Raw genomic sequence first — 226168 nt, forward strand, 5'->3', positions numbered from 1 at the left:
CCAGGGTGTTGGTGCTGCCGTCGTAGCTGGCGCTGGTGATGGTGGGGGCAGCCACGTTGCTGACGGTGACGGCGTTGCCGGTGAGGTCGGCACCTGCTCCTGCCTGCCAGTTGGCGGCGGCTGCCAGGTTGAACGGGGTGGGGCCCGTGGCCGAAGAGGTCCCGTTGTTGTTGAGCAGGCCGTTGACGCTGAGCTGGTCGGCGGCGTTGAGCGTGACCGAGAAGTCGGTGGTACTGCTGGCGGTGACGTTGCCCGTGGTCAGCGTGTAGGTGGCGCCGCCCTGGCCGGTGAGGGTGAGGTTGCCGACGACGACATTGCCGCCGCTGGCCAGGTTGACGCCGGTGGCGGTGAGCACGCCCGTGGCGGCATCGTAGGTGGCCGAGAGGATGCTGGGCGCCGCGTTGCTGACGGTGATGCCGTTGCCCGTGAGGTCGGCGATATCGCCGCCCGTGACCACGCTGTTCCAGTCATCGGCGGCGGCAATGTTGTAGGTGGTGGCGCTGCTGGCCGAGGAGGTGCCGTTCTTGTTGAGCAGCGAGGCCACGGCCGATGCGTCGGCACCGGCCAGCGTGAGCGTGAAGCTGGTGGCCGAGGTGACTTCGACATTGCCCGTGGTGGACAGGGTGCGCGTGGCGCCGCCCTCGCCGGTGATGGTCAGGGCGCTGACGGTGATGTCGTTGGTGGCGCCGATGGTCTGGACCAGGCCCGTGCCGGTGACAGTGAGGATGCCGCTGGTGCCGTCGTAGGTGGCGCTGGTGATGGTGGGGGCGGTGACGTTGCTGACCGTGACCGCGTTGCCGGTGGTGTCTGCCGCTGCACCGACGGTGGAGTTCCAGCCCGTGGCACCGGCCAGGTTGAAGGGGGTGGCGTCCACCGCCGCCGTGCCGTTGTTGTTCAGGATGCCGTCGATGGCCAGCTTGTCTGCGGCGCCGAGCGTGACCGTGAAGGCCGTGGCATTGCTGGCGGTGGGATTGGCGGTGGCCGCGGTCAGCGTGTAGCTGCCTGCCTGGCCCGTGAGGCTGAGCTTGGTGGCGTCGATGGCATCACCCGTCACCATGCCGGTGGCCGTCACGGACAGGGTGCCCGTGGAGGCATCGTAGGTGGCAGAGGTGAGGGTGGGCGAGACCACGTTGGACACTGTGATGCCGTTGCCGGTGGTGTCCGCAACCACCACGGCGGCATCGGCACCATTGGCCCAGTCCTCGGCGGCGCCCAGGTTGTAGATGGTGCCGCCCGACGATTGCGTGCCGTTGGCCGTGAGCAGGGTGCGCAGGCCGCTCTGGTCGGTGGCCGACAGGGTCAGGGTGAAGCTGGTGCCCGAGCTGATCTCGACATCGGCGGTATCGGTCAGTGTGTAGGTGGCGCCGCCCTGGCCGGTGAAGGTGAACTTGTTGGCGACGATGTCGCTGGCGGAGTCGCGCAGCACAAAACCGGTGCCCGTGACCACCAGGGCGCCGGTGGCCGCGTTGTAGGTGGCGCTGGTGATGGTGGGCGCCGGCACCGTGGCGGTGAGGCCATTGCCCGCGAGGTCGGCTACCACCACGGCGGCATCGGCGCCGGCGGCCCAGTCCTCGGCGGCCTCCACGTTGTAGGTGGTGCCGCTGGTGGAGATGGTGCCGGTCTTGTTGATGAACAGGTTGGCGGCGGCCCGGTCGGTGGCGCTCAGGGTCAGCGTGAAGGAGTTGCCGGAGGTGATCTCGACATCGGAGGTGTCCGTCAGGGTGTAGGTGTTGTTGCCCTCGCCGCGCAGGGTGAACTTGTTGGCCACGATGTCGTTGGTGGCGCCCGCCCGGCTGGTGAAGCCGGTGCCCGTGACCACCAGCGCGCCGGTGGTGGCGTTGTAGGTGGTGCTGGTGATGGTGGGCGTGGGTACGTTGGAGACCGTGAGGCTGTTGCCCGTGGTGTCGGCCACCGTGACGGCAGCATCCGCGCCGGCCGCCCAGTCCTCGGCTGCGGCCAGGTTGTAGGTGGAGATGTCTGTGGACAGGTTACCGTCCTTGTTCAGGAGCAGGTTGGCCCCCGCCTTGTCGGTCGCGCTGAGCACAAGCGTGAACGAGGTGCCGCTGGTGATGTCTACATTGCCCGTATCGGTCAGTGTGTAGGTGCTGCCGCCCTCGCCCCGCAGTGTGAACTTGTTGGCCAGGATGTCATTGGTGACTCCGTTCAGCGATTTCAGGCCTGTGCCGGTGACCACCAGCACACCCGTGCTGGCGTTGTAGGTGGCGCTGGTGATGGTGGGCTCGGCCACGTTGCTGGCCGTGACTGCATTGGTCGCATCGGCGGTGTTGCCTGCGGTGACATTGGCATTCCAGTCGTCTGCAGCCGCCAGGTTGAAGGTTGCGCCGCCAGTGGACGTGGTGCCGTTCTTGTTGACGATCTGATCCACCGCCGCCTTGTCGGTCGCGCTCAAGGTCAGCGAGAAGCTGGTGGCGCTGCTGATCTCCGCGTTGGAGGTATTGGTCAGCGTGTAGGTGGCACCGTTTTCACCGGTGAGGGTGAACTTGTTGGCCACGATGTCGTTGCTGGCCCCACCGGTCGCTTCAAAGTTGATGCCCGTGACCGCCAATATGCCGGTGGCGGCATCGTAGGTGGAACTGGTGATGGAGGGCAGGATGATGGGCGTCTCGAAATCGATGTCGTCGAGCGAAACGTAGATGTACGGGGAGCCTGGAGTCGTGGCCGTGAAGGTGAAGCTGGTGATGTTGTAGAAAGCGGAGTTGTTAGAAAAGTCTTGGGATGGGTACAGGACGTCGCTCATATAGGTGATTGCGCTGCCGCCCTGGGGCGTGAGCGTGTACTCCACCGAGGCACCTCCTGACGATGTGCTTTCCGCCACCATGAAGCTCAGCCCATTGAGGCGGAAGGGACTGTCGTCGGCGGCGCTCACCGTGACCGAGGTCACGTTGGCTGCAAAGTAGTCCAGCGCCAGGAAGTTGGTTCCCGAACCTGGCGACAACAGAGGGTCGTCCGAGACGTAGTGCTCGTATGCCGAGTCAACACCAGGCCCGTTCATTGTGTATTTGACGCCGTTGTGGGTGAAGGTCTTGCCCGCGCCCACCTTCGTGCCGTCAGCGTCGCTGAAGGTCTGGTCCGGGGGCAGCACCAGCACCCCCTGGTATTGCTCCAGGCCCCCCAGCGACGCTGTGCCCACGGTGCCGTGCTTCCGGTCCAACCGCCAATTGCCGCCCAGATGGACAGCGCCGACCAGGCCGGTTGCCGCAGCCACATGGGCGCCCGTGGCCAGCGCCAGGGCCTGCACGAAGTCGCAGCCCACGCTGCCCGCGCCAGCACGGCAACCATAGACCAGAATATCGCCATCTTCGGCCAATGCCGAGCCGATGTCGGCCAACGCTTGCGCATGCTCGGCTACAAGAACTGTGGTCAACGGCAGGTTGCCCAGCAGCAGGCTGCCCGGTGTGCCGTGGCTCAGGATGTGCAGGGCCGCGATGCCGCTGCGCCCCTGCAGGTGCGCGGCCATTTGCGCCAGGCCGTCGCTCCAGCCATCGAGCACCACCACCTCGGCACCTTCGGGTGCGGCGGCGGCCAGGGTCTGCCAGTCGTGCAGGTCATCGAACACGAAGACCAGCTCAACGGGGTCGCGCGCGCCCAGGGGCATGGGGTGGTTGGTATGGCGGTGGCCGGTCATGGCGTTTCCTCGGGGATGTGGCGGACCTGCTGCCTGCGGGAGGGGGCGGTCGCCAGGTGTTCTGGATGGACGGGGGGCGCGCACGGCACAGGCCTTGCCGGGCCGGTGGCGGGGTCGCCGCGTGGTGCCCGGCCTTGCGGAGCACGGGCGGTCACAGCGGGTATCGAGGCGTGGGTATGAGAGGCACCTGGCCCGCCTTTAGGCCGGGCCTCTCCGCTGCGGGTTGCTCACTGTGAAACCGGTTTTTACCAGAAAGTAAGTCATTTACAAACGAATACTCTGCGCTGGATGCCCGTGCTGGTAGATACCCCAATGCGACAGATCCGTCGCGCCTGGCGCCGGGCTCAGCGCGGCTGCAGCACCTGGTCCGGGTTGCTGCGGTACAGCGCAAAGAATTCGTTGAGCGAGGCCGCGACCCGCACGGGTGGGCTGTCGGCGCTGAGGGGGCCGGCGAGGACTTCCGAGCGTCCATCCGCCGCCGTGCGCAGGCGAAACACCTGGCTGTGGGTCAGGAAGTCGGCAAACTGCACGCCCCATTCGGAGGGCGGGCCCTGGTTGGCGCGGCTGACTTCGTCGAGCGACCACATGCGCCAGAACTCGCCGTCCATGGTGGCCATGCCGCCCAGGGTGGTGTACAGGGTGAGCACTTCGGGGGTGGCGGGCTGGCCCAGTTGGGCAAACAGCGCCTGGACCTGCGCGGGATCGCCGGGCGGCAGCATATCGACCCCATCGATGCGCCAGCGGGGCATGAGTGCGGTGAGGTCGGTGGCAAGGTCCATGCCGATGATTGTGCGCGAGGCGCGTGACGCTCGCAAGAATTCGCTGTCGATGGGAGCCAGGCGCTGTCTGCGCCAACGAAAAAGGCTTCCCGAGGGAAGCCTTTGTTCAGCAGGGCTGCAGGCGCTTGCCCGCCGCACCTTACACGCGCTTGCGGTATTCGCCGGTGCGGGTGTCGATTTCGATCTTGTCGCCTTGCGAGACGAACAGGGGCACGGGCACTTCGAAGCCGGTGGCGATCTTGGCGGGCTTCAGAACCTTGCCGGAGGTGTCGCCCTTGACGGCGGGTTCCGTCCAAGTGATTTCGCGCTCGACGCTGGTGGGCAGTTCGACCGAGATGGCCTTGCCGTCGTAGAACACCACTTCGAGGGCCATGCCGTCTTCCAGGTAGTTCAGTGCGTCACCCATGTTCTCGGCTTCGACTTCGTACTGGTTGTAGTCGGTGTCCATGCAGACGTACATGGGGTCGGCGAAGTAGGAGTACGTGCAGTCCTTCTTGTCCAGGATCACGTTGTCGATCTTGTCGTCGGCCTTGAACACGTTTTCGGTGCCGAAGTTGCCGATCAGGCTCTTGAGCTTCATGCGCACGGTGGCTGCACCGCGGCCGCCACGGGCGTATTCGGTCTTGAGGACGACCATGGGGTCCTTGCCGTGCATGATGACGTTGCCGGCGCGGATTTCTTGAGCGATTTTCATAGCAGTTTGGTTGCTTGGGTTGGGGGCCGCTCAACGCGCTGGCCGCACGCCCTGGGGGCTGTGCATCTGGCCGGCGCATGTTCCGCGGCGGGATTGCGCGGGGTACGGGCACCATGGTGCCGCGCCTCGATTTGCGCAAAGCCTCGGATTTTACCTTTTTTCCGCGATAAATCCTACCAACTGGCCCACCAGGTCGGTTTGTTGCATGAGGCGCGCGCGTGCCGCCTGCACGCAGGCGGTCCACTCGGACAGGGTTCCATCATCCGGAATGGTCAGCGCGCCGTGGCCGGGAATGCCGTTCCACGCCGCGTGAAAGCCGCGCAGCGAGGCCGGAGCCTGCAGCCAGTCGAGAAACGCCGCCAGCTTGGCGTGGTGGGCGCCATCGTCCTGCGGGTAGATGTGCCAGACCAGGGCGCGGCCGGCCCACAGGGCCCGCACCAGCGAGTCCTCGCCACGCACGGCGTTGAAGTCGCTGGCCCAGAGCAGGTCGTCGAAACCCGGCTGGTCGGTGGGGGCCAGAAACTGCAGTTGCAGCGGGCCATGCTCTGCCGGCAAGGTGGCCAATGCGGAGCGCACGGCCTGCGTGGCGCGCCCGGGCGTGACCAGCAGGCGGGTGGGCACGGCGCCGGGCTGCAAGGCCTGGGCCAGCAGGGCGGGCAGGGCAGCGGGCTCGTAGCAGAACAGTGACATCCAGCGTTCGGGATTGGTGGCTGCCGCAGGCTGGCCCGCGCGCCAGGCGGCGGCAAAGCCGGGTGGGCGCTGGTCCAGCAGCCCCGGCTCGCGCAGCAGGCCGCCCGTGGCGGGGGTGAAGCCGGGGTAGAAGAACCAGCGCGTCCAGCCCCGGGCCGGGCCCGACATGATGAGCGAGGGCAGGCGGTGGTTGCGCTCCACATAGGGCTCGGCCGAGAGGTATTCGAGGTTGATCCACACGGGTTGCCGCGCTGGCGCATGCTGCACGGCCCAGGCCAGGAAGGGCTCGGGGATTTCGCAGCCAAAGGCTTCGACCACCACATCGGGCGCGGCCTCGTGCGCGGCTGGCACCTCGCCGCCCCAGGGGCGCAACTCTACGCCGGGGCATCCCACTGGCGCCATCCACGCCAGGGCCGAGGCATCGTCCACCCACAGGCGCACGCGCTGGCCGCGCGCGGCCAACTGGCTGGCCAAGCGCCAGCACACGCCGATGTCGCCATAGTTGTCGATGACCTGGCAGAACACATCCCACTGCAGCGGGGGCAGGGCAGGCACCGTCATGCGGCAGGCCCTTGGGCAGGCGCGCGCAGGTGGTCCACCAGCAGGCGCGCCACGCTCGACAGCGACTCTTCCGAGCGCACGCACAGCACCAGCTGGCGGTGTGCCCAGGGCTCGTTCAGCGTGACCACGCGGATGGGCTGGCTGCCCTTGTACAGCGCAGCGCTGCCGCGTGGCATGACGCCCACGCCCAGGCCGGCGGCGATCAGCAGGCACAGCGCGTCGTAGCTGGTGACCTGCATGCGCAGGCGCAGCGGCAGCCCGGTTTCGGCAGCGGCCTTGGTGAGCTGGTTGTTGATGGCGCTGCCCGGGTGGGCGCCCACGAAGTCGTAGGGCAGGGCATCCACCAGGCGCACCGATTTGCGCCGCGCCAGGGCGTGGTCGCGCGGCACCACCAGGGCCAGCTCGTCGGTGCGGTAGGGCAGTTGCATCACGCGGTCGCCATAGTGGCCCTGGTTGAGGATGCCGATGTCGGCCGCGTTCTCGGCCACCGACTGGGCGATGGCGGTGCTGATCTGCTCCTGCAGCCGCACGTCCACCTGCGGGTGCAAGGCCATGAAGCTCTGCAGCTGCGCCGGCAAGAACTGGCTGATGGCCGAGATGTTGGCCACCACGCGCACGTGGCCGCGCAGGCCGGCGCCATAGTCGCGCATCTGCGTGGCGATGCCATCGAGGTCGTTGAGCACGCCGCGCGCCAGGTTCAGCAGCGCATAGGCCGCAGCCGTGGGCTCGGTGCCCTTGTTGCTGCGGGTGAACAGCGCCACGTGCAGGGCGTCTTCCAGATCGGCCAGGCGCCGGCTCACGGCCGACGCGGCCAGGTGCTCGCGCGCGGCGGCGGCGGCGATGGTGTTTTCTTCCATCACGGCAACGAACAGGCGCAGGGAGACGGGGTCGAGCTTCATGCGCCCGATATTACCTGCCATGCCGAAACGCGATGGTGGGTTGTTGCATCAGCGTTTTGCGACAGCGCCAACTGTAAGCATCATGCGTGTCAACACAGCAGACCTCATCCCGCAGGCTGCGACATTGGAGACAAGAACACGATGGGTGCCACACCAACCCCCACCGCCGCCGCCCTGCAGGGCGTGCGCGTGGTCGAGATGGGCCAGCTGATCGCCGGCCCCTTCTGCGGCAAGACGCTGGGCGACTTTGGCGCCGAGGTCATCAAGATCGAAGCGCCAGAATCCGGCGACCCGCTGCGCAACTGGCGCCTGATCAAGGAGGGCACCTCCGTCTGGTGGCAGGTGCAGTCGCGCAACAAGCGCTCGGTAGCGCTGGACCTGCGGCAAAAGGAGGGCCAGGACATCGCCCGCCAGCTGATCGCCGAGGCCGACGTGCTGATCGAGAACTTTCGCCCCGGCACGCTGGAGGGCTGGGGCATGTCGCCCGAGGAACTGCACCGCATCAACCCCGGGCTGGTGATGCTGCGCATCTCGGGCTACGGGCAGACCGGGCCCTACCGCGACCTGCCGGGCTTTGGCGCCATCGGCGAGGCCATGGGCGGGCTGCGCCACCTGACGGGTGAGCCGGGCAGGGTGCCGGTGCGCGTAGGCGTCTCCATCGGCGACACGCTGGCCGCGCTGCACGGCGCCATCGGCGTGCTGACGGCGCTGTACCACCGCAAGGTCAACGGCGGCCAGGGCCAGGTGATCGACGTGGCGCTGCACGAGGCCGTGTTCAACGTGATGGAAAGCCTGATCCCCGAGTACAGCGCCTTTGGCGCGGTGCGCGAGGCGGCGGGCAGTGCGCTGCCGGGTATCGCGCCGTCCAACGCCTACCCGTGTACCGACGGCTGGGTGCTGGTGGCGGGCAATGGCGACAGCATCTTCAAGCGGCTCATGCAGGCCATCGGCCGTCCCGACCTGGGCGCCGCGCCCGACCTGGCCGACAACGCCGGCCGCGTGGCGCGCGTGGACGAGATCGACGCCGCCATCGGCGCCTGGAGCGCACCGCTCACCGTGCAGCAGGTGCTCGATGCCCTGGGCACGGCCCGCGTGCCGGCCGGCAAGGTCTACACCGCGCGCGACATTGCCGAAGACCCGCACTACAAGGCGCGCGACATGCTGCTCACGCAGGAGACGCGCGACGGCTACAGCGTGCAGGTGCCGGGCATTGTGCCCAAGCTCTCGGCCACGCCGGGCAGCATACGCAGCAGCGCGCCGCACCTGGGCGACGACACCGATGCGGTGCTGGCCGAGGCGGGCCTGACCGCCGAGCAGATTGCGCTGCTGCGCAGCAAGGGGGTGATCCAATGACTACCGCAACGCAAGTAGGTGGCGTATGGGCTGGTGCGGGCAAGCGCATCCACATGCAGGAGGTGGGTCTGCGCGACGGCCTGCAGATGGAGGCCGCCTTTGTGCCCACCGAGGACAAGATCGCGCTGGCCAATGCGCTGTCGGATGCGGGCCTCTCCAAGATCGAGGTGACCTCGTTCACATCGCCCACGGCCATCCCTGCGCTCAAGGATGCCGAGGTGGTGATGCGCGAAATCACGCGCCGCCCCGGCACCGTCTACACCGCCCTGGTGCCCAATGTGCGCGGGGCCGAGCGCGCCATCGAGTCGCGGGCCGACGAGCTCAACCTGGTCATGTCGGCCAGCGCCACGCACAACATCGCCAACCTGCGCATGACGCAGGAGCATTCGTTCGCCGCGCTGGCCCAGGTGGTGGCCACGGCGCAGGCCGCGCGCGTGGCGGTCAACGTGTCGCTGTCGTGCGTGTTCGGCTGCCCGATGGAGGGCGAGGTTGCGCCTGAGGCGGTGTTCGGCTGGGTGCAACGCTTTGTCGACCTGGGCGTGGGCGGCGTCACGCTGTGCGACACCACGGGCATGGCCTACCCCACGCAGGTGGCGGCCATCACCGCGGCGGCGCGGGCGCGCTGGCCGGGCGTGGAGTTCACTTTGCACTTTCACAACACGCGCGGCATGGGCCTGGCCAATGTGCTGGCGGGCATCAGCGCCGGGGCCGACCGCTTCGACGCATCGCTGGGCGGCCTGGGCGGTTGCCCCTATGCGCCCGGTGCCAGCGGCAATGTGTGCAGCGAGGAGATCGTGCATGCGCTCGACTGCATGGGCTACGCCACCGGGGTGGACCTGCCCCGCCTGCTGGCCGCCGCGCAGCGCCTGCCCGCGCTGATCGGCCACGACATCCCCAGCCAGATCGCCAAGGCCGGGCCGCGCCTGGCGCTGCACCCGGTGCCGGGGGATTTCGAGGCGATCAAGGAGCGGGCGCTGGCGCGGGAGAAAGAGCTGCTGGGGGGAGGGCGCGCCGCATAGCCCACCCGCTTTTCAGCGCTGTTCTGGTTCATTCATTCCAATAAGACGACAGGAGACAAACCCATGATCGATTCGAGAACCCCATTGCACAGGCCGCGCAGGCTGCTGCTTGCCGCGCTGCTGTGCGGGGCGGCATTCACTGCCACTGCGCAGGACACGGGCAAGTTCCCCGGCAAGCCCATCACCGTGGTCGTGCCCCAGGCCGCGGGCGGTGCCAACGATGCGATTGCGCGCGTGCTGGCGCAAAAGCTCGGCGAGCAGTTGGGCCAGTCGGTGGTGGTGGAGAACCGGCCTGGCGCGGGCGGCAACGTGGGCACGGCCTACACCGCCAAAACCCGGGCCGACGGCTACACCCTGCTGGTGACGGCGGACAGCGCCCAGGTCATCAACCCCTGGCTGTACAAGAGCACCGGCTTCGACCCGGTGAAGGACTTCGAGCCTGTGGCGCCGCTGGCCACGGCGGGTTATGTGCTGGTGGCGCACCCGTCCTTTCCGGCCAAGAACATGGCGGAGCTGATCGCCGTGGCCAAGGCCAACCCGGGCAAGTACGCAATCGCCTCGGCCGGCAACGGCACGCTCAACCACCTGATCGGCGAGATGCTGCAAAAGGCCGCCGGCATCGAGCTGCAGCACATCCCCTACAAGGGCTCGGCGGCAGCCGCCACCGACGTGGTGGGCGGGCAGGTGCCGCTGTCGGTGCAGAGCCTGCCGTCGTCGATCGCCTTCATCCAGGCCGGCAAGCTCAAGGTGCTGGGAGTCGTCAACGAAAAGCGCGTGGCCGCGCTGCCCGATGCGCCCACCATGGGCGAAACCCTCAAGGGCTTTGGCCAGACGCCCTGGTACGGCATGTTCGCCCCCGCCGGCACGCCGCCCGCCGTGGTCGCCCTGCTGCAGGCCGAAGTGGCCAAGGCGCTGGACAGCAAGGCCGTGGTCGACAAGCTGGCGGCCGTGGGCTGCGAGCCTTTCAAGGGCACATCCGCGCAACTGGGCACGCTGGTCAAGGACGACCTGGCGCGCTGGCACAAGGTGGTGCAGGACACAGGCGCGAAAGTAGATTGACATCCCCCTGAGTCGCTTCGCGCCTTCCCCCTTCTCTCGAATGGCTACGCCATTCGGGAAGGGGGACACCGCCAGCGCGGCGGGGCGGCCCTTGCGCGGCGGTCGCTGGCTTGGGCCCTGTGTTTTCGACCGCTGCGAACCCATTTTTCAACCCATCAACAACTGAGACAACGGAGACACATCCTTCATGACAACGACCCGCAAACAATTCACCCTTCTGGCCGTGGCCGCACTGGCCGCCAGCCTGGGAGGCAGCGCCTTTGCCCAGGGCAGCAGCGCCTACCCCGCCAAGCCCGTCACCCTGGTCGTGCCCACGGCCGCAGGCGGCACCACCGACCTGTCGGCGCGCATGCTGGCGCAGGCGCTGGGCCCGGTGCTGGGCCAGTCGGTGGTGGCCGACAACAAGGGCGGCGGCAACGGCGCCATCGCGGCCAGCGCCGTCAAGCGCGCCGAGCCCGATGGCTACACCCTGCTCATGCAGTACTCGGGCTACCACGTCATCTCGCCCCACCTCACCAAGCAAAAGCAATGGGAGCAGAGCGACTTCCAGCCCGTGGCCAACGTGATCTCGGCCCCGCAGATCATCGTGGTGCGCAACGACCTGCCGGTGAAGACCCTGGCCGAGCTGATTGCCTACGCCAAGGCCAACCCCGGCAAGCTCAACTACGCCTCGTCGGGCAATGGATCCTTGCAGCATGTGACCGGCGCCATGCTGGAGCAGCAGGGCGGCGTGAAGATGGTGCACGTGCCCTACAAGGGCACCGGCCCCGCGCTGCAGGACCTGCTGGGCGGCCAGGTGGACCTGACCTTCGGCACCGCGCCGCCCTTCATGCCCCACATCGCCGCCGGCAAGCTGCGCGTGCTGGCCGTGACCGGCAAGGAGCGCCTGCCCAGCCTGCCCGATGCGCCCACCACCGCCGAAGCCGGCTACCCCAAGGTGGATGCCACCTCCTGGTTCGCCGTGTTCGCCCCGGCCGCCGTGCCCAAGCCCGTGATCGACAAGCTCGCGGCCGACATCCGCACCGTGGTGCAGAGCCCCGCCTTCAAGCAGAAGGCCCAGGAGCAGGGCGCCACCGCCGACTACCAGACGCCGCAGCAGCTGGGTGAGAAGGCCAAGGTGGAGCTGGCGAACTGGGCGACGGTGGTGAAGACGTCCAAGATCGAGGCCGAGTAAAGGCCGGGGGGTCAACCGGCCTGCGCGCTCAGCCGTTGAGCATGCAGGCCGCAAGCGCCAGAAGGGCCCGCCTCGTGCGGGCCTTTGTCATGGGCGTGGTCTGTCCGCGTAAAACTTTCAAACCTGTTTCGCATCCAAACGACCATGCCGCAACCCCCAGCACCACCCGCCGGCCATGCCCTCGCGTTTCTATCGCGCCTGTGTGCGCGCGGCGCCGGGTTCATCGCCCTGGCTGCCATTGCCATCGCCGGCACCCTGACCCCCGTGAAGGAAGCCCTTGCCCAGGGCCTGGGCTGCGGCGGCCTGCTGGTGGGCGTGGGCGATTCGCGCGCCAGCCTGGTGATGAAGTGCGGCCAGCCGTTTGCCACCGACACGGTGTGTATCCGCATCCCGCGCGTGGTGTGGTCCGTGCCCTTGCACCCCCGTGAGGCGCCGCGCCAGTATGTGACGGAGACATGCGAATATGTCGACGAGTGGACCTACCACCGTGGCCCGGGCAACTTCATGTCGGTGGTGCGGCTGCAGAACGGGTTGGTGGCGCAGATACGCGATGGCGACAGGGTGCCGTGAGTCGCTCCCCGTACATCACGTTCCCTGTATCTGCGACAGGTCGCCAAAGCGCGCCACGCAATGCCACACCTTCTTGAGCGCCTGCGGATCGTGGTCCCCTGACGCTACGGCGTCGCCGATGGTAGCCGGCGTCAGCACACCGTTTCGGGCGATCTGCACTCCCAGCGCGACGATGTCTGGACTCCGGTAGTCCGCGTGGCGGCGCAGGGTCTTAACCTCCAGCCGAAAGCCCGCATGCCATTCCACCTGGCAGGGCAGTCGGTGCGCCAACTCCTCTAGATGAGTTCCGCGAAAGCACGGGTCCAGCACCAGGGCCTCCACATCACGCGCCAGCAGCACGGGGCCGTGGACATGGGCTTCGATGTAGTGGTCGAGCGGATCGGGTTGGCTGTCTGCTTCGGCCAGTGCAAGGAGTTGCGCGGCCTGGGCTGCCGTGCCGAAGTGCTGCGGTTCGAACACGCTGTCGGGGTAGCAGAACGTGGCGCGTTGCAGCACCTTGGGTTGGAGGCGCAAGTACGACGAGCCGAACCGGGGCGCCGCGCCCGTGGGCCGTGCCCGAAAATTCAGGGCGCCGTACTTGGGCCGCTCTGAAGGGGGCCCACCATCGTAGGCACCGCCGAAGATGCGGCTCTCCCACTGCCACCGGTCGCCGCCTTCGTGCGCGGTCAGTCCGCCGTTGCTGGTGCGGGTTTCGAACTGGGATTTGTAGCAGCCGTCGTCCAGCAGGGCCTGCAGCAATGGCCGGCCCTGGTGCCAGCGGTCGGGGTGGAACTGCAGGGTGATGCGTGCGGCGACATCGAGCGGCTGACCTTCGCCGCTGCTGCTGCGTGCGCCGACCTGCCGCAGGGCGTGGTCTTGCGGGGAGCCGGGGGACAGACCGCCATGCGGTGGCGTGTGGTGCACCATGCATACATCCTACCCAGGCCCGCTTTGGGGGGCTTGCACGGATCGGCTGCGAGTCGCTCAGGGGCGCAGCCGTACAAAGCGCACAGGCTTGCCGCTCTGGGGCAGCAGCGCCCATCTGGCGAGGAAGGTGATGGCCGGCATGTGCGCGCCCTCGTTGGACGGCTCCATTGGCGACTTGGTGTTTTCATCGGGGTTGGTATGCACGAAGCGGACCTCGATCTCATGCGGCCACTCGATCATCTGGCCGAAGTACAGGCCGTAGGAGCCGTCCTTGCCCAACCCGCGGGTGATGCCAACCACCATGTAGCGTTCAAAGTCTACATCCGGACGGCCGTCGCGTGGGACACCTTCATCGCTTGGGTCCATGCGGTGGGCTGCCTGCCATATGGCCTCCCACTCGGTTTCGTTGCGTGCCACGTACTCCGCCCAGGGCCACAGCCTTGTCACGGGGTAGGCTGGCAGCAGGTTCTGCCAGGGGATGCGCATGCCCTGCGCCGGGGACGCGCTGCGGGGTTCCACTGTACTGCAGCCTGCCACAAGACCGATGACCGAGAGCGCGGCAACGCGCCGGTTGAACTGGATGGTGGGCGTGTCGGCCATGGGTTGCAGTCCTTGCTGGTGCCTGTAGGTGGCGTCTACCCGGTTGGCGCCTGCCATACCGCCAACGCTGCCTGCAGGTCATCCAGGCAGGCGTGCTGTGCCACCGCTTCCTTGCGCGTTGCCGCCACGTGCGCAAGCAGCGCATGCACGGCGCGGCGCTGCAGGGGCGAGCACCAAACCAGGAACCGGTTGTCCTGGCCATCCCAGGCCAGGTGCGAGAGCAGTTGCCCGGCATACCAGCTGTGGTCGGGCCAGACGTCGGGCAGCAGCGCGAAGCGGGCCAGGGCGGGGAAGAAGTAGCCTATGCCGTCCGCACTCGAAAACGTGATCGGGTCCCAGCCCGCGTTGCCCAGATCACTGCGGCGCAAGGTGTCGCGCGTGCGGGCACGCAGCGTGTCGTCGTGCTCGCGGCACTCGTCGCAGTGGCTGCGGTCGGTGAAGTGCTCGGGCTTGTCCACGCCGGCAAAGGCGGCTTCCACCTGCGCCAGCATGGCTTCATCGGTTTCGGCCTGCGGCCAGGCGTGGGCGCAGCGCAGCAGGTGCGCCACCCAGGCCGTGGCCTCGGCGTCGGTGCACTGTGCAAACCACTTGAACTCGCCCGCGGCCAGGGTTTTGGAGCCATTGGCGAGCGCGCGCACCACGGCCTCGAAGTCCCCTCGGCCGGGGTGAAGGCGATGGTGCTGGCGCCGCAGTGCGGGCAGGGGGTGGTGTTGCCTGGGGTCACCTGCGTACCGCTGGCGGGACCCGTCAGGGCGCGTAGGTCACGCTGGCCAGCCCCTGCAGGTCGGCCGTGGGCGATTCCGACGTGGTCAGGCTGTACAGCACGCGCTTGGTGGCGTCGGGTGCTGCCCACTCATAGGCAATGGTGTGGGCCGTGCCGTTCAGGGGGCTGGCGGATTTCGAATCCTGCACCTGGCGCGCGACCATGGGCGCGGGGGCCTCGTTCGCCAGCTTCTTGAACCAGGCCACGCTCTGTGGCACGCCCACCCGCCGCGCATACACGGCGCACAGGTTCTGGCCATCGGGGATGGCGACCACGAAGCTGCCATGCGGGTCCGGCACCGGCCAGACCTTGCCGGGCTGGCCCTGCAGGAAGTACGCGGCCTTGTCGGCCGGCATGGTGGGCAGCGGCGCCAGCTTGGTGCGCAATGCGCCCAGGCTGGACGCGTACTTGGCGCAGGTGGTGGCGAAGATGTTGGCAAACGCTTCGGCCTGCTGGACGGGCGTGCTCGCGCCTGCGGAGGGCCCGCTGCCTGCGGCGTTGGGGGTGGGGGTGGTTGGCGCAGCGGGCTTGGCTGGGCTCTGCGCGTAGGCCTGGGCAGACAGCGCGAGCACAGCGGCAGTTGCCGCAAGCAGGGCGCGGGCTGGGAAGACGGCGTGCTTTTTCATCATGGGTGGCTGGATCCGGGATCTTGCGTGCAGGGGAGGGGACAGCAGGAGCGCGGCGGCGGGTTGCCGCAGGGCCGGCTCAGAACCCGCCATTGTGCCAAAGCACGCAGGCCGGCCCTGCCGGCGGGGGCAGGTGGTACCCCCGCTACCGCACGATGGGACGAGGAGGCTGGTGGCCGCATCCCCAACAAAAAATCCACCGGCATTGCTGCCGGTGGATTGGATGTGCTTTTTTGTAGCTGCGCCCGGTGCCGTGCCATTGCTGTCACGTTACTGCGGCCAACGGGCCGGCAGTTGCCTGCCAGCACGTGGTCGCCTGCGCTTCTTCTCCCAGGTTTCCCGCTCTTTCTTTTGCTTGCGATTCTAGGAGTGCCGGGCGCTGCTGAAGAGCCCCCAAATGGGTGATGTGCGGGGTGATGTGCGCCTGCGCCCTGAATGCGCCATGGCATCCACTGCCCGCGCATGGCGACCGTGGTGTGCAGGGTGGACAATGCAATGCGCCAAGGCTCAGGCGTTCTGGCGCGAGCGGTTTCTGCTGAACTGAAAATGCGCGCGTCTGCAGGCGTGTGCGCCAGGCCGATCTCCCTTGTTGACACACTTTGGATTCCTACCGCCATGCTGAGCTACATCACCCTGGGCGCCAACGACCTGCACGCGTCCGAGCGCTTTTACGCCGCCCTGCTGGAGCCGCTGGGCTACCGCAAGCAGGTCGACAGCGAGGGCCTGGCGTTCACGCTGCCCGACCATGCCACCCATGCCGGCGGCCCCTGCGTAGTCTACGTCAAGCCGCCGTTCGATGGCAGGCCCGCGACGGTGGGCAACGGGTCGATGGCGGCGTTTCGCACCGGCTCGCACGACAGCGTGCGGCGGGTGCACGCGGCTGCTATTGCCGCGGGTGGCACCGATGAAGGCGCACCCGGCTTTCGCGCCGCGTACAGCAAGAACTTCTTTGTCGCGTATCTCCGGGACCCGGTGGGCAACAAGATTGCGCTTTTTTGCAATGAAGATTCCGCTGCATAGGTAGGTGCCGAAATGTCCTGCGCCCTGTGTGCGATGGGGCATGGCGGCGCGGAATTCAGCCGCCGGGCCTGCAGTCGTAGTGCAGCGCCACGATGTCCGACCCTGGCAGCCGGCGCTGGCCCCTCAGCGCCCACTGATGCGCCAACCCCGGCTCAAAGGTGGGCACGCACCCATCCAGCCCGCCCAGCAGCACGGGGGCCAGCAGCAGGTGCAAATCATCGACCAGGCCGTGCGCCAGCAGGTCGCAGTAGAGCAGGTGGCTGCCGAAGACCAGCAGGTCGGAGCCGGGCACGGCCTTGAGCTGGCGGATGTGCGCATGGGCCTGGGCGCGGGGGACCACCGTGGTGCTGTCGGCCCAGGGCGCGCCGGGGCGCAGGGCCAGGTGGTCGCTGACGAGCAGCTTGCGGGCGGCCGCCACGCGCTCGGCGATCTCGCGCTGCACCGGGTCGCTGCCGGGGCTGCGGTCCACGTGGGGCCAGTAGCCCTCGAACATGGGGTAGGTGGTGGCGCCGAAGAGCAGGGTGCCGGCGCGGCGCATGCAGTCGAGGTTGTGGACGTCGAAGGCGCCCGCCATGGGCAGGCCGGCGAGTGTGCCGCCGGGGCCGGCGCAGTAGCCGTCCAGTGAGCTGAGGATGCTGACGATGAGTTGGGCCATGCAAGGTATCTCCAGTGGGCTGAGCCACGCCGCCGGCACATCCGGGGCGTGTCATCTCTTTGGAGACGGTCCGAGTGGCCAACTCATCGGTCCGGCTGCGCTTTTTTACAAAAGCACATCCGGCATGCCGAAGCGGCGGCAGACCGCCGGGTCGATGAAGCTGTCGATGGACCCGATCAGGCCACTGCGCAGGCGCAGCAGCACCACCCCACCGGGGCGAAAATGCTCGTCGCCGGCCTGCTGCAGGTAGCAGGCAAAGCCGGCCTGGCCGTTGCCGTGCAGGGGCTGCAGGCGCCAGGGCGTCTGGAACACGCGCTCGGCAAAGAACATCAGCGCGAAGCGGCGGCCGTCGAACCAGGCCGGCAGCGGCGGCATGGTGAAGCGCGCGTCTTCGGCCAGCAGGCTTGCCATGGCGGCGATGTCGCGCTGCTCCCAGGCGCGCACGAAGCGCGCGAGCAACTCGTCGCGCGCCTGCTGCCCACCGAGCGGCGGGTGCTGTTGCGCGTGCGCCGCGGGCATGCGCTCCTTCACCGTTTTCTGTGCGCGCTGCAGCGCGCTGTTGACCGATGCGACCGAGGTGCCGAGCATCGCTGCCGTTTCGGCCGCCGAGTACTCCAGCACCTCGCGCAGCAGCAGCACGGCGCGCTGGGTGCCGGGCAGGTGCTGCAGCGCGGCGACAAAGGCCAGCGCCACGTGCTCGCGGCGTTGCAGCGTGCTGGCCGGGTCTTCGGGGCTGGTTGCACTGGCCCATTCCTCGTCGGGCAAGGGTTCGAGCCACACCGGGCCCGCCACCGGCTCGCCCAGCTCGGCCGTGGCCTGCAGCGGCGCGCCATGCTCGGGCGAGGTGATGCGCCGCGGGCGCTGCGAAACCATGCGCAGGCACACATGCGTGGCGATGCGGTAGAGCCAGGTGCCCAGGGCGCTGCGCGCCTCAAAGCCGGCCAGGCCACGCCAGGCGGCAAGCAGCGTCTCCTGCAGCGCGTCGTCGGCATCGAAGGGAGAGCCCAGCATGCGGTAGCAATGGGCGTGCAACTGGCGGCGGTGCGGGGCCATCAGGCGGTCGAAGGCGGCAGTGTCTCCGGCCTGCGCGCGCGACAGGCACTCGACTTCGGCGTTAGGGTCTGGCGGCGTGGGCTGCGGCATGGCGCATTCTGGCGCACGGACGGCGCACGGATGGCGCCTTGTAGCGCGGTTCTCAGCCTCTCAGCCTCTCAGCCTCTCAGGCCGCGTCGGCTTCCAGCGATACGCTCCAGGCGTCCACGATTTCTGCCAGCTTGGGGCTGCGCTTGGCGCCGATCTGGATGCCTTGCGTGATCGCTGCCACGATGTGCTTGGCGCCCAGGTCCAGGCTGGGGGGCGCGTCCGTGGAGCTGAGCACATCCTTGGCGCGCAGCAGCAGCACACCGGCCTCGGCAATCAGATCACTTTTGTCCACTGCGAAGAAGGTGTCGCTGATGGGCTTGTGCTTGGACAGGCGCGTCTTGACCGCGTCAGAAAAGAAATCGGGCAGTGCCTTGTGGATGCTGAGAAAGAACTTCTCGTTCGCCTGCAGGGTGCTCAGGGTGTGCCGGTACCTGCTGGGCAGGTGCGGCGCGTAGGTCTGGATGGCCGTCGCCAGCTCGCGCTGTGCGCCCACCCGGGCGGCGACCCCCGTCGGTGCTTCGAAAACCTCCCGCAGCTGGGCCAGCTTGGCCTCGGAGGCCTGCAGCGCGGCGCTCAACTGCTTCACATGCTGCTCGTAGCGCTGCCGCGTGAAGGCCGACGCTTCGTTGAGCTCGTACAGCTTCCAGGCGAGCGCGCTGCAGGCCGCGATGGTCGCGAAGATCAAGAGAACCACGATGAGGGCTGTTGACATGCGGGCCTGGATGGAAGAGGGGAGGGGGATGAACCCGCAGAGCATACAGCTTGTGCCGGTTCGGTGGGGTGCAGCGCTGCGGTGCCCGGCTGGCGGCACCGCGCGGCGGTTGCCAGCGGCGAAGCCACCGGCCCCGCCGGGGGCCAGGCGGGCAGGCAAGGAAGGGTGGACGCCCCTTCATCCAGATTTGCCTTCCACCTTGCGCCTTGGCCTCTCACACTCCCCGCAGCTCGGTCTTGCGCTCGATGATCCGCGACACCAGGCCGTATTCCACGGCCTCCTGGGCCGACAGCCAGCGGTCGCGCTCGATGTCGGTCAGCACCAGCTCCAGCGGCTTGCCGGTTTCGCGCGCAATGGTACGGGCGATGCGCTCGCGCGCCTTGACGATCTCGATGGCCTGGATGGCGATGTCGCTCGCCGGGCCCCCGGCGCCGCCGCTCGGCTGGTGGATCAGAAAGCGCGTATTGGGCAGGCAGAAGCGCCGCTCGCGCGGGGCCGCCAGGTACAGGTGGGTGGCGGCGCTGCCGACCCAGCCGGTGCCGATCATGTTCACCGGCGCGGCGATGAAGCGCACCACGTCGTGGATGGCGTCGCCCGATTCGAGGTGGCCGCCGGGCGAGCTGACGAGGATGTCGATGGGCTCGGGCCCTTCAGCGTCGAGCGCGATGAGGCGGCGCGTGACGTCAGCCGCGGTCACGTCGGTCACGGTGCCGAAGATCAGCAGGGTGCGCGCCTTGAAGGCCTTTTCCTCCAGGTAGGAGGTGCGCGGCTCGGTGGCGCTGGAGGGTGGGGGCGGGGTGTCGTCTGCGGCGTGGTGCATGAAATGGGTCCTTCGGTGGAGATGGGTGAACTGAACTGCCTTGACGAACGAGGCCCGGGTTTCGTGACGCGGGTCCTGCAGGATCTACCCCACCATGGCAAGATGGCCGGCATGCACGATGACCGCCTCTCATCCTCCCTGCTTCCGCCCCTGACCGACCATGCCGCCCGCCGCAGCCTGGTGCGCGCCGCAGCGCGCCTGCTGGGCGCGGCCGAGGCCGAGGACGCGGTGCAGGACGCTCTGGTGCGCGCGCTGGAGTCCGGTGCCGATACGTCCGAACTGAACGCGGCGCAGGCCTGGCTGCACACGGTGGTGCGCAACCTGGCCATCGACCGGCTGCGGCGGCGCCAGTGGATGCAGCAGTGGCTGGCCGAAGTGGCCAACCGCGATGATGGCGGCATGCAGCGGGTGTCTTCGCCCTCTGCCGAGTCCGAGGTGGCGCTGGCGCAGCAGGCCAGGCACGCCCTGCGCGTGCTGGCGGCACGGCTGGCGCCTGCCGACGGCGCTGCGGTGCTGCTGTACGAGGTGTTCGAGGCCAGCCACGCCGAACTGGCCCAGGCCGGCGGCAAGACCGAGGCCGGCAGCCGCCAGCAACTGCGGCGCGCGCTGCTGCGGCTGCGGCTGCGGGAGGCGCAAGCCGATGGCGATGTCACTGCAGAGCCCCTGGTGCATCCCGACCTGCGCGAGAACGAAGAAGCCACGTTTCGCGTGTACCTGCAGTCGCTGCAGCTGCGCGACCCGCAGGCGCTGTGGGCCATGCTGGGGCAGCCGCCGGTGCGTGCGGTGGTGCGGACCCTGTCGGCATCGGGCGTGGCCGTCCTGGCTGGGGCGCATCCGGCCACCGCAGCTGCCACCACCACCTGCGGCGTCGTGCAGGTGGGCGGGCAGCTCGGCCTGGTGCTCACGCTCGATGGCGTCAGGCTGTGCGTGTTGCCGCTGGGGGTGCGCTCGGTGGGCGAGCGGGATCTGGAATCCGTGGCGGTGTAGCCGCCCCGGCAGAGACGTCGATCACCTGTCCTCTCGAGGACGTTGGGCAGGCGGCCGCCGTTGCCGCAACTACGGCAACTGGAGAGTGGCCAGCAACTTGGCGAGTTCTTCCCGTTTCTGGCTGGACGGCGCGGTCTCCAGTGCGGTAGCCGCTTCCTGGCGGGCTTCATCGATGCGACCCAGTGCATGCAGCGCTGTCGCCTTGGCAAGGCGCAGCAGCCATTCGGACTTCATCCCCTCGACCAGGGAGGGTTCGATCACTTGCAGCGCCTCTTGCGGCTGCTGCTGGCCCAGCAGGTGATCGGCCAGGAAATACCGCGCGATGACCACACCGATGCTGCCCTCTGCAGCACCCTGGTCCTGCGTAACCCGCAAAGACTGCTCCAGCTGGCTGCGGGCTTGCGGGAAGCGGCCCAGTTCCGACAGCACGGACGCAAGCTCACCGTGGTAGTCCGGCAAACGGTAGTGGCTGGGGTCTGCCAGGGCGAGGCTCAGCTCGTAGAGTGGGACGGCCTCTGCTCCCTTGCCGGACTGCCATAGATCGAAAGCCTCGCTTGCGAGACATGATGCACGGGCTTGATCGATCATCGCGGCGCTCCAGGGTCTGCACGGGGGAAGGTGCCGCCATGCTACCAGTGCGCGCCTGTAAGGCGGGTCTTGCCCGCCCCGGTCAGGCTGGATGTGCCTGCGCTGGCTGCGGGGGGGCCGCGCCGGCGTGTTCGCCCCGCTCCACCAGCACCGCCCATTCGTCCACCGCGCCCACCAGCACGGGGTTGAGGTCCATCGAGGCGATGGCCCCGTTAGCACATACCATCACTGTGCCTACGGTCACCGCCACTTCTGCCAGTGCGGCCATGTCCAGTCCAGTGGCGGGTCGCTGCGCACATCCTGTGCTGAACGGGGTCAACTTGTGTCGATGTTTGGTCGGTAAAACACTAAAGCGCTTCGCTGGGTGCCGCTTTCTGTAAGCTGCGCGCCATGACGAACTCTTCATCAGGCCTGCGCGCGGTCGATCTGCATCCCATTGCCGTGCCCTTCAATGACGACGCGATGAGGGTGGTGGGCCTGCGCTGGGGCGTTACAGGCGCTACGGTGATCGATGTGGTTTCCGAGATGTCGGGTCGTCGGGCGTGCTTGGAGTTCACAGACGATGCCGGGCACAGGGTTCTGGATGAGCTGAATCTGGCTGGCATGTGGCTCGGCGCTGACCCCTCGGTGCTGCAGACAACATGGCTATTCGAGGTGCGGGCCGGGGGGGGGGCTGGACCTGGAAGCCACGCGCGCTGATTTCTATAACCAGCCCGAACTCGCTTTGCGCGAGTTTCTGATTGCGGGCTACCAGGAGTGTGTTTCGGTCTTGGCGAGCAGTGGGCCTGTGGTGCGGGAGATGCTCGAAGAGGGCACGTGATGGAGCGACCACGTCCTCGGATGTCTCCCATCACGGCTGCGGCCGCTTGATCACAAAGCCTCGCTCCGTATCCCCGTCGAACCCCAGCTTTTCGTAGAGGCGGTGCGCCTGCGGGCGCTGTGCGCCCGACAGCAGCACGACCTTGCAGCACCCAAGGCTCCAGGCCTCGCCCACGGCAAACGCCAGACATGCCTCGGCCAGCCCCAGGCGCCGCGCGGCCGATGCGGTGACCACGTGCTCGATGAAGCCGATGGGTCGGCCTGCGCTGGCGAGGTTGGCCACGAGGGCCAGCATGCACATCGCGCCTACCTGGCCTTCGTGCTCGCACACCACAATGAAGGAATGGGGGCTGTCGTGGACGTTGTTCCACAGCTCCAGGGCCCGGCCGGGGGGCAGTGGCGGGTCGTGCGGCCGCAGCTCGCGGTACAGGGCGAGCACGGCGTCCATGTCGGATGCGATAGCGCGGCGGGCGATCATCGTGTGGGCTCCAGGCAGGCCGGGGTCGGTCGGCTGGTCCACTGTAGCGGCTGGGGCGTGCCATCATCCGGCCCTACCTGAAAGCAGCCATGGTGCGTTCTCATTTCCAGCTTCCCTTTCGCGGCGTGCAACTGCACGGAACCACCACCCAGAGCCCATCCCACAGCGCGCCACGCACCCTGGCCCTGCATGGCGGTGGCGCCTCGTCGCGCCTGGGGTACCAGCCCTTGCTGGACTTTCTGGCTGCGCGCGGCCACGCCAGCGTTGCGTTCGACTTTGCGGGACAGGGCGAGAGCACGGGCAGCATGGCTCATTCGGGCCTGCGCGACCGGGCGCAGCAGGCCCTGGCGGTGGTGGACTTCCTCCAGATGCCCCGGCCCGTGTCGCTGATTGCTTCGAGCATGGGCGGGCATATCGCATGCTCCTTGATCGAGGCCCTGGCCCCGCCCGCACTGGTGCTGTACTGCCCGGCCGCCTACGAAGCTGCGGCATTGGAGGTGCCCTTCGGGCCCGCTTTCCAGCAGGTGATCCGCGCGACGAGCGACTTTGCGGCCTCGCCCGCATTCGATGCGCTCGAACGCTTCGAGGGGCGCTTGCTGCTGGTGTTGGGCGCCGAGGATGCAGTGATCCCTCGGCAGGTGGAGGACCAGTACACCCGGCGCGCCCGCAAGGCCCGGAGCGTGGAGGTGCTGCGGCTCGATGGCGCGGGCCACCATCTGCATGCCTGGCTCAAGGACCGGCCGGTGGAGTTTGCCCGCGTGGCGCAGCGGGTGCTGGCCACCCTGATCGGGCGTGGCTGAGGGGACTGTCGCGCGCGAACGTCGGGGGCGGACTCAGTCGTCTGCGCTGTAAATGTCCAGGTCGAGTTCTATGCCCCGCTCCCCCAACGCACGCAGCGATTGAGGAGACAGGCACAGCCCTTCGTTTGAACTGTTCAAGAAAATTCCGCAGAACAGATCGAGTTGGTATCTGCTTTTGAGATGGGCCCAGATATGCAGGTCCGAGGTAAGCGGATCAAGGAGTTCAGCGATTTGGGCATTCAAGTCTTGCGGCTTGCTCTCGGTGGCATGCAGCCGCCAGCTACCGGTTCTGGCAATGCGAATCCTACCGTTGCTACCCATGATTTGCTCGCCCATGCGGTAGGCCTGTGTCGGTAGGGAACGCAGTAACGCTGTTATCTCATCAGGATCAAGGTCGTCCCCGATGAATCGGAGCGTGGCAACAGAGCGATGAACGGGACCCATGTTGAGTGTGTAGACCGGAATGATTTGAAGGTGCCTGCCGTTCATGGCAGGTTTGGGTGGGGCTGTGGGCGCTATGGTACGGGCTGGCTGTTCAAGAGCCCTCAACACCCACCCGCCAGCGCACCGCGCCCGCCATCGCCAGCGCCGCCACCACCACGCACACCGCCGCCGCCGGCCAGCCATGGCGGTCCACCGCATTGCCCACCAGCAGTGGCCCCAGCGCCTGGCCCAGGTTGCTGCCCTGCATGAGCAGGCCCACGGCCAGCGCGGCGTGGGCGGGCGTCGCGCTGACCTGGGGTACCGACGACAGCAGGCTGGCCGGCACCAGCCCGCCCATGGCCGAGAACACCAGGCACAGCGCAAAGGCGGCCCACGGGGGAAGCACCGGCACAAAGATGCCCAGGGCGCACAGCCCCATCGCGGCCGCGGCGGCCGTGCCCAGCACCGTGCGGCCCAGCCGGGGCAGCAGCGCGCCGGCGGCCAGGTTGCCCGCGATGTTGGCCGCGCTGGCCAGTGCGGCGAGCAGGCCCACCGTGCTGGCGTCCACCTGCATGCGCTGCTGCAGCAGCACGGGCAGAAAGCTGAACAGGGCAAAGAACATGAGGCTGTAGAGCAGGAAGCTGGTGGCCAGCGCCAGTGCGGGGCCGCGCCACACCTGGGCCAGGCGTGCGGATGGCGCGGTGCCGTGGGCCTCGTGGTGGGCGGGTGTATCGCGCGGCACGGCCCACAGCACCAGCGCCGCGATGAGGCCCGAGGCCAGCGCCGCCGCCATCCATAGGCTGCGCCAGCCGCCGAACCACGGCCCGGTGAGCATGGCCAGTGCGATGCCGGTGGGCATGAAGCAGCTCCACAGCGCCATGGCGCGGCTGCGGTCGGCGGCCTGCACCTGGCGCGCGAGCACGGTGGGCCCGGCCACGGTGATGAGCACAAAGCCCAGCCCCTCCACCACGCGCGAGGCGAGCAGCACTGCATAGCTGGCGGACGGCACGGCGAGCAGCGTGCCCAGCCCCGTGGCCACCAGGCCCAGCACGAGCATGCGGCGTGCACCTGCACGCGCCACCACCGACCCCGCGAGCACGCCGCCGACGGCACCCAGCAGGGCAAAGGTGCCGCCCAGCGCGCCCAGCATGGCCAGGCTGAGCCCCAGGCCGGACTGCAGTTGCGGTGCCGCAATGGCCACCTTGCCCAGGTGGAAGGACGAGGCCACCCCGGCGGCCACCACCACCGCCACGGCGCGCCAGTCGGTGGGCGGTGGGGTGGATGCTGAGGGGGTTGGCGGTGCACTCCCGGGCATCACGCCACCCCCTGCGCAAACCCGAGCGCCCGGGCGATGCGCGCCACGTGCATGCCCTGGTAGCGGGCGGCGTCGAGCTCGTTGGCGCTGGGCTGGCGGTCGCCGCCGTGGCCATCGTCGGCCAGGGTGCTGGCGCCGTAGGGCGAGCCGCCGGTGATCTCGTCCATGCGCAACTGGCCCTTGAAGGTATAGGGCAGCCCCACGATCACCATGCCCAGGTGCAGCAGCACCGTGTGCGTGGAGAGGATGGTGGACTCCTGCCCGCCATGCTGGCTGCCGGTGGAGGTGAAGACACTGCCGACTTTTCCCACCAGCGCATCGCGCGCCCACAGGCCGCCCGCCTGGTCGAGGAAGTTCTTCATCTGCGCCGCCATGCTGCCAAAGCGCGTGGGGGTGCCGATGACGATGGCGTCGTAGCTGGCCAGCTCGGCCACGGTGGCCACGGGCACATCCGGCGCAGTCTGGTAGCCGGCCTTGGCCGCCACATGCTCGGGCACCAGTTCGGGCACGCGCTTGACCACGGCCTCGGTGCCGCTGCCCAGGCTGCGCACGCCCTCGGCCACGGCGGTGGCCATGGATGCGATGTGGCCGTAGGACGAATAGTAGAGAACGAGAACCTGGGTCATGGGGGTGCCAACGTCTTTCTTCTGGGGTCGGGATGGAGCCAAGTATCGGCACATGGGTTGATCTACGGAAGCCATAAAATTCAGGCCATCTTGATCGATGAAACAGATCAATAACAAGGCCCTCCATGCTCGACGCCCTCACCCTCGACCAGATCCGCATGTTCGTCACCGTGGCCGAGGCCGGCAGCTTTCGCGCCGGGGCTGCGCGGCTGCTGCGGGCGCAATCGGCCGTGAGCCACGCCATCGCCAACCTGGAGAGCCAGTTGGGCGTGGCCGTGTTCGACCGCAGTGGCCACCGCCCCACGCTCACGGCGGCGGGCGCCGCCCTGCTGGAGGACGCGCGCGCCGTGCTGCTCAAGGTGGACTTTCTGCGCGCGCGTGCCCGCGGCCTGGGGGAGGGGGTGGAGACCGAGCTGGCGCTGATGGTGGACACGCTCTACCCGCTGCCCCTGGCGGCTGCAGCGCTGGGCGAGCTGCGCGCGGCCTTGCCCTCGGTGCGGCTGCGCCTGGCCACCGCAGCGCTGGGCGGCACGCTGCAGGCGCTGCGCGACGGGCACTGCGACCTGGCCATCATGGCGGGCGAGGATTTTCGCGACCCGCGCATCGAGACCGAGGCCCTGCAGTCCGTGCCCATCGTGGCGGTGGCCGCTGCCAGCCATCCCCTGGCGCGGCTTCGTGGCAAGGCCCTCACGGGCGCGGACCTTGCCGACCACCTGCAGATCGTGCTGCAGGACCCGAGCGATCTGTCCCAGGGGCGCGACTTCGGCGTGCTCTCGCCCCAGACCCTGCGCGTGGGCACCCAGGACGCCAAGCGTGCCCTGATCCTCGCCGGCGTGGGCTGGGGCCGCCTGCCGCAATGGGCGGTGGAGCGCGAGCTGGCCGAAAGGCAGTTGCTGCCCCTGCCCGCCGCCGCCCTGGGCCCGCAGGGCGTGGCGCAGATGCCGACCTACCTGGCCTGGCGCACGGACCAGGCTTTGGGTGTGGCGGCGATGGCGTTGCGGGAGGTGCTGCACCGGCTGGCGGGGGCTGCCGCACGGGGGCCCGGCACGGGCCCGGCTGCCAAGGCCCGGCCCAGGCCCCGATGAGTGCACACCGCGCAAGGCGCTTTGCATTGCCATGACAATAGCCCCCATGTCCGAAGACGAAGAAGCACTGCGAGTCCATTCCGAAGAACTGCTGGCCCAGGTGGCCGCGCTGCCGCCGCTGCCGGGCGTGTACCGCTATTTCGACGCCCAGGGCGCGCTGCTCTACGTGGGCAAGGCGCGGCACTTGAAGCGCCGGGTGTCGAGTTATTTCACCAAGAACCATGGCGGCACGCGCATCGGCCACATGGTGGGCAAGATCGCGCGCATGGAGACCACGGTGGTGCGCTCCGAGGCCGAGGCGCTGCTGCTTGAAAACAACCTGATCAAGACGCAGAACCCGAAGTTCAACATCCTGTTCCGCGACGACAAGAGCTACCCTTACCTCAAGATCACCGGCGCACCAGTGGGGCAGGGTTCGCCCTCGCAGGTGTTTCCGCGCATGGCGTACTACCGGGGCTCGGTGGACAAGAAGCACAGCTACTTCGGGCCGTACCCGAGCGCCTGGGCGGTGAAGGAGTCGATCCAACTGCTGCAAAAAGTGTTTCGCCTGCGCACCTGTGAGGACACGGTGTTCGCCAACCGCACGCGCCCCTGCCTGTTGTTCCAGATCAAGCGCTGCTCGGGCCCGTGCGTGGACCTGGTCTCGCCCGAGGCGTACGCCGCCGACGTGCAGCACGCCGAGGCGCTGCTGCGCGGCGAGACGCAGGAGGTGCTCAAGGCCATGGAGGTGCGCATGATGGCGCACTCGGACAAGCTGGAATTCGAGCAGGCGGCCGACGTGCGCAACCAGATGCAGGCGCTGTCGCGCGTGCTGCACCAGCAGTCCATCGAGACCACGGACGACAAGGACGTGGACATTCTGGCCGTGCGCGTGCAGGGCGGCCGCGCCTGCGTGAACCTCGCCATGGTGCGCGGCGGGCGGCACCTGGGCGACCGGCCGTACTTTCCGGTGCATGTGGAGGACGCCGCGGCCATCCATGAAGAGGAAGAAGACGCCGTGGTGCCCACTATGCCAGCGGCAGCCGCAGCCGCAGCCGCAGGCGAGGGCGCCCCGGCCACGCCCACCGCGTCGGCGCGCAAGCGCCGCGTCGAGGCGCTGGTGCTCGAAGCCTTCATCGCCCAGCACTACATCGGCGTGCCCGTGCCGCCGGTGCTGGTGTGCAGCGAGCCGGTGGACAAGGCGCTGATGGAGGCCCTGTCGGAGCAGACCGGTGTGCGCGTGAATGCCATCCACCAGCCGCGCGAGCAGCGCCGCGCCTGGCTGGACATGGCGCAGAAGAACGCCGACCTGCAACTGGCCCGCCTGCTGGCCGAAGAGGGCTCGCAGCAGGCGCGCACCCGGGCCCTGGCCGAGGCGCTGGACCTGCCGCCCGAGGACCTGGACCAGCTGACCATCGAGTGCTTCGACATCTCGCACACGGCGGGTGAATCGACCCAGGCCTCGTGCGTGGTGTTCCACCACCACAAGATGCAGAGCAGCGAGTACCGCCGCTACAAGATCGAGGGCATCACCGGCGGCGACGACTATGCCGCCATGCGCCAGGTGCTCACGCGCCGCTACAGCAAGGTGGTGGAGGCCGCGCGCGAGGCCGGCGGCATCGACTTTGCCGCCGCGCCGCCGCCGGATACCGGCAACGCCGAGGGGGCGGTCAAGCCCAAGGGCGTGGCGCGCTTGCCCGACCTGGTGCTGATCGACGGCGGCAAGGGCCAGGTGGGCGTGGCGCGCGAGGTCTTCACCGCCCTGGGGCTGGACCTGACGCGCATCGTCGGCGTGGAAAAGGGCGAGGGCCGCAAGGTGGGCCTCGAAGAACTGGTGTTTGCCGATGGCCGCGAGAAGGTCTACCTGGGCAAGGACTCGGCCGCGCTGATGCTGGTGGCGCAGATCCGCGACGAGGCGCACCGCTTCGCCATCACCGGCATGCGCGCCGCGCGCGCCAAGGTGCGCGTGGGCGGCGGCCAGCTCGAAGAGATCCCCGGCGTGGGCCCCAAGAAGCGCGCGCGCCTGCTGCAGCGCTTTGGCGGCGTGCGCGGCGTGGCCAGCGCGAGCGTGGAAGACCTGGCGACGGTGGACGGCATCTCGCACGACCTGGCGGAAGAGATATACCGCGCGCTGCGCTGAGTTGGACGGAGTTGTCGGCAGCTTCGGCGCGGGGCACCATTCCGGGGCCGGGGGGTATCACCAGTGATGCACAATCGGCGCATGTTCTGGACCATCCCCACCTTGATGACGTGGACGCGCATCGTCGCGATACCTTTGATCGTGGGGGTGTTCTATGCGCCGCTCGACCCGGGCATGCGCAACCTCATCGCCACCGTGATGTTCGTGGTGTTCGCTGCCACCGACTGGCTCGACGGCTACCTGGCGCGCAAGCTCAACCAGACCTCGTCCTTCGGCGCCTTCCTCGACCCGGTGGCCGACAAGTTCCTGGTGTGCGCGTCGCTGCTGGTGCTGGTGCATCTGCAGCGCGCCGACGTGTTCGTGGCGCTGATCATCATCGGGCGCGAGATCGCCATCTCGGCCCTGCGCGAGTGGATGGCCCAGATCGGGGCCAGCAAGAGCGTGGCCGTGCACATGATCGGCAAGGTCAAGACGACGGTGCAGATGGTGGCCATCCCCTTCCTGCTGTACGACGGGCGCCTCCTGGGCGTCATCGATACGGGCGTGTGGGGCACCTGGCTGATCTGGGCTTCGGCGGTGCTCACCGTGTGGTCCATGGTGTACTACCTGCAGAAAGCATTGCCCGAAATCCGCGCCCGTGTGAAGTGAGTTTTTCGTCTATCCGAAATCGCAAATCGGCATGGCTGCGCGTGTGGTGCATGCCCCTTTTCGGGGCACGCATCGGGCCCTGTTCACAGGGGCTGCGGCTGTCAATCGGGAATCGCGCGCATACGGCGCGTTTGAGACAAAAGCGCGCCGCAAGCCCGGCCAGGGCGTGAAATACGACTAGAATTCAACCCAACGCTGTTGCAATACGGCGTGTTGTATTGACACCTTGAAAGTCGATGGCTTTAATCTGATGCAGCAGCCCCTGCTGTGTACGCCAGTCATTCCCCCGTCTGCAGACATCCAGCCTCCCTCGGTTGAGCCTTCTGACGTGTGAAGACCAGATACCCCAAGACACACTTCATTCATCAACGCTTTTCCCGAGAGGCTTCTTGTGAACAAAACCGAACTGATCGAGCACATCGCTAACAACGCCGACATCTCCAAGGCCGCTGCAGCGCGTGCCCTGGAATCCACGATCGAGGCCGTCAAGAAGACCCTGAAAAAGGGCGGCACCGTTTCGCTCGTCGGTTTTGGCACCTTTGCCGTGGGCAAGCGCGCTGCGCGCACGGGCCGTAATCCCCGTACGGGCGATACGATCAAGATCAAAGCTGCTAAAGTGCCGAAGTTTCGTCCAGGCAAGGCTCTGAAAGACGCCTTGAACTGAAGACACGTTTGTTGTTGAGGCGGGGTCCTTAGCTCAGTTGGTAGAGCGGCTCCTTTACACGGAGTAGGTCGGCGGTTCGAGACCGTCAGGACCCACCACCACCGAACACGAAGGCGAACGCAAGTTCGCCTTTTTGTTTTTTGTCACTGAAAGTTCGATCATGTTTGAATCCATCCGCAAGCACTCCAAGATCATGATGCTCTTGTTGTTCTTGCTGGTCATTCCCTCGTTTGTGCTGGTAGGCATCGACAGCAACTACTTCTCTGAAAAGAGCACCGTGGTTGCCCGTGTGGATGGCAACAAGATCACGCAAACCGAATGGGACAACGCGCACCGCGCCGAGAGCGACCGCATCCGCGCGCAGCAGCCCACCATGGACCCGAAGATGCTCGATTCGGCGGGCGCCCGCTATGCCACGCTCGAGCGCATGGTGCGCGAGCGCGTGCTGGCCGCTGCCGCGCAGAAGATGCACATGATCACCAGCGATGCCCGCCTGGCACGCAGCCTGGCCGAGATCCCGCAGATCGCCGCGCTCAAGCGCCCCGACGGCACCATGGACACCGAAGGCTACCGTGCCCTGGTCGCCAGCCAGGGCCTCACGCCCGCAGGCTTCGAGGCACGCGTGCGCAACGACCTGTCGGTCAACCAGATCCTGGGTGGCGTGGTCGGCTCGGCCTTCGTGACCGATGCACAGGTCGGCCAGTCGCTCGACGCGCTCTACCAGCGCCGCGAGATCCAGGTCGCGCGCTTCAACGCCGCCGACTTCGCCGCCAAGGTCACACCCACCGATGCGGATCTGGAGGCCTATTACAAGGCCCACCCCAACCAGTTCAAGCAGCTCGAATCGGCCAACGTCGAGTACCTGGTGCTGAGCCTGGACACCGTGCGCGACAGCATCACGTTGAACGAAGACGACCTGCGCACCTACTACAAGGAAAACGCAGCGACCCTGGGTTCCAAGGAAGAGCGCCGTGCCAGCCACATCCTGATCAAGGCCGGCAAGGACACGCCCGCTGCCGAGCGCGAAAAGGCCAAGGCACGCGCCACCGAATTGCTGGAGCAGGTGCGCAAGGCGCCGGCCACCTTTGCCGATGTGGCCAAGAAGAATTCGCAGGACGGTTCGGCCGCGCAAGGCGGTGACCTGAACTTCTTCGGCCGCAACGACATGGTCAAGCCTTTCGAAGATGCGGCTTTCGGCCTCAAGAAGGGCGATATCAGCGATGTGGTGGAAACCGATTTCGGCTACCACATCATCCAGGTCACCGACATCAAGCCCTCGCGCGTGCCGCCGTTCGAAGAAATGCGCCCCGGCATCGAAAAAGACCTCAAGGCCCAGCAGGCCCAGCGCAAGTACGCCGAAGTGGCCGAGGCGTTCGCCAACGGCGTGTACGAGCAGGCCGACAGCCTGGCCCCCGTGGCCGAGAAGCTCAAGCTCAAGGTGCAGACCGCCAATGGCGTGACCCGCACCCCCGTGCCCGGCGCCACCGGCCCGTTCGCCAACGCCAAGTTCCTCGAAGCCCTGTTCTCCTCCGATTCGGTGCAGAACAAGCGCAACACCGAAGCCGTGGAAGTAGGCCCCAGCCAGATGGCATCGGGCCGCATCACCTCGTACACCCCGGCCGAGACCCTGCCGCTGGACAAGGTGCGCGACAAGGTGCGCACGCTGTACGTGGCCGAGAAGGCGGCCGAGCTGGCGCGCAAGGAAGGCGAGGCCAAGCTGGCCGAGTACACCGCCAAGCCCGACACCGCCAGCGGCCTCACGGCCCCCGCCGTGATCGCCCGCGACACGCCCATGAACTTCTCGCGCCCGCTGATCGACGCCGCCCTGCGCGCCAACGCCGACAAGCTGCCCGCCTGGACCAGCGTGGACCTGGGCGCCGGCCAGGGCTTTGCCGTGGTCAAGGTCAACCGCATCGTGCCGCGCGACAAGCCCGAGGCGCAGCGCGCCCAGCAAGAGCGCCTGCAGCTCATGCAGTGGTGGAGCACGGCCGAGGGCGTGGCGTATTACGAAATGCTCAAGGAGCGCTTCAATGTCGAGATGAAGGTGCCCCGTCCCTCGGAGTTCACCATCACCCAGACGGAAAATTGAAGAATTTGGCGCCGGGGGTGAAAACCCAGGTTATAATTTGATTCTCAAACGGTGGCTGTAGCTCAGTTGGTAGAGTCCAGGATTGTGATTCCTGTTGTCGTGGGTTCGAGCCCCATCAGCCACCCCAGAATGCATAGCGCCAGACTTCGGTCTGGCGCTATTTTTTTTGTAGCGCACTGGATGCGCATATAGCCCGAATTTCCCACCGTGGGAAATCAAAGCGATTTTCGGCGCGTCACCCGACTGCGTGCGGTCGTCGGCCTTGGCGGCCCTGCCAGGCCCTCACCCTGCCACCCCGGAGCACAGCCGATTTCTCGGCTTCAGTGGACCAGGCTTGAGCCTCGCAGGTTCGTGGGCAAGGCATGCCTGGACCACACGATTTCTGACAGCCATGCTCTGCTTGTGGGATAATTTTAAAGTGATATCACGTTAAAGTTATTGTGGCGAGAGTATCCAGAAAATCGTCGCCGGCATCCGCGACTGTTGCACAGGCTGCCCCCACAAAGTGGGAGGTCGTCTTCCATGATGAGTTCCTGCCGGAATTCCGTGCGTTCGACCCGGAAGTGCGTCTCGAACTGGCTGCGGCTGCCAGGGCCATCGAGCTGGCAGGGCCGAAGACGGGACGGCCTCATGTCGACACGCTCAACGGATCGAAGCACGACAACATGAAGGAGCTGCGGTTCAAGGCCCACCATGGCGCTGAGATCTGGCGGGCGGCCTTCGCATTCGACCCCCAGCGAAGGGCCTATGTACTGGTGGCCGGCGACAAGCAGGGGCAGGACGAGGCCGCGTTCTACAGGGCGCTGATCAAGGTGGCGGACAAGCGGTTCGACGCGCACCTGAAGAAGCTCGCCAAGGCCAAGAAGGGATCACCATGAGCACCACACTGCAAAGCATCATCGAAGAGTTTTCCCCCGAGGATCAAAAGCGCATTCAAAGCAAGGCGAGCCTCCTGGCCGAGGAAATGATTTGCCATGCGGACTCCCTGGCGGAGGTCCGCACTGCACTGACCAAGACACAGGACGAAGTGGCGCGTGTGCTCAACGTCAAGCAGAACGCCGTGGCTCAGCTGGAAAAACGGTCGGACCTGCTGCTCTCGACGCTGCGCAAGTATGTGGAAGCCATGGGCGGAGAACTGGCCGTGACCGTCAGAACGGGCGCGGGCACCGTGATCATGCTCGACAGCCTGAGCTCCCTCGCCAAGCCATCGGCGCCGCAGCGTGCGCGCGCGTCCGGTGGAGCGCGCAAGCCGGTAGCCGGTTCTGCCAGCAAGGCCAAGCACGAAGGAACTTCAATCACCTGACGAGCGGGGACTTGTGTGGCGAAGGGGGTCATCCGCTTCAACGCCCGATAAGCCAGTCGCGCCGGGTATCACCCCCTTGGCCCCGCTTTGGCTTGAGGTTGCGGGTGGCCAGCCATCCGCCCGTCTTGCCATGGCGCTTCTGGCGGTGCGATTGCAGGGCGGGCAGCAGGAGGGGGCCCCGCAGGCGCCAGCCGCTGCCGTCAGCCCAGCCTGGGCGGCGCCGCCCGCGTTCTTTCTGCATCGAGCCGGTCCAGGCGCAGTTGCAGCTCCCCATGGTCTGCGGGTGTGAGGTCCAGGAAGCGGCAGCCGAAATGCAGCTGCTCGCCCGCCAGGAAGGAGCGGAAGGCACGGCGCGAGCGCACTTCGAGGTCGACCACCAGGGGGGTGGCGCCGTGGCCCAGCTCCACGCGCACGCGCCGCAGTTGCTGGCTGGGCATGAGCAGGCGGCCTTCGTGCGCCGAGGCGCGCAGGCCGAGGCCGCCGATGGACACGTCGTCCACACCCATGGAGAAAGTCTCGCCGTACAGCATGAACTCGGCGCGAAACGGCTGCCCGAGCGGTGTCTCCAGGCGCGGAAAGCGGCGCCGCTGCAGGTGGATGATGTGGTCCGGCAGCGCGGCCACCAGCTGCAGCGGGGCGCCGGGCAGGGTGTCTGCCCAGTGGCCGCTGGTCCGGAGCTGCAGCGCGATGCCCAGGGGCATGGCAACCAGCAGCACGGAGCCCGGCTGCGGCTGCGGCGCCCGCGCGCCCTTGACCTCGATCTCGACCACGAACTGGCCGGCCTGTGGCCGCACCTCGGTGATGCGGCCCGGCAGGCTGGGCTCCCCGGCACTGGGGTGGAGGCACACCAGGTCGCCGTCATCGGCCAGCGCCTGCAGCGCCATGGCGATGTAGTGCGGGTCGGTGACGCGAAAGGGCCGGGTGTCCACATCGGCGCCGATCGGCTCGATCACCGGCAGGGCCGATGCGGCGGATGGCTGGGCGGGCGGATTTTTCTTGAGGAATGGGAGCATGTTTGCCATGTGCATTCACGTGGGGCCATGAAGCGGGCCAGCCTGTCGCAGGCGGGCCGCAGCCGGGCGCGTTGACCTGCGCGGCGGCACAAGCCGGCATCCGGGCGATGATAGCCGCATCCACCGTCGCCCCTGGCCGCCCGAGCCGTGGCCCCCCTGTGGCGAGCGGGGTTCTTGTGCCCCTGAAATCCCCGGCATTCCACCTTTTCGGGTCATGGCGGCGCTGCGGGCCGGGTGCTAGAGTGTTTCTGCATCAGGGGGGAGCCCCTCATGGGGAGTGATGGGCGTGAACGCAAGGACGATGATCGTCTGCACGGTGGTGGCGCTGGGCCTGGTTGCGGTGGCCGGGGGCAGTGCGCTCTACCACCACGCCGTGGTCCTGCCCGGCGAGCAGGCGCAGCAGAACGCGCTGCAGGCCCAGCAGCGCGCCGAGGCCCACGCCCGGGAGGTGCAGCGCACCGCCACCTACGCGCGCTGCCTCGACGCCGTGGGCGCGGGCGCCCGGGCCCGCAAGGCGGACCACTGCCACCAGCTCGGGCAGGGCACGCGCTGCGAGCTGACCCAGGACGCAGAGACTGCCCTGGGCCGCCAGCGCGAGCGCGGCGAGGTGCAGTGCTTCAACGAGGCGAAGATTGGGTTGTAGGGCGGCTGCCCGCACCGGGCCCTGCGTATTTCGGTCACTGCGGGACAGTCGTGGCGAATGGAGCTGGACGGCGGGAACGGAGGGAACCGGGCGCAGAGATCGGCTCTTGTGGGCATTCCCAGGTCGCTGACGATGGGTATCTGTTCAGCGTCGCTGAGTCGCCTTCTTGGGTGATACAGGGGACGGGCGCGAGCAGCTAGAGTTGCGGCCAGGAGGAGACATTCGATGAGCGACACATGCCGTGGGATATCGCGCCTTTTTCATGCGCTGTGCACTGTGTCGCTTGCGTCTTTTGCTGCAATGACTTTCGCAGAGACTGCAGAAGGAGCTGTTGATCGCGCCGCGGCTCCCAATTCCTTGGTGTACCGGAACGTTGCGGGCAGCGATCTCCGAATATTCGAGTTTTCTCCTTCAGGCGCCCCGGGTAACGCACGACCCGCCATCCTCTTTGTGCAAGGGGGTGCGTGGTCGCGCGGCAGACCGGAACAGCTCTTCAGATCTGCGCGACACTTCGCTGCCGAAGGGTTTGTGTCCGTGGTTCTTGAGTACAGGCTTGTGGACAAAACAAGCTCGCCAGTCGAATCGTTCTCCGACCTTTGCCATGCAATAGCGTTCCTGAGAAAGAATTCCAAAAAGCTCGGTCTCGCGCCATCCCGGATTGCGCTCTGGGGAATTTCCTCAAGTGGGCAGCTCGTGGCGTCTGCGGCGACGGTTGGCTGCGGTACTGCAGAGGGTAGTTTCGGCAATGGCGGTCCTGATGCATTGCTGCTTGTCTCACCCGTGGTTGACGCCGCCGCGGACGGACTCTTTCGTGATCTGATGAAAGGGCATGGAGCACCTGCGTCTCTGTCACCCACTCACACTTTGTCAAGAAGCATTGCTCCCACGCTCATCACGCAGGGCGACGCAGACAAGACCACCCCGATTGAGCGGAGTAGATTGTTCTGCGAGCGAGCGCGAGGTTTTGCAAGCCGGTGCGACCTTGTGGCTTTGGAAGGGCAGGGTCACGTGCTTGACAGGCCAACTCGCGATGGCGTGCTCGGTCGCCAAGCCAGCTTTCTTCGAGAGATATGGCAATGACATGGCGTCGGCAGCGCCGCTGCCCTCGAAACGGTTCAATTGCATGGGGCCCGTGGCTGCTGCTGATGCGCTGTCTGCCATCGGCGCGAAGCGGAGATAGATTCGACGCGGCCTTCCTGGTTAGAGGATGAGGCGAATGATCACACCAGGTACCCAATACGCGCTGTTTGAATCCGTTGAAGCCATTCCGGTGGAGCCGAGCCCCCGTGATCCGATGGCAGCGCGTCGCTTCAGCGATTTTGTGGTTTATGTGGATGAAAGTGGTGACCATTCTCTTGCAAGCATCGACAAAGAATACCCCGTATTTGTTTTGGCACTGTGCATTTTTTACAAACGCCACTACGCAGAGAAAATAATTCCAGCAGTCGAAAAATTCAAGTTCAATTACTTTGGACATGACAGCGTGGTGCTCCACGAGAACGAGATTCGCAAGCAGAAAGGCGACTTTGCGTTTCTGAGTCACCGCCCGACACGGGATCAGTTCATGGCGGGACTGTCCTCGATCATGGATGCCAGCAACTTTGTTCTCATCACTTGCGTGGTGGACAAGGCCCGTTTGAACCGGAGTACGGGCTCTGCTTCCAACCCGTACCACATTGCACTTGGCATCTGTCTGGAGGCGCTACGTGGGTTCCTGGCCGAAAAATGCCAGGATCAACTCAAGACCCATGTTGTAGTGGAGTGCCGGGGAAAGAAAGAGGACGCTGAATTGGAGCTTGAATTTCGTCGCATCTGCGATGGCGACAACCCCGGTAACCGCGTACTGCCATTTGACGTCGTGTTCGCGGACAAGAAAACCAACCTGGCAGGGCTGCAGTTGGCTGATTTGGTGGCACGGCCAGTGGGGTTGAACTACATCCGGCCAGATCAGCCCAACAAGGCGTTTGATATGTTGAGGAACAAATTCTTTTGCGTTGGGGGGCGTTCGCAGGTAGGAGCAGGCTATGAGAACGTCGGTCTCATGGTCTATCCACCCCAGAAAGCGAAAAGCCCCGATGAACCCACCGAGGCTGTAGCGCCGACCGGGAACCCCCAATCCACTTAGTTTGCGAGTTTAGCCAAACTGTGCAGAAATGCAATCACGACCGGCAGCGCCCACGCCCGCACATCCACCACCGCGATACCAGGAACCTCACCCCGCACCCACCTTGCGCAGCAAGCCCGGCGAGACCTTCCAGCCCTGGCCTTCGTCGGTGCGCACGCTGGCGGTCTTCTTGTTCAGGCGCAGCACGATGCCCTGTTTGACGCTGCCATCGGTGGCGGTGAACTGCACCCGGTCGCCTTCGGCGAACTGGGCCAGCGCCACGGTGCTCTTGGCCTGGGCCAGCAGGTTCAGGCGTTCGATCACCATGCGGTTGAGGTAGAGCAGGTCTTCTTCGCCCATGTGGCGCAGGGCTTGGGTGAACAGTTCGCGGTCCACAATGGTGTGCTGGGGGCTCGTCGTCATCGGTGCATGTCTGTGCCGCCCGACGGGGCGGTTCGGGCCGATTTTAGGGCAGCGGGGCGGCCATCCATGGATGGCTACGCACCCTGCAGGCGCTGGCTCCACTGCTCCGTCCACGGCCACACCATCGACAGCACCATCGACAGCACCATCATCACCCAGGCCACCGCCGCAAAGCGCCCGGGCCAGGCGGCCGGCGAGCGCCCTTGCCGCAGGGCCGCGTGCAGCGCGCAGGCGGACAGCGCGAACGCCATGGGAATGGCCCAGGCCGACACCCAGGCCAGCACGGGCTGGCGGTCGTCGAAAAGGATGGCCGGGTGCGCCAGGGCAAACAGCATGAGGCAGGCGATCTGCACGGCGGGCTGGCGCAGGTAGGCGGCGGTTTTGCGGCTCATCGGTGGGGCATCTCCTCGCCCCAATGTAGCAGCGGCGAAGGCACCCATGCCCGTTGCGGCGGCGTTTGTCGCGGACGGACACGCCGCTTACATCTGGCCCGGAATCTGGCCCGGAAGCTGGAGCACTGCGGCTGATGGTGCGGCTTTGCCTTCCCTTTGCCTCCTGCACCAGCCGCTGACTGCGATACCCGCAGCGGCGCTGGGGGTGAAGTTCCATGGGATCCTTTATATACCAATGGTAAGTTACCATGGGTATATAGCAATCCAATGGAGTTCTTCCCATGCACGCACTCATCGTCGTTGCGCACCCTGACCGCAATTCCCTGACCCATGCCGTGGCCGCCCAGGTGGCGCAGGGCGCAGCCCAGGCCGGCCAGCCGGGCCCGCAGCACACCACGGAGATCGCCGACCTGGCGGCCGAGGGGTTCGATCCGCGCTTCACCGCGGCCGACCTGGCGCTGCACCTCCAGCAGGCCCCGGCGCCTGCCGACGTGGCGGCCGAGCATGCGCGACTGGACCGGGCCGATGCGCTGGTGCTGGTGTACCCCGTGTACTGGTGGTCTTTTCCGGCCCTGCTCAAGGGCTGGATCGACCGCGTCTTCACCCAGGGCTATGCCTACGAAGAAGGGGCGGGCGGCAAGCTGGCGAAGAAGCTCGGCCACCTGCAGGTGCACCTGCTGGGCATTGGCGGGGCCGATGCGGGCACCTATGGGCGGCGCGGCTATGCCGGCGCGATGAAGACGCAGATCGAGCATGGCATCTTCGACTACTGCGGCGCGCGCGTGGCCAGCTCCGGGCTGCTGCTACAGTCGTCCACGCAGGAGGCGGTGGCTTCTCACCTCAGGGCCGCGCAAGCGCTCGGCCGCAGCCTGTTTGTCCCGTCACCCTAAGAGCGGCTAACAAAACTCAGCGAAGCGGTTCTGGCTAGGCGCTGCGTCGCAGGCAGTACGAGCAGTACGACAAGACGCTGCAACGACGCCAGAAGAGTTTTGTTAGCCGCTCTAAGTCCCCCGCAGTCCATGCCCCGCACCCCGCCTGCCGCCCCACCGCCCGAGCCCGCACCCCGCCGCCGCATGGCACGGCACGAGCGCGCGCGCCAGTTGCTCGATGTGGGGTGGACGCTGCTGCGCGCCGAGGGCGCCGACGCCCTCACGCTCGGGCGCCTGGCCGAAGAGGCGGGCGTGACCAAGCCCGTGGTGTACGACCACTTCGGCACACGCGAGGGCTTGCTGGCCGCGCTGTACCAGGATTTCGACGTGCGCCAGACGGCGGTGGTGGACGCCGCCATCGCCGCTGCGCGGCCCACGCTCAAGGACAAGGCCGGCGCCATTGCTGCGGCCTATGTGCAGTGCGTGCTGACCCAGGGGCGCGAGATACCCCAGGTGCTGGCGGCGCTGCAGGGCTCGCCCGAGATGGCGGCCGTCAAGCGCCAGTACCAGGAGGCCTTCATCGCCAAGTGCCTGGCCATCCTGGCCCCGTTCGCGGGGGACCAGGGCGTTGCCCGCGCCGGCATGTGGGCCGTGCTGGGCGCGGCCGATGCGCTGTCGGATGCGGCCGTGGGCGGTGACATCAGCGCCGAGGCGGCGCAGGTGGAGCTGTTCGAGACCATCGTGGCGATGGTCAAGCGCAGCCGGTGACCGGTCGCACGGCGCGGCAGCGGGTCTGGGGGATTCTCACGATTGCCTCACGGTTCAAGTGGCGTAATCTGCGATGGCTGCAGCCATCGAGCTGCTGACAGAGGCAACGGGACAACAGGGGCAGCAGGGTCCGCGCGCTGGATGGGATCGTCCCTTCAGGAGACCATCGGCAGGCATGCGGGGATGCGCCCCCGGGTGATTCGGCAAGGGCACATATGGGCAATGAACGGGTGCTGCTGGTGGAGGACAGCCGCGATCTGGCGGCGTTGGTGTACGAGGCGCTGGAGGACGCCGGCTTCGAGCCCGACCATGCGGCCGACGGCGAGGAGGCCCTCAGGCTGGCGCGCAGCGCGTCGCCGCCCTACGACGCGGTGGTGCTGGACGTGGGCCTGCCGCGCATCAACGGCCTGGACGTGTGCCTGCGGCTGCGTGGTGAAGGCTTTCGCGCGCCCATCCTCATGATGACCGCGCAGGGCTGCGCCGAGGACGTGGTGCGCGGGCTCGAAGGCGGCTCGGACGACTACATCGTCAAGCCCTTCGAGATGCGGGTGCTGATCGCCCGCGTGCGGGCCGGCATACGCCGCTACCTGTGCATGCCCGACCATGCGGGCGTGGTGCGCTCCGCGGCGCTCACGCTCGACCTCAACCGCAACCAGGTCACGCTGGCACGCAGCGGCGGCCAGTTCACCATCACCCCGCTGCAGACCCGGCTGCTGGAGATGCTGCTGCGCCACGCCCCCCGCGTGGTCACGCGCCATGAACTGGAGAAGGCGGTGTGGAGCGACGACGAGCGCCCCTCGGCCGACGCGCTGCGGGCGCATATCTACCAGCTGCGCCAGCTCATGGACAAGGCCGGTGCCGGCGGCATGATCCAGACCCAGGGCAAGCGCGGCTACTGCATCGAGGCACCGGCATGCGACTGAAGGCGCGCACGCTTTTCACCCGCATGTGGCACACGCTGGTCGGGCTGATGCTGGCCAGCTTCGTGGTCAACGCCGTGCTCGTCACCGCCACGCTGCAGCTGGGCAGCGAGGCCCAGACCGAGCGCCGCCTGGCACGCATCGGCGAATACTGGGCCTCCCAGGTGCCGGCGACCGAGCCGGTGCAGATCGACCCCGTGACCTTCTTCTACCCGCGCTACGAGCTGCTGCCGCCAGAGATCCGCGCCATGCTGGGCAGCGGCGAGCGCGGCATCTTCGAGCTCGGGCCGCGCGCGCGCGACTACTTCGTGCTGGCCCACCAGGAGGCCGCGGGCGAGCCCTTCTACGTGGTGGAGAACCACTCCGAGGTCAAGCCGCAGGAGACGCTGGAGTGGCAGGTGTTCTCGTGGTACGCCATGGGCATCATCCCGTTCACCGGCCTGCTGCTGTGGCTGTGCGCGCGCGGGGCGCGGCGCATTGCGGCACCCCTTGCGCAGATCGGCATGCAGGTCGATGCCCGGCCGCCGCAGAGCCTGGAGCCCCTGCCGCTGCCCGAGGGCGCGCCGCGCGAGCTGGCGGTGCTGGTGGGCCAGCTCAACAGCGCCTTCCAGCGCACGGCCGACGTGCTGGAGCGCGAGCGCAATTTCGCGCGCTTTGCCAGCCACGAGCTGCGCACGCCCGCGGCCGTGATGCAGGCCGTGCTCGAGCGCCTGGCCGACGGGGCGAGCGAGCGCCAGCACACCGCCCTGCAGCGCGGCGAGCGTGCATTGCGCGACATGAATGCCCTGATCGAGACCTTCCTGAAACTCTCGCTGGAGGCCGGGGGCGCGGGTGCCACGGCCGCCGCGACCGTGGTGGTGGACCAGGCCTGGGTCGCGGAGCTGTTCACGCATTTCTACGGGCCCGAGAAGGCCGGGCGGATCGCCGTGAAAGAGCTGGCCCCGCTGTGCCTGGCGGCGCCCGAGACGGTGCTGCACGTGCTCATCGGCAACCTGCTCAAGAACGCCGTGGTGCATGGCGGCGAGCCGCCCATCGCCGTCACGCTGAGCGCGACCGCCATCACCGTGGAAAACACGCTAGGAGCGTGCGCGGCAGAAGGAGCATCGGCTGCAACGCCCGACAAACCTGTCTCGCCGGGTATCACCTCCGGCGCCCAGGGGGCCACCCTGGGCTTGTCGGTACTACCCAGCGATCCTCGGTTTTCGGACGTTTCGCTTCGATGCCTTCTGCCGCGCACGCTCCTAGCCCCCGAGCCGCAGCAGGGCTTCGGCCTGGGCTGCCTGATCTCGCAGCGCATCTGCGATCGCTTCGGCTGGACTTTCGTGCTGCAGATCGGGCCGCAGTCTGCGCTGGCCCGCGTCAGCGTGCCGGCGCCCGCGCCCCTGCGCTGAGCGCGCACCGGCTCCGGGCCCGCGCAAGGCCTGCGCAGCCCGCGGGCGGGGCTCACGCTTGCTTCACGCACAGGCTGCTGAAATCCACCCCTGTTTCAACACGAGGTGGATGCAATGCGCGTACGCAAGATCATTGGCGCGGCCCTGGGCGGGCTGCTGGTACTGACCTTCCTGGCATGGTTCCATGCCATCAGCCAGAAGGAGCCGCCCGCGACCTCGCGCTACCTGGAGATGAACGAGCGCATCGACGGCGCCCGGCTCGGCAGCGTTGCGGTGGCGCCTGCCGACGAGGCCCTGACCTTTGCGCGCTACCGCACGCCGCAGGGACTGCGCCTGGTGCGCGTGGAGAAGTACGAGAACGGCCGGGTGCTGGGCACGGACATCAGTGCACTGCAGAAGGCGGGCAGCGTGCCGGACCCCATCACCCTGTGGGCGCAGTCCAGCTACGAGGCCATCGCCAGCCAGGCGGGGCCCGCCGTGGCGCTGGACGCCGCGCAACTGGTGCTGCCCTTTGACGGCACCGAAACCCAGATCGCCATGGGCGGCACCTACCGCGAGCATGCCAAGGAGACCACGCTGGAGAAGCCCTTCGTCTTCCCCAAGCTGCGGCCGGCCCAGCCCTGGAATGCGCCCGTGCCGGTGGCGGGGGCGCTGCTGGACTACGAGATCGAGCTGGGCTTCGTCGCGCTGCGCCCGGTGGCGCAGGGGGCCGGCAAGGAGAGCTATGGGCTGGTGCTGGCATCCGACTACACCGACCGCGCGGTGATGCTGCGCGAGATCGACCTGTCGGACACGCACTCGGGCGAGGGCTTCTCGCGCGCCAAGTCGCTGGCACCCATGCCCGTGGGGGCGCTGTTCGTGGTGCCGCGCGACCTGCGCAGCTTCTACAAGAAGCTGGACATGCGCCTGTACGTCAATGGCCGGCTGCGGCAGATCGCGCTGCCCAAGGACCTCAGCTGGGACATCGACCAGATGGTGCAGGAGTCGTTCTCGCGCCGCAACCGGCTGTACCGCTACGGCGAGGGCCAGGTCCGGCTGCCCATTGGCGAGCAGGGCATTCCGGCGCGCACGCTGGTGCTGTCGGGCACCACCGACGGCGTGGCCTTTCGCCCGCCCTCGGGCCGCCAGCTGTTCATCGGCGTGGTGGAGTGGCTGGCCAGCCTGCGCTGGGCCAACCCGCGCCTGGTGGTCGAGCGCTCGCTGACCGAGGCGCGCAACGACAAGACCCACCTGCAGCCCGGCGACACCGTGCTGATGCGGGCCGACTACCTGGGCTTTTTGGCCAACCCCATCGTGCCCTGAGCCCCGGGCGCACCCCCGGGGCGCGCCGCCCCGGTTCATCCCAGAACAACGCAGGAGACAAGACCATGAACTTTCGCCACTGGATCAACCGCGCCGCCATCGCCGTCGCCACCCTGGCCGGGCTGCTGATGTCCGCCACCGCCCATGCCGAGGCGGTGCGCATCGCGATGATAGAAACCTTCTCGGGGGCCTTTGCGCCCCTGGGCCAGAACCAGCTGAGCACCCTGCGCATGGCCATCGGCATGGCCAATGCGCAGCGCTGGGCGGGCCAGCACAGCTTCGAGGTGACGCCCTTCGACGGCAAGGGCAGCCCGCAGGAGTCGCTGGTGCAGCTCAAGCTGGCCATCGACCAGGGCTTTCGCATCATCGCGCAGGGCAATGGCTCGGGCGTGGCCGCGGCGCTGATCGACGCGGTCAACAAGCACAACGAGCGCAACCCGGGCAAGGAGGTGATCTTCCTGAACTACCAGGCCATCGACCCGGACCTGACCAACAGCCGCTGCAGCTTCTGGCACTTTCGCTTCGATGCCAATTCGGACATGAAGATGGAGGCGCTGACCTCGTACATGGCCAAGGACGCTGGCATCCGCAAGGTCTACCTGATCAACCAGAACTACTCGCATGGCCACCAGGTCACCAGGGCCGCCAAGGAGCTGCTCAAGCGCAAGCGGCCCGACGTGCAGATCGCCGGCGACGACCTGCACCCCATCGCCACGGTGAAGGATTTCTCGCCCTACGTGGCCAAGATCCGCGCCTCCGGTGCGGACACCATCATCACCGGCAACTGGGGCACCGACCTGGCGCTTTTGATCAAGGCAGCGCTGGAGTCGGACCTCAAGGCGCAGTTCTACACCTACTACGCGGCCTCCTCGGGCGTGCCCACGGCCATGGGTGCAGCGGCTGCGGGCAGCACCCGGCAGATCTCGTACTGGACGCCGAACAACGAGACCTTTGCCGGCAAGGACCTGGCCGAGGCCTTTCGGCGCGAGCATGGCGACGACCTGGTCGCCATCGGCATCCACACCATGGTGCAGATGCTGGCCCGGGCGATCGCCGGCGCCGGCAGCGTGGAGCCGCTGCGCATCGCCTATGCGCTGGAGGGCATGAAGTTCCAGGCGGTCAATGGCGAGGTGGAGATGCGCGCGGGCGACCACCAGTTGCTGCAGCCGCTGTACATCTCCACCTGGTCGAAGGTGGACGGCAAGAAGGTGCAGGTGGAACAGGAGAAGACCGGCCACGGCTGGCGCCTGGATGCCCGGCTCGACGCCTACGTCGCCTCGCAGCCGCACTCCTGCCAGATGCGCCGGCCGCCCCGTGCCGGCTGATGCGGCCCCCCACATCCACCCACGCGCCAGAGGTCCCATGGAGTTCGCACTCGTCACCCTGCTCAACGGCCTGAGCTACGGCCTGATCCTGTTCATGCTGTCCGCCGGCTTCACGCTCATCTTCAGCATGATGGGCGTGCTCAACTTCGCCCACGCCAGCTTCTACATGCTGGGCGCCTACTTCGCCTACGAGATCAGCCGGCGCGCCGGTTTCTGGGTCGCGCTGGGCCTGGCGCCGCTGCTGGCCGGCGCACTCGGGGCGCTGGTCGAGCGCTTCGGCCTGCGCTCGGTGCACCGCTACGGCCACGTGGCCGAGCTGCTGCTGACCTTCGGCCTGTCCTTCGTGGTGGTCGAGGCCGTGCAACTGGTCTGGGGGCGCGCGGCCGTGCCCTACGCCATACCCGGGGCGCTGCAGGGCGCGCTGTTCAAGGTCTACAACACCAGCTTTCCGGCCTACCGGGCCTTCATGATGCTGGTGGCCGTGCTGATGATGCTGGCGCTGGTGCTGGGGCTGCGCAGGACGCGCTTCGGCCTGGTCATCCAGGCGGCGCTGTCGCAGCCGCAGATGCTGCAGGCGCTGGGCCACAACGTGCCGCGCGTGTTCATGGCGGCCTTTGCCGGCGGCTGCGCGCTGGCCGGCCTGGCCGGCGCCATCGCCGGCAATGCCTTCATCACCGAGCCCCACATGGCCGCCACCGTGGGCAGCATCATCTTCGTGATCGTCGTCGTGGGTGGCCTGGGCTCGCTGGCGGGGGCGCTGCTGGCATCGCTGCTCATCGGGGTGGTGCAGACCTTTGCCGTGTCCATCGACCATTCGCCGGCCACGCTGCTGGCCGCAGTGGGCTACACGCTGCAGGATTCCACGCCGGCCCATGCGGTGCTGCGCACCACGGTGTCCGACGTGGCCCCGGTGCTGCCCTACCTGCTGCTGGTGCTGGTGCTTGTCGTGCGGCCCCGCGGCCTGCTCGGCACGCGGGAGCTGTGACATGAGCGCCCCGACCACTGCACCCGTTGCCCCTAGGAGCGTGCGCGGCAGAAGGCATCGAAGCGAAACGCTCGAAAACCGAGGATCGTTGGGTAGTACCGACAAGCCCAGGGTGGACCCCTGGGCGCCAGAGGTGATACCCGGCGAGACCGGTTTATCGGGCGTTGCAGCCGATGCTCCTTCTGCCGCGCACGCTCCTAGCCTTGCCCCGCCCCGCGGCTCCATCGCGGGCGACCGGCCGCCACGGCGCCTGCCGCTGCCCTGGCTGCTGTTTGCCGCCGCCCTGGTCTGCGCGCCGCTGCTGCTGCGCGGCCCGGTGGCCCTGTCGCTGCTGACCCAGATGGCCACCGTGGCGCTGTTCGGCCTGTCGTACAACATGCTGCTGGGGCAGGGCGGCATGCTCTCCTTCGGGCATGCGGTGTATGCGGGCCTGGGCGCGTATGTCGCCGCGCATGCGATGAACCTGGGCGCGGCGGGCGCCATCCCGCTGCCGCTGGTGGCCGTGCCGCTGGTCGGCGGCCTGGCGGGCATGGCGTTCGGCCTGCTGTTCGGCTACCTGTCGACCAAGAAGTCCGGCACCACCTTCTCGATGATCACGCTGGGCATCGTGGAGCTGGTGTTCGCCTGCGCGCTGATGTTTCCGGGCTTCTTCGGGGGCGAGGGCGGCATCTCCACCAACCGGGTGTACGGCGCGGCGCCGTTCGGGCTCGATTTCGCCGCACAGATACAGGTGTATGGCCTGGCGGCGGCCTGGCTGTTCGTGTGCGCGGCCGCGATGTACGGCTTCACCCAGTCGCCGCTGGGCAAGATCATCAACGCGGTGCGCGACAACCCCGAGCGCGTGGCCTTCATCGGCTATGACCCGCGCTGGGCGCGCTACCTCACGCTGGTGGTCTCCAGCCTGTTCGCAGGCGTTTCGGGGGCACTGTCGGCCATCAACTTCGAGATCGTCACGGCCGAGAACGTGGGCGCCGCGCGCTCGGGGGCGATCCTGCTGTTCACCTTCATCGGCGGGGTGGGGTACTTCTTCGGCCCGGTGCTGGGCGCGGTGATCGGCGTGGCCGCCACGGTGCTGTTGTCCGAGGTCACGCAGGCCTGGCAGCTCTACCTGGGGGTGTTCTTCATCCTCACGGTGATGTTCGTGCCGGGGGGCGCGGCCGAGCTGCTGGCCGGCGTGGGCCGGCACCTGGCGGCCGGGAGCTGGCGGCGCACGGGGCCTGCCTTCGCGCTGTTGCTGCTGGCGCTGGCCTGGCTGGTCACGGCCTTCGTGCTGCTGGTGGAGACGGTGTACCAGCTCTCGCTGGGCAGCCTGGGCGCGGCGCCGAAAGGCCTGGCGGCGCTGCAGGGGCCGGCTGGCTGGGTCGCCATCGGCGCCGCGCTGGCCGTGGGCCTGGCCGCGGTGGCGCGGGCCCACGCGGCGCTGCGCGACGCCGTGGCGCGCGAGGCGGCCAGTGGCGCACGGGCGCCGGGGGAGGCGGCATGAGCATGGCCAACCACTGCGTGCTGGAACTCAAGAACCTGCGCAAGGCTTTCGGCAAGACCGAGATCATCCGCGGCGCATCGCTGGCGGTGAACGAAGGGGAGCGCTTTGCCATCATCGGCCCCAACGGCGCGGGCAAGTCGACCCTGTTCAACCTGGTGAGCGGCCGGCTGGCCCCGTCGTCGGGAGAGATCCTGCTGCATGGCCAGCCCATAGAGCAGCTGCAACCCTTCGAGATCCACCGCCGGGGGCTGGCCCGCAGCTTCCAGGTATCGAACCTGTTCCACCGCATGACGGTGTACGAGAACCTGCGCTGCGCGGTGCTGTGGTCCAGCGGCCAGGGCTATGCGTTCTGGCGCAGCATCCACCGGCTGCGCGAGGTCCACGAGCGCGTCGAGGCGATGCTGGAGCTCACGCGCATGGCGCCGCAGCGCCACACCCTGGCGGGCGAGCTGACCTATGCCGGGCAGCGTGCGCTGGAGATCGGGCTCACCGTGGCCGGGGGCGCCCAGGTGATCCTGCTGGACGAGCCCACCGCGGGCATGAGCCGCTGGGAGTCCGAAGCCGCGGTGGAGCTGATCCGCGAGGTCACGCGCGGCCGCACCCTGCTGATGGTGGAGCACGACATGGCCGTGGTCTACGGTCTGGCCGACCGCATCGCCGTGCTGGTGTATGGCGAGGTGATCGCCTGTGGCAGCCCGGCCGCGATCCGCGACAACCCCCGCGTGCAGGAGGCCTACCTGGGCACGCCCACCGCCGCTGCCGCAGGCGCCACGGCAACCACCACCGCGACGGAGGCCTGAATGCCGATGCTTGAGATCGAAGCGCTGCACGCCTACTACGGCAAGAGCCATGTGCTGCACGGCGTGGACCTGCACGTGGCGCCCGGCGAGATCGTCGGCCTGCTCGGGCGCAACGGGGTGGGGCGCTCCACCCTGGTCAAGGCCGTCATGGGGCAGGTGCGGGCCACGGGGGCCGTGCGCTTCAAGGGGGTCGAGCTGCGCGGCCTGCAGCCGCACCAGATCGCGCACCTGGGCATCGGCTATGTGCCCGAGACGCGCGATGTCTTTGCCAGCCTCACCGTGCAGGAGAACCTGCTGCTGGGCTGCAAGCGCGGCCGGCCATCGGAGCGCTGGTCGCTGGAGGACATGTACGCCATGTTCCCCCGCCTGCGCGAGCGCCGTGCCACGCCGGCCGGCGTGCTCTCTGGCGGCGAGCAGCAGATGCTGGCCCTGTGCCGCACGCTGATGGGCGACCCCGCGCTGATCATGATCGACGAGCCCACCGAGGGGCTGGCGCCCCAGGTGGTCGAGCAGGTGGCCGGCTACCTGCGGCGCCTGCAGGAGCGCGGCCTGGCCGTGCTGCTGGTGGAGCAGAAGCTGGCCATTGCGTTGCGCATCGCCACGCGCGTCTGCGTGATGGGGCACGGCGCCATCGTCTACGAGGGCACGCCCGAAGACCTGCTGGCCAACGCCCCGGTGCGCCGGGAATGGCTGGAGGTATAGGACTGCAGCGCGCACCCATGAACGAACAACACGACAACGGAGACACTACATGACACATCGATGGGAAGACGGCAGTGCAGCGGATTCGGTGGACCAGGCCCTGGCCCCTGCGGGCCTGGCGCATGCCGGCGCGGCTGCGTTCTCGGCGGTGCTGGCGGACGGGGCCTGCGCCCGGCTGACCCATGCGCAGGTGCAGGAGCTGTCGGACGCGTTTGCCTCCTGGCTGCTGGGCAACCCGCTGCTGCGCGCGGGGGACGTGGTGGCGATCCAGCTGCCCAACCTGCTGCACTACCCGGTGGCCGTGCTCGGCGCCTGGAAGGCGGCGATGGTGGTGAGCAACGTCAACCCGCTGTACACCGCGCGCGAGCTGCAGGCCCAACTGGAGAACTGCCGGGCGAAGGTGCTGGTGGCCGGCGCGCCGGCCCTGGCCGGTGCCACTGCCGTGGCCCAGGCGCTGGGCGTGCAGCTGCTGGTGGCGGGCACGCACGACTTCGTGGCCGCGCCCGCGGGGGAGTTAGCGGCGGCGCCACCCGGCTCCTTTGTGGCCGCGCTGGAGCAGGGGCGCGCGGCCGGCCTGCGCACCGCGCAGCGCAGCCGCGTGGCGCTGTACCAGTACACGGGGGGTACCACCGGGCGCAGCAAGGGGGCCGCGCTCACCCATGCCAACCTGCTGGCCGTGCTGCGCATGACCGGGGATTTCATGGAGTCGCACGGCATCGGCCTGCGGCCGTCGGACACGGTGCTCACGGTGCTGCCGATGTACCACATCTTCGCCTTCGTGATGAACTTCCTGAGCTTCTACCGCGCGGGTGCGCACGCCGTGCTGGTGGCCAGCCCGCGGCCGCTGGCGAACCTGCGGCCGGCGTTCGAGGGCTTTCACCTCACCTGGATGTCGGGCGTCGACACGCTGTATGCCGGGCTGCTGGCCGAGCCCTGGTTTCGCGGGCACGCCCACACGCTGCGCTACGCCATGTCGGGCGGCATGGCCCTGCGGCCGGCCACGGGCGAGGCCTGGCGCGCCAGCGTCTGCCCGATGCTGGAGGGCTATGGCCTCACCGAGACCAGCTGCATCGTGGCGATGAACCCGCCGGCCGAGCCCTACCGCGCGGGATCGGTGGGGCTGGCGCTGCCGGGCAGCGAGGTCATGGCCGTGGACGCCGACGGCCGCGCGCTGCCGGCCGGCCAACCCGGCGAGCTGCTGGTGAAGGGCCCGCACGTGATGCAGGGCTACCTGGACGCACCCGCCGAGACCCAGGGTGCGCTGGAGCCCGGCGGCTGGCTGCGCACCGGCGACATCGCGGTGATCGGGGAGGACGGCTACATCCGCATCGTCGACCGCAAGAAGGACATGGTGCTGGTCTCCGGCTTCAACGTCTACCCCAACGAGGTGGAGGACGCTGTGGCCGAGCACCCGGCGGTGGCCGAGGTCGCGGTGATCGGTGTGCCGGACGAGGTTACGGGCGAAGCCGTGCAGGCCTTCATCGTCGCACGCGAGCCGGCGCCCAGCGCCGAGGAGCTCATCGCCCACTGCCGTGCCCGGCTCACGGCCTACAAGGTGCCCAAGCGCATCCGCTTCGTGCCGCCGCTGCCCAAGTCGCCCGTGGGCAAGGTGCTGCGCGCGCAGCTGCGGCTGGCGCCATGGCAGACCGATCCGCAGGCAGATCCGCAGGCCGGTCCACCAGCCCTGCTGCCGAAGCAACCCGCGGTGCAACCTGAATGACGCAAGAGGAATTTTCCATGCACGACCACACCACCTTCCAGCCCCGCCTGCTGCGCGGCAAGGCCGCGCTGATCACCGGGGGCGGCAGCGGCATCAACCGGCAGATCGCCGCGACCTATGCCGCCGCCGGCGCGGCCGTGGCCATCGTGGGCCGGGATGGCGACAAGGCCGCCCGGGCTGCGCGCGAGATCGAGGCCGAGGGCGGCCGCGCCATCGGGCTGGCGGCCGACGTGCGCGACTACGGCGCCTTGCGTGGGGTGGCCGAACAGGCCCACGCTTGGGCCGGGCCACTCGACATCGTGGTGGCGGGCGCGGCAGGCAACTTTGTGGCCACGGCCACGGGCATGAGCGCCAACGGCTTTCGCGCCGTGGTGGACACCGACCTGGTGGGCACCTTCAACACGGTGCGGGCGGCCCACGATTTTCTGCGCAAGCCCAGCGCGCTGGTGCTGGCCATCTCTGCCGTGCAATCGACCCTGCCGACCTATGCGCAGGCCCATGTGTGTGCCGCCAAGGCGGGCATCGACATGCTGGTGCGCTCCCTGGCGGTCGAGTGGGGAGAGCAGGGCATCCGCTGCGTGGGCATCGCCCCCGGGCCCGTGGCCGACACGGTGGGCATGGAGAAGCTCGCACCCCATGGCCAGGCCAGCTGGGACCGGCTGCTGGAGGGCATCCCCGCAGGCCGGGGCGCCAGCCGGCAGGAGATCGCGGACCTGGCGCTGTTCCTGGCCAGCCCTTCGGCCCAGTACATCAATGGGGCGATCATCCCGATCGACGGCGGGTTCAGCTGCCTGGGCTCGCTGGCCTTCGGCCAGATGCTGCGCGACTCGGTGCGGGAGGCGCAGCAGGCGCTGTAGGCCCTGCAAGGTGTGCCGGGCAGGGCCTTGCCGCTCACTTGCAGTCGCTTGCAAAGAGGGCCTGCAGAAAAGCCCGCCTGCCGTTACCATGCGGGCGCCGCAGGCGGTCTTTGCCAGAGCGCGGCAGCACCCCCACCGACGACAGGAACCCTGCCATGCAACAACGCCAACTGGGTGCCCACGGGCCCCTGACCTCTGCCATCGGCCTGGGCTGCATGGGCATGAGCGAGTTCTACGGTGCGAGCGACGACGACAGCTCGCTGCGCACCCTGGCGCGGGCGCTGGAGATTGGCGTCACGCACTTCGATACCGCCGACACCTATGGCCTGGGCCACAACGAATCGCTGCTGGGCCGCTTCATCGCCAGTGCGGGGCCTGCTGCGCGCGAGCGCATGCAGATTGCGACCAAGTTCGGCATCGTGCGCCAGGCCGGGCAGTACGAGCGGCGCATCGACAACTCGCCGGCCTACATCCGCGCGGCGTGCGAGGCATCGCTCAAGCGCCTGGGCGTGGAGCGCATCGATCTGTACTACTGCCACCGGCGCAACCCCGATGTGCCGATCGAGGAGGTGGTGGGGGCCATGGGCGAGTTGGTCGCCGCCGGCAAGGTGGGCGCCATCGGTCTGTCGGAGGTGTCGGCAGACAGCCTGCGCCGCGCCCATGCCGTGCACCCCATTGCAGCCCTGCAGAGCGAGTATTCGCTGTGGAGCCGCGGGCCCGAGGACGGCATGCTGGCGCTGTGCGCCGAGCTGGGGACCGCATTCGTGGCCTACAGCCCGCTGGGCCGCGCCTTCCTCACCGGCACGGTGGATGTGAAGGCCTTGGCGGACAATGATTTTCGCAAGAACAACCCGCGCTTTGTGGGCGATGCCGAGGCCGCCAACCGGCAACTGGTGCAGTCGCTCGATGCGTTTGCCGCCGCGCGCGGGCTGGCCAGCTCGCAGGTGGCGCTGGCGTGGCTGCTGGTCAGCCACCCGCATGTGCTGCCGATTCCGGGCACGCGGCGCATCGCCTGGCTGGAGAGCAATGCCCAAGCGGCCGAGGTGCGGCTGGGCCCCGCCGAGGTGGCCGAGCTGGACCGCTTGTTCGACCCCGCCAGGGTGGCCGGGGCGCGCTACCCGGATGCCGGCTTTGTCGGCATCGAAGGCTGATGCCGTGCGCAGCCATGCCGTCCTGCTGGCGCTGGCCATGGTGACCGGCGGCGCGCAGGCTGCCGATGGCGGCGCGCCGGCCGAGCCGCTGCGGCCCTGGCCACCCCGTGCGGCCCTTTCTGGGCCGGGTGGTGCTGCGCTACGCCCTGGTGCCCCAGGAGCCGCCCGTGGACGCGCAGGCGCAGGCGCAGGCTCAGGCCGGGGAGGCCGAGCATGGCACCCGCATCGTCGAGACGCTGGGGTTCGCCTGGCAGGACCGGCGCTGGGTGTTCCGCGAAGTGTCGGTAGCGCTGTTCACCGGCCAGGACGACCGGCCGGATCTGCCGCTGGTGGACAGGACGCCCGCCGAGGGCAGGGCAGAGCATGCGGCGGCGCTGCGGGCCTGCCTGGGCGGCTTATAGCAACTTGCGCCAAAAGAAGGATCAGTCGGCCGCCTGAAGAACAGCACCTTGGTGGCCGAGCGTCACGGGCAGGCCGGAGGCGGACATGATCGCGGTGGGGGCCCTGGTTTCGGTGGCGGTGAGCGCCGTTGTGGCCACCTGCGGCGGGGCGGCAGGGCCGTCGCCGCTGACGGGGTCAACGGGATCGGGGGCGCTGCGGCTGTTCCAGGTGATCGCGGCATAGCCGGCGGCGTACTTGGGCATGTCGACGTCGATCGCGCCCTGGTAGGTCATGAGCGGGGCGCCGCTCAACTGGCGCACGTAGAGCCACTGGCCCTGGTCGGTGCTGCCGCGGTTGGCATCGAGCTGGCCGCCCATGAAGCGCAGGCTGCCGCTGCCATCGTGCACGACGAGCTGCTCGGCACCTTCCTTGACCAGGCGCGAGAACAAGGCCTCGACGTGCTGGCCGGTTCTGGCGGCCTGGTATTCGGCATCGCTCAATGGGGCCAGGCGGACCGGCTCCTTGCCGTAGCGCAGCACGAAGGCCGATTGGGTGGCCAGGGGTGCATACCCCGAGAGCAGGAGCGAGCGCGTGCCTGCCGGGATGAAGATCTTGAACTCCTTGTGCTCTTGCAGCTGGGCGCCCGTGAACTCGGGCAGCGACAGGGAGCCGCCGCCCGGGAAGGCGCAGCCGCCCGTGCCGAAACCGATCGCGCAGCCCGCCACGCCGGTCGGGGCGTACTGCTCCTTGAAGCCGATTTTGGTGTCAAAGGGGTAGGCAACGCTGCCGGCTGCGGGCGGGCGCGCGATTTTGTGGGGGAGCTGGTGAACCGATAGAAAGTTGGCAGCCTGTGCAAACGTGCTGAACACCGCCAGAAATACCAGAAACAGGGACCTCATTGAAAACACTCCAGAAATGACGCTCGGCAAACGCTGGCCGCCCCTGTTCCCGTTGCAAAAGGCAACGTCGGGGCGTTGAAGCGGCGCAGCGTACCTGAGCCGGCGTCGGTTGGGGGGCAGAGCCAGGGGGAATTTCCCCTCGGTTCGCAGGGTCACCCGCCGCATTGCCCATGGTCCATGGAAGCACCCCGCGTGCTTGTCCGCAGGCCGCTGTAGCAACTTTTTGTGACAGGTGCAGCGCCGCGCTGCGAAAAATGGGGGATGGACGCGCAGCCCAGGGCGGGGCATGCTGCACCTTTCGTTGCAAAGCCCTGTGCGCGGGGCCTGCGTCCGTTTGCGCGACGGAGTTCTTTTTTTACTTTCTTTCCTTTGGTCCGCTGTATCTGTTCATTTTTTGAAAGGCGTATCCCCATGACTTTCCTGGCAGTGTTGACAACCAAGCGCCGCTTGCGGTCCAGGCCGCTGGCCTCGCTTCGCGGTCTGGCGGTGAAAGCCGGTATCGCGTGCACCCTTGTTGCGGCAGCGGCCGGGGCCCACGCGGCCACGGTCGTGAAGTTCGCCACCGGCGCATCGAATTCGGCCGCCATCCTGAGCGATGGCACGCTCTGGACCTGGGGCAACAACATGGCCGGGCAACTGGGCAATGGCACTTCCGTCAGTGCAGAAAAGCCGGTGCGCGTGGGCACCGGCTTCACCCAGGTGCAGGTGGGCAGCCGCTACATGGTGGCTCTCAGGGCCGATGGCAGCCTGTGGATGTGGGGCCATGCGGTGCTCAAGGACCGGGAGTTCTACGAGACCGCGCCGGTGCAGATCGGCAGCGGCTTTGACAAGCTGCTCACGTCCGACACCGCCGCCAAGGCCGATGGCAGTGTCTGGTTCTGGGGCGAATCCAAGCTCGTCTACAGCGCGCCCGCAGGGGGCAGCGGCGCGCTGGACCCATTGCCAGCCGGTTACCAGCAGATGGCCACAGGCCCCTACAACGCGCTGTTCGTGCTCGACGGCGGTGCCCTGCGCTACGTGTCCAACAACAATGTCCTCAACACCTGGCGCACCGCCTACGGCAGCACCGGCCCGGCAGGCAGCGGGTTTGCGCAGGTTGCGCTCAGTGCCACCAGCGCAGCGGGCGTGAAGACGGATGGAACGCTCTGGCAGTGGAAGGGCGAGGAGCAGCCGGCCTCGCTCGGCACCGGTTACAGCCAGGTGGCCAAGGGGAGTGCCCACACGCTGGCGCTGAAGACCGATGGCTCCGTGTGGGGCTGGGGCTCCAATGCCAACGGCCAGTTGGGTGTTGATTCGACGGCCGATGTGGACAGCCCCCAGCTCGTCGGCAATGGCTACACCCAGATCGCGGCCGCGAGCCAGCACACCCTGGCCCTGAAGTCCGATGGCACCCTCATGGCCTGGGGCAGCAACAGCGCCGGGCAACTGGGCTCGGGGCTGGCCGGGACGCTGTCGCAAAGGCCTGCGGCCGTGGTGTTCGATGCCAGCTACTCCCCGCAGCCAGGCAGCGTGACCGCCAGCGGGCCCACCTCGCGCATGACGCTCACGGCCAAGGTGCAGATCGCCAGCGACCACCTGGCCAACGGCGTCAAGGGCAATGCCTTTGTCGTGGCCATCACCGCCAGCGGTGCGATCTATGCCTACAACGGGTCCACCTTCGTGGCCGCCAATGCGCTCAGCATTCCCGCGGCATGGACCAGCAGCCTGCAGAACACTACAACGGCCCTGGCCACCGACCAGGATCTCACGGCCCTGGCCGGCAGCGCGTTCTTCGTCGGCTATGGGCTGGGCGTGACGCCTTCGGAAGCCCTGGGGGAGATGCTCACGAGCAAGCGCTACCAGCTGGGGTATGTGATCCCGTAGACGGTGGAGTGATGCGGTGATGCAGGCAGGGCCCGCGCAAGCGGGCTTTGCCTTTTTTGGGGGCGGGCTTCGTTCCATGTGATGATCACGCCTGCACTAGAACGGACACACTTCCATGGCATCCCCTTTAGACAACAGCATCAGCATGGCCCTGTTTTGCGACTTTGAAAACGTCGCCCTGGGCGTGCGCGATGCGCAGTATGAAAAATTCGACATCAAGCCCGTGCTGGAGCGCCTGCTGCTCAAGGGCTCCATCGTGGTCAAGAAGGCCTATTGCGACTGGGAGCGCTACAAGGGCTTCAAGGCCGCGATGCACGAGGCGAACTTCGAGCTGATCGAGATTCCGCACGTGCGCCAGTCGGGCAAGAACTCGGCCGACATCCGCCTGGTGGTGGATGCGCTGGACCTGTGCTACACCAAGTCGCACGTGGACACCTTCGTCATCATCAGCGGCGATTCGGACTTTTCGCCCCTGGTCTCCAAGCTGCGCGAGAACAACAAGCAGGTGATCGGCGTGGGCGTGAAGCAGTCCACCTCGGACCTGCTGATCGCCAACTGCGACGAGTTCATCTTCTATGACGACCTGGTGCGCGAAAAGCAGCGCACGCTGGCCCGCCGCCAGGGCGCGGGCAGTGGCAGCACGGCAGCCGCACCGGCCGCTCCACGCCGCAGCCCCGAGGAAGAGCGCCAGCGCAAGGAAAAGCAGGACGCACGCCGCACCCAGGGCGTGGAGCTGGCGGTGGAGACCTTCGAGGACCTGACCTCCGAGCGTGGCGACAGCGGCAAGATCTGGGCCTCGGTGCTCAAGGAGGCGATCAAGCGCCGCCGGCCCGATTTCAGCGAGAGCTATTTCGGCTTCCGCACCTTCGGCAACCTGCTCGAAGAGGCGCAGGCACGGGGGCTGCTGGAGTTTGGGCGCGACGAGCGCTCGGGCGCCTATGTGTTCCGCGGCCTGGGCACGGCGGCCGGTGGCCCGGTGCCGGCCGATGCGGCGCCCGCCGAGCGGCAGGGCAGCAACGGCAACAGCAATCACAACAACACCAGCCAGCGCCATGATTTCCATGCCGTGGCGGCGTTGCCGGATGCCCCCGAGGGCGGTGGTGGCCGGAGCGGCCGCGGCCGTGGGCGCGGCAGGGGTGAGGGTTCGGCACGCGGCGGGGCGCAGCAGCCGGTGGAGGGCCAGCAGGACCTGCTCTCGGCGGATGCCCATGCAGCGCCAGGCGCTGGCGACGCGCACGACGATGCGCCGCCGCAGGCCGAGCCCGTGGTGAGCCGCTACTTCAGCGCGCAGACCGCTTCGGCGCCAGCCCCCGCATGGGAGCCGGTGCCTGCGGACATGGGGGCGAACAATGGCAAAGACGGGATGTTCGGCGAGATGCCGGTGGCCGGCATTGTTCGTGCCGATGCGCATGCGCAGGTGGAGCCGGTGGACGTTGCAGAGGCGGCGCAAGGCGAAGAAGCGGCAGCGGCCGCCCCTGCACCGCGCAGCCGCCGTGCTGCGGCATCACCGGCAGCGCCGCGCAAGGCGGCGGGCGGGCGCAAGGCTGCGGCCAAAGCCGACGCCCCAGCGGCAGATGCCGCAGAGGCGGGGGGCGGCAAGGCGCCTGCGGCAGCACCGGCCAAGGCGGCCAGCACCCCTGCGCGCAAGCCGCGCAGTGCGGCGGCCAAGACAGGCAAGTCGGGCCGCACGCCTGCCGAGTGAGCTGCCGGCACCCGGCCAGCGCCACGGCCGGGTCACAGCAGCCCCTGCCCCGACGGGGTGGGGATTTCGGTGGCGCACTGGACTAGATTGGCCCATTGGCAAGGGCCCTTGCGATCCCCGAGATGGTGTCGGCCGACCTGCCGCGACATACAACGTACACCAGGAGAGGATTGCATGCATTCGACGACAACAACAACAAGAACCCCGGGGTTCAGGCGTCTTGCGGCCTTGGCCGCCTTTGCGGGCCTGGCGGCCTGTGGTGGGGGCGGCGGCGACGACCGTGCCAGCTACACGCTGGGGGGCAGCGTGGGCGGCCTTGCCACTGGCCAGTCCGTGGTTCTGGCCCACAGCGGCGGCGAAGAGGTGGCCGTGGCTGCCAATGGCGCCTTCGTGTTCGCCAGGCCGCTGGCGGATGGCAGCGCGTACGCCGTGGTGGTGAAGACGGCACCTGCCGGCGCGGGCTGCGTGGTGCGCAATGGTGCCGGCACCGTGGCTGCGGCGGCGGTGGACACGGTGGCAGTGCGGTGCGCGCCGCTGGCCACCCTGTCGGATGGTGCGTGGGAGCAGGACCGGTGCCGGCCCTCGGCCGATGGCAGTGTGCGCACCCTGTGGAGCTTCAACACACCGGCCAACGGCCCGCTGGCGGCGGGCGTGGGCACGGTGAACTACCGCAACGCGCAATGCGATGGCGTGGGCATCGCGCTTGCGGGCCCGTTGAGCGGCACGTTCTGGTTCGAGCCGCAACGCACCGAGACCGGCGCCGGCCTGGCGGCCTTCTGGGGCCAGCGCCAGACCTTTGCGGGTGGCTTGTTGAACCCGGCGGTCTTTACCCCGGTGGTGCTGGTGCGCAAGGGCAATCACCTGTGTCTGCTGGATGACACGGCGGTGCCGTCGGTCTTTCCGAATGTGGCCAGCTTGGAGACTGCTGTGGGGGCTGCGATGGTTGCGGGGCAGTGTTTTACGCCTCGTTGATGACGGGCGGCGGCTGAGGGGCGTTCGACGGGGTGATTGCGATGGTGGTGACGTGCCTGCTTCAAGGGCGGGAGCCGGGATGTGCGCCCGGCGGCGCACCTACCTTCTTTTGCGTCGCCAAAAGAAGGTAGGCCAAGAAAAGGCGACCCCGCTGCCCGTGTCCCCCATCGCCCTGTCGGGCGCTGGGGGCAGCCTGCGATGCTCGGTCCTGGGGTGACGCCGAAGAACTCCCTGCGCTGCCTCTGCGAGGCAGCTCCGGTCAAACAGCTTCGGCGAGCCAGATGACGAGGCGCGTGTCCTTCGGCACGCGCTCACCCCAGGCCCTGCGCTTCTCGGCACGGTCAGAAGGGGGTGGGAGCGGGCTCCATGCGGGCCATTGCTTCGCTCGGCCTCGTTGCGCCTGGCGTCGGCAACGTGCAGCGCGTAACCGACTAGACATCATGGTCGCCGCCCTTCGGTTAGGCGGCCGGTCTCCGACATCGTAGGTTGCGTCCAGGGACGTAGCGCTACATGCTGTGACTTGCGTCGTCAGCAACAAGGAGACCGACCAAGCAAGAGAGTAGCCCAGTCGCTGAGCGCGGGTCAGACTCCGGCGAACAGCAGCCACAAGGCAATGGCCATGAAGGGAAGCCCGAACAGGCCGAGCCACCAGGCTGCGGCGCGGCGTTGGGGTGCAAAGATGTTGTCGATGGCGGGCATGCGTGCGGTGCGGGAAGTGCAGAAAAAATCCATCGGCCGGGGCGCGGGGGGCTGATTGCGCAAGTGATCGTCGCTTCGGGCAACTGCATGGCCGGGCGTGTGTCTGTTTCGTGCTGCAAGCGGCAATGCCGCTGTTGCCCTGCTGGCGGACTGGCTGCACTGGGGAGAGGCGAGGGCGGCTGTCCATGCGCCAGGCAAATGAGAAGCGGGTGGACAGCGCGCTGTGGTGCGCGCCGTCCACCCGCCAGGCCTGCAGGGACGGGAATCAGTCGAAGCTCATGACGTTGCGAATGGAACGGCCGTTGAGGTCGCTGTAGGTGATGCCCAGTTCGGCAAGGGTGGGTACTGCCAAGTTCTGGGGTGGTACAAGAATGCCGGCGCTGAACGAGGTGGCGCTGGCGGCGGGGTAGGTCGTACGGTCCATGCGCACGTTGGGGTAAGCCGCCGAGGCGCTGACCCGGCCCTGCTCGAAGATGTAGCCGCTCTCCAGGCGCAGCGGGGTGCTGGCCTTGGCCGGCTTCACCACCGTCACCTGGATCGCGGCTGCGGTCTTGTTGCGCAAGGCGGTGGCGATGTCCACAGGGGTGAGGGACATCGTCGCATTGGGGTAGTTGGCCGTGGTGCCGCCAGCCAGTGCCCCGGCGCTTTCAGGCAGGGCGCCAAGGCGGCCCTGGTAGGTGGCGATGGGTGTCATGCCGGCCTGGCCATTCACGGTCTTCCAGCCGTCGTCGGCGTACACCTTGAGCGTGTAGGTTCCCCCCGCCGTGAAGCCCAGTGCTCCAAAGGCCCGGTCCAGCGCCGCCGCATCGGTGTTCTGCACCCGCAGCGCGTTGATCTCTGCGCCGTTCTGCGTGCAGTCAGCAACGGCGGCATCGGCCAGGCCGGCAGACCCGGCGGCCCAGCAGGCGCGAAAGGCATCTTCGGCCAGGGGGTCGAGCGAGTTGCCGGGCTTGCCTGCGAATTCGGGCGCCGTGGCCAGAATGCGGGGCGACACCAGCTTGTAGGCGCCAGGAATGCCGGGCCCGGAGACCGTGGCGTAGGTCGCCTTGGCGCTGGGGTCGGTCACGATGAAGCGGACCTCGTTGCGAAAGCGTACCGCGGGAGATTGGGGCGTGCCGTCGGCCAGCTTGAAGCGGTTGTGCACCGTGCTGATGGCCGAGAGGTTGAACCCCACGATGCGCTGGTTGCCCAGCAGTCGAAAGTCTTGCGAGTTCTGGGCCATTGCGCAGGCCCCCGCCACCGTGGAGGTGCCGGCCGAGCTGCCCTGCACCAGGGTGTCGGTGAGGCCGCGCTGGACCATGCCATCGGCGAAGCTGAGGTTGTAGCGCACGTCGATCTCGCGGCGCGTGCTGCCGTCCGCATTGGTGGTGTTGCGCTCGGCCAGCACCTCGATGTCGGTGCGCCTGGCGCCCACGCGGCGGGCCAGGTTGGCGCGCACCTCGGCGTCGGCATCGAAGCGTGCCACTTCGCTGGCGCGCGTCACTCCGTTGTGGAAGTAGCAGGTGTCATGGTTGGCGTAGGCCTGCGCGCCGGTGGTGGGCAGGCTGGTGGCGAACAGCGCATCCTGGGCCGCCAGGAAGGTGGTTGCCTTGGCCAGTGCGTCGCTGGAGATGCAGCTGCTGGGGTGCACGCTGCAGGCAAAGTCGGCCAGGGCGCCCACCGCCAGCAACTGGTTGCCTGTGGCGGGGCCCAGCACATAGATGGTGCTGCCTTCCACGCCGACGTAGTTGCCCGTGGAATAGGGGCCGCGGAACGAGAAACCAGTGCCCGTCACGCTGGTCAAGGAGCCTGGGAACGCGGCGGGCAGGGCTGTCTGGGCCCAGTCGAACAGCTCGTTGGCCGTGGGGGTGCGGGGCGCGGCCTGCAGGGGCAGCGGGCCCAGGGCGAGCACGGATAGAGCTGCCGAAAGAGCCAGCAGGTGGGACTTGGAATGGTTTGGGGTTGACACGGTTTCTCCTTTGAATGGGCGCCGGTGACGCAGCGCTCATCGAAAAATGTATGCAACCGTTACCCAATGGAGAATGATGCAAATGCATCATTTTTTCTGCGCAGGAGCGAACGCACAATGGCGCCATGCCTCGCAAGCCACGCAGATGCACAGAGCCCGCGCGCAGCCGCTGCACGGCCCCGTCACGCATCCACCAGCTGCAGTTCCTCGATGAGTGCGGCGATGCTGTTGATCTCCAGCTTGCCGTAGATGGCCTGCATGTGGTTGCGCACCGTGGCGGGCGCGCGCCCCAGTGCTGCGGCGACCTGCTTGTGGGTGTCGCCCTTGGCCATGAGCCGGGCCACCGCCAGCTCTCTGGGGGTGAGCTCGTCGGCGCGGTGGCGCGGGCGGGCGTGCAGGAACAGCAGTCCGCCCTCGGCGTGGCAGCTCACAACCCGGTGGCGGCCGCAGAATCGGGGCTGGCCGCTGGCAAAGTGCCGTACCACCACGTCGGGCAGCGTTGGCGGCACCCAGTTCGCCCATTCGGCCCGCAGCGCTTCGCGGAATGCCGGGTCTGCGTGGTGCAGCCTGCCGCGCGTGTCGGCAATCGCCGACCCCGTGATTGGCGCGGGCTGGTGGAGCAACTGACCCAGGTGCGCGATACGGTTGTGCTCCAGCGCCTGCTGCAGGTGGGGCGCCACGGCGGCCAGCAGCAGCCGCTCCTGCTCGGTGCCATGGGCATCGGGGCTGGCCCGGAACAGGCTGACCCAGTGCGTGAAACCGCTCTCGCGGTTCTGGTTCGAGCTGATGAAGAAGTTCTGCTGCTCAAAGCGCTGGCCGTAGGCCACGAGCGCACGCTGGGAGCGCGCCGAAAAGCATGACGCGGTGTGGAACGACAGGGTGGCGGTGGCGTGCTTGGCCACCTCGGCCGCCGCAGTGTCCAGGTGTTTGATGGTCTCGTACGCTGCCAGCATTTCCGCAGGCTGGTTGTGCAGGTGGATGGTGTGGATGTCGATGCCGGTCGCCGCCTGGGTGGCCGTGCCCCACATGGACGAATCAAAGGCCAGGCTGCAGCGCAACAGCCGCAGGGCTTCGTCCTGGAAGTGCTGCAGGGGGCACTCCAGCGACAGGCGGTACAGCGCCAAAAGCAACTGGCTGAAATCGTCGTGGGCTTTGCCGAGCATGTGTGGATGCCTTCCTCTGCTGGCTTGCACCGATGCACCAGCCGGGTGCATGTAACCAGCTGCTTCATTGTCGGCCGTGGGGCGAGGGCTTTCCATCACACGAATGGGTGGGGGTGCGCGTCAAAGCAGCACATATCACCAATGCTGCAAAAAAGATAAATACAGAACGGATGCTGCAGGTGGATCTTGATGCATACCCATTCAGGGCCGCCCAGGCTCATGGCACCGCATGCGCTTTTTGGGCGAGATGGCTCTAGTACCGATGGTATTGCTGCTGCATGGGTTCTACCTGATCACTGTGTCAGTGACGCAGTCGCCTAAATTGATGCAAATGATTTTCAATGCCGGCGCTTACCTATCACGGGTTGCAGGCGCTGTTGGGTCATCAGATGGGTTCGGTATAAGGACTTTTCGCTTGCGAGGGCCCCTGTTCCTCGATGGCGCAGGCAGTATCGCCGCGCTCCTGCCCTGGGTGCTGAATTTTCCCAAAGTGACTTATTGATAAAAATGCTAAAAACGGTTATATTTGGCGCATTGTCCTGGCCAGTTGCTCTGGCGGCGGACGTCCATTCCTCAATCGCCTGAAATCTATGAACCGTCTCTCAATTGGAACCCGTCTGAGCCTGGCATTCGGCCTGGTGCTCCTGGTCACTGCACTGATCACCATGGTCGGCATATGGCGCCTTGCCGAACTCAAGGATGCCAGCGAGCGCATCGCCACTGTGGAGCTGGAGCGCAACGCCCTGGCCCACGACTGGAAGGCTGCCATCGACTTGAACTGGGTGCGCGCTTCGGCGTCGCTCAAGTCTGGCGATGCTGGCTATGTCAAGGCGCTGGGCACGGACATGGCCGCCACCTCCGGGAAGGCCAGCGAGGCGCAAAAGCGGCTGGAAGAACTGCTCGCCGAAGACGCCAAGGGCAAGCAGTTGCTGGCCGAGGTGGCCAAGACCCGTACCGCCTATCTCGGCGCGCGAGCGAAGCTGCTGGAGCGCAAGAAGGCGGGAGACGATGTATTCGCCTTGGTGGACAGCGACCTGCGGCCGTTGGCCGACCAGTACCAGCAGTCCCTGGCTGCGGTCGCAAAATACACCGAGGATCAGCTCAAGGAGTTCGAGCAGCAGATCATCGCCAGCACTGCCTCGAGCCAGTGGGCCCTGGGTATCGCGGCGGCTGTCTCCGTGGCTTTGGGTGCGGTGTTCGCCACCTGGGCCACCCGCTCCATCACCGCCCCGGTGATGCAGGCGGTGCAGGCTGCGCAGCAAATCAGCCAGGGCAATCTGGCCATCGGCATCTCTGCCCAGGGCCGGGACGAGATGGCCCAGCTGCTGCAGGCCCTGTCGGCCATGCAGCAAAGCCTGGCGGGCGTGGTGCGCCATGTGCGTGAGGGGTCCGAGAACGTCTCCACCGCGTCCTCCGAGATCTCGCAAGGCAACAACGATCTGTCGGCACGCACCGAGCAGCAGGCCAGCGCCCTGCAGCAGACGGCCGCTTCGATGGAAGAGCTCAACGCCACCGTCAAGCAGAACGCCGACAATGCGCGCCAGGCGAACCAGCTGGCAATGAGCGCCTCGAACGTGGCTGTGCGTGGGGGCGAGGTGGTGGGCCAGGTGGTGAGCACCATGAAGGGCATCAACGACAGCAGCCACAAGATTGCCGACATCATCAGCGTGATCGACGGAATTGCCTTCCAGACCAACATTCTGGCCTTGAATGCTGCCGTGGAAGCTGCGCGTGCCGGCGAGCAGGGCCGTGGCTTCGCCGTCGTCGCATCGGAAGTGCGCAGCCTGGCGAGCCGCTCGGCCGACGCGGCCAAGCAGATCAAGACGCTGATCAGCGATAGCGTGGAACGCGTGAGCCAGGGGTCTGCGTTGGTGGAGCAGGCCGGTGCCACGATGACCGAGGTGGTGGGTGCCGTGCGCCGCGTGACCGATCTGATGGGCGAGATCAGCGCTGCCAGCACCGAGCAGAGCCAGGGGGTGTCGCAAGTGGGTGATGCCGTCACGCAGATGGACCAGGTCACGCAGCAGAATGCGGCACTGGTCGAAGAGATGGCCGCAGCCGCCAGCAGCCTCAACCACCAGGCGCGTGACCTGGTGGAGACGGTGGCATTCTTCCGTCTGTAACATCCGGCCGGTGCAAGGCGCCGGGCCGTTGGCTGCGGTTTTCCCGCGGATTCTCAGCGGCGCAGCGCCACCGAGGGAAAGTCCACCGGCACCGCGAACGCCACGTTCACGTAGTTGGTGAACAGGTTGAGCGCCACGTGCGCCACGATCTCGACCACCTGGCCGTCGCTGAAGCCGGCGCTGCGCAGGGCCTGCACGTCGGCCTCGGTCACCTGGCCGCGTGCCTCAACGAGCTTCAGGGCAAAGGCCAGGGCGGTGGCAGTGCGCGGGTCGTCGGACTGGCCGGTCTGTGCGGCGCCCATTTCGGCGGCGCTGGCGCCGGCCTTGCGGCCCAGGGCCGTGTGGGCGGCCAGGCAGTAGTGGCAGTCGTTGCGGTTGGCGACGGCCACGGCGATCTTCTCGCCCAGTTGCGCGTCGATGCTGCCGCCGCTGCCCAGCGCACCGAAGAAGCCCCACAGGGCGTTGAGCGCAGCGGGCGACTGGGCCACCGTGCGGAACATGTTGGGCGTGGCGCCAAAGGCGCCGTGGATGGCGTCGAGCGTACCGGCGACGCTGGCGGGGGCGGATGCGCGGTCGATCAGGGGAATGCGGTTCATGGTGGTGGTTCCTGGGTCAGGGTTGGGGCGTCTTGCAGACACCGTGGAATGAAGTTTCCACCGAAGCGCAGTAACATATGGTGCGTTGAGTCCATGAAACATGCCATTTCGTCCTGATCTGGCCCTGCCGCCATGAATGCCCCACTGCCGCAGTCCCCACCACCCATCGACCGGCTGTCCGCGCTGCTGGAGCGCTTTCGCCTGCGGGCACACTTGTTCCATGCGGGGCCGCTGTGCGGCGTGACGCACTTCGCGGCGCAGCCGGGGCGGGGGTTTCTGCATGTGCTGCGCAGCGGCGAGATGGAGGTCACGCACCGTGCGCGCGGCGTCAAGCGCCGGCTGCAGGTGAGCGAGCCCACGCTGCTGTTCTACCCGCGCCCGCTGGCGCATGACTTTCACAACGCGCCGGCGGACGGGGCCGATTTCGTCTGCGCTACGCTGGACTTCGACGGCGGCGACAAGCACCCGCTGGTGCGCGCGTTGCCCCCGCTGCTGGTGCTGCCGCTGCGCGAAGTGGATGGCCTTGAACACACGCTGGCACTGCTGTTTGCCGAGACCGAGCGCCTGCGCTGCGGCCAGCGCCTGCTGGCCGACCGCTTGTTCGAGGTGCTGGTGATCCAGCTTTTGCGCTGGCTGCTGGACCACACGGGCGAGACCGAGCTGCCCCCCGGCCTGCTCACCGGCCTGGCCGAGCCGCGCCTGGCGCGCACCCTGGTGGCCCTGCACGAGCGGCCCGAGGCCGACTGGACGCTGGACACCATGGCCGCGCAGGCCGGCATGTCGCGCAGCGCCTTTGCCGCGGCCTTTCGCACCCACGTCGGCCAGCCGCCCGCCGACTACCTGGCCCAGTGGCGCATGGCCATTGCGCAGACCCTGCTGCGCGGCGGCACCTCGGTCAAGGCCGCGGCCGAGCAACTGGGCTATGCCAGCGCGTCATCGTTCTCGCGCGCGTTCACGCAGGTGGTGGGGCAGGCGCCGCGCGGCTGGGTGCAGGACAGGCGTGCCTGAACCGCGCATGGCCCGTCACTGGCGGCCTGCCCTCGGACTGGCGTGGGCAGGTCTGGGTCGTCGGCCAGGTTGCGCAGCGCGCGGCCGGCCAAGCGGCAGGCGCAGAAGAGGGCTCGGTGGGTTCAGGAGGGGGCAGGGCATGCCGGGAGGCGTTGGATGCCCCGGGGCGCCGCAGCGGCTCGGGCGGGTATGCTGGCGGCTTCGCGACAGCCGCATGACCACACCCCATTTGACGACGCCACCCCGGAGCCCACTGCCCCCATGAGCCTGATCCAACCCCTGCCCGACGGCCCGCTCGACATCGTGGGCGATATCCACGGCGAGTACCAGGCGCTGGTGCAGTTGCTCGGCCACCTGGGCTATGACGCCGAGGGCCGGCATGCCGATGGGCGCACCCTGGTCTTCGTGGGCGACTTCTGCGACCGGGGGCCGGACAGCCCGGCGGTGCTCGCGCTGGCGCAGCGCCTGGTGCAGGCGGGCAGGGCGGTGGCGGTGCTGGGCAACCACGAGATCAACCTGCTGCGCGAGGATGCCAAGGACGGATCGGGCTGGTTCTTCGATGCGCGCATGGTGCGCGACCATGACAAGTACGCCCCCACCGCACGGCCCACGCCGGCGCAGCGGCGCTCCATCGTGGAGTTTCTGTCGGTGCTGCCGATTGCGCTGGAGCGCGATGACCTGCGCGTGGTGCACGCCGCCTGGCAGGACGCGCAGATCGAGGCTGCGCGCCTGCTGCCCCTGGGCTCGGTGCGCAGCGAGTACGACCACTGGGAGCATGCCGCCAGCCGCCAGGCGCGCGAGACCGCCCTGGAGCAGCGCATGGCGCAGGAGATGGAGCATTGGCTGCATGGCCTGGAGAACAACCTGCACCAGCCGCCGTTTTTGCACGCGCATGCCGAGAACGAGGCCAACAAGCAGATGCTCAACCCCCTCAAGGTGCTGACCTCGGGCGTGGAGAACACGGGGCGCTCGCCCTTTTTCGCGGGCGGGCGCTGGCGCTTTACCGAGCGCCAGGCCTGGTGGGACACCTACGCCGACGACGTGCCCGTGGTGGTGGGCCACTACTGGCGCCGCCTGCGCCCCATCGACCGCAGCGTGGTGGGCAAGGGCGATGCGGACCTGTTCGCCACCACCCACCCGCTGGCCTGGCACGGCCAGCGCGGCAATGTGTTCTGCGTGGATTTTTCGGTGGGTGGGCGCTGGACGGAGCGCAAGGCCGGCAAGGTGGTGGGGCACGACTTCAAGCTGGCGGCGCTGCGTTGGCCGGAGCGGGTGTTGCAGTTTGATGATGGGGCGGGGCAGGAGACGCAGGGGTTTGGGGTGGTGAGGTCGGGCTGACCGCAGCGCTTTTTTCTTCTTCTTCTTCTTCAGTCCTGTGAGCGCAGTCGCCAGATGCAGGCCGCGAGAAATCCGGCCGCTGCGGCCAGTGCGGCGATGCCCGGGCCGTATTGGCCCAGGGCCAGGTAGGCGAGGCCGAGGATCACGGCCATGCCTGCGCCGCCGCCCATGATTTCATCGGGGTGGGCGAAGTGCCAGGCGCCTATGCCTGCGAACATGAAGGCGAGCAGCAGGAGCAGTAGCCATTCGAGGGGGTGAGGGGGCTTGGGCGGGGGCTGGTTCTCTGCGGTTTTGTTCTTGCTCTTGCGTCTTGCATCGCGCAGGGCGAGAAAGATGGCGGCGAGTAGGCCGATGATGATGAGGATGGTGAATGTGCTGACGAGTACGGTGGCGAGCATGGGGGGCTACGGTAGCACGGTGCTTGCTGGTCGTTTCTGTTGTGGTTGCTTCTGTTCTTTTGCTGAGGGCGGAGGCCGGGATGTGCGCCCGGCGGCGCACCCACCTTCTTTTGCGTCGCCAAAAGAAGGTGGGCCAAGAAAAGGCGACCCCCAGTCTGCGTCCCCCGTTCGCCCTGTCGGGCGAACGGGGGCAACCTGCGATGCTCGGGCCTGGGGTGGCGTCGCGGAACTCGCTGCGTTCTGCGAACTCCGCTCAAACATCCGCGACGAGCTAGACCACGAAGTGCGTGTGTCCTTCGGCACACGCACCCACCCCAGGCCCTGCGCTTCTCGGCGCAGCCAGCAGGGGTGGGGAGCGGGGACAAAGACGGCTGCTGCTGCGCAGCCGCGCCGGGTGTCGGTTACGCGCTGCGCGCTGCCGACATTTGGGGCGCGGGCGCCCTGGCGAGCCGAGCGCAGCGAAGGACCACAGGCCGAGCGAAGCAATGGCCCGTATGGAGCCCGCTCCCACCCCCTTCTGACCGTGCCGAGAAGCGCAGGGCCTGGGGTGAGCGCGTGCCGAAGGACACGCGCATCGTTGTCTGGCTTGCCGAAGCTGTTTGACCGGAGCTGCCTCGCAGAGGCAGCGCAGGGAGTTCTTCGGCGTCACCCCAGGACCGAGCATCGCAGGCTGCCCCCAGCGCCCGACAGGGCGATGGGGGACACGGGCAGCGGGGTCGCCTTTTCTTGGCCTACCTTCTTTTGGCGACGCAAAAGAAGGTAGGTGCGCCGCCGGGCGCACATCCCGGCCTCCGCCCACAGCAAAGACACGTCATAACCACCACCCCTGCACTCTGAACGCCCAAGCACACCACCCTTCAGCGTCCGCTGGAGGTGACTGCAACCGGCCTGTCGGCAAGCACTCCCACGCTGGCGTTGCTGAGGATGTACCGGCTATTGAATGTCGTAAACCCGCTTGTAGCGATAGCTGTTGAGCATTTCACCCAGGCTCTCGGCGGTGGTCGCCCCCAGTCCATAGCCGATGAAAAAGGCGGTGCCTGAAAGGTGGCTCATGTCCTGGTTCACAAACAGAAGGGAGGATGTGTTTTGCAGGCGGTCGGCCCAGGCCAGCGGATTGGCCGGATTCAGGCGGTCGAAAACGGGCGCCGAGTAGGTGAACATGGTTCCGTCCGGCGTGATCGCCACGAGGTAGGGATGCCCCTTGGCGCCACTGGCGAGGTGCTCGGGTTTGATCTGTACGTGCGCGGACAGCGTCAGGCGGGTCAGGGTCCCGGTGGCCACCATGGTGCCCAGCCCCGGTGTACCCGCGCCTTCGAACACCACGGGGAGCGGCGACGGTTGATCCTGTCCCACCGGCCCCACACCCAGTTGCCCATAGTTGTTGCGACCCCAGGCCAGGAGCGTGCCGTCGGTGGTGAGTGCCAGGGAGTGCTCGGCGGATGCCGCCACCTGTGCGTACCCGCTTCCAAGGAACTGCGGGCTTGCGCTCTCCGTGCGGGTGGCATTGCCCAACTCGCCCCAGTAGTTGCTGGAGCCCCAGGCCCAGGCCGTCCCATCGGCCTTCAGCGCCAGCGTGTGGCCGGAACCTTTGGCGACCTGGCGGTAACCGCCGCCCACCAGCACGGGGGCGTCGAGCCCGCTCCATTGCCAGAGGGTTCCATCCTCCTTCACGCCTGCGGCCGAGTAGGAGCCCAAGGCCACCTGCACAAAACCACGGTCCACCGGGCCGGCGCTGCCGTAGCCGCTCATCCAGCTGCCCATGCCGATCATGGCCGAGGGGTCCCAGGGCACAAAAAGAAACTGTATGGCACCGTCTCCCAGCACGAACAACACGTTGTAGCGGTTATTGAGCATCTGCAGGTAACCGGGTGGCAGCCGGTCCAGCATGTCGTCGCCACCGACACTCGCTTTGATGAGTCTTTTCATATGGCCCCAGTACCAGACAGCGCCATCCGCCTTGCTGGCGGTGTCCGAGGTCATCAGCTGCGCAAAGCCACTGCCCACCTGCACCGGCCGGGCTTCGTTCAGGATCTTGTTTCTCAACTGCACCGCCCCCCACATCCACAAGCTGCCATCGGTCTTGAGGCCCACCATGTAACTACCGCCCACGGCAACCTTCGCGAAGCCGCTGCCGATCTGCACGGGTCTGTCCGCACTGACCGTGGAGCCATTGCCCAATTGCCCATACTGGTTGTCTCCCCAGGTCCATAGCGTGCCGTCGCTGAGTACCGCTGCGGAGTTGACAACGCCCGTGGCCATGTGCACCACCGTGGCCGCCTGCACGCTGCCCATGCCCGTCACCAGGGCGAGCATCAGCCAGAATTTGAATGCCAGGGGTGCCAGGTGACGGGACACGGCGGAGCGCAAGCGGTGGCTCGCAAAATTCGAATAGAAACTCATCAGAAGACCCATCTTTGGAAGTATTGGTGAAACCTGCCGAAGCCCACATTGGCCTCTTCAGAAAGTCGGTGCGCAACGAACGAGCGAACGATGGACGCGCCACGGTGCAGCCTCCCCTCCCTGAAATCTGGCGAATGTTTTTTTACGATCAGCAGGGGTGCCTCTCAAGTGCCATGGTAGTTGCGGTGCCTTGCGAAAAGCGGTGATTCGCATCACCCCACCTTGTCAGCCAAACAAAGCGTTACGAAATCAGTTCAGGGAAGCCACTTGTTTCAGCCGCATCCGTGCCTTGGCAGTCCAGACCCAGGCCACTGAGATCGATGTCTTGCGATGATGGCGCGTTGCCATCTCGCGTCAGCGTTCGTGTGGTTGGTTCTGTTTTTTGTTTGAGGGCGGAGGCCGGGGTGTGCGCCCGGCGGCGCAGTAACTTTCTCTTGGCCGCCAAGAGAAAGTCACCAAAGAGAAGGCGGCCCCCAGTCTGCGTCCCCCATTCGCCCTGTCGGGCGAACGGGGGCAACCTGCGATGCTCGGATCTGGGGTGGGCGTCGCTGAACTCGCTGCGTTCTTCGAACTCCGCTCAGACAGCAGCGACGAGCCAGACGACGAAGTGCGTGTGTCCTTCGGCACACGCACCCACCCCAGCTCCTGCGCTTCTCGGCGCAGCCAGCAGGGGTGGGGAGCGGGGACAAAGACGGCTGCTGCTGCGCAGCTGCGCCGGGTATCGGTTACGCGCTGCGCGCTGCCGACGAGCTGGGCATGATCGCCCTGGCGAGCCGAGCGAAGCAATGGCCCGTATGGAGCCCGCTCCCACCCCCTTCTGACCGTGCCGAGAAGCGCAGGGCCTGGGGTGAGCGCGTGCCGAAGGACACGCGCCTCGTCATCTGGCTCGCCGAAGCTGTTTGACCGGAGCTGCCTCGCAGAGGCAGCGCAGGGAGTTCTTCGGCGCCACCCCAGGCCCGAGCATCGCAGGCTGCCCCCTCGCCCACCGGGCGAGGGGGACACGGGCAGCGGGGTCGCCTTCTCTTTGGTGACTTTCTCTTGGCGACTCAAGAGAAAGTTACTGCGCCGCCGGGCGCACATCCCGGCCTCCGCCCACAGCAAAGACACGTCATAACCACCACCCCTGCACTCTGAACGCCCAAGCACACCACCCTTCAGCGTCCTCTGGAGGTGACTGCAACCGGCCTGTCGGCAAGCACTCCCACGTTGGCGTTGCCTTGGGATGTACCGGCTATTGAATGTCGTAAACCCGCTTGTAGCGAAAGCTGTTGAGCATTTCACCCAGGCTCTCGGCGGTGGTTGCACCCAGTCCATAGCCGATGAAAAAGGCGGTGCCAGACAGGTGGCTCATGTCCTGGTTCACAAACAGAAGGGAGGATGTGTTTTGCAGGCGGTCGGCCCAGGCCAGCGGATTGGCCGGATTCAGGCGGTCGAAAGCGGGCGCCGAGTAGGTGAACATGGTTCCGTCGGGCGTGATCGCCACAAGGAAAGGATTGCCTTTGGCCCCACTGGCGAGGTGCTCGGGTTTGACCTGTACGTGTGCGGACAGCGTCAGGCGGGTCAGGGTCCCTGTGGCCACCATGGTGCCCAGCCCCGGTGTACCCGCGCCTTCGAACACCACGGGGAGCGGCGACGGTTGCGATGGCCCCACCGGCCCCACACCCAGTTGCCCTTCGGTGTTGCGACCCCAGGCCAGGAGCGTGCCGTCGGTGGTGAGTGCCAGGGAGTGCTCGGCGGATGCCGCGACCCGTGCATACCCGGCGCCAAGCGGTCGCGGGATTTCCGTGTCGGTGAAGGTGGCATCGCCCAGTTGGCCATTTGGGTTGGCGCCCCAGGCCCAGGCCGTGCCATCGGCCTTCAGTGCCAGCGTGTGGCTGCTGCCTTTGGCGACCTGGCGATAGCCGCCGCCCACCAGCACGGGGACTTCGGACCCTTTCCATTGCCAGAGCGTTCCGTCATCCTTCACGCCTGCGGCTGAGAAAACGCCCAACGCCAACTGCACAAAGCCACGGTCTACCGGGCCGGCGTTGCCGTAGGCGTAAATCCAGATACCGAGCCAGTCCGTGGGCATGAAGGACCTTGAAATAGACTGTATGGCGCCGCCTGCCAGCAGGAACAACCCGTTGTTCCCGGCACTGATCATCTGCAGGTAGCCGGGTGGCAGCCGGTCCAGCATGTCGTCGCCACCGGCATTTCCATTGAAGAGTCTTCTCGCACCGCCCCAGTACCAGATGGAGCCGTCTGTTTTGCTGGCGGTGTCCTTGTTCATCAGCTGCGCAAAGCCGCTGCCGACCTGCACCGGCCGGGTTTCGGTCAAAGTCTGGTTTCTCAGCAGCACTGAGCCCCACATCCACAATGTGCCGTCGGTCTTGAGGGCCACCATGTACTGGCTGCCCACAGCAACCTGGGCAAAGCCGCTGCCGATCTGCACGGGTCTGTCTGCACTGACCGTGGAGCCATTGCCCAACTGCCCCATCTGGTTGTCTCCCCAGGTCCACAACGTTCCGTCGCTGAGCACGGCTGCGGAGTTGCGATAGCTCGTATCCATGTGCACCACCGTGGCGGCGTGCACGCTGCCCATGCCCGCCACCAGGGCGAGCATCAGCCAGAATTTGAAGGCCAGGGATGCCAGGTTGCGGGACACGGCGGAGCGCAAGCGGTGGCTCGCAAAATTCGAAAAGAAACCCATCAGAAGACCCATCTTTGGAAGTATTGGTGAAACCTGCCGAAGCCCGCATTGGCCTCTTCAGAAAGTGCGTGCGCAACGAACGAACGAGCGAACGATGGACGCGCCACGGTGCAGCCTCCCCTCCCTGAAATCTGGCGAATGTTTTTTTACGATCAGCAGGGGTGCCTCTCAAGTGCCATGGTAGTTGCGGTGCCTTGCGAAAAGCGGTGATTCGCATCACCACACCTTGTCAGCCAAACAAAGCGTTACGAAATCAGTTCAGGGAAGCCATTTGTTTCAGCCGCATCCGTGCCTTGGCAGTCCAGACCCAGGCCACTGAGATCGATGTCTTGCGATGATGGCGCGTTGCCATCTCGCGTCAGCGTTCGTGTGGTTGGTTCTGTTTTTTGTTTGAGGGCGGAGGCCGGGCGCACACCCCGGCCTCCGCCCTCAGCAAAGACACGTCATAACCACCACCCCTGCACTCTGAACGCCCAAGCACACCACCCTTCAGCGCCCGCTGGAGGTGACTGCAACCGGCCTGTCGGCAAGCACTTCGCGCAAACACTCCACCGTATTCGCATTCACCCACTGGTAAGCCACCCCATACCCGCACACGAACTGCGCCGCCCCATGCCGGCGCTGCTCAGCGCCGGGCTCGGGCTGCTGCTGCTGCTGCAAGGCCTGCTGCGCCATGCGCGCGCGCTGCTGCCCGTGCCGCGCGTCCTCGTGCATCGCCCACAACAGCGTGCCCACGATGGCCAGCGCGCCGAGCACGAGAACAACCGCGCTGGCAGGCGTGATGGCGGCCCGCCCGGCGCCTTGCATTTGCGGCCTGTCCATCACACCGCCTCGGTATGCGTTTCGGCCCAGGTGCGGGCCAGCAGCTCGACGGCCTCGCGCGCGAGCGCATGGCCCTGCTGGGCGCAAGTGACCAGGGCGTGCATGGCGCGGGTGTCGTTGTCGCGGTAGTCCATGGCGGACAGCAGGCGCGCATAGTCGCCGCCGCGCGCCAGGGCCAGGGTGTCGTGGTGGGCGGCGTCTTCGGCGGCGTACTGCGCATCGGACGCTGCAGCGCGCGCCGCGTGGTGGTGGGCAGCATCGCGCACCGGGTCGTTGGCGCTGCGGCAGAACAGGGCCCTGTCCCTGGCCATGCCGGTGGGTGCCAGGGTGGCGAAAGGGGGGTGGTACGTGGCGGCGGTCGCAGTGGCAGGGGACGGTGCGGTTTGCATGGTGCGGTGCTCCTGGCAGAGGGGCCCACCCATCGGGTCAGCGACAGCTGGCATGGCGAAGGTGGGGTGGCAGGGGAAGAGGAAGGTGACGGGGGCGGCAGCCCCTGGCGCGTGCGGACGGTGGATGGGTGGTATCGGTTGGCGCCGCGGTGCGCAGGGGCTGCCATGGGCCCTATTGTTTAGCTTTACCTAAACCATGTCAAGATAAAATTAAACTGGTGTTTAGAGATTTCTTGACTGCTCGCCGGCGGGCTGCACCTGCTGCTGGCGGTGGGGGGGCGGTGGCGGCTATAGTGGGCGCCTGCAAAAATCTGGCACCTGGCCCCCTGTGGCCGCCGGGGTGTCGGGCTGAACAATGGAAGAAGGGGGGCGCATGCCCGCAGGCTTTTTCGCAGATGCATTTGCTGCCGTGGAGGACGATGGGCTGCTCATCGTCACGCTCGGGGCGCCGTCCACCGAGGACGAGGATTTCTACCTGATGCTGCAGCACCAGGACGAGTACGACGAGCAGGACATCGAACTGGGCATGGACCAGCCCTACATCGAGTACTGCGGCCAGGGCTGGTCCTGGTACGGCTATATCCTGTCGTTCGACCTGCACCGCGACCATGTGAGGGTGCAGATGGACGCGCAGGCCGCCCGCGAGATGGACAACGATGGCCTGATCGAAGTGCGCTTTGACCTGGCCGATGCCCAGTTCCACGCGCTGCGCCTCGCCCTGCAGCGGACCTTTGCCGGGCGCTCCTGCTTCCACGACAGGGCCTGAGCGTTGCCTGGCCTGTTGCCCCCTTGGAGATTGCCATGACCACCCTGGTGCAGCTCTCTGAACTCATCGACGCCTTCCAGTGGACCAGTGCCACGGGGCCGTTCGAGCATGCCGCCTTTGTCGACCGCAAGTCCGGAAGGATCTGGTGGGTCGGCGGCGATAGCGAAGACGAAGACGACCCGGTGCCCGACGATCTGGAGGATGGGTCGCTGTACCTTGCCGTGCCGGACCCGCTCGAACTGGGCCTGGGGCGGCGCCTGGCCCTGCGCTTCGCCGAGGAGCAGGCGCCGCAACTGGCCGAACGGGTGTACCGCTGTTTCGAGCGGGCGGGCGCCTATGGCCGGTTCAAGGGCCTGCTGGAGGACCACGGCCTGCTGCAGGGCTGGTACGACTATGAGGCCGCAGCCACCGGGCAGGCCCTGCGCGAATGGGCGGCTGAGAATGGCTTCACGCTCGTGGAGCCGCGCCCGCTGTGACGACCGGCCGGGCGGCGGTGGGCGGTCAGCGCTTGCCGGTGCTGCGGTAGCGCAAGGTATCGAGCGCCATGGTGAAGCCGGGCTCCACGGCCTTGGCGGATTCGTCGGCCACTTGGGTCATGATGATGGCGGTGGTCCCCTCCAGCGGGGCCTTGAAGAAGCGCGCCTCGTGCGGCAGCTTCTGGCCCAGCAGGCTGATCACGAAGCGCTGCGAAACCCCCTTGTTCTCCTGCCCTGCCACGTTGCGCGTGATGGGCGCGGTGGTGGAGGGGCCGTAGCGCAACTGCTGCGCAATGGCGCCGACTGCTTTTTCGGCGTCGGTGCGGCCTTTGGCGATGGTGGCCGCAAAGGCCTCGATGCCCTGGTCCTTCAGAAAGGGGCTGAGCATGATGGTCACGACGGCCTCGTCGGGCCCTTCGAGGTCGATGCTGCGCAGGCGGGTTGCGTCCTGGGCGACCGAGTCCTCGGTCACCTTCCAGCCGACCGGGTGCTCGAAGCTCACGCCGTCCTTGCTGTAGGTGGTGGTGTTGGGCGCGGCCAGGGCGGGCTGGGCCAGGCCGGCCAGCAGCAGCGCCATCATCATCATCATGAGGCCGAGGGCTGTGGTGGCGATGCTGCGGCGCGTGGCTGCGCGCAGGGTGGGGAGCGGGGTGGCGGTGAGGTGCATGGGTCAGGGAGAAGGGGGAGAGGTCGGGAAGGGGGCGGGCTTGTTGCTACTTACTGAGCTACCTGCCTACCGCTTGGCGCGGTAGCGCAGCGTGTTCATCACCAGGCCCAGGGCTGCGTCCACCTGCTTGCCATCTTCGGCCATGGACTGGGTCATGAGGTTGGCGCTGCTGGCATCGCCGAAGTCCATGGAGAAAAAGCGCGCTTCGAGCTGCATGGTTTCGCCCTCGGAGGTGTAGCCGAAGCGCTGCAGCACGCCCTTGACCTCCTTGCTGCCCACGCGCCGGGAGATGGCGCTGGAGCTGAACCCCGTGGGGGTGATCTTGTCCGGGCCCTCCTGAGCCGCAGCGCCCTTGTCCATCTGCGCGCGGTGTTCGGCGGCGCGCGTGGCCAGGGTCTCGATGTTCTGGCCCGACAGGAAGGGGATGAACATGAGGCTGATGATGGCGTCGCCCGGGCCTTCGAGGTCGATGCTGCGCATGCCGGCGCCGTCTTTCTCGATCTCGTCGCCCATCACCTTCCAGGTGCTGGGGTACTGGAAGCTGATGCCGCTCTTGCTGTAGGACTTGGGGGGCGCGGCCTGGGCGGGCAGGGCCAGCCAGGCCAGGGTGGCGGCGGCCAGGAGCAGGGCCAGGGTGCGGAGCAGGGTGTTGGTGGGCGGGGGGAGGGTGGGGGAGTGCATGGGGTGGGGGTTGCCGGGGGCGGGGGGCTTGGGTGGGGCTGGTGGATTCTCGCAGTCGTGTGGGGGGGTAGTTTGGGGGCGATGGTTGCTTCTGCTCTATTGCCGTGGGCGGAGGCCGGGATGTGCGCCCGGCGGCGCACCTACTTGTCTTTTGCGTCGCCAAAAGAAAGTAGGCAAAGAAAAGGCGACCCCCAGTCTGCGTCCCCCGTTCGCCCTGTCGGGCGAACGGGGGCAACCTGCGATGCTCGGATCTGGGGTGGTGCCGCAGAACTCGCTACGTTCTTCGAACTCCGCTCAAACAGCTGCGGCAAGTCAGATCACGAAGCGTGTGTGTCCTTCGGCACACACGCCCACCCCAGCCCCTGCGCTTCTCGGCGCAGCCAGAAGGGGTGGGAGCGGGGTCAAAGACGGCTGCTGCTTCGCAGCTGCGCCTGGGGTCGGTTCGCGCTGCGCGCTGCCGACGATCTGGGCGATCGCTCTGGCGAGCCGAGCGCAGCGAAGGACCACCAGGCCGAGCGAAGCAATGGCCCGTATGGAGCCCGCTCCCACCCCCTTCTGACCGTGCCGAGAAGCGCAGGGCCTGGGGTGAGCGCGTGCCGAAGGACACGCGCCTCGTCATCTGGCTCGCCGAAGCTGTTTGACCGCAGCTGCCTCGCAGAGGCAGCGCAGGGAGTTCTTCGGCGTCACCCCAGGACCGAGCATCGCAGGCTGCCCCCTCGTACGAAGTGCGAGGGGGACACGGGCAGCGGGGTCGCCTTTTCTTGGCCTACCTTCTTTTGGCGACGCAAAAGAAGGTAGGTGCGCCGCCGGGCGCACATCCCGGCCTCCGCCCTTGATTCAGGCATGGAGCTGCCACGGAGAACCAATCCCCACAGCAAGCCGGACTCAAACCCGGCCTCCGCCCTCAGCAAAAGCAAGCATCAACCACCAGGACAGAAACGTAGAACGCGCAATCAATACAACCGACCGGGCCAAACACCCAGCCCACACCCTCACCCCAGCGGCTTCCACTGCGGCGCCTCCGGTTCCGGATACAACAGCACCTCGCGCGCCGGCCGCTGCATGGCCTCCCACTGCCGGCGGCGCTTGATGTCGCGGGGGCGGATCTTTTCGGGCTGGGTTCTGTGCGTGCGGGACATGGTGGCTACCTCCTCTTGGGGTCTGAGAGGCTGAGAATCTTTCGTCCATGCCCGCTTGGCACGCCAAAACACCCCGGCCCGTCGTTGCAAATGCTCGCCATAGCCCGAGCTATGGCTGTGCTTTGCGCCTAGATCCGGGGCGTTGTGGCGCGCCCCTCGGTCACGGCCAAAAAATTCCCAGCCTCTGGTGTCTCCATTGGCGCGCAGACCGCACACGGTGGCTGTCGGACTGCATCGACGCAGGCCATCGGCCAACATCGAAGCGGCGTGCAGGGCGATGCCGACGTACATGCAAAAAAAACAGCCCGCAGTGAGCGGGCTGTGAACTTGCTGTTCAGCAAGGGAGGGGTGGGTGTCGATGCGGTATCGACAGAAGCAATACTAAAGATCCCGCCGCGCCGTTTTTGTAGGACGGCGCCCCGTTGAAGCGTCTGCCAAAGAGAAGCGCATTTGCACCATGGGCGCCTGCTCCCCTGTGCAGGCCCGCGCGCTGCCTGTAGGCGTTGTCTGACCCGCCGGGTTTGCAAAAGACTGCATGCAAATGTTGCAGTGCGTTCTAAGCTGACGCCTTCTTCACGGAGGACCACATGCCTATCTTGGGAATCGTCTTTGGAATCCAGGCCATCGCCATCGTCGCCGCCCTGTCGCTGAGCCTGGCCATCTACTCCTGACCTGGATTGCGTCGGGCGGCCGGCCAGCCAGCCCCGTTCAGGCGGCACCACGCCGCATCATCAGCCCCAGCGCCGTGAGCCCCAGCGCCAGCAGCGCCAGGCCGAACCCCAGCGCCGTGGCATGCAGCCCGAAGATGCCGGCGGCCAGCCCGGCCACGATGGCCGGCAGGCTGAAGGCCAGGTAGCTGAGCACGAAAAAGCCCGACATCAGCCCGCCGCGCTCTGCCGGCGTGGCGGTGCCCACCAGGCTGCGCAGCGAGCCGTTGAAGCCCGAGCCAAACCCCACCCCTGCCACCACCGTGCCCGCGAAGAAGGCCACGCTCGAATGCAGGGCCACGCCCGCCAGCGTGATGGCCAGCCCCAGCACCAGCGCCACCGTGCCCAGCAGCAGCACCTTCCGCGGCGGCCGGGCGCGCACGAACACGATGGCCACGGCGCTGGTGAGCACCAGTGCGCAGATGAGCGCGCCGCCCACCACCGGCGCATGGCTGCCGGTGATGACCCGCGCCAGCGTGGGCCCCAGCGAAAGGTAAAAGCCGCCCAGCGCCCACAGCGCCGTGTTCAGCGGCAGGATGCGCACCAGCGTGGCGCGCGAGCTGGCCGGTATGGCGATGCGCGGGCGCAGCGAGCGCCAGGCGCCTGGGCGGCGCACCACCGTTTCGGGCAAAAAGACGGCGGCCAGCGTCTGCAGCACGAACAGCGCCAGCAGCAGCTCGAACACCAGCGCCGTGTGCGTGGGCGCAAACTGCACCAGCGCGCTGGTGCCCAGAGCCCCGATGGACATGCCCAGCATGGGCGCCACGGTGTTCACCAGGGCGCCGCGCTCGGGGTGCAGGTCGATCAGCGCGGCGCTGAGCACGCTGGTGGCGATGCCCGTGGCCAGGCCCTGCACGATGCGCGCGGCAAACAGCCAGGCCACCGAATCGGCCTGCCAGAAGAGCACGGTGGAGGCGATCTCCAGCACCAGCGCCAGCAACACCACCTCGCGCCGGCCCCTGTGGTCCGAGAAGGTGCCGAACAGCAGCGCCGTGCTGAGCAGCGCAAAGGCGTAGCTGGCGAACACCAGGGTCAGCGTGAGCGCCGAAAAGCCCCAGCTGTCGCGGTATAGCGCGTACAGCGGCGAGGGCGCGCTCGATGCCGCCAGAAACCCCACCAGGATGGAGGCCAGCAGCCACAGGGCCTGGGCATGGCCCATCCTGCGGACGGGGGCCGAGGGTGGGGCCATGGCGGTGTGCGGCGTGGCGGCGGTGGCGGCTGGGTGCGGGGCCATGGAAACTCCAGTGCAATACAAAAGCAAAGAATTTGCTTTTGTGCATTAAACCACTAAAGCAATCTTTTTGCTTTAGCATCGGGCCATGAACCCCAGACCAGCCCCCCGCCCCGGGGGACGCAGCGCCCGCGTGCAGGCCGCCGTCCACCGCGCCACCCGCGAGCTGGCCGAGCAGATCGGCCGCGCGCAGCTCACCGTGCCGCTGATCGCGGCGCAGGCGGGCGTCACGCCCTCCACCATCTACCGCCGCTGGGGCGACCTGGCCGAGCTGCTGGCCGACGTGGCGCTGGACCGCTTTCGTGCCGATGCCGAGCCTGCGGACACCGGCAGCGTGGAAGGCGACCTGCAGGCCTGGGCCGAGCAGTTCTTTGAAGAGATGGGCTCCGAGGTCGGGCAGACCATGCTGCGCGATGTGCTGGCCGGCCGCGTCCAGGGCAGCATGGCCGTGCCCAGCCAGTGCGCGGCCTACACCGCCAGCCAGATCGAGATCATCATCACCCGTGGCCTGCAGCGCGGCGAGGCTGTGCCCACGGTGGACGCCATCATGGACGGCGTGGTCGCCCCCATCATCTACCGCACCCTGTTCGGGCCCGCCCGCGCCAGCCATGCGCTGGTGCGCGGGCTGGTGCGCGGGTGCATGCAAGGGGCAGGCCGGCCGAGCGATGCGGCCCTGGCGCTCGCGGGTGCTGCAGGTGCTGCAGGGCCGGCCTCTTTCATCGAGTAGGGCGGGGCGCCGCAGCGGGCACGGCCCTGGGGTAGCCTGTGCCGGCAGGCGATGGCTTGCGCCATACTGCGCTGCAGTTGCACTGTGGTGCCGACCCGGCCCTGGCGGTCGTTGTTCTTCCCGGCTGCGGGAAGGGATGCATGGAAACCCGAAACTGTGATGTCACCCTTTCGCCTGCCTGTCGTGCCACCCCCCAGCTCCCGTGCCATGGCAGGCCCCGGGCGGCGATGCGATGGGGTGCTCATGCGCTTTGCCCTGGCTGCCTGCCTGTTGCTGGCATGCATGCGTGCTGGCCATGCGCAGCCTGCCCCGGCGGTGCCCGCATCGGCTGCACAGACCGCCACGACGGTTGCCACGGCCGCCCGGCCGATTGCGGTGCCGGACATCCTGGCCCGCGCGGAGGAAGACCTGCAGCGCGTGGACCGGGCCCAGCGCCTGCTCTCGGCTGCGGACCCGGTCGATGCGCTGCGCCGCGCGCTCGATGGCATTGCCGGCCCGGTGGACGCCAAGCTGCGCACCACGGCGGGTGCGGGCCTGCGCGAGCTGCCGGTGATGCGGCTGGAAAGCCTGGAGCGGCACTGGCAGTTCGACGTGCGGCGCTACGAGCGCTGGGAAGCCCAGGCCCGGCGCACGCTGGCCCCTTATGGCGACAGCGCCCTGCAGTTGGCGCAGCGCCGCGCGGCCTGGTCGGCCACCCGTGCCGAGGGCCTGCTCGATGGCCTGCCACCGGCGCTGGCCGAGCGCGTGGATGGCATGCTCACCCGCATCGACAGCACCGAGACCGCGCTGGGCACGGCGCTGGCGCGGCAGTTCGAGCTGATGCAGCGCGCCAGCGAGCTCAAGGCCCGCATCCAGGCCGGCAGCGCCGAGGTGGCGGCTGCCATCGACGATATCGACCGCAGGCTGCTGCGCGTTGACGTGGCCCCGCTGTGGCGCGGCCTGGGCCTGGCCGGCGGTGACAACACGCAGGCGACGCTGGCCGCCATGGACCGGGGGCTGGACATCGAGCAGCAGTTCGCCATCGACTACAGCACCAACGACACCGGCAACCAGCGCGCGCTGCGCGTGGTGCAGGTGCTGCTGCTGCCGCTCATCGTCTGGCTGGTGCTGCGCAGCCGGCGCTCAGCGCGCAACCGCAGGGACGAAGCCGCCGCACCGCAGGAGGGCGCGCAGGCGCTGCGCCGCCCGGTGTCGGCCTGGCTGCTGCTGTCCATGCTCGCGGTGCTGGTGTTCGAGCCCGACGCGCCCCTGCTGGTGCAGGAGGTCGTGATGCTGGTGGCCCTGCTGCCGGCGCTGCGCCTGCTGCCCGCCGGCACCCTGGGCGCGCTGGGCGCCTGGCCCTATGTGGCCGTGGCGCTGTATGCGCTGGACCGCCTGGGGCTTGCGGTGCTGGCCGATGCGGGCCGCTACCGCCTGTTTCTGCTGGCCCTGGGCCTGCTGGCACTGTGGCTCACCGTCTGGCTGCTGCGCCGCATGGGGCGGGCTGGTGGGGCGGTGCCGGTGGTGGCTTCTGCGGCCGGCCTGGCACCGCCCTCGCCAGCGCTGCAACGTGCGCGGCGCCTGCAGCGCACCCTGCGTGCTTTTGCCTGGGCGGTGCTGGCATTGCTGGCCCTGGCCACTGCCGCCAATGTGGGCGGCAATGTGTCGCTGGCCGAAACGCTGACCAGCGGCGTCATCGACAGTGGCTGCATGGCCCTGCTGCTGTATGCCGGCGTGTCGGCCGGCACCGGCCTGCTGCGCGCCCTGCTGGGCCAGCCCGAGCTGGCCAGCCGCCGGCTGGTGCGCGAGTATGCGCCGCTGCTCAGGACGGCGGGCACGCGCCTGATGGTGCTGGGGGCGTGTGCCGGCTGGCTGCTCTACAGCATGGACCGCTTTCGCGTGCTGCGGCCGCTGCACGGCGCGGGCGCGGCCGTGCTGGGGGTGGGCATCGAGGTGGGGGAGGTGTCCATCCAGGTCGGCGACGTGCTGGTGTTTGCGTTCTCGGCGTGGCTCGCGTTCTGGGTGGCCGGCGGCGTGCGGCGCCTGCTGCGCGAGGAGCTGCCGGGCCACGCCGGGCTGCCGCGCGGCGTGGGCAACAGCATCGCCTCGCTGAGCTACTACGGCGTGCTGGTGGTCGGCCTGTTGGTGGCGCTGTCGGCCGCCGGCTTCAAGGTCAGCCAGCTGGCGCTGGTGTTCGGCGCGCTGGGCGTGGGCATCGGCTTCGGGCTGCAGAACGTGGTCAACAACTTCGTCTCGGGCCTGGTGCTGATGGTCGAGCGGCCGATCCAGCCCGGCGACGTGGTGGACGCTGCAGGCAGCTCGGGCACCGTGCGCGAGATCGGCCTGCGCGCCACCATCATCCGCACCTTCGATGGCGCCGACGTGGTGGTGCCCAATGGCCTGCTGCTCAGCGGCAACCTGACCAACTGGACCCTGTTCGACCGCAGCCGGCGCGTGGAGGTGCCCGTGGGCGTGGCCTACGGCTCCGACCCGGCCCAGGTGCTGGCCGTGCTGGCCGCCGCAGCGCGCGGCACCCCGGGCGTGCTGGACACCCCGGCCCCGGCGGTGCTGATGGTGGGCTATGGCGACAGCGCGCTGAACTTTGCCGTGCGCGTGTGGACGCACGATGTCTCCCACTGGGTCACCCTGCGCGGCGACCTGCTCGCGCGCCTGATTGCTGCGCTGCAGGCCGCGGGCATCGCCATCCCCTACAACCAGCTCGACGTGCACCTGCGCACCGTGGCGCAGGGCGGCTCGGGCATGGGCAGCACAGGCGGCGCCGGGCCTGTACCGCCCGGCGCGCAGCCCTGACCTCTGCGACCTGTCTGGCCTGCCGGCGCCGCAGGCGCTGCGCGCTGGCTGCGCCCAGTGTCCTGTCCCGCAAACAAATGGCAATAAAACTGCGTCTACTAGCCGGGCAGCACGCCTGCCTGCCCGATCCCGATCCCGCTGCCGGCCGCCGGGGCCGCCGGGGCCGCCGGGGCCACCAGGTGTACGGTGCGCGTGGGGAAGGCAAAACCGATGCCCTGCGCCGCCAGCTCGCGCATCAGCGCCAGGTTGATGCGCTGCTGCTCGTCCATGTAGATGCCGTAGGCCGGGTCGCGCACGATGTAGACCACCTCGTAGTCCAGCGAGCTGTCGCCGAACTTCTTGAAGTGCGCGCGGTCGAAGCGCAGCTTGTCGCTGGCCTCGATGATGCCCTTGACCAGCGCGGGAATGGCCTCGGCCTGCTCGGCCGTGGTGTCGTAGGTCACGCCGAAGCCGAAGACGATGCGGCGCTCCTGCAGCCGCTTGAAGTTGCTCACGGTCTGCTTGAGCATCTCGGTGTTGGACATCACGATCTGCTCGCCGCTCAGGCTGCGGATGCGCGTGGTCTTGACGCCCACCATCTCCACCGTGCCGGCCACGCTGCCCAGGGTGATGAAGTCGCCCACCTCGAAAGGCTTGTCGGTGGCGATGGCGATGGAGGCGAACAGGTCGCCCAGGATGTTCTGCGCTGCCAGTGCAATCGCAATGCCGCCCACGCCCAGGCTGGCGACGAAGGCCGTGATGTTGACCCCCATGTTCGAGAGCATCGCCAGCAGCGCCACGGCCCACAGCATCGTGCGCAGGCCCCATGAGACCAGCGTGGTGGCAGCGCTCTGGGGCCCCTGGCCCACGCTGGCGTTGCGCTCGGCATGGCGGCGCAGGCCGATGGTCACGGCCCGGTTGGCCCACAGCGCCAGCTGCAGGGCCAGCGCCACAAACCACAGCTGGCCCACGCGCGCAGCCCAGCGGTCCGCCAGGTCGAGCATGCCCACGCCGATCAGCAGCGCGGCCAGGGCCATCAGCCACTGGCTGGTGCCGCTGAGCACCTCGATGAAAAAGTCGTCGGCGCGGTTGGCCGTGCGGCCCGCGATGCTGGCGAGGCGGTGCAGGGCAATGCGCACCGTGGTGGCCATCGCCAGATAGACCAGCAGGGCCACCATCGACGCGATGGCAATGCTGCTGACGGACAGGCCCGCGATGGTGGTGTGCTGGAGCCAGAGGAGGGGAGAGAAATCACTGTTCATTCCCGAGACCGTAGCAGCTAAACATTCCAGGCCGCCCGATGCCGCACCCGGAGGGTGGGTTTTTGGGTGCCAAGGCGGCAGCAGGCTTTCCCTTCGGGCTGGCCCCGGCATGCGGCGTCTGCCGTGTCGCACGGCTTGCCGCTGCGCCGCGGCCCGCAGCCTGCGGATTTGCCTTCAGCCGTTCAACGCCGTTGCTTCGCCTTGCTGTGCAGCAGCACGGCCTGCGGCCCCTGCTTGCTTGGCGATGCGATCGATCCGCATCAGGGGTAGCGCTGCGGGCTGGCCACGGGGCCCGTGGGCTTGAGCTTGCGCGTGGCGCGCCAGTCCCAGGGCGGCAGCGGGCCGTTTTGCGCCCACAGCCCGCGCCCGGCGGCCTGGGCGCGCAGCTGGATGTCGGCCAGCGCCTCGTAGCCCGGGCCCACCTTGGGGTCGTACCAGGCCATGCCGGCGCGCAACTGCTCGGTGGCCGTGTCCTTGCCCTGGCACTCCACATCGGCCACGGTGCGGCCAAACACGTCCACCGAGGTGTTGCTCAGCTTGACCTTCTGCGGCACCAGGCACAGGTTGACCAGGCTTTTGTGCGCCAGCTCGCCATAGGGCTGGCGCATTTCGGGCGCATCGATGGCGCGGATGGCGACGAAGGTCTCCTCATTGCGCGTGACATCGCCGCAGCGGGCGCGAAAAGAGTCGCCATCGTGGATGGCAACGACCAGGCAGAGCAGGGTGGCGGTGGTCAAGGGCATGGTGTGGCCGGGCGGTTCGGGTGGGGGTTGCAGCAGTGCAGGCGGGCGCGTGCACCCGAGCCTGCCCGCGCCTGCAACCGGCCTCTCGTGCCGCGGCATGCGGGCGGTGTGGGTCGATGCGTGCTGCCATCCCTCTCACCCCGTCGGTGTGTTGGTGTTTTGGTGGAATCCTTGTGGCGCTATTTTGCTACGGCGGGGCGGGCCTGCAGCGGCTTGGCGTGGGGTTTTGGGTGGGCTCACCCAAATGCCGTTTACAGTGGCGATCCAACGCAACCCCAGGGCGTGCCGGTGCAGGGACGTGCCAGGGGCGTGTGCGGTGAACCGGCCGGCATGGCCGGCGTGGTGCCATGAAAGCCGGGCATGATGGCCGCGCCAGGATTTTCCGGTTTCTTGTTCCTCTTCTTCTTCTTCTTCACTTCTGACCGACCACAGGAAGGTAACGCCATGTCCGATGCAGAGCACAACCCCTACGAAGAAGCTACCGCGGCCTATGACCGGGGGCACCTGAACAAGGCTTTCAAGGGCTTTCTGGCGGGGGCGCAGGCGGGGGATGTGGACTGCATGGCCATGGTGGCGGTGATGTACGGCGCGGGCGAGGGAGTGCGCATCGACCTGGCGCAGTCCATCGAATGGGACAAGAAGGCCATCGCCGCAGGCAGCGAGCTGGCGTTTTTGAACATCGGCATCAGCTACCGCTGCATGGGCGACATGGCGAGCGCCAAGCGCTGGTTCCTGCGCGCGCTCGATGCCGGCGACGCAGAGGCCGCGCTGCAGCTGGCCAAGCTCTACATGGTCAGCGACCTGGAGACCGAGACGGTGCGCAAGTACCTGCAGATCGCCATCGACAGCGCGAACGCCCTCGACGAGACCAAGCTGGAGGCGCGGCAACTGCTGGCGCTGGGCACGCAGCCTGCCAAACGATGACCGACGCCGGGCCCCCGCGCGCCATGGTGGCGCCGCTGCCGCCGGCGTGTGCAGCGCCTGACGCCGTAGCGGCTTTCATCCGCGCGCTGGCCCACCGCGAGCGGTGCGCGGCCGGTGCAGCGGTGCTGCAGCACGGCGCTGCCACCACCGAGGTCTGCTACCCCACGCCACTGGCATGGCCCTGGCCCGTGCAGTTCGACTATGTGAGCGAGTTCTTCTGCACCGCGCCGGGCGCGCAAAGCCTGCGCGAGGTGGCCAGCGCACCGGCCAGTGCCTGCGCGCATGTGGTCAACCTCTTTGCGGGGCAGCCACCATCCGAGGAACAGCACTTCATCGAACAGGGCTACCTGCTGGCCTGGACCAGCACGCTGCTGGCGCGCCCGCTGACCACCGCCTGGAGCCGCCCCGCCACGCCGGGCGCGCAGGTGCACGGGGTGGCCGATGCGCAGGGCATGGCGCGGTTTGCGAAGTTGCCCGGAATCTCGAACCCCGGTGCCGCGCGCGACCCGTTCATCCACAACGTGTTTGCCACGCGGGGCGATGAGGTCGTCGCCAAAGGGCAACTGGTACTGCTGCCCGGGTGCGCGGTGGCCTATGTCTCCGACATGTTCACCCACCCTGCGCACCGCCGCAGGGGGCTGTGCCACCTTGTCATGCAGGCGCTGGAAGCCAAGGCCCGTGCGCTGGGCGCCACGCATGCCTGCCTGGCGCCGGGGCAGGAGGTGGCGGCGTTTGGCCTGTATGGCAAGTACGGCTACACGCAGGCGGGCGTGCGGGCGGTGCTGGTGCGGGCATAGGGCCGCAGCCAGGGGCTGCGGCCCGCTGCGACGGGGGGCTCAGTCGTCCAGCCGTTCGCTCAGCACCTGGGCCGTGTGCGGGTCCAGGCGCAGCTCCACTGACTGGCCGGCGACGTTGGTGGCCTCGGCCTCCCAGTGGCCATCGTCGTAGTCCAGGTCGTGCACCCGTGTGTAGCCGGCCTGCTGCAGCGCCCGGCGGATCTGCTCGGCCCCGAGCACGGCTTGCTGGTTGGCAAAGCCGCCGCTGCGGCCGACCTGGCTGAGCACCTCCAGCGTCTGGGGGTGCAGCACGAGTTCGACCTTTTCGCCGTGGACCAGGCTCTGGCGCGCCTCGGCCTGCCAGAAGCCGTCGTCGAGCTCCAGGTCATGCACATGGGCCCAGCCGGCGGCGCGCAGGGCCTGGGCCACCTGGGCCACGCCGGGCAGGGTGGTGCCGATGTCGCCCTTGCGCAAGGCGATGAAGCTGGCATCGGCATCCTTGACCAGCACGGTGGCGCGCTGGCCGTCGTTGGCGATGGCCTCGGCGGTCCAGTAGCCGTATTGTTTTTGCAGGCCGTGCGTGGCCACATGGTGGTTCTGGGCGATCACGTTGAGCGCGTCCTGCGCGCCCATGGCCAGGGCCATGGAGGGCAGGGTGGCCACGGCGGCCGCAGCGGCAAGGGACAGGCTCAGGAGGGTCTTTTTCACGGTGCTTTCCTTTGGTTGACAAGAATGGGCGGCAGTGTGGTGCGCTGCGCCTAAACACGGCGTGAAGCCCTTGTTCATGGGGCGTTTAGGATCGTCCGCAATAATCCCCGCGATGCAACGATGGATGAGCCCCTTACCGCGTGCCGCCGGTGCGGCGCTGGTGCTGGCCTGTGCGCAGGTGCTGGCGCAGCAGCCGGGCCTGGCGGCCGAGCAGGAGGCGGCGCGGCGCGGCGTGCTCAACGGGCAGCTCAAGCCGCTGAACAGCGTGATCGCCGAGATCAGCCGGCAGTACAACGGCCGCGTCATCGAGGTGGAGACCGAGCGCGGGCGCAAGGGCGAGCTGCGCTACGAGATCAAGCTCCTCGACGCGCAGGGCCGCAAGCACGAGGTGCTGGTCGATGCCGCCACCGGCGCCGTGGTGGCGCAGGAGAGCGACTGGCCCACGCAACCCGTGTCCCCCGCGCAGATGGCGCGCTACCTCAAGCGCCTGGAGCAGCGCTATGGCGCGCGCGTGTCGGAGGTGGATTTCGAGCGCGATGCCCAGGGGCAGGCGGTGTACGAGGTCAAGCTCTCCGAGAAGCCTGCGGGCCAGATGAAGCTGCTGATGGATGTGTCCACCGGCGAGGTGATCCACGCGCCCCAGGGCGCCGCCCCCAAGACCGCCATCAAGCCCCTCTGGGCCATGCTCGAATCGCTGCACCCGCGCTTTGCCGGCCTGGTGCTGGAGGTGGAGCTGGAGACCGACCACCGGCGCCAGCCCCACTACAGCGTGGAGCTGCTGCAGCCCAACGGCCACAAGCTGGAGCTGGAGGTGGATGCCGTCACTTTGCAGGTATTGCGCCAGAAGGTAGACGATTAGATGCGTGTGTTGGTGGTGGAAGATGACGAGGCGCTGGCCGGCCAACTGCGGCTGGCGCTGGAGGCGGCGGGCTTTGCCGTGGATGTGGAGCACGATGGCGAGGCCGCGTCCTTTGCCGGCACGGCCGAGGCCTACAGCGCCGCGGTGCTGGACCTGGGCCTGCCGCTCAAGGACGGCCTGAGCACCCTGCGCGACTGGCGCGAGGCCGGGTGCGGCTGGCCGGTGCTGGTGCTCACGGCGCGCAACCGCTGGAGCGACAAGCTGGCGGGCTTCAACGCCGGGGCCGATGACTACCTGACCAAGCCCTTTTTGATGGACGAGGTGGTGCTGCGCCTGCGCGCCATGCTGCGCCGCACGGCCGGGTCGGCCAGCGCGGTGCTGCGCGCCGGGCCGCTGGAGTACGACGTGGTGCAGGGCCGCTTCGTGCTGCAGGGCCAGGGCCTGCAGCTCACGGCGCAGGAGCACCGCATCCTGGCGTACTTCATGCACCACCCGGGCCGGCTGCTCACGCGCAGCGAGATTGGCGAGCACGTGTATGCGCGCGACCTGGACCCTGACTCCAACACCCTGGACGTGCTGATCGGCCGCATCCGCCGCAAGCTCGGCGGTGCGCCACGGCTCGTGACCGAGCGCGGCCAGGGCTTTCGGCTGGAGGCCGGGCCCGCAGACGCACCGCGAGGGCCGGCCTGATGGCGCTGGCCCAGCGGCTCGCGCTGCAGCTGGCGCAGTGGCCCATGGCCACGCGCATCGTGCTGCTGGCCCTGGTACCCATGCTGGTGCTGGTGGGCGCGGGCGGCTGGTGGCTGCGCGCGCAGATGCACCAGAGCCTGCTGGCCAGCTTCGAGCAGGTGCTGCGCGACAAGGCCCAGCGCGTGGGCGCGCGGCTGCAGGTGGGGCCGCAGGGCGGCCTGCGCGATGCGGGCGGCGGGGCGGACGAGTTCAGCGCCATCTATGCCGGGTGGTACTGGCGCGCCCATGCCGGAGCCAGCGTGCTGCGCTCGCGCTCGCTGTGGGACATGGACAGCCTGCCCACCGAGCCCGTGCCTGCAAGCGGCTCGCCCGTGCTGCACCGGGCAACGGGGCCGATGCAGGAGCCCCTGCTGGCCTTGGCCACCCCCATCACGCTGGGGCCGCCCGCGACCGAGGCGGCCCTGGTGGTCTACGGCCCGGCGGCGCAGCTGCAGGACAGCATGCGCCAGATCGACCGCACCCTGGTGCTGGCCGCCATGGTGCTGATGGCCCTGGCCGGGGCGCTGGCGTGGATGCAGGTGCGCGTGGGCCTGGCCCCCCTGCGCCGGCTGGAGGCGCTGCTGGCGGCCCTGCGCTCGCCGCAGGGCCCGGGGCCCGACGTGGCACAGCACCTCTCCGCCCCCACGGGGCGCGACCTGCAGCCCCTGCAGAACGAGCTGGCCGGCCTGCTGGCCCACAACGCGCAGGTGGTGGCCCGCGCCCGCGCGCACGCGGCCGACCTGAACCACGCCCTTAAGAAGCCCCTGGCCCTGCTCAGCGCCCAGGCCAGCACGCAGCCGCAGGTGCCTGCCGGCGAGGTGCAGCGCCAGGTGGCGGCCATGGCCCAGCTGGTGGACCGCTACCAGGCCCGCACCATGAGCGATGCGCTGCTGGCCCACCCCGCCGCTGCCGGGCCGGCGGTGGATGTGCGCGAATGCGTGGGCCAGGTGCTGCACATGATGCAGCGCCTGCACGCCGCACAGGAACTGGCCTGGGAGCTGGACGACCAGGCCCCGGGGGCGTTGCTGTGGCGCGGCGAGCGCGCCGACCTGGAGGAAGTGCTGGGCAACCTGCTGGACAACGCGGGCAAGTGGGCCGCCTCGCGCGTGCGGCTGTCGCTGCGCGTGCGCGGGGAGGGCGACGGCCCCGCTGCTGCGTGGGTGCTGGAGGTCGAGGACGATGGCCCCGGTATGGCGCCCGCGCAGCTGCAGGCCGCCGGGCAGCGCGGCCTGCGCTTTGACGAGTCGGTGCAGGGCAGCGGGCTGGGCCTGGCCATTGCGGGCCAGATCGCCCAGGCCTACGGGGGGCAACTGCAGTTGTACCAGAGCGGCGACCTGCGCGGGCTGGGGGTGCGGCTCAGCCTGCGCGGGCTGGGGTGAGTGGCCTGAACGTGCCCAGGCAACTCAGTGCCAGGGGCCCGGCGTGTTCAGTGGATGCGCGAGGCTGGCTCGGCGAACATGGGCTGCACCACCTCCACGAACTCGCGGATGAGCGCCTGGTCGGGCTGGCCGTCCAGCCAGCTGGCGGCCACCTCCAGGCTGTGGTCGAAATCCTGCAGGGGGCGCAGCGCCACCCCGGCGGGCAGCATCGCCCGCACGCTTTCGGGCAATACGGCAACCCCCATGCCAGCCTTGACCAGGGCGAGGGCTCCATGGACGGTTTGCACCCGGTACGCCACCTGGGGGTGGTAGCCCCGCTGGCGGAGCATCTGCAGCACGCCGGACGTGGCCTGTGCTTGGGGCGCGGTGGGCAAGAGGATCAGGGGCTCGGCGGTGAAGCGGTCCAGCGAGAGCGGCGTTGCCGCATCGGGAAACACGCTGTCCGGGACTGCCGCCTCGTAGCGCAGCCGGCCGCAGGCAACGCAGGCCATGCCGTCCTGCGCCTGCGGTGGCAGGCCGATGGCCACGTGGATGCGGCGCTCCTGCAGCTCTTCGCGCACGGCCGGGGCGTCCATCTCCTCGAAATGAAAATCGGCCTCCGGCAGGCGCTGGTGCAGGGCTTCCACGATGCGCGGCAGGAAGGCATAGCACAGGGAGTGCATGAGGCCCACCTTGAGGGTGCCCCGCCGCCCGCTGCCGATGGCCGCTGCCGCGTCGAACCCGTCCTGAGCCAGCTGGACGGCGTCCTTGGCCCGGGCATAGAGCGCGCGACCGGCGTCGGTGAGCCGCATGCCATGGCTGCTCCGCTCGAAAAGCGCCACGCCCACCCGGTCTTCGAGCTTGCGTATCTGGACCGAGAGCGGCGGCTGCGCCATGTGCAGGCGCTTGGCGGCGGCGGCCAGCGATTGTTCGTCCGCAACCGCCAGAAAGTAGGAGAACCCGCGCAGGTCGGTACCCGTTAGCTTTGCCATAAGGACTCTTTCGAAAACGGTATTGGAAGCATTCTCTGCCCGATGCAATTATCGGGCCCATGACCCAAGCAACACTGAGCGAGCACAGCATCGCCGCACTCACCGCCAGGCAACTGTCGGACGGCTATCGCCACCGGCTTCTCTCGCCGGTGGAGGTGGTTGGTGCCACCTTCGAGCGCATCGGGGCCTTGCAGCCCCGGCTGAACTGCTACCTTGCCCTGTGCGAGGAGACCGCCCTTGCCGCTGCACGGGCCTCCGAGGCGCGCTGGCTGCACGGCGAGCCCCTGAGCCCGCTCGATGGCGTGCCGTTTTCGGTCAAGGACATCGTGAACACCAAGGGCGTTCGCACCACCCACGGCTCCGTCGTCTACGCCGACAACCTGCCTGACAGCGATGCCCTGGCGGTGGCCCGCATGCGCCGGGGTGGGGCGGTGCTGGTGGGCAAGACCACGACGTCGGAGTTCGGAGCCAAGTGCTTTACCGATGCACCGCTGTTCGGCCGTACGCCCAATGCCTGGAGCAGGGCGCACACCAGCGGCGGCTCCAGCGGGGGGGCGGCCGTTGCCGTGGCCGCCGGCCTTGCGCCGCTGGCCATTGCCACGGATGGCGGGGGTTCCACGCGCATTCCCGCCGCGTGCAATGGCGTCTTCGGCTTCAAGCAGAGCCTGGGGGTGGTGCCGCACAGCCAGGTGCAGGACGCTTTCTCCAACTACACCTACGTGACCCCCATGACGCGCACCGCCGAGGACACGGCGCTGATGCTGGGCGTGCTGGCCGGCGAGGACCCCTGCGATCCCTGGTCCATGGGTTTGCCTGCAGATGCGTTTGCCGGCATCACGGGCGCGCACGGTGCGCTGCGGGGCTGCCGCGTGGGCTTTGCCCGTGTGCCCAAGGGGCGCCCGGTGGCTGCGGCGGTGGCGGCCGCCTTCGATGCGGCCTTGGCCCTGCTGCAGGACCAGGGCGCGCAGCTGCACGAAGTGGTGGATATGGACCTGGACGTGGAGCCCATCTGGCGCGTCATCAACCACACCAGCTGGCGCGCCCGCTTCACTGACCTGGCGCGCGAGCATGGGGCGGTGCTCACCCCGTCCCTGCTGCAGCAACTGGCGCTGGCGCGCGATGTCACGGCCAACGAGTACCAGGCGGCCATGTTCGCGCGCACGGCGCTGTACCGGCGCGTGGCCGACCTGTTCACGCAGTACGACTTCATCGTGACGCCGACCCTGAACCAGACGGCCTTGCCCGTCGACCAGGACCTGTTCGGTGAGCTGGAGATCGATGGCGTGCGCTACCCGCAGGTGCGGCCCAACTGGTTTCCCTGGACCATGCCCTTCAACCTCACGGGCCACCCGGCCGTCTCCGTGCCCTGTGGCTGGTCGCCTGCGGGGCTGCCCATCGGCTTGCAGATGGTGGGCGGTTTCAAACAGGACGCCCGGCTCCTGGCCGCTGCCTGGTGCTTCGAATCGGCCTGCGCGGCCGGCCGCTCGCCCCTGCTGGCGGGCCTGGACTGAGTCGGTTCGACCACGGAACCTTTTTTGCAACCCCAACGCTTTTTCGCCACCATGAAACACCTGACCAAGACATCGGCCGCGCTGTGCGCCTTCGCCGCCCTCGCACTGGCACCGTCCCAGGCCAGCGCCCAGAACAAGGACCCGGTTCGCCTGGTCGTCGGATTCGCGCCGGGGGGCGCGCTGGACGCGCTGGCGCGCGGGCTGTCGGAGCAGCTGGCACCGATGCTCGGCGAGACAGTGCTGGTGGACAACAGGCCGGGCGCCTCCAGCATGCTGTCGATCGATTTCGTCAAGCGGGCCAAGCCCGACGGGCGCACCGTCCTCATCGCGTCGGGCCCGCCGTTCATCATCTTTCCGATGAGCTACACGTCGCTGAAGTACGACTACAAGAGGGACTTCAGGCCCGTGGCCCACCTCACGAACAACCCGGCCATCATCTCGACCAGCCCGATGTCGCCGTTCCGTAGCTTCCAGGAGTACGTGGCCGTTGCGAAGAAGGACCCGGGCCAGCGCACTTTCGGCCTGACATCGCTGGGCGGGGCGCTGCATTTCTCCATTGTCGGGCTGGGCAAGGAGATCGGCGTGCCGCTGACGGCCGTCAACTACAAGGGCGGGGCTCCCTTGCTCACTGACATTGCCGGCGGCCATCTGCCGGTGGGCACCGACGCGCTGGGCAGCCAACTGGAGCTGCACCGCGCAGGCAAGGTCCGGATCATCGCCGTGGGGGGGAGCGAGCGCGTCAAGTGGCTGCCCGACGTGCCCACCGTGCATGAGCTGGGCTACAAGGCCTTTGACCGGGCCACCACTTCCTTTGGCGCCTACGTGCCCGCAGGCACGCCCGATGAGGTGGTGAAGAAGCTGGAGAAGGCCCTGATCCAGGCCACCCGGAGCGCGCCGGTCACTGCACTGCTCGAGCGCGCCGGCATCCAGGCGACGGGCTTGCCTGCGGCCTACCTGGCGGAGCAGATGCAGAAGGACCATGACTTCTGGAAACCCGTCGTGGAGGCATCGGGCTTCAAGGTGGAACAGTAAGTGGGCGCAGGCCCGGGCTGGCCGGTGGAGCCGCGCCCAGGTCAGGTGCTGCTGTGCGCGTGCCTGGCGGCCACGGCGTGCTTTTTCAGTGCGACGGCGGTGAATGTCCTGGCCCCTTCCATCGCCCGGGATCTGCGCGCCAGCAGCGCCCAGGCCCAGTGGGTGGTGCTGGCCTATTGGCTCAGCCTGTCGGTGCTGACCCTGTGCTTTGGCCGGGTGGCAGACATGCATGGCAAGAGGCGCCTGTTCTGCGCCGGCCTGGCCGTCTTTGGCCTGGCGGCTTTCGCCGCAGCCATGGCGTCCGGTGCCACGGTGCTGTTGGTGCTGCGCGGCATACAGGGTGCGGCGGCAGCGGCCATCTTTGCCAACACGGCAGTGCTGGTCGCAGACGCCTACCGGGGGCCGGCACTGGGCTTTGCCCTGGGGCGTCTGGCCATGGTCGCGGCCCTGGCTCAGGCGCTGGGGCCGGCGTTGGGCGGATGGCTCGACCAGGTGCTGGGCTGGCGCAGCGTCTTCGCTTGCTCGGGCATGCTGGCCCTGGCGGTGCTGGTGCACGCCCTGCGCGTCGTCGCGCAGGACCTGCGGCCACGCCAGCCGCCCCGGTTCGACTGGGTGGGCGCCCTGTTGTCGGCCACTGGCCTGGGCATGCTCTGCTGGGGCCTGGCCCATGCGGGAACCCCCGCCGCTGGCAGCGGGGAGGGCCTTGGGCAGGCCGGTGCGGCGCTGTGGCCGGCCGGGCTGATGCTGGTGGCCAGTGTGGGCAGCTTTGCACTGCTGTGGCGGTGGCTCTGCAAGGCCCAGGCTCCCTTGATCGCGCCGGACTTGCTGAGAGACCCGCGCCGGCTGCGGCTGTGCGCCTGCGTGTTCCTCATGGCCATTGCCCAGCAGGGGCCCATCGTCATTCTGGCGCTGTACTACCAGCTCGCCCTGCAGTGGCCGGCCAGCGATGTCGGCTGGCGGCTGGCGGCACTGGCCCTGGGCATGGTGCTGGGCGCACCGGTGGCCGGCTGGGCCACCCGGCACGTGGCGGCGCACACGCTGTGCACCGGGGCCCTGGCCAGCCTGGCGGTGTTCACCCTGTCGCTGGGGGGGGTGGTCCTCTTCGATGGCGGGGCCTGGCTGCCCCTGTGCATGGCGGGGCTGGGCGCGAGCCTGGCCTTGTTCGTGACGCCCTGCAACCAGGTCCTGATGGATGGCTGCCCGGCCGCGCACCGCGGCATCGTCAACGCGCTGCGCGCCAGCCTGCAAAGCGCCGGTGGGCTCACGGGCATTGCACTGGTGGCGCTGCTCACCCACGCCTGGGTGGCCCCGGACCTGCTGGCACAGCTCTACGCGGTGCCCGGCCAGCCCGTGGGCCCTGCGGCGCGTGCGGCCATGGCCCAGGGCGTGGCCATCGCGCTGGCGTGCGTCGCGGCCATGGTGGCCTGCGCGGCCTGGCTGTCCGGCCGCAGAGGCGGGCTGGCGCCGCAGCGGCCTGCCGGGCATTCGGCTTGAGCCGGCACACCCGGTGGATCGCGCCCGGCATGCTGCCGGGCCGTCAGCTGACGTTGGCCATCAGCGCATCGTAGCGGCGCTGCATCTCCTCGGGCGTGACTTTCTCGATCGAGTGGCCGATGTCTAGGGCGTGCCATCATTCATTTCACCCCCGCGCTGGCCCCGGCATGCGGATGGATGCGCGAAGCGCGGCGCAGCCAATAGCGGGCTATTGGCAAGCCGTGCGACAAAGCAGACGCCGCATGCCGGGGCCAGCCCGAAGGGAAAGCCTGCAGCGCAGCGCATTGCGGCGTTGCCCTTCGCTTGCGTAGCCGTGCTACGCGGCACTCAGGGCGCCTTGCACTGCACCGCGCTGCAGGCTTTCGCGGGGGTGAAATGAATGATGGCACGCCCTGGCGGTGACCGAAGGGGTCGCGCACCACGCCCGAGCGCTCGCCGTAGAAGGCGTCCTGCGCGGGACGCTCCAAGGTGGCGCCCAGGGCCACGGCCCGGGCGATCACCGCGTCCGCAGCGTCCACGTGCAGGTGCAGCGACACGCAGGTGGAGGCGCCCGGCCTGGGATCGAGGATGTCCATCTCGGGGTCTTCGTCGCTCAGCATCAGCGTGGTGCCACCGAAGTCCAGTTCCGCATGGCCCAGCAAGGGCGTCCCTGGCTCAATCCAATGCCGATCTGCGCGCCATCGTGGCGATCGAGTTTGAGAACGCTGCCAACCCGCTCATGGCCGCAATGCCCGAAGAACTTTCGGTGGCGCTTGATGGCGACCCCTGCTCTGCGCGCAACAACCCAGGGCGTTTCTTTCTGAGGTCGAAAACAACCGGTGCGGTAGGCTTGCTGCCCTCAATCGGCTCGCCCAGGTGATGGTGTTGATGATGCTCCGCCTCAGCGCAGTGAACGCTGCATGAAGTCTGTGAACGCGCGTACTTTCGCCGGAACGTAGGACCGGCTGGGATACACCAGCCAAGCATTGGAAGGCGCTTCATTGGCAGCCACTGCGTGGTTGGGAAAGAGGTCCACCAGACGCCCGGCCGCGATGTCTTCGTCAATCAACCAGTCAGGCAACAATGACGGCCCCATGCTGCCCAAAACGCACTCGCGCAAGGCGATGCCGCTGGTCATCAATGCCTTGGGCCTCACGGTGACGGCCACTGCCAAGGTGCCCGCGCGCTCACGCAACTCGGTGAACCGCCAGCGGTCTCGGAATCCCGGCAGGGCAAAACTCAGGCAGGGGGACTCACCCATGTCCTCGGGCACCACAGGCGGCTTGGCTTGTGTCTTCAGCCAGCCAGGACTGGCCACTACCCGATATCGGATGCGAAGCAGCGGCAAGGCCACCATGGACGAGTCGCTGAGCGTTCCGAGCCTCACGGCGACGTCGATTCGCTCGGCCAACAGGTCCAGCACTGCGTCCGAGAAAACCAGATCCAGCTTCAGCAGGGGATAGGCCCGGCTGAAGTCGGGTAGCAAGGGAACGATGCGGCGCAAGCCAAATGTGTTGGAGACGCTCAACCGCAGTACGCCTCGTGCTTCACCGGCGGCGTCCACTGCCGCCAGCCGCGCAGCTTGAAACTCGTCCAGCAACGGGTACAGCCGGTCCACAAAGGCTGCACCGGCCTCGGTCAGACCCAGCCTGCGGGTGCTGCGCTGGAACAGTCGAACTCCCAACTCGGCCTCCAGGCCAGCCACAGCTCTGGAGATGGATGAAGGGTCTACGTTCAGTTCGCGTGCCGCCGCTGAAAAGCTGCCGGTGCGCACCACGCGTGTTAGCCATTCGAGCTCGTACAGGTTCATCTTGATTCGTGTGAATTACGCATAAATCATGTGCAGAACGAATGTTTCAAATCATTTATAGCATGAATATTCTACGGCCTGCGACCAGATTCGAAAGCTCTGCTGCAGGAGCAAGAGCCGGAATGGTCCCGACTGGCGCTCGCGAGCGCTTTGCCACGCGTGTGCTCAGTGCTCGCCGTTGCTCTCTCTCACTTCTTCAAAGGATCTGCATGGAAAACACCACTGTCTCTACCCTGCTGCGCATCGATTCCAGCGCCCGGAGAAACGGTTCCTTGAGTCGTCAAATCGCTGACGCTGTGGAACAGGCCTGGCTCACCGCCCATCCAAAGGGGCAGGTGCATAGGCGGGATCTGGCCCAGGCACCACTGCCGCACATCAGCGAAATCACCATTGAGGGCTACTACACCACTGTGGATCAGATGACGCCCGGTCTGCGGGAGGCTACCGAGCTCTCCGATGCCCTGATCGCCGAGCTGAAGTCGGCCCACACAGTGCTTATCTCGGCGCCGATCTACAACTTTTCATTGCCTTCCTCCCTCAAGGCCTGGGTTGATCAGGTTGTTCGCATCGGCCACTCCTTTGCCTACGATGGCCAAAGCTTTACCGGCCTGGTCACGCAGCCACGCGCGGTGCTCGCATTGGCGTACGGTGCGGCGGGGTACATGGGGCCGATGAAGGACATGGACCACCTGCGTCCGTACCTGACCCAGCTTTTAGGCTTCCTGGGCCTGTCTCGGATAGACGTTGTGGCGGTAGAGGCCACTACGGCCGACGCTCAAACAGTGTCGGCGGCCATGGAAACCGCTCAGTCATCCATTCCGGGCTTGTTCAAAGAGGTGGCAGCATGACCGACCATGTCGCGTTCTTGGGGCTTGGCGCCATGGGGCAGCGCATGGCGCTGCGCCTATTGGAAGCCGGGCATTCGGTGGTGGTCTGGAACCGCGACCCAGCAAAGATCACTGCATTGCAGGCTGCGGGCGCGCGTGTGGCCAGGACGCCTGGGGAGGCGGCCAAGTCCGCAACTGTGGTGCTGGCCATGGTGCGTGACGACGATGCTTCGCGCAGCGTATGGTGCGCATCTTGCGATGGCGCTTTGGCCAATATGGATGAGGGGGCGGTAGCCGTTGAGTGCTCTACCCTGAGCACCGCCTGGGTGCGAGAACTCGCCGATGCGGCGGCCAAGCGCCGTGTGCACTTTCTCGATGCCCCCGTCGTTGGGTCCCGGCCGCAGGCTGAAGCAGCGCAGCTCGTCCACTTGGTGGGCGGGGACTCACTGGTATTGCAGCGGGTTGAGCCATTCCTCAAGGCCTGGAGCGCTTCGGTTCATCATCTCGGGCCCAACGGTAGTGGGGTGCTCGCCAAGCTCATGGTGAATCAACTCTTTGCTGTACAAATCGCGGCGATGGCGGAAATCATCGCTCTGGCGCGTGACGCGGATGTCGACGTGTCCCGTCTGGTCGAGGTGATGGCTGCCACACCCGTGTGCAGCCTGGCATTGAAGACGGCCTCATTGGCAATGCTCGGTGGCAACCACGCTCCTCAGTTTCCGCTGGAACTCGTGGCCAAGGATCTCAGCTATGCAGCCTCATCCGGGGACAACGCAACCCATCCTGTCGGCTACGCTGTCCAGCGTGTGGTAGCGAACGCCTTGGCGGCAGGGCTCGGAGGCCACAACATCACTGCGCTGTGCCGGCTGTACGATTGATCCGGCCTCAAGAAGTCTCAACCTGCCGCGCACTTCAGCTTGGGACCACCGCAGCTGGGCAGGTGGAACACCTCGATCTGGCTGACGCGTTCGGCCAGCCAGGCCTGGACAGGCCCAGGCTGTGTGAAAACGCCGATAAACGAGCCGAACAGATGCTCATCGTCAGCGACCTGGAAATGCTCACGAGCGCCGATCTCTGTGTCCCATTCCCGCCGTTCCCGCCGTCCCGCTGTCCAAGTCAACTCGCCCCCACTGTGCAGCAGCGACCGAAATGCGCACCAGCCCACGCGCACATGGTTGCGCTGTATCGGTGCGGCGCGCAGCCAGTCTGCGGGCGTCACGCCGGTGAGGCCGCGGAACTCGCGCGTGAAATGCGCCTGGTCGGCAAAGCCCGCGTCGGCCGCGATGCCGGCGAGCTGCCGCGCACCTGGGCGCCGGCCGCGCCGGGTTCGGGCTGGGCCCCCACCGACCAGCCGTGGGTGCCGGCCTGCTTGGCGCAGTAGCCGGCCCGGGCCCCGCCCACGACGGCAGGGCTGGGGGATTCGACATCGCTGTGCGGCGCACCGCCCAGCAGGTGCATGTGGCCGGTGGGCAGCACATGCTCGCGCCCGGGGAGGGCGGGCGAGCATCGGGGCGGCCCTGGGTGGGTGCATCCGCCCCGTTCAGTTCCGTGGCAAGGGGCTGGCGGTCAGACCTTGAGCTTGCGGGACTGCAGCGCGGCGGCGTAGTCGGCGACGATGCGGGCAATGGCGCCCTTGTCGTTGGCCTCCAGCGCAGTGCGCTCCTGGAACAGCTTGCTGCGGTCGGCAACCAGGCGCTCCATCTTGGCGGTGTCGGGGTTGGGGCGGTTGCTCTCGTGCTGGATGTCCGCCGCCAGGGCTGCAAGCCAGGCTTCCAGGCAGGCGCTGGCGGCCTGGTGGTGGGTGGTGGGGGTGGTCTGTGCTGTTGGCTCTGGCGGGGCGGCAGTCATCGTGATGGCTCCTGGATGGTCTTGTGGGGCGGTGGGGCAGGGTGTCCCCTCTACCACTTGACTGTAACGCGGGATGGCGCGAAAGCCGGCGGCGCAGATGCCCTGTCGTGCAAAACATGACCTCGGACGTAATCGACGCGCAACACGGCCTTTTCTACAGTGGCACCTGACTGCCCGGGCATGGTGCCCGCGGCGCACGGTTCAACCAACCACCACCCCTTGAAGGAGATCCACCATGTCCGCCTACGCCATCGGCCTGCTCGAAGACCTGCAGTTCGGCCCCGACATCGTTACCTACCTGCAGCGCATCGATGCCACGCTGGAGCCCTATGGCGGCGAGTTCCTGGTGCATGGCACGCGCCCGGAGCTGCGCGAGGGGGCGTTCGGCGGGGATTGCGTGGTGATCCGCTTCCCCTCGATGGAGCAGGCGCGCGCCTGGTATGGCTCGGATGCCTACGCGCCGCTGATCCCGCTGCGCACGCAGCACTCCCGGTCCACGGTGTTCTTGCTGGAGGGGGTGAAGGAGGTGCCGTACCGGGCGGTGGGGTTGCTCCAGAAGTTGGGGGTGTAGGGCTGTTCAGAGTCCGGTGCCAAAAAATTTCAATTTATGGCTATTCCAATAGCCATAATCCAGCCATTGGCCGAGCAATTTGTCTATCATGATAGGTCATATGGCCTATCCCCAAGCCTACCCCCAATTCACCACCGTCGAAATCCACCATGCCGGCCAATGGCATGCCGCTGGCGATCTGCGGGTGGTGGACCATGGGCATGGTGACTTCACCTACCGTGATGACTATGTGTTCGGCCCGCTGCAACTGCCGGTGTCGCTGAAGTTGCCGGTCGGCATAGCGCCTGCGCCGCTGGTGGAGGGACCGCTGGGGCCGCGGCGTGACCTGAGGCTGCCTGCGTTCCTCTGCGACATGGTGCCCCAGGGCCGGGGCCGGCGATTTTTGCTGGACACGCTCGGCCTGGTCGATGCGGATGGGCTGGAGGCAGCGCTGCTGCTGCGGGGCGCGTTCAGCCCCATCGGTGCATTGCGCATTGCCTCGGCGGTCACGTTTTACGAGGAAGAGGCCCGCAAGGCCGGCCCGGCGCAGGCGTCCATGGCCCAGGGCTTCGAGCTGGCCGACATGTCCGCCCGAAGCGAGGCGTTTGTGGAGCATCTGGCACTGCACTCCATGCTGGCATCAGGCACCACGGGCGTGCAGGGTGTGGCGCCCAAGTTTTTGCTGGCCACGGATGCGCATGGGCGTTGGTTTGCGGACATGGCCTTGCCCGATTCGCAGGCCCGCGAGCATTGGCTTGCCAAGCTGCCGCGCGGGCGCACGCCGGATGACCTGGTGGTGCATCGCAACGAGGCGGCGTACCTGCGCCTGGCGCATGCCTGCGGGATACGCACGAACGAGCCGCCACAGATGGTCGGCCACATGCTGCTGGTGCGCCGCTTCGACCGCGTGGTGCGGCAAGGGCTGCTGCACCGCCTGCACCAGGAGAGCGCGGCCAGCCTGTGCGGCCTGCGCGGTTTTGGGCTGCCGGTGCGCCAGCAGGATCTTGTGGTGGCCATCCGCAGCGTGGTGCACGACCCGGAGCGCGAAACGCTGGAGTTTTTGCGCCGTGACGTGCTCAACCTGGCCATGCGCAATACCGACAACCACGCGCGCAACACGGCGGTGCAGCGCACGGCCGATGGGCGGGTGCAGTTGACACCGGTGTTCGATTTTTCGCCCATGTTCATGGACCCGGAGCTGGTGGCGCGAAGCTGCCACTGGCAATCTGCTGCCGGCCAGCGCCTGCCCGATTGGCAGGCGGTGGTCGACGATTTGCCCGTGGACGATGCGGAGCGAGAGCGCATTGCCGCAGCGTTGGTGGCGTTTGCGCCGGTGGTGGAGCGGCTGCCGCAATTGGCGATGGATGCAGGGGTGGATGGCGAGGTGATCGAGCAGTGCCGCAAGAGCATCGACCGGCAGGCGCAGCAGCTGTGGGCACTGGCGCGCCGGGGAGAGGCACACCGCCATGGCTGATGCGCGCCTGAAACGACCTGTCGACCCCGAGACGGCTGCGGCGCGGCGCGAGGAGCTGTACCGCACGGTGGCCAGCGGCGAGATCAGCCTGGGCGATGCCGTCGCCCGGATGCGCAAGATCAGCCGGCTCACGCAGGAGGAGTTTGCCGCCCATCGCGGCATCAGCGTGCAGGCACTGCGCCAGATCGAACGGGACCAGGGCAACCCGACGGTGGAGACCCTGAACAAGGTGGCTGAGGTGTTCAGCCTGCAGGTGGGGTTTGTGCCGCTGCGCAGGCGGTAGAAGGGTGCAGTACGCGGCAATCGGAACCTACCAGACCATCGCCCCCTGCCGCACCACCCGCGCCTCCATGATTGGCAGGTTCACCAGCGCTGCCGCCAGGGCCAGCGCCGCATCGGCCCACCACATCCACGTGTCGGCCAGCGGCGGGGGCGTTGAAGTAGTGGTTGGCGTGTACGGCGAAGGCGGAGCGGGCGTGGTCGGCGGGGTTGAGGGCGGTGTGGCGTGCGGTGAGATATGCCAACGTTCTTTTGCTTGCACGACCTTCTTCGGTATATAAAAGTCCAAGACTGCTGCAAAGCGGCGGCGACCTGGTTGTTGAGATTGGCTCCCGTGGTTGCTGCGTGCCTGTGTTTGAGGGCGGAGGCCGGGATGTGCGCCCGGCGGCGCAGTAACTTTCTCTTGGCCGCCAAGAGAAAGTCACCAAAGAGAAGGCGGCCCCCAGTCTGCGTCCCCCGTTCGCCCTGTCGGGCGAACGGGGGCAACCTGCGATGCTCGGGCCTGGGGTGGCGTCGCGGAACTCGCTGCGTTCTTCGAACTCCGCTCAAACATCCGCGACGAGCTAGACCACGAAGTGCGTGTGTCCTTCGGCACACGCACCCACCCCAGACCCTGCGCTTCTCGGCGCAGCCAGCAGGGGTGGGGAGCGGGGACAAACACGGCTGCTGCTGCGCAGCTGCGCCTGGGGTCGGTTCGCGCGGCGCGCTGCCGACGGGTTGAGCGCAACCGCTCTGCTCATGCCGAGCGAAGCAATGGCCCGCGTGGAGCCCGTTCCCACCCCCTTCTGACCGTGCCGAGAAGCGCAGGGCCTGGGGTGAGCGCGTGCCGAAGGACACGCGCATCGTTGTCTGGCTCGCCGAAGCTGTTTGACCGGAGCTGCCTCGCAGAGGCAGCGCAGGGAGTTCTTCGGCGTCACCCCAGGACCGAGCATCGCAGGCTGCCCCACTCGCCGCCAGGCGAGTGGGGACACGGGCAGCGGGGTCGCCTTTTCTTGGCCTACCTTCTTTTGGCGACGCAAAAGAAGGTAGGTGCGCCGCCGGGCGCACATCCCGGCCTCCGCCCGCAACCAAGGCACACCGCGAGAAGCTGGGCGCCCATCTGTGCTCCTTTCGCTCACGCCGCAGCCGGCTGTTACCGCACTACCAGCGCCTGCGTGATCGGCCGGTTCAACGGCGCTGCCGCGAGTGCCAGTAGTGCCGCATGCGATCAGGCGACGAACTGCGACGCCTGTGTCAATGCAGTGGGCTTCGCAGGGGCATAGGCTGCAGCCCGGGCCCCGAATCGAAAGGTGAAATCAAGCCGGAGCGAGCACCAGGTGCCCGATCCCCGCCTTGGCCGGCCGCACCTTGATTTCAATGTCGTAGCCCAGGCGGGTGAGGCAGTCCATCAGCTTGCGCTCCGACAGATTGGAGAACTCACCGCGCACCATGTCGGAGACCTTGGGCTGCGTGATGCCCATCCGCTTTGCCGCTTCTTGCTGAGTCAGGCCCTGGCTGCGCATGGCCTTTCTGATTTCGATGACCAGACCGGTTTTGATTCTGAGCTTTTCGGCGTCTGCCAAGCCAAGGTAGGCAAATACGTTGCCGGAACCTTGGTGTACTTCGACGCCATCCACAAGCCTGGTTTTCATTTGCGCAACTCCTTTACACACGCTTCGGCGATCTTGAGCCGGGCGTGAACGATGTCCATGTCCTCTTTGGGCGTAGCGATGCCGCGCTTGCTCTTCTTTTGAAAGCAGTGAAGGACAAACACTGCCTCCGCGAATTTGACGGTGTAGACGGCACGGTAGGTGCCTACGGCATCGTCTTCCACCACTTCGAGCACACCGGCTCCGCCGAAGCCCTTGAGCACTTTGGCCGCATCATGTTTGTCGCCTGCCTGGGCCAGCGACAAGGCAAATCCGAAATGCCGTCGCACGTCGTCAGGCAATGCCATCAGGTCTTTGTAGCTGCTGCCGATCCACTCCAGTGGCTTGTCAGAAGTTGGTATGCCTGTAAATATACCTGAAAAGGTATATTCTGTTCATGCGGGCTGTTTCCTCTCCCCAGCGCAAGTGGGGAGGGGGGGCTCAAGATGTCGAAGTGGTCTGCCCATTGGCACTGCTCCCCCATCCCGCAACCACTGTGCGCGCCAGCGCCTCGATACCGGGCGGTGACAGGTCCGCCGCGTCCACCACCTGCCGCTGCTCCCACGCATGGAAGTACGAGCGGTGCGAGCGCGCGTACGAGGGGTCGTAGTGCCGGGTGGCCAGGGCCTCGAACAGCTGGGGCAGCTGGCGCGCGAGGGCCATGGCCTGCCAGGCGGCGATGGTCTCGTTGCCGTGCAGGGGTTTCAACGGGGCCAGCTGGTCGGCCAGCCACTGGGGGCGGTCGCCCAGGTAGGCGTAGTCGCGCAGCAGGTATTCCACGCGCGCGGCGGTGCTGGCGCGCAGCTCGATGCAGGGGCTGGCGCGCATGCGCTCGACCAGGGTGAGGGGCACGGTGAGGCGGCCGATGCGGCGGCCTTCGCCTTCGATGTACAGGGGGCGGGCCGGGTCCAGGTGTTCGAGCACGCCGGCGATGGCGGTTTCGAAGGCGGTTTGCGAAGGCTGGGCCACGTCGGGCAGGGCGCCGAGCAGCGAGCCCTTGTGCCGGGCCAGGGCCTCCAGGTCCAGCACCTGCTGGCCCTGGGCGGCCAGGGCGTGCAGCAGCCGGGTCTTGGCGGTGCCGGTGGCGCCGCACAGCACCACCAGGGGCAGGGCGGGGGCGCGCTGTTCGATGGTGTCGATGACGTGGCGGCGCCAGGCCTTGTAGCCGCCGGCCAGTTGCTGGGCGTCCCAGCCCACCATGCGCAGCCAGGTGGTCATGGAGCCGCTGCGCAGTCCGCCGCGCCAGCAGTAGACCAGGGGCTTCCAGCCCGGGGGGCGGTCGGCCAGCGGGCCTTGCAGGTGGCGCGCCAGGTTGGCGGCCACCATGGCGCCGCCCACGCGCCGCGCCTCGAAGGCGCCGACCTGCTTGTACAGGGTGCCGACGATGCGCCGCTCTTCGTTGTCGAGCACGGGCAGGTTGATGGCGCCGGGGATGTGGTCGATGGCGTACTCGGCCGGGCTGCGCGCGTCGATCAGGGTGTCGAAGGCGTGCCGGTCGTGCACGCGCGTGGGCTCTTTCATGGCGCCACCGTGAGGCCGGCGGGGCCGCCGGTTGCGTCGCCCTGCTGCATGTGCCCCACCACGGCGGCATCGGCAAAGCCCTGCTCGCGGAAGGTGCGCAGCACGGCATCGACCGCCTGCGGCGCGCAGCTGACCAGCAGGCCGCCGCTGGTCTGCGGGTCGGTAAGCAACGCCTGGGCCGTGGCAGGCAGGCCATCGGCCAGCGTGACCTCGGCGCCATAGCCGTCCCAGTTGCGGCGCGATGCGCCGGTGACGATGCCCTGCGCAGCCCAGTCGGCCACGCCGCCCAGCAGCGGCAGGCGGTGCCAGTCGAGCACGGCGCGCAGGCCGGCGCCGCGTGCCATCTCCAGCGTGTGGCCGGCGATGCCGAAGCCGGTGACGTCGGTGAGGGCGTGCACGCCGTCGAGCTCGGCCAGCGCGATGCCGGGGGTGTTCAGGCGCGTGGTGGTCTCCACCAGGCGGGCGTAGCCGGCGTCGTCGAGCAGGCCTTTCTTCAGCGCGGCAGAGAGCACGCCCACGCCCAGCGGCTTGCCCAGCACCAGCACGTCGCCAGCGCGCGCATCGCGGTTGCGGCGCACGCGCGAGGGGTGCACCAGGCCCATCACGACCAGGCCGTAGATGGGCTCGACCGAGTCGATGGTGTGCCCGCCGGCAATCGGTATGCCCGCCGCGCGGCACACGGCCTGGCCGCCCGCGAGCACGCGGCCGATGACCTCCACCGGCAGCTGGTTGACCGGCATGGCCACGATGGCCAGCGCCATGATGGGGCGCCCGCCCATGGCGTACACATCGCTGATGGCATTGGTGGCGGCGATGCGCCCGAAGTCGAACGGGTCGTCGACGATGGGCATGAAGAAGTCGGTGGTGGCGATGAGGGCCTGCTCGTCGTTGAGCTGGTAGACGGCGGCGTCGTCGGCGGTTTCGATGCCTACCAGCAGTTCTTTGGGGAGCAGGGCGGCGAGGCCTGTGCCGCTGCTGTTTTTCAGGATTTCGGAGAGGACGCCGGGGGCGATCTTGCAGCCGCAGCCGCCGCCGTGGGAGAACTGGGTGAGGCGGAGGGGGGTGGGGTTTGGTGTGGTCATAAGGGTGGGCGTGCTTGCTGCGGCGGCTGTCTGGATTGTTGGTATTGTGCTTTGTGGTGGTGCTGCTGCTTGGTGGCTGTGGTTGCTTCTGTTCTTTTGCCGAGGGTGGAGGCCGGGATGTGCGCCCGGCAGCGCACCCACCTTCTTTTGCGTCGCCAAAAGAAGGTGGGCCAAGAAAAGGCGACCCCCAGTCTGCGTCCCCCGTTCGCCCTGTCGGGCGAACGGGGGCAACCTGCGATGCTCGGGCCTGGGGTGGCGTCGCGGAACTCGCTGCGTTCTGCGAACTCCGCTCAAACATCCGCGACGAGCTAGACCACGAAGTGCGTGTGTCCTTCGGCACACGCACCCACCCCAGCCCCTGCGCTTCTCGGCGCAGCCAGCAGGGGTGGGGAGCGGGTACCACACGGCTGCTGCTTCGCAGCTGCGCCGGGTGTCGGTTCGCGCTGTGCGCTGCCGACGGCTGGGGCGCGATCACCCTGGCGAGCCGAGCGCAGCGAAGGACCACAGGCCGAGCGAAGCAATGGCCCGTGTGGAGCCCGTTCCCACCCCCTTCTGACCGTGCCGAGAAGCGCAGGGCCTGGGGTGAGCGCGTGCCGAAGGACACGCGCATCGTTGTCTGGCTTGCCGCAGCTGTTTGAGCGGAGTTCGAAGAACGCAGCGAGTTCTGCGGCACACCCCAGGCCCGAGCATCGCAGGCTGCCCCCTCGCCCCCGGGCGAGGGGGACACGGGCAGCGGGGTCGCCTTTTCTTGGCCTACCTTCTTTTGGCGACGCAAAAGAAGGTAGGTGCGCCGCCGGGCGCACATCCCGGCTCCCGCCCCAGGCAAAAGAACAGAAGCAACCACAGCCACCAGGCCGCAGCATTACCACGCTCCGCCCGCCGGGCAGAGACCCGGCGCCCGCCCTCGGAAAAAAGCATGCGGTAGCCACACCCCCAAACCACAAACCACAAACAGCAACTGCTCCGAGAGCGGTCAATCAATCATTCGACCACAACGCCGACTTCGCTATCCCCGCCACATACTGAATCACCTCCACCTCATCCTCCGGAATGCTGATCCGCGGATGCGCCTCGTTCACCGAATCGAGGTGCACCATCCCATCGCGCACATAAGCCAGCTGCTTGACCATGACCTTGCCGCTGCGCTCGCGCACCAGCACCTCGTCGCCCGGCATGAAGCCATGGCTGGGCTCGATGACGACGAACTCGCCGTGGCGGATGCGCGGCTTCATGCTCTCGCCCTTGCAGCGCAGGGCATACGCGTTGGGGTCGCGCGTGGGCCAGTTGATGCGGCCGTCGCCGTGGCCCACGGGGTACTGCAGCTCGCAGAAGTAGCCGTCGTCGCCCAGCTGCGCCGTGCCCACCACGGGCACGCCCTCGGGGGCGAGGATGCGGGCGGCCTCGCTGCCGGCGCGCAGCAGCGAGGGGAACATGCTGCCCAGGGGCAGGTTGGCGCGCTTTTCGAGGTTGAGGGCGGCGCGCTCGCCAAAGGCCTCTTCCTCGTCCAGGTACTGCGTCATGCGGCCCTTGCTCACGCCGAACTGGTCCATGAAGCGCTGGCGGTCGGTGCCGAAGTGCTTTTCGAAGTAGGCGGTGAATTCCGCGCGGCGGGTGCTGTCGTTGCTCATGGTTGCGCAGTTTAGCCGGAGCTAAATTTTTGGCAAGATGTTTTAGCTTGTGCTTGACTATTGGTTTAGTTAAAACTAAACTTGCTGCCATGAGATTCACGGATTGGCTGGATGCCGAACCTGGCCGCAACAAGGCGGTCGCCGAGCACTTTGGGCTGACGCCCAGCGCCATCACGCACTGGCGCAGGGCGGTGCCCCGAAGCCGCATGCGCGAGCTGCATGCCCTGACGCAAGGGGCGGTGGACTTTGCGGGCATGTTGCCGCGATCCCGGGGGCCAGCCGCGTCGGTGGACTTCGGGTGCGGGGACGGTTGATCCCCTGGTTTCTCCTGCCGTGGCGCTGATGCAGCAGGCGCCACGGCCTTCGACCCGGCGCTGCCTGCCTTGTTTGCCTTGTGCGGCGCCGGGTGTTTTTTCTTTTCTTTTGTGATGGGCCCACCCGTGCGCTCCTGCGGGAGCGTGGGCGCCCGCACGCCTTGTGAGGAGTTTGACGAGCCATGCGATCACCACCATCCCCCATCCATGCGGGCCCCAATGCCTTCGAGTCGGTGCGCCCGCGCGGTGCCGATGCTGCGCGCAGTGCTTCTGCGCACCACCGGCCCGAGGTGCCTGGCGGCCCGGTGCTGCTGTTCAACCGCAGGGGCCTGCGCACGGTGGGCCTGGCCCCGCGGGTGCGGGGCTCCATCTGCATCGAGGGCCGGGCCCAGTCGCGGGCCAGCCTGGACAAGAGCCGCCGCATTGTGCGCGACTGGAGGCAGTGATGGTGCTGCAGCGCCTGACGCCCGAAGTACTGCGTGCTGCCGCGCAATCGGCTGCGGCGCAGCACATTCCGCTGGCCGAGGCCAACCACTACGAGCATGGCTCGGACTTGTGGGTGCAGTTCAACGAGGCCTATGCCGCAGGCCCGGGGCAGGAGGGGGCGTGAGCAGCAGCAGCAATGACGGCAGCAGCAACGCCCAGCGCAGCGCAGGCCTGCCTGCACCGCTGACCGTGCCCGCCTGCGACCTGAGCGACTTTGCGTACATGGAGCTCGATGTGCGGCGCCTGCGCGACTCGAAGTTCGCGGCGGCGGCCGAGGGCGAGGCGTTTCGCGCGGGCATCTTGCTGTGGTGCGCGGCCTGGCACCAGGTGCCGGCGGCCTCGCTGCCCGATGACGACGTGGAGCTGGCCAACCTGGCCGGCTATGGCCGCGTGCTCAAGGAATGGAAGAAGGTGCGCGCCGCCGCGCTGCACGGCTTTGTGAAGTGCGCCGATGGGCGCCTGTACCACCCGGTGGTGGCCGAGAAGGCCATTGCGGCCTTTGCCGCCAAGGAGAAGTACGCCTACGAGAAGTACTGCGACCGCCTGCGCAAGGAAAACGCCAGGCGCGCCAAGGAGGGCAAGCCGCTGCTTTGCGTGCCCCCGCAGGCGCTGTGGAAGACCGGTGCCTACCCGCACGGCATGGCGCCGCAGGGCGACGGCTTTCCGCCGGAAGTCCTGCACCCGTCCGCCGGCAATCCACCGGAAACCGGCCTTAAAGGGAACCGAAAGGAACGGAGCCGAGAGCGAGACGGAGAAAGAGAAAGAGAAGGAGATGGAGATGGAACGGATCTTTTTGGAGGGGGCAGCAGCACCGTTGCTGGCGCAACGGGCGGCGCCGCACCGGCCCCGGGGCAGGGCAGCGCGGTGGGCACGGCGCCCGCCAGCGGGCTGACGCGCGATGCGCTGTGGTCCGCGGGCAAATCGCTGCTGCAGCAGGCCGGCATGCCGCGTGCGCAGTGCGGCAGCTTCATCGGCCGGCTGTGCAAGGACCATGGCAGCGACATCGTGGCCGAGGCCGTCAGTGCCGCCTGCGTGGCGCGCCCGGCCGACCCGGCCCAGTACCTCAAGGCCGTGTGCATGCGCGCTGCAGGGCAGCGCGGCGGCGGCACTGCAGGCATGCACATGGCGGGCGTGCTGCATGCGCCGGCCAACCGGCAGGAGGCGCTGGAGCAGCGCAACCGCAGCGTGGCCGATGCCTGGGCGGCCGAGGTGCCTGGGCCGTCCGATGCAGTCGATCACCCACCCACCCATGGAAAGGAGCCCCCGCATGCAGCCCTCTGAACGCAGCGCGTTTGCGCAGCTGATCACCGACGTGCTCGCCTACTACCGGCAGGACGCCAGCCGCTTTGTGCTGGACCTGTGGTGGGGCGCGTGCCAGCCGTTCGAGCTGGCGCAGATCCACCAGGCCATGCAGCGCCATGCCACCGACCCCGAGCACGGCCGCTTTGCGCCGCGCGTGGCCGATGTGGTGCGCATCCTCGCCGGCACGGCGGCCGACCGTGCGGCCCTGGCCTGGGGCAAGACGCTGGAGGCCATGGGCAGCGTGGGCGCCTACACCGACGTGGTGTTCGACGACCCGGCCATCCACGCGGCCGTGCTGGACCTGGGCGGCTGGCCCAAGGTGTGCCGCACCGACCTCAAGGAGCTGGGCTACCTGCAGCACCGCTTTTGCGAAAGCCACCGCGCCTACACCGGGCGCGGAACCTTCGACTACCCGCGCTGCCTGGGCGGCGACCGCAGCCCCGACAGCGAGTACGCCAAGGTCGGCCTGCCCCCGCCGCGCATCGCATTCATTGGCAATGCGGAGCGCGCGCGCCTGGTGTACGAGGGCGGCAGCGCGGCGGGCAAGACGGCGGTGCGTTTTCACTCGCTGCAGGCCCTCGCGGCTGCGCCGCGTGCCGCGACTGCTGAGGACTCGGCTGCGCCGCGTGCCGAAAAGAAGGCCGTACCCAGCGCTCAGACCGTCATGCCGCTGGTTGCAGCGCGAGCGCCTTCGCCCGCGCCGCGCAGTGCGCAGCCCCTTGCCGTGCGCGCACCGCAGGCCAGCCCCGCCATGGACCGCGCTGCATTGCGCGCACTGGCATCGGCGGGCCCCCTGGCGGCTGCAGCACCCCTCCAACGGCCCGGCGCATTGCGTGCCGCGACCGGGGTGCGCCGGCCGGCCTGCCACCCGGGCCCCGCAGCCCAAGCCCTGAACACCACCACCGCAGAAAGGACGTACCACCCATGAAAGCCATGCTCATCAAATCTGCCGAAGGCCTGCGCGGCACCACGCCGGACGACCAGGACGCCTGGGCCCGTTTCACGCGCAAGCTGGAGGTGATGAAACCCGGCACCTGCCTGCGCATGGAGTGGAGCCGCCCGCGCAACGGCCCGCAGCACCGGCGCCTGTTTGCGCTGCTGCAGGTGGTGGCCGAGAACAGCGAGATCTACGACACGCGCGAGAAGGCGCTGGTGGCCGCCAAACTGGCGGCTGGCTACTGCGACGATGCCATCGACCCGCGCACTGGCAGGGCGGTGCCCATTGTTCAGTCGATCCGCTATGAGGCCATGGACCAGCAGACCTTCGAGCGCTTCTACGCGGCGGCATTCGATGCGGTGCTGCAGCTCATCCTGCCGGCCATGGACCGCACCACCCTGCAGCGGCTCATCGCCATGGTCGAGGAGGGCTGGGCATGAGCGCCGCGCTTCTGGCTGCCCCGCGCCCGGGGACGGAACCCGCTGTCTGCGCGCTGCTGCAAAGCGATCTGCAAAGCGATGGGGCAGGGCCGCCATGCCCCGCATGCCAGGCCGCGCAGACCCGCGCGCACAGCCCTTTGTTTCGCGCCCACTGCCACGGCTGCAAGGTCCGCGCGCTGGCGCAGGGCCCGCAGTTCTGGCGCTCGGTGAAGGGGGGTGTGCACACCGACGCCTACCAGGGCGAGCTGGCCGCCGTGTTCGGCGCGGCCGGCGCCGCCGCGGGCCATGCCGTGGTGCTGGCGGAGTACCGGCGCCTTATGGCACTGCAGGACAACGCCGCGCGCTGCGGCGTGTTGCCATGCGAGCCGCGCAGCGTTGCTGCCGATGGCCGCGACATCGACACCCACACCAACAACCACCCTCCAGGACGAGCATGCTGATGAGCGACCACCACACCAACCACCACCGCACCGTGGAAGAGGCCTACACCCGCGCGGGCACCTCGTCCTCCAACCTCAAGGTGGACCCCGACCGCCGTGGCGATGCCGACGTGCTGATCGCCGCCGGCTGGTCGCCCGGCATGCTGGGCGGTGCGCTGATGCGCCTGCGCGGCGAGTGGGACAGCGTGGCAGCGCCACGCTTCACCCAGGACAGCGTGGCGCACCAGCGCCGCAGCCACCCCGATGCCGATGTCGTGCAACTGCTCTCGCGCCTGCGCTCGCTGGCGCAGGTGCTCGAAGCCGTGGAGCGCTGGGCCGCTGCCAAGGGCCTGGCCGATGCGCGCACGCTGGCGCGCACCAGCGTGTGCTACTGGCTCGACCCGACCTGCCGCGCCTGCCTGGGCCGCGGCAGCGCGCTAGTGCCCGGCACCCCCATGCTGGGGCGCCTGTGCAAGGCCTGCGGCGGCAGCCGCAAGGCAAGCGAGCCTATGGGCCAGGACGGCCGCCGCCTGCTCAACATGCTGGACGATTGTGTGAGCCGTAGAAACCAGTCGATGAAAAAACGCTTGCACAACGCCATGCACCGCGGTTAGAATTGCACCAGACGATTGCAGAGGGTGCTTACCCTCTCGCCCGTCGCCCCTCTGTTGATTGCCCGCAGCCACAGCCTGGCTCCTCGCCTGTAGCGACTGCGGTAGATGGTTGGGGTGGTGTGTCGTCTTGAATTTTTGTCAATCCCGCATGGTTTGCCTTGCGGGATTTTTTGCTTTTGCGGCCCTGCTTTGTTGGCAGCGGCCCTGGTTTCGTTCTCCCTCCTTTTTCTACTGTCCCACGTGCATGGCGCACCCGCGCTGCGCGCGCGTTGCGGCGTGCGCCAACATCCATTCGCCGAGGTCTCCATGAACCCTGCCACCAAAGCACTGCATGAAACCCTGATCCGCCTGGCCAAGGGCGCGATCACCGCCTGGGAGCAGTGGCTGCACAAGCAGCAGCCGCCGCAGCAATCCTGACCCACCGTTCACTCTGCCCCGCGGCAGGCCGCTCTCCTGGATCTTCCGGGGGACACGCCTGCCCCATGCCACGCAGACCTTGCGCCGCACTTGTTTGATGCGGCTTTTTTGTTTGTTTGTTTGTCACTTCATTTTCTCCACTGAAAGGCCCATTCCATGGCTGTATCTCTGCCCGACGGCGCAACCATCGCCATTGCAACCACCTACGGCTCGGTCAAGACCGTGACCGCCATCACCAACGCCAACCCCGGCGTCATCACCTCGGCCGCGCACGGTCTGCTCAACGGCGCTTTCTACGAGCTCAAGTCGGGCTGGCAGAAGATCAGTGACCGCGTGTTCAAGGCCGCCAACGTGGCTACCAACGCGCTGGACGTGACCGGCATCGACACGACGGACACCAACCGCTTCGCGGCCGGCACCGGCGTGGGCAGCCTGCGCGAGATCACGGCCTGGACGCAGATCCCGCAGATCCTGGAGTTCACCACCAGCGGCGGTGACCAGCAGTTCGCCAACTTCTCCTTTCTGGAAGAAGACTACGAACGCCAGCTGCCCACGGTGACCAGCGCCCAGTCGATCCAGATCGGCATCGGCGACGACCCATCGCTGCCCGGCTACCAGGCCCTCAAGGCCGCCGGCGAAGCCCGCGCCATCCGCGCGCTGAAGGTCACCCTGCCCAACGGCGCCGTGCTGCTCTACAACGGCTTCGTGTCCTTCAACGAAACGCCCACGCTGACCAAGGGCAGCGTGATGCAGGTGCGCGCCACCATCTCGCTGCAAGGCCGCCCCACGCGCTACTGAGCGTGCCAGGCGCCGTGAGGCGCCTGTTTCTCCCTTCGTCTGCACCGCTACAGCTTGCTCTGGCCGTGCAGGCACCCCCTGCACCGACCCGGCCCTGTTCGCTCCTTCGAGGGGGCGGCAGGGCTGGGCACGGGCTTTTCGTTTTTGTTGACTGTTTCTCCCTCGAAAGAAAATCACCATGGCCAAACTCGTTATCGGCAAGTCCACCCCCAAGTCCTTCGCACTCAAGGTGGAAGTGCCCACGCCGCACGGGCTCGACGAAGTGAACTTCGACGCCCGCCACCTGCCCTCCACCGTGTGGGCCAAGATGCGCGAGCAGCACGCCGAAGCCATCGGCAAGACCGTGCAGACCCTGTTCGACGCCGCGCGCCAGGAGGCCGAGAAGGCCCATGCCGCCGAGCAGAAGGACAAGCCCGCCGCCGCCAAGAAGCCCGCCGGCAAGAAGACGGCGGCCGCTACTACTGCGGCCACCGATGCGGTGGACGTGTCGGACGCGGACGCCAAGGAAGCGGCCATCACCGCGCTGATCAAGCCCGTCAAGGAAAGCGACATCGCCAGCCTGCGCGCCCGGCACAGCGCCGAGCTGATCGTGCAGATCGTCACCGGCTGGGACCTGGACGAACCCCTGGGCGTGGACGCCCTGGTCGACATGTGCGACAGCTACCCCGGCGCCGCCGAGGCCGTGTTCAAGGCCTACAACGAAACCCGCGAAGGCCTGCGCCTGGGAAACTGAAGGCCATCGGGCGCGCGCCCTACCAAAAGCCGCCCGATGAATCCGAGCTGGCCGTGTGGGGCATGCGGCCCAGCGACTTCCCCGAGCAGGACGTGGAAGTCTGGCCCGAGCACGTGGATGCCTGCCTGCTGTTTTGCAGCGTGAGCACCCAGTGGCGCGTGGGCATGGGCGGGGCGACGGGGCTGGACTACCCGGCCGTGTTTGCGACGCTGGACCGTTTGCATCGGGGCAAGACCGATGACGAGCGCGATGCGATCTTTGTGGATGTGCAGGTGATCGAGCGGGCGGCGTTGGAAGAGATGAATAGCAGGGACTGAGGCAGTCCCACGGGCCGCCAGGTCACGTCTTGTTATGTTAGTGCAAGCCACCTTCGGGTGGCTTCTTTGTTTTTGGCTTGCGCTTGGCGGGCCATATCCATGAGAGGTTGAGTATGGCCATTGATCAAACCGCCGATGCAGTTCAAGCCAACGCGCAGTACCTGGCACAGGGCCAGGCCATGGTGTCTGTGGCCCAGCAAATCAAGCAGGCCGTGGCGGGGCAGCTGGCTGTGTTCGGGAGCATGCAGCAAGCGGTCTCAGATTTGTCGAGTGCTATGCAGAGCTTGCCAGGGCAATTGGGCGACTTCTCTTCTGCGCTGCAGTCAGGGAGTGCGTCAGGTGTCGACTTCTTGGAGCGGACCAACCAGGTCGTCGGCTCTCTTGCTGATCTTGGCGATGCCGTGGATCTCGTAATGTCGGCGAAACCCATCGCTGAATTTTCAACGAAGCTTGGCGCTGCAATTGGGGGTGTGGGTACTGCCGTCGCAGGGACCTTTGCGGTTGCTGTCGCTGCGGTGGTTGCGGGGGTGGCAGGGCTGGCTGTCGCCTATAACGAAGGAAGTAAAGAGTCCGACGCTTTTTTGAAGGCGCTGGTTTTGAGCGGAAACGAAGTGGGTGCCACGGTAGGCCAGATGCACGCGATGGCCGCGAGTATCAAAGAGGTGGTTGGAACCCACGGAAAGGCTGCGGAGTCTCTCGCCATCTTTGCCTCGCAGGGGGCTACAGGTGCGGCGACCCTTGAGCAATACACACAGGCTGCGATTGGCTTTGAGCGAGCTGCGGGACAAGCTGTGTCTGAAACGGCAAAGCAGTTTGCGAGCCTACAAGGAGATCCCTTGAGTGCGGTGCTAAAGCTCAACAATGGAATGAACTTCCTCACTGAGTCGACTTACGCGCAAATCAAGTCGTTGGAGGAGCAGGGGTTGGTAGCTGAGGCTGCGGATGTGGCACAAGCTGCATTTGCAAATGCGCTCACCCAGCGCAGCAAGGTGATAGAGCAAAACCTTGGTGTGGTTGAGCGTGGCTGGCGAGATATCAAGGACGCAGTTTCGGAAGCTCTGGATGCCGTGAAAAGCGTGGGTCGCAGTGTTGGCGTTGAAGGCCAGTATGCAGCGCAGCAGCAGGTCGTGGACAAGCTGCAGGCAGATTTGGCTTCGCGCCAAGCAATGGGGCTCAATACGACTTATCTTGAGTCGCATCTCAATGCGGCAACTGATCGCCTTGCGGATCTCAACAATCAGGTCGCCCTCAATCAGATCAACGCGCAGTTGGAGGCAGAGCGAGCCACGCGGGTAAAGGCGCGTGCTGAGGTTGAAAAGGATAGCCTTCAATATCTTTCTGATGCGGAAAAAATTCAGCGTCGGATTAAGGCGGAAAACGAAAAAATCAAAAGCGCATACACCGGTCTCAATGACGAGGATGCTCAGAAGAGGATGAATCTCGAGATGGCTGAGCGTGAGAGGGCCATTCTGGCAAGCGCTGCGCGACCAAAAATCGCTCGGCCATCGTCGGGAAAGGAGCTGTCCGAATACGACAAGCTGATGAAGCATTTGGAGGACATGCCCGTGAAGGCTGCCGCTGCAAAGGCAGCGCAGACCAGCTATACCAAGTCCGAGGCGGAGTTCTTGGCATTGAAGGCTAGCGCTACTTGGAAAACATTCTCGGAGAGAGAGCAGAAAGATATCGAGACCAAGTATGAAGCGGTGATTGCTGCGGAAAGACAGACCAAGGCCAATCAAGATGCCCTGCAGTCTCGCGAGAAATACCTCGCTTCGCTGTCCTCTGGCATAGAGAAGACCAAGGCAGAGGTAGTTGCCCAGGAGGAAGCCAACACGCGCATGGGCATGAGCAAAGAGGCCATTGCAGCACTGGAAATCTCCAAGCTCGAGATGATGGCTGTCGATCTGGAGCTGCAGGCGATCAAGGCGATGGACAAGAACCTGGATGAAGCCGCGTATGCGCTGCTGATCCAGCAGGCTCAGGGGTATCGGGCCTTGGCCCAGGCAAAGAAGGATGGAGCTGCCAAGGAACAGACGCAGGCTGCAGACGCGCAAGCCAAAGACTCTCAGGGGAAGGCGGTTGCGAAGGCGGAGGAAGCTGCCAAGAAGGCCCAGGAGCAGTGGAAGGCCACGGCGGAAATCATCAACAAAAGTCTGACCGATGTGTTCATGAAGGGATTGGAGTCCGGCAAGGATTTCGGGAAGAACCTTGGCAATGCTCTGAAAGAACAGTTCAAGAACCTGGTGCTCAAGCCGACCATCAGCGCTATGGTGAGCCCAATTTCGGGAGCTCTCAGCACGTTGGTGTCCGGCATCATGGGGGGGGGCAACAGCCCGCTTGCAGCCCTGGGCGGTGGCTCAGGTAGTGGCAGCCTGCTGGGCAACCTGATGACGGTCGGCCAGATTGGCTACCAGACCTACACCGGCCAAGGGGTGATGGGGTCGGTTGGCAATGCAATTTCGGGTTGGCTGGGAGGCAGCGCGGTAACCCCTGCAGGTATGGCTGGCCCAATTGCAAGCAAGGCCGCGCTAGACGGAACCGCATCGTTTGGCGTGAACTCTCAGCTCGGCAACACGCTGGGAGGTGCGGGGGCGTCAGGCATGGGCTTCATGGGGTATGCCGCCATCATGGCGGTGCTAGCAAACGCCATGGGATTTTTCCGTAGCAAGAGCATTGTCGGCTCTGGTCTGAAAGGGACACTCGGCGGCGCCACGCTTACGCCTTGGGAGGAAGAGCGTACAGGGGGAACCCTGTTCTATGGCGCAGACTTTGAGACATCTGATCCACTTGCGCGATATCGAGAACTCAAGCGCCGTGACCAGGAGGCCATCGCACGTTTCAAGGCCGAGGGTGCTGTCAATGGCACCTCTGCCATCTACAACGGCCAAGCTTACGATAGCACGCTCGCCGCATCCAGCATTCTGAATTTCGGAACCTACGACGAAGACATGGAGCGGATGATCGGGCTGGTGCAGGCCCAGTCGGACGGCATACAGAAAGGCTACAGCGAGTTTCGCAAGAACCTTGTTGGCATGGCCAACGATCTTGGGCTGGCTGGCGACAAGATCGCCGACTTCACCTTCGACCTGAGTCAGCAGGACCTGAATTTCCAAGGGCTTGACGACGCAAAGATCCAGGAGAAGATCACTGCCGCCTTTGGCAAAGCCGGTGCAAGCATGGCGAAGGAGGTGCTGGGGCAATGGATCACCGAAACGGTGGACGTCGTCAAGAGCACGCAACTGAGCCAATTGACTGAGTCGTCTGACGCGCTGTATGACGTAAAGGTCGAGCAGGTCACGCGCAAGCGCTATGAGCCTAGCGAGTACGCCAAAGCCGGCGAGACCGCTTTCGATACGCTCACGCGCTTGGCGACGAGCTTCAACACCCTCAACGAAGCAAGCGACGCCCTGGGCTTTGGCATCCACCAAGGCAGCCTGGCCCTCGCCGACTTTGCTGATGACTTCATCGAAGCGTTTGGTGGGCTGGAGCGCTTTACGGCCTCTACGGGCGCTTTCTTGCAGAACTACTACAGTGACGAGGAGCGCCGCCAGTACTTGGCTAGCAGCGGCTCGCGCCGGCTGGAAAAGCTGGGAATCAATGTCTCGGCAGAACAGCTGTTGGGCGCCACCGGGAGCGACATCAGGAACGCCGTCAATTCGGTCGTGTCCAACCCGGATCTGTATGGCGATGTCATGGACATCGCCAACTACCTCGCGCCCCTGTACCAAGGGGCGGCGCAAGCAGCACCTGCGGTTGAGAACCTGACCAACGCTGTTGACGAACTGACCCAGAAGTTCACCGGCGCCAAGGAGGCCTTGCTCAACGATGCCAAGTCACTGTCGGTGGAGCTGCTGAAGGCCCAGGGCAAGGAAGGGCAAGCCAAGGCGCTGGAGCGTGAGAACTACCTGGCCGGATTCTCCGACCTGGACGAAGTACGCAGGCAGGAGATTGCGACCCAGTACGACGCCAACACGGCCACCCGCCGCGCCATCGACGTGCAGAACGAGCGCAATGGACTGCAGGACGAGCTCAATGCACTGACCGACGATGCGACCCAGGCGCTGACCCGCCAGCGTGATGCGCTGGATGGGAGCAACCGCGCGCTGTTCGACAACGTGCAGGCGGTCAAGCTGCAGAAATTGCTGGCCGAGGAGCTGCCCGGCGTCGTCGACAAGTACCTGAGCCCTGCACAGCGCCGGCAATCGCAATACGACAGGGTCACGGCCGACTTGAATGCCGCAGGGCTCAAGGTCAGTACCGACCAACTGATGGGCCTGAGCAAGGCGCAGATTGGTGCAGCGGCTGTGGAGATCTACAACCTGGCTGGAGTTTCCGATGAAGCCCGCCTGGCCATCGTGCGTGCGGCTGGTGCCCTGGCGGACTTGAAGGATGCTGACGTTGACAGCGCTTTCGCTGCGCTGGAGCGCGCGGTGGATGCACAGCGCACGGTTCTGAGCGAAGCCATCACCGAGCTCACCACGGTGTTCGAGACTGCACGGGATGCGGCGAAGTCGCTGTTTGGCGAGGTGGAGAGTGCGGTGCAGTACCAGGGCGATGAGGGTCGCGCCTTCATCAGCAATGCCTTGCGCGTTGCAACGAGCACGGGGTACCTGCCGGACAGCGAGAAATTCACCGAGGCGGTCAGCAATGCCACAGGGGCGCTGGGCCAGCAGATGTTCGCCACGCAGGCCGAGTCTGACTACCAGCGATTGGTTCTTGCCAATGAACTCAAAGGGTTGCAGGACATCAGCGGCGACCAGTTGGAGAAGGCCAAGACACAGCTCGAAACGCTGGAGGAACAGCTGAAGGTTCAGCGCCAGCAGGTCGAAGCCTTGGGCGGTATCGACGCCAGCGTACTCAGTGTGGAGCAGGCCATTGATCGCCTGGCAACCGCGATGAACGGTGCACAGGCCACGCCACGTACGCCGACGACGACGCTGAAAGGGGCCGGTGGCGCCAGCTATGACCTCACCACGGGCACTGGGCAGACCTCTTCTGGGGTTGCGTTCAGCGGTAGCGCCATCAAGGAGGCTGCGCTCAAGGCCATCAGCGAAGGCGCTTCGCCTCAGCAGATCTACAACATCATCCGCGACAGCGGCTTTACCGTGGCGCAGGCCGAGCAGATGGCGGGCTCTGCGCCTGGCAGCCTGCAGAAGCTGGAGGCGGAGATGGGCTGGGCCGCTGCCTACGGTGGTGGCACTGGCAACTACTCCAGGCAGTCCGCCCACAGCGCATCAGCCCTGGTTGAACCCACGGCGTACGACCCCACGGCAGGAGGCAATGCCAACCAGCAGATCGTCTCTGCCCTGCAGGACGTGCGCGCCGAGCTGATCGAGGTGCGCAAGCAAAACGACCAACTGCAGTACGCCGCAACGCGCACTGCTGATGCCGTCAACGGGCGGCCCGAGGCCCCCATGCTCGTGGAGAACGTTTAAACATGAACATCATCGACAACATCACCATCACGGACACCATGGTCGGTGCCGGCACCACCATTGCCGAGCCCTCGGCGGGCGAGACGGCATGGGCCTCTGGGGTGGCCTATGCGGTGGGCGATATCCGCATCCGCGCAACGACGCACCGCAAGTACAAGTGCGCGGCAGTGCACACCAGTGCCACGACGCCTGTGCCTGAAAGCGATGGCACACGCTGGGTGGACATCGGCCCCACTGACCGCATGGCGCCGTTCGACATCTACACCAGCACGCAGGCGCTGGCCACTGGCAGCTTGACCTATGTGCTCAAGCCCGGTTACTTCAATAGCCTGGCGTTGTATGGCCTGACGGGCGGGCAGTACAGCGTGACGGTGCGCGATGCACCGGGCGGCGCGGTGATCTACGCGCGCTCGGGCTTCCTGGTGGACGACCCACTGGGCTGGTACGAGTACCTCTTCACCACCGCGCGGCCGGTGGGCAAGCTGGTGTTCACCGGCATCCCGATCCGCCCCGCGGCCGAGCTCACGCTGACCATCACGGCGGCTGCGGGCCAGCCGGTGGGTATCGGGATGATCGTGGTGGGCGACTACATCCCGCTCATCAGCGACGAGGCCCAGTGGGGCGGCACCCAATACGGCGCATCGGCCGAGCCGGTGACATACAGCTACATCAAGACCAATGACGACGGCACCACCAGCATCGTCAAGCGCCACAGTGCCACCAACCTGCGCGCCAGCGTGGTCATGCCGCGCGAGCACGCGGACGCGGCGCTCAAGACCCTGCAGCGCGTGCTCGACCGCCCGGTGGCTTTCTTCGCCACGCCCGCCAAAGGCTACGAGGGTCTGAACGTCTTCGGCATTGCTTCCTCCTCGCCCGTGGGCTACGACAGCTTCGGGCACGCCTCCATCAACATCAACGTGAAAGGGCTCATCTGATGCCAACCAATCCTCCGAACATCACCGCGCTGCCCAGTCCACCGGATCCGAATGACCGCAGCAGCTTCAATGCCCGGGCTTATCCGTGGAGCGTGGCGCAGCAGACGCTGGCTACCGAGGTGGCGGCTGTTGCGGCCAATGTGAAAGGGAATGCGGATGAGGCTATAGCCGCTTCGGGTGTTGCTGTCGCAAAAGCTGCGCAGGCACTGGCCAGTGAAGCTGCTGCGGCGGCCAGTGCCGCAAGCGCGCTCAATGCGCCCGGCGCCTTTGCCACAAGCACCACCGGTGTGGCCATCGGTGCAGGCACGAAGAACCTCACGTTGAGTCAACTCGGCAAGCTGTTCTTCCCCGGTCAGCGCATCATCATGGCCCTTGCCACGGACCCGGTGAGTACTCAGCAGGTAGGCACAGTGGCGTCCAATGACCCAGCAACGGGGGCGTTATCTATCGTTGTAGGGAGTGGCGATTTCAGGGGGAGCGGCACGTTCACCGATTGGGTGATCAGCATGGCGGGGCAGGGTACCAATCTGCCCAAGCCAGTCGCCGGTGATGCAGGGAAGCTGCTGGGAGTCTCGGGCGCTGGCACCTACGAGTTCGTGGACGGCCGTGGTGCCGGGGGGGCTGGAGCGCCGGCGGGAAATCTGGTCCTCTCCAGCGCAAGCGCGGCGGTGCAAACGCTCACTGGCGGCTTGCCGGGGCAGTGGGTGCAATTGCCCAGCGCGACCACCATGCCCACAGGCACCAACCTGTTTGCGCTCATCAACAAGGCGGGAGTGGATGTGGAGATCCGCAACGCTGCGGGCACGGCGTTGGGGTTTGCGCGACCCAATGCTACGGTGATGGTGAATCTTGCCGATAATTCCACGGCAGCCGGCGTGTGGGGGCTGGGGGGTGCTGCACCCTGGGGGGTGCTCAGCATGAACATGCCGACCGGTGCATCTGGCATTGCGGGCGAACTGCACAGGGTCCTTTCTGTAGACATCGGCCGAGAGTTGATGCTGGTTGTTGCGAGTGACGGCATCTATGCCGCCGTTTGGGATGGCAATACTTGTACGCTTGGAGCTTCTACATTGATTGCCGCTTCTACTGTTGCAACCAGTGGAGGAGGAACAGCTCAAGTACGCGCAGTCAAAATTGCTGCAGACAAGTTCCTGGTGATCTTCAATTCTGGCGGTGTTCGCGCGTTGGTGCTCACCATCTCCGGAACCGCGATCACGGTAGGTTCGATTGCGACCAACAGCAGTGTCGGATTCGAGCGGTTTGATGATTTCGTTGAGTTGGCTGGTGTTGGCGCGCTCCTACTGGCGCCGGCTTCGGGCTCGAACTACCCCTATGCGACAGTTTTCACGGTATCGGGAACCACAGTCACTATCGGGACGCCTACGCTGGTAGCGGGTGCCATTGCAGTCACGCAAGCGCATCCCAGAGTCGCTTTTGACCTGGGCGGCGGCCGCGCGTTGGTGAACTTCAACACCAGCTTCCATGTATTGACGGTGTCTGGTGCCACCCCATCCCTGGGTACGGGGGTCACGCTCGGCAATGATGCGTCAAGTATGGCTGTGCGCAAACTGCCGAGCGGGCGTTTCGCCGCCATCGCTGGAAACAGCGGTACGCAGCAGGGCGCCATCATCACCACGACCGGAGCGACGGTCAACATGAGCGCTGTGAATCTCTTTGCAGCGTCGGCAGTGGATGCGTTCCACGTTGTTGGGAACCAGGTCATTGCCGCAGGCTCGATGCCATCGGTCAGTGCTGCTGCTATGTACAACGTGCTGACCGACAGCGCGGGCACGGCGGTGGCTGGGGTGGCCCTGGCTCGGCATGCATCAGGAAACAATCAATCCAGACGCTTGGTGTTCAGTGGTTGTGATGCTATATCCATTACAACAACCCGTACGAGCGGCAATTACGACACGATGGGTGATGCCTATTTCACCCGCATTGGAGTCAGCGGCAACAACCCAGTATTGCTGTCCGTTGCAGCGATTTACAACGCGGAGAACTCCAGCACAGGCGGTGGCATCGCACCTCCTCGCGATGCGTCCATTTTCTCACCTTATCAAGGGATGTCGGGCAGGGACTTGTTGCCCGTGGGGACCGTCGCAGGCGCTGCCGCGTCATTGGATTTCAGCTCTCACCGTTACATGGCCTGGCAAACCGAGGGCAATTACGTGCAGATGATTCCTCGACCGATGCTTCCTAACACGACGTACTACCCGCCCAACCGCTCGACCTCACAAAACCGCGGGGAATCGCTTTCGCAAATGTGGGCCGCGCAGTCATCGACTGGAGGTGTCGTCTCGCCCTGGGTCGTGCTTCATCGCATCAAGGTTGCATGACCAATGCGCCACGACTGCGGGCAGCGATCCTTGATCGCCCATGGACTTGTGCTCTTTGCGATGCACCAACCACCAAGCCGCACCAGCGGCCTTTTTTTCGCCCTCCTCCCGCCCACCAGGCGGCGAGGGCCGGGGCGGCGACTGCAAGGAGCAGCACCCATGAGAAACGAAACCATCGACGCCCTAGGCGCTACGGGCAGCAAGACCATTGCGGCCGGCGCGGGGCTCACCAGCTTTGGCTGGATCACCTCCAACGAGTTCCTGGGCCTGGTGGGCGCCATCGTGGCCGTGGCGGGCCTGGCGATCACCTGGTACTACAAGCGCGAGGCGAACCGGCGCCATGCGCGCGAGCATGAGCTGCGCATGGCGCGGCTGCGCCGGGGCATGGAAACGCCGGACACCGACCTGGCCGAGCAGGGGGTGGACGAATGAGTGCCCCTGCTGCTGCTGCCGACCGCGGCCTGCGCTACTTTCCCCACCTGGTCGGCTCCCTCGCGCTGGCCAGCGCCGCAGTGCTCACCTTCCTCGGCCAGTGGGAGCCCGATGCGCGCGACCCCGGCCTCGTCTATGCCGACAAGCTGGCCGGCGGCCTGCCCACGGTGTGCAAGGGCATCACGCGGCATGTGACCCGCACGCCGGTGGTCGTGGGCCAGCGCTGGACGCCGGCGCGCTGCGCGCAGGAGGAGGGCGCCGCCATCGAGGTGCTGCAGCTGCGCCTGGCCCAGTGCTTCACGCGGCTGCCGCCGCAAAGCGTGTTCGACATGGCCACCAGCCATGCCTGGAACAACGGCGTGGGCAGCACCTGCGCCAGCCAGGCCATGGTGGCGTGGAACGCGGGCGACTGGGCGCTGGGCTGCCGGCGGCTGGGTGTGTCCGACAGCGGCAAGCCGGTGTGGAGCTATGTGCGCACCGGCCGCATGCTGCCCGATGGCAAGCCCGAGATGCGCTTTGTGCAAGGCCTGGCCAACCGGCGTGCGGCCGAGACGGCGGCGTGCCTGCAGGGGCTGGAGGCACGGCCATGACTGCGGTGGTGGACATCGTGATGGGCATGGTGCTGCTGACCATGCCGCCCACGCCGCAGCCGGTGACCTACACGGCCACATCGGGCGCCACCGTGCTGGGCTACAGCAGCGTGGCTGGCTGGGTGCCTGCGGAGCAGTGCTTCAACCGCTGCCACACAGCGGCCGGCCAGCCCGTGCCGCTGCTGCGCGGCGAGCTGTCGCTGGCGGACATGGCCGACCTGAACATCGTGGTTCGGCGCGATGGTGTCCCGGTCCTCTCGTTCTGGCGCTTCTTCGGCAATGTGCCCGTGGCCTATCTGGAAGGGGCGCGCTGATGGCACCGCTGCTCATCACCCACACCGCTGCCGCCGTGCTCGGCGCGGCCCTGGCCGCCACCGCCGCCTGGCAGGTGCAGGGCTGGCGCCTGGGCGGGCAGATCACCAGCCTGCAGGCCAGCCATGCCAGCGAGCGCGCACGCGCCAGCCAGGCCGCATGGGCGGCCGAGCGCGCCACTGCCATCCGATACCAAGGAGCCCTCAATGTTGCACGCACCCGTGAAGCCGCTTTGCAGCGCGATGCTGCCCGCGCTCGCGCTCTGTCTGACGGCCTGCGCGAGCAAGCCGCCCATGCCGCCCGCCGCATTGCCGATGGTGCTGCCCCCGCCGCCGTCGCTGAGTACGCCACTGCCGTCGGTGAGCTATTCGCAGACTGCAGCCGAGCGCATCAAGAGCTGGCGCGACAGGCTGATGGCCACGCCGCTGATGCAAGAGCCCTCCGCGACGCCTGGCCCTTGAGTACCGGCGGGTCGTGACCGCCCATCCCTTCTCGTTGCCCCTGCCGACTGCGAGCCCATCGCCATGCCACACATCCCATCCGCACCCTTGCCCTGCGCCCAGGCCCTGACCATGCCCACGCGCACCATCACCAGCATCCGTGCCGGCGGACTCAAGTCGCGCGTGGAAAAGCTGTTGCACAGCCGGGTCGGCCAACCGCTCACGCTGGGCGAGATCGGCGCCGCGCTGGACCTGCCCAAGACATCGCACCCCGAGATCAGCAGCTGCCTGGCCAAGCTGCGCGAGGCCGGGGCCGTGCAGTCCGCACCCGGCCCCGCATCGAGCGCGCGCGGGCGGCGCCTGGTGCAGCGCTACAGCATCCTGCAGCGGCGCGTGGGGGGCGATGTGCGTGTGTCGGAGATGGATGCGCGCCGGGCACTGGCCATGCCCGCCTGACAGACCACCAGGAGATTTGCCCATGGACGTTGATCACCACAGCGAAGAAGACCTGCACCTCATCGAACTGCAGGCCCCGGGCAGCGCGCCCCTGCACGCCGGTGTGTCCGCGTCGGGCCTGGTCTACCTGCGCGGCGATCTGCACCCGCTGGGCAGCGCCACGGCCCTCATCAAGGCAGCGCGCGAGCAGGTGCCCTATGCGGCGTTGGGCGCGGTGAACGTGCTCTTCCCGGCCGACTGGCTGCGCGGCGAATGCCTGCACGACGCCGACCGCCTGCGCGTGATCGCCGCGATGGAACGCCTGGTGCGCGGGGCGGCTGCGGCATGAGCGGCCGCCCCACCGCGCCGCGCCTGCTGGCCGTGCCTTCGGTTGCTGCTACAGCCACTGCCGCCGCCCCCGTGCCAGGCCAGGATGCGGCGCAAGATGGCGGCAGCGCCAGCGGGCCCGAGGACGGCGTGACGCCCGCCATGGTGGTGCGCGAGCTGGCCAGCATCGCCTTCTTCGACATCCGCAGGATCTTCAACGGCGACGGCAGCCTGAAGCGCGTGCAGGAGCTCGACTGCGCCACCGCTGCCGCCATCGCCTCCATCGAGGTGGTGGAGATCGGCCCCGGCGGCCAGCTGGAGCTGGCCAAGAAGTTCAAGTCGCCCGAAAAGCTCAAGGCCCTGGACCTGCTGGGCACGCACCTGGGCATGTTCGCCAAGAAGGCCGACGACGCCCCCGACCCGCTGCGCAAGGCCCTGGCCCAGATGCCCGCCGACCGCGCCGAGGGCATGCTGGCGGCGCTGGAGCTGGTGAAATCGATCAAGGAGAAGTCGCACAGTGCTACCTGACATGAAGGGCCTGCCGCACCTTCCCGAGGCGCTGGCCGAGGCCTCCATCGAAGAGATCGAGGCCATCGAAGCCCTGCTGCGCGACAAGCTCGCCGGCTGGCGCATGCGCCGCTTCTTTCAGGACGATGGCCCCCTGCGCCGCGCGCTGTATGCGCGGCACCTGGCCTTCTTCAAGGCCGGCGCCACGCACCGCGAGCGCTGCTTCATGGCCGGCAACCGCGTGGGCAAGACCATCGGCGGCGCGTACGAAACCGCCCTGCACCTCACGGGCCGCTACCCTGCCTGGTGGGAGGGGCGCCGCTTCGACGGCCCCATCCAGGCCTGGGCCGCCGGCAAGTCGCTGGAGACCACGCGCGACATCGTGCAGCTCGAACTCTACGGCCCGCCGGGCCAGCCCGGCACCGGCATGGTCCCCGCCGACGACATCGCCAAGGCCCGCCCCCGCGCTGGCGCCAACGGCGCACTCGACTACCTGTGCGTGCGCCACCAGAGCGGCGGCGAATCGGTCATCGGCTTCAAGTCCTACGACCAGGGCCGCAAGGCCTTCGAGGGCACCGCGCGGCACTGGGTGTGGCTGGACGAGGAGCCGCCGGTGGCGGTGTACAACGAGTGTTTGACGCGGACCGCGACGACGCAGGGGCTGATTGCGATCACGTTTACGCCGCTGGAGGGGGCGACGGAGGTGGTGTTGGATTTTTTGACGAAGGGGGTGGTGGTGGGGGCTGATGGCGCAGCCCAGGGGGACTGACTTCCTTGCGTATTGATTGTCCTGTGATCAATATGCAAGGATGATGGATCGTCAGCTACGAACCCGTGAGTAGCCATGACAGCGCCTGCGTGTTCACCAGGTTGGAATGCGCCGGGCCCATCAGAGCCCAGGGGGGTGAGCGGCGAGATGGTAGCGGGCTGCATCGCCATGGTGTCATGGCGCCTTCGGCCGGGGTTGCAGCAACAGGGCCGCCAGGCCTTGCGCCGTGGCATTGCCCTTGGCTGCAGAAGCGCGGATGCGTTCGTGAATGTCGTAGGTTGAGTCCGCTACCGTGTTGGCCGGAGCTTTCTTTGCCGGCACTTTGACTGCGGCGGTGGTGGGCAAGTTCTTTTCTTTGGGCCCGGGCTTGGCAGTGTCGCGCTGGCGTGCAGCGCGTGACTGAGCGGTGGCGGCTTTGCGTGCTGGCTTGGGCGCCGCAACTGCGCGTGAAGCAGGCCTCTGCTGCAATGGCCGCTTACCTTGCCGGCGCACCTTGAGCACCTCGCGCTCCAGCGCCGCATGGTCCTGCAGCGGCGCCACCAGGTCGGCCAGTCCATGTGCCTGGTTGATGAGCCACATGCACATCACATACGAGGCCATCGCCACGGACGGGTCGCCCCGCTCGATGCGGGCCATGGTGGGCTGCGACACGCCCAGCTTGCTGGCCCACTGGCCCTGCGTTTCTCCCCGCCGCTTGCGCGCGATGGTGATGTTCAGGCCAAGCTGCTCGATCTCGCGCAGCACTGCTGAAGGGTGTTCCGAGTGAGGTGCGTTTTGTCGCGGCATTCATAGATATTAATGAAATTGCAGTTTCGTGCAAATCTATGAATAAGTCTGCTCGCAAGGAGCGCCACAGGCGTTGCGAACCCAAGGCCACTTGCACCTACCTACTTCGCATTTTGGAAGCATCCCATGAGCAAAGCCATCATCCAGGCCGGCTGGAACGACGTGCCCCACCTTGACGAGAAGACCAAGCAGGAGCTGGCCGAGAGCTTTCCCCTGCACGAGCGCGAGGCGCGCATGAACGGGGTGCCGGTGCTGGGCTCGGGCAAGGTGTTCCCGGTGGCCGAGGAGTCCATCGTCGTGCCGCCGTTCGCGCTGCCCGCGCACTGGCCGCGCATCGTGGGCCTGGACTTTGGCTGGGACCACCCGGCCGCAGCCGCCTGGCTGGCGTGGGACCGCGACACCGATACCGTCTACGTGTACGACACCTTCCGCGTGCGCGAGACCAGCGTGGCCATGCAGGCCCCGCTGATCGCCGCGCGCGGCCGCTGGATGCCCGTGGCCTGGCCGCACGACGGCCTGCAGCACGACAAGGGCAGCGGCGAGCAGCTCGCGGGCCAGTACCGCGCCCTGGGCGTGAACCTGCTGCCTGAGCGCGCCACGTTCGAAGACGGCAGCAATGGCCTGGAGGCGGGCATCAGCGATTTGCTCACGCGCATGCAGACAGGGCGCTTCAAGGTGTTCAGCACGTGCGGCGACTGGCTGGAGGAATGGCGGCTTTACCACCGCAAGGATGGGCTGGTGGTGAAGCTGCGTGATGACCTGCAGAGCGCGACGCGGTATGGGGTGATGATGCTGCGCTTTGCGGTGGTGGAGCCGCGGGGGTCGACGTTGGCCGGGAGCGCTGGTGGGTATGGGGGGAGGAGAGGGGGGTATTGATGGTTGAGCGTACGCCGCCTGCTCGGACTGGACCCGTGCTGCTGTGGTGGGTGGGGGTCTTTTGCGCAGGCTGCAGCTGATGGAATTTCAGCGGACTGATGCTCTGGCGATGGCGTGTCTGTTTCAAGGGCGGAGGCCGGGGTGTGCGCCCGGCGGCGCACCTACCTTCTTTTGCTTCGTCAAAAGAAGGTAGGCCAAGAAAAGACGACCCCGCTGCCCGTGTCCCCACTCGCCCGGTGGGCGAGTGGGGCAGCCTGCGATGCTCGGTCCTGGGGTGCACCGCGGAACTCGCTGCGTTCTCCCTGCAGGAGAACTCCGCTCGGACAACCGCGGTGAGTCAGTTCACGATGCGCGTGTCCTTCGGCACGCGCTCACCCCAGGCCCTGCGCTTCTCGGCACGGTCAGAAGGGGGTGGGAGCGGGCTCCACACGGGCCATCGCTTCGCTCGGCCCCAACTGCCTCGCTACGCTCGGCCTGGGCAGAGCGATTGCCCCGCGCGTCGGCAGCGCGCAGCGCGTAACCGACCCCAGGCGCAGCTGCGCAGCAGCAGCCGTGCGGTACCCGCTCCCCACCCCTGCTGGCTGCGCCGAGAAGCGCAGGGCCTGGGGTGGGTGCGTGTGCCGCAGGACACACGCACTTCGTGATCTGGCTTGCCGCAGCTGTTTGAACGGAGTTTGGCCAACGGCCAAACGCAGTGAGTTCTGCGGCACCACCCCAGGCCCGAGCATCGCAGGTTGCCCCCGTTCGCCCGACAGGGCGAACGGGGGTCGCAGACTGGGGGCCGCCTTCTCTTTGGTGACTTTCTCTTGGCGGCCAAGAGAAAGTTACTGCGCCGCCGGGCGCATACCCCGGCCTCCGCCCTCAACCCAACAACAGAAGCATCCACAAGCACATCCCTGCGAGCGGCCTCATCAGCCCACCCCGGGTGTTCGTTGTTCATCAATGTTCACGCCACATGAACATCACGAAAAAATGAACATCACCCCTTGTGCCACTGCTGAGCGGCATCACACCCCCCGCAACCCCCTGCCACGCGGCTGCACCACGGGTCGGGCGCTCCGCTGACCCGGTACCGCCCCCCGCGCTGCCGACGGCACCCCCGCCTCCAGCCGAGACACCTGCACCGAATCCGTCACCGCCCCCGCAGTGCGCGTCAACCCCTGCGCCGCCGCCGCCACCTGCTCCACCAGCGCCGCGTTTTCCTGGGTGATGGTGTCAAGCTGTCCCACGGCGGTGTTGACCTCGGAGATGCCGGCCAGCTGCTCCTGGCTGGCGTGGCTGATCTCGCCGACCACAGCTCACGCGCTGCACGCCTTCGACCACCTCGACCATGGTGGCCTGGGCCGCCTGGGTGCGCTGCTGGCCTTGCTCCACGCGGTGGGCCGATTGGTCGATCAGCTGCTTGATCTCCCGGGCGGCTTTGGCGCTGCGGCCTGCCAATCCGGAGGCACACGCGGCGCTGGGGCAGGGCCAGGTGGTCTTGTCACTGCTTCATCTTCCAAACACTGCACGCCGCAAGCCAGTACAGCGGGATGGCCATGAAAGACTGAAACCAATAACTCATGTTGACGTCGCCTTGGTCGGCGCACCACCGCGCTCCAATGCAGGCGCCATGCAAGACCACCTGGACGAATGTCAGCAGGACGCCGGTGACGATGGCAACCCACAATGCACTGCCCCAGATGGACTGGGCCCCGGCTTCGGCGCGGCCGTGGCCGTATAGCGCCGCCAGCAGGCAGCCCGCCACAGGAACTGACCATGCCACCGTTGAAGAGAGATCCATGTTGTTTGACCTTGGCGTTCGTTCTGTGGAGTTCGCCCTTGCCAGGGCGGCGCAGGGGCACATTGTGCAATGCGTGCGCAGGCATGGCGCCATGCCGCCAAGGAGGCAACCCTCTTGCCTTGGTGATCTCTCCGTTTCTATTCAGTTATCTATTCATCAATCCGTTCAATTGGACTAAGATGCCTGCATGCCAACCCCCACCCACCGCCACGCCAAACAGATTCGTGACCTGCTGCGCAGCGGACTGAAGACCGCGAGGGCGTTGGCGGATGCCCTGGGAACAAGCCAGCCCACAGTGTCCCGGGCGCTGCAGGCGCTGGGGCCGGATGTGCTGCGTCTGGGTGCTTCGCGATCTATTCAGTATGCGCTGCGCGATGCCTCGCGGGCGGACCTGGTGGCGCCGATCTACGGGGTGACTGCCGAAGGCCGGTTGCAGGGGCTGGGCACCCTGGTGCCGGTGTATCCCGAAGGCTTCGTGATGGCGCAGGCTGATGGTGCCGTGCAAGGGCACACGGATGGCCTTCCGTGGTGGCTTTTCGACATGCGGCCGCAGGGCTACCTGGGGCGGGCCTACAACCAGCGGCATGGGCCCGCGCTGGGGCTGCCAGAGCGGCTGGCCGACTGGAACGACTCGCACGTGATGCGCGCGCTGCTGCGTGAGGGGGGGGATCTGCCCGGCAACCTGCTGGTGGGCGATGCCGCGCAGCAGGAGTTCGTGAACAGCAGCCTGCCGCCGCCCATCGCGCTGGCCGGCAAGGCGCAGGCCTATGCCGCCTTGGCGCTGGCCGCAGCCCGGGGTGAGCTTGCGGGTTCATCGGCGGCGGGGGAGCAGCCCAAGTTCACCGCCTTTGCCCAGTGCGATGGTGATGGTGATGGTGATGGTGATGGTGATGGTGATGATGCAAGCGCCGAGGGGGTGTCCGCGCATGTGATCGTCAAGTTCAGTTCTGCCGTTCCCAGCCCGGTGAGTGAACGCTGGCGCGACCTGTTGCTGGCCGAGCACCTGGCACTGCAGGTGCTGGGCGCCCATGGCATTGCGGCGGCGCGCACGCGCGTCATCGACCATGGCGTGCAGCGCTTTCTGGAGGTAGAGCGCTTTGACCGGGTCGGCGTTCTGGGCCGGCGTGCGCTGCACTCGTTGACCGCCCTGGATGCGCAGTTCGTGGGCCGCAGCGGGCGCTGGCCGGAGATGGTGGAGGCGTTGGCACAGGAGCGGGTGGTCGAGCCCGCAGCCGTGCAAGCCGCCAGCCTGTTGTGGGCGTTCGGGACCCTGATCGGCAACACCGACATGCACAGCGGCAACCTCTCGTTCATGGCCGAGCACGGCCGGCCTTACCAGCTGGCGCCGGCCTATGACATGACCCCCATGGCCTTTGCGCCCACGGCCGGGGGCGACCTGCCGGTGCGCCGGCTCGAGCTGAGCATCGGCTCCCAGGTGCCGGCGCACGTCTGGAGGCAGGCGCTGCCACTGGCGCGGGCTTTCGTGGGGCGGCTCACGGGTCTTGCCCCTGGTCTTGTGGTGCCGGGTGGGGCAGATGGGGGCTTCAGTGGGGGTTTTTCGGCGTGTATCGATGCCTTGGGTGAGCATCTGGCGTTGGCTGAGGAGCGCATTGGTCGCCTTGCATAGACACCATGGTCGCGTCTTGCGTGTGCATGAAGAGGTTCCTCGGTGAAGTCATGGCAGGGAAGGGCACGCCATAGCTGTCATGGCCTGGCGGTTTGTCCGGCTGTGTTTCCATGGTTACCGCATGCCGTTGCCGAGGGCGGAGGCCGGGGTGTGCGCCCGGCGGCGCAGTAACTTTCTCTTGAGTCGCCAAGAGAAAGTCACCAAAGAGAAGGCGACCCCGCTGCCCGTGTCCCCACTCGCCTGGCGGCGAGTGGGGCAGCCTGCGATGCTCGGACCTGGGGTGACGCCGAAGAACTCCCTGCGCTGCCTCTGCGAGGCAGCTGCGGTCAAACAGCTTCGGCGAGCCAGATGACGAGGCGCGTGTCCTTCGGCACGCGCTCACCCCAGGCCCTGCGCTTCTCGGCACGGTCAGAAGGGGGTGGGAGCGGGCTCCATACGGGCCATTGCTTCGCTCGGCCTGTGGTCCTTCGCTGCGCTCGGCTCGCCAGGGCGCCCGCGCCCCAAATGTCGGCAGCGCGCAGCGCGTAACCGACACCCGGCGCGGCTGCGCAGCAGCAGCCGTCTTTGTCCCCGCTCCCCACCCCTTCTGGCTGCGCCGAGAAGCGCAGGGCCTGGGGTGGGTGCGTGTGCCGAAGGACACACGCACTTCGTGGTCTAGCTCGTCGCGGATGTTTGAGCGGAGTTCGCAGAACGCAGCGAGTTCCGCGACGCCACCCCAGGCCCGAGCATCGCAGGTTGCCCCCGTTCGCCCGACAAGGCGAACGGGGGACGCAGACTGGGGGTCGCCTTTTCTTGGCCCACCTTCTTTTGGCGACGCAAAAGAAGGTGGGTGCGCCGCCGGGCGCACATCCCGGCCTCCGCCCCCGGCAAAAGAACAGAAGCAACCATACACACCAAGCTGCCGCCACCGGCACCGGCACCGCCACCGGCGCCGCCGCATGCCACAGCCGCGCCGGGTTGCCCCGGTCACGGCCGAAACCGCCATGTCGCCGCGCCACCCAGAGCGCTGGCGGTGCGTTCAAAGTCGGGCACACCCGGTGTCGCCCTAATCCAGCACAATGCTCGAAGCTTCCGGATACAGATTCGGCAGCAGAATGCTCAGCGCGGACATGGGAAAGGCAATGCTCAACTCCCCCCTGTGCCCTTCGCTCTTGAGCAGCCCGTCGCTGAGGAAGCGCGACACCACCTTGCGGCCAGTGCGCTCGCCCAGACCGGTCATGCGGATGAAATCGCCGCGCGCCATGGCCCCGCTGACGGCAACGGTCTGCAGCGGCAAGACCGCCTCTTCGCGGTACTCCGTGATCCCCTTGGTGACGCCCTCGACCATGACGTAGGCCCGCAGGCGGTCCTTGAGCTGGGGCAGGTCGAGCATGGAGCCCATGAAGTTCACCTGGTCCTCGCACAGCCCGACGAAATAGCGGCACCACTCCCAGAGCATTTTCTGGCTGAGGTTGCCCCGTCCGTCCAGGTCGCCTTGCCGGGGGCTGTCCGCGCCGTCGAGCAGCTCGTAGTAGCGCTCGCGCTGGCGCGCGAGCCCGCGGTTGACCGACCACAGGCCACCGCTGATGGGGAGCAGGGCGCAGTGCGTCTGCAGGCGCACTGCGCGGCCGTTGCCGTCCTCGAAGGGGTGCGTCCAGGCCATGCGGTGGTGGGCTGCGGCAATGGTGTGGATGACGGCGTCTACGCCGCGCAGGGGGCCGTACACCTGGTCCATGCGGGCAAGAAAGCGGGGCACGGACTGCCAGGCCGGCGGCTGGTGGCGGCCCACGGCGACGTCATGCACTCGCAATGCGCCGGGTTCTACCTGCCGGCCGTCTTCGGTAAGGCGGTCTTGCGCAGGCAGCCGGCTGTACAGGCTCTTGTGCGCCTGGCACAGGAAGGCGCTGCCCAGCGCGGCGGCTTCGGTGGTCACGCTCTGTTCCAGATCGCGCTCTGCTTCGATGTGTGCAAGCGCCACGCGCTGGCGCCTGGCCACGTCGGGTTTTTCCGAGAAGTCATGCCGCAGTGCCCGTTCGATATTCGCGGGGTGGGTCGCTTGCCCCTCGATGCCGTTCGAGTAGTAGGAGTTCATCGAGCGCACGATTTCGCGCAAGGCGGCTCTTGCTTCGGGGCTGGCGGCAGCCTTCAGCGCGGCGGACTTTTCAAAGATTCGCCGCGTGGCCTCGCTCAGCTCCGCCAGGCCCTGGGTGGGAACAAGGGGTTCGAACTGGTGCGGCTGGTCGTAAGCTGCAACCGGAGTAGGTTTAACGGACATGGTTTCTGGTTAGATTTTGCCGCAATGCTAGCAAAAATACCTTTTTAAATCAAATGGATATATGGGTAATTGTGGTTGAAAGCTACGCAAGAATTGCCGGTTATTTTTCCGGTTAAGTTGCCGCTTCGATCTCGAATCGGCGTTGGGAAGTAGCACGCGCATGCAAAGTGAATCGAGAGGTCGCAGGCCCTTCCATTGCCCCTCTTGTTCGTTTATCATCAATGTTCACGTAACATGAACATCGTGAAAAAATGAACACCGGCACAGTGATCGAGCAAGCATTGGAAGCTGCAGAGCCAGTCCTGCAAGGCGAGGTTGTGGATTTGCTGGGCCCAAAGGATCGCAACAACGCGATCGTCAAGCTCGCTCGGACTGGGCAAGATCTGGGCCGTTTTACGGTTCAGGTGAGTCGTATTGCACGCACCAGCGACTTGATCTGGTATCGGACCGAAAAAGAGCTCGGTGATAACAGCAACCCGTTGCTTTTGATCGCCCCCTACCTGTCAGCGAAGCTGGCCGAAGAATGCCAGCGCACCGGCATCAACTTCCTGGACACCGTGGGCAACGCCCACATCGATGTCCCGGGCAATTACCTGTTTATCACCGGCAAGCCCCGCCCCAAAGAGCCCCGCGCCCCCACCGACCAATCCGCCCTGCGCAAGGCCAGCACCTTGCGGGTCATCTTTGCGCTGCTGACGACCGAAGGCCTGGCGCAGCAGCCGGTGCGGGCCATCGCCGAGGCGGCCGGTGCCGCGTTGGGCTCGGCGTCGAATGCCATCGAGGAATTGGCAGCGCTGGGCTTCATCGCGGGGGCGGCGCGCAAGCGGCGCTTGGCGAACAGGCAGGCGCTGCAAATGGAGTGGGCGCGGCAGTACCCGATTTCGCTGCGGGGCAAGCTCAAGCCGCAGCGGTATGCCTGCGGGGATGCCGATTGGCGGGGGAGCAGTCTTCTGACTGATGAGCCCGAGGTGGCCCTGAGTGGCGAAGTGGCCGCTGCAGCGATCACGCAATACATCAACCCGGCAAGCGCATGCGTCTACAGCTGGATGGACCGGGGCCAGTTGCTGCGCAAGCACCGCCTGCGCCCGGATCCTGACGGGCCCATCGAAGTGTTGGATGCCTTCTGGCCCCGCGCGGATCTGGTGCATGCGAAGGCGGTGGAGCCGGCCGTGGCGCCCTTGCTGCTGGTCTACGCGGATCTGATGGCCAGCAATGAAGGCCGCAGCGTGGAGGTGGCGGGCATGCTGATGGAGCGGCTCAAGAATGGTACTTAAAGTCCGCGCCGATCGCCCCATCGAGCCGGGCCTGCATGCGATTCTTGCGCATGCCAAAGCGGCCACGCAGGCGCTCGGCATCGATGTGTTCGTGGGCGGTGCGATGGCGCGGGACATCATGCTCACGCACGTACACGGGCAGGCCGTGCGCAGGGCCACGCGCGATGTGGACATCGGCCTGTACATCGACAGCTGGGAGCGTTTCACTGCATTGAAGGATCGCCTTGCCGCGACGGGGGCGTTCTTCGCGGTGCAAGGCAAGTCGCACCGCATGCACTACTTGCGTCCCGGTGGAATCCCGTTGGATCTCATTCCTTTCGGGGGCGTGGCAGGAGAGGACCAGACCATCACCTGGCCGCCTGGCCATGACGTGGTGCTCAATGTGGCCGGGTTCAGGGAGGGGCTGGACAGCGCGGATCTGGTGGACCTGGGCGAGGGACTGGCGGTGCACGTCTGCACGTTGCCTTCGTTGTCGGTGCTCAAGCTGCTTGCCTGGCATGACCGTGGTCGCGACAACAACAAGGATGCCACCGACTTCCTTGCGTTGGCGCAGGCCTATGCCACTGCCGGCAACATGGACCGGCTCTACGACGAAGAGGCGGGGTTGCTGGAGATGGCTGGCCACGACCCCGACCTGGCCGGCGCGGCGTTGCTCGGCAAGGACGCTGCAATGCTGTGCAGCCCGGGCACCGAACAGCAAGTGCGTGTCATTCTCGCGGACCCTGAACCAATGCTGGACGCGCTTTTGCGAGTGCGCAACCAACTGGCCATGGGTGGTGATGCGCAGCGGCTGCGCGCATTCATTGCGGGCTACCGCAACGGGTTTCTGGGCCAGCGGGCCGCTTGAGCGCGGTGGTGACCGCTGAAGTTTTGCATCACACCGCCCTCAACGCCCTGCCACGCGGCTGCACCTCGGGTCTGGCGCTACGCTGACCCGGCACCGCAGGACGCGCTGACGGCAGCACCCCCGCCTCCCGCCTGAGCACCTGCACCTGCAGCGAGCGGCGAGGAGGGACGCGCCATATTTGCAATGGCCTGGCGGTTCGTCCGGGGCCTTGCTTGGCTGGACTGTGCAGGCGGGGGGTCTAGTCCATTGTTCCTCGGCTTTGTTTTCATGGTTACCGCATGCCTTTGCTGAGGGCGGAGGCCGGGGTGTGCGCCCGGCGGCGCACCTACCTTCTTTTGCTTCGCCAAAAGAACGTAGGCCAAGAAAAGGCGACCCCGCTGCCCGTGTCCCCCATCGCCCTGTCGGGCGCTGGGGGCAGCCTGCGATGCTCGGTCCTGGGGTGACGCCGAAGAACTCCCTGCGCTGCCTCTGCGAGGCAGCTCCGGTCAAACAGCTTCGGCGAGCCAGATGACGAGGCGCGTGTCCTTCGGCACGCGCTCACCCCAGGCCCTGCGCTTCTCGGCACGGTCAGAAGGGGGTGGGAACGGGCTCCACACGGGCCATTGCTTCGCTCGGCCCAAACTGCCTCGCTGCGCTTGGCTCGCCAGGGCGATCGCGCCCAACAGGTCGGCAGCGCGCAGCGCGAACCGACCCCAGGCGCAGCTGCGAAGCAGCAGCCGTGTGGTACCCGCTCCCCACCCCTGCTGGCTGCGCCGAGAAGCGCAGGAGCTGGGGTGGGTGCGTGTGCCGAAGGACACACGCACTTCGTCCTCTAGCTTGCCGATGCTGTCTGAGCGGAGTTCACCCGCAGGGGGAACGCAGCGAGTTCATCGGCACCACCCCAGATCCGAGCATCGCAGGTTGCCCCCATCGCCCGACAGGGCGATGGGGGACGCAGACTGGGGGCCGCCTTCTCTTTGGTGACTTTCTCTTGGCGGCCAAGAGAAAGTTACTGCGCCGCCGGGCGCACATCCCGGCCTCCGCCCTCAATCCAGGCAACTGGCATCCACCACCTCACGCCGTCGTCAGCCCCTTGCCACGCGGTTGCGCCGCCACCGTCACGGCGCGGCGCTGACCCGGCGCCAGCACCGCAGCCCGCGCTGCCGACGGTAGGCCCGCCTCCAGCCGAAACACCTGCACCGAATCCGTCACCGCCCCCGCCGTGCGCGTCAACCCCTGCGCCGCCGCAGCCACCTGCTCCACCAGCGCCGCGTTTTCCTGGGTGATGGTGTCGAGCTGGCCCACGGCGGTGTTCACCTCGGAGATGCCGGTCAGCTGCTCCTGGCTGGCGTGGCTGATCTCGCCGACCACGGCGCTCACGCGCTGCACGCCCTCGACCACCTCGACCATGGTGGCCTGGGCCGCCTGGGTGCGTTGCTGGCCTTGCTCCACGCGGTGGGCCGACTGGTCGATGAGCTGCTTGATCTCCCTGGCTGCGGCGGCGCTGCGGCCGGCCAGGCTGCGCACCTCGCTGGCCACCACGGCAAAGCCCCGGCCCTGTTCGCCGGCGCGGGCGGCTTCCACGGCGGCGTTGAGCGCCAGGATGTTGGTCTGGAAGGCGATGGAGTCGATGACCTGCGTGATCTCGCCGATGCGCTCGGAGTCGCCCTGGATGTCGCGCATGGTCTGGCCCACGCTGTCCACCGCCTCGCGGCTGCGCGCGGCGGCCGCGTCGGCCTGGCCTGCCAGGGCCGTGGCCTGGCGGGCGGCGTCGGCGCTTTGGCGCACGGTGCCGGTGATCTGCTCCATGGACGCCGCCGTCTGCTCCAGGCTGGCGGCCTGCGACTCGGTGCGCGCCGACAGGTCCAGGTTGCCCTGGGCGATCTCCTGCGCGCCCAGGCGCATGGATTCGCTTTCGTCGCGGGCATCACGCACGATGGCGCAGAGGTTGAACGACAGCTGGCCCAGCGCTTGCTCCAGGTCGCCCAGTTCGTCGTTGCGGCCCCGGCGCATGGTGGTCGTCAGGTCGCCGGCCGCGACCCGGTTGGCCGCCAGGGTCAGCGCCGCGATGGGCCCCACCAGCAGCCGTGCCAGGTACCACCAGGCCGTGCCGAACAGCGCCAGCAGCACGGCCCAGCCGGCGGCGCCGGGCAGCAGCATGCCAGTGGCCAGCGAGGCCGCCAGCAAGGCCAGCAGCGCCAGCGCCAGCCGGGCCGACAGGCCCAGTGTGGCCAGCCCGTGCGCCACGCGCCCGGCCAGCGTGTGCCGCACCACGCGGCCCGAGCGCAGCCCGTGCACGCGCCGCCCGGCCTGCTTTTCTTCGCGCATGGTGGCGTACAGCTGCTCGGCCGCAGCGATCTGTGCGCGCGTGGCCTCGGTGCGCACCGACATGTAGCCCACGGGCCGGCCGTCCTGCATCAGCGGCGTGGCGTTGGCCATCACCCAGTAGTGGTCGCCGTTCTTGCGCCGGTTCTTCACCGGGGCCGACCAGGGCCGGCCCGAGGCGATGGTGGCCCACATGTCGCGAAACGCCTCCTCGGGCATGTCGGGGTGGCGGATCATGTTGTGCGGCTGGCCCACGAGCTCATCGCGCGTGTAGCCGCTCACGGCCACGAAGGCGGCGTTGCAGTGCGTGATGCGCCCCTGCGTGTCGGTGGCGGAAACAAGGGTCTGGCCCTTGGGGACAGCATATTCCTGTCCGGTGGTTGGCAGGTTCAGGCGCATGGGGGAAGGCTCCGCAGGACAATGCAGTCGATTGTCCGGACACCACGGCCCAGCCGCCTTGACGAAGGTCAACCTTTGCTTGACGGGCGTCAATCCGGCGGCGCGCGCGGCACCGCTGCGGCCGATTTGCAGCCGACGATTTACAAGTCCGACAGGCTCCTACGCAGGGCCGCCGCCCTGGCCAAGCAGCTCCAGCGTGCGGGGGTCTCTCTCGCCGCCAAAGAACTTCACCAGCACCGCTTCGAACACCGCATCCGCCCCTGGCACCGCGTCGAACAAGGTCATGCAGGAGCGCAGCTTCATGTCGTCGGGTGTGCCCAGCACGCTGCGCGCGGAGCAGGTGTCGTCCAGTGCCAGCAGGAGCTTGCAGCACTCGCGCAGCCGGCTGCCCAGAACCGGGTGCTCCAGATAGGACTTCGCCTCGGCAGGGGACTGGATGGCATAGCGTGCCGCCATGTCGCTGTGGCCCAGGCCCTTGTACTGGGGGAAGACAAACCACATCCAGTGCGAGCGCTTCTTGCCGGCCTTGAGCTCGGCCAGCACCCGCTCATGCACGGGCTCCTGGGCGGCCAGGAATCGGTCGAGGACAGGTGGCAGTGGCATGTCTTCATCCTGTGGGGCGCACCGGGGCGACGAAGAGACCCCGTGGCGCAATGCCGGTCATTGCGCAGCGAACTGCTGCCATGGTACCAACGAAGGCCTTGCCCACACAATGGCCGCCGTGGCATGGCCGCAACCCGCCCGCAGCGGCGCGTGGCCCCCAATGTGGTAGCCACCTGGGCGCACAGCGCCTGGGCAGCCCGTACTGCCTACCCCAGACCGCGCGGCAAGGCGCGCAGCACATCGCGGGCCTCGCGCGCCCAGTCCTTGTCCCAGTGCGAAAGAACCTGCTCGTATTGCGCGTAGAACGGTTCCAGCGCGCTGTCGCCCTGGAGCCAGGCCAGTGCCAGGGGCAGCCGGCTGGGCAGCAGCTCGGCGGGCCCCTGGTCCGGGCGGGTGGCTGCGTGCAGTACCTCTGCGGCCGTGGTGCAGGCCTGCAGCGTGGGCAGGATCTCGTTGTCGAGGTATTCGAACAGCCCCGGGATCAGCCGGTCCACGTACTCGGCATTGCGCAGCGAGCCGCCCATGCTCATCCACTCCATCCCGCGCTGGTGGTCGACCATGAAGGCGGCGATGCCGCGGTACTCGCGCCCGCGCACCTGCATCCGCCGGGCGCCGCCGCAGGCCTCGAGCACGGCCGTGGGCACCTCCGGCACGATGGCCGCGATCACCTCGAACGAAAGGCGCTCTTCGAAGGTCGAAAAACTGATGGTGATGGACTGCTTGCCGACCGGCACCACGCGCTCGGCCACCAGCGGGATGTCCGAGCGCGCGGGCTCGCCGCGATGGAAGCTGAACCCCAGTGCCTCGAAGCGCGGCCGCCAGGCCGCCTCGCACTGCGCCATCACGGCTTCGCGGTCTGCCGGGCCGAAGCGCGGCGGCGCAACGCCCTGGTCGCCCCGATCAAAGCGCGAGAGCCCGTCGAACGTCAGCACATAGCCGAACGGCAGGTACAGCCGCGCCGCCTGGTCATCGTAGACACTGAACCCGAGCCCGGTGGCGCTTTGCACCACCACGTCCTGGTAGTTCTCGGGCCCGTCGAACTCCAGGCCGTAGCTGCGCTCCCGGTGCCCGGGGTCGATGGGGAACTCGATCCACTCCTTGGGCGTGCCCTGTGACACCATGCGCGCCTCGATCTCGTCGCGCAACTGCTGCCACTTCGCATAAGGGGGCGACGCCCGGTCGGCAAGGTGCTGGTGCAGGGCCTCTGCCGCCGCGAGGCTGGTGGGTTGGGGGTGTTCCCAGATATGGACCACATAGCTCATCGGGGGGCTCCATGCAAAGGCGGTTGTCGATGGCTCGGGATTATCTCAGCCAAGTCCGACAGGCTCCAGCCTGCCAATCCCGGCACTGGCCATTGGCCAGGGCCCGGCCTTACAAACCGCAGCATTTGCGCGCTTGCTGCGGTCTGGGCCGTGTGCCACCATGGCCGTCTTCATCCATCCCACAGCGCAAGGGACGTGCATGCCATCGCCCAACCTGCAGATCTTTTTCGATGGCCTGAACGAGGCCACGCCCGGCATGCCGTGCTACGACCCGGCGCAGCCCTGGTTCGCGCAGGTCACGGTGGCCAACGCCAACAGCAAGCCCCACTCGCCCTTCGGCCCCGGGGAGTTCGACCCGAACCAGCCCACGGCCAAGGCGGGGCCGTTTCAGGTGTCGTTCGAGGTGTTCGCGGGCACCACGGCCGCCACGGGCACGCTGCACCTGCTGGCGCCTTACAGCGTCGACGGGCTGGAGGCCTACCCGGATACCCAGGGGTACAGGCAGAGCTTTTCCATGCAGCTGCCCAAGGGCATGGCCAAGGACGATTTCGGCGCCAAGCATGGGTTCCGGTTCAAGGTCGACGTGTACCTGGCCGTGCCCGAGTCCAACGAGGACGACAACATCTTCACCTGGGAGAAGGCCCAGACGCCCAAGATGGCGCCCATTGCCCTGCCGGACAAGCTGACGCCGCCGAACCCCTTCACCAACCTCCAGTTCAACGACTTCAAGGCCGTGCCCGGTTCGCGCAACGAGCTGGATGTGCTGGTGAAGAACGTGGGCAGCGAGACCTCCCACCAGGTGGAGCTGCGCCTGACCATCATGGGGCCGCCCACGCCGTCCAGTCCGCTGGGCAGCGTGCTGGACTTCGCGTTGGCCAACTCCACCAACATCCCCAGCGGCGCTACCACCTGGGTGCGCTTCAAGGCGCAGCCCGACTTTGTGGTGGCGCGCGCGGACCTGCCGGCACGTTCCTTCAAGACCCTGCAGTCCGCACCCGGCGCGCGGCGCTTTCGCCAGGTGCAGCCAGGCAGCAGCAGCGCCAGGGGGTTGAGAGGCCAGACCATCCCGCGCTTTCTGGTGGTGGACAAGGACTTCGACTTCGTGCCGCTCAAGCCCTTCTTCATCGAGATGCGCAACGAAAAGGTTGCGTTTGGCGAAAGCCCCGTGGGTGGCCGCAAGCGGCCCAAGGGGGGCGGGCCGATTGCGATTCCGCAGAAGTAAGCAGGTAGGCAGGCAGGCAGGCCCTGCCGCAGCTCACCCAGCGGCCCCGTCAGGCGGCTGCAGATCCAGGTACTCCACTCCGAGCTGGCCGGCCTGGCATGCATCCAGAGCATAGGCGTCGATCTCGGCCAGGATCTCCAGCGTGGCGGCGCGTGCGCTCAGCAGGCACCAGTCGCCGGGCAGGGCCGGCACCGGCACCACCGGGTCCGCTTGCGTTGCCATGGCGGCGCACGATGCTTCCAGCGCCGCCAGCAGCGCGGCGCGTGGGGGCCGGTGCACCGCAAAACCCTCGTTGGCCATGGCGGCCACCCGTATGCCCAGGGCGTCGCACAGGCGCTGCTTGGCGGGTATCTCCTGCATGGCCAGGTGGCGCGCCTGGTCGATCAGTGCGTGGGTGGCCTCGTCCACCAGCCGGCCCGCACGCACGAAGGCGGGGCCGCGCGCATCCCAGGCCTCGGGCGGGCAGGCCTTGGACTCGGTGCCCAGCGGCTCGAAGGGGTTGATCGATGCCGGGTAGATGCGGCAGACCAGCGGCCGCTCGGCATAGATGGCGCAGCGCTGGTCGTCCATCAGGTTCGGGCAGCGGCCCGGGAAGGACGCGGCCAGGATCACGCCCACCCGCACCGCCATCGCCGCGCTCGCTGCGGCAAAGCTGCGCTCGCGCCGGTAGGCGGCCAAGGCATCGCCGGCGGGCGGCTCGGCAGGCCAGACGACCGCATCGCACAGCAGGTGCACATCGCCGCCGCGGCGCAGCCAGGCCATGGCCTCGTGCACCGACAAAGGCACCCGGTGGCCCTGGCAGCACCGGCCGCATTGCGTGCATGCGAAGTTCAGCTGCACGGGCGGCTTCTCGGTTGTGGAGGATTACCCGGTGACCATGCCGCCCGCATCCAGGGCGGGTGGGCGCAGCAGGTCCTCGTTGATGCCCATGACCTGGCTGGCATGCTCCACCGCGCGCCACAGCGCAGAGGGCATCTGCAGAATCTCCTCGGGCGAGGCCGAGCGCGCAATCCAGGCGCTGATCTGGGTGTGCTGGTCGCGCGTGAGCAGGTCCAGGCTCAGCATCTCGTCGATGGTCTTCATGGGGGGCTTGGTGGTCAAACGGTGGGGTCTTTCAGGGGGCGGTGTGCCGGGGGCGCAAGCTGCAAGTCTGCCTGAAGGGCAAAGCCGGTGCTGGCAAGGGGCTGCGGCGGCACGGCCTGTGAGGCCTGCGGCGAGACCTCCCACCGGCCGGTCGGCGGCTCGTGGCCCACCCTGCCAGCCCGGCGAAGGGCCTGCATGCGCTCATGGATGGTGGTGTCGGCACTGCTACCGGGCGATGCCACGGACCTGCGCGGCGCGGCGCGCTGCGTATGGTCGCGCACGGCGCGCACTTGGAGAATGTCGTCAAGCCGCGATGGGCGAGCTGCCAGCACCTGCTGCATGGATGCGTCCAGAGAGGGGAAGTCGGCTTTCATGGGTGTCTGGATATGGGAATGCGGGCACCGAATGCTGCGGTCCACAGCTGCGGGGATGCAGGGCATGCCTGTGCATGCACTCATGGGCCTGGCTGCCTGCAGGTTAACGGAACGGCTTTTTCGGGAACACCCTTGCACGTCCATTGGACCTTCCCTGGCGCCTCGATGGACGGGGCGAGAACGAGGGCTGTGGGCGGGTCGTCAGTCACGATGACAATGGAGCCATCGCTTTGGATGAGCCCCGCCTTTGCTCGGCCAGACGGAGCGTAGACCATCCCTTGCCCTGCACCCCCCACGCTTCCTTGCTGGAGAATGCGCTTGGCGATTTCCTCGCGCTGGGCAGAGGTTCCAATCAGCGCCGTTGCCACTTTGGCGCGATCGTGCAGGCACGAGGCGGTGGGTGACACCAACGCCAGCGGAAAGGCCACCACTGCGAAGGCGGCCACCAGCTTGACCATTTCCCAAGCCGAGCGGCCCAGCACCAGCCACAGCATCCGGGCGGATTTGACAGGCGCAACGCGCAGATGATTGGACCAGACGACGATGCCTATGACGGCGGTCAACCACGCGGCTTGCCAGGTGACGAGGTCTTGTGCGCATTGCGCGCCGAAGGTCAGAAGCATCGCACTGGCAACGACGGCCAGCGACAAAAGCCAATGCGCTCCTCGCAAGGGCTTCAGGCGCGTCAGGAGATTGGATGTAGAAGACAAGGCTGCGGTGTTCTCTTGCGTTTGCCGGGACTGCCGGCCTTCACCCCATGAGCAGACCAATCAAGGCCAGCACGAGCGCGATGCAGAACAGGAAACCGGCCAGCGTCTGGCCCGTGGGGGTGACAACGCTGCGGCCATCGCGGGCATACCACAGGGCGCCGGCTGCACCGTGAATACTGTGGTCGTTGCTGGTCAGCCCCTCGCATTTCCAGTAGCCCAACGTGGCGACGCAGATGACGCAGCGCCCGATCATGATGAGCAGCAAGTTGAGCACCCATTCGACCACTATATCCAAGGCATCCTCCACAGGTGTGTTGCCGGTTGCAGCATACCGCGCTGCGCGGCGGATGGCTGCCATGGTAGCTGGTGCCGCATGGTCAGCCCCCGGCGCGCCCGTCCGATCCCAGCGCCAGCGGCTTGCGGTACACGCAGTCGCGCCGCTCCACCACAAAGCCGCAGTCTTCGTACACGCGGTTGGCGCCGCTGCTGTTCTGGCTGTCCACGCGCAGGCCCGACTCGGCCATGCCCGCAGCGGCCTGGGCGCGCAGGCTGTGCGCGATGAGGGCACGCGCCAGACCGCTGCGGCGCCAGGGTGCGCCCACGCTGATGAACTCGGTCCAGCCACGCTGGCGGCCGTTGTTGCGGTTCCATGCGGCGTCGATGTAGGTGCGCACCTGCCCGGCGACCTGGTGGGTCTGCACATCCCAGGCCACCTGCCACAGGTGGGGCTGGAAGACCGGGCTGGCCAGCCACTTGATGTAGTCGGCTTCCTCCGGTGGGCAATCCCCCCAGTGGCCCTGGAAGGCGCGCCAATGCGCGTCCCAGATGGCGCGGTAGTGGTCGGGTTGCACGGGCCGCAGCTCCAGGCCCTGGGGCAGGGGAAAGTCGGCCACGTTGTCGAGCGTGGGGCGCACCATGTTGTGGAAATGGCGCTCGGGCGTGTAGCCGGCTTTTTCGAGCAGGGCCGCACGCGCGGTCTCGCCGTGGGTGATGTAGGCGTGGTGGGCGTGGCGCGGTGCGCCCGGGTGCTCGGTGGCCGCCTGGGTGCGCTGTCGTTGCTCCAGCCAGGCGTGCAGCGCCGTTCCAATGCCCTGGCGGCGCCACTGCGGCGCGACCACGGCGAACTGCGAATACAGCTGCAGCCCGTCGGCCTGCGCCCACGGCCAGGAGCGCACGTAGCCCGCGATCTCGGCACCGGCCTGGGCAATCCACACATCGCGCTCGGGCACGCAACTGGTGAACGCGGCGTAGTCGCGCGCCACCTCCTGCACCGTGCGAAAGAAGCCGGTCTCGTCGGTTGCGAAACTGGCGTTGGCGCATGCCACCATGGCCTCGTAGTCCGAGGGCCCGGCAAAGGGCCGGAAGGTCACGTGCGGGGGCGGGCTGGTGGGCATCGGGATGCTGTCCTTGTCGTTGTCCTGGGGCGTTGGGGATGGTAGCGCGGGCTTTGGCCATGCTGCCGCAGGACGGGACGGAGTCACCCATTCGGGGGGCGGGCGCGGCCTGGATCGGCGTGGTGGGCGGGATACATTAGGTCGGCCTCTACCGGGGCGCGCCGCTCGTTCGTATGTCCCATCAAGAAAGATCCATGCACCACCATCGCCTTTTCCATTTCGCCGTTGCGGCCCTCATCAGCAGTGTCGCGCCGGCGGCCTTTGCGCAGGAAGGCCGGCAGGAGCTGGTGCAGAAGATCCTGGTGGCGCAGGGGCTCCAGGACCAGTTCGCGCAGCAGTTGGCGGACCAGCGGAAGTCTTTGGAGGGGTATGGCACCAAGATGCTGGAGGACGTGCTGGCCCAGGAGGGCCGCAAGGCGACTGCTAGGGAGAAGGCGGCTTTCGACCGCTTCGTGTCCCGCGGCGCGCAGATGTTCTCTGCCAAGGAACTGTCGGCGAAGTGGGCGGCCAGCTACGGCGCCGATCTGTCGGTCAGCGATCTGCGCGAGATCCTGCAGCACTACCAAAGCCCGATCGGCAAGAAGGAGGTCATCGCCAACAAGGCGGCCATGGCGGCCTTCTCGGTGTGGATGAGCAGCGAGGCCCACGCCAGGACGGATGCGCTGATCGCCGGGCTGATGAAGGACCTGCAGCCGCCAGCAAAGCGCTAGTGCGCCCGCCGGGGCGTCGGCTCGCCGCCCCCGGGGCCAGCCCCTCCGTCGAATCCGTCCTACGCGGGCGCCGTTGGGGTCTGCCCTATCATGGGGCATGAAACAGAATGTCACGGACACATGCGCCTCGACGCAGCGGTGGGCGCTGCCCGCGGCCTGTGCTGCGGCTGCGTGTTCCGCGGCTGTGTGCCCCGCGCCATGCCCATTTTTTTGCGAAGGCGGCGGGCGATGAGGGTGGTGCGCAACAACAGAAGACGTGCCTTGCGCGCGCTGGGGGTGACGCTGCTGGAGCTGCTGATCACCGGTCACGCTGATCGGGCTGCTTTCGGCGGTTGCCGTGCCCAGCTACAAGGCGTACATCGAACGCGCCAAGGTCGCCGCTGCCAAAAAAGACATCCTGGAAATCAGCGCCATGCTGGACCGGTACGTCAACTTCAAGCACGTGTTCCCGGCAAGCCTGGCCGATCTGCCCTTTACCCGGCTGGACCCCTGGGGCAACCCCTATCGCTACCTGTCGATGGACGGCGCCACGGTCGGCCAAAAGCGCAAGGACAAGTCGCTGCACCCGCTCAACAGCGACTATGACCTGTACAGCATGGGGCCCGACGGCAAGAGCCAGACGCCGTTGACCGCCAAGGCCAGCCGCGATGACATCATCCGCGCCAACAACGGGAGCTTCATCGGCGTCGCCGAGGATTACTGAATGCGCCTGAGTCCGGCCCATGCCATTCTGCACAGCCGTGTCGGGCGCCAACTGCTGGCCACCTTCTTCGTGCTGGTGGCGGTGCCGGTGGGGGCGATGTCGCTGCTGGCCTACCAGCTCACGGAGTACGTTGTGCAGCAGTCTGCAGCGCAGCTCAGTGGTGAGCTGGCCAAGGCAGTGGGCATCAACCTCGTCGACCGGCTGCGCGCCGCAGCAAAGCCTGCTGAATGGTGCACGCGTCTGCCCTCCGGCCAGGGCCCCGGGCCCATCGTGCTCGACTGGATCAGCCGGCTCAAGAGCGTCTTTGCCAGTGTGGACCGGCTTTTCCCTTCGGAGCTTGCGCCGATGCCGCCGGTGCCGCTGAGCAGCATTGCGCGTGGTTAGCGCCCCACTGCGCCGGGGGTGGCGCCCACCGTGGAACTGATGGTGCCGCTTTGCGGACGCGGTGGTGCGCGGCCGGTTCACTGCAGACTACCTGTGGGAGAACGCGCAGTCGGGCACGCATCGCATCTGCTTTTCGGGTCCGCAGTTGTCTGCACCCTTCTGCCAGGGGGTAGAGGCGCAGGCCGCCAACGAGGTGCGCACGCAGCGCGAAATCTTCTTCACGCCCTATTTCGATGCGCCGGCCTGGACCATTACCACCACCTTGCAGCCAGACGTGCGGCGCTACCTGCCCATTGGCGTGGCGGCCTTGGTGGGCAACGTGGCCGCCATCGCATTTTTGCTCGCACTGGTGAGCAGCTCGGTGGTGCTGCGCAGGCTGACCCGCCCGCTGGATGCGCTCACCTCGGGCACGCGCGCGGTGCTGGAGCGGCGACTTCACGCGCAGGGTGCAGATTGCCGGCCGGCGCAGCGAGTTCACCGACCTGGCCGACTCCTTCAACGCGATGACCGAAGAGGTGGGGCGCGACCTTGCAGCTGGTGCACGTGCTCGCGCAGATGGACCAGGCCATCATCGGGCAACGCCCGTTTGCCGAGGTGGTGCGCCTGATGCTCGCGCACCTGAATGCCCAGGCGGGTGGCGCGCCGGTGGGCGTGGTGCAGTGGCCAGCCGGCAGCGCCCGGCCGCATGGTGCTGTCCCTGGCGGCCGGATGGAACGCTGGCGCAGCGCGAGACCAGGTGCGCCGCGCGACCTCCCGCCGCGCGAGCCTCGCCGCATGCAGAGGGGAGGGGGCCGACCCGGCGGGGGGCGAAGGGCCCTGGCACGACCTGCCCGTTGCGCACACCAGCAACCAGCGGGTGTGGCTGCGCCTGGCGCGCCTGCCGGCACCCGAGGGGCGCGCCGGGCGCGAGCTGGCCGCACTGGGCCAGCGGCTGGCCGTGGCCCTGCACGCCGAGCAGCACGAGCATCAACTGCGTGAACGCGCCACGCGCGACAGCCTGACGGGCCTGCTCAACCGCTTCGGGCTGGTCGAGGCCGTTGACCAACTGGTGCAGGCGCAGGCCGCAACGCCCTTTGCTGTGGTGTACATGGACCTCGACGGTTTCAAGGAAATCAACGATGCCTATGGGCACGAGGTGGGGGACTGCGTGCTGCGCGAGGTAGCGGCCCGCCTGCGCAACTGCATAGGCCCTCGCGCACTGGCCATGGCCCGCCCAGGGGGCGACGAGTTCGTGTTCGTGCTGCCCGCAGACGCACAGGCTGCGTTGCGCGCCCACATCGAATCGGTCATGCAGGCCGTGCGGGTGCCGTACAGCGTTCCCCCGCGCCTGCTGCCCCTGGCGGCCAGCCTGGGCATGGCGCAGTACCCCTCGCATGGCACCTCGCGGGACGAACTGCTCAAGCACGCCGACCTGGCCATGTACACCGCCAAGGGCGCGGGCCGCAATGTGCTGGTGGAGTTCGAACCCGCGCTGGCCGCAGAGCAGGCCGGGCGGCTGGCGCTGCGCCATGACCTGCGCCACGCGCTGGCCGGGCAGCAGATGTTTGTGGTGTTCCAGCCGCGCGTGCGCTCGAATGACCGCCAGATCGCCTCGGTCGAGGCACTGCTGCGCTGGCGCCATCCCGACAAGGGGCTTGTCTCGCCCGACACCTTCATTGCGCTGGCCGAAGAGTCCGGCTTCATCATCGAGCTGGGTCTTTGGGTGCTGCGCCAGGCGCTGCAGCAGTTTGCGGCGTGGCGTGCCGACCCGCAGGCGCCCGTGCGGCATCTGTCGGTCAACCTCTCGCCGGTGCAACTGGCCGACCCGGCCTTTCCCGAAGCGCTGCACGCGCTGATGCAGGAGTTCGACATCCGCCCCGGGGAGCTTGAGCTGGAGATCACCGAAGGCGCGCTGATCCAGGACGTGGATGCCGCCGTCACGCGCCTGGCGGCGCTGCGCGCCCACGGCGTGGCGATTGCGCTGGACGACTTCGGCGTGGGCTATTCGGCCATGCGCTACCTCAACCGCCTGCCGTTCGATACGCTCAAGATCGACAAGAGCTTTGTGTTCGCCTTTGGCATCGAGCGCCCCGCGCTGGCCATCGCCACGGCCATCGTGGCCCTGGCCAAGGCGCTGGACAAGCGCGTGGTGGCCGAGGGGGTGGAGACGCCCATGCAGGCCGACCTGCTGCAGGGCCTGGGCGTGAACGAGCTGCAGGGCTACCTCTATGGCAAGCCGCAGACGGCTGCCGAGCTGGGGCGCTTGTGGGGCGGCGGCGATGGAGTGATGGTGTGACTTTTAAGTTATTATTTATACCCACTGGTCGCGGTGGGCGCCATGGCCCAGCCACCGATGGTGAATTTCATTGACCCGCTCGCCAGGAACAACCCATGTGGACCCAGAAAAGAGCAGGCGGTAAAGGCTCCCGAGAGGCAGCAGAGTCGGTGCGTTGGCTTCGCCTGATGGCGTTGCTAAGCGTGGCGGTTCCCCTGGCGATCTACGCCATCTTCGGGGTCGTCGGCTTCCTGCGTGCGACGGAAGAAACCGACGCCCGGGTGTCGCGCTCGCTGCGCGTGGCGCACGAGCATGCCTCCAAGGTCATGGCCACGTCCGAGGCGGTCGCGGAAAAAGCCTTCTCCCTGGTCAATGGCAAGAACCCGCAGGACTTGCGCAGCATCGAGGCCTTCCTGCACGAAGAGCTGCGCAAGCGCAGCGTGGACCAGCCCCAGATCCAGTCCATCCTGATCCTGGATGCGCAGGGCCGGCCGCTGGCCAGCAGCCGCCTGTTCCCGTTCCCGCGGGTCGATCTGTCCGATGGCGAGTATTTTCAGCACCACCTGCAGGGCCGCACGGGGCCGCATCTGTCCAGGCCCATCGTGACCCGCACGTCCAACGAGCGGGTGTTGAACGTCAGTGTCCCCTTCGAGGACCACGCGGGCAAGTTTGGCGGCGTCATCAACGTGGCGCTGCTCACGTCCTACTTCCACGATTTCTATGGCGACCTGGTGGCGGACGAGCCCAACCTGGCGGTCACGCTGTTCCGCGGCGATGGCGAGGTGTACACCCGGTGGGCCCAGGGCGCCACCCCCTCCGACAAGCTGCAGCCCGATGTGCCGGTGATCCAGCGCGTGCAGGCGGGCGAGGACTCGGCGCGCCTGCGGGGCATCTCGTCGATCGACCAGCAGGAACGCATCATTGCCTACCGCAAGGTCGGCGACTACCCCCTGTACGTGGCCACCGCAATGCGCCTGAACGTGCCGCTGCGCGAGTTGTTCCAGCAGCTCGCGCTGCTGTTCGCCATGGGGGCGCTGCCGGTGGCGGCCCTGGTCGTCACGGCCAGAACGGCGCTGCGAAGCGCGCGCGCCGCCCACAACACGCTGCAGGAACTGGAGCGTGAAACCGAAAGCCGCCAGCGCGCCGAAGAGGCGCTGCGCCAGGCGCAAAAGCTCGAGGCGCTGGGCCGGCTGACCGGTGGCGTGGCGCACGACTTCAACAACGCGCTGATGGTGATCAGCAACAACCTGCACCTGCTCAAGCGCACGGTGCCGCAGGCGGGCCTGCGGCAGATCGACTCCATCGCGCGGGCCGTCAAGTCGGCCACCAACCTCACCCGCCAGTTGCTGGCCTTCTCGCGGCGCCAGCCCCTGGTGGCCGAGTACGTGCAGCTGCAGCACAAGCTGCCGGCCATCCAGGATCTGCTGGTGCCGGTCATGGGCAGCCGCGTGCAGCTGGATGTGCAGGTGGACCCCTCGACCGCGCCCGTGTTTCTGGACATGAGCGAGCTGGAGCTGGCGCTGCTCAACCTGGGCATCAACGCGCGCGACGCGATGCCCATGGGCGGTGCCCTGTCCATCCACGTGCGCAATGCCGGGCGCCAGCGGGGCGGGGCGCAGGACCAGGAAACCGAGATGGTCGTCATCGAAGTGTCCGACACCGGCAGCGGCATTGCGCCGGACGATCTGGACAAGGTGTTCGAGCCCTTCTTCACCACCAAGCCGGTGGGCCAGGGCACGGGCCTGGGCCTGAGCCAGGTGTATGGCTTTTGCCAGGGGGTGGGCGGCTACGCGCACATCGCCAGCGAGCTGGGCAAGGGCACGCGCATCAGCCTGTACCTGCCCAGCACGGCCCCCCGCGCAACCGGGGACGAGCCCGCCGCAGACACCACCACCTTCAAGCCCCTGGGCATGAGCCTGCTGGTGGTGGAAGACAACGACGAGGTGGCCGAGTCGCTGGTGCCCTTGCTGCAGTCGCTGGGCTGCACCGTCACCCGCGTCGACCGGGCCGACAAGGCCATTGACCTGCTCGACGAAGGCCAGCGGCCCGACCTGGTGCTGACCGACGTGATGATGCCCGGGGCGCTCAACGGCGAGGGCCTGGCCAGGCACATCCGCGAGACATGGCCTGCGCAGCGGGTGCTGCTGATGACCGGCTATGCCGAGCAACTGGCGCGCATCTCGCAGCTGGGCTTTGACGTGCTGCCCAAGCCCTGCACACCGCAGATGCTGCATGCCGCCATCGGCAAGGCGGGTGCGTAGCCGTGCACACTCTCAAGGAGGAGGGTGTTTTCCAGGGGGCTGCCGCGTGGCGCTGCGTCGATAATAGGATGGCCGCGCCTTTCCCCTTGCTGAGTTTCCTTGCCGCATTCCATCGACCTTTCTGACGCCAAGCTGAGGCGTTTTGCGATTCACCTGGTGTGTGGCAACCTGGCCATCATCGGGCTGCTGGCCGTGGCGGGGTGGGTCGGGCTCAAGACCAGCCTGCATGCCGACGAGGCCCGGGCCGCCGAGGTTGCGCAAAACATGGCCGCAGGCCTGGCTGCCGAAATCGCCGGTGAACTCAGGCTGGTCGACAACGCGCTGTCGAGCGCCACCTCCGCTTACCGGGCCGGGTTGGCCGATGAGGCCGGGGCCCTGGCCATCGAGAAGGTGCTGCGCCACCAGGAAGAGCTGCTGCCCGAGGTGGACGCCATTCGCATTGCCGGACCCGACGGCCTGGTGCGCGTGGGGCTGGCCCAGGGCGCCGCGCCGGTGAGCATTGCCGACCGTGGCTATTTCGAGGCCGCGCGCCTCACCGATGGCCTGGCCGTTTCCGAGCCCCTTCAGGGCCGGATCACCAGGCAGTGGGGGATCGTGCTGGCAAGGCGCATCGAAAACCGGGATGGAAGCTTTGGCGGCGTGGCGTACGCCGCCCTCTCCAGCGCGCATTTCGCGCGCAGCTTCAGCCGGTTGAAGCTGGGCAAGTCGGGCGCCATTTCGCTGCGCTCGAAGGACCTGCGGCTGGTTGCGCGCTACGTGCCCGACGAGCCCATCGGCGACAGGAACCTCGGCACCGCCAGCGTGTCCAGCGAGCTCAGGGATGCCCTGGCGCGCAACCCGGCACAAGGCTGGTACCGCACCCCCACGGCGCTCGACGGCATCGAGCGGGTGACCGCCTACCACCGGGTTCCCGGGTTCGAGCTGACGGTTCTGGCGGGCTTGGCCCCGAGCGACTTCCTGGCGCCCTGGCGGCGCGATGTGCAGATCATCGCCGCGCTGCTGCTGCTGGCCGGCGTGTCGATGGTGGGGGCCTCTGTCGGCCTGTATGTCCAGCGCCAGCGCCACGTGCTGGCCGAACGGCGCATCGCCGGCCTGCTCCAGCAACAGCAGCTGATGCTGGACAACGAGCTCATTGGCATGGTGCGCACCAAGAGCCGCACCACGGTCTGGTCGAACAAGGCGTTCAAGGCGATCTTCGGGTACGGCCCCGATGAACTGGATGGGGGGCCTTCGCGCCAGCTGTATCTGGACGACGAGTCCTACGAACGGGTCGGGGCGCAAGGCTATGAGCACCTTCGCGACAACCGCCGCTACCGCACCCAGCTCAAGATGCGGCGCAAGGACGGCAGCCCGGTCTGGATCGATCTGAGCGGAACCCCGGTCTCGGGCGACGAATCGCTGTGGATGTTTGTCGACATCTCCGCCATGAAGGGGCGGGAGGACCAGTTGGCTCAGCTGGCCCTGCACGACGCACTGACCGGACTGGCCAATCGCACGCAGTTTGCCGAGCGCCTGCGCGCGGCGCTTGACCAACTGGGCGGTGCATCGAGCCTGGTGGCCGTGTGCTACATCGACCTTGATGGCTTCAAGGCCGTGAACGACGCGCTGGGGCACGGCGCGGGCGACCAGGTGCTGGTGGAGACCGCCAGGCGCCTGCTGGCCTGTGTGCGCAGCCAGGACACCGTGACGCGCCTGGGGGGCGATGAATTTGCCATTGCGCTCGCCAACGTGCAGGACCGGGGCCAGGTGGAGGCCGTGCTGAACCGGGTGCTGGAGCGGCTCAGGCAGCCCATTGCGCTGGGCGGGGGCGAAGCCCGCATCCGCGCCAGCATCGGCGTGGCGTATGCGCCCGACCATGGCACCGAGCCGCAGTTGCTCATGCGCCTGGCCGACGAAGCCCTGTACGAGGCCAAGCGCGCCGGCAAGGACTGCTACAGGGTGGCGTCCCCGGCGCCATAGCCTCTGGTTGCATAAACACTGGTGAGATTCAGAACCGACGGCCGGACATGGCACAGGCCACCCGGTCCATGGCCTCTTGGCTGACACAGGCGGGGCCGCGCGTGGCCGTGGCCGGCGCAAGCTTTGTGTTTGCTGGAGACCTTGCTGCTTTCCCATGCTTGGGTGTATATAATACGAACAATTATCATTTGCGATGTGTGATTCTGTCGCCACGACAGGAAGGAGAGGTATGCCGACGGATGCGAGCTATCAAGGCGACATGCATGCTCTCTATGCGGATCACCATGGCTGGTTGTACAGCTGGCTGCGCCGAAAACTGGGATGCGCTCACAACGCCGCAGATGTCGCGCAGGATACTTTTCTTCGCATCCTGGCTTCGCGCGATGCCTTGCTGGGTGTCAGCGAGCCTCGCGCCTATCTCACCACCACGGCCAACCGCCTGCTGATCGACCGGGCAAGACGCCAGTTGCTGGAACAGGCCTATCTGGCCGAGCTGGCTCTTGCCGCCGAGGCCTTGAACGGCTTTCCCTCGCCTGAAGAAATCCTGGAGGCGCTTCAGGCCCTGGAGCAAATCAGTGCTGCCTTGCAGGGCTTGTCGCACAAGGCCCACCAGGCGTTTGTCATGCACTATCTGGACGGACAGACCCACGCTGAAGTGGCCAGCCAATTGGGCGTGTCGACGCGCATGGTCCAGAAATACCTGGTGCAGGCACTGGCCCAGGTCCACCGGATTGTCCGGGATTGACCGGCACCATGGGACCGAGCGCGGAGCGGCCGCAGTCTTTGGAGGACCAGATTTCGCTGCAAGCGGCGCACTGGGTGGTTCTGCTCAGCTCTGACAGCGAGGAGGAGCGTGTCGCAGCGCGCGCAGGGTTCGATGCCTGGAAGCGAGAGGACGTACAGCATGCGCGGGCGGCACAGCGCATCGAGGGCTTCATGGCGCGTGTGCATTCTCTGCGGGAGAGCGAGGAAGGCAGCGCCCGGGCTGCCCGTGCCGCGCTGAACGTCACGCTGCGACCTCGCGCGAAGCCCCATCGTGCCCAGACCGCTGCGCGCGTTCTCGCGCTGGCGCTTGTGCTCGGGCTGCCTTCATGGCTGGCGCTGCAAGGCTACACCCCTTCGCGCTGGATGTCCGACCTGAGTGCCCCGACAGGCCAATGGGCCTCCAGCACCTTGCAGGACGGAACGCGGCTCACGCTCAAGAGCGCCAGCGCAGTCGATCTTGAATTCAGTGCCAGTCGGCGCACAGTCAGGCTGGTGGACGGAGAGGTGCTGGTGGACGTTGCGCGTGACCCCGACCGTCCTTTCTGGGTCGAAACCGCGCACGGGGGGGTGCGGGCCCTCGGAACCCGCTTCGTGGTGCGCACGGAAGATGGCGCTACGCTGGTCACCATGCTGGAGTCCCGCGCCCGGGTGCAGACGGCCATGGCTCCGGCGGATGTGGGGTCCGCAGAGCCAGCCAACGCCGTCATCAGCGCGGGCCAACGCGCGCGTATCACTGCCGACCGCGTGGAGATACTCCCCGGTGTGGATCCCGCCAGTGTGGACGACGCCTGGAGGCAACACCAACTGGTGGCCCTGGACCGCCCACTGCCGGAGGTTCTGGACGAGCTCAATCGCCACCGGCCCGGCACGATCCGCTATGACCGCCAAGTCCTGGGCGGCATCAAGGTGTCCGCCGTCCTCCCTCTGGACGACACAGACCGCGCCCTGCAACTGCTGGTGACCAGCCTGCCAGCCCTGCGTGTGCGGTCGCTGACCCCCTACCTGGTGATCGTGGACGCACCCTCCGCTCGCTGAAAATCCGCGGTCGGAACGAAAAAGATCGCCGTTCCAGTTCCACATTCCCTTTCTCGTTCGTCATAGCTGGTGAAGGTGACGAAAGCCGGCCGCCATGCATCCCTTGTGGGAGTCCTGCGTTAGCCAGTTCCAGTTTTCGTTTTGTACCCGCAAGGGTTTGAAACAGCTATTGGAGCGACCGCAATGGAACTGAACCACACAAGCGCGAAGGCGGCACGAAAGCTCGTCGCCCCGCTGCACCCTTTGGCAATCGCGATGCGCATCGGATGCGCGTCCCTCTCGATCACCATGGGCGTGGCCCATGCGCAGGCCCCGGAGCTGCGCGCCGCGCCCGGGAGCTTCGACATTCCGGCGGGGCCGCTGGCGCAGGCACTGAGCCGCTTTGCCCAGCTCACCGCAGTGGCCATCGTGGTGGACACCGAAAAAGTAAAGGGGCTGCATTCCCCGGGCTTGAAAGGGCAGTACCGCGTCGAAGACGGTTTCAACGCACTGCTGCGCGGCACCGGGCTGGTGATCGGCAAGACCGCTGCGGGCTACCTCGTCATGCCCGGTGCCGCGCAGGATGTGCCGCCGAATCGAGCACCCGCTGCTTCCAGTGTGCGCGTGCTGCAGGAGGCAACCGCCATATTGCCACACGTGACGGTGGTCGACAGGTCTGAAATGCTGGCCGACCAGCCTGCCGTGCGCAACCGCATGGACGCCGTGTCGCCCGCAGTGATTGTCGACCGTTCGCAGATCGAGGTGCTCGGGGACAAGCGGCTCAGTGACATCGCAGGGCGGCTGCCCGGTGCATTTGCAGGTGGCCCACCGGGCGAGAAGAAAAGCATCAACCTGCGCGGGGTGTCGAGCGAGTTCGCGCGGTTTTCTTTTGATGGATTCAACCTGCCCTCGTCCACCGGGTCGCGCAACATCGATCTGCAGCGCATCAGCAGCTTCATCGTGGAAGATGTCACCTACCTGCGCAGCCCGTCCGCCGAATTTGAAGGCGACGGGCTGGCGGGTCGCCTGGCGTTTCGCACACGCTCTGTGCCTGATACCCCGCAGCTGGAAGCAGATCTGAGTGCCGGTGGACTGGACACGCTGGATGGCGCGAACCGTTCCGTCAAGTTGGCGTACGCGGGCAAGGTGGGTGAGCGCCTTGGAGTGATCGCCGCGTTGGGCCAGGACCGCTTTGATTCGATCAAGATCAAGGACCGCTCCGAGCGCACCTACTCGGGTGGCGGCGGGCCCGCCCAGAACCTGGGCACGCTGGTGGACGAACGTGAGCCCAAGCGCAATCACAACCTCAACCTGTTCCTTGACCTGGTGCACTACCACCCAGGCGGTGAGATCCACCTCAAACCCATTGTGCTGGACACGCTGGTGGAAAGTACCGGGCGACAGCGTGACACCTACAACCGCGTGCCCGGCACATTCCGCCAGCGCACGCTGGCCAATGGCGATGAGGACAACCGCACCACGGGCCTGACGCTGGATGGCAAACACCGCTTTGAAGGCGGGATGGAGATCGATGGGGCCCTGTCCCGCAGCAGCGCCCGCCGCAATTCGGTGAGCAACGACCTCACGCTGGGGTCTGCGCTGGCATTCGCCGGCGCCACCGCGAGCGAGTCAAGTGCCAGGGATGCGCTGCGCCAGATGGCCTTCAACGTGGCCATTCCAGTGGCTGGCGCGGTGCCCCAGCGTATCAAGCTGGGCGTGATGCGGCGCGAATCCAGCCAGGTCAGTGACGCAGAACTGTTCACCCTCAATGCCGCCGGAGCTGCTTCGCAAACCGCCACCGATCTGGCGCGCTCACGCAATGCAGACTACGCAGTGCAAGAGGATTACACCGCCTTCTACGTGCAGGACGAGATCAGACTGGGGCGCCTGACCCTGCTGCCTGGCTTGCGCAACGAGCGCGTGGCATTCACCACTTCAGGAGCCAACGCGCTTCAGGCTAGCCGACAGGCGAGCGACTGGCTGCCGTCGCTGCCGGTGTCTTACCGCGTTTCCGAAAGCCTGCAGCTGCGGGCCAGCGTGGCCAAACATATCAACCGCCCCAAGCTGGATGAACTGGCCCCGGGCGTCAGCGTGCGGGGCAACCGCACGTTCACCGGCAACCCCGACCTGCAGCCAGCGGTGTCGCGCAGCATCGACGTCGGGTTCGACTACAGCCACGCCAACACCTTCTTTGGGGTGAACCTCTTTCACCGCAGCATCCAGAACCTGAACGAGACCCTGGAGCCCACGCCCAACAACTTCGTGTACCGCAACGCAGGGGATGGTTTCATCCGGGGGATCGAGTTCGACCAGCGGTTCGCCCTGGATGCGCTGGGGCCGACCTGGCTCAAAGGCCTGTCGATCACGGCGAACCAGGCATTTCTGCACTCCCGGGTGAACGATCCCACCACCGGGGCCCGGCCTTTCTCGGAGCAACCGCGCTTCATTGCCAATCTGATCCTTGACTACAAGCACGCTCCCACAGGCTTGAGCACCAGCCTGGGCATCAATCGCATCGGCAAGCGCGGCATCGTCAGCAATGAAGGGGCGGGTTCGATCCGGGACAAAACCATCCAGGCGGAGACCTTCATCGACGCACGCGTGCAGTGGCAGATGTCGCCCCAGCTCGCGCTGTACGCGAGCGTGGAGAACCTGACCAACCAGAAGCGCGACGAGTTCGAGTACCTCAACGGCCAGCTCGACCGTACCGCCGTCATCGGCACTGGCCGCTCCTACTTCATTGGTCTCAAGTGGCGCATGTGACAGCCGCCACTGCCTTTCCCTCAAAAACCTTGAAAGCCCAGCACATGTCTGCACCCATCAGCCGCTTTGCCCGCCCCCAGATCAAGGCCGTGCTGCGCGAAGGCGCCCGCACCTACCTTGCCAGCGAATGGGGCCTTTACGAACTGGACCAGCACGCCCTCAAGGGCATTGCCGCCTGGCAAGGCCAACCGGTGCAATGCATCGCTTGCGCTGGCGATGGATTCCTCTTGATGACCGAAGACGACAGCGGCCAGACGCTGTACACCTGCGATGGCGCCTGGCGAGCCACCGGGCAGATCACCGGTGTGCCCGGGGAGAAAATCAAGGCGCTTTGCGCCACGGAAAAGGGTGTCCTGGCAGGCACAAAGAGCGGGTTGTTCCGTCTCGCCGGTGGGCAGTGGGCGCGCCTGTTCGGCGACGCGCATGGCCAAGGCGAGGTGCTGTGGGTGCGCAGCGTCGACGGCCAGCACATCACCGCCTCCGTCAAGAAGATGGGGCCAGGGGCACGGCCAGCGCTGATCGAATCTGCCGACGGTGGGCAGACCTGGGCCGTGTCGGCATCGCCTGACTACCAGGACATCGTGCTGGCGGCCAGCGCTCAGTGGATCGTCACCCGCTGGAAGGGTGCAAGACGCCGCAGCGAGCGCGGAGAAACCAAGAAGCACCCCCTGAGCGCGGCAGCGGTGTGGGAGGAGGGCTGGGCCGTGCTCGATGGCGACAAGCTGGAGACCCACCATGCCCAGGGGCACGCAGGCAGCTCGTTCTACCACCCCCTGTTGGCGGAGGCCGAGCAATTGCACCTGTTGGCGGACCGTGTGCTGGTGGCAGGTGTGCAGGGGGCGTTCCTGGTCGATCCGGCACGCGGATCGGTCTCAGACCTGTTTGGCGGCATGGAGCTGCCTTCCGAACTGGGCAAGATCAAACGCATCTTCGTTCTCGACGAAGGCGCGCTGCTGGCCACGGCAACATTCGGGTCGCTGCGCAGCACCGATGGCGGCGCACATTGGCAGCCGGTGGATGCCGAGTGGACCGTGCTCGACGCCGAGCACCTGCTCAAGGGCCCCGACGGGCAATGGTGGCTGGCCTGCCAGCGCGCCCTGTTCGTCAGCCCCGACAACGGCCAGAGCTGGCGCTACGTCAAGCTCAAGATCAAGGGGGCGCACTACAGCGAGCTGCGCGGCGGCATCGCCATCGTCAACCAGCGCCTGTTCGTGGGCACCAAGGCAGGTCTGCTTTGCAGCGCCTTGTCACGCCCCGACGCAGTCGAGTACTTACCTGCGTTTGAAGGGCAGTCCATCGAGGCGCTGCACGGTGACGATGCCGGTGGCCAGCTGATCGTCGGCACGGCAGCCGGGGCGCTGTGGCGCTATGGCGTGGACGATGCATCTGCACGCCGGGTGGCTGAGGCTGTGGTGCATGAATCCGTGATCGTGGGCTCGCCATCGCACTTCGTGCTGGTCTCGGGCAGCCGGGTGCTGGATGTGCGGGATGCGTGCGTGCTCGAGATCACGCCCAGTGGGGGCAGCGGCGAGTTCGGCATGGCCCGCAGCGGTGCAGACACCTTCGTGCTGTGGAACAGAACCCATGCCTGGCAGGGGCGTGTGGGCGGCGAACTGGTGCCCTTGGCGCACTGGCCCATGGGCGTTCGCCACGCCAGCGTGGGCGATGGCGGAAAGCGCATCCACACCACCGACCGCCGTGCACTGCGCCACCTGAGTCTTGCCGCAGCCTGACCCCTGTCAGCCCTTGCCACTGCCCCATAACGGACCACACCATGATTGTCGAAAACTCTCTCGTCTGCCTGCGCCGCCCTGAAGTCAAAGCCACAGTGCGCCAGGGCGACAACGTCTGGATAGGCGCCTCAGACGGCCTGTACCGGCTTCACCAGGGTACCCTGGTGCCGATGACCGCGTGGAGCGGCCAAAAAATTGCCGCCATGGCCAGCGCAGAAGACGGCCTGCTCATTGCGGCTGTGTCCACCGACGGCCTGGGGCTCTACCTCACGGGCCACCAGGGAGAAATCATCCGCACGCTGCCGCCGCTGCCCGGCGACGAGCCCAAGTCCCTCCTGGCGGGCAAGTGCCTGCTGGCGGGCGGAAAGAAAGGCATCTACCGGCTCGACGCCGTGGGTTGGACCCATGTGTACGGCGAGGGCCACACCGAGGTGATCGGGCTCGAAGCATCGGGAGACCGCCTGCTGGCATTTGCCAAGAAGCAGGGGTCCAAGGCGCAGCCAGCCCTGATCGTGTCCGATGACGGCGGTGCCAACTGGTGCATCGATCTGGAGACCAGCTACCACGACGGCATCCTCGCCTGCCGCGACGACCGGTACGTCACCCGCTGGCGCGGGCCCTGGTCCCCTGGCCAGCCGGTGCGCTTTGAAAAGGATGCCGCCAACGCCGCCGTGTTCGAACCCGGCCGCGCAGGCTGGGTGGCGGGCAACAAGCTGTGCGTGCGGTTCGACACCGGCGCGCGCCTGGACCTCAAGGACCCGCGTTTCGCCGAAGCTGAACAACTGCAGTTGCTGGAGGCCCACGCGGTCGTGGCCGGGGGCAATGGCGCGTTCCTGGTCGACCTGTACACGGCCCGGGTGACCGACCTGTTCGAAGGCCGCGCAACACAGGCCACTGCTGCGAAGGTGAAGAAGCTCTGGCTGCTGGAAGAGGGCCGCCTGCTGGCCACCGCCAGCTACGGCACCTTCTTTTCGGATGACGCGGGGGCCACCTGGGCGGCAGCGCAGTCCGACTGGGCGGTGCTCGACGCCGAAGGGCTGGCCCTGTCACCGGACGGCGCCTGGTACCTCGCCGCGCAGCGCGGGCTGTTTGTGTCGTGGAGCAACGGTGCATCCTGGAAGCAGGTCAAGTTCTCCACCCGCCCGCACTTTGCGGAGCTCACCGCCCTGGCGTTTGCGGGCGACCGCATGGTGATGGGCAGCAAGGCGGGCCTGTTCGTGTCCGAGCCGGGGGTGCCCAAGCAGCTCCATCCGGTGCCTGCACTGGGCCAGTGCACCATCGCCGGGCTGCTGGTCGAGCAGGCAGGCACGGTGTTGGTGGGCACCGCGGACGGGCGCCTGGCACGCTGGAGCCCGCACAGCGGCCAGTTGGATGTGCTGGCCCTGTTCACCGGCGCATGCAGGCCCCTTGCCCAGCGCGGGCACACGGTGGAGGTCCTGTGTGCAGGTGCCTTGTACAGCGTGGCGCCTGGGCAGGTCACGCCGATTGCGCCACCCGACGGCGCCAGGCGCGTCGATGCCGTCGCAGCCCCCCAGGGCGAGCTGATCGCATGGAACGGGACCCATGGCTGGCGACTTGCGCAGGCCTGCGGCGCCTGGACCGCCATCGCGCAATGGCCCGCCCAGGTCAAGAGCGTTGCTGCGGGCCTTCGCGTGGCGGTGACCGACCGCTCCCAAGTCAACATGGTGGACTGAGTGACCACGCATGCAAGCCTTCGCAGCGAGGCAGCCCACCCTGCAGCATGGCCGTCGCGCCGGTTGCTGCTGGAAATGCTGAAGCTGCTCATGCGGTTGCACTGGCCCTTGCTGGGCTTGCTGACCTCGCTGGGATTCACCGCGGCCCTGTCCCCTGCATTCGCCTGGCTGAGCAAGCAGGTGGTGCAGCGCGTGGAGGCGGGCGAGACCGAGCCCTGGAACCTGCTGCCCGAGTTCCTTCCGCTGTTCCTGCTCATCAGCGCGGGGCTGTTCGTTGCGGAGTTCGGCGAGAAAATGCTCAGCAAGGTGATGGAGTTCAGGCTCATCATCGCCCTGCAACGCAGCTACCTGGAGCGGCGCCAGCTTGCCAACGTTCCCCAGGACGTGGCGCAGGTGCTGTACGGCAGCGATGTAGCCAAGAAAGGCTTTCAGGTCATCTACCAGGACTCCTGGAAGATCGTCACCGTCACCACGTCCGTGCTGCTGTGGCAACTGTCGATAGGGCCGGAATGGATACCGCTGCTGCTGGCCAGCATCGCGCCCACTGCCCTGTTCGTGTGGTTCTTCGGCGCCCGCATCCAGCGCGGCAGTCGGGAGATTCTGGACCTCCAGTCCAAGATCACCGAAGCCACGGGCAACGAGCAGCGCGCCCATCTGCACGCCCACCAGGAGCGGCTGTTCCACGTCAACCTGCGCTTTCACGCCATCAAGTGGCTGGCGGAGGATGCCAGCGACGTGGTCATGTGGGTGGCTTTCGCCATTGCCGTCGCAGTGGCCTACTGGCTCCACATCGGCAACTCGGTGCGCGGGATTTCGCTGGCCGAGTTGTCAGCGCTCGTGGTCAACCTGCGCCTGCTGGTCAAGCCGCTGGGTGACATCGGGCGCGTCTACACGCGCTGGCGCGAGGCCTATCCCGCGCTGCTGCGCTCACTGACGCCCGAGCACAAGGCCGACCCTGCATGAAGCCGCAAGCCATCCTGTGCACCTGCCATGGCCTGCCCGAGCCCGCGTTCGAGCGCGCATGCACCGCAGGTGCCCACAACGTCAAAACCTGTTTCCAGCATCTCGGCTGCCTGCCCCAGTGCGGGGACTGCGCGCCGAAGGTGCGGAAAGTGCTGGGCGATCACATCGCCCGGCAATCCAACGGGGCCGCTGGTGCGGCCCCACTTCCAACCAAGCCATCTTGAATGAGGATACGAAGATGACCCAAAAAGAAACCAAACGCATCGTGCCGTCCTTCTGGGACCTGTCGCTGGAGGCGCAGCAGGCCACCGCGCGATTCCTGGTAGGCGCCAAGCTCGGCGAAATCGTCGAGGCCAACGCGCACCAGGTGACCGAGATCGAAGTCGGCTACTTCCGCCATGGCAAGGCACACCAACTTGTGTGGGACGCCACCACGAAGAAGCTGCTGGGCGGCACCGAAAAGGTAGTGATCGAGGAGGTGCTCAAGCACTTGCCCGAAAGCGCAAGGACGACGATAGCGCAAGGTGGGGAGGCGATTCACCACCTGAAAATCAAGCACGACGACCGTGACGACCACGAGTATGTCCACGTGCATTTTGTCGACGGGCAAGGCAACCTGACGGGAGCCAAGCTGGAACTCGATGGCTCGCCCAAGCGCTCCATGCACTGATGCTGACAGGAGCCCGCACCCCCCCTTGTTCGGGAGGTCCGGGCTCCCTCGTGCAGCATGAGAAGGACTCTTCGTGAACCCTGTCGCAACTAGCATTTTGCTGCTGATGTGCAGCAACGTCTTCATGACCTTCGCCTGGTATGCACACCTGAAGGAACTGAACGACAAACCCTGGATGATCGCCGCCCTCGTGAGCTGGGGTATTGCCCTGTTCGAATACTTGCTGCAAGTGCCCGCCAACCGGATCGGCCACACGGTGATGAACGTTGGCCAGTTGAAGGTGCTGCAGGAAGTGATCACGCTGACGGTGTTCGTGCCGTTCGCGGTTTTCTACCTGAAGGAGCCGCTCAAGCTGGACTACCTCTGGGCGGGACTGTGCCTTCTGGCTGCGGTGTTCTTCATTTTCCGCGAGAAGATTTTCGCGTAGCCTTGGGCTTCAATGATCGCACTGGGTCGCCGCAGCGAGGTGCAATCCAGACCGATGCAAAACCTGCTCTGCCAGGCTTTCGTGGTGCCCCTGACCGCCGATCAGAGTGCCCGGTTCGTGCCGCTCCCTCTGTCCTGGAAAAGCCGGACTGCTTGCCTGGCAGCTGCACGCATTCGACCTGCGCCAAGAGGATGTTGGCAGGCGGTGTGCCCGTGCCCAGCGCCACCGTGCACCGCTGGCCCGTGCCCAGCGTCTGGTAGGTGGGGTCGGGCGTGGGGGCTGGCGCGGGTGCCGAGTCGTCACCGCCACCCCCACCGCAGCCGCCCAGCAGGGCGGCCGTGCTCAGGCCCAGGCCCAGGGGCGCGATGCGCCGCACAGCACGGGCAGACCTCAGTGGCAGGCGGCGCGGGTAAGGACTGCTACAGGGTGGCGTCCCCGGCGCCATAGTCTCTGGGGGTACTTGAAAGCGCAGCCTTTGAGGCATCCCACCGATGGAACGGTCAGGCGGCATGGGATGGAACGCCCTCAAGCCTTGATCACGGTGGCGTCAATCTCTACGAGCTGTCCCACGTAGCCCAGTGCGGCAACACCGAGCAGGGTGGCTGGTGGAACCTGGCCACCAAACCAGCCTGCGACCGCTGACCATGCCGCAGAGAGGCTTGCCTGGTCTCCGATCACGTACACGACCAGTCGTCGAATGTCCGTGGCTTGAAATCCGTGCACGGCGAGCAGCCGCTCCAGGTTGCGCAGGCACTGCATGGCCTGTGCGCCCGGGTCTTCGGGGCCTACCAGGTGGCCCAGAGCGTCGAGGGGCACCTGGCCAGCAACGAACAGTTGGTCGCCCAGGCGATCCGCGTAGCGGTATTGCGGCGTTGCTGCGAGGCCTGCATTGTGTTCGGCTTCATTCATCGGACTTGATCCAGTGGCTGAGATTGTGGGGGATCGGCTGCAGCCTTCTGGCTTGCGCGAGCGGTGCTGCCACGCCGCACGCCATGCTGCGAGCAGCGGCGGGGCAGGGCACTGGTTGCCTGGGCGCCGGGTCAGCGGGGCAGGTAGCAGGTGCCCGCGGCAATGGCCGCCGTGACGGCATTGGCCGTGCTGGCCGCAGTGGGGTAGGCCGAGGGGGTGGCCGTGTCCTCCAGCAGGCACAGGTGGTTGCCGCTGCGCACCAGCACCACCGGCATGGTGGGGAAGGTCATGCCGTCGCGCACGCCCCAGTAGGCCGAAATGTCGGTGGTGAACTCTTGGCGCGACTGGGTCACCGTGAACCCGCCGACCAGCGGGCCCGTCATGGTGGTGCCCACGCCGGTGGACTGCGCATTGCGGTAGCTCACCCCGCCCGCGCCCACATTCACAAACACGGGCCTGCTCTGCGAGATGCGCCAGCCGTTCTTCAGGCCGATGCCACCTGGCCCTGCGGTGCACTGGTCTTGCTCCCAGAAGCCGGTCACGGAGCCGAGAACTGCGCAGCTCACCCGCACCGTGTCCACCGCGGCGGCAGCGACCACGCCAGTGCCATTGCGCACCACGCAGCCCGTCGAATCGGGTTTGGACTTGACCGTGACGGCATAGCCCGCGCCAGCGGCCAGCGGCGTGGGAAAGGTGAAACCGCCGTCCGCGCTGAGGGGCAGGTCTTCGCCGCCCGTGGTCAGCACCACGGTCACCCCGGCCGGAATGCCGCCGATGGTGCCGCCCAGTGTGTTGCGCTCGCCTGGCAGCTGCACGCATTCGACCTGCACCAAGGGGATGTTGGCGGCCAGTGTGCCCGTGCCCAGCGCCACCGTGCACCGCTGGCCCGTGGGCTGGGTCTTGACGGTGACGGCATAGCTGCTGCCCAGCGGCCAGCTGGCTGCCGTGCGCACGATGCCGTTGGCGCCCACGGTGAAGTCATCCGCCCCGTTGTTCTGCAGCACCACGCTCTGGCCCGCCGCCAGCCCGGTGACCGACACGCCCAGCGTCTGGTAGGTCGGGTCGGGCGTGGGGGCTGGCGCGGGCGTCGGGGCCGGTGCGGGTGCGGGTGTGGGTGTGGGTGCTGGTGCAGGCGTGGGTGCCGGTGCGGGGGCTGGCGCAGGTGCCGGGTCGTCACCGCCACCCCCACCGCAGCCGCCCAGCAGCGCGGCCGTGAGGCCCAGGCTCAGGCCCAGGGGCGCGATGCGCCGCACAGCACGGGCAGACCACAGCGGCAGGGGACGCGGGGCGGCGCGTGGCGCCAGGGATGGAACGGGCATGCAAGGCTCCTCTCGATGGGGTGGGGGCTCACGGTGCATGGCCGATGCGTGGCCGATGCATGGCATGCCCTGGCTCCACCTGGTTGGTGTGGAGGGCCAGTGTGCATGCGAACGGTTCTCACAGCGCGTGACGCCGGTCACCACCGTTGCCAGGGCCCGGGGCTGTACCGCATGCCGTTGCAAGGCCCGTGTATCCACCGTGCATCCACCGTGCGGGTACCGGCACCCGGCGCGTGGTGTGGGCCCGCAAAGACCCCTACCTGTGCCTGCTGCCGCGCAAGACGTCCAACCAGCCCGCACCCATCAAGGACTACCCGACCATCGCCAGCGTGGAGCAGGACATGGACGAGTCCATCCGGGCGGAAGGGCCGCCGGCGCATCCTCCCGGCTGGTGCCTGCCCGAGGACGCTTTGGCTGCACGCCTGCTACCCAGAGAGACCTGCTTGCGCCTCGGCCAGATCGGTCCATCACCTTGCCATGTGGATCGGCCATTTGCAGTCGTTCGGTCAAAGCCCCGTCCCGCAAGGCAAACACGGCCAATGTCGAACACTTCGCATCCCAATGGGCATCGGTGGTTTGAACATCGCGAGCGGGACTTTGGGGCGTGATGGAGGATAATTTGGCCCTTGTCACTGTGGCTTATTGCTCACCAGGAAAACAACGTGCTGTTAACTGATATCGCCGTCGAGCACACGCTGGCGTCCAAAAATGGAGGACCTCGTGAGACGGTTGTTTTGCATCCCTTCACGAATACCCAACGGGATTCTCTTGGCAAATTCGAGATCGTACGCAGCGTCCGCAAGCCTGGGGACAAAGAAGTGAAGTGCTCAACATTCGTGTCGTTTCAGCAATTGGCGGAGTTGTACGCAAAAGGGGTACTCGACGAATTCGGTTTTTCCGTTCGCATGTGTGCTGCTGGTGGCAAGCACCCCAATACGAATCCCGTAAAAAAAATACTCCCCACCAGTATCAAACCTGGCTCACCGTTCGACCTGGCGGTTCAAGGCATCGATGTGTCAAAACCAGCTACCCGCGAATTGAGAACAGCGCTGCTTCGCACTGACATCAAGCTGTAAGGGCACACCTGTGAGTCCATCTGTTGCCGATTTCGAAATCATCGCCACTTTCAAGCGGGCGCAGGCGGATGCCGCTCACAAGTCCGGATTGATCAAGGCTGCTGCGAAAAAGGGGCCGAAGGCCATCCAGGCAGCCGTTGACGCCGCTGCAAAGGCGGCAAAACGCCGGGACGCATACGCAAAGAAGCTGGATGCCTTGGGCGTGAGTCTCAAGGACTGAGAGGCTGAGAATTTTTCGTCCATGCCCGCCTTGCACGCCACAACATCTCATAGCACCCTATCGTGGCGACGTCCGTCAACAAGGGACGGGGCCGTCGCAGCTTCGATAGGAGCACAGTCAGGCCGCTACGGGTCACGCGGTCCTGTCCCGACGCTTGCATCGCTCTGCAGAAGGCCTAAACTGCAAGGACGCCATACGCCCAGCCGGCAGTCGACCGAGGCGCGGTGCCAACACCATGCCCAATCGCCCGAACGCCGCCTCCACCAGGTACGAACTTCTGGCGCGAGAAATCGAGCAGCAGATTGCCCGTGGAGTGCTCCGTTCAGGAGACCGCCTGCCTTCCGTGCGCCAGACCTGTTCCAGCCGCGGCTTGAGCCCGAGTACGGTGTTCCAGGCCTATTACCTGCTCGAATCCCGTGGCCTGGTCCGGGCGGTACCACGGTCGGGCTACTTTGTCGCCGCCCGCGCTGGCGGCACGTTGCTGCCGGAGCCCCAAACTTCGCAGCCGCAATCCGGGTCGCAGCCTATCGAGATCAATGACCTGATCTTCGCGTGCCTGGGTTCCGCACGAGTGCGCAATATCGTGCCATTGGGCTCTGCGTTCCTGAGCCCGACCCTGTTTCCGCTCGATCAATTGCGCCGAGCGCTCATCTCCAGCATGCGCCGGCTCGACCCATGGCGCATGGCCGAAGACCTGCCACCGGGCAACCTGCAGCTCAAGCGCGAGATTGCAAAACGCTATCTGCGCCACGGCTTTACCGTGGCCACCGATGAGATCGTGCTCACCCACGGAGCGATGGAGGCACTGAACCTGTGCCTCAACGCGGTTGCGCGGCCCGGCGACGCGGTGGTGGTCGAGTCCCCCACCTTCTACGTGGCGCTGCAGGCGCTGCAGCGGCTGGGCCTGCGCGCCATCGAAGTGCCGACCCACGTTCGCGAGGGCATTGATCTCGGTCGCCTGGCGCAGGTGCTCGAGCTCTACCGCCCGAAAGCCTGCTGGTTGATGACGACCTTTCAGAACCCTCTGGGCAGCCTGATGCCAGAAGCGAAGAAGCGTGACCTCGTCGCGCTGCTCGCCCGGCACGATGTGCCGTTGATCGAGGACGACGTCTACTCGGAACTCTACGAAGGCAAGGTAGCGCCACTGCCGGCCAAGGCATTCGACCGCCGCGGACTCGTGCTGCACTGCTCGTCGTTCTCCAAGTGCCTGGCTCCGGGCTACCGCGTCGGCTGGGCCGCGCCCGGCAGGTTCACGCGCGACGTCGAACGGCTGAAGTTGACGACGAGCCTGTCGGGGTCCATTCCGGTGCAGGCGGCGCTGGCAGCGTACCTCCAGGAAGGCGGCTATGACCGCCACTTGCGAAGCCTGCGCCAGTCGCTGCAGGCGCAGCGCAACAGTGTGTTCGACGCCGTGACCCGGTCCTTTCCAGACGGAACTCGCGTCGTGCGGCCGGCTGGCGGATTTTTCGTGTGGGTCGAGTTGCCCATTGGGGTCGACGCGATGGCCTTGCACAGGGCCGCGCTGGCACAGCAGATCAGCCTGGCCCCGGGGCCGATGTTCTCGGCGCGAGCGGAGTTTCAGCACCACATCCGGTTGACCTGCGGGCAACCCTGGAACGAAACGCTGGAGCGCGCCATGCGCACGCTGGCACGGCTGGTCGATGATGCGCCGCGCGTCGATGCCGCTGTGCTTGCCTTGGTCTGATCCGGTCGTCGGCGCGCCCATCTGATCACACCGCCGGCGCAGGCCGGTGGGCAGACTGAGGGCATGTCAAATCCCTCTTCCAGTCCCGTGCCGCACCGTGACGCCGCTCTGACGTTGGGGGCGACCAACCAGCAGCCGCGCGGCCCTGAACTTTCGCTGCACGAAGTGCTGGACCGATTGGGTCCCTCGGTCTTTGCGGGCCTGCTCGATGCCGATGGCACGGTGCGCTATGCCAACCAGGCTGCACTGCGGGCCATCGACAGCGCTCCCGAGCACGTGCTTGGCCGGCGCTTTGACACCACCCCCTGGTGGCAGGGCTGCGAGGTGTCGCAAAGGCGGCTGCAGCAGGCGCTGGCAAGTGCAGCCCGCGGCGAAGCATCGCGCTTCGATGTGCGCGTTGCCACCAGCAGCGGCGCCATGCTGGTGATGGACTTTTCACTGTTGCCGCTTTACGGGCCCGACGGCCGCGTGGTGTGGCTGATCCCTTCTGCGCGTGACGTGAGCGAGCGCGAGCATGCGCAGCACCAGTTGCTGCTGACCCGCCATGCCGTCGAGCAGGCCAACGATGCGCTGCTTCAGATCGGGCCCGACGGTGCCTTTCACGATGCCAATGCGGCGGCTTGCCGGCTGCTGGGCCTGGAGCGTGCTGAACTGCTGCGGCTGCGGGTGCCAGACATCGCCCCCCAGGTCGACGAGGCGCAGTGGCCGCAGCGCTGGCGTGAATTGTGCGAACACGGCTCCTTGCGGTTCGAGACCCGATTGCGCCACCACGAGGGCTATGAGATTCCGGTCGATGTCTCCGCCAGCCTGGTGACGAGTGGCGACACGTCCTTCGGCCATGTCTGCATCGACGACCTGCGCGAACGCCGTGCCGCCGAACGCCGTATCCGGCAACTCCTGCTGTTCGATGAACTGACCGGTTTGCCCAACCGCCAACTGCTCTCCGAGCGCCTGGGCGCCACCCTGCAGGCCGGCGCCCCAACAGCGGTGCTGGTGCTGGAGCTCGATCGCTTCAAGCGCATCAACGACGGTCTCGGCCTGCACATCGGCGACGCGGCGCTGCGCGAGGTGGCACAGCGCATCGTCGCTGGTGTGCGCAGCGTCGATCTGGTGGCGCGCCGCGGCGGCGATGAGTTCGTGATCGTGATGGTGGCCACTTCGGCGGAGGCCTTGCACACGGCGCAAGCGCTGCTCGACGCTGTCGCCCGGCCGATGGTGATCGAGGGGCAGGAGGTCCACCTGACCTGCAGCATCGGCATCGCAACAGCGCCTGCCGATGGCGACCGCGCTGAGACCTTGTTGCGGCGTGCCAATGCAGCGCTGCACCAGGCCAAGTTGCTGGGCCGCAACCAGACAAGCCTCTATGCAGGCGCGCCGCAGGACGACGACCCCGAACGGCTGGCGCTGGAGACCGCGCTGCGCCAGGCGCTGCGCGACGAGCAGCTCGAACTGCACTACCAGCCGCAGGTCGACCTGGTGCAAGGCCGCATCGTCGGTGTCGAGGCCTTGCTGCGCTGGCAGCACCCCACACTGGGCCACATCGCGCCGGATCGCTTCATCCCGATCGCCGAAGAGACCGGACTGATCGTCGCCATCGGTGATTGGGTGCTGCGCCGCGCCATCGAGCAGGCTGCGGCCTGGCAGCGTGCCGGGCTGCCACCGCTGCGCATGGCGGCCAATCTGTCGGCGCGCCAACTGGTGCAGCCGGACCTGGCGCGGCGCATCGAAGGCTTGCTCGCTGCAAGCGGCCTGGACCCGCGGCTGTTCGGCGTCGAGGTTACCGAGAGCATGCTGATCAACAACTTCGACCAGGCGGTGCAACACCTGCAGGCGCTGCGCGCGCTGGGCGTGGAGGTCTCGCTCGACGACTTCGGCACCGGCTACTCAAGCCTGAGCTACCTGCGCCGGCTGCCAGTCGATGTGGTCAAGATCGACCGCTCGCTGGTGCCAGACGTCACCGCACCCGCAGAAGATGTGTCGATCACGCGCGCCATCATCACCATGGCGCACCAGCTGCAGATGAAAGTGCTCGCCGAAGGTGTCGAAAGCGAAGGCCAGGCGGCGCTGCTGGCCGCCAATCAGTGTGACCAGATGCAGGGCTACTGGTTCAGCACCGCACTTCCCGCGGCGGCGGTGGAAACCATGCTGCGCGATGGCCGGCAGATCGACCCGGCCCTTTTTGGCCGGCGTTCGCGACAGCGCACCTTGCTGCTGGTCGACGACGAGGAGAACGTTCTTGCGGCGCTGCGCCGGCTGCTGCGCGCCGAAGGCTGGCTGATTCTCAGCGCCACCAGCGCCGAGCAGGCGCTGCAGCTGATGGCGCGGCACGAGATCGACGTGATCCTGTCGGACCAGCGCATGCCTGGCATGACCGGCGTCGAGCTGCTGCGCCGGGCCAGGCAGCTGTACCCGGAGACGATCCGGCTGGTGCTGTCGGGCTACACCGAGCTGCAGTCGATCACCGACGCCATCAACGAGGGGGCGATCTACAAGTTTCTGGCCAAGCCCTGGGACGACGCAGAGCTGCGCGCCCACCTGCGAGAGGCCTTCACGTTGAAGGAGATGGCAGACCAGAACCGCCGTCTTGACCGGGAGGTGCAGGCCGCCAATCGAGACCTGGCCGAGGTGAACCAGCGGCTGCAGACGCTTTTGAGTGCACAGCGCGAACAGAACCAGCGTGAGGTCGGCAGTCGGGAGGCCGCGCAGGAACTGCTGGATGCCGTGCCGGTGCCTGTACTCGGCGTCGACGACGAGGGACTGCTGGTCTTCGCCAACGCGCCGGCCCAGGCGCTGTGCGGGCTGGGTGGCGGGTTTCTCGGTGGCGCTGCAACCGAGCACCTGCCACCCAAGCTGATGAGGGCTCTGGACGGGGAGTCCATCCTGTTCACGCTGGCCGGCCGCCGCTGGTGGGCCGTGGGCCGGCATTTGATAGGCAATGCGCGCGGCCGCCTGTTGGTGCTGCTGCCGCAAGCAGGAGCATCGAAATGACCCTTGCCGCGACCCCCGATACACCACCGGTGGTGCCAACGCACCTGTTTCGCCACAGCCTGCGTGACGGGCGGGTGCATCCGCTGTTGCACCTTGTGCAGCGCTACCGCCAGGAGTTCAAGCAATGAGCACGCCCATCCGACCGATCTCCCGTGACGATCTGCTCGCCGCGCTGCGCGATCTTCCCCCGCTGCCTTCGGTGGTGCTCGAACTGGTCGAGTCGCTCGGCCACGAGGAACTCAGCGCCGCGCAGTACGCAGCCAAGATTTCGCGCGACCAGGCGCTGGCCGCCAAGATACTGCGCCTGGCCAACTCGTCGTTCTACGGTCGCGGCCGACAGGTTCGCTCGGTGCCCGAGGCAATCACCCTACTGGGCCTGCGCACGGTACGCGGCGCGGTCACGGCCGCGGGCCTGGCCGGCAGCTTCCGGCGCCACCCCGGCTTCGACCAGACCACTTTCTGGCGCCACTCGCTCGGCAGTGCCCTGTGTGCCCAGGCACTGGCCGGTGAACTGCAGCGCGACGACGCGGATGTGGCGTTCACGGTCGGGCTGCTGCACGACATCGGCCGGCTGGCGCTGGCCAACGCGTTTGCGCCGGCCTATGCCGAAGCCGAGCGTTGGCGGCATGACAGGGATTGCACCATTGGTGATGCCGAGCACGCCGTGCTCGGCATCGATCACGCCGAGATCGGCGGGCTGATCGCACGGCAGTGGAATTTCGCGCCTGCCATCGCCGATGCCATCAGTCAGCACCACGTACCGCCCGCCACCGCCGAGCTCACGTTGACGGGCATTGCGCATGTGGGCGATGCCATCGCTCACGCCCTTGGTCTTGCCGGCGACGCCGACGAGGCGGTGCCAGTGTTGGCGCTGCCGGTCTGGGCTGCCTGTGGTCTGGACGACGCAGCCTGCATGCGGGTGTTTGCGCACGCGGAGGCCCAGTTCGAAACCGTCTGCCAGGCGCTGCTTCATTGAAGGATACCCATGTCTGATTCCGAACTCATCTCGCTGCAGCGCGCGAACCAGGAGCTGCGCTCTTTGAACGAAAGCCTGCGCAGCGCGCAGCACCAGTTGCTGCAGTCCGAACGACTGGCGTCGATCGGTCAACTTGCCGCCGGCGTGGCACACGAAATCAACAACCCGATCGGCTATGTGTTCTCGAACTTCGGCACGCTCGAAGCCTATCTGCAGCGCCTGTTCGAAATGCTCGAAGCCTACGAGCAGGCGGAACCGGCGCTGGCCAGCAGCGCCATCGCGATGCGGCTCGCGGCCTTGCGGGAGCGGGTCGAACTCGATTATCTGAAGCAGGACATCCCGATGCTGATGGGCGAGTCGAAGGAAGGCCTGTCGCGCGTGCGCAAGATCGTCCAGGACCTGAAGGACTTCTCGCGTGTCGATACCCACCAGGAGTGGGCCTGGGCCTCACTGCACCAGGGCATCGACTCGACGCTGAACATCGTTGCCAACGAAATCAAGTACCGTGCCGATGTCCGCCGCGAGTATGGCGCCTTGCCCGACATCGAATGCCTGCCGTCGGAGTTGAACCAGGTGTTCCTGAATCTGCTTGTGAATGCAGCCCATGCGTTCGGCCCGGAACGCGGCCTCATCGTCGTGCGCAGCGGCGACGCCGGGGACGAGGTATGGGTCGAAGTCGAGGACAACGGCTGCGGCATCGCCCCCGATCACCTGGCGCGTGTCTTCGACCCCTTCTTCACCACCAAGCCTGTGGGCCGTGGCACCGGCCTGGGCCTGTCGCTGGCCTACGGCATCGTGCAAAAGCACCATGGCCGCATCGACGTGCGCAGCGAACCGGGCCGCGGCTCGTGCTTTCGCGTCACGCTGCCGGTGCGGCGCCCGGGCAGTGAAGGAGGTGCGGAATGAGCGTCGCCACCCCGACCTGGACGGTGCTTGCCGTCGACGACGAGCCCAACATCCTGGCCGCGCTGCGGCGGCTGTTCCGCGCGACGGGCTGGCGCATCCTGACGGCCGGGAGTGCGCAAGAGGCGCTGGCCTTGCTCGCCCTTGAGCCCGTCAACGCCGTGCTGTCGGACATGCGGATGCCTGGCATGGACGGCGTGCAGCTGCTCGAAAGGGTCCGCCTGGGGTGGCCGCATGTCGCACGGCTGCTGCTGACAGGCCAGGCCGATCTGGGCTCGACCATCGCCGCCATCAACCGCGGTTGGTTGCACCGCTACATCACCAAACCCTGGAACGACGACGAACTGGTGCTGACAATGAGCCAGGTCGCGCAGATCCAGCAACTGGACGCCGACAAGCAGGCACTGGAGCGGCTGACGCAACAGCAAAACGACGAGCTCAAGGCGCTGAACGAAGGGCTGGAGGCCCGCGTCGCCGTGCGTACCGGTGAGCTGGCCACCGCCAACGACAAAGTCAAGCGCAACTACCTCACGTCCATCAAGGCCTTCACTGCGCTGATCGAGCTGCGTGGCAGCGCCCAGGTGGGACATGCGCGACAAGTCGCCGACCTGGCACGGCGCATTGCGCGCGCGATGGCGCTGGATGCCGAGACCGCACACAATCTGGCAATTGCCGCGCTGTTGCACGACATCGGCCATATCGGTCTGAGCGACACCGTGCTGGCGCGACCGGTGGGGCGGCTCGACCGGGATGAACTGCGACGCTACCAGCTGCATCCTGTTCTCGGAGAACAGGCCTTGCTGGCCAGCGACGACATGCAGGGCGTTGCACCACTGATTCGCGCCCACCACGAGCGCTGGGATGGACAAGGCTTTCCCGATGGCCTGCGCGGCACCGCGATCCCAATTGGCGCCCGCATCCTGGCGGTGGCCGACACCTTCGAGGACCTGTGCAGCGGCCGCATCGACGGTCAGGTCCTGAGCCCGCTGGAAGCGCGCCGCGCCGTGATCGCCGGGCGTGGCAGTCGGTTCGACCCGGGTGTGGTCGATGCCTTCGCGGGTCTGTTCGCGGCTGCGCCCGCCAAGCCGACCGTTGCGGCGCTGCGCCTGCCCACCGCAGAGCTGCGTCCCGGCCATACGCTGACGCAGGATTTTGTGTCGCCGGAGGGTGTTCTGCTGCTCTCAGTCGGACAGCGGCTGACCGAGGATCTCATCGGCCGCATCCGTGCCTTCGAACTCAAACATGGCCTGTCGCTGACGCTGGCCGTGCAACTGCCTCAGGAGATCACCCCATGAAGCGCTTGCTGATCATCGATGACGAAGCGCCGGTACTGCACGCCTTGCGCCGTTTGCTGCAGCTGCATTTCAAGCCGCAGCAGCTCAGCGTGGAAATCTTCTCCGATCCGTTGCTCGCACTGCAACGCCTGCAGCAGCAGCGTTTCGACGTGCTGATCAGCGACTACCGCATGCCGCAGCTGGACGGCGTGACATTGCTCTCCCGCGCCAGAGACCTCGACCCTCGCGCGGTGCGCATGATGCTCAGCGCCGCTGCCGACTTCGCCACCGTGCTGGCCGCGGTGAATCGTGCGGGGGTCTTCCGCTACATCCCGAAGCCTTGGAGCGAGCAGCAGTTGGTGGCTGACCTGCATGCCGCGCTTGCGTTCGACCCATGCGCGACACCGAGCGCATACGAATTGGAACGCAGACGGCTTGAAGCGCTGGAGCCGGGCATCACGCAGGTCGAGTGGGGTCCGAACGGCGAGGTGCTGATGCCTGGCGATTTGTTGACGCGACCGAGCGAGTTGTGAATCCGCCTCAGGGCAGCCGCCGGCAACACGCTGAACCACAGGGCACGGTCACCCGAGACAGGCTTCACCGCGCCAGGAGCGTGCGCGGCAGAAGGCATCGAAGCGAAACGTCCGAAAACCGAGGATCGCTGGGTAGTACCGACAAGCCCAGGGTGGCCCCCTGGGCGCCGGAGGTGATACCCGGCGAGACCGGTTTGTCGGGCGTTGCAGCCGATGCTCCTTCTGCCGCGCACGCTCCTAGGGGCTGCGCCAGGCTGGCTGGGTCACTTGCCTGGGCACACCTCTTTGTGCTCACCGCGCGCATACTTCTCCCAGGCGTCCAGGACGATGTGGTTGCGGCCTACCCAGGTCTGCACCTTGAGCGTGGCGATGCTGCCCGTGGGGGCGGGCTGGATGTTCACGATGCCAAGCACGATGTTCGAGCGTCCCAGGCCCATTCCCTTGTCCGCATAGATGTTGCAGGTCATGGAGCCGTCGGCGCTCTCCTGGCCACAATCCGGGATGCCCAGGGTGGTGCCCCAGAAGGCAGTGCCTTTGCGGCAATGGCGCAGGCTGTCACGAAACCTGGTCGAAGCCTCCTTGGCAGGCACAGCCAGTGCCACCTCGCGGATGTTGAAGTCCGACTCCTTGAGCTTGTCCGGTGCCGTGCCGCACCCGGCCAGTGCCGCTGCCAATGCCACTGCCCATCCCGTTGCTGCCATTCTTCGCATGCCTTGACCCCCCTTGTGTTGTGTGCCGGAAATGGTAGCGCGCGCAACGGGTCGCGCTTACGATCAAGGGGGAGGGGGCCACTGCGCCAGTGGGCATGTTCACCGATGGGAGATACGCACCAATGCGGCCGCGTTCATCCAGGCGCTATCGGCCGTGCCGGCCTTCCGCATGCTCTGCCCCAGGCCTGGCCAGCCGGATCGGCCCCACCGCCTGCACCGCCGAGGCCACCGCCTGGCCGCGCTGCAGCACCTGCAGGCGGCCTTGGCCGGCCAGCCTATCCGCAGCGCTGCGCACAGCGGGCATCATCGGGCGCCACTGTGCTGCGTTGTCCTGCGCCAGTGCGCGCGCCACTTCGGAAGGGCAGAGGGTCTTGCCCGGCGCGCGCTCAGCCAGCAGGGCCAGGATGGCTTGTTCGATGGCTGCGTCGCGCATGGGGGCAGGCCTGCAAGCTATCGGGTCACTCCGCCTGCAGGTAGCACTGGCCGGACCGGATCCCGCTGGCCACTGCGCTTTCCACCTGGTCCATCGTGGGGAACTGGGCCCAGAAATGGTCCACGTCCCAGCACAGGTAGGGGCCCGAGCGCGAAAACACGGCGCGGGTGGGGCGGTCGCTGCTCACGGTGTAGTCCCAGTTTCCCCACCAGGCCGTGATCGCGCCCCGGGTTTCCTTGCGGTCGACCTCGAAGCGCGCGTAGTCCCTTTCGGTCAACACCTTGCCGGTGCCCGTGCATTGGGCGTTGTCGTAGACCATGGTGCCCTGCGTGACGGTGACGTGGGTCTCGTCCTGGCGCGTCAGGCGAAACAGGCTGCGCCCGCTTTGCCCGGCAGTGGTGCCGGTGGGGCCGCAGGCTTCGCGCACCCACAGGCCCTCGGGCAGGCCCCACACGGCGGGGGCGCAGGCCACCTGCACCGCCTGCACCGCAGCGCCGGGCACGGCACCGCTGCCCTGGGCCACGCTGCAGGTCTGGCCGGCGGGCTGCGACTGCACCCGCACGGCATAGGCGCTGCCTGCCGCCAGCGGCGTGGCAAAAGCGAAGCGGCCATTGGCCGTGACCGTGAGGTCATCGCCCTCGTTGTTCTGCAGCACGAGCCTGGGGGCGTGGGTGCTGCTGCCTGCCCCGGGCGCGACCAGCCCGCTCACCGTGCCGCCGATGGTGAAGCGATCGGCCGGCGAGGGGCCGGGGGCTTCATCGCCGCCACCCCCACCGCAGGCCGCCAGCGATGCGGTCAGGGCCAGGCAGGCGAAGGAGGCGCAGCGGCGCAGAGGCTGCGCTGCTGCGTGCGAGGGGGTCAGGGGTGTGGTGTGGGGCATGGACAAATACAGGAATTATTGCCAGCGCTGCCGCGCGGGGGAACCCCACAAACGGCGCCAGACGTGACGCCCATCACCTGCGGTGGGCCGCGCCTGCCAACGGGCCTGCCGCTCAAGCCCGTGCGCGCGCCAGTTCGTTGCCCACGGCGGTGTGCAGCGTTTCCAGGTCGAAGGGCTTCTTGAGCACCGACTGCGGGCCCACGAGTTTTTCCACCTCGGCCATGTCGGCATAGCCGGTGGCCATCAGCACGGGGATGCCGGGGTACAGCCTGCGCGCGGCGGCGATGAACTCGGCGCCGTTCATGCCGGGCATGAGGTAGTCGGCCATCAGCAGGTCCGGCACGCGGCGGTGCAGTTCGCGCAGGCCGCTCTCACCGTCGCAGGCTTCGCGCACCCGGTAGTTCAAGAGGCGCAGGCCTTCGACGATGCCCTGGCGCACGGCGTCGTCGTCTTCCACCACCAGCACCTCGGTGCGCGCCTCGGACTGGGCCGGGCCTTGCGGTGCGGTGGGGCAGGCGTCATCGTCTTCGCGGGCCTGCGGGGCCTGTGCGAAGCGCAGGGTGACGGTGGTGCCTACACCTTCGGTGCTTTGAATGTCCACGCCGCCACCGGACTGGTTGGCGAAGCCATAGACCTGGCTGAGCCCCAGGCCCGTGCCTTCTCCCTCGGCCTTGGTGGTGAAGAAGGGGTCGAACACCTTGGCCTGCAATGCCTCGGGAATGCCGCAGCCCGTGTCCTGCACGCTGATGTGCACCTGGCGCGTGCCCTCTGCGTTGCCCGGGCCGGCGGCCAGTGCGGTGCGAATGGTCATGGTGCCGCCATCGGGCATCGCGTCGCGCGAGTTGACGGCCATGTTCAACAGGGCCATCTCGAACTGTGCGCCGTCGAGCAGAACCCACGCAGGCTCTTCGCAGAGGTCCAGCTGCACCTGCACCTTGGAGCCCACCGATACCTCGATGAGCTCGCGCAGATTGAGCACCATGGCATTCACGTCATGCAGCCGCGGCATCAGGCTTTGCGCGCGCGCGAAGGACAGCAGCTGGGCCGTCAGGCGGGCGCCGCGGTCCACGGATTCCTTGGCGCGGCGGGCGTAGTCGGTCACCCGCGGTTCTTTGGACAGCCGGGCGATGAACTGCAGGTTCAGGCTGACGGCATGCAGCAGGTTGTTGAAGTCGTGCGCGATGCCGCCGGTAAGCCGACCGATGGCTTCGAGCTTTTGCCCCTGCACCACCTTGGACTGGATGCGCTCGCGGTCTGCGATCTCGCGCGTGAGGCGGTCGTTGGCGCTGGCCAGGTCGCTGGTGCGCTTGGCGATGCGGCCTTCCAGGTCGGCATTGAGGCTGTCGACGGTCTGCTTGGCATTGTTCAGGTCGTGCAGGTGCAGCCGCGTGGTGTGCTGGCGCTTGCGCGCGCGCAGGGCAGAGCGCACGGCGCTGACCAGGGTTTCGGGGTTGACGGGGCGCTCCAGGATGACCAAGTTGCCCAGCTCCTGCAGCGAGGTGGTGGCGCGCACCGAGCGCCGGCTGGCCTGGCGCGTGGCCAGCACGACGAAGGGCAGGTCCGACCAGGCCGGCTGGCCAGCGAGGTACTGCCGCAGCGATTCGGCCAGGCCACCGGCGAGCACCTCTTCGGTCAGGATGGCCGCATCGGCCCCCGCCGCAAGCTCGGCCAGCAGGGTGGGGGCGTCGGGGCATTGAACGCAGATGAAACCATCGCCGCACACGACCGATGCGATCACCTTCGCATCGCGGCCATGCGGCGCCAGTATGAGAACGCGGCTATCCATGCGCGGCATCCGTGTTCAGGACTGCGCGGGGGCGCCGTCGGCGTCCCCCAGCAGGGCCTGCCGGCCGGTGTACTTTGCTGCGCCCAGGAGTATGCCGTGGAAGTCGGTCAGGGGCTTGCCGATCTGCACCCCGTTGGCGCCCAGGCGCAGCTCGCGGATGGTGGACTCGTGCTGCGCGGTGCGGCTCTTGATGACCGATATGGCCTTGAGCACTTCGCCGCGTGCTTCAAAGAAGCGGTACTGCACCATGGCGTCGCTCAGGTAGCTGAGGTCTATGTCGGAGCGCATCTCCCCCACGGTGCCGTGCAGCGAGAGGATGATGAGCGTGACCACGCCCATGGAGTTCAGGTACGACAGCAGCTCGTGCATCTGCAGCAGCAGGTACTGCCCGCCGGGCATGGCCTGCATGTACGAGTTGAGGCTGTCGAGCACCACCATGCGCACCTGGTCTTTTTCGACGGCCTCGCGCACGGCGTGGGCAAACTGGCCGGGCGACACCTCGGCAGGGTCGAACGAGCGGATCAGCAATTGGCCGTTGGCGATGAAGGGGTCGATGTCCAGCCCCAGGGCGCGTGAGCGCTGGCGCAGCGACGAGAACCCCTCGTCGAAGAGGTAGTAGGCCACCTTGTCGCCGCGCCGCATGGCGGCCACCGCGCAGCTGATGGCGGTGGTGGTCTTGCCCACGCCGGCAGGGCCGGCCAGCAGCAGGTTGCTGCCGGGCGACAGGCCACCGCCCAGCATGTCGTCGAGCGCGGCCGTGCCGGTGGAGATGGGGGTCTCGTCGAACTTGCCGCCGTGCTCGCCCGCCGCCAGGCGCGGAAACACCACCAGCCCGCCACGGTCGAGGTCGAAGTCATGGTCGCCGCTGCGGAACTTGACGCCACGCAGCTTGACCACGCGCAACTGGCGCTTGTCGGGGCCGTAGGTGTTGGTGTTCTGGTTCAGGTGCACCACGCCGTGGGCGATGCTGTGCAGCTGCTGGTCGCCCTCGCCCGAGGTCTTGTCGTCGAGCATGAGCACGGTGCAGCCCAGCTGCGCGAAGAAGCGCTTCAGGGCGAGTATCTGGCGCCGGTAGCGCAGGGGGCTCTGGGCCAGCAGGCGCAGCTCGGACAGGCTGTCGAACGCCACGCGCTGGGGCTTGAGCTCGCCGACCAGGCGCATCACCTCGCGGGTGGTCTCGCCCAGCTCGAATTCGGAGGGGTGCAGGATGGTCTGCTCGGCCTCTTCGCTCAGGCCCTCGTCGCTGACCAGGTCGAACACGCGGATGCCGTCGAGCGACCAGCCGTGCGACTGCGCAACCTGCGCAAGTTCTTCGGAAGTCTCGGACAGGGTGACGTACAGCCCACGCTCGCCCTTGTCGCGCCCCTCGATCAGGAACTGCAGTGCCAGCGTGGTCTTGCCGGTGCCGGGGCTGCCTTCGACCAGGTACAGATGGCGCGGGGGAAGGCCGCCACCCAGCACGTCGTCGAGCCCGGCGATACCGGTGCGCGCAGCGCTGTTCGGCAGTGAAGGCGATGAGGCGGGGTTGAGGTGGTACGTCAAATGATTCCTTCCATGGGCCGGTGTCCGAAATGGCCGTTCAGTGCATGCGCCCGGGATGGGGCAGGACCACGGGGTCACGCGGTGCCTTGCACACAGTTGTTTCAGATTGTGGGTGGGCCGCGGGGGCGGTGCAGTCAGCCAACTTCGGCGGACCAGGGGAGGCCGGTCCTACACGGTGCGCAGGGCGGCGGTGGCGTGGCGCGGGGCCTGCATGCCGCGCCAGAGGGAGAAGGTGGGGGAACGGGTTGGGGCGCGGTAGGGCGTTTTCCTACATCGGCCCCCCAGCATGCCCTGCATTGGGGCCTGCCGGATTGGAAACGGCGACAGCGAAAATCGGCCTCAGCGAGGACAGTTTTTACCGGATTTGGTGCCCCGGTTCCTGCGTTGCCGGGGAGCAGTGCGCGCAGCACTCCAGACCGGTGGATGGTCTTGCCTGGAGCGCGCTCAGACAGCAAAGCCTGCTCGATGCGCGGGGGCGCATCGGCAGGCCTGCTGGCGGTGCGCCACCGAATTCAGTTCTCAGGGCCGCGCCGTGGGCCGCGGTGTGGCCGTGGCTGCAGGCCCGCTGCCCGCCGCGTTGTGGGCCTTGTACTTCTTCCACAGGTAGCCGGCAATCGCCATCAGGATCATCTTGCGCATGGGGGATCTCCAGGTTGGTTGTGACCCAGGAGCATCGGCGGCAATGCAGGCCCGCGCTGTAGGAGGTGGGGGCGAGCGCGTGTCGGCAAGCATGTGCCGATGCAGGGCGCGAAGCGACAAGGGGGTGCTGGCATCGAGCGATCCACTATGACACTTCGCAAGAAATAGAAGATTTGTACTTCAGCGATGCATTCCCGACAGAAAGCTCGGAGGCCGACCCAACGCGCAAGGTGGTTTTCAAGCCAGTCCTTTTGATATAGGAGGGCTCCTTGGTCTTCGCCGCCTCGTCAATCTTGGACATCTCCAGCATTTCGGCGAAAAGCTTGCCGGTCTGGTTCTGCAGGTAGACGGTAGCCACCGTGGCATTCCGATATCCGGCTGAGCGGCCGACTTGCGCTGCCACCAGATAGTCTCCAAACAAAGTGGGCCTGTATTTGCTGCCTACTGGCAGAAATAGACCGTCTTGCACCTTCATCATGCCCATCGCTTCAAAGCGGCGTTCAAGCGAAATCGCGTCCCCCAGGAGGCTGTTGCACTGAATCGATTCAGCGACATCCTTTCTCGCCTCCCATGCCTGCACATTTGCGTCTGTAAGGCGAAGAGGCGTGTTTGCCGAAGCGGCCAAAGCCACGAAAAATCCGCCAAGGAATGCGATTATCTTAATTTGCACCAATTTCACCATCTTCAGTTGAAATGTATTTCACAATTTCGTTCCGGCTTTGCCAATATCTTCAATATATTTATTCAAATTTTCCTACAGCTCTTCATCATGCATATTCCACTCTCATCTGATCATTCGCACCAGTGGAACGTGGTCACTCGTTCCAGTCGCTCATGGTCGCAAAGCGACCATGAGCGCCAGATCGCCGCATCACGATTCTCAGACTGGGTTCGCGCGTCAGGCCAAGCCATAATTTGCAACTATGGATATCGGCGGTAAAAGGATGATTCAGATCTAAAAATATAGTCACCCGTGCTATTAAATACAACGTATTCGATGCTTGCATTTTTAAACCGTTCTGCGCAAGTCTCGAAGTTATAAATTTTTCCATGTCCGGGTAGAATCTCCCCCCTATATCTCCATGAGATTGCGGGTGCCGGTGTGTCCTCAAATCCAATGTCGCAATGCTCCCAGGTGCCGGCTACGGGCAGGACACGAGCAATTTCGACCTTAATCGGTTTATTTGATCGGTTTCCAATGAGAAAACCCGAACCACTTGGACTCACGCTGAGCATGGACGGGATGACACCTGGTGCGGCGTGAGGAGTTTGCATCTTCAAAGCGAAAATTTCCCCCAGTTCCTTAGGCGTGAATTGTTGTGCGCCTCCAGCAACTGCATTCTGATTTGCAGCAGACGAACGGATGGCCAAGGCGTTTTTTTGATACTGTTCTGATTTTGCAGAGCTGATTTGCATTGGCAGCACAAAGCCAAAAAATGCAATTAAGAACGGCATAAATACAGCCAGAACCCGTGCGACAGAGGGAATTGGACGGGCTCCAAGCATCACGAAAAAATAGCCCAGCGTTATACCCAATATAAGAGGAAATATTGTGATCAGCATAAACAGCGTACCACCAGCGCCCAAATCTGTCTTTGGTACGACATAGAGGTAATACCAGCGCACGAACATGGCTCCCCACAATCCGCCAGCAACAAGCCCTATGATGTGCAAGACACCCTTAAACGGTTGCGGATCATTTTCAAGCTCTAATTTCTTGGAAGTATCGGCTGATCTTGAATGATTGTGCTCAGATCGATTTTTTGGTTTTGACTTTGTAAGTGTTGCTAGCAAGACTGCTATGGCTATAAAAAAGCCTGCTGTCAAATAGAGTTGTTTATAATATCTCTGGTTTTGTTTCAAGTGATCTTCTGGTTTTTCAATTACAACGCCGTTGATTTCAAGCCCAAAGACATTGCTTCCATTAACGTGATAGGTCACTTCGGCAATTGAGCCTTTGGGTGCGTTCTCTATTTCATTGAGCCGGTCCTCCGCATAGTTTAATTTGAAGAGTATGTCTGAGCCTACAACCGTCAGATTTATGAACGGTTCGCTAGATGGAGTGTACATACCACGAAATGGGTTGCCAACTCTGGCTCTGCGGGCGATGTGAGCTGTATTCTTAATGGGCCCAGTAACGACTTTGAGTTCGTTTAAGTTGCTAGGCGTACTTAAAAAAACAGCATTGGCTCCAACAAAAGTAATCAAACCAAGTGCAAGCGATAAAAAAAAGAAAAACCGTTTAATGCTAGCCATATGCTAAATATTTAGTCTAATTAAATCACTCTCTTGGATTGCATAGTCCTAATGCAATCTACGGACAGCTTCAGTCATGTCGTCAACGTATTCATTTAATTTATCGTCAAGCTCATCATCAGTACCTTTGAAAAATGCGCCCATCAAGAAAAAAGAACCCAATATGACGTATCCCATGGTGTACACCACCAAAAAAACACGAGTCAGCCCGCGTTCTAGGTGATCTCCTTTAACGTCGGTGGAAAAATAGAAGTATGCTCCATAACAAATAATGGCTGCACCAATTAAACCACCTATTCTCGGAAAGGACTTTCCAAACATTGCAGCGATACAGGGCAAGACAAATACCACGAAGATAGCAACGAAAACGCCGTTTGACCACCCCATTACAATCCGCAAAAATGCATAGCCCAGAAAAATAATCAAAGCAGCAAGCGAAAGTTGGAATAATACACCTGAGTCTGAAGTATTCGGAATCTTAGCCGCCTCGCAATCAACACCGCTGGCATAAGCAGCACTCCGTCGCTCCAACTCCGATTTTGCAACATCGCGGGCTATTGGACTCAGCTCACCATGTGCCAGTCGATATTCAATTTCAGCGGAATCCATTGCTTGATAGAGTTTTTTCAGGCTGGCTATTTTTTTGGGATCAGTCATAAATTTTCAAGAATTCCAATGGCCGCTCGAACCCCGACATTGACACAATGACATGGAGCCTGCAAGCACTCCGAGGCGACGACCTACAGCATCCTTGATCTTCCCTTGCATGGGATGATTTTTCAGCCTGCGCGTCGCGGACGGGTACCTGGAGTAGCCTGTGGCGATACGCAGCCAGGTGACGCAGGACCACCGGAGGAGCTTCGCCATCACCTTGCAGCAGGTCTTGCTCGCCCAGCGCGCGCAAAGGGCCAGTCTTGATCCCAGGCACCCCCTGTACATGCACCCAATGCTCAACCGGTCAGTTCGTTCGCGCGAGGCGAAATCCTGTTTCAGAATGCAACGCCCTAGGGAATCTAGAGTCGCGGTATGTTGCTGTTGCGCGGTTACGCCACTGCTCGACCGAACCACCGCGTACAACGATGAATTTGCACCTGTTGAGCCCTCTCCCCTGTGCACTATCTTTTGGACCCTTCTCCCGTGCGCTGCCATCAGTTGGCGCACCCTCATACGTTTGGTGCCAGCAGTCCGCCGTCCATTCTTCTGCATTGCCCGACATGTCGTAGAGCCCGAAAGCGTTGGGCCTTTTCTTCGCAACGGGTTGGATCTTCTGTCCGCTGTTCTCCCTGTGCCAGCCCATCGAATCAATATCATTTCCACCGCAATACATATCCGTGCTATTGCCCGCTCGGCAGGCGTACTCCCACTCGGACTCTGTAGGCAAGCGATACCCCGGCCCATCAACACGATTTAGCCATTCGATAAAATCGTCTATCTCCTGGCCATCAATATACCGTACCGGAGCATCATCACTAACACTGTTATGTTTTAGAAAGCCAGTGTCATTTAGCTTCTTTTCGCCTTCCCGTCCAATTGAGGTAAGAAATTTCTTGTATTGAAAGACAGTGACTTCCGTCTTGGCCATCTGAAAGGAGGGTATATCAACTGCATGTGCCGGTATTGCAGGCCGTCCTTTTTTCTTGGCCGACTCCGCATCATCACCCATAATGAACGTGCCTCCGGGCAAAGAGACCATAGTGACTCCAATGCTGTTTGTCACTTCCGGCAGCTTCAGCTGTTTTGGTCCAGATGGTTTGCAAGCTGCAAGACCAAGCACAAGGAGTATGAGCGATGCTCGAAAATAAAGCCGATTGATATGTCGAGCCTGGAGTGGATTGTTAATCATTTGAACTCTTGTATTATCGACTGGCGGCTATATTGATTCAAGGCATCTTGACCAGCCGAACACCCATGTCCATAAACATGGCGGGATCCATATCTTTCTCGATCTGCATGCGAAATTTGGCATAAGTGCTATCGTGCGACCGGGTCGCGCCCCCCCTGAATAGCCGAGCATGACAGTAGCCGCCGTCAATCCAGGCACTCCCATCGTTGGGTGCGCCGACGTAGTTCCCATGCCAACAATCCTGCACGTACTCATTGGCATTGCCCATCATGTCGAACAGCCCCCAAGCGTTGGGTTTTTTGCCGCCAACAGGCTTTGGTCCGTATGTGTAACCCCCTATCCAGCCCAAATTATTGAGAAATCGATCGTCACCGCAATACTCCTTGTGCTGGCCACCTGCCAGACAAGCATACTCCCACTCAGATTCACTCGGCAGCCTGAATCGATTCGCAGTCAACGCTCCAAATTTTTCAGCCAAAATTTCGGCATCTTCGCGATAAAGGTTGACTACCGCACGATCAGGTCCCAAATAATTATTGCACGCCACCGCGCATGGATTTTTTCCAACAATCTTTTCATACTCGGCTTGCGTTACTTCATATTTGCCGAGATAAAAGCCTTTCAAGCAAACATTATGTACTGGTTTTTCATTATCCCGGCCCTTGTCAGATCCCATGTTGAAGCAACCACTTGGCACCCACACAAATTGCATCCCGGTCGTGGCTTCCGTCCATATCGTTCCTGCAGCGGGTTCAAATAATTTCTTTTCCCCACCAGAATATTTGACAGCAGCGACTGTCGAGATTAATAAAAATAGCCCACCAGCCAATACACGCAACATGCGTTACCCTTTAAATCAAGAAATTCCACGTCCGGATGACAGAGCCGAATGATCGGTTCGTGCAACCTCAAAATCCGCTCGACCGGCAAGGCCGGCCAGGGGTGTTCGCCATGGGCGACGCGACCACACGCTGTCGGGACTGTGGACAAGGTTTTGCACACTGCTCTGCCGTTCCCGGATGGCTTGCACCTCTGGTTTCCACGCGGCAAATCCCAGCAGGTAACTCAAGCCCAGGCTGCTCCAGCCATTGAATTCTTGCTGTGCACGCTGGGCAGCAGTGAGAGCCAGCTCGCGAGCCTCCGGCAACGTGATCCAGTCTGCCAACCAGGCAAAGGAGATTACGCCTTGGGCACGGGTCAAATCCCAGCCCTTGACACCATGCACTCGCAAGAACTCACGGTTATCCAGCACCATGCGGCCAAACACCCAGAGTTCATCGTCCAGCAAGCTGCGCACTTCGGCCTCGGATTTATCAAGCAGCGGAACCCAGTTTTTCTCAAAATTGGCCTGCCCCATCATCATGTTGTTCAGGTTATCAATGGTTTTCAGGGCGTCTTCGCGGTTATGGACACCCCACCATTCCCGCAGCACGTCCCTAGATTCCTCATAGAGTCGAGGTGATTTTTCTCGGCCTGCATAAATATCGTTGCTAACGCCATTTCTTTCGTTCAGCACGGCGTTCATGCTCCATGCCCACAATAGTGGCGGATCGTCTTTTTCGCGGATCAGTCGCTGCTTGGCTCCTGGCCGCAAACGCTGCAGGCGAGGGCGATTTTCTTTGTCCTTGGGCTGAGCGCTTGCCCAGGGGGCGGCAGAAGCCGCGCCTGCGGCGATCAGTGTAGTCATAAGGGTTCTGCGATCCATAGTTACCTCAGCTATCAATCTATATTTCTTCAGTATTAATGTCTTCTAGGGATCCTCTGCATAAATCAATTTCAGCATGGCGCCCCTCAGTCAAATCAACGACTTACAGCGCGCGTATGAGCGAAAAATCGATTTATGCAGACCTTCCCTAGGTCAATAAAAGAAATCAAATGAAAGTGCATCAATTTTTGTAGATCATGGATCTATATCGCTAGTCCCGCGCAAGACTAGAATGACGACTTGATTTCTCTGGCCCAATAGTGGCAAAAAACTTGATCAAGCCGATAACAATCAAAAGATTTCCGATAGTTTTCAGAAAAATCAAAAATGGCGCCACATACATTAGCAAAACAATCAAACTAGTGATTATTTTTTCTGTGGTTCCCCCAGAAGCCATCATGGACAGAGAGGGGGTGGAACTCAATGCAAACGCCAAAGTATTAAACACGACTCCGATGGTAATTATGAAAGTGCCTTTTGTTTCTGGTCGGATTTTTTCACTTAAATTCGACGGGATAACAAAAGCAATCACCATGAATATCGCTATGATGACATTTATCCATGTCAAATCAGAGCCAAAAGGCATGTGTTCTTTTGATGCTGCCTGCACGAAATAAATCAACAAAACATAAAGACCCAAGCAAAAACTTCTCATGCTTTTCCACCTGTTCGACGTTCAGCCAAAAGCTTGAAAACATACCCTATTGAAATTACGTTCCAAGCTGCTATCAGCGTCTTTGTCACGGCTAGATAAAAATACGGGGATGCCATGCCGCTATTGTCGTAGTTGATATACAGAGCACATACGGTTGATGCCACAAGCATCAGCGAAGGCAGCTTGCCTGTTGGAAGCTTCTGGTGCAGGCCTGTTTTAAACACAAAAAAGCCAAAAATTATCGCAAGCAAGATAACTCTAAACACAAAATTCCCAAACAAATCCATTTCAAACCCAAGGAGCCTGCCCAATCCCAGTAGAGATCGAACTGGAAATGCTGGCTCCGCGACTATTCCGATGGAAAGGCAGAAAATTATCTTATAGAGAAATATGTGGAAAGAATCATCATTTTTCTTGACGTAGTTTGAAGTTGGTTTGGTGGGCGTTTTCGCTACGTATTTTGAATAGATCACGCCGCATTCAGGGCATTCATAATCTGGTGCGTCTTCAACTGCTTTTCTGCGATATTTGCATTTTGGGCATATGACAGAAGGATTTGCTAACTTTTCCATATTTTCAGTTCATGGGTCGAGATTGCTACTAAGATTGTTCTTGGCAGATCAAAAAATCTTGGTCGCTTGTCGGGATGAGATATTGCTTGAGGCGAAGAATCTCTTTGTCAATGTCTTGCAATTTGACCCTTGGAAGGGGTTCTTCTTTTCGAGACCTCTCACGCACCAGTTCAGCCGCACGTTCCAACTCCTCTGGTCCCAGTTGCCAAGCGATTTGCATTGCGCGGTAGGTTGAGGTGGATTGAACATGCAGACTTTCGTAGCATCGGCTGGCAATGTCTGGATCACAATACAAGTCGTACAAACCACGCAAATGTGCACATTGATTGATGATGGGAATAATCAATCGCTCAAAGTCATCGAGCATCCAGCGTGCCTCTTCGATATTGCGACACGACTCCAATGCATCTGAAGATTCTGCATGCCAAGCAGGTTCAACATGCCATCTAAGTGATTTAAGACCGAGAGACAGCGATGCCTCAGTCTTTGAAATTTCGGGGTAGTTTCTCTGGAATGCCAACGAATGGTAGTCCATGATGGGTTTTAATCTGACACGGAACACAAGCGAAAACCACTGAGAATGTGAGCGTCCTGCGAAATTGAATGCGCACTGGAAATGTGCTTGCGAGCTACTACGTTCAAATGCAACCTCGTGTTCCTCAGATTTTTTCAGTGCGAAACTCAAGGGTGCCAACAGGTTTTCTAAGCCACTTGAGACAAATTTCTTAATCACAGCCTTGTCGGTAAATGACGCCCAAAGCTCAGGATCGTAAGCTTCAAAGGTGCTTCGCATAGAGGCTGGGAATATGCGACAACCCACAATGCGATCATGCTGAACCATCCAGTTCTCACCGGGGTTAACCAGCGTCAATCCAAGCTGCCGCACCAGCGGCACCAAAATCTTGTACAAACTGAAATCGTCCACGCTCTCGGCATAAAACTTCACAGCCTCCATGCTGAGATCGGCATTTCCGCAAATGAAACGTACGCCAGTGGCTTCGACTTGTTCAAGTCGTTCAAAAAATCGGTTGATTACAGGGCTTGCGCCGCTCTCATGCTTCTGAAGGCGCTCGATAACGTCAGCAATTCTTTCAAAGCTGGTCGGGGTATCCCAAAAGGCGGCTTTGCTGCGGCTGGAGTTAAAAATAACGAGTTTATAAATCTTCATAGCACACCGCGAGAGATATGGGTGTTGGTAATAGCTCGTGCATGCTAGGCAGTAATCCGAAATGTTACAGTGAAGTGTTCAAACACTCTATGCAAAATTCGCACCAAGTTTTGGCTTTTAGACATAGGGGCAGTCAAAGCCGATGTGGACGGCACGGCGCGCGGCCTGCTAAAGAGTGGAGGAGAAATTCAGAAGCGCGGCGAGGGCCAGTAGCCCCAGCCTTAGAAGTACGTGTCGCCAGATGCTGTCGTTCACAAAGTAGACCGCCAAGTCTTGCGACATGGGTACCGGACGAAGCGGGCTCACACTGGTCAGTCCCGGATTGCCGACCGGAACCCAGCCTATGAGCCATGCGGGGAAGGTGAACAGAAGCCGTCGAAGTTGTCCCATTGCATCGACTGTGTCCCCCCGCTTCCATGCCATGCGCATCATCCAGGCATGGCTGGTCAAATGGGGGATGAGGTAACGTTGGCCCAGGATGTGGGCGCGAACCACATGCCGCAAAGCAGCCTTCTCATCGCAGGCCAGCAAGGCGGATTTCATCATCGCAATTTCATGCCGATAGGCCAGCCGTGCTGACCTGAACCTGGGCACTGCTGGGGCATGATGAATGTCAGTCATGAGGAAGGATTGAATCAGTGCAACCCGCCCGCGTCTTGAACAAACCGGCTACCGCCGCCCACGATCCCCAGGGCATGCCCGTTCACCCCCCAGGAGAATTCGCTGATGCTGGCGACAACGTCAAGGGCCCAGAGCAGGCCGGCGTGCCCTTGCTGTGCCTCGGCCGTGGCTGGGGTACCTATATAGGGCCTGTTCAGCAAAACAGGCCGCACAGCCATCATCTGATTCAGATCGCCTGGTCACCGTCCACTGCTTTTGAATTGAGTGCCGGAGACTACAAGGTACGAGGCATGGGCCATGTGGTGGACGCAGGTGCGTCTCACTGCATGCAATCCGCCGAACCGGTTCGGCTGTTGTTCCTCGATCCAGCGATGCCGATTGCGCGTGGCTGGCGTGCGATTTCAGGCGGAAACGTTTGCGAGTTGGATCCAGTGCAAGTGCAGCAACTGGAAACTCGCCTGCAGCAATGGATTCACGTCAAAGCAGCCGATTCCAACGATCCACTTTCAGCAGGAGCACGCGAACAAACGCTGGCCGAATGGCTCAGCGCAAAGCTCGACCAACCACTGCGCGCGTGCGACGCTGCGCAGGTACTTGGATTGTCCGAGGGGCGCTTTCTTCACTGGTTCACGCAGGTGCATGGTTTGCCTTTTCGACCCTATGTACGGTGGCTCAGACTCCAAAAAGCCCTTCGGTGTCTCGCCGAGGGAGCCACTCTGACTGCGGCGGCGTATGCATCGGGTTTTTCTGACAGCGCTCATCTGAGTCGCAGCTTTGCGGCGAGCTTCGGCATCGCGCCACGAGGCCTTCAGCGTGTGAGGATTCGATTGTCCAAGTCGGCAGGGCCCGATTTGGCGGGGATTCTGTCTTCTTGAGACTGCCTGCCATGACGATGACCCGCCAGGATTCAAAGTGAACTGGCGCAGCAGTTCCAGCCGATGCGGTTCATTGCAAAGCAGGTGGCGTCGCGTGTTTTCATGGCAATGCCGCGGGGGCAGCGTTTCACTGTGCGGGAGGTTGCGTAGAGCTTCGGGCCAAGGCGCGCCGGCGGTGGTGGTGGCGTTGATTTCAGTGGACCAGTCTGCGGCGCAGGTCGTCGAGCAGCCAGCGCCCGGCCACGCCGAGCGCGCGGTCACGCCGGTGGGCGGCGTAGATGGTCAGCCCTTCGGGTGGCGTCGGGTCGTCGTGGATCTCGATGGCGACGAGTGCCCCCGAGGCGATGGCCGTTGCCACCAAGTGCTCGGGCATGCGGCACCAGCCGAACCCCGCCAGGAGGAAGTCCATGCGGCGGCCCAGATCGGCGAAACGCCATAGCCGGGTGCCCGCCACGCCGTAGTTGGGGCCGTCCGGATCGGCCGGGTCCGACAGCACCAATTGGACGTGCGGCGCCAGGTCGCCCTGCGTGGCCGGGCGGCCCAGCGCGGCCAGCGGATGGCCCGGTGCGGCCACCGCGCGCAGGGGGGTGCGCAGCAACGGGTAGGCGGCAATGTCCTCGGGTACGCCCGGCAGCAGCAGGCACAGCGCCATGGCCGCCGAGTCGCTGCGCAGCCGCCGCAGCGACCCGCCCAGCCCTTCGGTCGAAAAGTGCACCGGCAGGTCGGGGAAGGCCTGGCTCAGCGCGCGCAGGCTGTCGATCAGCGGGGCGGTGGGCACCAGCGGGTCGATGGCGATGGCCAACTGCGGCTCCACCCCCGCCCGGGTGCTGGCCGCCACCGCCTCGAAGCGCGAGGCACTGGCCAGCACGAGCCGCGCCTGGTCCACCAGCACACGGCCCACCTCGGTCAACTGGGGCCGGTGGCCCTGGCGGTCGAACAGCGCGACGCCCTGCAGCTGCTCCAGGTTGGCCACCGTCTGGCTCACCGCCGACTGCACACGCCTGAGCCTGCGCCCGGCGGCCGAAAAACTGCCGGTGTCGGCAATGGCCACCAGCACGCGCAACTGGTCGAGGGTGAGGCTACCAATCATCCGTTCATATCCAATATCCATCTCCAAAGCAGATGAAAATTATCACATTTTCATCGCTTCCGCAGAAGCAAGGTGGCGCCTAAAGTCCCTTCACGACGCCATTGGCGGCCCCGCCCGGCGTGCTTGCCGGGCCCACCAGCCACCCCGAAAGAAAGAAGGAAAGAAACCTCCATGACCCGACTCCTCGTTGTTGAGACCAGCCCGCGCGGCGCCCAGTCCGTCTCGCGCCAGATGACCCAGCGCTTTCTTGCGGCCTGGCGCACCGCCCATCCGGGTGGCCATGTCGTGCACCGCGACCTGGCCGATGCCGATGGCGCGCCCCCGTTCGTCACGGCGCCCTGGCTGCATGCCTACTTCACGCCGCCCGCGAACCAATCGCAGGCGATGCGGGACGAACTGCGGCTGTCGGACGAGATGGTCGCCGAGGTGCTCGCGGCCGGGCACCTGGTCATCTCGACCCCGGTCTACAACTACAACGTCCCCGCGTCGCTCAAGGCCTGGGTGGACCATATCGTGCGCAAGGGCGCGACACTCGGCCTGGACGGCAAGGGCCTGGTCAAAGGCAAGAAGGCGACCCTGCTGATGGCCTCGGGCGGCGTGTACACCGAGGGGTCGCCCATCCGCGATCGCGACATCGCCACGCAGTATCTGCGGCTCATCCTGGGCGTCATCGGCATCGAGGACGTGACCGTGGTGGCCGGCGGCGGTGCCAAGGCCGTCGATCTGCGGGAGCAGACGATGGAGGGCTTCCTGGCGCCGCTGCAAGCGCAGATCGAGCGCGCTGCGGGCGCTGGCATCCCGGCCTGAGGCAGACACCCCAGGGCGCCGCCCGCCTTGCATGGGCAGGTGGCGCCTGTGCAGACCTTGGCAGCTGCGTATTTCGGTCGCTGCTGGACAGTGGGGACGAACGGAGCTGGACAGCTGGAACGGCCGGAGCTGGACTCAGTTCGGCGCTCGTGGTCATTTCCAGATCGCGGACGTAAGCATCTGTGCAGCTTTGTCCGGTCGCCCTCTTGGGTGATTCAGGGCGCTGGAGTCACCGGCTAGGGAAGGTCTGCATAAATCAAGGCAACCTGTGCTTGCCACCAACCCCACCTGCTGAGACGATACCGGCATGAAGCAGCAAAGCCTGGGATTGGGGTCGTCCAGCAAACGCACGCGCAAGCGCGAGTTCCTGGGCGAGATGGAACGCGTGGTTCCTTGGGGTGATCTTGTCGCGTTGATTGCCCCCTACATGCCCTGAAGGCCGGCGGGGGAAGGCCGCCGTTTGCCATCGGAGACCATGCTGCGCATCCACTTCATGCAGCAGTGGTTCACCCTGAGCGATCCGGCGATGGAAGAGGCCCTGCACGACGTGCCGCTGTTTCGGGAGTTTGCAGGCCTGGGTGGCTGGGATGACCGCCTGCCCGATGAGAGCACCATCCTGCGGTTCCGCCACCTGCTGGAGAAGCACAAGCTGGCGCCCCAGATCCTGGCAACCATCAACGAACTGCTGGAGGCCAAGGGCCTGTTGTTGCGCGCGGGTACGGTGGTCGATGCCACGCTGATTGCTGCGCCCAGCTCCACCAAGAACCCAGACCATGCGCGCGACCCGGAGATGCACCAGACCAAGAAGGGCAACCAGTGGTACTTCGGCATGAAGGCCCACATTGGCGTGGATGCCGACTCAGGGCTGGTGCATACCGTGCGTGGCACGGCAGGCAACGTCAACGATGTGGTGGAAGCCGCCAGCCTGCTGCATGGCCAGGAGATCGATGCCTTCGGTGATGCGGGCTACCAAGGGGCAGCCAAGAGGCCCGATGCCAAGGCCGATGTGCGCTGGCACGTGGCCATGCGCCCGGGCAAGCGCGCAGCGCTCAAGAAGACGATCCGCTGGACGTTCTGATCGACGAACTGGAGCGGGTGAAGGCCAGCATCAGGGCCAAGGTGGAGCACCCCTTCAGGGTGATCAAGCGCCAGTCGGCCATGTCAAGGTGCGCTACCGTGGGCTCAAGAAGAACACGGCCCAACTGTTCACGCTGTTTGCGCTGTCCAACCTGTGGATGGTGCGCAGCAAACTGATGGGTGGGCAGGCATGAGTGCGCCTGAAAAGGGCAAATGCGGCGCGATTGCCCGCAAATCAAAGCCCGCTACGGGCCGAACGACGGCCAGGACCTGTGGATCTGAGCCCTGGTAGCCTGTCTTGGCTCAAATCAACTTGCTATCTTGTCGCGCACTGCTTTGTGCAGACCTTCCCTAACGCATGGACTAACGCTTAAAAATTCCTCAAAAGGAACAATTGCCCGAGACCAACTTAGGCGAACCTGTGAATCTTAAGATGAAGCCGGAAGACCAGAGCATCGTGCTCGTGCCCACGCAAAGGGGTAGAGTTGGACTTCAGCGGCTGAAGCATTTGGATGCAAATTCACCCGTTTAGGTGATGCGCGTAGCCGCCAGGCTTCTACTGAAGACAGCTAGCATCGCATTCAGCTAAACCAATGGGCACCTCTCAAAACCCTGCCCGCCGCATTTTGCGCCTCATACAAATCAATGACTTACAACACCGAAATGTGAATATTCAAGGGTTTTGAGAGGTCCCCCAATGAATGAAAGGATGGAAGAGTCTGCAAGCCCCCGGGAGCTCGGATACTTTACAACGCTGCCCGCTCGAAGCAGAACGGCAGCGTGCTGGGGAAGCGGAGCTTTTTCTTCACGAATCGATTGCAGCATAACGTAAATCCGGTGAGTCAAAGATGGAAAACCGATCTTGGGAGTGAAAATTGAGAGTTGTGATGACTATTGACAGCATCCAACATCTATTTGCCAGTCATTCAATTTGTAAAGAAATGTCACCATGAAAAAAAGATACTGTGCCTTATATTCTTCATCAGTGGACACTTATTATCCCATGATGATGCCATGCTAGGCGGAGCTCCAACCATTTGCGACAAAGAATGGATGCGGCTAAAAGATTTGCCACCCATGGGAGTTATTGAGTATGAGAATATGCTAAAAAGAAATCCACAGGCGGGCGTATTTTGGATCGCCTCTAGAGGGCGAGGCCGACTACTATTACTATTTAGCAAGAATACTATTTGTTATCGGAAAGGAGAGCTTGCTAACACCCGACCAGCGTCAAAAGTGGCTGGATTTGGCGATCTGATAAGGATCATAAAGGAAGCTAAAGCAGCGTTGGGTAAAAGGATCGGCTATCTTAGGAGTGATTGACCCTCAGTCGCTACCGTATTCCTGGCCTAGATACATTCCCGTTGAGAAAAGGCGGCAACCCGAAAGTATTATCTTGAAGCAGCTAAGGAAGCTGCTGAGCTTGGGGACCCTGAGTTCGCGGCGGTAATGATGGATACGGCACTAAATATCAATGCTCAGTTGCACTGTGCTCCAGACGATAGAGCGGAACCAGGAAGCTCATCCAACTGGCATAGAAAATGTAAGCCGCAAGAAGTTACAAAGCTATCAGAAACAAAAGAGGGAATCTTAGTCAGCCGCCTCGCGCCGGTCACCTCTGGCGCAAGAGCGATGATACGTGCTGCAAGTCGCTGGAGTAACAACGGTAATTCTGCTGCCATGGGATTTTCTGAAGATCCTGAAGCAGTTTTTTGCATGGTGCTTTTCCACCATGCTATCTGCATGCACCAATCGGGACTTGAGCACTCCATTGCTGAAATGCTAGAAAAGGGACAGGAACAAAAAGCCAACAAAGAAGCTTCAAGGAATATTTTAAGATCTATAGAAAATCGCAAATCCGAAAAGACGATTATATTCCCACAAGTAACCAAATAAAAATGACAGAACGCAGCATCCCTTCAAAGGCAACCATTCTCAATGCAATCCAATTTTTGCCGGCTGATCGCATTGCAGAGGTATATACGGCAAAAACAAATTCAAATTTACTTCATGCCAGATTTCATTAAGGGGAGTACGACAAAATACCTACCTAATACTCAAGGGAGCCTCTAAAAACCGCTGTTTTCAGCCAGTCACAGGCGCATGCGGCTTGAGCGCTTCGGATTAGCTCATTTTTTGAGCAATTGCCGCCTTTTTTTGGCATTTCCTGCCCCATTTCTCACCCATTGGCCCCTTGCAGGCGCACCTCGGTCTTTGATGGCATGCACTTTTCCTTGTAGAACGCATCCACCCCGTCGTCCACGAACTTGGCCAGACGCTTGAGGTTGTAGAAAACCGCCATCAGGGTCATGGCCACCGTGGCGCGCGCCTGGCCAATGGTGCGGATGAGCTTGCCGCCCATGTGGCGCATCTGGGCAAAGGGGTGCTCCACCCGGGCTCGGGTTTTGGCAATGCGCTTTTGTTGCGCCCTTTCTGGCATTCGCTCAGGGGTTTGACCGGCTTGGCTCTTGCGCTGGATGTGCTCCGCGATAGCCCAAGACCTTGAACATCTCGCTGCGCTGTTCGCTGGGGTAGCCACGGTCGGCATAGACATCGCAGCTGGTGTTGTGCTCATCGAGCACTTCATCAAAGTGCGTGCTGTCGTGCTCGCTGGCTGTGCCGGTGGTGATCTTGCGAATGAACTTGTGGCGCACATCCACGCTGATGCTCAGCTTGTAGCCGTGGTAGCCCTTGCCGTGCTTCTTGGTATGGGTGGCGTCCAGGTCTTTTTGCCTGCGCTTGGCCTCGTTCCAGTCGCTGGGGATCTTGCCCTGATCCAACTGCTCTTTGTCTTGTTTTGTGAAGTGCTGGATGGGTGCAGGCACCAGGGTGGCATCGATGATCTGCCCGCACCGCGCCAGGTAGCCGCGCTGCAGCAGTTGGCCGTCCACTGCCTGGAACAGGGCCGCCACGCCATCAACGCCCAGGCGCTGCTGGTAATGCCAGATGGTGTTGCGATCTGGGACGTTGGCGCTATCGGCCAGCAAGCAAAAGCGCTGGTAGCTCATGCGGTCAAGCAGTTGGTATTCCATCTGCTCGTCGCTGAGCTTGTAGAGATACTTCAGGATCAGAATGCGCACCATGACCGCAGTGGGATACGGCGGACGTCCACCCTTGGCGGCATCCCCTCGGGGCAGCAGTTGATCAATGACCCGCGCCAGCTCGTCAAAGTCAATGTGCCGGGCAATGACCTGCAGGGGATCGCCCAAGGTCTCGATCTTGTGCTTGCGCGCGGCATCGGCGAAGAGGTCCAGCTTGATGGCGCTGCGCGCTTGCGCTTTGGGTTTGCTCATGCGGTGATTGTCGCGTTGGCTGCGGTGGCATCAGGCGGGGAGGTTTTTAGAGGTTCCCTTTCGACAACCTGAATTTCAGGCTTGCGTGGGCCTCGTCCCACCTCAATCCAGCGGTCACTGAAAATACCGTGGTTGACCTGAGGTGCCCAGCGCAGCGCCAGGGGAGTGCAGAGTGCTTAAGCCAGCAGGCATCAGCGAGCAATGAGAGCTGGAGCAAGCATTTGAGCATGCTGGACGGCGTGATTGTGGTCGCGAAATTCCATCCGACGACGTACGGGATAGGAAGCTATAGCGTCGAGTCTTACCTAAAAAACCACCTTGAACGGTCCCGGGCCGCCAATCCTGCGGGCACGAAGTGAGGACACGCTCGACTAGGCGGTGATGCGTCGAATTTCGCAGCTATCTGAAGCGAACGCGTATCTCACCGCTAAATGGCATGTGCTTTTTGGGGGCGCAAGCACGGTTGAGTAGCGCCCATAGTTGCCTGCGCTGGACGTCTGCTCCCGGCTTGACGCTAAGACCGCTTTGGGCCCGAAGGGGAAGTTCGTTGTTCTCGGAAGCGGACTTTCAGTCTGACTGTCTCGCCTCGTACTCTGCAGGTACTGTCCTGGTCAAGTTTTTTCGGACATTCCGATAGGGGATGTTCAAGTTCAGTGAGCTGCCGCCTCCTGCTGCAGCTCGTAGTTGTTGGGTGACTGGTATCCCAGCGTGGAGTGCAGCCTGGTGGGGTTGTAGAAGCCCACGATGTAATCCGCGATGTCCGCCTTGGCCTCGGCATGGTTTGCATAGTCACGCTGCCACAGACGCTCCATCTTCAGATTCAGGAAGAATCGCTCCATCACTGCGTTGTCCCAGCAGTTGCCCTTGCGGCTCATGCTGCTCACCAGCCCGTGGCGCTGCAGCAGCCCCATGTGCAGTTGGCTGGCGTACTGGCTGCCTCGGTCGGAATGCACCAGCAAGCCCGGCTGGGGACGGCGGCTTGCAATGGCCATGCGCAGCGCCTCACACACCAGTTGCGCTGGCATGCTCGGGGCCATGGCCCAGCCCACCACCTTGCGAGAGAACAGATCCAGCACCACGGCCAGGTAGAGCCAGCCACTGCGTGTGCGAACGTAGGTGATGTCGCTGGCCCACGCCTGGTTGGGCCTGTCGGGTTTGAACTGGCGCTCCAGTACGTTGTCTGCAACGGGCAAGCCATGGCGGCTGTCGGTGGTGTGCGTGAACTTGCGCCGCCAGCGTGCTCGCAGCCCGTTGGCAGCCATCAATGTTCGTGCTTTGTGGCGCCCAACAGCCCAGCCTTGCAACTTCAGCTGTGCACTCAGGCGGCGACTGCCGTAGCTGCACCCACTGGCATGGAATGCTGCTTTGGCCTAAAAGGCTGAGCGTGCTCACTGACGACTTCGTGGTGGCGCGTGCGCGCCGCGTACCAGCCCGAGCGGCTAATGCCCATAACCTTGCACCATTGGCTTACCGTGGCCTTCTGCGCCTGTGCTTGTGCACTCATCAGGTTCTGAATCATTTCATTTCCCGGGCGAAGAAGGCCGACGCTTTTTTTAGCAATTCATTGTCCGACTGCAGCTGCCTGACTTGAGATTCCAATTGCCGAATGCGTTGCTGCTCGGCCGTCAGTGGCTTGCCAATGCCTGGGCGCCCTGCCGCCTCTTCGTCGTACTGCGCAAGCCAGCGGCGCACCGCACTGTCCACCAGGTCCAGATCCTTGCACACCTGGCCTACGCTCAAGTCCTGCTCTCGGATCATCTTGACCACTTGCAGCTTGAATGCTGCGTCAAACACTCGGCGCTCTCTTTTGTTGTCTTTCATGTTCATCATTTCCTCTGGGGTCTATGGGCCCCTATCGAGGTGTCCTATTTCATTGGACCATGACATACAACATTCCAAAGGCTGGACCCACGAGCGCGGGTGGTCAGCCTTCCGATAAGTTCACCTTCGCCATCAAGGACGGGGATGTTGGCGGGGCTGTAGACACCGGGACCCGGGCCGCAATAGGCGCCAAGATAAAAGAATGCTGCTTCGACTACGCCGAAGTCGCCATTCCGCATGCACTAAGCAGTGGTAGCTCTACATCCAGGAACTGGTAGCTATCTCCACCGCAACACAACGCACCCGCGGTTGAGAAAAACGGCTCATGCGCCATCTCCAGAAAAAGCCGCAATTCTGTCCGCTGCTTGAGACGAGTCGAAATTCAAAGTGTCCTCTGGATACTCCACAGCTTTCCCAGCGCGAACTGCACCGTACGAAGCTTCGAAAGCACGCAAAGGCTGGATGTCTTCCACCACACAAAGTTTGTTGCAGGTCTTGCACCACCCTGGCCGAACCGGAACTGGAAGCACCCTCAGTGTCAAGCAATTGGGTACCAAGCGGTGCTGCGCCGAAGTAGTAGACGGGGAGCGGAAACTCGAAATGAAATCGCGTCTTGCAGCCTGTGCAAACGTAGTAACTTGGAAAATCGAACATCTCCTCGCCCGTGATTCAGCTTCAATGTCGGCTTCTGGCCGAGGTTGTGTGGAAACACTCAACGAGCATACGGCCCAGCCCCGTCCCGCCGCACTGAGCCGCATTTTCCACCAGCGCTGCCGTAGAGCCGTTTCAGGAGCACCTGGAGCCTTTTGACGCCTTCCTGAAGCCTTTCTCGGCCTGTAAAAAGCCAACAAAGGCCTCACGCCTTCGCCATCCGCATCGCCTGCATCATCTGCGCGATACCCATCACGCCCATCACCCGCTTGAGGTTGTAGGCCAGCACATGCAGGCTCATCTCGGTGCCCACGTGCTTGAGGGTCTTCATCAGGAAGTGCGTCGAGCCCATCCAGTGCTTGAGCGTGCCGAAGACATGCTCCACTGTTGATCTGCGCAATGTCATCGCCTCGGGGTTGCTGTCCAGTCGTTGCTGCACGCGCTCCAGTACCTCTTCGTGCTCCCAGCGGCGAATGCGCCGATTGCTGCTGGTCGTGCACTGCGTCTTGAGAGGGCATTTGGAGCAGGCGCTTGACCAGGACTGTCGTGGAAACTTCTCACCCAATTGGGTGGGGGGCATCCGCGCCACTTTAGGTACCAAGTTCCCTGGAGCTTGCAGCGACGGCAAGCAGGGGCCCCAGCTTGAACTTAGGCCTATGTGCAGAATGGGAGCTCTAGCTAGGGCGCACATGCTCGTCTTTAACAACTCGTTGCTGTTCAGCACGGAGCCAACGGTTGCGTTGGCGGATACTTCGAGGATGGAGGTACGTATGAAACATTTTCTTGTGGCGTTTGCGTTCAGCTCACCTCTCCTGGGGGCCGCCGCCGAGTTGTCCATCGCATGTATCGGTCAGGAGTCCGAGTCATGCCCGGTGAGGGTGGAAGCAAAGCTGTCCGATGAGCGACTTCTAGCATATCTCCAGCTTCCTAAGCCGTCAGGTGGACTTGAAAGCGTCCAATTCGGATGGTGTGGCCCTCAAACCAGTGGGGGGTTTTCAGTGCCCGGCGGATGGACTCAGAGTTCATCAGGATGCAAAGGTACGGGCGTTTTCAACGTGATCAACGGCGAATTTACGAAACGACAACTCGCGGATAGCTTCATCGTCTTCGAATCCAGAAAGACCGAGGGATTTTGCGCCGGCGGTAGTGCTCCAGTTTGTCAAACTGTGCCAAAGTAGCGAACATGGCTACTACATTTTCGCCTTTGTAGCCACGCTAATAGCGGACGGCTGGCAACCAGAATCAAGCCGTTTGCGAGCTAGTCGCGTCGTTGAGCGGCTTGCTCATCAGCATTTTGTTACCGTAAATCAAGTATTCTTTCCTTTGCTCGTTTACGTGGCAGTATTTGCCTTGCCCCGCTTATTTAGCCATCGCCCCGGCAATAAATTCATCTTGAAACAAAATTACGTCTAGAGGAAACAGCAACTTCATCTAGCATTGAATTTCTTATCTTCTTGGGAGTGAGATTTATGCAAAGAAGTTCGTTGACTATCATTTCTTTATGTGCAATTTTTTCATTGACAAAATTGCATGCGGCTGATATTCGCGTTTCGCACCGTGAAAGCCTTGAGGCGCGGCTGAGCGCTCAGGGAAAGGTTCCAGTCCATATTGTTCTAGTTAACTCAACTATGGCAAAAGCGCTGGAACAACCTGAATCATTCCAACGTCAAACGCAGGAAGCAGCTAGCAAAGTTATAGCTGAACTGGGGGCAAACATCCTGCCCGGAGGGCTTCGTGTAAGTCCTCTTGGAGCAATGGACGCCTGGGTTAATGCAGAGGGGTTGAAGGCCTTGCTTCGCAACCCCAACGTGGTTTCCGTCCGCCCAGGACCGGAATGGAATCATAAAACATTGGTTCCTGATATCGATAAGAGCTTGACCACCATTAACAGTACGCTCAGAAAAACAGGATCTGCACAGGTTGATGTATTTTTGAATGTCGATGGCGCTGGCTTTGACATTGATCCAAAGACCGGTGCTGCCGAATTGCGGCTTTCGAGCAGCGAAAAAGCGTCTGCTATCTCAAGCGCGGCCACATTGTTTGAAAAGCTTGGAATCTCGTTGGATGCGCCTGGCGCAAAGAATCTCGCAAAAACCGTTTCTATCGTGGATACGTCCAAGCTTGAAACGAACGGGCGAATTACGGTAGTAGCCGATGAGCTTGGTTTGGCGGATCTTGCAAGCCACGAATCTGTTAGGGCAATTAAACCGGCCGCATACATTGATTCGACACCGCGCTATATTGATAAAGACGCCACAGCAGAGATTTCCCGCTCAGGCAAAGTAGGGGTGATAGTTCAACTGCGCAATCCTTTTGCAGGCGGGGCACTTTCACCGAATTCCGTGACAGCACGTGGAAGATCGAACAAAAAAATGCTTGACGAAATACTGAGCTCTTACACCACCATTGGCAGACCTCAAATATTCGAGAACTCGGGAGCAGCATATATAACCTTGGATCAAGCGAATTTCGATCGACTGCTGAAGTCGGAAGATAAGCGCTTTCAGGGAATACTCGCAAATAAACCGATGTACGCGCCTAGCCTCTCAACCTCCACCGTAAGCATGAATGTGCCCTTTCATTGGGCATTGGGCAGGAAGGGAGCAGGGCAAATGGTGGCGGTCATAGATTCCGGGGTGGAGAAGGATCATAAGATGCTGCTTCAAAATGGAGTAAGTGGGGCAAGCAAAGTGATCTACGAGGGGTGCTATCAGAGTGATACGTACTGGAATTTTACAGATTGGGTATCAAGTTGTATTGACAAGAATCTAACTGGCAACGGCGATAGCCCATTTAATACACCCGGCTCAGGCGCGCCAATTTCCAAAGCAGATTGCCTATTGGTTCCTCACGATCCAGACTTCGACATCGTGAATCACGGATGCAACCATGGTACTCATATCGCGGGCATCGCAGCTGGAAAGTCTGGTACGGTGCCGTATAATGGCATTTCACCTGAGGCAACCATCGCCGCATTCAATGTCCTTTCGAAAGGAGACGGACTTTGGGCGTTCCCTGCGGACATCATTGCGATCATGGACCAACTCACTGGAGCTTTTAACCAACCAGGAATACAGCCTCTTACGCTTAATTTCAGCATGGGTCGTTATAAACAGCTTGTTCCTTCGGTGTATGAGGACGGTACAAGTACCTTCATGGCAAATGTCGCAAACCTTCGAGGCAAAGGTATAGCAACCATTGCAGCCATGGGCAACGACGGATACACGTCAGGCATGAACGAACCTGCAAGCGTATATGGTGTTATTAAAGTTGGCTCTGTGAGGAACGATGGAATTGGCTTGACCGTTGCAACCAGATCAAACCGCGCTAAGCCGACCAAGTTTCCGAACGAATACATTTTCTTTGCCCCGGGAGGCGAGGATCATAACGTCGGTGTTACTTCGGCATTAGCCTATTCACTAGGGAAAGATGCGGTGACAACAGTAGCGGGAACGTCGATGGCAACTCCACATGTTGCAGGTGTTTATGCGTTGCTTAAGTCTGTTTTTCCGAGCGCATCTACGGATGTAATATCTGACTACATCGTGGACTTTGCCACACAACCAATCTACGCAAAGGCATGCGAGGGCTATTGGGAAGAAAGCTGCAATTACGAAACTGAATTCTTGAGCATTCGTTTGCCCAGCATTCAATAGTTACTGGGTGCCGGGGCACATCGAAAACCAAAGAGGGGCTCTGTGAGTCTTCTCTTAGGTTTCCTTGTTCAGGGCTTGCCGCGCCAAACACTCGCCCCCCACGTTTGGTGCAAACCGCAGACGCTTCTTCGGGTTCCTCGGTCTTTCCTGGTTTAGTGTGATTAACACGCCCTCTCAAAAAACCGCGAGCAGATTATGGCTGCGGCCAATTACAGCGGAGCCTGGTGGATGTCCAGTTGCCGCCCAAAGCGAATGCGGAGCTTTCCAAAGCCAGCAAACCAGGCATGGGTTCTCTCCACTACCCGGCGGTGCTTGCCAGGGCGCTTGCCGCTTTCTATGCCCTGTCTGGCAATCCTGCTCGATATGTCGTAGCTGCGCAGGTGTATGGCGCGTTTTCACACAGCCTCGGCCGATAGCCGAAGTCTAGCCGACCGTCCCAACTGTTCCTCAGCGAGGGGGCAGGCGATCTGCAGACGTCTGAGCGTGGTGTCGAACACTGTGACCACGGTGCCGAACCGGCTGTCCAGGAGCTCCGAAATACGCAGCAGCTGCAGCACCTGGGAATAGCCCCGCTCCTACACATCGCCGCGTGAGAATGGCCTATGTTCGATTCGCCGCCGGGCGCTGTCTTGCCCACGGCCTACGAACATGATCCAACGCTTCACCCACACTCCTTCTTGCCTTTGCAGGCGCCCTCGCACTCACGGGCTGCGGTTACAACGACTTTCAGCGCCTGGACGAGCAGTCCAAGGCCGCATGGAGCGAGGTGCTCAACCAGTACCAGCGCCGCGCGGAGCTGGTGCCCAACATCGTGGCCAGCGTGAAGGGCGAGGCCAATTTCGAGCAGGAGACGCTGACCCGCGTGGTGCAGGCGCGTGCCCAGGCCACCGCCATCCAGGTGACGCCCGAGACCCTCAACGACCCCGAGGCCATGCGCAAGTTCCAGGCGGCGCAGGGCGAGCTGTCGAGCGCGCTGTCGCGCTTGATCGCGGTGTCCGAGCGCTACCCCACGCTGCAGGCGAACCAGGGCTTTCGCGACCTGCGCGTGACGCTGGAGGGCACCGAGAACCGCATCGCCGTGGCGCGCAACCGCTACATCGATACCGTGCAGCAGTACAACACCCTGGCGCGCAGCTTTCCGACCAACATCACGGCCAAGGTGTTCAGCTATGACCCCAAGCCGCCGATGGCCGTGCCCAACGAGGCCCAGATCTCGACCCCGCCCACGGTGGACTTCTCGCCCACCCCCCAAAAGCCGTGAGCGGCGGGCCCATGCCGCACGCCAAGCCCTGGTGGCGCCACCTCGCCGTTGCCGCCACCTTGCTGCTCGGCTCGCTCTGCGCCTGGGCCCAGGCGCCCGTGCAGCCGGTGCCGGCCCTCACCGGCCATGTGGTGGATGGCACGGGCACGCTCAGCGCTGCGCAGCACGAGGCGCTTGAAGCGCAGCTGGCCGCCCTGCAGACCAGCCAGGGCAGCCAGGTGGTGGTGCTGATGGTGCCCACCACCGCGCCCGAGGACATTGCCGCCTATGCCAACCGCGTGGCCAACCAGTGGAAGATCGGGCGCCGCGATGTGGGCGACGGCGTGCTGGTGCTGGTCGCCAAGGACGACCGCAAGATGCGCATCGAAGTGGCCAAGGCGCTCGAAGGCGCCATCCCCGACATATCGGCGGCGCGCATCATCGACGGCACCTTGCAGCCGCGCTTTCGTGCAGGTGACTTTGCCGGCGGTCTGCAGGCTGCGGCCACGCAACTGGGCGCCCTGATTGCGCGCGAGCCGCTGCCCGAGCCGTCTGCTGCACCAGCCGGTCGCAGCCCGCGCCGGGCCAAGGCATCAGAGGTCGGGCTTCCCGGCTGCGGGTGAGGCTGCCATTGTGTTGGTGATGGGCGTGCTGATCGGCGGGCCGATTGCGCGCTCGGTGCTCGGCAGCGCCTTCGGTTCGGTCGCCACGGGCGCTGCGGCGGGGCTGGGCGCTTTTGTGCTCACGTCCAGCGTGCTGCTGGCGGGGCTGGCCGGTGTGGCGGGCCTGCTGTTCACGCTGTTGGCTGGCGCGGGCCGGCGCACCACCATGCGCCAGGGCGGCTCTGGCAACAACCCCTGGGGCGGTGGGCTCGGGGGGCTGGGAGGCCTGGGCGGCCTTGGAGGAGGCGGTGGCTCGCGCGGTGGTTCTGGCGGCGGCTTCAGCGCGGGCGGCGGTGGCAACTTTGGCGGGGGCGGTGCCTCCGGAGGGTGGTAGCCATGGCCCTGTCCCTGTCTCTTTCCCGGTCCTTGCGCGCGCTGCGGCGCCTGGCCGTGCACCGCTGGCAAGAGGGCGATGTGCGCCGGGCCTTGCCCGACGACGCTGGCACGCCTGTCGGCGCGCGTGGCGGCCAGCGAGCAGCTGCACACCGGCCAGATCCGCATCTGCGCCGAAGGCGCGCTGCCCTGGAGCTACCTGCACCGCGAGGCCACCGCCCGCGAACGCGCCCCCTCATGCTGTTCAGCAAGCTGCGCGTGTGGGACTTCCAGCACAACAACGGCGTGCTCATCTACCTGCTGGTGCCCGAGCACGCCATCGAGATCGTCGCCGACCGCGGCCTGGCCCGCAGCGTGGCGCCGGGCGAGTGGCAGGCGCTGGTGTCCCAACTGGCGGTGCACCTGCGTGAAGGCCGCTACGAAGAAGGCCTGGCGCAGGCGGTGGATGCCGTGTCTGCCAGGCAGGCGGCGCATTTCCCCAGGCTGGGCGCCGGTATGGCTTACGCCAACGAGCTGCCTGATGCGCCGGTGGTTCGGTGAGTGATTCATTGATGGGCGCCTGCGCGGCGTGATGCAGGGGCGGTAGGGTAGGGCGCTGGCCGAGCCTCTATTCTTTCTACCCGCCCAGGTACGGGGTGTTGCTGAGATCCAGGGACAACTTGGGCCGCTCACTTCGAGGTGGGATGGCCGCTGTATGCTGGTGCTGCAGGCTGTGGCCTTTGCAACAACGCCTTTCACGGAGAACCCACCATGCCCAACACCCGAAGCGCGAACGCTGTTCGCCTGGAATTTGCGCCCGACTCCCTTGTTCAAAGCAATCTGTCGGGTGCGGCTTTCACCGGCGACTGGCTCTGGGTGGCAGGCGATGAAGCCTGCGGCCTGGACCGGCTGCGCCGGCTCGACCCCGTGGGCCAGGAAGCCTTGCGCTTTGGCGAGGTGCGCGACTTCAAGCTGGACGACCTGCTGGACTTGCCCGGCGCGGCCGGCGAGGAGGCCGACCTGGAAGGCATGGCGGTGGCCGATGGCTATCTGTGGGTGGTGGGCTCGCATGGCTTGAAGCGCAAGAACGCCAAGCCCGACCGGGACCATGCCGACAACGCCAAGCGCCTGGCGAAAGTGGCGCTCGATGGCAACCGCCGCCTGCTGGCATGCCTGCCCATCGAGCCTGACGCCAATGGCGAGCCGTGCCTGGTTCGAGAGGCCCAGGACGGCCGGCGGGCCCTGCGGCTCAAGGGCGATGCGCAAAGCAACCTGCTGACCCGCGCGCTGGCCGACGACCCCCATTTCGGCCCCTACATGGCGATCCCGGGCAAGGACAATGGTTTGGACATCGAAGGCCTGGCGGTGGACGGGCGCCGGCTGCTGCTTGGCCTGCGCGGCCCGGTGCTGCGCGGCTGGTCGGCGCTGATCGAGATCGAAGTCGAGGCGCGCGGGGACCAGCTGCGCTTGGTGCCGCTGGACGCCACCGGCATCCTGCTGCGCAAGCACTTTCTTCAGCTGGACGGGCTGGGGGTGCGAGACCTGCATTTTTCCGGCGACGACCTCTACATACTGGCCGGCCCGACGATGGTGCTGAACGGCGACATCCGCGTCTTCAAATGGCCTGCAGCGCGCCCATTGCTGGCCGCCAACCGGGAGCCGGCACGCTTCGAGGCGGGCCTGACCGAATCGGTCTCGCTGCCGCACGGGCACGGCACCAATCGCGCCGAGGCGATCTGCGACCTGCCGCCAGGGCTGGCGGGGCGAAAAGCCGAGCTGGCTTGTGCTGTACGACGCGCCCGGGGACGACCGCAAGGAGGGTGAGGCCACCGTGTTCGGTGACCTGCTGCGCCACGATTGATACGGATTCGCCTTCAACCGTCCAGGAGGCTGTCGGACTTGGAGCGTCAAAAGCGAAAATCGGCCTCAGCGAGGACAGTTTTTGCCGGATTTGCAGCCCATAGCCAGGCTATGGGGCAAAAAGACGGTGAAAAATGGACCGCTGCGGCCGATTTGCAGCCGACGATTTCCAAGTCCGACAGCCTCCTGGCCTTTGCGATGTTGTCGGCTCCACCACGGCGTTGAGAAGATCGGTGATGCGCACGGGTTTCTTCATCACGCTACGAACTCCAAATTCCTGCAGCCGCGAGGCCCTCGATGGGGGGCAGATCGGCTGCCAGCACAATGATCCTCAGATCACGAGGCAGCCCGGATTTGCCCTGCCGGATGTCGCCGAGCAGATCAAAAGCCTGCGGCCCCTCCTCAAGATCCAGTACCAAAGCTTCGTACGTGCCCGTCGCCAGAAGCGTGCGAGCGCGGGCCACATTGCTCGCTTCGTGGAAGTCCACCATGCCGAGATCACGGGCCACGATGGCAATGGTGCGTCGCAGAACGAACTGGGGCTCTACCAGCAAAACCCGGGGCAGCGTTGTCATTCCTCACCCTCTTTTCCGGCCAGGGTTTCGTTCACCAGGCGGCGCAGCGCATCCAGGATCGACAGCTCCACCGCGCCCAACTTGCGCGGCACTGTGTCGATAACGCACAGCGTGCCAATGTGGTGTCCGCTCGGGGCACTGAGCGGGGCTCCTGCGTAGAACCGGATGTGGGGCGCGCCTGTGACGAGAGGGTTGTCGGCAAATCGCGGGTCGGCGCTGGCGTCCTCGATGATGAACAGCTCGGGCTTCATGATTGCATGCCCGCAAAAAGGAAATGTCGCGGGGGGGTTTGCGCCGCCTCAAGGCCGATGCGCGACTTGAACCACTGGCGTTGGCCATCCACCAGCGTCAGCAGGGCGATGGGCATGTCCAGCTGTTCGGCCGCGAAGCGGGCAAGCCGGTCGTAGCGTTCCTCCGGGGGCGTGTCGAGCAGCAAAAGTTCGCGCAGGGCCGCCAGGCGATCGGCTTCGTCGTCGGGTGTGGGTGCGGGTGTCATCGTGAATCCTGCGTTGTGTTCAATGGTGGGGGCAAGGTCGAATCCGCTGGCTCACCCCAGCATGTGCGCCATCTGGGCCAGGTCGACCACCACCAGGTTCGCATGGTCGACAGAGCCTTTTGCGTTGATGAGCCCGAACTCTCCGAGTGCGCCCATGCGCATGCCGCTGCGACGTGCGCTGTGTGCGGGCAACCAGTCGGTCAGGCTGTGCACGGCGATGGCAATGGGTGGGTCCATGCTCGCGGGCGCCTGCACGATCACTGCCTGCAAGGACTCAGTCTGCGCCGCAGACTTGGCGATGGCGGGCAGGTTGACGAGACGAAGGGTCTGCCCACGCCAAGCCAGAAAGGCCGACTGCCCTGAGCGCAAGTCCTGCCTGGTCTAGGGCGATAGCTCCACCACTCCCCAAAATCCCCTGCACTGGCGATGCATAGCGCTGGCCCGCTTCGAACACCAGGTAGGGAACAGGTTCGGTCGCATCGGACTGCAAGCTGTCATCCTGGGGCTCGGAGGGGGCTGGGCCATGCCGACTGATGGCTGCTTCGGGCGTCACTGCAAAGAGCTTGGCTACATCAAGGACCTGCTGCCTGGTGCCATCTTGCGACAAGGCGACACCCGCCAGGATGTCGTCATGGGGCATGCCTGCAATTGCAAGCTGCGGCAAGTCCACAAACTGCAGGCACTCCGATACGGTCAGTCCGAGCAGGAGCTGGCCATGGCCCAGGAGGACCATCCACGGCGCTGCCTGCCGGTCACTTGCTTGCCGGCCCTCGCTGATGTCCACCAGAGCCAGCTTGCGGCCTTGCCACTGACCAATGGCCCAGCTGCGTTCATTGGGCCCCAGTGCCAGTTCGGTGGCGGGCACCGGCACCACACGCTCCACCGCGCTCACAGGCACCGCCCATCGCTCCTGACCTATTCGAAAGACCGCAAAACGCTGTGTTTTGCTGTCTTGCTCGGGCGTCTGGGTGGGCGTCCGGGCTGGCGTCGCGTCAGCGGTCACCGGGGCGGTCGGGGCCAGTTGAGCTTGCTCGCACCAGATCTGTCCAAGCCGCATCAGGCGCGCCACTTCCAGAATGCACAGGGCAGGGGCGCTCGCGGACGCCGGGACTATCGACTCGAACAGCTCGGTGTCATCCGGCTCATGGTGCACCTTTCGGATGGCACCCGAGGCCCACCGTCTTGACGCCCAGCACGGCGTCGACCTGGATGCCGATCAGCCCGCCCGCATGCTGCAGCACCAGCAGTCGTTGCACGACCGCAGCGCCGCTGTCGACCTCCAGCGGAACCCAGCGCTCCAGCGCGACGATCGGCACCGCCGTACCGGCCACGTCGGCGATTCCGATCAGCCCCCCAGTGCGGCGCGGCAGCAGGGTCAGTCCCTGTGCCGGCAATGGCAGGGCCTGCCGCACCTGGCCAATGGGGATGGCGATGTCACACCTTCCCACGCGCACATGCACGTGCACGTGCCGCAACGCCGCAATCGGGGTAGGGGGTGCGAGGTCTGTCAAGTCTTGCATGGTCCCGTTCAGGCCACCTTGCGCTGGCTGCCGCTGCCCTGCAAGTCCTCCAGCAGCTTGGCCACGTCCTGGGTGGAGTGTTCTTGCTGCTCGGTCGCTGTGCGAATCTCGTTGATCGAGCGCGTGGTGTTTTCCACCGCACCCAGGATGCGCGAGAACGCAGCATCCACCTCTTCGGACAGTCGACTGCCTTCAGAGACTCGGCTGACCGTCTGGTTGATCAGCTTGGCGATCTCTCGCCGCCAGAGACGACTTTTCCGCCAGCTTGCGGACCTCGTCCGCCACGACGGAAAAGCCGACACCTTGTTCACCCGCCCGCGCTGCCTCAATGGCTGCATTGAAGGCCAACAAATGGGTCTGGCTGGAGATCTCGCTGATCGTGTCCACGATTTCATGAATATCGGAAGACGAGCGCTCGATGGCAAGGATCGCGTCGCGTGAGCGGCGCACCAGCTGGCTGCCTTCACCCGCCTCGCGCTGGGTCTGCTCGAGAGGCTCTGTGGAGCGGCCTGCGCTGCGCGCCAGTTGCTTGATCGATTCGCTCATCGCACGCAGCACTGCGGTGATGTCATTGACCTTTTGCGCCACTGCGCGCTCGCGCTGCACCTGGGCGGTCACATCGGTGGCGTACTTGACCACCTTGTAGGGGTTGCCATCGACGTCCAGGATGGGGTTGTAGGTGGCCTGGATCCAGACCTCTGCTCCATGCTTGCCGATGCGGCGGTAACGCGCGCTCTGGAACTTGCCCTCGCCCAGATCCGCCCAGAAGTCCCGGTAGGCCTGGCTTTGCACCAGGCCAGGCTCGCAAAACATGCTGTGGTGCTGCCCCCGGATTTCCGCCAAGGTATAGCCCATGGTGCGCAGGAAGTTGGGGTTGGCCGACAGGATGTTTCCCTGCATATCGAATTCGATGACCGCTTGCGACAGGCCAATGGCATCGATCTTGCCCTTGGTTTCTGCAGCCAGCATCATGTCGTTCGTGATGTCGACGGCGAACTTGACCACCTTGTACGGCTTGCCGGTCACGTCCAGAATGGGGTTGTACGAGGCCTGCAGCCATATGTCCCTGCCGTCCTTGGACAAGCGGCGAAAACGCCCGGAAGTGGACTCTCCGCGCCCCAACCGTTGCCAGAGCTGGGCGTATTCACTGGATGCGGCGAACTCTGGCTCGCAGAACATGCGGTGGTGCTGGCCAACCACCTCTTGCCGCTCGTAGCCAAAGGTGCTCAGAAAGTTGGCGTTGGCATCCACAATGCCCCCCACAAGGTCGAACTCGATCACGGCCTGCACCCGGTGGATCGCCGCGATCTTGCCCTCGTAGTCCGCTTGCTGCGCCCGTTGCGCTGTGATGTCGGTTGCCAGCTTCACCACGCCCACCGTGCGGCCTTCGGCGTCTCGCACCGGGTTGTAGGAAGCCTGCAGCCAAACAGGCTTGCCCGATTTCGTGACGCGCAAAAACACATCTTCTCGTACCTGCCCTGCGCGCAATCCGTCCCAAAGCTCCCTGTAGGCCTCGCTGCTGGTCACCTCGGGGGGCAGAACGTGCGATGGTGCTGGCCCAGGATTTCATGGGCGCTGTAACCCATCAGGTCCAGAAACAGGCTGTTGGCCCGCAACACACGGCTGTCCAGATCGAACTCCCGATCACGGCCTGGACATGCTCCAGGGCTGCGATCAAGGCCGCTGTGCGTGCGGATTCCTGGGGGGAGTGGAGGGCGTTTCCATAGAAGTACTCACGGGGTCAATACCTGTTCGCGCGGCAGCGCGGGTGGGTTGCGGCTCGGGGCCGCTTTCAGCGTCGCACGCCATGCCTGCATGGTGCATGCAATGTGCATCCGGGGGCAATTGCAAGCAAATGCTCAACCCACCAGTATGGCCTAGATTGTGTTTTGCAGACATTGAATCCCGACTCATGCTGCCAGGGCATTGGTTGAAAAAGGCGTTCAACGGTTGCGGAGATGGTAGCCCCGACGCCCTACCTGTGTGGGGGAGGGCCAACCCGCGTTCTCCACCCCATACTGCGCAGCGCGCCGGGAAGGCCGAATCCGGGGTGCGTGGCTTCCTTCATTGATTCCATCATTTTTTCCTTCATTCCTTTTTGTATTGAAAGGCGGATCCCCATGAATTTCCTGGACCTGTTGGCCCATCCCTTGCAGGCGCTGCAGACCGCTGTACCCCGCCAACTGGCGGCGAAACTGGGAATCGTGTGCACGCTGTTCGCCACCGCGCTGGGCGCCCACGCCGCCACGGTGGTGACGTTCGCAACCGGTGCTTCGAACTCGGCGGCCGTCCTGAGTGATGGAACGCTGTGGACCTGGGGCAACAACATGAACGGGCAACTGGGCAACGGCACGTCCACCCCAGCGGACAGGCCGGTGCAGATCGGCGCCGGCTTCACCCAGGTGCAGGTGGGCAGCCGCTACATGGTGGCCCTCAAGGCCGATGGCAGCCTGTGGATGTGGGGCCATGCGCTGTTGAAGAGCAAGGTGTTCTACGAGACCGCGCCGGTGCAGATCGGCACGGGCTTTGCCAGGCTGCTGACCTCCGACACCGCCGCCAAGGCCGACGGCACGGTCTGGTTCTGGGGCGATGCGAGAAGCATCTACAGCGTGGCAGAGGGCGGCGGTGACCGCAGTGGGCTGCTGGACCCGTTGCCTGCGGGCACGCGGCAGATGGCCACCGGCCCGCACAACGCACTGTTCGTGCTCGATGGCGGCGCGCTGCGCTTTGTGGCAACCCACCACTTCCTCAACACCTGGCGCACCGGCTATGGCAGCGCCGGCCCGGTGGACAGCAATTTCGAACAGGTCACGCTCAACGCAAGCACCGCTGCGGGGGTGAAGAAGGATGGAACCCTGTGGCAGTGGAAGGGCGATGAGCCGCCCGCCTCGCTGGGCAGCGGCTACCGCCAGGTGGCCAAGGGCGCGGCCCACACGGTGGCGCTCAAGACCGATGGCTCGGTGTGGGCCTGGGGCTCCAACGCCAGCGGCCAGCTGGGCACGGCGTCCACCGCCGATGCAGAAAGCCCGCAGCTGGTGGGCAGCGGTTATGCCCAGATCGCGGCGGCCAACCAGCACACCCTGGCCCTGACCTTGGAGGGCACCCTGATGGCCTGGGGCAGCAACAGCGTGGGGCAACTGGGCACCGGGTCTGCCGGGGCCATGCCGGTCAAGCCAACGCCCGTGGTGTTCGACGGCACCGCGTCGCCACAGTTGGGCGAGATGACCGTGACGGGGCCGATTGAGCTCCAGACGCTCACGGTGCGGGTGCAGATCAGTAGCGAACACCTGGCCAGTGGCGTAGAGGGCGATGTCTATCTCATGGTCTTTGGGCCGAATTCATCAGGATTCAGCTACAACGGGTACGGTTTTTCACCCCTTACACCGTTCGGCATTCCCCAACCCTGGATCCACGGGCTGGAGAACAGGACCACCGTGCTGATCTCGAACCAGGACCTGCGCGCCTTGCGGGGCTCCACGGTGTATGTCGGTTACGGACTGAAGAGTGACCAGCAAAGCAACACGCTGTACGAGATGCAGGCGAGCAAGCGCTACCAGCTTGTCCACACAATACGGTAGATGGACAGGGGAGCGGCGGCAACTGGCCACGCGGGTCGGCTCTCGTGGACATCCCCAGGTCACTGCGCTGACGATGGGCATCTGTTCAGCTTCCCCGGGTCGGCTTCCTGGGTAGTGCAGGGCGCTGGCGCGACCAGCTAGACTTCTGCGGACGGCCAGAAGTGGCCATTGGAGCCACAAATGACACTCACATGGAGCCATTCCACTGATGGAGTCGACTGGGAAGAACTTTCTGCTCTGTATCGGGCCGCCCCGCTGGGCGAGAAGAAGCCGCTTCATCTGCAGAAAGTCTTCTCAAACAGCATGTTCAAGTGTTTCGTCTACGAGAACATGAAGCTCGTCGCGGTGGGGCGCGCGCTCGCTGATGGTGCAGACTGCTCGTACATCTGCGACATTGCGGTATTGCCGAGCCATCAAGGCACAGGCCTTGGAAAACAGGTTGTCAGTAAGCTGGTGGAAATGTCAGGTGGTCACAAGAAAATCATCTTGTATGCGGTCCCCGGAAAAGAACCTTTCTACAGAAAGTTCGGCTTCATGCGAATGAAGACTGCGATGGGGATCTTTGAGAATCCACAGCTGCAGGTGGAGAGGGGCTACCTCAGTGAAGCCTAACGCACGGCATGCCGAAAAGACCTGTGGCAAGCACCATTGATCTGCGATGTCGTAGACACCCTCAGCGTCAAATCGACAGCACCATTTGACGTGAGAACAGGTACCCGTTGAGTTGGGCCAGTGGACACCATAGCCCGAAAGCGGCCGTTGGTTCACTGACCGCTGGCTGGCAGGCCAAAACGTGCTGCCGGCGTGTACAGCCCCTGTCCGGTGCCAAGCTATGGTTCGCCGCGTTGGCGCCTGCCGGGCACTGCGCTTGTCAACCCAGGCGGCAAGCCACTTTCATGAGAACACAGTGCCCAGAAACTCCCGCATCGCCCAGCCTATCCCCCAGGTTCTGCGGTCTGCAATGCGTTGGACCGCAGGCAGCCCATGATCGATTTCTCAACGCTTGAAACACCTCGACTCACGCTGCGTGAGGTTCGGGATTCGGATGCCGAATGTCTCCTTCAGATCCATGGTGACCGCGAGCACATGCGATGGTTCGGGTCGGATCCGATTGCCGATCTTGATGGTGCCAAAAAGCTCATCGCCACGTTTGCGAGCTGGCGCAAAGAGCCGGTCTCTGGAGCGCGCTGGGCCATGGAGCTGAAAGACCGACCCGGACTGATAGGTACGTGCGGCCTGTTTCGCTGGCATCGAAACTGGAGATCCTGTGTCTTGGGATACGAAATCGCTCCGGCGCATCAAGGGCACGGATACGCAAAGGAAGCGCTCCAGGCAATCATCGCCTGGGGCTTCCGAGAGGTGCAGCTCAATCGAATCGAGGCGCAGGTACACCCTGACAACGCGCCGTCCCTGGCACTGCTCACGAAGCTCGGATTTCTGCAAGAAGGGCATCAGCGGGAAGCCGGGTACTGGGCAGGTCGGCACCACGATCTTCTGCAATTCGCGTTGCTCAAAGCGCAGTGGAGTACAACGACTACGGTCTGACAGGGCGGCCAACCCAGGGTGCATGCCGCGTTTGTGCCCCGCCGGCCAGAGACGGGCTCCTGCCCATCACCCCCCAAGCACCCCCAACCGCCGGCGTGTCAGAATGAAGCGATGAGCACATCGACCTCTTCATTTCTCTCCAACGCAGACGGCACCAAGGTCGCGACCTACACCTGGGCCGACGTCGCTGGTCACCCCACCGGTGTGGTGCAGATTGCCCACGGGCTTGCCGAGCATGGTGAGCGCTATGACCGCTTTGCAAGGCAGCTCAATGCTGCGGGGTTTGTCGTCCACGCGGTCGACCACCGTGGGCACGGGCGCACCGCCGGTGGTCGGCTGGGCGATTTCGGCAGCGCCGGTTTCGGCGGGCTGATTGCCGATGTGGCCCAGTATGGGTCGGCACTGCGGGCGCAGCATGGCGGCCTTCCGGTGTTTCTGTTGGCACATTCGATGGGTTCGTTTGCAGCGCAAGCGGCGATCCTGGACCATGCATCGACATGGGCCGGTGTCATTCTCTCCGGCTCCACCGCGCTCGACGCGCTGGCCGCTGCCATGGCCAATGCGCCCGCCGATGCGCCGGCAGGCCTGGAGGCATTCAATGCAGGCTTTGAGCACCGTACCGGGTACGAATGGCTTTCGCGGGACGAGGCGGAGGTCGATGCCTATGTGGCAGACCCCTGGTGCGGGTGGGAGGTACCGGGCGATGTGATCCCCTCGCTGTTCGCCCCCGCGTCCCGGCTGGCGGATCCGGCGCTGCTGGCGGGCATCCGCAGGGACATGCCCCTCCTGATTGCCTCTGGCGACGCCGATCCGCTGGCCGGTGGCGGTGCGCTCATTGAGCTGCTGGGGCAGCGCTACCGCGACGCAGGCATGGCCGATGTGACCGTCAAGCTGTACCCGGCAGCGCGCCACGAAATCCTCAATGAGACGAACCGCGACGAGGTGACAGCCGACATGGTGGCCTGGCTGCGGGCCCACGCGGCATAGCCTGCAGCCGCTGGCGCGCTGGTCTTTGCAAGCCCAGCCACGCCACCTCACGCGATGTACGCCGCCAGCTCCTGCGGCGTGCCTTGCGGAAAGGCCTCCTTCAACAGGTCCAGAAAGGCTGATACGCGCGGGCTCAGCAGGCGGCGCGAGGGGTAGAGCGCCCACAGCGCGATCTCCGGGCCCGGCACCTCGCCCCACTGCACCAGGGTGCCGGCCGCCAGGTCGTTCAGCACCAGCGACAGGGGCAGGCATGCGGCGCCCACCTGGGCGCGCACGGCATCGCGCACCATGAACAGCGAGGACAGGTGCAGCACGGGCTGCACCGCCAGGCGCTTCGGTTTGCCCTTGGCGTCGGTGAGGTCCCACGTAGTGGCGGGGGTGGCGGCGTCCGCGCCTGCGCCCCCACGCAGCACGGCCGGGACAGGGGTGGCGCCTGATGGCCGGCCGAGCTCGGGGCTGGCGACGACCACGATGCGGTCGCGCATGAAGATGCGCCCGACCAGGCGCTCGTCCGGGTCGGGGTTGACGCGGATCACCAGGTCGTAGCCTTCTTCCACCATGTCCACCGGCCGGTCTTCGGTCGTCACCTCCAGGCGCACCTCGCGGTGCTGCAGGGCAAAGCGGGCGGCCAGCTTGCCCATGGCGGCCTGCGAAAAGAGCAGGGGGGCGCTCACCCGCAGCCGCCCGCGCGGGGCGTCGCCGCCGCTGGCGATGGCGGTGGTGCTCTCGTCGAGCTGGGCGAGCAGCACCGAGGTCTTCTCGTACAGCGCGCGCCCCTCTTCGGTGAGCTTGAGCGCGCGCGGCCCGCGCTCGAACAGGCGCAGGTTCAGGCCGCTTTCCAGGTCGGCCACACGGCGCGACAGGGTGGCCTTGGGCCGGCCCGATTCGCGCGCCGCACGGCCAAAGCCGCCGTGCCGGGCCACCAGCGTGAAGTCGGCCAATGCGAGCAGGTCCATGTGTTCCACCAGTGAGACGCAAAGTCTAAATATAACGGCTATCGGACATTGGGCGGAACAAAGAAGATCAGGGCTCCTTCAACAGCAACGGAGCATTTCCATGACCATCCTCATCACCGGCGCCACGGGCAACGTAGGCCGCCAGGTCGTCCACCAACTCGTGAACCGCGGCGCCGAACTACGCGCTTTGGTGCGCGACCCTGCCACCGCCAAGCTGCCGGTAGGCGTGCAGACCGTGCAGGGCGACCTGCTCGACGTCGACGCCCTGCGGCGCGCGTTCGACGGCGTGACCACGCTGTTCCTGCTCAACGCCGTGGTGCCCGACGAGTTCACGCAGGCGCTGCTGGCGCTGAACCTGGCCCGCGAGGCGGGCATTGAGCGCGTGGTCTACCTCTCGGTGATCCACAGCGACCGCTACCTCAACGTGCCGCACTTCGCGGGCAAGTTCGGGGTGGAGCGCATGCTGGAGCAGATGGGCTTTGGCGCCACCATCCTGCGGCCGGCGTACTTCTTGGACAACGACCACAGCATCAAGGACGTGGTGCGCAACTACGGTGTCTACCCCATGCCCATCGGCAGCAAGGGCCTGGCCATGGTGGACGTGCGCGACATCGCCGAGGTCGCCGCCATCGAGCTGCTGCGCCGCGAGCGTGCAAGCGAGCCGCTGCCGCTGGCGCGCATCAACCTGGTGGGCCCCGACACGCTGACCGGCGAGGCGGTGGCCGCCCTCTGGTCCGCCGCGCTGGGCCGCCCTGTCGCCTATGGCGGCGACGACACCGCAGGCTTCGAGACCAACCTGCGCAACGCCATGCCGCAATGGATGGCCTACGACATGCGCCTGATGGCCGAGCGCTTCCTGACCGACGGCATGGTGCCCGAGGCCGGCGACGTGCAGCGCCTGGTGCAGCTGCTGGGCCGCCCGCTGCATTCGTACCGCGACTTCGCGCACGCCATCGCCAACGCGGCCTGAGCGCCGCGCACTGAATCTCTCAACAAGCAACACCGAAAGGAAAAGCCATGATCTATTCCACCGCCACCGTCCCCGTCAACCCACAGGGCGAAGTGCCGCTCAGCCGCGCCCAGGCCTGGGCGGGCCGAGTCCACTGAAACCGAGAAATCGGCTGTGCGCCGGGGTGGCAGCGGGTGCAGCGCAAGGCGCGGGCTGCCGCCAAGGCTGGCCGCCTTGGCAAAGCCCGCAACGCCGCGATGCGCCTGCTGCCGCCCCGGCCCGCAGGGTGAGGGTCTGGCAGGGCCGCACTCGTCGTTGCCGTGCTCGCCGGGTGTACAACCCGGCTGCGCCCGCCGCCTAGATTGCGGCCCTGCCAGACCCTCACGCACAGTCGATTTCTCGGTTTCAGTGGACTAGTCCTCAAGGCCCGCGACGCACGCCTGTTTCTGCCGCCGGGCCTGTGCACCCACTGCGAGGTGGTGCAAGACAGCGGCACCCACATCGTGCGCGAGGCCACCATCGCCGGGCAGGCGCTGCGCGAGATCATCGCCTTCGAGCCGCAGACCAAGGTCACCTTCTTCCAGGCCAGCGGCCCGCGCGAAGGCGCCATCGTCAACGAGCTGTTCGAGGACGAACACGGGCAGCTGCAGCTGCGCTTTTACGGCTACCTCGGCCTGCGCGGCAAGCAGCCCGGCGGCCCCGAAGAGCAGGCGGAGCAGGCCTGGATGGACGGCGACAAGGGCTACCGCAGCGCGCTGCTCTCGACCCTGCAGCGCACCCGCGAATTGCTCGCGCAAGGCCGGCTGGCTGAGGGCGTGGTGTGATGGCTGGGCTGGGCTGGCCTGACCGGCCCGCGCGTGCGCCTCAGCGCGCGCGTACCCCGGGCTGCCCCCTCATGCGAGCAGCCAGACCCGCACCAGGAGTCCGGCCACCATGCAGACGATGAAGTTGCGCAGCAGCCGCCGAAAGCGGGCCTCGTCGAAACGACCCGCCAGCCGATGGCCTGCGAAGTAGGCGGCCAGGCTGGCCGTGGTGCACACCAGCAGCGCAACGCCACTCGCCGCAGCAGGCCAGGACCATGCGGTCAGGGCCAGCTGGATGCCCTTGCCCAAGGCAAAGCATACGTTGAGCGCGATCAATTGCTCGAAGCGGCCGAGCCGGGCCAGCGACCCGTACAGCAGCATGAACGGAGCCCCCACATTGAGTGCGGACTCCGTCATGCCGGCCAGCACACCAAACACCGGAGCACCGCGTTGGGCCGCAGCGGGGCGAAGGGCTGCGCCCCGTGTGGCCAGCCAGGGCACGGCCAGGCTGGCACTCAGAAGCAATGCCAGCAGCGCGATGGATGTCCTCTCCGGAAGGCTCACCTGCAACAGGGTACCGGCCGCTGCGCCGATGGCAATGCCGGGCAAAAGCCACCGCTGCCCCGCCAGTGCGGAGCGAGAACGCACGTGCACCACGAGCCAGCCCACCGCCATGGCCAGCAGCGGAAACGCCGCCAGCGCGACGGCCAGGCGGTAGTCCAGGAACAGCGCGAGCAAGGGCGTCGCGATCATGGCAAAGCCGATGCCGAAAAGGCCATGCGCGAACCCGGCCAGGGCCAAAATTGCCGCCGCAGCCAGCAAATGACTGGTGGTCACGGGTCAGAGCACCACGTTGCCACGCACGCGGGCCGCCACCTCATTGAGGCGTGCAACCGCTGCGGGCATGTCCACCTGCAGCACGCGGCCGTTCTCCACAATGGTCTTGCCATCCACCATCACCCGCTCCACGTCGTCGCCGGTTGCCGACAGCACCAGGAACATGAAGGGGTCGTAGCTGGGTGCGGCCTTGAAGGTGTCGATGCGCACGAAAATGATGTCTGCCTTGCAGCCGGCCGCCAGCCTTCCCAGGTCGGGCCGGCCCAATCCATCGGCGCCGCCCACGGTGGCCATGGTGTAGACGTCGAGCGAGCTTGCCACCGAGGCAGAGTGCTCGGCGATACGGCACACCGTGGCCGCCATGCGCATGTCGTTGAACATGTCGAAGGGAAAAGTGTCGGTGCCCAGCGACTGGCGGATGCCGAGCCTGCGGTACTTTTCGATGGAGTTGATCACCCCGCCACGCCGGGCCTTCACCCAGGGCAGGTGGACCACCGTGGTCTGCGAGTCGCGCAGGGCCGCTACCTCGTTGGCGTCCAGCGAATCCATGTTGCCGTCGGCCGTCATGATCTGGCCATGGCCGATGAAGCAGTCGGGCCCGAGCATGCCTGTGTCCAGCATGTATTCAACGGTGGACATGCCATATTCGGAGCGAATGCGCGCATACTCGCTGGGCGATTGCCCGGCGTGCGTATGGATGGGAAGCCTGTGCGCGTCCGCCACGCGCCGCGTGTCGCGCAGCAATTCGGGGTCGCAGGTATCGATCTGCCCCGGGGCCAGCATGGTGTGCAGGCGCCCATCGAACTTGCCGTCCCAGCCAATGCAGAAATCCACGCAGTCCCGAAACCGCTTGCGACCGTTCTCGGGGTAGGCCTCGTACCAGACCTTGCCGCCGGGGGCATGGCCGTAGTGGTAAGAGCGAAACCGCGGCGCAGACCAGCAGCGCAGGCCGATGCGCATGGCCGTCTCCGCGACGGCCTGGGTGATGGCGATGTCGCCGTCGCCACCGACTTCGTAGTCGTAGCCCATCTCCACCACGGTGGTCGAGCCGGTGCGGGCCAGTTCGGCGAAGGCACACTCTGCGGCAATGACCTGGGCCTCTGGATCGCAGGCATGCCGCACGGCGGGCAAGGTCTTGTACAGCGTTCCGTAGTTGGTTTCCTTTGCCAGGCTGGTGATGTTGGTGGACTCCTCCAGATAGCCCTTGGTAAAGAGCGTGTCGGTGGTGTGCAGATGGGTGTTGACGAACCCGGGCGCCACGATGCGCCCGGTGGCGTCCAGCCTTTGGTCGCCGGGGCCGGGCGGCTGCGTTGCGGCGGTGCCCACTTCCACAATGGTGCTGTTCTCGATCACCACCACGCCGCGGGGAATGACCTGGTGGCGTCCGTCCAGCCAGGCGATGACGGTGCCGTTTTCGATGTAGGTTTTCATGTCGGATTCCTGCGTTTTTTTTCAGATGGCGCTCGGGCCTGTGCCGATGCGCGGCGCCGGCCGGCCCCCGTCGCTGAGGGCCAGGATGATGAGGATCTCGTCAGCGCGCGGCGCATCGTCAAAACCCACCGTCAGCGTGTCCAGATGGTCGAAGCTCCATGCGTCATCCTTGTGTCCCAGGGGCACGTCGATGCGGGCGCCCATGGCCGCGACCTTGGCCGTGGACGGAATCAGCGCGGCACCGCCACCGATCAGTGCCCGCATGGGCTTGCCCAGCCGGGGGTGCAGCACTGCGGCGGCATGTTCGAGCTCGCCAGCCGCGCCCACGATGGCCGCCTTGCCATAGGCCACTGCCGGCCGCGGCAGCAGGGCGATCGCATCCGGCAGAAAGCGCTCCGCCAATTGGGCACCCAGCAAGGCCAGGGCCGAAAGATCTTGCGAGGGCGCGCCCACCATGGGATTGGCGATGGCAATGCCCACAGCCACCCGGGTGACCGGGTGTGCGGCAGGCGTCTTGCCATCGCTGAAAACGGTCTCGCGCAGCACCCAGGTCTTGCGCGGCATCATGCCAACGCCTCGATGCCGGGCTTCAGATTGACGGCGGCCTGGAAACGTTCGCCCAGTCCCAGCAGGCGCCCATCCTCGCCGGCGCGTCCCACCAGCGATATGCCGAAGGGCACCCCGTCCCGCCGGATGGCCGCAGGCACCGCCAGCGCGCACAGGTCCAGCGGACCGACACCATAGGTATAAAAACCGACCTGGTTGTTGCGCAGCAGCGGCTCCGCCAGCATCTCTGCCACGGTGAAGGCCTTGGGCACCGTAGGGGTGACCAGCACGTCGATGCCCTCCAGCTGCATGCGGATCTCGCGCTGCAGCTCCCGCAGCCGGTATTGCGCCTTGAAGCCGTCGATGGCGGTGTACCCGCGTGCACGCTGGAGAACGGCGGCAACGGCCGGCACCAGCTCGCCGGGATGCTCGTCCAGCACCTGGCCATAGCTGGCGGCACGCTCGGCAACGAGCGCACTTTCAAACACCATGGTGCCCGCCTCGCGAAACGCCGTGAAGGGCATGGACACCCTGGTGCCGCCAAGTGCCTCGAGCTCGCGCACCGCTTGCGCAAAACAGCGTTCGGATTCCGTGTCGCCAAAGAATTCGAGCGAATCCGGCACGGCGAAGCGAAACCGTGCCGGAAAATTCGGCTCCAGCGACCAGCAGGAGCCGTCCGCCGCAACCCGTCCGATGGGGTCTTGCGCGTCGTGCCCTGCGATGGCCCGCAGCACGGTGTGCGCCTCGGCCACCGTCGGCGCAAACACCGGCATGCAGTCGAACAAGCGGTTGTTGTAGACCATGCCCCGGCTGCTGACAAGGCCGATGCTGGGCCGCAGGCCGACGATGTTGTTCATGGCCGCCGGGATACGGCCGGAGCCGCCCGTGTCCGACCCCAGCGAAAAGCTCACGAGGCCCGCCGCCACCGCGACACCCGAGCCTGTGCTGGAGCCGCCCGGGATGATGTCCGCATCAAAGGTGTTCAGGCAGTGCCCACCCAGCATGCGGGTGCCGTTCAAGCCGGTGGCGAACTGGTCCAGCGTCTGCTTGCCGATGAAGATGGCACCTGCATCCAGCGCCCGCTGCACGGCTGCGGCGGTGTGTTGCGGCCATTGGGTGAAGCCGGGGCAACCGCATGAGGTCGGCATGCCGGCGACATGCACGTTGTCCTTCACGCCAAAGGGCAGGCCGTACAGCGGCAGCGAGTCCATTTCGCCGATCCGTGCCTGCAGCTCGCGGGCGCGGGCCATGGCGGTCTCACGGTCGGCAAGCGCGGTCCACACATGGTCGTCGCCCCGGCGTGCGATGGCATCGTAGACACCGGCCACCACGTCGCATGGGCCCAAGCTGCCTTGGCGGTAGGCTTCGCGCAGGGCATCGAATCGCAGGGAAATTCTTGTCTCTGTCATGGCTGCCTTCCTGAGGTCACTCTGGCTTGATGCCTGCGGCACGGAAGGCGTCTCCCCACTTGCGGTTCTCTGCCGCAATGAAGCGGCCGAACTCCTCAGGAGAGCTCCCGAACGGCTCCATGTATTCGGACATGAGCTTGGCGCGCACCTCCGGCATGGCCAGCACCTTCATGAATTCGGCGTTCAAACGCGCGACGATGGCCGGCGGCGTCTTGGCCGGAACCAGCAAGCCAAACCAGCCGTATGCCTCGATGCCCGAGATGCCGAAGTCCGCGAGGCTGGGCACGTCCGGGATGGTGGAGTCGCGCTGCGTGCCCAGAACCACCATGGGCGTCACCTTCTTGGCCGGGTCCTTCACATGGCCCATGAAGTTGGCAGGGTTGGTTGCACCGTACTGGATGTGCCCGCCCAGCAGGCTGTTCATCATGGGGGCCGGCCCCGCGTAGGTGATGTGCTGCATGGCGCCGCCGGTCTTGAGCTTGAGCATTTCCACGCCCAGGTTCGACAGCGAACCGGTGCCAGGCGAGCCGTAGTTCAGGGCCGCCGTATTCGGTGACGCGACAAGCTGCTTGAAGTCCCGCGTCTCTGCGCCGGGCCCTGCCACCAGCACGTTCGAATACCTGACCAACTGGCCCACCGGCGCGAAGTCCGAGGACTTCCAGCGCAGGTTGAGAAAGGCGAATGGATTGGTCGCGATATTGGGCGCTTGCAACAGCACGGTGTATCCGTCCGCCGCAGCACGGGCGACATACTCGGTGCCGATGTTGGTCGATGCGCCACCGCGGTTCTCGACGATCACGCCCTCCTTGAACACCGCGCCCAGCTTCGTCTGGAACACACGCGCCAGCAGGTCGCTGGCACTGCCAGGCGGATAGGGCACAACGATGTTGAGCGGTTTGGATGGGTACTCCTGGGCCTGTGCGGGACCTGCGAACGCGGCCATCGCGACCATCAGGGACAGGGCTGCTTGCAGCGCAGGAAAAGTCAGCAGCTTGTGGGTGGTGGGTAGGGGCATGTAGGGCACGTGGTGAACTCCTGAAGTAGGCCGGCGCAGCACGCCTGGCAAATTCAGTTTCGAGTGTGCCCAGTGCCCGGGCCAGCAATTAATTGCCGGCACGCGGCGGCTGCGAGCCGACTTGCCTACCGCACCGCGCCCAGCGCCTTCGGATCACGCACCAGGTAAGTGCCGTCAGGCAGGCGGTCCAGCAGAGCTTCGCCCTCAAAGCGTGCAAGGGACAGGGAGACCCATTGCCGGGTGGATCCGATCATTCCTGCCAATTCCGTGTGGCTCAGGTCGATGAGCGCGGGGCGCGCAATGGGGCGGGCTGCCAGCATGGCCAGCAGCCTGGCCAGCCTGACCCGCATGGAATGCGTCGCCAAAAGCTGCAGCAGCGCGCAATAGCACTGGCTTTTGTGCACCAGGGCATCGGTCAGCGCCAGCGCAAGATCAGCATGCTGACGGCTCAGCGCGCGCAACTCCGGGCCCGGTAGCCACAGGCAGCGCGAGGGCGCCATGGCAACGGAAGTCCAGGCATGCCGTCCTCCGCCAAACAGCTGTGGGGCACCAACATAGTGCCCCGCCGTCCAGTAGCCCAAAGTCAATTCGCGGCCGTCCTCGGACACATAAAAAGATTTGATGGTGCCCGACCGGATGAGGTGAATTCCGTCGTGCACATCCCCCTGCCGGAAGAGCACTTCGCCACCACGGTAGCCACGGGCGCTGCCCAGCGCTTGCACGGCGGCGCGGGTGGCGGGCTCCAGATGCTCAAGCAGTTCCGGGGGCTTACCGTCGATCTCGGGCGGCGTTGACAGCAGCACAGGCTGCGGGGGCTCTGACAGGGATCGGGTGGCGGGCTTCATGGGAGCAATCTACAACATGCGCGGGGGCGGCCCCTGGCTGCGGTGCCATATCGCGGACGCCGTGTTGGCGCTCGCATGGTTTCCCGTCGCATGCCTGGCGCCTGCCATTGGAGAGTCGGTGCAACGGCTCGCCTCTATCATTGCCACAGGAGAGGACTGGCTTCGTGCCGGGGAG

General features: G+C 65.8%; 216 protein-coding genes, 2 tRNA genes and 8 pseudogenes (1 of these 226 only partly in view). 127 read left to right on the top strand and 99 right to left on the bottom strand.

The genetic code is table 11. From position 1 onward, the window contains the following. From U5N23_RS08940 to U5N23_RS08960, 5 genes are all read right to left on the bottom strand, one after another. Positions 1–3646 carry the 5' portion of a DUF4347 domain-containing protein gene (locus tag U5N23_RS08940; RefSeq protein WP_322592461.1) on the bottom strand. 3572 nt of this gene lie to the left of the window's left edge, so only the first 3646 of its 7218 coding nucleotides appear in the window; the start codon lies at positions 3644–3646; its stop codon lies off the left edge, out of view. 344 nt (positions 3647–3990) lie between these two features. After that, positions 3991–4425 carry a hypothetical protein gene (locus U5N23_RS08945; RefSeq protein WP_322592462.1) on the bottom strand — a complete coding sequence of 145 codons (435 nt, stop codon included), beginning with the start codon at positions 4423–4425 and terminating at the stop codon, positions 3991–3993. A 139-nt stretch (positions 4426–4564) separates the two neighbouring features. Then, entirely contained in the window at positions 4565–5119 is a 555-nt protein-coding gene (efp, locus tag U5N23_RS08950) for an elongation factor P (protein WP_007852467.1), read from the bottom strand. A 150-nt stretch (positions 5120–5269) separates the two neighbouring features. Beyond that, the gene (gene earP / locus U5N23_RS08955) at positions 5270–6370 is read right to left on the bottom strand and encodes an elongation factor P maturation arginine rhamnosyltransferase EarP (RefSeq protein WP_322592463.1); all 1101 of its coding nucleotides are present in this window, start codon (positions 6368–6370) and stop codon (positions 5270–5272) included. After that, positions 6367–7269, bottom strand: coding sequence for a LysR family transcriptional regulator (locus U5N23_RS08960; protein ID WP_322592755.1), 903 nt, complete (start codon positions 7267–7269; stop codon positions 6367–6369). The genes earP and U5N23_RS08960 overlap by 4 nt, the downstream gene beginning before the upstream one ends. A 141-nt stretch (positions 7270–7410) precedes the next feature. Here U5N23_RS08960 and U5N23_RS08965 point away from each other — a divergent pair, with 141 nt between their 5' ends. From U5N23_RS08965 to U5N23_RS08985, 5 genes are all read left to right on the top strand, one after another. Further along, positions 7411–8622 (top strand): CaiB/BaiF CoA-transferase family protein, encoded by a 1212-nt coding sequence (locus tag U5N23_RS08965; protein ID WP_322592464.1) that lies wholly within the window; start codon positions 7411–7413, stop codon positions 8620–8622. Further along, on the top strand, positions 8619–9641 hold the full coding sequence (locus U5N23_RS08970; protein ID WP_322592465.1) for a hydroxymethylglutaryl-CoA lyase: 1023 nt from the start codon (positions 8619–8621) through the stop codon (positions 9639–9641). Before U5N23_RS08965 ends, U5N23_RS08970 begins: the two co-directional genes overlap by 4 nt. Positions 9642–9704: 63 nt before the next feature. After that, complete coding sequence (locus U5N23_RS08975) at positions 9705–10700, top strand: tripartite tricarboxylate transporter substrate binding protein (protein WP_322592466.1); 996 nt, start codon at positions 9705–9707, stop codon at positions 10698–10700. A 187-nt stretch (positions 10701–10887) separates the two neighbouring features. Beyond that, a complete protein-coding gene (locus tag U5N23_RS08980; protein WP_322592467.1) occupies positions 10888–11874 on the top strand; it encodes a tripartite tricarboxylate transporter substrate binding protein in 987 nt (328 codons plus the stop codon). Positions 11875–12018: 144 nt separating this feature from the next. Then, positions 12019–12444 (top strand): DUF2845 domain-containing protein, encoded by a 426-nt coding sequence (locus U5N23_RS08985; RefSeq protein WP_322592468.1) that lies wholly within the window; start codon positions 12019–12021, stop codon positions 12442–12444. A 15-nt stretch (positions 12445–12459) separates the two neighbouring features. On the opposite strand, the gene U5N23_RS08990 is transcribed toward U5N23_RS08985, so the two are convergent. The 4 genes from U5N23_RS08990 to U5N23_RS09005 form a co-directional block, all read right to left on the bottom strand. Beyond that, positions 12460–13350 carry a DUF3626 domain-containing protein gene (locus U5N23_RS08990; protein ID WP_322592469.1) on the bottom strand — a complete coding sequence of 297 codons (891 nt, stop codon included), beginning with the start codon at positions 13348–13350 and terminating at the stop codon, positions 12460–12462. A 57-nt stretch (positions 13351–13407) separates the two neighbouring features. After that, positions 13408–13950, bottom strand: coding sequence for a hypothetical protein (locus U5N23_RS08995; protein ID WP_322592470.1), 543 nt, complete (start codon positions 13948–13950; stop codon positions 13408–13410). Between the two features lie 35 nt (positions 13951–13985). Next, positions 13986–14591: a hypothetical protein gene (locus tag U5N23_RS09000; RefSeq protein WP_322592471.1), complete on the bottom strand. Its 606-nt coding sequence runs from the start codon at positions 14589–14591 to the stop codon at positions 13986–13988. Between the two features lie 106 nt (positions 14592–14697). Next, a complete protein-coding gene (locus tag U5N23_RS09005) occupies positions 14698–15342 on the bottom strand; it encodes an NMCC_0638 family (lipo)protein (protein ID WP_322592472.1) in 645 nt (214 codons plus the stop codon). Between the two features lie 612 nt (positions 15343–15954). Here U5N23_RS09005 and U5N23_RS09010 point away from each other — a divergent pair. After that, positions 15955–16359 (top strand): VOC family protein, encoded by a 405-nt coding sequence (locus U5N23_RS09010; protein ID WP_322592473.1) that lies wholly within the window; start codon positions 15955–15957, stop codon positions 16357–16359. Between the two features lie 55 nt (positions 16360–16414). On the opposite strand, the gene U5N23_RS09015 is transcribed toward U5N23_RS09010, so the two are convergent. From U5N23_RS09015 to U5N23_RS09030, 4 genes are all read right to left on the bottom strand, one after another. Then, positions 16415–17014 (bottom strand): dihydrofolate reductase family protein, encoded by a 600-nt coding sequence (locus U5N23_RS09015; RefSeq protein ID WP_322592474.1) that lies wholly within the window; start codon positions 17012–17014, stop codon positions 16415–16417. Between the two features lie 105 nt (positions 17015–17119). After that, positions 17120–18157, bottom strand: a complete 1038-nt coding sequence (locus tag U5N23_RS09020) for an RNA polymerase subunit sigma-70 (RefSeq protein ID WP_322592475.1) — start codon at positions 18155–18157, stop codon at positions 17120–17122. Between the two features lie 76 nt (positions 18158–18233). Continuing rightward, entirely contained in the window at positions 18234–18869 is a 636-nt protein-coding gene (locus tag U5N23_RS09025; RefSeq protein WP_322592476.1) for a hypothetical protein, read from the bottom strand. A 214-nt stretch (positions 18870–19083) separates the two neighbouring features. Further along, positions 19084–19689 carry an ATP-dependent Clp protease proteolytic subunit gene (locus U5N23_RS09030; RefSeq protein ID WP_322592477.1) on the bottom strand — a complete coding sequence of 202 codons (606 nt, stop codon included), beginning with the start codon at positions 19687–19689 and terminating at the stop codon, positions 19084–19086. 63 nt (positions 19690–19752) lie between these two features. Here U5N23_RS09030 and U5N23_RS09035 point away from each other — a divergent pair, with 63 nt between their 5' ends. Then, complete coding sequence (locus U5N23_RS09035) at positions 19753–20676, top strand: sigma-70 family RNA polymerase sigma factor (RefSeq protein ID WP_322592478.1); 924 nt, start codon at positions 19753–19755, stop codon at positions 20674–20676. 69 nt (positions 20677–20745) lie between these two features. On the opposite strand, the gene U5N23_RS09040 is transcribed toward U5N23_RS09035, so the two are convergent. Continuing rightward, positions 20746–21264 (bottom strand): tetratricopeptide repeat protein, encoded by a 519-nt coding sequence (locus U5N23_RS09040; RefSeq protein ID WP_322592479.1) that lies wholly within the window; start codon positions 21262–21264, stop codon positions 20746–20748. A gap of 82 nt (positions 21265–21346) precedes the next feature. After that, positions 21347–21532, bottom strand: a complete 186-nt coding sequence (locus U5N23_RS09045; RefSeq protein WP_322592480.1) for a hypothetical protein — start codon at positions 21530–21532, stop codon at positions 21347–21349. A 122-nt stretch (positions 21533–21654) separates the two neighbouring features. On the opposite strand from U5N23_RS09045, the gene U5N23_RS09050 reads away from it, so the two are divergent. Beyond that, complete coding sequence (locus U5N23_RS09050) at positions 21655–21963, top strand: hypothetical protein (protein ID WP_322592481.1); 309 nt, start codon at positions 21655–21657, stop codon at positions 21961–21963. 151 nt (positions 21964–22114) lie between these two features. Here the strand turns inward: U5N23_RS09050 and U5N23_RS09055 are convergent, their stop codons facing one another. Further along, complete coding sequence (locus U5N23_RS09055) at positions 22115–22561, bottom strand: GNAT family N-acetyltransferase (RefSeq protein WP_322592482.1); 447 nt, start codon at positions 22559–22561, stop codon at positions 22115–22117. Between the two features lie 89 nt (positions 22562–22650). On the opposite strand from U5N23_RS09055, the gene U5N23_RS09060 reads away from it, so the two are divergent. Then, positions 22651–23361, top strand: a complete 711-nt coding sequence (locus tag U5N23_RS09060; RefSeq protein ID WP_322592483.1) for an alpha/beta hydrolase — start codon at positions 22651–22653, stop codon at positions 23359–23361. A 33-nt stretch (positions 23362–23394) separates the two neighbouring features. On the opposite strand, the gene U5N23_RS09065 is transcribed toward U5N23_RS09060, so the two are convergent. The 3 genes from U5N23_RS09065 to wrbA are packed head-to-tail and all read right to left on the bottom strand — an operon-like array spanning position 23395 to position 25725. Then, entirely contained in the window at positions 23395–23850 is a 456-nt protein-coding gene (locus U5N23_RS09065; RefSeq protein ID WP_322592484.1) for a DUF4279 domain-containing protein, read from the bottom strand. Positions 23851–23896: 46 nt separating this feature from the next. Beyond that, the gene (locus U5N23_RS09070; RefSeq protein ID WP_322592485.1) at positions 23897–25099 is read right to left on the bottom strand and encodes a CynX/NimT family MFS transporter; all 1203 of its coding nucleotides are present in this window, start codon (positions 25097–25099) and stop codon (positions 23897–23899) included. Then, positions 25099–25725, bottom strand: a complete 627-nt coding sequence (gene wrbA, locus U5N23_RS09075) for an NAD(P)H:quinone oxidoreductase (protein ID WP_322592486.1) — start codon at positions 25723–25725, stop codon at positions 25099–25101. Before wrbA ends, U5N23_RS09070 begins: the two co-directional genes overlap by 1 nt. 125 nt (positions 25726–25850) lie before the next feature. Between wrbA and U5N23_RS09080 the strand changes: the two genes are divergently transcribed. The 9 genes from U5N23_RS09080 (at position 25851) to U5N23_RS09120 (ending at position 33633) form a co-directional block, all read left to right on the top strand. Then, complete coding sequence (locus tag U5N23_RS09080; RefSeq protein ID WP_322592487.1) at positions 25851–26810, top strand: LysR family transcriptional regulator; 960 nt, start codon at positions 25851–25853, stop codon at positions 26808–26810. Positions 26811–26856: 46 nt separating this feature from the next. Further along, positions 26857–28929: an excinuclease ABC subunit UvrC gene (gene uvrC, locus U5N23_RS09085; RefSeq protein WP_322592488.1), complete on the top strand. Its 2073-nt coding sequence runs from the start codon at positions 26857–26859 to the stop codon at positions 28927–28929. 81 nt (positions 28930–29010) lie between these two features. Next, the gene (gene pgsA, locus U5N23_RS09090; protein WP_322592489.1) at positions 29011–29577 is read left to right on the top strand and encodes a CDP-diacylglycerol--glycerol-3-phosphate 3-phosphatidyltransferase; all 567 of its coding nucleotides are present in this window, start codon (positions 29011–29013) and stop codon (positions 29575–29577) included. A gap of 391 nt (positions 29578–29968) precedes the next feature. Beyond that, positions 29969–30241, top strand: coding sequence for an HU family DNA-binding protein (locus U5N23_RS09095; protein WP_007858657.1), 273 nt, complete (start codon positions 29969–29971; stop codon positions 30239–30241). A 22-nt stretch (positions 30242–30263) separates the two neighbouring features. Continuing rightward, positions 30264–30339 (top strand) — tRNA-Val (locus tag U5N23_RS09100). Between the two features lie 62 nt (positions 30340–30401). Next, positions 30402–32330: a SurA N-terminal domain-containing protein gene (locus tag U5N23_RS09105; protein ID WP_322592490.1), complete on the top strand. Its 1929-nt coding sequence runs from the start codon at positions 30402–30404 to the stop codon at positions 32328–32330. A gap of 51 nt (positions 32331–32381) precedes the next feature. Continuing rightward, positions 32382–32457 (top strand) — tRNA-His (locus U5N23_RS09110). A gap of 406 nt (positions 32458–32863) precedes the next feature. Next, positions 32864–33208 (top strand): type II toxin-antitoxin system RelE/ParE family toxin, encoded by a 345-nt coding sequence (locus U5N23_RS09115; RefSeq protein WP_416208593.1) that lies wholly within the window; start codon positions 32864–32866, stop codon positions 33206–33208. Then, positions 33205–33633 (top strand): helix-turn-helix domain-containing protein, encoded by a 429-nt coding sequence (locus U5N23_RS09120; RefSeq protein ID WP_322592492.1) that lies wholly within the window; start codon positions 33205–33207, stop codon positions 33631–33633. The genes U5N23_RS09115 and U5N23_RS09120 overlap by 4 nt, the downstream gene beginning before the upstream one ends. 200 nt (positions 33634–33833) lie before the next feature. Here U5N23_RS09120 and U5N23_RS09125 read toward each other — a convergent pair whose 3' ends face one another. Beyond that, positions 33834–34646 carry a PilZ domain-containing protein gene (locus U5N23_RS09125; RefSeq protein ID WP_322592493.1) on the bottom strand — a complete coding sequence of 271 codons (813 nt, stop codon included), beginning with the start codon at positions 34644–34646 and terminating at the stop codon, positions 33834–33836. A 286-nt stretch (positions 34647–34932) separates the two neighbouring features. Between U5N23_RS09125 and U5N23_RS09130 the strand changes: the two genes are divergently transcribed. Then, a complete protein-coding gene (locus U5N23_RS09130) occupies positions 34933–35289 on the top strand; it encodes a hypothetical protein (RefSeq protein WP_322592494.1) in 357 nt (118 codons plus the stop codon). A 300-nt stretch (positions 35290–35589) separates the two neighbouring features. Then, a pseudogene (locus tag U5N23_RS33095) lies at positions 35590–36069 on the top strand (alpha/beta hydrolase); the annotation flags it as partial. A gap of 87 nt (positions 36070–36156) precedes the next feature. Here the strand turns inward: U5N23_RS33095 and U5N23_RS09135 are convergent. Next, positions 36157–36414 carry a hypothetical protein gene (locus U5N23_RS09135; protein ID WP_322592495.1) on the bottom strand — a complete coding sequence of 86 codons (258 nt, stop codon included), beginning with the start codon at positions 36412–36414 and terminating at the stop codon, positions 36157–36159. Positions 36415–36505: 91 nt separating this feature from the next. Between U5N23_RS09135 and U5N23_RS09140 the strand changes: the two genes are divergently transcribed. Beyond that, positions 36506–37414 carry a DUF3800 domain-containing protein gene (locus U5N23_RS09140; RefSeq protein WP_322592496.1) on the top strand — a complete coding sequence of 303 codons (909 nt, stop codon included), beginning with the start codon at positions 36506–36508 and terminating at the stop codon, positions 37412–37414. 87 nt (positions 37415–37501) lie between these two features. Here the strand turns inward: U5N23_RS09140 and U5N23_RS09145 are convergent, their stop codons facing one another. Then, positions 37502–37816, bottom strand: a complete 315-nt coding sequence (locus U5N23_RS09145; protein ID WP_322592497.1) for a hypothetical protein — start codon at positions 37814–37816, stop codon at positions 37502–37504. Between the two features lie 74 nt (positions 37817–37890). Then, positions 37891–38208 carry a hypothetical protein gene (locus tag U5N23_RS09150; RefSeq protein ID WP_322592498.1) on the bottom strand — a complete coding sequence of 106 codons (318 nt, stop codon included), beginning with the start codon at positions 38206–38208 and terminating at the stop codon, positions 37891–37893. A gap of 281 nt (positions 38209–38489) precedes the next feature. On the opposite strand from U5N23_RS09150, the gene U5N23_RS09155 reads away from it, so the two are divergent. From U5N23_RS09155 to U5N23_RS09220, 14 genes are all read left to right on the top strand, one after another. Continuing rightward, complete coding sequence (locus U5N23_RS09155) at positions 38490–39098, top strand: NAD(P)H-dependent oxidoreductase (RefSeq protein WP_322592499.1); 609 nt, start codon at positions 38490–38492, stop codon at positions 39096–39098. Between the two features lie 129 nt (positions 39099–39227). Further along, positions 39228–39845: a TetR/AcrR family transcriptional regulator gene (locus U5N23_RS09160; RefSeq protein ID WP_322592500.1), complete on the top strand. Its 618-nt coding sequence runs from the start codon at positions 39228–39230 to the stop codon at positions 39843–39845. 215 nt (positions 39846–40060) lie between these two features. After that, a complete protein-coding gene (locus tag U5N23_RS09165; protein ID WP_322592501.1) occupies positions 40061–40768 on the top strand; it encodes a response regulator transcription factor in 708 nt (235 codons plus the stop codon). Continuing rightward, positions 40759–42156, top strand: coding sequence for a HAMP domain-containing sensor histidine kinase (locus tag U5N23_RS09170; RefSeq protein WP_322592502.1), 1398 nt, complete (start codon positions 40759–40761; stop codon positions 42154–42156). The genes U5N23_RS09165 and U5N23_RS09170 overlap by 10 nt, the downstream gene beginning before the upstream one ends. 114 nt (positions 42157–42270) lie before the next feature. Next, entirely contained in the window at positions 42271–43458 is a 1188-nt protein-coding gene (locus tag U5N23_RS09175; RefSeq protein ID WP_322592503.1) for a fumarylacetoacetate hydrolase family protein, read from the top strand. Positions 43459–43523: 65 nt separating this feature from the next. Continuing rightward, positions 43524–44783, top strand: a complete 1260-nt coding sequence (locus U5N23_RS09180; RefSeq protein WP_322592504.1) for a branched-chain amino acid ABC transporter substrate-binding protein — start codon at positions 43524–43526, stop codon at positions 44781–44783. A 37-nt stretch (positions 44784–44820) separates the two neighbouring features. Beyond that, positions 44821–45768, top strand: coding sequence for a branched-chain amino acid ABC transporter permease (locus U5N23_RS09185; protein ID WP_322592505.1), 948 nt, complete (start codon positions 44821–44823; stop codon positions 45766–45768). A 223-nt stretch (positions 45769–45991) separates the two neighbouring features. Continuing rightward, positions 45992–47251, top strand: coding sequence for a branched-chain amino acid ABC transporter permease (locus tag U5N23_RS09190; protein WP_322592756.1), 1260 nt, complete (start codon positions 45992–45994; stop codon positions 47249–47251). A 2-nt stretch (positions 47252–47253) separates the two neighbouring features. Then, on the top strand, positions 47254–48051 hold the full coding sequence (locus U5N23_RS09195) for an ABC transporter ATP-binding protein (protein ID WP_416208594.1): 798 nt from the start codon (positions 47254–47256) through the stop codon (positions 48049–48051). Next, positions 48052–48753, top strand: coding sequence for an ABC transporter ATP-binding protein (locus U5N23_RS09200; protein WP_322592507.1), 702 nt, complete (start codon positions 48052–48054; stop codon positions 48751–48753). It begins immediately after the preceding gene. Positions 48754–48802: 49 nt separating this feature from the next. Continuing rightward, positions 48803–50473 (top strand): AMP-binding protein, encoded by a 1671-nt coding sequence (locus tag U5N23_RS09205; RefSeq protein WP_322592508.1) that lies wholly within the window; start codon positions 48803–48805, stop codon positions 50471–50473. Positions 50474–50490: 17 nt separating this feature from the next. Beyond that, positions 50491–51330: an SDR family oxidoreductase gene (locus U5N23_RS09210; RefSeq protein WP_322592509.1), complete on the top strand. Its 840-nt coding sequence runs from the start codon at positions 50491–50493 to the stop codon at positions 51328–51330. 155 nt (positions 51331–51485) lie between these two features. Further along, positions 51486–52481 carry an aldo/keto reductase gene (locus tag U5N23_RS09215; protein ID WP_322592510.1) on the top strand — a complete coding sequence of 332 codons (996 nt, stop codon included), beginning with the start codon at positions 51486–51488 and terminating at the stop codon, positions 52479–52481. Between the two features lie 107 nt (positions 52482–52588). Next, positions 52589–52882, top strand: a complete 294-nt coding sequence (locus tag U5N23_RS09220; protein WP_322592511.1) for a hypothetical protein — start codon at positions 52589–52591, stop codon at positions 52880–52882. A 21-nt stretch (positions 52883–52903) separates the two neighbouring features. Here the strand turns inward: U5N23_RS09220 and U5N23_RS09225 are convergent, their stop codons facing one another. After that, entirely contained in the window at positions 52904–53761 is an 858-nt protein-coding gene (locus U5N23_RS09225; protein WP_322592512.1) for a hypothetical protein, read from the bottom strand. 411 nt (positions 53762–54172) lie between these two features. Between U5N23_RS09225 and U5N23_RS09230 the strand changes: the two genes are divergently transcribed. From U5N23_RS09230 to U5N23_RS09240, 3 genes are all read left to right on the top strand, one after another. Next, the gene (locus tag U5N23_RS09230; RefSeq protein ID WP_322592513.1) at positions 54173–55624 is read left to right on the top strand and encodes a hypothetical protein; all 1452 of its coding nucleotides are present in this window, start codon (positions 54173–54175) and stop codon (positions 55622–55624) included. A 115-nt stretch (positions 55625–55739) separates the two neighbouring features. Next, positions 55740–57326, top strand: a complete 1587-nt coding sequence (locus U5N23_RS09235) for an NYN domain-containing protein (RefSeq protein ID WP_322592514.1) — start codon at positions 55740–55742, stop codon at positions 57324–57326. Positions 57327–57500: 174 nt separating this feature from the next. Continuing rightward, the gene (locus tag U5N23_RS09240; RefSeq protein ID WP_322592515.1) at positions 57501–58298 is read left to right on the top strand and encodes a hypothetical protein; all 798 of its coding nucleotides are present in this window, start codon (positions 57501–57503) and stop codon (positions 58296–58298) included. 964 nt (positions 58299–59262) lie between these two features. On the opposite strand, the gene U5N23_RS09245 is transcribed toward U5N23_RS09240, so the two are convergent. Further along, positions 59263–60945, bottom strand: coding sequence for a hypothetical protein (locus U5N23_RS09245; protein WP_322592516.1), 1683 nt, complete (start codon positions 60943–60945; stop codon positions 59263–59265). Positions 60946–61127: 182 nt separating this feature from the next. Next, positions 61128–62108, bottom strand: a complete 981-nt coding sequence (locus U5N23_RS09250; RefSeq protein WP_322592517.1) for a helix-turn-helix transcriptional regulator — start codon at positions 62106–62108, stop codon at positions 61128–61130. Between the two features lie 590 nt (positions 62109–62698). On the opposite strand from U5N23_RS09250, the gene U5N23_RS09255 reads away from it, so the two are divergent. Further along, the gene (locus tag U5N23_RS09255) at positions 62699–64231 is read left to right on the top strand and encodes a methyl-accepting chemotaxis protein (protein WP_322592518.1); all 1533 of its coding nucleotides are present in this window, start codon (positions 62699–62701) and stop codon (positions 64229–64231) included. 53 nt (positions 64232–64284) lie between these two features. Here U5N23_RS09255 and U5N23_RS09260 read toward each other — a convergent pair whose 3' ends face one another. After that, positions 64285–64827: a peroxidase-related enzyme gene (locus U5N23_RS09260; protein ID WP_322592519.1), complete on the bottom strand. Its 543-nt coding sequence runs from the start codon at positions 64825–64827 to the stop codon at positions 64285–64287. A 132-nt stretch (positions 64828–64959) separates the two neighbouring features. On the opposite strand from U5N23_RS09260, the gene U5N23_RS09265 reads away from it, so the two are divergent. Both U5N23_RS09265 and U5N23_RS09270 read left to right on the top strand, forming a co-directional pair. Further along, positions 64960–65835 carry an AraC family transcriptional regulator gene (locus tag U5N23_RS09265; protein WP_322592520.1) on the top strand — a complete coding sequence of 292 codons (876 nt, stop codon included), beginning with the start codon at positions 64960–64962 and terminating at the stop codon, positions 65833–65835. A 261-nt stretch (positions 65836–66096) separates the two neighbouring features. Then, positions 66097–67173, top strand: coding sequence for a metallophosphoesterase (locus U5N23_RS09270; protein WP_322592521.1), 1077 nt, complete (start codon positions 66097–66099; stop codon positions 67171–67173). Positions 67174–67202: 29 nt separating this feature from the next. On the opposite strand, the gene U5N23_RS09275 is transcribed toward U5N23_RS09270, so the two are convergent. From U5N23_RS09275 to U5N23_RS09295, 5 genes are all read right to left on the bottom strand, one after another. Then, positions 67203–67571, bottom strand: coding sequence for a hypothetical protein (locus U5N23_RS09275; RefSeq protein WP_322592522.1), 369 nt, complete (start codon positions 67569–67571; stop codon positions 67203–67205). 933 nt (positions 67572–68504) lie between these two features. Beyond that, the gene (locus U5N23_RS09280) at positions 68505–69926 is read right to left on the bottom strand and encodes a hypothetical protein (RefSeq protein WP_322592523.1); all 1422 of its coding nucleotides are present in this window, start codon (positions 69924–69926) and stop codon (positions 68505–68507) included. 1276 nt (positions 69927–71202) lie between these two features. Beyond that, positions 71203–72573, bottom strand: coding sequence for a hypothetical protein (locus U5N23_RS09285; RefSeq protein WP_322592524.1), 1371 nt, complete (start codon positions 72571–72573; stop codon positions 71203–71205). A 576-nt stretch (positions 72574–73149) separates the two neighbouring features. Continuing rightward, positions 73150–73482, bottom strand: a complete 333-nt coding sequence (locus U5N23_RS09290; RefSeq protein WP_322592525.1) for a hypothetical protein — start codon at positions 73480–73482, stop codon at positions 73150–73152. Then, positions 73482–73871 (bottom strand): hypothetical protein, encoded by a 390-nt coding sequence (locus U5N23_RS09295; protein WP_322592526.1) that lies wholly within the window; start codon positions 73869–73871, stop codon positions 73482–73484. Before U5N23_RS09295 ends, U5N23_RS09290 begins: the two co-directional genes overlap by 1 nt. A gap of 373 nt (positions 73872–74244) precedes the next feature. On the opposite strand from U5N23_RS09295, the gene U5N23_RS09300 reads away from it, so the two are divergent. Continuing rightward, positions 74245–74637, top strand: a complete 393-nt coding sequence (locus U5N23_RS09300; protein ID WP_322592527.1) for an Imm10 family immunity protein — start codon at positions 74245–74247, stop codon at positions 74635–74637. A 35-nt stretch (positions 74638–74672) separates the two neighbouring features. Further along, positions 74673–75113 carry a UPF0158 family protein gene (locus tag U5N23_RS09305; RefSeq protein ID WP_322592528.1) on the top strand — a complete coding sequence of 147 codons (441 nt, stop codon included), beginning with the start codon at positions 74673–74675 and terminating at the stop codon, positions 75111–75113. Positions 75114–75138: 25 nt separating this feature from the next. On the opposite strand, the gene U5N23_RS09310 is transcribed toward U5N23_RS09305, so the two are convergent. From U5N23_RS09310 to U5N23_RS09325, 4 genes are all read right to left on the bottom strand, one after another. Continuing rightward, the gene (locus U5N23_RS09310; RefSeq protein WP_322592529.1) at positions 75139–75780 is read right to left on the bottom strand and encodes a hypothetical protein; all 642 of its coding nucleotides are present in this window, start codon (positions 75778–75780) and stop codon (positions 75139–75141) included. 66 nt (positions 75781–75846) lie between these two features. Beyond that, positions 75847–76461: a hypothetical protein gene (locus U5N23_RS09315; RefSeq protein ID WP_322592530.1), complete on the bottom strand. Its 615-nt coding sequence runs from the start codon at positions 76459–76461 to the stop codon at positions 75847–75849. Positions 76462–77453: 992 nt separating this feature from the next. Beyond that, positions 77454–77600: a hypothetical protein gene (locus tag U5N23_RS09320; RefSeq protein ID WP_322592531.1), complete on the bottom strand. Its 147-nt coding sequence runs from the start codon at positions 77598–77600 to the stop codon at positions 77454–77456. A 708-nt stretch (positions 77601–78308) separates the two neighbouring features. Next, entirely contained in the window at positions 78309–79541 is a 1233-nt protein-coding gene (locus U5N23_RS09325) for an MFS transporter (RefSeq protein WP_322592532.1), read from the bottom strand. An 85-nt stretch (positions 79542–79626) separates the two neighbouring features. On the opposite strand from U5N23_RS09325, the gene U5N23_RS09330 reads away from it, so the two are divergent. Further along, a complete protein-coding gene (locus tag U5N23_RS09330; RefSeq protein WP_322592533.1) occupies positions 79627–80265 on the top strand; it encodes a TetR/AcrR family transcriptional regulator in 639 nt (212 codons plus the stop codon). 243 nt (positions 80266–80508) lie between these two features. Next, on the top strand, positions 80509–83055 hold the full coding sequence (locus U5N23_RS09335) for a mechanosensitive ion channel domain-containing protein (protein ID WP_322592534.1): 2547 nt from the start codon (positions 80509–80511) through the stop codon (positions 83053–83055). A gap of 98 nt (positions 83056–83153) precedes the next feature. On the opposite strand, the gene U5N23_RS09340 is transcribed toward U5N23_RS09335, so the two are convergent. Both U5N23_RS09340 and U5N23_RS09345 read right to left on the bottom strand, forming a co-directional pair. Next, entirely contained in the window at positions 83154–84296 is a 1143-nt protein-coding gene (locus U5N23_RS09340) for a mechanosensitive ion channel family protein (protein WP_322592535.1), read from the bottom strand. Between the two features lie 260 nt (positions 84297–84556). After that, positions 84557–85039, bottom strand: a complete 483-nt coding sequence (locus tag U5N23_RS09345; protein WP_322592536.1) for a thermonuclease family protein — start codon at positions 85037–85039, stop codon at positions 84557–84559. Positions 85040–85483: 444 nt separating this feature from the next. Between U5N23_RS09345 and U5N23_RS09350 the strand changes: the two genes are divergently transcribed. Next, positions 85484–85963: a sel1 repeat family protein gene (locus tag U5N23_RS09350; protein ID WP_322592537.1), complete on the top strand. Its 480-nt coding sequence runs from the start codon at positions 85484–85486 to the stop codon at positions 85961–85963. Then, a complete protein-coding gene (locus tag U5N23_RS09355) occupies positions 85960–86760 on the top strand; it encodes a GNAT family N-acetyltransferase (RefSeq protein ID WP_322592538.1) in 801 nt (266 codons plus the stop codon). The genes U5N23_RS09350 and U5N23_RS09355 overlap by 4 nt, the downstream gene beginning before the upstream one ends. Before the next feature lie 39 nt (positions 86761–86799). Here U5N23_RS09355 and U5N23_RS09360 read toward each other — a convergent pair whose 3' ends face one another. Then, a complete protein-coding gene (locus tag U5N23_RS09360) occupies positions 86800–87447 on the bottom strand; it encodes a PepSY domain-containing protein (RefSeq protein ID WP_322592539.1) in 648 nt (215 codons plus the stop codon). A gap of 124 nt (positions 87448–87571) precedes the next feature. Between U5N23_RS09360 and U5N23_RS09365 the strand changes: the two genes are divergently transcribed. From U5N23_RS09365 to U5N23_RS09375, 3 genes are read left to right on the top strand one after another with little or no spacing between them, the layout of a single operon-like run. Continuing rightward, positions 87572–88306, top strand: a complete 735-nt coding sequence (locus tag U5N23_RS09365; RefSeq protein WP_322592540.1) for a PepSY domain-containing protein — start codon at positions 87572–87574, stop codon at positions 88304–88306. Further along, positions 88307–88996 (top strand): response regulator transcription factor, encoded by a 690-nt coding sequence (locus U5N23_RS09370; protein ID WP_322592541.1) that lies wholly within the window; start codon positions 88307–88309, stop codon positions 88994–88996. It begins immediately after the preceding gene. Beyond that, positions 88996–90414 (top strand): sensor histidine kinase, encoded by a 1419-nt coding sequence (locus U5N23_RS09375; protein ID WP_322592542.1) that lies wholly within the window; start codon positions 88996–88998, stop codon positions 90412–90414. Before U5N23_RS09370 ends, U5N23_RS09375 begins: the two co-directional genes overlap by 1 nt. A gap of 47 nt (positions 90415–90461) precedes the next feature. On the opposite strand, the gene U5N23_RS09380 is transcribed toward U5N23_RS09375, so the two are convergent. After that, complete coding sequence (locus tag U5N23_RS09380) at positions 90462–91385, bottom strand: LysR family transcriptional regulator (protein WP_322592543.1); 924 nt, start codon at positions 91383–91385, stop codon at positions 90462–90464. A 59-nt stretch (positions 91386–91444) separates the two neighbouring features. Here U5N23_RS09380 and U5N23_RS09385 point away from each other — a divergent pair, with 59 nt between their 5' ends. From U5N23_RS09385 to U5N23_RS09395, 3 genes are read left to right on the top strand one after another with little or no spacing between them, the layout of a single operon-like run. Next, on the top strand, positions 91445–92896 hold the full coding sequence (locus U5N23_RS09385; protein ID WP_322592544.1) for an amidase: 1452 nt from the start codon (positions 91445–91447) through the stop codon (positions 92894–92896). 51 nt (positions 92897–92947) lie between these two features. Then, on the top strand, positions 92948–93928 hold the full coding sequence (locus U5N23_RS09390) for a Bug family tripartite tricarboxylate transporter substrate binding protein (RefSeq protein WP_322592545.1): 981 nt from the start codon (positions 92948–92950) through the stop codon (positions 93926–93928). Continuing rightward, on the top strand, positions 93929–95422 hold the full coding sequence (locus U5N23_RS09395) for an MFS transporter (protein WP_322592546.1): 1494 nt from the start codon (positions 93929–93931) through the stop codon (positions 95420–95422). Between the two features lie 386 nt (positions 95423–95808). Here U5N23_RS09395 and U5N23_RS09400 read toward each other — a convergent pair. Further along, positions 95809–96081: pseudogene (locus tag U5N23_RS09400) on the bottom strand (VOC family protein); the annotation flags it as partial. 221 nt (positions 96082–96302) lie between these two features. Then, positions 96303–97211, bottom strand: a complete 909-nt coding sequence (locus U5N23_RS09405) for a LysR family transcriptional regulator (RefSeq protein WP_322592547.1) — start codon at positions 97209–97211, stop codon at positions 96303–96305. A 209-nt stretch (positions 97212–97420) separates the two neighbouring features. Between U5N23_RS09405 and U5N23_RS09410 the strand changes: the two genes are divergently transcribed. From U5N23_RS09410 to U5N23_RS09420, 3 genes are all read left to right on the top strand, one after another. Beyond that, positions 97421–98059 (top strand): FMN-dependent NADH-azoreductase, encoded by a 639-nt coding sequence (locus U5N23_RS09410; protein ID WP_322592548.1) that lies wholly within the window; start codon positions 97421–97423, stop codon positions 98057–98059. Further along, complete coding sequence (locus tag U5N23_RS09415) at positions 98056–98916, top strand: NAD(P)-dependent oxidoreductase (RefSeq protein WP_322592549.1); 861 nt, start codon at positions 98056–98058, stop codon at positions 98914–98916. Before U5N23_RS09410 ends, U5N23_RS09415 begins: the two co-directional genes overlap by 4 nt. Before the next feature lie 62 nt (positions 98917–98978). Next, on the top strand, positions 98979–99419 hold the full coding sequence (locus tag U5N23_RS09420) for a hypothetical protein (protein ID WP_322592550.1): 441 nt from the start codon (positions 98979–98981) through the stop codon (positions 99417–99419). 185 nt (positions 99420–99604) lie between these two features. Here U5N23_RS09420 and U5N23_RS09425 read toward each other — a convergent pair whose 3' ends face one another. Continuing rightward, on the bottom strand, positions 99605–99886 hold the full coding sequence (locus U5N23_RS09425; RefSeq protein WP_322592551.1) for a hypothetical protein: 282 nt from the start codon (positions 99884–99886) through the stop codon (positions 99605–99607). Between the two features lie 235 nt (positions 99887–100121). Between U5N23_RS09425 and U5N23_RS09430 the strand changes: the two genes are divergently transcribed. The 3 genes from U5N23_RS09430 to U5N23_RS09440 all read left to right on the top strand — a co-directional run bounded on the left by U5N23_RS09430 (position 100122) and on the right by U5N23_RS09440 (position 102193). Continuing rightward, complete coding sequence (locus U5N23_RS09430) at positions 100122–100457, top strand: DUF1330 domain-containing protein (RefSeq protein ID WP_322592552.1); 336 nt, start codon at positions 100122–100124, stop codon at positions 100455–100457. Positions 100458–100557: 100 nt separating this feature from the next. Next, complete coding sequence (locus tag U5N23_RS09435; protein ID WP_322592553.1) at positions 100558–101910, top strand: type II toxin-antitoxin system HipA family toxin; 1353 nt, start codon at positions 100558–100560, stop codon at positions 101908–101910. Next, positions 101903–102193, top strand: coding sequence for a helix-turn-helix transcriptional regulator (locus tag U5N23_RS09440; RefSeq protein WP_322592554.1), 291 nt, complete (start codon positions 101903–101905; stop codon positions 102191–102193). Before U5N23_RS09435 ends, U5N23_RS09440 begins: the two co-directional genes overlap by 8 nt. A 1291-nt stretch (positions 102194–103484) precedes the next feature. Here U5N23_RS09440 and U5N23_RS09445 read toward each other — a convergent pair. From U5N23_RS09445 to U5N23_RS09465, 5 genes are all read right to left on the bottom strand, one after another. Beyond that, positions 103485–103820 carry a helix-turn-helix transcriptional regulator gene (locus U5N23_RS09445; protein ID WP_322592555.1) on the bottom strand — a complete coding sequence of 112 codons (336 nt, stop codon included), beginning with the start codon at positions 103818–103820 and terminating at the stop codon, positions 103485–103487. Beyond that, positions 103817–104179 carry a type II toxin-antitoxin system RelE/ParE family toxin gene (locus U5N23_RS09450; RefSeq protein WP_322592757.1) on the bottom strand — a complete coding sequence of 121 codons (363 nt, stop codon included), beginning with the start codon at positions 104177–104179 and terminating at the stop codon, positions 103817–103819. Before U5N23_RS09450 ends, U5N23_RS09445 begins: the two co-directional genes overlap by 4 nt. Positions 104180–104258: 79 nt before the next feature. Beyond that, entirely contained in the window at positions 104259–105338 is a 1080-nt protein-coding gene (gene mnmH, locus U5N23_RS09455; RefSeq protein ID WP_322592556.1) for a tRNA 2-selenouridine(34) synthase MnmH, read from the bottom strand. Next, positions 105335–106420, bottom strand: a complete 1086-nt coding sequence (selD, locus tag U5N23_RS09460; RefSeq protein WP_322592557.1) for a selenide, water dikinase SelD — start codon at positions 106418–106420, stop codon at positions 105335–105337. Before selD ends, mnmH begins: the two co-directional genes overlap by 4 nt. Before the next feature lie 977 nt (positions 106421–107397). After that, a complete protein-coding gene (locus U5N23_RS09465) occupies positions 107398–108048 on the bottom strand; it encodes a S24 family peptidase (RefSeq protein WP_007862258.1) in 651 nt (216 codons plus the stop codon). A gap of 496 nt (positions 108049–108544) precedes the next feature. Between U5N23_RS09465 and U5N23_RS09470 the strand changes: the two genes are divergently transcribed. From U5N23_RS09470 to U5N23_RS09570, 21 genes are all read left to right on the top strand, one after another. After that, on the top strand, positions 108545–108808 hold the full coding sequence (locus U5N23_RS09470) for a hypothetical protein (protein WP_322592558.1): 264 nt from the start codon (positions 108545–108547) through the stop codon (positions 108806–108808). Beyond that, entirely contained in the window at positions 108808–108972 is a 165-nt protein-coding gene (locus U5N23_RS09475) for a hypothetical protein (RefSeq protein WP_322592559.1), read from the top strand. Before U5N23_RS09470 ends, U5N23_RS09475 begins: the two co-directional genes overlap by 1 nt. Next, positions 108969–110129, top strand: a complete 1161-nt coding sequence (locus tag U5N23_RS09480) for a DUF1376 domain-containing protein (protein ID WP_322592560.1) — start codon at positions 108969–108971, stop codon at positions 110127–110129. Before U5N23_RS09475 ends, U5N23_RS09480 begins: the two co-directional genes overlap by 4 nt. Continuing rightward, the gene (locus tag U5N23_RS09485) at positions 110116–111078 is read left to right on the top strand and encodes a DUF6475 domain-containing protein (protein ID WP_322592561.1); all 963 of its coding nucleotides are present in this window, start codon (positions 110116–110118) and stop codon (positions 111076–111078) included. The genes U5N23_RS09480 and U5N23_RS09485 overlap by 14 nt, the downstream gene beginning before the upstream one ends. Next, on the top strand, positions 111075–111527 hold the full coding sequence (locus tag U5N23_RS09490; protein WP_322592562.1) for a hypothetical protein: 453 nt from the start codon (positions 111075–111077) through the stop codon (positions 111525–111527). Before U5N23_RS09485 ends, U5N23_RS09490 begins: the two co-directional genes overlap by 4 nt. After that, positions 111524–111967, top strand: a complete 444-nt coding sequence (locus U5N23_RS09495) for a hypothetical protein (protein ID WP_322592563.1) — start codon at positions 111524–111526, stop codon at positions 111965–111967. Before U5N23_RS09490 ends, U5N23_RS09495 begins: the two co-directional genes overlap by 4 nt. Next, positions 111967–112560, top strand: coding sequence for a hypothetical protein (locus U5N23_RS09500; protein WP_322592564.1), 594 nt, complete (start codon positions 111967–111969; stop codon positions 112558–112560). The genes U5N23_RS09495 and U5N23_RS09500 overlap by 1 nt, the downstream gene beginning before the upstream one ends. 573 nt (positions 112561–113133) lie before the next feature. After that, on the top strand, positions 113134–113775 hold the full coding sequence (locus tag U5N23_RS09505; RefSeq protein WP_322592565.1) for a phage tail protein: 642 nt from the start codon (positions 113134–113136) through the stop codon (positions 113773–113775). A gap of 178 nt (positions 113776–113953) precedes the next feature. Further along, positions 113954–114508 carry a phage tail assembly chaperone gene (locus U5N23_RS09510; RefSeq protein ID WP_322592566.1) on the top strand — a complete coding sequence of 185 codons (555 nt, stop codon included), beginning with the start codon at positions 113954–113956 and terminating at the stop codon, positions 114506–114508. A 62-nt stretch (positions 114509–114570) separates the two neighbouring features. Beyond that, positions 114571–114825 carry a DUF1799 domain-containing protein gene (locus tag U5N23_RS09515; protein WP_322592567.1) on the top strand — a complete coding sequence of 85 codons (255 nt, stop codon included), beginning with the start codon at positions 114571–114573 and terminating at the stop codon, positions 114823–114825. Between the two features lie 113 nt (positions 114826–114938). Then, the gene (locus U5N23_RS09520) at positions 114939–120260 is read left to right on the top strand and encodes a phage tail length tape measure family protein (protein ID WP_322592568.1); all 5322 of its coding nucleotides are present in this window, start codon (positions 114939–114941) and stop codon (positions 120258–120260) included. Between the two features lie 2 nt (positions 120261–120262). Beyond that, the gene (locus tag U5N23_RS09525) at positions 120263–121195 is read left to right on the top strand and encodes a hypothetical protein (protein WP_322592569.1); all 933 of its coding nucleotides are present in this window, start codon (positions 120263–120265) and stop codon (positions 121193–121195) included. Then, positions 121195–123534 (top strand): hypothetical protein, encoded by a 2340-nt coding sequence (locus U5N23_RS09530; RefSeq protein WP_322592570.1) that lies wholly within the window; start codon positions 121195–121197, stop codon positions 123532–123534. Before U5N23_RS09525 ends, U5N23_RS09530 begins: the two co-directional genes overlap by 1 nt. Before the next feature lie 159 nt (positions 123535–123693). Continuing rightward, positions 123694–123966, top strand: coding sequence for a holin (locus U5N23_RS09535; protein ID WP_322592571.1), 273 nt, complete (start codon positions 123694–123696; stop codon positions 123964–123966). Beyond that, positions 123963–124556 (top strand): lysozyme, encoded by a 594-nt coding sequence (locus tag U5N23_RS09540; RefSeq protein ID WP_322592572.1) that lies wholly within the window; start codon positions 123963–123965, stop codon positions 124554–124556. Before U5N23_RS09535 ends, U5N23_RS09540 begins: the two co-directional genes overlap by 4 nt. Further along, the gene (locus U5N23_RS09545) at positions 124553–124870 is read left to right on the top strand and encodes a hypothetical protein (protein WP_322592573.1); all 318 of its coding nucleotides are present in this window, start codon (positions 124553–124555) and stop codon (positions 124868–124870) included. Before U5N23_RS09540 ends, U5N23_RS09545 begins: the two co-directional genes overlap by 4 nt. Next, the gene (locus U5N23_RS09550) at positions 124870–125346 is read left to right on the top strand and encodes a hypothetical protein (protein WP_322592574.1); all 477 of its coding nucleotides are present in this window, start codon (positions 124870–124872) and stop codon (positions 125344–125346) included. Before U5N23_RS09545 ends, U5N23_RS09550 begins: the two co-directional genes overlap by 1 nt. Before the next feature lie 46 nt (positions 125347–125392). Beyond that, complete coding sequence (locus U5N23_RS09555) at positions 125393–125764, top strand: hypothetical protein (RefSeq protein ID WP_322592575.1); 372 nt, start codon at positions 125393–125395, stop codon at positions 125762–125764. Positions 125765–125786: 22 nt separating this feature from the next. Then, complete coding sequence (locus tag U5N23_RS09560) at positions 125787–126092, top strand: hypothetical protein (RefSeq protein WP_322592576.1); 306 nt, start codon at positions 125787–125789, stop codon at positions 126090–126092. After that, positions 126089–126598 carry a terminase small subunit gene (locus U5N23_RS09565; protein WP_322592577.1) on the top strand — a complete coding sequence of 170 codons (510 nt, stop codon included), beginning with the start codon at positions 126089–126091 and terminating at the stop codon, positions 126596–126598. Before U5N23_RS09560 ends, U5N23_RS09565 begins: the two co-directional genes overlap by 4 nt. A 1-nt stretch (position 126599) precedes the next feature. Then, positions 126600–127346, top strand: coding sequence for a terminase large subunit domain-containing protein (locus U5N23_RS09570; protein WP_322592578.1), 747 nt, complete (start codon positions 126600–126602; stop codon positions 127344–127346). 174 nt (positions 127347–127520) lie between these two features. Here the strand turns inward: U5N23_RS09570 and U5N23_RS09575 are convergent, their stop codons facing one another. Further along, positions 127521–128132 (bottom strand): XRE family transcriptional regulator, encoded by a 612-nt coding sequence (locus U5N23_RS09575; RefSeq protein ID WP_322592579.1) that lies wholly within the window; start codon positions 128130–128132, stop codon positions 127521–127523. A gap of 126 nt (positions 128133–128258) precedes the next feature. Here U5N23_RS09575 and U5N23_RS09580 point away from each other — a divergent pair, with 126 nt between their 5' ends. Further along, positions 128259–129008, top strand: a complete 750-nt coding sequence (locus U5N23_RS09580) for a terminase (RefSeq protein WP_322592580.1) — start codon at positions 128259–128261, stop codon at positions 129006–129008. 1007 nt (positions 129009–130015) lie between these two features. On the opposite strand, the gene U5N23_RS09585 is transcribed toward U5N23_RS09580, so the two are convergent. Then, positions 130016–130303, bottom strand: coding sequence for a hypothetical protein (locus U5N23_RS09585; protein WP_322592581.1), 288 nt, complete (start codon positions 130301–130303; stop codon positions 130016–130018). A gap of 188 nt (positions 130304–130491) precedes the next feature. Further along, complete coding sequence (locus U5N23_RS09590) at positions 130492–130791, bottom strand: hypothetical protein (RefSeq protein ID WP_322592582.1); 300 nt, start codon at positions 130789–130791, stop codon at positions 130492–130494. 187 nt (positions 130792–130978) lie between these two features. Here U5N23_RS09590 and yjjJ point away from each other — a divergent pair, with 187 nt between their 5' ends. Beyond that, positions 130979–132418, top strand: a complete 1440-nt coding sequence (gene yjjJ / locus U5N23_RS09595; protein WP_322592583.1) for a type II toxin-antitoxin system HipA family toxin YjjJ — start codon at positions 130979–130981, stop codon at positions 132416–132418. Positions 132419–133463: 1045 nt separating this feature from the next. On the opposite strand, the gene U5N23_RS09600 is transcribed toward yjjJ, so the two are convergent. Further along, the gene (locus U5N23_RS09600; RefSeq protein WP_322592584.1) at positions 133464–134672 is read right to left on the bottom strand and encodes a Fic family protein; all 1209 of its coding nucleotides are present in this window, start codon (positions 134670–134672) and stop codon (positions 133464–133466) included. A 251-nt stretch (positions 134673–134923) separates the two neighbouring features. Between U5N23_RS09600 and U5N23_RS09605 the strand changes: the two genes are divergently transcribed. Together U5N23_RS09605 and U5N23_RS09610 are read left to right on the top strand one after the other, a co-directional pair. Continuing rightward, the gene (locus U5N23_RS09605) at positions 134924–135946 is read left to right on the top strand and encodes a type IV toxin-antitoxin system AbiEi family antitoxin (protein ID WP_322592585.1); all 1023 of its coding nucleotides are present in this window, start codon (positions 134924–134926) and stop codon (positions 135944–135946) included. Next, positions 135936–136793, top strand: coding sequence for a nucleotidyl transferase AbiEii/AbiGii toxin family protein (locus U5N23_RS09610; protein ID WP_322592586.1), 858 nt, complete (start codon positions 135936–135938; stop codon positions 136791–136793). Before U5N23_RS09605 ends, U5N23_RS09610 begins: the two co-directional genes overlap by 11 nt. 1053 nt (positions 136794–137846) lie before the next feature. On the opposite strand, the gene U5N23_RS09615 is transcribed toward U5N23_RS09610, so the two are convergent. The 3 genes from U5N23_RS09615 to U5N23_RS09625 form a co-directional block, all read right to left on the bottom strand. Beyond that, positions 137847–139496, bottom strand: coding sequence for a methyl-accepting chemotaxis protein (locus U5N23_RS09615; protein WP_322592587.1), 1650 nt, complete (start codon positions 139494–139496; stop codon positions 137847–137849). Positions 139497–139655: 159 nt separating this feature from the next. Beyond that, positions 139656–140099 (bottom strand): DUF1810 domain-containing protein, encoded by a 444-nt coding sequence (locus U5N23_RS09620; RefSeq protein WP_322592588.1) that lies wholly within the window; start codon positions 140097–140099, stop codon positions 139656–139658. Between the two features lie 206 nt (positions 140100–140305). Beyond that, positions 140306–141361: a hypothetical protein gene (locus U5N23_RS09625; RefSeq protein WP_322592589.1), complete on the bottom strand. Its 1056-nt coding sequence runs from the start codon at positions 141359–141361 to the stop codon at positions 140306–140308. A 199-nt stretch (positions 141362–141560) separates the two neighbouring features. Here U5N23_RS09625 and U5N23_RS09630 point away from each other — a divergent pair, with 199 nt between their 5' ends. Then, positions 141561–142583 carry a hypothetical protein gene (locus tag U5N23_RS09630; RefSeq protein WP_322592590.1) on the top strand — a complete coding sequence of 341 codons (1023 nt, stop codon included), beginning with the start codon at positions 141561–141563 and terminating at the stop codon, positions 142581–142583. Between the two features lie 33 nt (positions 142584–142616). Here U5N23_RS09630 and U5N23_RS09635 read toward each other — a convergent pair whose 3' ends face one another. From U5N23_RS09635 to U5N23_RS09660, 6 genes are all read right to left on the bottom strand, one after another. Continuing rightward, complete coding sequence (locus tag U5N23_RS09635; RefSeq protein ID WP_322592591.1) at positions 142617–143423, bottom strand: YkgJ family cysteine cluster protein; 807 nt, start codon at positions 143421–143423, stop codon at positions 142617–142619. 24 nt (positions 143424–143447) lie between these two features. Beyond that, complete coding sequence (locus U5N23_RS09640; protein WP_322592758.1) at positions 143448–143666, bottom strand: hypothetical protein; 219 nt, start codon at positions 143664–143666, stop codon at positions 143448–143450. Positions 143667–143680: 14 nt separating this feature from the next. Continuing rightward, positions 143681–144040: a hypothetical protein gene (locus U5N23_RS09645; protein WP_322592592.1), complete on the bottom strand. Its 360-nt coding sequence runs from the start codon at positions 144038–144040 to the stop codon at positions 143681–143683. An 80-nt stretch (positions 144041–144120) separates the two neighbouring features. Next, a complete protein-coding gene (locus tag U5N23_RS09650; protein WP_322592593.1) occupies positions 144121–144750 on the bottom strand; it encodes a hypothetical protein in 630 nt (209 codons plus the stop codon). A gap of 40 nt (positions 144751–144790) precedes the next feature. After that, positions 144791–145108, bottom strand: a complete 318-nt coding sequence (locus U5N23_RS09655; protein WP_322592594.1) for a hypothetical protein — start codon at positions 145106–145108, stop codon at positions 144791–144793. Positions 145109–145127: 19 nt separating this feature from the next. Then, on the bottom strand, positions 145128–146144 hold the full coding sequence (locus tag U5N23_RS09660) for a GNAT family N-acetyltransferase (RefSeq protein WP_322592595.1): 1017 nt from the start codon (positions 146142–146144) through the stop codon (positions 145128–145130). Between the two features lie 194 nt (positions 146145–146338). On the opposite strand from U5N23_RS09660, the gene U5N23_RS09665 reads away from it, so the two are divergent. The 16 genes and pseudogenes from U5N23_RS09665 (at position 146339) to U5N23_RS09740 (ending at position 164444) form a co-directional block, all read left to right on the top strand. Beyond that, positions 146339–146854, top strand: coding sequence for a DUF2059 domain-containing protein (locus U5N23_RS09665; RefSeq protein WP_322592596.1), 516 nt, complete (start codon positions 146339–146341; stop codon positions 146852–146854). Between the two features lie 337 nt (positions 146855–147191). Beyond that, positions 147192–147557: a prepilin-type cleavage/methylation domain-containing protein gene (locus U5N23_RS09670; protein WP_322592597.1), complete on the top strand. Its 366-nt coding sequence runs from the start codon at positions 147192–147194 to the stop codon at positions 147555–147557. Continuing rightward, a complete protein-coding gene (locus tag U5N23_RS09675) occupies positions 147558–147941 on the top strand; it encodes a hypothetical protein (RefSeq protein ID WP_322592598.1) in 384 nt (127 codons plus the stop codon). A 392-nt stretch (positions 147942–148333) separates the two neighbouring features. Beyond that, positions 148334–148417: pseudogene (locus U5N23_RS33100) on the top strand (hypothetical protein); the annotation flags it as partial. Positions 148418–148626: 209 nt separating this feature from the next. Then, the gene (locus U5N23_RS09685; RefSeq protein WP_322592600.1) at positions 148627–150216 is read left to right on the top strand and encodes a putative bifunctional diguanylate cyclase/phosphodiesterase; all 1590 of its coding nucleotides are present in this window, start codon (positions 148627–148629) and stop codon (positions 150214–150216) included. Between the two features lie 167 nt (positions 150217–150383). Next, a complete protein-coding gene (locus tag U5N23_RS09690) occupies positions 150384–152456 on the top strand; it encodes a hybrid sensor histidine kinase/response regulator (RefSeq protein WP_322592601.1) in 2073 nt (690 codons plus the stop codon). A gap of 99 nt (positions 152457–152555) precedes the next feature. Beyond that, positions 152556–154415: a diguanylate cyclase domain-containing protein gene (locus tag U5N23_RS09695; RefSeq protein ID WP_322592602.1), complete on the top strand. Its 1860-nt coding sequence runs from the start codon at positions 152556–152558 to the stop codon at positions 154413–154415. Positions 154416–154644: 229 nt separating this feature from the next. Beyond that, positions 154645–155160: a sigma-70 family RNA polymerase sigma factor gene (locus U5N23_RS09700; protein WP_322592603.1), complete on the top strand. Its 516-nt coding sequence runs from the start codon at positions 154645–154647 to the stop codon at positions 155158–155160. Next, positions 155157–156215: a FecR family protein gene (locus U5N23_RS09705; protein WP_322592604.1), complete on the top strand. Its 1059-nt coding sequence runs from the start codon at positions 155157–155159 to the stop codon at positions 156213–156215. Before U5N23_RS09700 ends, U5N23_RS09705 begins: the two co-directional genes overlap by 4 nt. 255 nt (positions 156216–156470) lie before the next feature. Beyond that, a complete protein-coding gene (locus tag U5N23_RS09710; protein ID WP_322592605.1) occupies positions 156471–158957 on the top strand; it encodes a TonB-dependent receptor in 2487 nt (828 codons plus the stop codon). 44 nt (positions 158958–159001) lie between these two features. After that, positions 159002–160690: a hypothetical protein gene (locus tag U5N23_RS09715; RefSeq protein WP_322592606.1), complete on the top strand. Its 1689-nt coding sequence runs from the start codon at positions 159002–159004 to the stop codon at positions 160688–160690. A 41-nt stretch (positions 160691–160731) separates the two neighbouring features. Further along, positions 160732–162384 carry a hypothetical protein gene (locus U5N23_RS09720; RefSeq protein ID WP_322592607.1) on the top strand — a complete coding sequence of 551 codons (1653 nt, stop codon included), beginning with the start codon at positions 160732–160734 and terminating at the stop codon, positions 162382–162384. Beyond that, a complete protein-coding gene (locus tag U5N23_RS09725; protein WP_322592608.1) occupies positions 162385–163347 on the top strand; it encodes a hypothetical protein in 963 nt (320 codons plus the stop codon). Then, positions 163344–163571, top strand: coding sequence for a hypothetical protein (locus U5N23_RS09730; protein WP_322592609.1), 228 nt, complete (start codon positions 163344–163346; stop codon positions 163569–163571). The genes U5N23_RS09725 and U5N23_RS09730 overlap by 4 nt, the downstream gene beginning before the upstream one ends. A 14-nt stretch (positions 163572–163585) precedes the next feature. Beyond that, positions 163586–164017 carry a hypothetical protein gene (locus U5N23_RS09735; RefSeq protein ID WP_322592610.1) on the top strand — a complete coding sequence of 144 codons (432 nt, stop codon included), beginning with the start codon at positions 163586–163588 and terminating at the stop codon, positions 164015–164017. A 106-nt stretch (positions 164018–164123) separates the two neighbouring features. Beyond that, entirely contained in the window at positions 164124–164444 is a 321-nt protein-coding gene (locus U5N23_RS09740) for a DMT family protein (RefSeq protein WP_322592759.1), read from the top strand. A gap of 525 nt (positions 164445–164969) precedes the next feature. Here the strand turns inward: U5N23_RS09740 and U5N23_RS09745 are convergent. Together U5N23_RS09745 and U5N23_RS09750 are read right to left on the bottom strand one after the other, a co-directional pair. Further along, positions 164970–165353, bottom strand: a complete 384-nt coding sequence (locus tag U5N23_RS09745; RefSeq protein WP_322592611.1) for a RidA family protein — start codon at positions 165351–165353, stop codon at positions 164970–164972. 131 nt (positions 165354–165484) lie between these two features. Further along, complete coding sequence (locus U5N23_RS09750; RefSeq protein ID WP_322592612.1) at positions 165485–166672, bottom strand: hypothetical protein; 1188 nt, start codon at positions 166670–166672, stop codon at positions 165485–165487. 626 nt (positions 166673–167298) lie between these two features. Here U5N23_RS09750 and U5N23_RS09755 point away from each other — a divergent pair. The 9 genes from U5N23_RS09755 (at position 167299) to U5N23_RS09795 (ending at position 176347) form a co-directional block, all read left to right on the top strand. Continuing rightward, positions 167299–167748 (top strand): hypothetical protein, encoded by a 450-nt coding sequence (locus tag U5N23_RS09755; protein WP_322592613.1) that lies wholly within the window; start codon positions 167299–167301, stop codon positions 167746–167748. A gap of 10 nt (positions 167749–167758) precedes the next feature. After that, on the top strand, positions 167759–167968 hold the full coding sequence (locus U5N23_RS09760) for a hypothetical protein (RefSeq protein ID WP_322592614.1): 210 nt from the start codon (positions 167759–167761) through the stop codon (positions 167966–167968). 235 nt (positions 167969–168203) lie between these two features. Next, entirely contained in the window at positions 168204–169673 is a 1470-nt protein-coding gene (locus U5N23_RS09765; protein WP_322592615.1) for a PLP-dependent aminotransferase family protein, read from the top strand. A gap of 63 nt (positions 169674–169736) precedes the next feature. Beyond that, positions 169737–172661, top strand: a complete 2925-nt coding sequence (locus tag U5N23_RS09770; protein WP_322592616.1) for an EAL domain-containing protein — start codon at positions 169737–169739, stop codon at positions 172659–172661. After that, positions 172658–172789, top strand: a complete 132-nt coding sequence (locus tag U5N23_RS09775) for a hypothetical protein (RefSeq protein ID WP_322592617.1) — start codon at positions 172658–172660, stop codon at positions 172787–172789. Before U5N23_RS09770 ends, U5N23_RS09775 begins: the two co-directional genes overlap by 4 nt. Next, positions 172786–173637, top strand: a complete 852-nt coding sequence (locus U5N23_RS09780; protein WP_322592618.1) for an HDOD domain-containing protein — start codon at positions 172786–172788, stop codon at positions 173635–173637. The genes U5N23_RS09775 and U5N23_RS09780 overlap by 4 nt, the downstream gene beginning before the upstream one ends. A 9-nt stretch (positions 173638–173646) precedes the next feature. Continuing rightward, a complete protein-coding gene (locus tag U5N23_RS09785; RefSeq protein WP_322592619.1) occupies positions 173647–174543 on the top strand; it encodes an ATP-binding protein in 897 nt (298 codons plus the stop codon). Then, complete coding sequence (locus U5N23_RS09790; protein WP_322592620.1) at positions 174540–175835, top strand: HD domain-containing phosphohydrolase; 1296 nt, start codon at positions 174540–174542, stop codon at positions 175833–175835. The genes U5N23_RS09785 and U5N23_RS09790 overlap by 4 nt, the downstream gene beginning before the upstream one ends. After that, on the top strand, positions 175832–176347 hold the full coding sequence (locus U5N23_RS09795; protein ID WP_322592621.1) for a response regulator: 516 nt from the start codon (positions 175832–175834) through the stop codon (positions 176345–176347). The genes U5N23_RS09790 and U5N23_RS09795 overlap by 4 nt, the downstream gene beginning before the upstream one ends. 263 nt (positions 176348–176610) lie before the next feature. Here U5N23_RS09795 and U5N23_RS09800 read toward each other — a convergent pair whose 3' ends face one another. From U5N23_RS09800 to U5N23_RS09870, 15 genes are all read right to left on the bottom strand, one after another. Further along, on the bottom strand, positions 176611–177048 hold the full coding sequence (locus tag U5N23_RS09800; protein WP_322592622.1) for a hypothetical protein: 438 nt from the start codon (positions 177046–177048) through the stop codon (positions 176611–176613). A gap of 154 nt (positions 177049–177202) precedes the next feature. Beyond that, entirely contained in the window at positions 177203–177490 is a 288-nt protein-coding gene (locus U5N23_RS09805; protein WP_322592623.1) for a DUF3253 domain-containing protein, read from the bottom strand. Between the two features lie 25 nt (positions 177491–177515). Further along, the gene (locus tag U5N23_RS09810; protein WP_322592624.1) at positions 177516–178370 is read right to left on the bottom strand and encodes a hypothetical protein; all 855 of its coding nucleotides are present in this window, start codon (positions 178368–178370) and stop codon (positions 177516–177518) included. Between the two features lie 112 nt (positions 178371–178482). Beyond that, complete coding sequence (locus U5N23_RS09815) at positions 178483–180156, bottom strand: response regulator (protein WP_322592625.1); 1674 nt, start codon at positions 180154–180156, stop codon at positions 178483–178485. 15 nt (positions 180157–180171) lie between these two features. Next, positions 180172–181698: an ATPase domain-containing protein gene (locus U5N23_RS09820; protein ID WP_322592626.1), complete on the bottom strand. Its 1527-nt coding sequence runs from the start codon at positions 181696–181698 to the stop codon at positions 180172–180174. Between the two features lie 784 nt (positions 181699–182482). After that, positions 182483–183016, bottom strand: coding sequence for a hypothetical protein (locus U5N23_RS09825; RefSeq protein ID WP_322592627.1), 534 nt, complete (start codon positions 183014–183016; stop codon positions 182483–182485). A 242-nt stretch (positions 183017–183258) separates the two neighbouring features. Further along, entirely contained in the window at positions 183259–184593 is a 1335-nt protein-coding gene (locus U5N23_RS09830; RefSeq protein ID WP_322592628.1) for a hypothetical protein, read from the bottom strand. Positions 184594–184641: 48 nt separating this feature from the next. Next, on the bottom strand, positions 184642–185250 hold the full coding sequence (locus tag U5N23_RS09835; protein WP_322592629.1) for a hypothetical protein: 609 nt from the start codon (positions 185248–185250) through the stop codon (positions 184642–184644). A 301-nt stretch (positions 185251–185551) separates the two neighbouring features. After that, complete coding sequence (locus U5N23_RS09840; protein WP_322592630.1) at positions 185552–186436, bottom strand: formylglycine-generating enzyme family protein; 885 nt, start codon at positions 186434–186436, stop codon at positions 185552–185554. Between the two features lie 37 nt (positions 186437–186473). Continuing rightward, positions 186474–187277, bottom strand: a complete 804-nt coding sequence (locus U5N23_RS09845; RefSeq protein ID WP_322592631.1) for a formylglycine-generating enzyme family protein — start codon at positions 187275–187277, stop codon at positions 186474–186476. A gap of 15 nt (positions 187278–187292) precedes the next feature. Next, positions 187293–188123, bottom strand: a complete 831-nt coding sequence (locus U5N23_RS09850) for a DUF1266 domain-containing protein (protein WP_322592632.1) — start codon at positions 188121–188123, stop codon at positions 187293–187295. A gap of 229 nt (positions 188124–188352) precedes the next feature. Beyond that, positions 188353–188796 (bottom strand): hypothetical protein, encoded by a 444-nt coding sequence (locus tag U5N23_RS09855; protein ID WP_322592633.1) that lies wholly within the window; start codon positions 188794–188796, stop codon positions 188353–188355. Further along, on the bottom strand, positions 188793–189368 hold the full coding sequence (locus U5N23_RS09860; protein ID WP_322592634.1) for a hypothetical protein: 576 nt from the start codon (positions 189366–189368) through the stop codon (positions 188793–188795). Before U5N23_RS09860 ends, U5N23_RS09855 begins: the two co-directional genes overlap by 4 nt. A gap of 28 nt (positions 189369–189396) precedes the next feature. Next, positions 189397–190536 (bottom strand): hypothetical protein, encoded by a 1140-nt coding sequence (locus tag U5N23_RS09865; RefSeq protein ID WP_322592635.1) that lies wholly within the window; start codon positions 190534–190536, stop codon positions 189397–189399. A gap of 168 nt (positions 190537–190704) precedes the next feature. After that, positions 190705–191157: a DUF3703 domain-containing protein gene (locus tag U5N23_RS09870; RefSeq protein ID WP_322592636.1), complete on the bottom strand. Its 453-nt coding sequence runs from the start codon at positions 191155–191157 to the stop codon at positions 190705–190707. Between the two features lie 74 nt (positions 191158–191231). On the opposite strand from U5N23_RS09870, the gene U5N23_RS09875 reads away from it, so the two are divergent. After that, positions 191232–192032: a helix-turn-helix domain-containing protein gene (locus tag U5N23_RS09875; protein WP_322592637.1), complete on the top strand. Its 801-nt coding sequence runs from the start codon at positions 191232–191234 to the stop codon at positions 192030–192032. A gap of 193 nt (positions 192033–192225) precedes the next feature. On the opposite strand, the gene U5N23_RS09880 is transcribed toward U5N23_RS09875, so the two are convergent. Further along, positions 192226–193122, bottom strand: a complete 897-nt coding sequence (locus U5N23_RS09880; protein ID WP_322592638.1) for a LysR family transcriptional regulator — start codon at positions 193120–193122, stop codon at positions 192226–192228. A 171-nt stretch (positions 193123–193293) separates the two neighbouring features. Here U5N23_RS09880 and U5N23_RS09885 point away from each other — a divergent pair, with 171 nt between their 5' ends. The 4 genes and pseudogenes from U5N23_RS09885 (at position 193294) to U5N23_RS09900 (ending at position 196902) form a co-directional block, all read left to right on the top strand. Further along, positions 193294–193929, top strand: coding sequence for an FMN-dependent NADH-azoreductase (locus tag U5N23_RS09885; protein ID WP_322592639.1), 636 nt, complete (start codon positions 193294–193296; stop codon positions 193927–193929). 307 nt (positions 193930–194236) lie between these two features. Continuing rightward, a pseudogene (locus tag U5N23_RS09890) lies at positions 194237–195200 on the top strand (IS5 family transposase). Positions 195201–195900: 700 nt separating this feature from the next. Beyond that, entirely contained in the window at positions 195901–196329 is a 429-nt protein-coding gene (locus U5N23_RS09895; protein WP_322592640.1) for a hypothetical protein, read from the top strand. Positions 196330–196455: 126 nt separating this feature from the next. Next, complete coding sequence (locus tag U5N23_RS09900) at positions 196456–196902, top strand: hypothetical protein (RefSeq protein ID WP_322592641.1); 447 nt, start codon at positions 196456–196458, stop codon at positions 196900–196902. Between the two features lie 283 nt (positions 196903–197185). On the opposite strand, the gene U5N23_RS33105 is transcribed toward U5N23_RS09900, so the two are convergent. The 4 genes and pseudogenes from U5N23_RS33105 to U5N23_RS09915 form a co-directional block, all read right to left on the bottom strand. Beyond that, complete coding sequence (locus U5N23_RS33105) at positions 197186–197560, bottom strand: transposase (RefSeq protein WP_416208595.1); 375 nt, start codon at positions 197558–197560, stop codon at positions 197186–197188. Then, positions 197451–198299, bottom strand: coding sequence for an IS5 family transposase (locus U5N23_RS09905; RefSeq protein WP_416208590.1), 849 nt, complete (start codon positions 198297–198299; stop codon positions 197451–197453). Before U5N23_RS09905 ends, U5N23_RS33105 begins: the two co-directional genes overlap by 110 nt. 650 nt (positions 198300–198949) lie before the next feature. After that, positions 198950–200129, bottom strand: a pseudogene (locus U5N23_RS09910) (IS3 family transposase). 847 nt (positions 200130–200976) lie between these two features. Then, positions 200977–201309 (bottom strand): annotated as a pseudogene (locus tag U5N23_RS09915) (transposase); the annotation flags it as partial. 946 nt (positions 201310–202255) lie between these two features. Here U5N23_RS09915 and U5N23_RS09920 point away from each other — a divergent pair. Beyond that, a complete protein-coding gene (locus tag U5N23_RS09920; RefSeq protein ID WP_322592642.1) occupies positions 202256–204427 on the top strand; it encodes a S8/S53 family peptidase in 2172 nt (723 codons plus the stop codon). Between the two features lie 209 nt (positions 204428–204636). On the opposite strand, the pseudogene U5N23_RS09925 reads toward U5N23_RS09920, so the two are convergent. Next, a pseudogene (locus U5N23_RS09925) lies at positions 204637–204810 on the bottom strand (IS5/IS1182 family transposase); the annotation flags it as partial. Positions 204811–205160: 350 nt separating this feature from the next. On the opposite strand from U5N23_RS09925, the gene U5N23_RS09930 reads away from it, so the two are divergent. The 5 genes and pseudogenes from U5N23_RS09930 to U5N23_RS09950 all read left to right on the top strand — a co-directional run bounded on the left by U5N23_RS09930 (position 205161) and on the right by U5N23_RS09950 (position 208465). Then, on the top strand, positions 205161–205688 hold the full coding sequence (locus U5N23_RS09930; RefSeq protein WP_322592760.1) for a LemA family protein: 528 nt from the start codon (positions 205161–205163) through the stop codon (positions 205686–205688). An 11-nt stretch (positions 205689–205699) separates the two neighbouring features. Next, positions 205700–206290, top strand: coding sequence for a TPM domain-containing protein (locus tag U5N23_RS09935; RefSeq protein WP_322592643.1), 591 nt, complete (start codon positions 205700–205702; stop codon positions 206288–206290). Between the two features lie 19 nt (positions 206291–206309). Then, positions 206310–206663 carry a hypothetical protein gene (locus tag U5N23_RS09940; protein WP_322592644.1) on the top strand — a complete coding sequence of 118 codons (354 nt, stop codon included), beginning with the start codon at positions 206310–206312 and terminating at the stop codon, positions 206661–206663. A gap of 2 nt (positions 206664–206665) precedes the next feature. Next, positions 206666–207202 (top strand): annotated as a pseudogene (locus U5N23_RS09945) (TPM domain-containing protein). 210 nt (positions 207203–207412) lie between these two features. Continuing rightward, a complete protein-coding gene (locus tag U5N23_RS09950; protein WP_322592645.1) occupies positions 207413–208465 on the top strand; it encodes a DUF3616 domain-containing protein in 1053 nt (350 codons plus the stop codon). A gap of 296 nt (positions 208466–208761) precedes the next feature. Here the strand turns inward: U5N23_RS09950 and U5N23_RS09955 are convergent, their stop codons facing one another. From U5N23_RS09955 to U5N23_RS09990, 8 genes are all read right to left on the bottom strand, one after another. Then, a complete protein-coding gene (locus U5N23_RS09955) occupies positions 208762–209076 on the bottom strand; it encodes a response regulator (RefSeq protein WP_322592646.1) in 315 nt (104 codons plus the stop codon). Continuing rightward, a complete protein-coding gene (locus U5N23_RS09960) occupies positions 209073–209327 on the bottom strand; it encodes a GAF domain-containing protein (protein WP_322592647.1) in 255 nt (84 codons plus the stop codon). Before U5N23_RS09960 ends, U5N23_RS09955 begins: the two co-directional genes overlap by 4 nt. Next, positions 209324–209572: a hypothetical protein gene (locus tag U5N23_RS09965; protein WP_322592648.1), complete on the bottom strand. Its 249-nt coding sequence runs from the start codon at positions 209570–209572 to the stop codon at positions 209324–209326. Before U5N23_RS09965 ends, U5N23_RS09960 begins: the two co-directional genes overlap by 4 nt. A gap of 51 nt (positions 209573–209623) precedes the next feature. Further along, the gene (locus U5N23_RS09970) at positions 209624–209809 is read right to left on the bottom strand and encodes a hypothetical protein (protein ID WP_322592649.1); all 186 of its coding nucleotides are present in this window, start codon (positions 209807–209809) and stop codon (positions 209624–209626) included. Between the two features lie 37 nt (positions 209810–209846). After that, positions 209847–210575, bottom strand: coding sequence for a chemotaxis protein CheW (locus U5N23_RS09975; protein ID WP_322592650.1), 729 nt, complete (start codon positions 210573–210575; stop codon positions 209847–209849). Positions 210576–210714: 139 nt separating this feature from the next. Beyond that, positions 210715–211092: a chemotaxis protein CheW gene (locus U5N23_RS09980; protein ID WP_322592651.1), complete on the bottom strand. Its 378-nt coding sequence runs from the start codon at positions 211090–211092 to the stop codon at positions 210715–210717. Between the two features lie 8 nt (positions 211093–211100). Next, positions 211101–211262: a hypothetical protein gene (locus U5N23_RS09985; RefSeq protein WP_322592652.1), complete on the bottom strand. Its 162-nt coding sequence runs from the start codon at positions 211260–211262 to the stop codon at positions 211101–211103. 22 nt (positions 211263–211284) lie between these two features. Next, the gene (locus tag U5N23_RS09990) at positions 211285–212619 is read right to left on the bottom strand and encodes a PAS domain-containing protein (protein ID WP_322592653.1); all 1335 of its coding nucleotides are present in this window, start codon (positions 212617–212619) and stop codon (positions 211285–211287) included. Positions 212620–213212: 593 nt separating this feature from the next. Between U5N23_RS09990 and U5N23_RS09995 the strand changes: the two genes are divergently transcribed. From U5N23_RS09995 to U5N23_RS10010, 4 genes are all read left to right on the top strand, one after another. Beyond that, complete coding sequence (locus U5N23_RS09995; protein ID WP_322592654.1) at positions 213213–214670, top strand: hypothetical protein; 1458 nt, start codon at positions 213213–213215, stop codon at positions 214668–214670. 180 nt (positions 214671–214850) lie between these two features. Continuing rightward, on the top strand, positions 214851–215282 hold the full coding sequence (locus tag U5N23_RS10000; RefSeq protein ID WP_322592655.1) for a GNAT family N-acetyltransferase: 432 nt from the start codon (positions 214851–214853) through the stop codon (positions 215280–215282). A 372-nt stretch (positions 215283–215654) separates the two neighbouring features. Continuing rightward, positions 215655–216215 (top strand): GNAT family protein, encoded by a 561-nt coding sequence (locus U5N23_RS10005; protein ID WP_322592656.1) that lies wholly within the window; start codon positions 215655–215657, stop codon positions 216213–216215. Positions 216216–216326: 111 nt separating this feature from the next. Then, complete coding sequence (locus U5N23_RS10010) at positions 216327–217202, top strand: alpha/beta hydrolase (protein WP_322592657.1); 876 nt, start codon at positions 216327–216329, stop codon at positions 217200–217202. Between the two features lie 47 nt (positions 217203–217249). On the opposite strand, the gene U5N23_RS10015 is transcribed toward U5N23_RS10010, so the two are convergent. Further along, positions 217250–218158, bottom strand: a complete 909-nt coding sequence (locus U5N23_RS10015) for a LysR family transcriptional regulator (protein ID WP_322592658.1) — start codon at positions 218156–218158, stop codon at positions 217250–217252. Positions 218159–218258: 100 nt separating this feature from the next. Here U5N23_RS10015 and U5N23_RS10020 point away from each other — a divergent pair, with 100 nt between their 5' ends. Beyond that, positions 218259–219128 (top strand): SDR family oxidoreductase, encoded by an 870-nt coding sequence (locus U5N23_RS10020; protein ID WP_322592659.1) that lies wholly within the window; start codon positions 218259–218261, stop codon positions 219126–219128. 341 nt (positions 219129–219469) lie between these two features. Further along, the gene (locus tag U5N23_RS10025) at positions 219470–219931 is read left to right on the top strand and encodes an AtaL-like protein (protein ID WP_322592660.1); all 462 of its coding nucleotides are present in this window, start codon (positions 219470–219472) and stop codon (positions 219929–219931) included. A gap of 69 nt (positions 219932–220000) precedes the next feature. Here U5N23_RS10025 and U5N23_RS10030 read toward each other — a convergent pair whose 3' ends face one another. The 6 genes from U5N23_RS10030 to U5N23_RS10055 all read right to left on the bottom strand — a co-directional run bounded on the left by U5N23_RS10030 (position 220001) and on the right by U5N23_RS10055 (position 225993). Then, entirely contained in the window at positions 220001–220747 is a 747-nt protein-coding gene (locus tag U5N23_RS10030; protein ID WP_322592661.1) for a TSUP family transporter, read from the bottom strand. Positions 220748–220750: 3 nt separating this feature from the next. Then, positions 220751–222178 (bottom strand): amidohydrolase family protein, encoded by a 1428-nt coding sequence (locus U5N23_RS10035; protein WP_322592662.1) that lies wholly within the window; start codon positions 222176–222178, stop codon positions 220751–220753. A 21-nt stretch (positions 222179–222199) separates the two neighbouring features. Then, positions 222200–222745 (bottom strand): amino acid synthesis family protein, encoded by a 546-nt coding sequence (locus U5N23_RS10040; RefSeq protein ID WP_322592663.1) that lies wholly within the window; start codon positions 222743–222745, stop codon positions 222200–222202. Further along, on the bottom strand, positions 222742–224133 hold the full coding sequence (locus U5N23_RS10045) for an allophanate hydrolase (RefSeq protein WP_322592664.1): 1392 nt from the start codon (positions 224131–224133) through the stop codon (positions 222742–222744). Before U5N23_RS10045 ends, U5N23_RS10040 begins: the two co-directional genes overlap by 4 nt. A gap of 16 nt (positions 224134–224149) precedes the next feature. Further along, positions 224150–225148, bottom strand: a complete 999-nt coding sequence (locus tag U5N23_RS10050; protein WP_322592665.1) for a Bug family tripartite tricarboxylate transporter substrate binding protein — start codon at positions 225146–225148, stop codon at positions 224150–224152. A 125-nt stretch (positions 225149–225273) separates the two neighbouring features. After that, positions 225274–225993, bottom strand: coding sequence for a Crp/Fnr family transcriptional regulator (locus U5N23_RS10055; RefSeq protein ID WP_322592666.1), 720 nt, complete (start codon positions 225991–225993; stop codon positions 225274–225276). Between the last annotated feature and the right edge of the window lie 175 nt (positions 225994–226168).

Origin of the sequence: Acidovorax sp., assembly GCF_034519795.1 — a bacterium.
Lineage (GTDB): Bacteria > Pseudomonadota > Gammaproteobacteria > Burkholderiales > Burkholderiaceae_C > Acidovorax.

Bases quoted from the DNA above. Each gene is read 5' to 3' on its own strand.
- U5N23_RS08945 (WP_322592462.1), bottom strand. From the start codon at position 4,425: ATGGACCTTGCCACCGACCTCACCGCACTCATGCCCCGCTGGCGCATC.
- efp (WP_007852467.1), bottom strand. From the start codon at position 5,119: ATGAAAATCGCTCAAGAAATCCGCGCCGGCAACGTCATCATGCACGGC.
- earP (WP_322592463.1), bottom strand. From the start codon at position 6,370: ATGACGGTGCCTGCCCTGCCCCCGCTGCAGTGGGATGTGTTCTGCCAG.
- U5N23_RS08960 (WP_322592755.1), bottom strand. From the start codon at position 7,269: ATGAAGCTCGACCCCGTCTCCCTGCGCCTGTTCGTTGCCGTGATGGAA.
- U5N23_RS08965 (WP_322592464.1), top strand. From the start codon at position 7,411: ATGGGTGCCACACCAACCCCCACCGCCGCCGCCCTGCAGGGCGTGCGC.
- U5N23_RS08970 (WP_322592465.1), top strand. From the start codon at position 8,619: ATGACTACCGCAACGCAAGTAGGTGGCGTATGGGCTGGTGCGGGCAAG.
- U5N23_RS08975 (WP_322592466.1), top strand. From the start codon at position 9,705: ATGATCGATTCGAGAACCCCATTGCACAGGCCGCGCAGGCTGCTGCTT.
- U5N23_RS08980 (WP_322592467.1), top strand. From the start codon at position 10,888: ATGACAACGACCCGCAAACAATTCACCCTTCTGGCCGTGGCCGCACTG.
- U5N23_RS08985 (WP_322592468.1), top strand. From the start codon at position 12,019: ATGCCGCAACCCCCAGCACCACCCGCCGGCCATGCCCTCGCGTTTCTA.
- U5N23_RS08990 (WP_322592469.1), bottom strand. From the start codon at position 13,350: ATGGTGCACCACACGCCACCGCATGGCGGTCTGTCCCCCGGCTCCCCG.
- U5N23_RS08995 (WP_322592470.1), bottom strand. From the start codon at position 13,950: ATGGCCGACACGCCCACCATCCAGTTCAACCGGCGCGTTGCCGCGCTC.
- U5N23_RS09005 (WP_322592472.1), bottom strand. From the start codon at position 15,342: ATGATGAAAAAGCACGCCGTCTTCCCAGCCCGCGCCCTGCTTGCGGCA.
- U5N23_RS09010 (WP_322592473.1), top strand. From the start codon at position 15,955: ATGCTGAGCTACATCACCCTGGGCGCCAACGACCTGCACGCGTCCGAG.
- U5N23_RS09015 (WP_322592474.1), bottom strand. From the start codon at position 17,014: ATGGCCCAACTCATCGTCAGCATCCTCAGCTCACTGGACGGCTACTGC.
- U5N23_RS09020 (WP_322592475.1), bottom strand. From the start codon at position 18,157: ATGCCGCAGCCCACGCCGCCAGACCCTAACGCCGAAGTCGAGTGCCTG.
- U5N23_RS09025 (WP_322592476.1), bottom strand. From the start codon at position 18,869: ATGTCAACAGCCCTCATCGTGGTTCTCTTGATCTTCGCGACCATCGCG.
- U5N23_RS09030 (WP_322592477.1), bottom strand. From the start codon at position 19,689: ATGCACCACGCCGCAGACGACACCCCGCCCCCACCCTCCAGCGCCACC.
- U5N23_RS09040 (WP_322592479.1), bottom strand. From the start codon at position 21,264: ATGATCGATCAAGCCCGTGCATCATGTCTCGCAAGCGAGGCTTTCGAT.
- U5N23_RS09045 (WP_322592480.1), bottom strand. From the start codon at position 21,532: ATGGCCGCACTGGCAGAAGTGGCGGTGACCGTAGGCACAGTGATGGTA.
- U5N23_RS09050 (WP_322592481.1), top strand. From the start codon at position 21,655: ATGACGAACTCTTCATCAGGCCTGCGCGCGGTCGATCTGCATCCCATT.
- U5N23_RS09055 (WP_322592482.1), bottom strand. From the start codon at position 22,561: ATGATCGCCCGCCGCGCTATCGCATCCGACATGGACGCCGTGCTCGCC.
- U5N23_RS09060 (WP_322592483.1), top strand. From the start codon at position 22,651: ATGGTGCGTTCTCATTTCCAGCTTCCCTTTCGCGGCGTGCAACTGCAC.
- U5N23_RS09065 (WP_322592484.1), bottom strand. From the start codon at position 23,850: ATGAACGGCAGGCACCTTCAAATCATTCCGGTCTACACACTCAACATG.
- U5N23_RS09070 (WP_322592485.1), bottom strand. From the start codon at position 25,099: ATGCCCGGGAGTGCACCGCCAACCCCCTCAGCATCCACCCCACCGCCC.
- wrbA (WP_322592486.1), bottom strand. From the start codon at position 25,725: ATGACCCAGGTTCTCGTTCTCTACTATTCGTCCTACGGCCACATCGCA.
- U5N23_RS09080 (WP_322592487.1), top strand. From the start codon at position 25,851: ATGCTCGACGCCCTCACCCTCGACCAGATCCGCATGTTCGTCACCGTG.
- uvrC (WP_322592488.1), top strand. From the start codon at position 26,857: ATGTCCGAAGACGAAGAAGCACTGCGAGTCCATTCCGAAGAACTGCTG.
- pgsA (WP_322592489.1), top strand. From the start codon at position 29,011: ATGTTCTGGACCATCCCCACCTTGATGACGTGGACGCGCATCGTCGCG.
- U5N23_RS09105 (WP_322592490.1), top strand. From the start codon at position 30,402: ATGTTTGAATCCATCCGCAAGCACTCCAAGATCATGATGCTCTTGTTG.
- U5N23_RS09120 (WP_322592492.1), top strand. From the start codon at position 33,205: ATGAGCACCACACTGCAAAGCATCATCGAAGAGTTTTCCCCCGAGGAT.
- U5N23_RS09125 (WP_322592493.1), bottom strand. From the start codon at position 34,646: ATGCTCCCATTCCTCAAGAAAAATCCGCCCGCCCAGCCATCCGCCGCA.
- U5N23_RS09135 (WP_322592495.1), bottom strand. From the start codon at position 36,414: ATGCAATTGAACCGTTTCGAGGGCAGCGGCGCTGCCGACGCCATGTCA.
- U5N23_RS09140 (WP_322592496.1), top strand. From the start codon at position 36,506: ATGATCACACCAGGTACCCAATACGCGCTGTTTGAATCCGTTGAAGCC.
- U5N23_RS09145 (WP_322592497.1), bottom strand. From the start codon at position 37,816: ATGACGACGAGCCCCCAGCACACCATTGTGGACCGCGAACTGTTCACC.
- U5N23_RS09150 (WP_322592498.1), bottom strand. From the start codon at position 38,208: ATGAGCCGCAAAACCGCCGCCTACCTGCGCCAGCCCGCCGTGCAGATC.
- U5N23_RS09155 (WP_322592499.1), top strand. From the start codon at position 38,490: ATGCACGCACTCATCGTCGTTGCGCACCCTGACCGCAATTCCCTGACC.
- U5N23_RS09160 (WP_322592500.1), top strand. From the start codon at position 39,228: ATGCCCCGCACCCCGCCTGCCGCCCCACCGCCCGAGCCCGCACCCCGC.
- U5N23_RS09165 (WP_322592501.1), top strand. From the start codon at position 40,061: ATGGGCAATGAACGGGTGCTGCTGGTGGAGGACAGCCGCGATCTGGCG.
- U5N23_RS09170 (WP_322592502.1), top strand. From the start codon at position 40,759: ATGCGACTGAAGGCGCGCACGCTTTTCACCCGCATGTGGCACACGCTG.
- U5N23_RS09175 (WP_322592503.1), top strand. From the start codon at position 42,271: ATGCGCGTACGCAAGATCATTGGCGCGGCCCTGGGCGGGCTGCTGGTA.
- U5N23_RS09180 (WP_322592504.1), top strand. From the start codon at position 43,524: ATGAACTTTCGCCACTGGATCAACCGCGCCGCCATCGCCGTCGCCACC.
- U5N23_RS09185 (WP_322592505.1), top strand. From the start codon at position 44,821: ATGGAGTTCGCACTCGTCACCCTGCTCAACGGCCTGAGCTACGGCCTG.
- U5N23_RS09195 (WP_416208594.1), top strand. From the start codon at position 47,254: ATGGCCAACCACTGCGTGCTGGAACTCAAGAACCTGCGCAAGGCTTTC.
- U5N23_RS09200 (WP_322592507.1), top strand. From the start codon at position 48,052: ATGCCGATGCTTGAGATCGAAGCGCTGCACGCCTACTACGGCAAGAGC.
- U5N23_RS09205 (WP_322592508.1), top strand. From the start codon at position 48,803: ATGACACATCGATGGGAAGACGGCAGTGCAGCGGATTCGGTGGACCAG.
- U5N23_RS09210 (WP_322592509.1), top strand. From the start codon at position 50,491: ATGCACGACCACACCACCTTCCAGCCCCGCCTGCTGCGCGGCAAGGCC.
- U5N23_RS09215 (WP_322592510.1), top strand. From the start codon at position 51,486: ATGCAACAACGCCAACTGGGTGCCCACGGGCCCCTGACCTCTGCCATC.
- U5N23_RS09225 (WP_322592512.1), bottom strand. From the start codon at position 53,761: ATGAGGTCCCTGTTTCTGGTATTTCTGGCGGTGTTCAGCACGTTTGCA.
- U5N23_RS09230 (WP_322592513.1), top strand. From the start codon at position 54,173: ATGACTTTCCTGGCAGTGTTGACAACCAAGCGCCGCTTGCGGTCCAGG.
- U5N23_RS09235 (WP_322592514.1), top strand. From the start codon at position 55,740: ATGGCATCCCCTTTAGACAACAGCATCAGCATGGCCCTGTTTTGCGAC.
- U5N23_RS09240 (WP_322592515.1), top strand. From the start codon at position 57,501: ATGCATTCGACGACAACAACAACAAGAACCCCGGGGTTCAGGCGTCTT.
- U5N23_RS09250 (WP_322592517.1), bottom strand. From the start codon at position 62,108: ATGCTCGGCAAAGCCCACGACGATTTCAGCCAGTTGCTTTTGGCGCTG.
- U5N23_RS09255 (WP_322592518.1), top strand. From the start codon at position 62,699: ATGAACCGTCTCTCAATTGGAACCCGTCTGAGCCTGGCATTCGGCCTG.
- U5N23_RS09260 (WP_322592519.1), bottom strand. From the start codon at position 64,827: ATGAACCGCATTCCCCTGATCGACCGCGCATCCGCCCCCGCCAGCGTC.
- U5N23_RS09265 (WP_322592520.1), top strand. From the start codon at position 64,960: ATGAATGCCCCACTGCCGCAGTCCCCACCACCCATCGACCGGCTGTCC.
- U5N23_RS09270 (WP_322592521.1), top strand. From the start codon at position 66,097: ATGAGCCTGATCCAACCCCTGCCCGACGGCCCGCTCGACATCGTGGGC.
- U5N23_RS09275 (WP_322592522.1), bottom strand. From the start codon at position 67,571: ATGCTCGCCACCGTACTCGTCAGCACATTCACCATCCTCATCATCATC.
- U5N23_RS09285 (WP_322592524.1), bottom strand. From the start codon at position 72,573: ATGCTCGCCCTGGTGGCGGGCATGGGCAGCGTGCACGCCGCCACGGTG.
- U5N23_RS09290 (WP_322592525.1), bottom strand. From the start codon at position 73,482: ATGGACAGGCCGCAAATGCAAGGCGCCGGGCGGGCCGCCATCACGCCT.
- U5N23_RS09295 (WP_322592526.1), bottom strand. From the start codon at position 73,871: ATGCAAACCGCACCGTCCCCTGCCACTGCGACCGCCGCCACGTACCAC.
- U5N23_RS09300 (WP_322592527.1), top strand. From the start codon at position 74,245: ATGCCCGCAGGCTTTTTCGCAGATGCATTTGCTGCCGTGGAGGACGAT.
- U5N23_RS09305 (WP_322592528.1), top strand. From the start codon at position 74,673: ATGACCACCCTGGTGCAGCTCTCTGAACTCATCGACGCCTTCCAGTGG.
- U5N23_RS09310 (WP_322592529.1), bottom strand. From the start codon at position 75,780: ATGCACCTCACCGCCACCCCGCTCCCCACCCTGCGCGCAGCCACGCGC.
- U5N23_RS09315 (WP_322592530.1), bottom strand. From the start codon at position 76,461: ATGCACTCCCCCACCCTCCCCCCGCCCACCAACACCCTGCTCCGCACC.
- U5N23_RS09320 (WP_322592531.1), bottom strand. From the start codon at position 77,600: ATGTCCCGCACGCACAGAACCCAGCCCGAAAAGATCCGCCCCCGCGAC.
- U5N23_RS09325 (WP_322592532.1), bottom strand. From the start codon at position 79,541: ATGGCCCCGCACCCAGCCGCCACCGCCGCCACGCCGCACACCGCCATG.
- U5N23_RS09330 (WP_322592533.1), top strand. From the start codon at position 79,627: ATGAACCCCAGACCAGCCCCCCGCCCCGGGGGACGCAGCGCCCGCGTG.
- U5N23_RS09335 (WP_322592534.1), top strand. From the start codon at position 80,509: ATGCGCTTTGCCCTGGCTGCCTGCCTGTTGCTGGCATGCATGCGTGCT.
- U5N23_RS09340 (WP_322592535.1), bottom strand. From the start codon at position 84,296: ATGAACAGTGATTTCTCTCCCCTCCTCTGGCTCCAGCACACCACCATC.
- U5N23_RS09345 (WP_322592536.1), bottom strand. From the start codon at position 85,039: ATGCCCTTGACCACCGCCACCCTGCTCTGCCTGGTCGTTGCCATCCAC.
- U5N23_RS09350 (WP_322592537.1), top strand. From the start codon at position 85,484: ATGTCCGATGCAGAGCACAACCCCTACGAAGAAGCTACCGCGGCCTAT.
- U5N23_RS09355 (WP_322592538.1), top strand. From the start codon at position 85,960: ATGACCGACGCCGGGCCCCCGCGCGCCATGGTGGCGCCGCTGCCGCCG.
- U5N23_RS09365 (WP_322592540.1), top strand. From the start codon at position 87,572: ATGAGCCCCTTACCGCGTGCCGCCGGTGCGGCGCTGGTGCTGGCCTGT.
- U5N23_RS09370 (WP_322592541.1), top strand. From the start codon at position 88,307: ATGCGTGTGTTGGTGGTGGAAGATGACGAGGCGCTGGCCGGCCAACTG.
- U5N23_RS09375 (WP_322592542.1), top strand. From the start codon at position 88,996: ATGGCGCTGGCCCAGCGGCTCGCGCTGCAGCTGGCGCAGTGGCCCATG.
- U5N23_RS09380 (WP_322592543.1), bottom strand. From the start codon at position 91,385: ATGGCAAAGCTAACGGGTACCGACCTGCGCGGGTTCTCCTACTTTCTG.
- U5N23_RS09385 (WP_322592544.1), top strand. From the start codon at position 91,445: ATGACCCAAGCAACACTGAGCGAGCACAGCATCGCCGCACTCACCGCC.
- U5N23_RS09390 (WP_322592545.1), top strand. From the start codon at position 92,948: ATGAAACACCTGACCAAGACATCGGCCGCGCTGTGCGCCTTCGCCGCC.
- U5N23_RS09405 (WP_322592547.1), bottom strand. From the start codon at position 97,211: ATGAACCTGTACGAGCTCGAATGGCTAACACGCGTGGTGCGCACCGGC.
- U5N23_RS09410 (WP_322592548.1), top strand. From the start codon at position 97,421: ATGGAAAACACCACTGTCTCTACCCTGCTGCGCATCGATTCCAGCGCC.
- U5N23_RS09415 (WP_322592549.1), top strand. From the start codon at position 98,056: ATGACCGACCATGTCGCGTTCTTGGGGCTTGGCGCCATGGGGCAGCGC.
- U5N23_RS09425 (WP_322592551.1), bottom strand. From the start codon at position 99,886: ATGACTGCCGCCCCGCCAGAGCCAACAGCACAGACCACCCCCACCACC.
- U5N23_RS09430 (WP_322592552.1), top strand. From the start codon at position 100,122: ATGTCCGCCTACGCCATCGGCCTGCTCGAAGACCTGCAGTTCGGCCCC.
- U5N23_RS09435 (WP_322592553.1), top strand. From the start codon at position 100,558: ATGGCCTATCCCCAAGCCTACCCCCAATTCACCACCGTCGAAATCCAC.
- U5N23_RS09440 (WP_322592554.1), top strand. From the start codon at position 101,903: ATGGCTGATGCGCGCCTGAAACGACCTGTCGACCCCGAGACGGCTGCG.
- U5N23_RS09445 (WP_322592555.1), bottom strand. From the start codon at position 103,820: ATGAAAACCAGGCTTGTGGATGGCGTCGAAGTACACCAAGGTTCCGGC.
- mnmH (WP_322592556.1), bottom strand. From the start codon at position 105,338: ATGAAAGAGCCCACGCGCGTGCACGACCGGCACGCCTTCGACACCCTG.
- selD (WP_322592557.1), bottom strand. From the start codon at position 106,420: ATGACCACACCAAACCCCACCCCCCTCCGCCTCACCCAGTTCTCCCAC.
- U5N23_RS09465 (WP_007862258.1), bottom strand. From the start codon at position 108,048: ATGAGCAACGACAGCACCCGCCGCGCGGAATTCACCGCCTACTTCGAA.
- U5N23_RS09470 (WP_322592558.1), top strand. From the start codon at position 108,545: ATGCGATCACCACCATCCCCCATCCATGCGGGCCCCAATGCCTTCGAG.
- U5N23_RS09475 (WP_322592559.1), top strand. From the start codon at position 108,808: ATGGTGCTGCAGCGCCTGACGCCCGAAGTACTGCGTGCTGCCGCGCAA.
- U5N23_RS09485 (WP_322592561.1), top strand. From the start codon at position 110,116: ATGCAGCCCTCTGAACGCAGCGCGTTTGCGCAGCTGATCACCGACGTG.
- U5N23_RS09490 (WP_322592562.1), top strand. From the start codon at position 111,075: ATGAAAGCCATGCTCATCAAATCTGCCGAAGGCCTGCGCGGCACCACG.
- U5N23_RS09495 (WP_322592563.1), top strand. From the start codon at position 111,524: ATGAGCGCCGCGCTTCTGGCTGCCCCGCGCCCGGGGACGGAACCCGCT.
- U5N23_RS09500 (WP_322592564.1), top strand. From the start codon at position 111,967: ATGAGCGACCACCACACCAACCACCACCGCACCGTGGAAGAGGCCTAC.
- U5N23_RS09505 (WP_322592565.1), top strand. From the start codon at position 113,134: ATGGCTGTATCTCTGCCCGACGGCGCAACCATCGCCATTGCAACCACC.
- U5N23_RS09510 (WP_322592566.1), top strand. From the start codon at position 113,954: ATGGCCAAACTCGTTATCGGCAAGTCCACCCCCAAGTCCTTCGCACTC.
- U5N23_RS09515 (WP_322592567.1), top strand. From the start codon at position 114,571: ATGCGGCCCAGCGACTTCCCCGAGCAGGACGTGGAAGTCTGGCCCGAG.
- U5N23_RS09520 (WP_322592568.1), top strand. From the start codon at position 114,939: ATGGCCATTGATCAAACCGCCGATGCAGTTCAAGCCAACGCGCAGTAC.
- U5N23_RS09525 (WP_322592569.1), top strand. From the start codon at position 120,263: ATGAACATCATCGACAACATCACCATCACGGACACCATGGTCGGTGCC.
- U5N23_RS09530 (WP_322592570.1), top strand. From the start codon at position 121,195: ATGCCAACCAATCCTCCGAACATCACCGCGCTGCCCAGTCCACCGGAT.
- U5N23_RS09535 (WP_322592571.1), top strand. From the start codon at position 123,694: ATGAGAAACGAAACCATCGACGCCCTAGGCGCTACGGGCAGCAAGACC.
- U5N23_RS09540 (WP_322592572.1), top strand. From the start codon at position 123,963: ATGAGTGCCCCTGCTGCTGCTGCCGACCGCGGCCTGCGCTACTTTCCC.
- U5N23_RS09545 (WP_322592573.1), top strand. From the start codon at position 124,553: ATGACTGCGGTGGTGGACATCGTGATGGGCATGGTGCTGCTGACCATG.
- U5N23_RS09550 (WP_322592574.1), top strand. From the start codon at position 124,870: ATGGCACCGCTGCTCATCACCCACACCGCTGCCGCCGTGCTCGGCGCG.
- U5N23_RS09555 (WP_322592575.1), top strand. From the start codon at position 125,393: ATGCCACACATCCCATCCGCACCCTTGCCCTGCGCCCAGGCCCTGACC.
- U5N23_RS09560 (WP_322592576.1), top strand. From the start codon at position 125,787: ATGGACGTTGATCACCACAGCGAAGAAGACCTGCACCTCATCGAACTG.
- U5N23_RS09565 (WP_322592577.1), top strand. From the start codon at position 126,089: ATGAGCGGCCGCCCCACCGCGCCGCGCCTGCTGGCCGTGCCTTCGGTT.
- U5N23_RS09570 (WP_322592578.1), top strand. From the start codon at position 126,600: ATGAAGGGCCTGCCGCACCTTCCCGAGGCGCTGGCCGAGGCCTCCATC.
- U5N23_RS09575 (WP_322592579.1), bottom strand. From the start codon at position 128,132: ATGCCGCGACAAAACGCACCTCACTCGGAACACCCTTCAGCAGTGCTG.
- U5N23_RS09580 (WP_322592580.1), top strand. From the start codon at position 128,259: ATGAGCAAAGCCATCATCCAGGCCGGCTGGAACGACGTGCCCCACCTT.
- U5N23_RS09590 (WP_322592582.1), bottom strand. From the start codon at position 130,791: ATGGATCTCTCTTCAACGGTGGCATGGTCAGTTCCTGTGGCGGGCTGC.
- yjjJ (WP_322592583.1), top strand. From the start codon at position 130,979: ATGCCAACCCCCACCCACCGCCACGCCAAACAGATTCGTGACCTGCTG.
- U5N23_RS09600 (WP_322592584.1), bottom strand. From the start codon at position 134,672: ATGTCCGTTAAACCTACTCCGGTTGCAGCTTACGACCAGCCGCACCAG.
- U5N23_RS09605 (WP_322592585.1), top strand. From the start codon at position 134,924: ATGAACACCGGCACAGTGATCGAGCAAGCATTGGAAGCTGCAGAGCCA.
- U5N23_RS09610 (WP_322592586.1), top strand. From the start codon at position 135,936: ATGGTACTTAAAGTCCGCGCCGATCGCCCCATCGAGCCGGGCCTGCAT.
- U5N23_RS09615 (WP_322592587.1), bottom strand. From the start codon at position 139,496: ATGCGCCTGAACCTGCCAACCACCGGACAGGAATATGCTGTCCCCAAG.
- U5N23_RS09620 (WP_322592588.1), bottom strand. From the start codon at position 140,099: ATGCCACTGCCACCTGTCCTCGACCGATTCCTGGCCGCCCAGGAGCCC.
- U5N23_RS09625 (WP_322592589.1), bottom strand. From the start codon at position 141,361: ATGAGCTATGTGGTCCATATCTGGGAACACCCCCAACCCACCAGCCTC.
- U5N23_RS09630 (WP_322592590.1), top strand. From the start codon at position 141,561: ATGCCATCGCCCAACCTGCAGATCTTTTTCGATGGCCTGAACGAGGCC.
- U5N23_RS09640 (WP_322592758.1), bottom strand. From the start codon at position 143,666: ATGAAGACCATCGACGAGATGCTGAGCCTGGACCTGCTCACGCGCGAC.
- U5N23_RS09645 (WP_322592592.1), bottom strand. From the start codon at position 144,040: ATGAAAGCCGACTTCCCCTCTCTGGACGCATCCATGCAGCAGGTGCTG.
- U5N23_RS09655 (WP_322592594.1), bottom strand. From the start codon at position 145,108: ATGGCAGCCATCCGCCGCGCAGCGCGGTATGCTGCAACCGGCAACACA.
- U5N23_RS09660 (WP_322592595.1), bottom strand. From the start codon at position 146,144: ATGCCCACCAGCCCGCCCCCGCACGTGACCTTCCGGCCCTTTGCCGGG.
- U5N23_RS09665 (WP_322592596.1), top strand. From the start codon at position 146,339: ATGCACCACCATCGCCTTTTCCATTTCGCCGTTGCGGCCCTCATCAGC.
- U5N23_RS09675 (WP_322592598.1), top strand. From the start codon at position 147,558: ATGCGCCTGAGTCCGGCCCATGCCATTCTGCACAGCCGTGTCGGGCGC.
- U5N23_RS09685 (WP_322592600.1), top strand. From the start codon at position 148,627: ATGGTGCTGTCCCTGGCGGCCGGATGGAACGCTGGCGCAGCGCGAGAC.
- U5N23_RS09690 (WP_322592601.1), top strand. From the start codon at position 150,384: ATGGCGTTGCTAAGCGTGGCGGTTCCCCTGGCGATCTACGCCATCTTC.
- U5N23_RS09700 (WP_322592603.1), top strand. From the start codon at position 154,645: ATGCCGACGGATGCGAGCTATCAAGGCGACATGCATGCTCTCTATGCG.
- U5N23_RS09710 (WP_322592605.1), top strand. From the start codon at position 156,471: ATGCGCATCGGATGCGCGTCCCTCTCGATCACCATGGGCGTGGCCCAT.
- U5N23_RS09715 (WP_322592606.1), top strand. From the start codon at position 159,002: ATGTCTGCACCCATCAGCCGCTTTGCCCGCCCCCAGATCAAGGCCGTG.
- U5N23_RS09720 (WP_322592607.1), top strand. From the start codon at position 160,732: ATGATTGTCGAAAACTCTCTCGTCTGCCTGCGCCGCCCTGAAGTCAAA.
- U5N23_RS09730 (WP_322592609.1), top strand. From the start codon at position 163,344: ATGAAGCCGCAAGCCATCCTGTGCACCTGCCATGGCCTGCCCGAGCCC.
- U5N23_RS09735 (WP_322592610.1), top strand. From the start codon at position 163,586: ATGACCCAAAAAGAAACCAAACGCATCGTGCCGTCCTTCTGGGACCTG.
- U5N23_RS09740 (WP_322592759.1), top strand. From the start codon at position 164,124: ATGTGCAGCAACGTCTTCATGACCTTCGCCTGGTATGCACACCTGAAG.
- U5N23_RS09745 (WP_322592611.1), bottom strand. From the start codon at position 165,353: ATGAATGAAGCCGAACACAATGCAGGCCTCGCAGCAACGCCGCAATAC.
- U5N23_RS09750 (WP_322592612.1), bottom strand. From the start codon at position 166,672: ATGCCCGTTCCATCCCTGGCGCCACGCGCCGCCCCGCGTCCCCTGCCG.
- U5N23_RS09765 (WP_322592615.1), top strand. From the start codon at position 168,204: ATGCCCAATCGCCCGAACGCCGCCTCCACCAGGTACGAACTTCTGGCG.
- U5N23_RS09770 (WP_322592616.1), top strand. From the start codon at position 169,737: ATGTCAAATCCCTCTTCCAGTCCCGTGCCGCACCGTGACGCCGCTCTG.
- U5N23_RS09775 (WP_322592617.1), top strand. From the start codon at position 172,658: ATGACCCTTGCCGCGACCCCCGATACACCACCGGTGGTGCCAACGCAC.
- U5N23_RS09780 (WP_322592618.1), top strand. From the start codon at position 172,786: ATGAGCACGCCCATCCGACCGATCTCCCGTGACGATCTGCTCGCCGCG.
- U5N23_RS09785 (WP_322592619.1), top strand. From the start codon at position 173,647: ATGTCTGATTCCGAACTCATCTCGCTGCAGCGCGCGAACCAGGAGCTG.
- U5N23_RS09790 (WP_322592620.1), top strand. From the start codon at position 174,540: ATGAGCGTCGCCACCCCGACCTGGACGGTGCTTGCCGTCGACGACGAG.
- U5N23_RS09795 (WP_322592621.1), top strand. From the start codon at position 175,832: ATGAAGCGCTTGCTGATCATCGATGACGAAGCGCCGGTACTGCACGCC.
- U5N23_RS09800 (WP_322592622.1), bottom strand. From the start codon at position 177,048: ATGGCAGCAACGGGATGGGCAGTGGCATTGGCAGCGGCACTGGCCGGG.
- U5N23_RS09805 (WP_322592623.1), bottom strand. From the start codon at position 177,490: ATGCGCGACGCAGCCATCGAACAAGCCATCCTGGCCCTGCTGGCTGAG.
- U5N23_RS09810 (WP_322592624.1), bottom strand. From the start codon at position 178,370: ATGCCCCACACCACACCCCTGACCCCCTCGCACGCAGCAGCGCAGCCT.
- U5N23_RS09815 (WP_322592625.1), bottom strand. From the start codon at position 180,156: ATGGATAGCCGCGTTCTCATACTGGCGCCGCATGGCCGCGATGCGAAG.
- U5N23_RS09830 (WP_322592628.1), bottom strand. From the start codon at position 184,593: ATGGCTAGCATTAAACGGTTTTTCTTTTTTTTATCGCTTGCACTTGGT.
- U5N23_RS09835 (WP_322592629.1), bottom strand. From the start codon at position 185,250: ATGACTGATCCCAAAAAAATAGCCAGCCTGAAAAAACTCTATCAAGCA.
- U5N23_RS09840 (WP_322592630.1), bottom strand. From the start codon at position 186,436: ATGATTAACAATCCACTCCAGGCTCGACATATCAATCGGCTTTATTTT.
- U5N23_RS09845 (WP_322592631.1), bottom strand. From the start codon at position 187,277: ATGTTGCGTGTATTGGCTGGTGGGCTATTTTTATTAATCTCGACAGTC.
- U5N23_RS09850 (WP_322592632.1), bottom strand. From the start codon at position 188,123: ATGACTACACTGATCGCCGCAGGCGCGGCTTCTGCCGCCCCCTGGGCA.
- U5N23_RS09855 (WP_322592633.1), bottom strand. From the start codon at position 188,796: ATGAGAAGTTTTTGCTTGGGTCTTTATGTTTTGTTGATTTATTTCGTG.
- U5N23_RS09860 (WP_322592634.1), bottom strand. From the start codon at position 189,368: ATGGAAAAGTTAGCAAATCCTTCTGTCATATGCCCAAAATGCAAATAT.
- U5N23_RS09865 (WP_322592635.1), bottom strand. From the start codon at position 190,536: ATGAAGATTTATAAACTCGTTATTTTTAACTCCAGCCGCAGCAAAGCC.
- U5N23_RS09870 (WP_322592636.1), bottom strand. From the start codon at position 191,157: ATGACTGACATTCATCATGCCCCAGCAGTGCCCAGGTTCAGGTCAGCA.
- U5N23_RS09875 (WP_322592637.1), top strand. From the start codon at position 191,232: ATGCCCGTTCACCCCCCAGGAGAATTCGCTGATGCTGGCGACAACGTC.
- U5N23_RS09880 (WP_322592638.1), bottom strand. From the start codon at position 193,122: ATGATTGGTAGCCTCACCCTCGACCAGTTGCGCGTGCTGGTGGCCATT.
- U5N23_RS09885 (WP_322592639.1), top strand. From the start codon at position 193,294: ATGACCCGACTCCTCGTTGTTGAGACCAGCCCGCGCGGCGCCCAGTCC.
- U5N23_RS09900 (WP_322592641.1), top strand. From the start codon at position 196,456: ATGATGGATACGGCACTAAATATCAATGCTCAGTTGCACTGTGCTCCA.
- U5N23_RS33105 (WP_416208595.1), bottom strand. From the start codon at position 197,560: ATGTCTATGCCGACCGTGGCTACCCCAGCGAACAGCGCAGCGAGATGT.
- U5N23_RS09905 (WP_416208590.1), bottom strand. From the start codon at position 198,299: ATGAGCAAACCCAAAGCGCAAGCGCGCAGCGCCATCAAGCTGGACCTC.
- U5N23_RS09935 (WP_322592643.1), top strand. From the start codon at position 205,700: ATGCCGCACGCCAAGCCCTGGTGGCGCCACCTCGCCGTTGCCGCCACC.
- U5N23_RS09940 (WP_322592644.1), top strand. From the start codon at position 206,310: ATGGGCGTGCTGATCGGCGGGCCGATTGCGCGCTCGGTGCTCGGCAGC.
- U5N23_RS09950 (WP_322592645.1), top strand. From the start codon at position 207,413: ATGCCCAACACCCGAAGCGCGAACGCTGTTCGCCTGGAATTTGCGCCC.
- U5N23_RS09955 (WP_322592646.1), bottom strand. From the start codon at position 209,076: ATGACAACGCTGCCCCGGGTTTTGCTGGTAGAGCCCCAGTTCGTTCTG.
- U5N23_RS09960 (WP_322592647.1), bottom strand. From the start codon at position 209,327: ATGAAGCCCGAGCTGTTCATCATCGAGGACGCCAGCGCCGACCCGCGA.
- U5N23_RS09965 (WP_322592648.1), bottom strand. From the start codon at position 209,572: ATGACACCCGCACCCACACCCGACGACGAAGCCGATCGCCTGGCGGCC.
- U5N23_RS09970 (WP_322592649.1), bottom strand. From the start codon at position 209,809: ATGGACCCACCCATTGCCATCGCCGTGCACAGCCTGACCGACTGGTTG.
- U5N23_RS09980 (WP_322592651.1), bottom strand. From the start codon at position 211,092: ATGCAAGACTTGACAGACCTCGCACCCCCTACCCCGATTGCGGCGTTG.
- U5N23_RS09995 (WP_322592654.1), top strand. From the start codon at position 213,213: ATGAATTTCCTGGACCTGTTGGCCCATCCCTTGCAGGCGCTGCAGACC.
- U5N23_RS10000 (WP_322592655.1), top strand. From the start codon at position 214,851: ATGACACTCACATGGAGCCATTCCACTGATGGAGTCGACTGGGAAGAA.
- U5N23_RS10005 (WP_322592656.1), top strand. From the start codon at position 215,655: ATGATCGATTTCTCAACGCTTGAAACACCTCGACTCACGCTGCGTGAG.
- U5N23_RS10010 (WP_322592657.1), top strand. From the start codon at position 216,327: ATGAGCACATCGACCTCTTCATTTCTCTCCAACGCAGACGGCACCAAG.
- U5N23_RS10015 (WP_322592658.1), bottom strand. From the start codon at position 218,158: ATGGACCTGCTCGCATTGGCCGACTTCACGCTGGTGGCCCGGCACGGC.
- U5N23_RS10020 (WP_322592659.1), top strand. From the start codon at position 218,259: ATGACCATCCTCATCACCGGCGCCACGGGCAACGTAGGCCGCCAGGTC.
- U5N23_RS10035 (WP_322592662.1), bottom strand. From the start codon at position 222,178: ATGAAAACCTACATCGAAAACGGCACCGTCATCGCCTGGCTGGACGGA.
- U5N23_RS10040 (WP_322592663.1), bottom strand. From the start codon at position 222,745: ATGATGCCGCGCAAGACCTGGGTGCTGCGCGAGACCGTTTTCAGCGAT.
- U5N23_RS10045 (WP_322592664.1), bottom strand. From the start codon at position 224,133: ATGACAGAGACAAGAATTTCCCTGCGATTCGATGCCCTGCGCGAAGCC.
- U5N23_RS10050 (WP_322592665.1), bottom strand. From the start codon at position 225,148: ATGCCCCTACCCACCACCCACAAGCTGCTGACTTTTCCTGCGCTGCAA.
- U5N23_RS10055 (WP_322592666.1), bottom strand. From the start codon at position 225,993: ATGAAGCCCGCCACCCGATCCCTGTCAGAGCCCCCGCAGCCTGTGCTG.